This is a genomic window from Agarivorans sp. OAG1 (assembly GCF_037076485.1).
Taxonomy (GTDB): domain Bacteria; phylum Pseudomonadota; class Gammaproteobacteria; order Enterobacterales; family Celerinatantimonadaceae; genus Agarivorans; species Agarivorans albus.
Genome location: NZ_AP028990.1, coordinates 3710689 through 3941374, shown reverse-complemented (window position 1 = coordinate 3941374; position 230686 = coordinate 3710689). Strand labels below are relative to the sequence as shown.

The following is a 230686-nucleotide window of genomic DNA, read 5'->3' as shown; positions in this document are numbered from 1 at the left end:
AGATAGTTGAGATAAATCCGGTTTTGACTATAAGTATTTTGTTGTCGCAAATTGGTTACTTGAACAAGGAGAGTTAGAGTGCGTTTATTTTTGGTTTTAGCGACCGCCTTTATCAGTGTTTTTTCCCATGCCAATAGCAGTTGGTCAGACATAGAGCAGCAAGCTAAAGGGCAAACCGTGTATTTTAATGCCTGGGCTGGAGCCGATAATATTAACGCCTATATTCGCTGGGCCGGTGAGCAAGTTAAGCAGCGCTATGGTGTGGAGCTTGAGCATGTGAAAATTACCGATACCGCCAATGTGGTCAGCCGTATTTTGGCAGAGAAAGTGAGTGGCAGAACTAACGGTGGCAGTGTTGATTTGGTGTGGGTTAACGGCGAGAACTTTCGCACCTTAAAAGAGGCTAAATTGCTCTATGGCCCATTTAGCCAGGACTTGCCAAATTTAGCACTTACCGATACCAATAGCCCAGCCTTGCAGTATGACTTCACCATACCTGTAGAAGGCTACGAGTCACCTTGGGGAGGCGCGCAACTGACATTCTATTACGACGGTGCGCGGATTAAGCAAGCACCAACGTCGATGCAAGCTTTACTTGGCTACCTACAGCAAAGCCCTGGTTTATTTAGTTATCCAGCTCCGCCAAGCTTTTATGGCACCACTTTTGTAAAACAAGCCTTATTTGAAACCATTGACGACACCGAGCAGCTTTATCAGCCAGTTGATAAACAAAACTTTAATAAGGCTACCAGCAAGCTATGGGCTTATTTAGATCAGTTACACCCATTAATGTGGCGCCGTGGCCAAAGCTTCCCTAGTGGTAGCGGACAAATGCAGCAGCTACTCAATGACGGTGAGCTAAGTATCGCTTTTAGCTTTAATCCTAATGACCCAGCTGCTGCTATTGAGCAAGGCTTATTGCCGGAATCAGTACGTAGTTATGTGCATCAGGTGGGTACAGTAGGGAATACTCATTTCTTGGCTATTCCGTTTAATAGTGACGCCAGCGCAGGTGCGATGGTAGTGGCCAACTTTTTATTGTCGCCTGAAGCGCAAGCACGTAAAGCGGATTTAGCCTATTGGGGCGACCCTACGGTATTGGCTTTAGATAAACTTAGCGCTGAACAACAACAGTTTTTTGCTGGGCAGCAAAACCAAGCTAGTTTAAGTGCTGCAGATCGCGCCAAGGTTTTAGGCGAACCTCATGCTACTTGGGTCGCTTTATTAGAAGCAGAATGGTTGCGTCGCTATAGCCAATGAGTCTATTTTCCAAAAAGGCAGCAGTGTTATTTCCAGTTGTGACCTGTGCATTGCTGATGCTGCCTTTGCTGTTTGGTTTTATTGATACGCTTCTACCTGCTTTTGGCTACTTTCCAATTGCGTCAAAACACCAATTTAGCTTAAGCATTTGGCAACAGCTATTTAGTTATTCTTCATTATGGCAATCGGTATTGCTTACGGTGTTTACCGGTTGGGCTGCTGCTTTATTGTCATTGATATCGGCGCTTTGGTTAATCATGCACTGTTATCAAAGCCGTTGGTGGCAGTTTCTTGAAAAAACGCTGGCCCCATTTTTGGCCATCCCACATGCTGCAATGGCCATTGCTTTATTATTTCTATTAGCGCCAAGTGGCTGGCTGATGCGTTTGGTCTCCCCTTGGCTAACCGACTTTAACTACCCGCCTTTATGGCAAACCACTCAAGATGCTTGGGGGCTAAGCTTAATACTCGCTTTGTGGGTGAAAGAGTTACCATTCATGTTATTGGTATTAATGTCTGCTTGTTCCCAATTGCCAGTAAAACGCAGCTTGGCACTTGGCCAAAGCTTTGCCTATTCGAGCCAGCAAGTATGGCAAGATATTTTATTCCCGCAGCTAATTAAGCGTATTCGCTTACCGTTTTTTACGGTGCTTGCGTTCTCACTCACTGTTGTGGATGTGGCGCAAATTATCGGCCCGAGTAAGCCAGTAACCCTGGCACTATTGGTTTGGCAGTGGTTTAGTGATAGCAATATCGATCTGCGTTTAGTGGGGGCGGCGGGCTCATTGCTACTGCTTGCGGTAGTGGTGTTGAGTGTGCTGTTGTCTTTAGGCTTAGAAAAGCTCTGTCTCACCAGGCAACTAAATAAAGCCATGCAAGGCGTTCGCAAATCAGCGAGTAGCGGCAAACTCGCCCGTGGTTTGTTAGTGACACTGGTGCTTAGCTTAGTATTGAGCTTATTGGTGATCCTTATTTGGTCAATAACTTGGCGATGGCGATTTCCTGATGTATTGCCTGCACAGTGGAGCTTGCACTATTGGCAGCAAGCAGGGAGTTACTTGCTATCCCCATTATTTAATAGTTTAGTCATTGCGTTTTCTTCGGCCGCCATTAGTTTAATACTGGTTGTTGGCTGCTTGGAGTACCAATTAAAACAAGCCAATACGTCGCGCTGGTGGTCAGTAATGATGTACTTGCCTTTGTTGTTGCCTCAAGTGGTGTTTTTATTTGGTGTGCAAGTTCAGCTGTTTAAGTATCGCCTAGATGGCAACCTCATTACTGTTATCTGGGCACACATTATTTTTGTTCTACCCTATGTGTATTTATCTTTGGTTGGCAGTTATCGGGCCTTTGATAAGCGTTATATGCAGGCAGCGGTTAGTTTGTCGCATAGTTATTGGCGCAGTTTTATGGCGGTAAAATTACCCATGCTTACTCGTCCTTTAGGCTTGGCTTTTGCTATTGGTTTTGCTGTGAGTATTGCTCAATACTTACCTACTTTGTTTGTGGGAGCAGGGCGAGTGAGTACTCTAACCACCGAAGCAGTTGCGCTGGCTTCTGGTGGTGATAGGCGAGTCACTGCAGTGATGGTGATATGGCAAACTTTACTGCCACTGCTGGTGTACAGTGCTGCTATTGCTTGGCCTAAATGGCGCTACCGGCATTTTCGAGGGATGCATAGTTAATGTTAGAGATTAAAGATTTTGGTTTGGCGTTTGCTCAGCAGCACTTTTTGAGCAAGCTTAATATGTCGGTGGCCGCTGGTGAAATCGTGACTATTATGGGGCCGAGTGGGTGTGGTAAATCGAGTTTTCTAGCGGCTATTGCCGGTACTTTAGACGAGGGCTTTACTTGTTCGGGAGAGGTGAGCCTGGCCGGGAAATCTTTGCTGAACATGCCGCAAGCGCAACGCCAAGTTGGAATGCTGTTTCAAGATGATTTGCTGTTCCCGCATTTTAATGTTGCTCAAAACCTGCAATACGGCTTAGCGCATGCCAAACAAGGCCAAGCAGCTCAACTTATAGAACAAGCTTTAGCTGATGCTGGTATGCCTGGCTATCAGCAGCGTGATATTGCTAGTTTGTCGGGCGGTCAGCGGGCGAGGGTAAGTGTATTACGTAGTTTATTGGCAGAGCCGAAATTGTTATTGCTTGATGAGCCTTTTAGCAAGCTAGATAAACCCTTACGCAAACAGTTTCGCGAGTTTGTTCGAGATAAAATTGAAGAGCTGTCAATTCCGGCTCTGTTAGTTACCCATGATGCAGAGGACTGTTTACAAGCTCCGCCTATTTCGATTTTTTGATAGTGGTTTTTGCCTAAGTATTAAGCTGTTGCTGTTGAGTTTTATTTGATAAGCTTAATTTTCCTGAGGCTTTATTGTGTGGAGCGAAAGCGTCAGGACTCACATAGAGATCCCCAATAACAATAAAGAGGATGAAGATGAACAAATTGATTATTGCGTTGGCATTGTCACTACCATTTGTCGCATCAACCGCAAGCGCGGCTCCAGCTAAAGCGCCATTATGTGCTGCGTGCCACGGAGCTGAAGGAAAGGCTATGATTCCCGGCTACCCGCATTTAGCCGGCCAAAATGAGCAATACCTAGTATCTTCGCTTAAAGCCTATCGTGATAAGCAGCGTAATGGCGGGCAAGCTGTTGTAATGCAGGGCCAAGCGGCTAACTTAACCGACGCCGAAATTGCCGAATTAGCTGCCTACTACGCTAAAATGTAAGCAGCCGTTTTTTGCAATAAGCCAGCCTAGAGCTGGCTTTTTAGTTTCTAAATCTGGGAGAAATGTTACTTGGTGTGGCTGCATAATTCCCGCATAATAGGCGCCAGTAACAAACAACCGCAATGAAAGATTATGGCAGCCAGCGCGCCCTCTCGTAAGTTTAAAGATAAAGATAGAAAGCCTAAAGATTCGCAAATTGATCAGCTTAAAGTTCCTCCACACTCGTTAGAAGCTGAACAGGCAGTATTAGGTGGCTTAATGCTCGACAATAACGCTTGGGACAATGTGTCGGAGCTGGTAGTTGAGCAAGATTTCTATCAACGTGCTCATCAATATACATTTTCGGCCATGCACCGTTTGGCGGAAAGCGGTCAGCCTATCGACTTGGTGACAGTATCGGAAGAACTAGAGCGCCAAGAACAGTTAGACGATATTGGTGGCTTCGCTTACCTCGGTGAGATTGCTAAAAATACCCCAAGTGCTGCTAATATTCGCGCCTATGCTGAAATTGTTCGCGAGCGAGCGGTAACTCGAGAGCTAATTTCAGTGGCTAATGAAATTGCCGATAGCTGCTATGAGCCGGCTGGTCGAAAGAGTAGTGATTTGTTGGACTTTGCCGAGAGCAAAGTATTTAAAATTGCTGAGTCTCGCGCTAATGCTAACGAAGGCCCTAAAGAAGTAAAAGGTTTGCTAGCCGAAACCATTGATAAAATTGAAGAGTTGTACAAAGCGCCTAACGATGGGGTAACCGGTGTATCTACCGGTTTTGCTGACTTAGACAAAAAAACCGCAGGCTTACAAGGTTCCGATCTTATTATTGTTGCTGCCCGTCCATCGATGGGTAAAACCACCTTTGCGATGAACTTATGTGAATACGCAGCAATGACCCAAGATAAACCCGCTCTGATTTTTAGTTTGGAGATGCCCTCTGAGCAAATCATGATGCGTATGTTGGCTTCTCTGGGTCGAATTGATCAAACTAAGATCAGAACCGGCGCCCTAGATGATGACGATTGGGCTCGCTTATCTTCCACTATGGGTTTAATGGCCGAGAAATCGAAGATGTATGTGGATGACTCTTCTGGCTTAACCCCCACCGAAGTTCGCTCTCGCGCCCGTCGTGTTGCGCGAGAAGAAGGCGGGCTTAGTATGATCATGATTGATTACTTGCAGCTGATGCAAGTACCGGGTTTAAGTGAAAACCGGACCTTAGAAATTGCCGAAATTTCCCGCTCGCTTAAATCGCTGGCGAAAGAATTAAACGTACCGGTTGTGGCGCTTTCTCAGCTTAACCGTAGTTTGGAGCAGCGCGCCGATAAACGCCCAGTAAACTCCGACTTACGTGAATCGGGCTCTATTGAGCAGGATGCCGACTTAATTATGTTTATCTATCGTGATGAAGTTTATAACGAAGGAACTGATAACAAAGGCCTTGCCGAAATCATTATTGGTAAGCAGCGTAACGGCCCGATTGGCCGTGTTCCACTTACCTTCCAAGGTCAGTTCTCTCGTTTTGATAACTGGGCTGGCGAATTTTACGACGACGAATAGGTACTAATGGAAATCGCTAACGCGCAAGTTTCGCTATCTGCTTTAAAACATAATTACGCAGTATTAAAGCAACGTGCACCTAGTAGCAAAATTTTAGTTGTTATTAAAGCTAATGCTTATGGCCACGGCATGTTGCAAGTGGCAGAGGCCTTGGCGGAATTAGCAGATGGTTTTGCCGTTGCTCGTTGTAAAGAAGCGATCGCGTTGCGTAAAGCGGGGATTAAATCGCATATCCTAGTGCTAGAAGGTTTTTTTGATGGCGCAGAAGCACAAGAATTAGCGCAACATCAAGTAGCTACGGTCATTCATAGCGAGCAGCAATTAGAGCTGGTAGAACAGTTATCATTAAAGCAGCCCTTAGAGACGTGGATTAAGCTCGATACTGGGATGCATCGTTTGGGTTTGTTGCCCGAGCAATTTAGGCATTTATTACCACGAATTCGCGCTTGTCAAAATATTCAGACACCTTTCAAGCTGATAAGTCATTTTGCTTGTGCTGATGAGCTAGAACATCCCTTAACACCCCAGCAAATTACATTGTTTAGCGAATTAACCAAAGAGCTTGGTGTGGAATGCTCGTTAGCTAATTCGGCTGGAATTCTTCTTTGGCCAGAGGCTCATGCGCAGTGGAACCGTCCAGGGATTTCCATGTACGGTATTTCTCCTCAAGTGGATAATAACGGTGCGGATTTTGGTTTGATTCCAGCCATGACCTTGCAAACTAACCTTATCGCGGTGCGTGAACATCCAAAAGGTGAGTCGGTAGGCTATGGAGCTACTTGGCAAGCAGAACAAGATACTCGTTTAGGCGTAGTTGCTATGGGCTACGGAGATGGTTATCCGCGTAGCGCCCCTAATGGCACGCCGGTGTGGCTTAACGGTCGCTTAGTGCCTATTGTTGGGCGGGTCTCTATGGATATGTTGTGTGTTGACCTTGGCCCAGATTGTAAGGATAAGGTAGGCGACAAAGTAATACTTTGGGGACCCGAGTTACCTGTTGAGACGATTGCAAAGGCGGTTGGCACTATCGCTTATGAGCTGGTCACTAAGTTGACATCAAGAGTTCGTATAACTTACACAAACTAGGGTCTGTAGATCTTTGCTGATGGTTTTTGCAGCAATTTATTAGCCATTTAGGCAAGGCAGAGAGTGTGCAGTTAAGTGGGCTTAATAATTACTCGCTAACGCTGAATAAATGGCTAAGAAATGCTGCCCGAAGGGTTCGGATAAGCGAACTTTACTCTTTGTTAAGCACTTCTTGCTTAGCCCACTAGGCTTCTAAGTGCTCGCCGCGATTAAAGCCCGCTTATCTCGAACAAAATTTCAACACCAAAGATCAACAGACCCTAGTATTTACAAGTTCATCAAATTAGGCTATTAATTGGGTGCTGAATTATTAATCTATATTTTGATAGTTACAGCCTATCGAATTAATTGATTAGATCAATTCGTCAAGTCGACAATTTTGGCGCATTATTTATAGCGAAATTGATAACCTATTTAACAAGGAATACGAGATGAGTGTATTAGTTGGTCGTCCTGCTCCAGACTTTACTGCCGCTGCTGTTCTAGGTAACGGCGAAATTGTTGATGCCTTTACGCTAAGTGAGCACATCAAAGGTAAAGCTGCGGTAGTATTCTTCTACCCACTAGATTTTACTTTTGTTTGTCCTTCTGAGTTGATCGCTTTTGATCACCGTTTCCAAGATTTCCAAGATAAAGGCGTTGAAGTAATCGGTGTATCTATCGATTCTCAGTTCTCTCACAACGCATGGCGTAACACTGCTATTGAAGATGGCGGTATTGGTCAAGTTAAATACCCACTAGTAGCAGACGTTAAACACGAAATCTGTCAGGCTTACGATGTAGAGCATCCAGAAGCTGGTGTTGCTTTCCGTGGTTCTTTCCTAATCGACACTAACGGAGTTGTTCGTCACCAAGTAGTTAATGACCTACCTTTAGGTCGTAACATTGACGAAATGCTACGTATGGTTGACGCATTAAACTTCCACGAGAAGCACGGCGAAGTATGTCCTGCACAATGGGAAGAAGGTAAAGAAGGTATGGACGCAAGCCCAGAAGGCGTTGCTAAGTACTTATCTGCTAACGCTGAAGGCCTATAATAAGCCGCTAGTTAGCTAGAAAGTAAAAAGCCCGCAACAGCGGGCTTTTTTGTATTTATCGCATAAAACTAAATATTTTCGAAACAAATCTCGATGGTGGCGTGACCATGAATAGAAGTGAAAGGGATCAACACTTTAGGTCCTTCAGTTTTATGAGTAATGGTATGAGACGGACCTGATACTACCACCGGGGTCGCCATATCAAAATCGTAGCCATCTTCAGCCAGCAAGCGTTTCGCACCACCAGTCACCATGTTAGTAATTTCACCAACCATGTCGGTGACTTCTTCATTAATAGATTCTGGCGCTTCACCTAACATGCGGCGCATAATTTCAATCGCTAAGCCTTTATCAAAACTGATTGATAAAGAGCCTTTAGTTTGTGGGCCAACCATACCAATCAGTCCAGAAACATCACCACGTGCAATTTCATCTTTTTTAAGCCCTGGCTTACCTGGCTTAAGCTCTAGTTGAGCCATGGTTTCGAGCACGTTTAAAAGAGACTTTAGAAAAGGGTTAACAAAATTTACGTCCATAGTGACCGATAACTTCCTACTTGTGGGTGATTTTGGTTAAATTTAAATCAAGCGCTTAAACAGGCTGAAGACCAAAGCCACAAAAACTATTGAGAATTATTATAAGAATCGCACGAGATCCGATGAGCTGCAACTATTAGTCATATTTTTAAGAAGTGTTTCACTGAATCGTTGAGACTCAGTTGATATTCTCATTTATATCCTTTTAGCTTTCGGCTCATTTATAGTTGTTAGGAACTATCGTTGCGAAAAGCCTAAAAAGATAATAACGAATGCCGCTGGTTCTCCACGCTGCTAATTCAAAGGTTCGCTGTAAGTTATTACACAGTGCCCAAGTCCCACCTGCTATATATAAGTCTCGCCAGTGTTTTTTAAACACCTTTAAGCGTCCGTAAAAAATGTATTGCCAACGACCAGACTCGTTCCCTTGATTTGCTCTGCGAAACCACACCAATGGTTTCGCAATAAACTTATATCGATGACCTTTGGCAAGCAGTGTGAGAAACAAATCATAGTCTTCTGCGATAACCTGAGAATCGAAGCCTTTAGCCTCGATAAAATCTTTTCGTTTAACTAGCCAACTCGAAGGAACAATATGCGAGTCTATTAGGCTATCACTCATACTAAGATAAAGTGGTTTAGCGTCGCAGGTTTCGCTGGCTTCACCTTCTTCAGAAAAGATATTGGTGGCGCAGTGACAACCAGAGAGTTCCGGCTCGCTCTCCATTATTTGTTGTTGAAGTGCAAGTTTGTGTTTATCCCAATAATCATCGGCATCTAGAAATGCAATGAACTCACCTTTCGCAGCCTTCACTCCATTGTTTCGTGCTTCTGCTATTCCGAGATTACTGGGGTGATCAACAATAGTCGCCACCGAGCTAAATTGCTCTAGGTATTGTCGGGCTTCCTTGTTTGAACCATCATTCACAATGATTAGTTCTAGCGCTGGCTGAGTTTGTTCGATTACAGAGCTCACCGCTTTAGAAATAAACTGCTGATTATTAAAATATGGGATCACCACCGAGGTTTTGGCTTCCATTCTTTCATCCTTGAAAGTTTCATCACCTTAATCAGGTTTTATAAAGTTGTGCTAGTTATTACAAATGCCAGACTACCAGTTAAAGCTAGTTGAGCAAGTGACTTAAGATAAGTTTATCGATGATGCCGGCGTAGAGTTTGAACTAGCACTCTCAACAGACCTTGCCTATTGCATGGTTAAATACAAGGAAGTGAAATGAAGAAATTAATCGCTGCAGCTTTGCTTTTCTCTCTTTTTGGAGGTGCTGTGTATGCTGCTGCAGAGATAAACCATGATGAAATGTTTGTGCTCAATTTTGAAGGCCCTGATTATTTGCGAACCATTCGTTATACCGAGCCATTTCGCGACGGCGATGAATGGAATATGGGCTCAGTGGTACATGATAAAACCGTTTACCACAATGGCTGGATAACAGTATTTGATGGCGAACTTGAGCTGCGAAAACAAGCACATGGTAGGGTGTTTGTTTACCCAAATGCTGAGCAGTTGGCGGCTGAAAACTGGACTATATCACTGATTATTCAACCTGATTTAAGCGGTTCGTTTATTGATAGAAGTGGAGCAGAGGTACATGAGTTTGTTGGTGAGTTTGCAAGGCTCCCCGAGCCTCAAAAAGATAGCTCTATCAATGGCTATTCTAATTGGCAGCTGGCTTTTAGTATCGTGCCAAAACGTGGCGTATACTCAGTTAATGGGGAGCAGCGTTATGAAGGCAAACTTGTAGGCCGTGCAAGCTGGTTAGCCGAGTGGGTTAAAGCTGGCGAATTTCAATTTTTACTCGAATAAGTAAAGCTTAGTTAAGGCAAAGTATTCTCTAACAAGGTTGGGCAATACCTACTCAGCCGTAGTATAATTGCTGGCTGAGTTAAGTTAACTCAGGTATTTAGATGCACTTGATAGCGGCTAGCTTAAATAAGCGTGGCTTATGAATATAGTGCTTTGATCTTTTAGCTTTTTATTATTATGTTGAGCCCATGACCCAAGTTTCACCCTACCAACCTCATCGCTTTTCTGTTGCTCCTATGCTCGATTGGACTGACCGTCACTGTCGTTACTTCCACCGTTTGATGAGCAAAAATACCCTGCTTTACACTGAAATGGTAACAACAGGTGCGATTTTACATGGAAAAGGGGATTACTTAGGCTTCTCTGAGCAAGAGCATCCACTAGCTTTACAACTGGGCGGCTCTAATCCGCAGGAATTAGCCGAATGTGCAAAACGCGCTGAAGATTTGGGATATGACGAAGTAAACTTAAATGTTGGTTGCCCATCAGACCGTGTGCAAAATGGTCGTTTTGGCGCTTGTTTAATGGCTGAGCCAGAGTTGGTGGCTGAATGTGTTAGTAAAATGCAGCAACAAGTTAAGATTCCAGTGACGGTAAAAACACGGATTGGTATCGATGAGCAAGATAGTTACCAGTTTCTAAAAGACTTTATCGAGCCGGTGGCTGAAGCTGGCTGCGAAACCTTTATTATTCATGCGCGTAAAGCTTGGTTGTCTGGTCTTAGCCCTAAGCAGAATCGAGATATTCCTCCGTTAGATTACCCAAGAGCTTACCAAGTAAAAGCTGATTACTCGCAGTTAACCATAAGCGTAAATGGCGGAATTGCTAGCTTGGAACAAGTGCAAGAGCACCTAAAGCATCTCGATGGCGTTATGCTAGGTCGCGAGGTTTATCAAAACCCTTACTTATTAGCGGATGTGGATCAACAGATCTTTGACGATCCGAAGCCAGCATTAAGCCGCCATCAAGTGGCTGAGTTAATGCTGCCATATATTGAAAACCATTTAGCACAAGGCGGCCGTTTACAACATATTAGCCGCCACATGCTGGGGTTGTTTCAAGGTTGCGTCGGGGCGCGTGCTTGGCGTAGGCATTTAAGCGAAAATGCGCATAAGAAAGGTGCTGGCATTGAAGTGATGCAAGCCGCAAAGGACTTAGTTCCAGAGCATCAAGAAGCCTAGTTAGCTCACTTACTTGTTTAATTGAAGCCGCTTTATGCGGCCTTCTTATTATCTGGCACAGCCCTTGCTATCACTACCTGCGAAGAGTCAGCTTTTTGTCAGGAGTGCAAAACAATGGAATTTTTAGGACGTTTAATCGCCCGCTGGGGCATATTAGACATTTTTATGGCGTGGGTGCTTACCGCCAGTGGCATGTTACTGGTTATTCCCAAGCAGTGGTTACCTGAAGCAGGCTTAAACGCGCAACTGATTATGGTGTTAACTATTAGTTGTGTAACGGGCTTGGCTTATTTTCTTAGCCGCGGGTTGTTGTTGATTATGACCAGTATTACGGGAGCTGTTCAGCATCGTCGAGAATTACAACGACTCGCTTCGATGATCTCGTGTTTGGATCATTCTGAGCGTGCTATTTTACGCGAGTTTATTATTACTCGTCGCAGCGTACTAAGTCTGCCGTTAAAAGAGCCTGCCGTAGCAAACTTAATGGAAAATGGTGTGTTAAAGCCAATGAATGAGCAACATGTTCACGAGCAACGAAGCAATGTGGACATGATGATCAATTTAGCGGCACGGCCATTACTGAGTTACAAAGCCTTAGGCTTACCGGTTGGTAAGTTAAACGAAGAGCAAATTGAACATTTGAAATCAATTCGCCCTCGCTTTTTACAACCAGATTACAAAGCAAATCGTACTCACTCTGGGAAACTATTTAGGATCCGTGCCGGTGATACAGAAAGCCAAACGGCGGCGTAGTTTAACTAGTACGCTGTTTTAGATAACCCGCGTAATCGGGGACATCTACCGAAAACTCCTGATTAAAGTGACGGCTGGCTAAGATAAATTCAGCTGTCGCTTGGTTGGTAGCCATTGGTATATTCCATACCGCCGCCAAACGCAGTAGCGCTTTTACATCAGGGTCATGCGGAACCGCATCTAGCGGATCCCAGAAGAAGATCATTAGGTCTATTTTACCTTCCGCAATCATTGCGCCTAATTGTTGGTCACCACCCATTGGACCGCTTAATAAGGCCTCTACTTCAAACCCTTGCTGTGACAACAGCGTACCGGTGGTGCCGGTTCCAAATAGTTGATGTTTAATTAAATCTTCGCGATGATTCTTCGCCCAGTTAATTAACGCCGTTTTTTTATGGTCGTGGGCTACCAATGCAATACGTTTGCGAACGTTCATGGTGCGGGTGGTTGTATCCATGTTACCTCTTAAATACGATTAGTTTGAAAGCGTTTACTACAGATTATGTTACTGTTTGTATTTACTATTAGCTAGCAACAGCCAGCAGATAATCAAGGTGGGATAACAAAAACGTGTGCGGTAGCTTAATGATTGGCGGTGAATATGAAATACGACAAGCCGTAGGTGTGGATTCGTTATTTCTAGATTTTGGCGAAACCAAACAGTATCGCCCTAGTGAGTCGTTGCCAGCTTTAATCTTTGAGCAGGAAACCCTGCGTTGTAAGCCTTTTATATGGGGAGTAAAGCACCCTCGACATCCCCAGCTTGTTATTAATGCTCGAGTAGAAAGCGCTGCTAATAAAGCTATGTTTCAAAACGCCTGGATAACCCAGCGTTGTTTACTGCCAGTAAAAGCGTGGCATGAATGGCGTAATCAAGAACGTTTTGAGTTTAGTTTGGAGCATCAAAATGTATTATTGCTGGGTGGTTTGTATTTACAGGCTCCTGAGGGAAAACAGCACTTAGTTGTTCTTACTCAAGCTGCAGCGAATGCTTTGCAGCAATATCATCATCGCATGCCTTTGTTGTTTGAACTCGAGCAAGGCTTGCGCTGGTTGGGCGGGCAGCCTTGTAAATATAAGGCGGAGCAGTTTCATTATCATGTGTCGAGCAATAGTCCACAGATGGGCTTGTTTTAGTAAGTATATTTTGTCGCATCAAGTTTCTAGGAGTGATTGATGATTTACATTTTTGGTTATGGCAGTTTAATTGATGCAGATTGCAGACAGTGTACCTTTCCTGGTGAACATGCTTATGCAGCGCGGTTACATGGCTACCAACGTTATTGGAGTGGTTTGAAAAGCGCAGATGATCGTTCCGCTGTTGTCATTACCCCCGACAATAATGCCAGCGTGAATGGGGTGCTGATTCCTTTTGATGAAAGCTTCTTGCCTGAACTGGATAAACGCGAAGAAGATTACGATAGAGTGTTACTCGATGTTTCACAGCTTGATCTCTTAGATACGCTGCCAAAACCAGCGGTTAAAATATATACCTATGTGGCTAAAGAGTATTGGCATCCACAGAGCAATAGCCCTATTTTACAGTCTTATTTGGACGTGTGTTTGCGAGGGTGTTTGGCGGTAAATGAGCAATACGCTCGCGAGTTTTTGCTTTCGACCAATTATTGGGTAAGCCACTGGTTAGATGACCGTCATCAACCTATTTACCCAAGGGCCATTAATATGGATGCTCTAGCCTTAGAGCAAATTGATTCGATATTAAATGATATGGCGCATTTGGCTGATTACAATCCGGTCGCTCAGGGCTAAGAATTTAGGTATAAAAAAAGGCGCCTTAGGCGCCTTTTTTAGCTTCGATAAACGTAAATTACAGTACGTGTACAGAAGAGGTGTTAGTAGTACCAGAAGGTACTAAGGCACCAGATACCATCACTACGATGTCGCCTTTGTTTGCAAGACCTGATTCCATCGCTAAGTCTTTACCAAGCGCGTAGAAAGAGTCAGTGCTTTCAATGCTTTCAACAACGTGAGGAATAACACCTTTAGTTAAGCAAAGTTGAGCAGCAGTTTTAGTGTTAGTAGTAATTGCTAAGATGTTAGCTTGTGGGAAGTATTTACGAACAGATTTCGCAGACTTACCACCTTCAGTAGCAACAACAATAAGAGGAGCACTTAGCTTCTCAGAAGTTTCTACAGCACCTTTACATACCGCTTCAGTGATGCGTAGTTTACCGCTATCACGTGCTGGATCTAAGTTAGAAGGCATTACTGCGTCAGTACGACCACAAATTGTTGCCATGATAGATACAGCTTCTACAGGGTATTTACCTTTAGCAGACTCACCAGAAAGCATTACTGCATCGGTACCGTCTAGGATTGCGTTAGCAACGTCGCCCGCTTCTGCACGAGTTGGACGTGGGTTTTTGATCATTGAATCAAGCATTTGAGTTGCAGTGATAACCAATTTACGTGCACGGTTACACTTCTCAATCATCATCTTCTGAGCGAAGATTACTTCTTCAACTGGGATTTCAACACCTAAGTCACCACGAGCAACCATGATGCCGTCAGAAACTTCTAGAATTTCGTCGAAGTTATCTACACCTTCTTGGTTTTCGATTTTAGAGATGATTTGGATCTTCTCGCCGCCATTCTCTTTAAGAAGTTGACGAATTTCTAGTACGTCTTCTTTCTTACGAATGAATGATGCTGCGATGAAATCAACACCTTGCTCACAACCAAAGATTAAGTCGCCTTTATCTTTAGCAGAAAGAGCAGGAAGTTGAACGATAACGCCAGGAAGGTTAACACCTTTGTTTTCGCCTAAGTCACCGTTGTTAAGAACAGTACACTTAACTTCGTCATCAGATACTGCGATAACTTCCATTTCAATTAGGCCGTCATCTACTAGGATGATGTTGCCTACTTTCAAGTCAGCAGCAAAACCAGGGTAAGTTACCGCTACGCGAGTTGCATCGCCGATTACAGTTTGGTCTGTAGTGAAAGTGAACTCTTGACCAGCAACTAGGCTAACGTCTTCGCCGCCAGCTAGTTTAATAGTGCGGATTTCTGGACCTTTGGTATCCAATAAAACAGCAGCAGATTTGCCTGTGTTCTTAACAACTTCACGTAGGTTGTTGATGCGAGTGCCGTGCTCAGCAAAGTCGCCGTGAGAGAAGTTAAGGCGCATTACGTTCATGCCTGACTCAACTAACTTAGTTAGCATTTCTACCGATTCAGTTTTTGGACCAATGGTACAAACTATTTTGGTTTTCTTCATTGAAGTGACTCTCCGTTAAGGATGCTAGTAAAAAATCTGCGCACATTATACAAGATTGATCACAAAAGGATATGTAGAAAAATAACTACAAATCCGAATGTCGATCAAAATAATGTCGATTTATAATTCACAAATGTGGCTTGTTAATTGTGCAATTTTGTAAAAGCTTGCTGTTTTGCTCATTATTTGAGCATCTAGCAAGTATAAAAAAACCTCGCCAAACTGCGAGGTTTTGATGCGATTTTATCGCTTATTCAATTTCACCACAGAAACGATAACCTTCACCGTGGATGGTGGCGATAATTTCTGGTGTTTCAGGGATCGATTCAAAGTGTTTTCTGATGCGGCGAATCGTCACATCAACCGTACGATCGTGTGGTTTAAGCTCGCGGCCAGTCATTTTCTTTAATAAGTCTGCGCGGGTTTGAATTTGTCCCGGATTCTCAACAAAGTGCAGCATAGCGCGAAACTCACTACGTGGCAGTTTGTAAGTCTCTTGGTTTGGACTAACTAACGAGCGACTATTAATGTCTAAGGTCCAACCGTTGAAGCGGTATTCTTCAACTGTGCCTTTATCTTCACTAGCTACTTGACCATTTACGGTACGGTTAAGTAGGTTGCGAGCTCGAATAGTTAATTCACGTGGGTTAAATGGTTTGGTGATGTAGTCATCGGCACCAATTTCCAAGCCAAGGATCTTATCTACTTCGTTGTCGCGTCCGGTTAGGAACATTAATGCAATTTGCTCACGGTCGCGCAACTCACGCGCTAATAACAGACCATTCTTACCAGGAAGGTTAATGTCCATGATAATTAAGTGAACAGAATGCGCTTCTAATACGCTGTTCATTTCATTGCCGTCAATCGCTTCGAACACATTGTAACCTTCGGCTTCAAAAGTGCTTTTTAGCGTATTACGAGTGACCAGTTCGTCCTCGACAATTAGAATATTTGGTGTCATGGTCTTCCCCAATGCTGTTTAGAATAAAGTTGGCTTGTGAACAGGTAGCGCTATATAGAAGGTGAGGCAATGGCTACTTATTCATCCATGTTGAGTTTGTGTTAAAACTCGTTGAATGGCAAAAAAATAGACAAATAGTTTGTCTAAAACGCGTGATAAATCAGCGTACGAGACCTTCCACATGCATTGTTCGTTACAAGCAGTAAACATATTCTATGGGCTTAACAGTGATATAACAACTTGAGTCTGAAAAAAGCTTACGTTTTCTGCGGTGCTTTTGATTCAAATCAATCGAAAATTGCGAATAAAGCGAATTTTACTAATCAATACTGAAAATAAACTACATGTTTAATTTGTATCAAAACACCATTTTTCTGGCAAATACCGACTTTAAATATCAAGAACTTGCTGTTATCACCGCGAGTAATCCTGATGGTGTGACGCGAACTCGACGATTTAATCACTGGCTAGACTGTCATTTTATTTCATTTTTGCAGCGTCATCAGTTTCGTCACTTTTGGGTATTTGCTGGCTCAAGGGATCTAAATCATTACGAATATAGTGCAATTGTTGACTGCTCGTTAATTGATGCTCAACATATTGCAAAGGCTTTCAGACAAAAGGCCTTTTATTGGTTAGATAACGAATGCTACCTTTACGACACTAAGCGTTTAGCGAGCGCCCATTCTAGCCTCGGAGAAATATCGCCCCGCTGGTTTAACAACCCTTGGGCTTACAACAAGATGATAGAGGACTATCACTATGCAAGATCTACTACCGGAACTGTGCGACTTATATCCAACTCAAGTTAAATTACTCGAGCCCGTTTTCCAGATTTATGGAGCTAAAAAGCTGTTTCATGGCCAAGTGGAAACCGCTAAATGTTGGCAAGATAACAGCCGAGTAAAAGAGTTATTGGCCAGCCCAGGGGAGGGCAGAGTATTGGTTGTTGATGGCGGTGGAAGTACCCAAAGAGCCTTAATGGGAGATCTCATTGCAGATTCTGCTTACTTACAGGGCTGGGCAGGCGTGGTAATTTTTGGTGCTGTTAGAGATGTAGCTGCCATTAACACTATGGAATTGGGGGTTAGGGCGTTAGCGGCTTGTCCTATGAAAACAGAGCGTAAGGGCTTGGGGGAAACAGCTGTGTCAGTAAGTTTTGCTGGCCAAACGATTCAGCCGGGTATGTACTTATATGCCGATGAAAATGGAATTTTAGTGAGTGAGCAAGCGTTGCAGATGCCGGAAGGGTTTGCTTAAAAGCGATAGCCTAAACCAAACTGCACTTGTTGTTGTGTTTCTTTATCTTGTTGGGCCTCAACTTGATAAACGGCTTTCACATCAATGTTCTTCAGCAGGTGGTAGGTACTAGAAAGTTCTAAACTATGCTCAGTATTGTCGTACTTGGGTTGGTGAACTTGCACGAGTTTACTTTGGATAGACAAGCTTTTTAAGGGCTGGTAGTTAAGCCCAGTTGAAAGGTTAAAGCCTTTACGTGTGGCAATGTCGTCGTATTGGTTGTTAACCCCAGCTTCAACGAACAAAGATAGCTCGTTGCGAAGCTTGTGTTGATAACCACCGTTGAAAAACCACGAATCAACATCATTGGCTTCACCGGTACTCACAAACTGGCTGTTGTTGTAACCAGTGATGTACCAATTTTTCACTTGGCTACGTGACGATAGCTGAACGTGTTCACCATCGCCGTAGCTTAAGCTCATTTCATTTTCTACTTCAGCGGCCGCTAAAGAACCGCTGGCAATAACAAGTACAGCAGCAATCGAATGCTGGAATAGTAACTTAGCCACTGCCGTCTCCTTGTTATTATTTTTCTTAGTAACAGTAGTATGGTTGATCATCACTTTAAGATCATTGTGGATCTTCAAAAATTTGCAGAAAGCCCAATAAATGATTTTAAAGCCAAATTTTCTAGCACAATCGTCTAGCGGTTAATAAATCGACGGCGTCTTCTGTATGGATATACGTCTTCAAACTGGCCGTTTTTAATGTTTTGCTGCAGCTCTTGCCAAAAACTGGCTTGAAAAAGCTCTGCATGTAACTCTTTAAATACCTGTTTAACGATGGGTTTTCCCAATAAAAAGGTGGCAAACTCCTCAGGGAATATGTCGTTAGGTCCCACCGAATAACAGGGTTGTGCCGCCCATTGATCTTCAGGATATTGAGATTTTGGAAACTCTCTAAAATTACATTCCGTCATATAGGAGATTTCATCATAGTCGTAAAATACTACACGACCATGACGGGTGACCCCGAAATTCTTAAACAGCATATCTCCGGGGAAAATATTGGCAGCAGCCAGCTGTTTAATGGCATTGCCATACTCATCAATAACTTGCCGAGTTTGCGCTTCGTCAGCTTGATCCAGGTACATGTTAAGCGGGATCATTTTCCGTTCTGTATATAAGTGTTTAATGGTGATGGAATCTCCCTCGATATGCAGCACCGAAGGCGCAACCGTTTGCAGTTCATCTAGTAAGCTCTGGCTGAAGCGCGCTAGTGGAAATTCAACGTTAGAAAACTCTTGAGTATCTGCCATTCTACCCACTCTATCGTGCTGTTTTACCAGTCGATATTTCTCTTTCACAATGGCGTGGCTTACGTCTTTGGGCGGGGTAAATTCATCTTTAATAATTTTGAATACAACATCATACGAGGGCAGGGTAAATACACTCATCACCATGCCTTTGATGCCGGGTGCTAGCTCAAATTGATCACTGGAATTGTGCAAGTGATTGAGGTAGTGGCGATATAATTCTGTTTTACCATGTTTTTGACAGCCAATGGCGGTAAATAGCTCGTAGTCAGTTTTATTGGGCAACAGTTGCTTAAGAAAGTTGACTATCCGACGCGGGGCTGGGGCATCTACCATGAAATAAGAGCGCGCAAAGCCAAAAATAATACTCACTTCGTCACTATCAATTAGCACGCTATCAACAGCCACTTTGCCTTGTTGGTTAAGTAAGGGGAACACTATGGGAAAACTATGAGCTTCACTGGTGTATTGGCCAATAAGGTAAGCGGCTTTGTTTCGGTAAAACACCGGTTGTAACATCGTTATTTTGTGCAACTGTTGCTGAGCCAGCTGTGGAAGTTCCGTCAAGCGTTGCTTAATAAACTCTATGTCGCGAGCTAAATCTTCGTATTCGATATTAAAGCGATAGTCTTCGAAGAGTTGCTTTAATAAGGTATCCAACGAGGTATTCTGATAAGTATGGGTAAGCAGTTGGTAATCAAACAGTTTGCTGCATCGGCTAGGGCGAATAAACAGTTGGCTTTCTTCTATATAGCGATGATGAAATAAACGCTGATAGACAGAATTGAAAAACGACTCGGCTACTTCAAAATTATCATGCTGTTTAAGCAACTCTGAGTAATGCGATTTTACCGCTGCGCAAAAGGCATCGCTTCGTTGCAGGTGGCCGGTGAGCTGTTTAATCGCTGCTCGTGCCTCAGTTACGTGGTGGTCATAAAGGCGAATACGTTCTCGTGAGGCAAGTTGCACCGACATCCAGTCGGCTTCTTCAAAGCGTTTTTGAGCACCTCTAGTTACTTCCAGGAAGCATTGATAAAAGCTATTGAAGCGCTGCAGCATGGCGTGGGCGGCTTGGTGTTCCATTAATTGCGTCATAGGCTATTTCTTATTGTTGTTTTTTTATCCACTATGGCAGGATTTAAACACCTGTTCAAATTTTTGTTGTGAAGTTGCGGCTGTGGTATTCACCTTCATATCTAGCACCTTACTCGGTCGTTTCGTCTAGTTTTCGCACATCGAGTAAAGGTTGCTTTCAAGCGCTAAGGTTAAAAGGCGCTAGTGCTCTGAATTTTCGATTAAAAGCTGCTGTTTTAAGCGGTTTATTATGCTCAGTATCTTTTATGCGGAGCCAAGCTTATTCTTTAAAAAACCTTCCTTTAAAGCATAAATAAGGCTAAAAGCGCACTTTTATGCATTTGGCTTAGATAAATAAAGCTTGACTATCCACCTCAGCTGGTTAAGGTATGGCCATAAATTGGATTTAGTTTTTTATTAAGATGCTAGTACGTTTTGCTTACACAACCACCGGAACTATTACCCGCACCACCACATGCGGGTCGGGCTGGTTGTAGCAACTTACTACATCGAAGAAAGCCCGTATCAACCACGATACGGGTTTTTTTTTGGGAGGAATAATGCGAGTCTTAAAATTTGGTGGATCATCTTTAGCTGACGCTGAGCGCTTTAATCGCGCTGCAGACATTGTGTTAAGCAATCAGCATCAATCTCAAATGGCGGTGGTATTGTCTGCCCCTGCTGGGGTAACCAATGATTTGGTTGCTGTAGTAGATAAAGTTAGTCACGGTAACGATGGCGAAAGCTATTTAACCCGCATTGACGCTACCTTCCAAGAGCTATTGTCAAAACTAAAAGAGAAGTACGCTGGCTTTGCCATAGAGCAAATGCAGTTAATGGTGCACCAAGAGTTGGGCGAGCTTCGCCAACTATTGAAAGGCGTAGCGTTATTACAGCAGTGCCCAGACAACATTCGCGCCAAAGTACTGTCTACTGGCGAAAAGCTTAGCATTCATACTATGAACCACTTATTGTCGGTTCGTGGTCATAGCGCCGAAATCATCATTCCTCAGCAAAAGTTAGTGGCTACTTCCGGTGGTTATCTAGAAGCGGTTGTTGATATTCAAGCCTCTAAACAGCGTTTGAACAAAGCTATGATTCAAGAAGATCTCATCTACTTAATGCCTGGTTTTACTGCGGGTAACGAGCAAGGTGAAACTGTAGTACTTGGGCGTAACGGTTCTGATTACAGCGCAGCAGTTTTGGCAGCTTGTTTAGATGCTGAATGTTGCGAGATTTGGACCGATGTAGATGGTGTTTACAACTGTGATCCTCGCATTGTTGAAGACGCTCGCTTGTTGCGCAGCTTAAGCTATCCAGAAGCGATGGAGCTTAGCTACTTTGGCGCTAAAGTACTTCATCCAAAAACCATTGCCCCAATTGCTCAATACCATATTCCTTGCCTTATTAAGAACACCTTTAACCCACAAGGTGAAGGCACCTTAATTGGCGCGCAAAGCCCTGCACAAGATGACTTGCCAGTTAAAGCTTTATCAAGCTTGTCTGAACTAACCATGCTGACGGTTTCAGGCCCTGGCATGAAAGGCATGGTTGGCATGGCCGGGCGGATCTTTGAGAGCATTTCGCGCAGTAAAGTATCGGTTGCCCTTATTACGCAATCTAGCTGCGAATACAGCGTAAGTTTTTGTATTCACAGTATTGATGCATCGCGTGCCTTGGCTGCGCTAAACGAAGAGTTTGAACTCGAGTTAGCTAACCAGCTATTAGAGCCCATTGAAGCCATTGATAAGTTGGCGATTATTTCTTTGGTGGGCGATAGCATGCGCCGCAGTAAAGGCGTTGCCGCCCGCTTCTTTACCTCTCTGGCAGAAGTGGCGATTAACATTGTTGCTATTGCTCAAGGTTCGTCTGAGCGTTCAATTTCTGCGGTTGTGTCGCAAGACAAAGCAGCTGAAGCAATTCGCGCTTGTCATCAGAATTTCTTCAATAGCATGCACTTCATTGACCTATTCCTAATAGGCGTAGGTGGTGTTGGCGGTGCTTTGTTAGAGCAGATTCATGCCCAGCAGAGTCATTTAAAAGAACAGCAAATCGGTATTCGTGTTTGTGGCGTAGCTAACAGCCGTAAGTTGCTATTAGATTCAAAAGGTTTGGATCTTGAGCACTGGCAAGAGCAATTGGCTGCAACCGAAGAAAATGGTGGCTTTACTTTAGACAATGTCACTAACCTGGTAGACCAAAGCCACTTAATTAACCCGGTGATCGTAGACTGTACCAGCAACGATGATATCGCCGGTAAATATGCCGAATTTTTAGCGAATGGCTTCCACGTGGTTACGGCCAACAAAAAAGCCAACACTTCGAGCATGGAGTACTACCAGCAGCTACGTAAAACGGCCATGGCAATGCGCCGTAAGTTCTTATACGACACTAACGTAGGTGCTGGTTTGCCAGTGATTGAAAACCTACAGAACCTGCTAAAAGCGGGTGACAAATTAGAGCGCTTTAACGGTATTTTGTCTGGCTCTCTGTCATTTATCTTTGGCAAGCTAGACGAAGGCATGAGCTTTTCTGAGGCCACTACAATCGCCCGTGAAAATGGCTTTACCGAGCCTGACCCGCGCGATGATTTATCGGGTATGGACGTAGCGCGCAAGCTGCTAATACTCGCGCGTGAAGCTGGCATGCCACTAAGCATTGAAGATATTCAAATTGATATGGCCTTGCCACCAAATTTTGATTCAAGCGGAGATACCGAAGCCTTTATGCAACGCTTGCCTGAAGCAGACGCTTATTTCGCTAAGCTTATGGATGAAGCGGCCGCAGAAGGCAAAGTACTGCGTTACCTAGGCAGCATCGATAAAGGTGTTTGCAAAGTGTCGTTAAGTGCCGTTGCGGCAGATGACCCATTACACCGCGTGAAAGACGGTGAGAATGCCTTAGCCTTCTACAGCCGTTACTACCAGCCAATTCCATTAGTATTGCGTGGTTATGGTGCGGGTACTGCAGTAACAGCAGCAGGCGTATTTGCCGACGTATTAAGAACGCTTAACTGGAACCAAGAGGTGTAATATGGGTGTTGTTGTTTATGCTCCAGCCTCTACAGCCAATGTAAGTGTAGGTTTCGACAGCTTAGGTGCAGCGCTGTCGCCAATTGATGGGCAGCTATTAGGTGACCGAGTATTGGTTGAAGCTGCCAGCGGCGATGATGTGATCATCGAAAATGTTGGTCCATACGCACATAAACTGCCAGCCGATCCTAAACAGAACATCCTTTATGATTGCTACCACTACTTTGTTAAGCAGTATGCAGAGCATCATAGCAAGGTACTTGGCTGCGTTAAGATGACCCTAGAAAAGAACCTGCCTATTGGTAGTGGTTTGGGTTCTAGCGCCTGTTCGGTAGTGGCTGCGTTAGAGGGCTTAAACGCCTACCTTGATTCGCCATTTAATAAAGAGCAAATGCTAATTATGATGGGCGAGTTAGAAGGTCAAATTAGCGGCAGCGTGCACTACGATAACGTAGCGCCATGTTATTTAGGTGGCATGCAGCTAATGTTGCAAGAAGCGGGGGTGACGAGCCAAGCTATTCCCCATTTTGAAGATTGGTATTGGATTGTTGCCTACCCAGGCATTAATATTTCAACCGCTCAAGCACGCTCTATTTTGCCTGCGCAGTATCGCCGCCAAGACACCTTAGAATTCGGCCGTAATTTGGCAGGTTTTGTTCATGCCAGTTATAGTAAGCAGCCAGAGTTAGCCGCAGCCTTATTAAAGGATAATATTGTGGCTGAACCTTATCGTGCGAAATTAATTCCAGGATTTGATGAAGTACGCAGCTATGCAGCGCAAAGTGGTGCATTAGCCAGTGGTATTTCAGGCTCTGGGCCAACGGTTTATATTGTTACCCCAGTATTAGAACAAGCTGAGCGAACCAAAGCTTGGTTAGAACAACACTTTATTCAAAACGAAGATGGATTTTGCCATGTTTGTAAAATTGATGAGCAAGGCACACGAGTAACAGGAACGTCGCTATGAATTTATATAACTTAAAACACAACGAAGAGCAGGTGAGCTTTACTCAGGCAGTAAAACAAGGCTTGGGTAAACAGCAAGGTTTATTCTTTCCCGACAGCATTCCTGCATTTGATGATATTGATGCGGTGCTGGAACTAGATTTTCACGCCCGTTGCGCAAAGTTGCTCGCGGCTTTATTAGACAACGAGTTGTCTGAAGCTGAGCTATTTGACATGGTAAGTAAGGCTTTCACTTTTACTGCACCGTTAAATAAGGTAACTGAGCAAATTAGTGCGCTAGAGCTATTTCATGGCCCAACCTTAGCCTTTAAAGATTTTGGCGGCCGCTTTATGGCCCAGTGTTTAGCCAAGTTCTCTAATGGTAATAAAACCACTATCTTAACTGCTACCTCGGGCGATACCGGCGCAGCAGTAGCACATGCTTTTTATGGCATGGAAAACATTAACGTAGTGGTACTTTACCCGAAAGGTAAGATTAGCCCACTACAAGAAAAGCTGTTTTGTACCCTTGGTGGCAACATTACTACGGTAGCGGTAGAGTCTGACTTCGATGCTTGTCAAAGCATGGTTAAACAAGCCTTTGACGATCAAGAACTCAAACAAGCGATTGGTCTAAACTCGGCAAACTCTATTAATATTAGCCGTTTGGTGGCGCAGGTTTGTTACTACTTTGAAGCTGCTGCACAGTTACCTAAAGCGCAACGTGAGCAACTAGTGGTTGCTGTGCCTTCAGGCAACTTTGGTAACTTAACCGCCGGTTTAATTGCTAAAGCTATGGGCTTGCCGATTAAGCGTTTTATTGCTGCCACTAACGTAAACGATACGGTGCCACGTTACTTAGCGTCAGGTAACTGGGAGCCAAAACCCACTCAAGCTACCTTATCTAATGCCATGGACGTGAGCCAACCAAACAACTGGCCACGTGTTGAAGAGCTGTTTAAAACCAAAGGCTGGCCACTAAGTGACCTAGGCAAAGGTGCCATGACTGATGAGCAAACTGCTGAAGCGGTTAAAGCTTTAGATGACTTAGGTTACGTGTGTGAGCCGCATGGCGCGATTGCTTATCAGCAACTTACCGAGCAACTAGCCGATGGCGAACAAGGTTTATTCCTATGTACCGCTCATCCAGCTAAGTTTAAAGAAAGCGTAGAAGAGATTTTACAACGTGAAATTGACCTACCAAAACCGCTTGCTGACCGAGCAGACTTAGACTTGTTATCTAAAGAAATGCCAGCTGATTTTGCTCAACTGCGTACTTTGTTAATGAGCATCTAAGCTGATTGGCTAAACGATTTAAAACAGCGCCCTTTATGGCGCTGTTTTTGTTTGTAAAAGAAATGGTGAAAGCATGAAAGCCAGCCTGATTATTGGCATAGTGAGTGGTTTAATAAGTGCTACTACAAACGCTCAACCTAGCAATGCTTGGCATTACCAACAAAGTGCTGAGCAGCAATTGAGTTACGCGGAATTAGTTGATACATCTGGCGAAGTTAGTCTAATGTTTCGCTGCATTCATGGTGAGCTGGATAGCTTAATGCGCCTTGCAAATGGGCCTTTGCAGCCAGCGTATAACTTTATGGATTGGCAATTCACCCAGCCGCAGAATCAGCTAACTAGTTTTAATGTTCTCTATCATCACTTTGATGACGATTATTATCAGCTGGGGGCGGGTTATAACAGCTGGTTTGAGTTGTACTTTACTATTATGCAGTATTCGCAGATGCGTTGGTCTAGCAATGACTTTGCTGGCATAGAGTTTTTGTATCACGACTCAGCCGCGATTAGCCAAGTGATTCAGCAATGCCCAGAGGCTTTTCAAGCTTTTTATGACGAGCTGGCTGAGCAGTTAAGCCAAGAGCTCGTTGCGGCACGTATTGCTGGTAAGCTTCAACAAGTTAATGATATTGAGCAAGCCATTGAGCAGCTGGTACATTTCGCCACTCAGTTGGCTCAATTAACGCAAGTGCCTTTGCTGATTAGTGACTAGGGTCTGTTGATCTTTGACGATGGTTTTTGCAGCAATTTATTAGCCATTTAGGCAAGGCAGTGAGTGTACAGTTAAGTGGACTTAATAATCACTCGCTAACGCTGAATAAATGGCTAATAAATGCTGCCCGAAGGGTTCGGATAAGCGAACTTTACTCTTTGTTAAGCACTTCTTACTTAGTCCACTAGGCTTCTAAGTGCTCGCCGCGATTAAAGCCCGCTTATCTCGAACAAAATTTCAACACCAAAGATCAACAGACCCTAGTTAGTCAAATAAATATCGCCTAGCTATCAAGTTGATCTTTGCAGCGTTCTCACGCATATTGCAAAGATTGCTAGAACAAAATACGAAAACTATGAGTAAAGTGTTAAAAGATTTGCTCGAGCTATTAAGCTTAGAGCGCATTGAAGAAGGCCTATTTCGCGGGCATAGCCAAGATTTAGGCTTTGGTGCAGTATTTGGCGGCCAAGTAATGGGGCAGGCCTTATCTGCAGCCAAAGAAACTGTGAGTGAAAAGCGCCAGGTTCACTCTTTCCACTCTTACTTTTTACGACCGGGCGATCCCAATCATCGTATCGTTTACGATATAGAAAGCATTCGTGATGGTCGTAGTGTATCTACTCGCCGTGTTAAAGCGATTCAATTTGGTAAGCCTATTTTCTATATGACGGCGTCTTTTCAGCAGCCGTCTACTGGTTTTGAACACCAAGATGAAATGCCTGACGTCGCAGCTCCAGAAGAACTGCAATCAGAGCAAGAGTATGCTTTTCAGCTGCGCGACATGCTACCCGATGCGGTGCGTGACAAGTTCATTTGTGATAAGCCGTTAGAGATGCGTCCGGTGGAGTTTGTTAATCCCCTCCAGCCAGAAAAACTCGCCGCTAAACGTTGTGTATGGTTTAAGGCTAATGGCCAAATGCCCGATGACGGGCGGATTCATCGCTACTTATTGGCTTATGCATCTGACTTCAACTTTTTGCCTACCGCTTTGCAGCCTCATGGACGTTCATTTATTGAGCCGCAGATGCAAACTGCAACCATTGATCACAGTATGTGGTTTCACCATGATTTTCGCTTAGATGAATGGTTATTGTATGTGGTGGATAGCCCTGCAGCATCTAATGGCCGAGGATTGGTAAGAGGGCAGTTCTTTACTCGAGATGGCAAGTTGGTTGCGTCTACCATCCAAGAAGGCGTAATTAGAGAGCGAAGTTAGCTTGTGTAGAGCCTAGATAACAAAAAAGCATGCCTAGGCATGCTTTTTTCGTTTTAGTTACTGAGTCTTATAGTGATTCAGTAAAAGTACGCGTAATTACGTCTTGTTGTTGCTCAGTAGTAAGAGAGTTGAAGCGAACAGCGTAACCAGAAACACGAATAGTAAGCTGCGGGTATTTCTCTGGGTGCTTAACTGCATCTTCTAACGTTTCGCGACGAAGAACGTTAACGTTTAGGTGTTGGCCACCTTCTTCGATTGGCTGAGCTTTCATTGGTACTTCGCGATATTCGATTTGACCTAGTTTATCGATAGCTACCACTTCATCTTCAGCGTATAGCTCGTCTTTTACACATAGGCAGCGAGCTTGATTTTGCTCGTTGTCTAGTAGCCAAAAAGAACCTAATAGTGCGTCGTTATCTGCTTTAGTGATTTGAATACCGGTGGTCATAACATACCTCATTAGCTAAAAGTTGTAATTTTATTACAGAATATAGCGATCCTTGAGCCACTTACGAATCATTATCGCCACTTGCTGTAACTATACTACAATTGACCTTAATCAAAAAAGGGTTTTTTTTGAATTTTATTATTATCTTTGTTGATTAAGGTTAAGAGGAGGTTTGATTGCTTGTGTTAGTGCCTTGAGCTGTGCTTGAATAAGAACTAAGCGTTTATCATTGATGTGTTATACAAGCATTTGTTTTTTATGGCTTAGTAGTTAACAAACAGTACAAACCCGTTTTTTGGCGTGTTTATCTTAAAAAGTGTGAACTGAGCGAAAAGCAAATCTGTCTAATAAACGATCTAGCGCAATAATAGTACAACGGTGAGTCCTTTATACTGATTTGAAAAGTGCTGGTTAGCCAAGGAGAAGCAATGTTACAAAGTCTTCAACAAGATCATCAAAATATCGCTAAATTGCTGAAGGTGTTAGAGCAGAAGTTGGCTCATATTCGCAATGAGAAAGCGGTTAAATATAAGTTGATCGCCCATATCATTAGCTACATGCAAGAGTACGCAGACCGTTACCACCACCCCAAAGAAGATCTTATTTATGATTACTACGTGAAATACCGTGTAGTAGAGGATGATTTATCCAATCAACTTAAGAAGCAGCATGAAAATCTTATGGCGATGACCGATGAGTTGAGCGATATCTTAGATATCATCTTGCTTGACGCAGTGGTTCCGCTGGATCAATTTAGTGACAAGCTGGAAGCCTTTATTAATGCTCAGTGGGAACACCTTAATTACGAAGAGGATGTGGTTTTCCCTGCCTTAAAACGCCACCTTACAGCGGATGATTGGCGCGCAATTGAGCAAAGCTGGCAGCACGGTAATTACGAAGACCCATTATTTGGTCACCGTGTTCATGAGCAATATAAAGCTTTGTCTGAGCGAATTAAGCTGTCTCAACCTCAAGAAGAAGAGTAAAGAGTATAATTTAAGCAAATAAAAAACCCGGCTAAAGCCGGGTTTTTTTGTTTAGTATTCGTACTCTGATTGAAGATCAAAACTGTGGTCGATTGACTGTAGTTCTTTTTGTAAGCGAATCTTATCTTTAATTGCCTCAATCTCTCGCCACTTACGTTTCTTATTTGAACTGCGAGAAGATTTGCTGGTTTCAACAGTATCCAAGTCTAGCCTATCCATGGTTATCTCCTTGTATGTTGTTGCAATTTAATAAGTACCATACGAGCACAAAAAGTAAAATACTAATGTTGCAAAATAGTTACAGTGGCTCACTTTTTTAGGCTTTTTTTGCGAGATTTTCTAAGCTTTATCTGTAGTTGCTATTTGTAGCTCTGGATTTTTATACCGTTAATTTATATCAATGTGAGTTTTTATCTTGTTTTTGTTATATATCAAAGCATAGTCGCGCGCAGTTCCTTAAAATCCGCGTCCATTCAAACCTAGCTTAGGTTTTTAACCAACATTAAACGTAAGGTGAATCTGAACCATGAATGAGATTGTGAACTGGTTAAACGATGTGCTGTGGGGCAACTTGCTCATCTACTTGTTGTTGGGTACGGGTGTGTTGTTCACTGTAAGAACCAAATTTATTCAATTTCGCCATTTTGGCCATATGTTTTCGGTAATGAAGTCTAGCCGTAAATGTGATGCTAGTGGTATCTCCTCATTTCAAGCCTTATGTACTAGTCTTGCGGCGCGGGTAGGTACCGGTAATTTAGCCGGTGTGGCTGTTGCAGTAACCTTAGGTGGGCCTGGTGCGGTATTTTGGATGTGGCTAATTGCCTTGTTGGGTATGGCAACTAGCTTTGCTGAAAGCAGCTTAGCCCAGCTTTATAAAGTAAAAGACAGCGATGGTAATTTTCGCGGCGGCCCGTCTTATTACATGGAACAAGGCTTAGGCAAACGTTGGATGGGCGTGGTATTTGCCATTTGTCTAATTATTGCATTTGGCTTGGTGTTTAACGCCGTACAAGCTAACTCTATTGCTTCTGCTTTGCATGAAGCATTTGGCTTTGAGAAATACCTAGTGGGCATAGTACTGGTGATAGCGGCTGCACTGATTATTTTTGGCGGTATTCGCAGCATCGCTCGTTTTGCTGAGTTAGTGGTGCCAGTGATGGCCTTAGCTTATGTGGTTGTGGCCTTGCTGGTTGTATTGGCGAATATTCAACAAATGCCAGAGGTGTTCGGCCTTATCTTCCGCTCGGCTTTTGGTTTTGAGGAGGCTGGTGCTGGTGCTTTAGGCGCCGCTATGATGAACGGTATTAAGCGTGGCTTATTCTCTAATGAAGCTGGTATGGGTAGTGCGCCTAACGCAGCGGCCACAGCAACGCCTTATCCGCCGCACCCGGCTTCTCAGGGCTATGTGCAGATGCTTGGGGTATTTATCGACACGGTGGTGATTTGTACTGCCACTGCAGCGATTATTTTGCTTAGCCATAACGAGCAACTTACCGGTGATGGTATTGCACTAACCCAGCAAGCTTTAAGTGGTCAAGTGGGTGCCTGGGGAAGCTACTTTGTAGGTATTGCGATTATTTTCTTTGCTTTCACATCTATTGTGGGTAACTACTCGTATGCAGAAACTAACTTAATCTTCTTAGAGCACAATCATAAAGCTGGTTTGTGGATCTTCCGTTTGTTGGTACTAGCAATGGTAATGGTAGGCGCAGTGGTCAAAATAGACATTATTTGGAATTTGGCCGATGTATCGATGGGCTTTATGGCGCTAGTTAACCTTGTGGCGATTTTGATGCTCTCTGGTGTGGTAGTGAAACTAGCCTCTGACTACAATCGTCAGCTAGACGCCGGCAAAGTGCCAAGTTTCAACAGCGACGAGTACCCAGAATTGAAACAGCAAATAGATAAAGATATTTGGTCTGGCTCCAGTAAACAGAAGGCTTAGTTCTTCAAACAAAAAGCCTCGATAATATCGAGGCTTTTTATTAACTAATTTAGGCGAGCAACTAGTATTGCTCGGCGCACCAGCTTTCAAAAATTAAGGCGGCGGCTAGGCTATCTACGGCGCCTTTTTCTAAGGCTTTATAACCGCCTAACTCAAATAACTTTTCTTTGGCGTCTACCGTGGTCAAGCGCTCATCTTGCATCGCAATTGGGTAGCCAAAACGGCCATGTAGGCGGTTGGCGAACTTCTTGGCTCGGTTGGTGAGATCTTGCTCGGTGCCGTCCATGTTAAGCGGCAAACCAATTACCAGTAGATCGGGCTGCCATAGCTTGAGCAGTTCTTCTAAAGTTTGCCAATTTGGAATGCCATCTTGAGCTTTGATGGCGGCCAGCGGCTTAGCTGAGCCCGTTAACTCTTGACCGATGGCAACACCAATACTTTTGGTTCCAAAGTCAAAAGCAAGGGCTGAGCGCTCTCCAGGTCTGGCCATTAAGCGTGACCTACTTGGTTAGATAATTGCCAGATATCAATGCCCAAACTTTTGGCCGCGGCTTCCCAACGTTTATGAATGGGGGTTGAGAAAATAATGTCAGTACTGGCCGGTAAGGTTAGCCAAGAGTTTTCAGCAATCTCTTGCTCTAGCTGTCCCGCTTCCCAGCTGGCATAACCTAAGGTGACGATATAATCGCTAGGCTGGGAATCAGTGCCTAAGGTATCGAGTACATCCTTAGATGTGGTGACCATTAGCTCTTCACTTACTTTTAAGCTGCTACTAAAGCCTTTTACCGGTGAATGCAGCACAAAACCTCGCTCTTGAGACACTGGACCGCCTTGATAAACCGGGCGGTCCAAATCTTCTCGGATCATTTCTACTTGGTCTTGCAGCTCTATTTGTTGCAGCAGTGATTCTACCGATAAGTCTACCGGTACATTAATCACCAGGCCCATTGCGCCTTCTTCATTGTGTTCACACATATAGACTACAGAGCGCTTGAAGAAAGGGTCTTCTAAGCTCGGCATGGCGATTAAAAACTGATTCTGCAAAGTGTTCATTGCGTCCAAATTAACCCTTTTAACTACTTAGGTTGATGATTTAAGTCTAGCTTCTATTGCATCCATTAACTTACCGGTAATGGAAATATCGTAGGCTGCTTCAATTTCTTTGATACAGGTAGGGCTGGTGACGTTTATTTCAGTCACCTTATCGCCAATTACATCTAAGCCTACAAATACTAAGCCTTTTTCTTTTAGAGCCGGGCCTATGGCATTAGCGATGTGCCAGTCACTGTCTGATAGTGGTTGGGCAACACCTCGGCCACCTGCAGCCAGGTTGCCACGGGTTTCGCCTTTCGATGGAATGCGCGCTAAGCAATAGGGCATAGGCTCACCATCTACGATCAAAATGCGTTTATCACCATCTACAATTTCAGGGATGAACTTCTGCGCCATGCAGTACTCTTGACCATGATTAGTGAGTGTTTCGAGTATCACGCCAACATTTGGATCGCCTTCTTTTAGGCGAAAGATAGACGCTCCGCCCATACCATCTAGCGGCTTCATGATGACGTCTTTGTGTTGCTGGTGGAAAGCTTTTAAGCGCGGCATATCGCTGCTAACTAGTGTGGTTGGGGTAAACTCGGCAAACCAAGCTGTAAACAATTTCTCGTTAGCGTCGCGTAAGCTTTGCGGCTTGTTAATGATTAAGCTGCCCTCAGCTTCAGCGCGCTCCAAAATATATGTGGCGTAGATAAACTCGGTATCAAATGGAGGGTCTTTACGCATTAAAATGACATCTAGCTCACTCAAGCTTTGATCCACTTCACTGCCTAATTCATACCAAGATTGCTCGTCATGTTGCACGGCCAATGGGCGCATATTAGCTGCAGCTCTGCCGCCATCTAAATAGAGATCTTGCATCTCCATGTAGTAAATCTCGTAGCCGCGTGATTGAGCTTCTAGCAACATGGCGAAACTAGAATCTTTTTTGATGTTAATGTCGGCGATGGGATCCATCACGATACCAAGTTTAATGCTCATTTATGCTAAGTCTCCAAATTGACATTGCAAAGCGGTAATAGCCGTAAGGGCTGCGGTTTCGGTTCGCAGTACCCGCGGCCCTAAAATTGTCTCTTGAAACTGATGCTGATTGCAGTTCTCAATTTCTTGCTCGCTTAAGCCACCTTCTGGCCCAATAAGTAGCCTTACTCCGTGTTCAGGAGTTGGCAGGGTCTTAATGCTATATGGGGCCTTTGGGTGCAAATTCAACTTCATAGCGGCAGACTCTTCGCTGGCCCATTGCTCTAGGCTTTGTAGTGGCGCTATTTCTGGCACAACACTGCGCCCCGACTGCTCACAAGCAGCAATAGCAATTTTTTGCCATTGTTGACGCTTCTTCTCAAAGCGCTCTTGGTTGAGCTTGACCCCACAACGCTCGCTGGTGAGAGGAGTGATTTTATTGACCCCCAATTCCACGGATTTTTGAATGGTAAACTCCATTCTGTCACCACGAGAAATCACTTGGCCTAGATGGATATGCAGAGGAGACTCGCTAGGGTTAGCGGTAACTGCGGTAATTTTCACCGACACATGCTTTTTACTGGCGTTTTCTATTTGTGCTGCGTAGTTATTGCCGTCGTTATTAAACAGCTCAAGTTGCTGGCCAACTTCCATGCGCAGTACCCGCCCAACGTGATTGGCTGCTTCATCATCAAGCTCTGTGACCATGTTTAGCGAGAGCGGCTGAGAGTGGAAAATTCGTGGAATGCGCATGGTGAGAAATAGGCCTTTTGGATAGTTGTAATGGTTAAGGAGTTGACCGTTAAAGGATAAACCTAAAAAGCGCTTAAGCCCAGCGGCACTATTTAAACTAGTTGGCTTAGTTTAAAGTGCTGGCGATTAATGGCGCGTGGCACTTACGACATTGATAACTGGCCCCTTTTAGCACTTTGTTATGACGCCGTACGCTTAATTGATGAACTTGGCAGGCACAGCGATATTCAAAACTACTTAGCTGTAGATGTTCTAGTGAGTAGTTGTGAGTGGTCGCAGCGGGGCAGTTAAAAACCTGCTGCATTATCTGTTGCCATTCTACACCGTGGGGTTTTACTCGGCCATAAACCGCATGGCAGACCAGATGAGCGACTTCGTGAGGGACGGTTTGCGCCAAAAAGTGTTCTGGTTGCTGCAGATAAAAGTGGGCGTTAAAACGCAAGCGCCATTGGCTTAAATTGGCACTGCCCGCCACTTTACTTTTTCGCGATGACAGCACCAGCGCGGGGCGCTTAAAGCTTTGCTTAAAATAGCTTTCAGCCAGCCTAAAGCACTGTTCTACTTGATGAGTTATTTGCTGCACAAATTGAATTCTTAGACTTAGCCAATAAAAAAGCCGAAAGGATAATCGACGATTATACGCTTTCGGCTTAATTTAACGAGTGAGCAATAGCTTATAAGCCAGCTTCACTCTTTAGTTGTTCTGCTTTATCAGTCGCTTCCCAAGGGAACTCTTCACGACCAAAGTGACCGTAAGCAGCGGTTGCTTTGTAGATTGGGCGTTCCAAATCTAGCATGCTTAAAATACCGTAAGGGCGCAGGTCAAAGTGCTTACGCACTAAAGCCACTAATTTGTCATCGGCAATTTTGCCGGTGCCAAAGGTATCAATGCTGATTGAAGTCGGCTCCGCTACACCAATTGCATACGATACTTGAATCTCACAGCGATCGGCTAAACCTGCGGCAACAATATTTTTAGCTACATAGCGGCCAGCGTATGCGGCACTGCGGTCAACTTTTGAAGGATCTTTACCAGAGAATGCACCGCCACCATGACGTGCCATGCCGCCGTAGGTATCTACAATAATTTTACGACCTGTTAAGCCACAATCACCCATTGGGCCACCAATTACAAAGCGGCCAGTAGGGTTAATGTGAAACTGGGTTTTATCGTTAAGCCACTGTGCAGGTAATACTGGCTTAATGATTTCTTCCATTACGGCTTCACGTAAATCGGCAGTAGAGATGCTGTCACAGTGCTGAGTAGATAAAACTACAGCGTCGATGCCAGTGATAATGCCATTCTCGTAAGCAAAGGTAACCTGTGATTTAGCGTCTGGACGTAACCAGTCAAGCGTGCCATTTTTGCGCACTTCAGCTTGGCGCTTAACCAGCAAGTGAGAGTAAGTAATGGGTGCAGGCATTAATACGTCGGTTTCGTTGGTAGCATAACCAAACATTAAACCTTGGTCACCAGCGCCTTGATCTTCTGGGCGCGAGCGGTCTACTCCTTGGTTAATGTCTGGGCTTTGTTTGCCCACAACGTTAAGCACAGCACAAGAGTCAGCATCAAAACCCATATCTGAGTGGGTGTAGCCAATGTCACGTACTGTTGAGCGAGCAAGTTCTTCGATATCAACCCAAGCTGAGGTATTGATTTCGCCGCCTACCATTACCATGCCGGTTTTTACGTAGGTTTCACAGGCTACACGTGCCTTTGGGTCTTGCTCTAAGATCGCGTCCAATACTGCATCAGAGATTTGATCTGCAATTTTGTCTGGATGCCCTTCAGACACTGATTCTGAAGTAAATAAATGAGTAGCCATGTTTATATCTCGTAAATGGATTTATATACGTATGGATGTTTTACCATCTGGACGTCTATTCTAAGTGAGGGGTAAAAGATTTGCTAGCGCTTATTAATGAAAATAATTCACATTGGCAGATTAGTTTTATTGAATTTGCCCATTAATACGCAGGCTTTCAATTTTAAGATTTTAGCAAAAACTATTTTGTTGCTAATCGCTTAGCTATCTGTAGGGGCTGGTGGTAAGTCAGAACGGCAGATACAGAGCACTGCTTAGAAAAGCCTAAAAGTGGTGGCTGTTAGATCTTTACTTGAACTATATAACACTTAGCAGCTTCTAAAGCTGCTAAGTGTACAAGTTTGAATGCAAGCTACGTTGTTAGGGCTTGCTCAGTTCGTGCTTGATCCAGTTACTCATGTTTTGCCTGGTTTCGAGTCCTGTTTTGCGAGCGATTTCTTCGTCGCCACGCACAATCACTACAACCGGCAGAGTAGAAACTTGATATTTGCTACGAGCGGTCCTGTCTTCACTCAAGTTAATTAGCTCAATTTTTTTGTCGTTCTGCTGGTTATAAAGCAGCACTAAATCGGCTTGAATTTTACTTTGGTCATTTCGGTCATGCACAAAAGAGACTAAGCGAATGGGAGGACGAGGGCTACGGGTTAAATCAAGGCATTGGCCGCCGTCATCGTATTCTTTACATGACCAAACAAAGTCGTGGTACTTAAGAGTTTGTGAATAGAAGTATTGGCCAGCATCGAACTTTTTGATGCTAGGTATGTGCTTGGTGGTTTCACCATGTTCATCGCTGAAGCTTTTAATCACTCGACTATTAGCTTGGAAGGTGGTGGTGTCGGTATTTACGGCAGCAAAAACGTGACCTGAAAACCAAGCCATTATTAACAGTACAACTGGGCGGCGCATAAAAAAAATCCCTATAAAATACAAAGCCACTATTAATATCCGTGTCATTCTAGAACACTTAAGCCTGCAAGCCTATCGTATTTTTCTGTGATACCGTTCTCATTTTCATTTCACCTAGTTTTTCCGGCGAATAGCTCCTTTCTTGTCTTATTTGATAGGTATTATCGGCTCATTTTTGCTAGTTAGGGTTTTGCTATCTGTAATGCTGGGACTGAGCTTTTCGTTTCTGCATTTGTTGGGAGAGCGCTGCTCAGTTTATCGAGCTAGCGAGTTGTTTTGGTATATAGAGAATGCGAGGGTGTTTGTATTTTAGCTGTCTTTGTCGCCGCTGCTATTGCCGAGTCTTACATTTAACTTTGCTGCAATTGTTCACTATCTAGCGTTTTGTTTTCTTCTTTAACTAGAACGGGGCTATTGATTAAGCGGATTTGTGCATTGAGTAGTTGCTGCTCAATTAAACTGGGTGAACGGAAGATATATTTGGCAATGGCACTGGCGCACAAACACGCCACTATGGCTGGAATAACAATTTCAACCTGCATGGTTTGTTCGGTAATGAGTAAAAACGCTGCCCAGGGGGTGCGAAATACTGCGCCAAACATGGCGCCCATACCTACTATCACTAGCATTAAGTCTGCACTATCAGGAATAACCTCGCCAATTATACTGCCTAAAATACCGCCAATTACCAACATGGGACCTAAGCTGCCACCGGGTAGGGCAAAGGCTAAAGCTACAGTGGTTAAGACGATCCTAGCTAATAACCAGAGGTGCTGTTGGCCAAGATCTAACTCCCAATAAAGTAAACCGTTTGGCGTAATAGGTTCTAAACCTAACCATTGAGGGTTTAGTAGTCCTGCTAAGGCTGTCACACTAGCCGCAATAGTTACCGCATAGTTGCGGTTAAGTTTAGGCATGGCGCGAATAAGCTTAACCAGCAAAGTAGCAAATACACCACACAACATGCCGAGTAAGGCAAACTGGGCTAAACCATGCCATTCAAAAGACTGTGGAGGCAGGTTAATTGTTAACATGCTTCCACCATGCAATTGCGATATAACGCTAGCTGTTGCCGCCACCACCGCAATGGTGGCGATAGAGCGCCAATTAAATCGGCGCATGACTAACTCATAAGCTATCACTGTACCGGCCAACGGAGCATTGAATAAAGCCGCTACTGCCGCGGCAGTGCCACATGCGACACTTAAGCGTACTTGACCTTCGGTTAAGCGCGCGGTGTAAGACAAATTACTGGCAACAACCGCACTTAGATAACAGGCTGGGCCAACTATTCCTACGGCATAGCCTCCCCACGTTAACAGCAGGCCTACCGCAAACTGATATATCAGGTTACCCCAGTGCAGCTGCCCCTCATCAAAGTGGTAAGCCTTCACCACAAAAATTAAACCCACTTGTTTGTAACGACTAAATAAGCGCTCAAACAACAGAATACAAATAGCCGCAATAAAGGGCAGTGAATAAGCAGGCAAGGGCGAATCAAGAAACTGATTAGGGTTGAGGTGGGCGAGATCACTAAACAATAATGCTAAGCCACTGGAGAACAAACCTATGAACAGGTAAACAAAAAAACTGCGGCTGCGAAAAGCAAAGTTGTTCGCCATTTTTTGTTTAACGTCCTTGTTTGGTTCTTATATCAAGACTTTATCACGAAGATTCAAACTGTAAATATGCGATTGCTTAAGCATTCAGTAGAAAAAATGCATAAAACTGGAGATTCTTTTTAGATAAATATTGAGTAACACCGTTGACTTTGTGACAATACGCGCCTCTCGATACCCAATAGCCCTAATATTTGCAGGAGAAATTCATGTCTTCTCGTCGTCAATACGCCAACGCTATTCGTGCTTTAAGCATGGATGCAGTTCAGCAAGCTAACTCTGGTCACCCTGGTGCACCAATGGGAATGGCCGACATTGCTGAAGTTCTATGGCGCGACTTTTTGAAACACAACCCAACTGACCCAAACTGGGCAGACCGTGACCGCTTTATTCTATCTAACGGCCATGGCTCAATGTTGCTGTATTCTCTACTGCACCTTTCTGGGTATCAGCTACCTATTGAAGAGCTTAAAAACTTCCGTCAGCTGCATTCTAAAACGCCTGGTCACCCAGAGTACGGATATGCACCTGGCGTAGAAACCACCACTGGCCCATTAGGCCAAGGTATTACCAACGCAGTTGGTATGGCGCTAGCCGAGAAAATCTTAGCGGCTCAATTTAACCGCGATGGCTTCCCTGTAGTTGATCACTACACTTACACCTTCCTTGGTGACGGTTGTTTGATGGAAGGTATCTCGCACGAAGCATGTTCTTTGGCGGGTACTCAAGGCCTAGGCAAACTTATCGCATTCTGGGATGACAACGGCATCTCGATTGATGGTGAAGTTGAAGGTTGGTTTACCGATGACACAGTTAAGCGTTTTGAATCCTACGGTTGGCACGTAATTGGTGGCGTAGATGGTCACGACAGTGAAGCGATTAGCGCTGCAATTAAAGCTGCTCAAGCTGAAACTACTCGCCCAACCATGATTTGTTGTAAAACCGTTATTGGTTTTGGTTCGCCAAACAAATCTGGTAGCCACGATTGTCACGGTGCTCCACTAGGCGCTGAAGAAATCGCTGCTGCCCGTGAATTCTTAAACTGGCCACACGCTGCGTTTGATATTCCACAAGATGTTTATCAAGCGTGGGATGCCAAACCTAATGGTGAAAAAGCGCAATCAGAGTGGAATCAGTTATTTGCTGGTTATGAAGCAGCTCACCCAGCGTTGGCTGCTGAATTTAAGCGTCGTGTTGATGGTCAACTACCTGCCGACTGGAAAGAGTTTGCCGATAACTACATTAGCGAGTTGCAAGAAAGCCAAGCTAAAATTGCTACCCGCCAATCTTCACAAAAAACACTAGAAGCCTTTGGTCCTAAATTGCCAGAGCTACTAGGTGGTAGTGCTGACTTAGCGCCATCTAACCTTACTATGTGGTCTGGCTCTGAAGCTGTTACTGCTGAAGATGCTTCAGGCAACTACATGCACTACGGTGTTCGTGAGTTTGGTATGTCGGCCATTATGAACGGCATTACTTTGCACGGCGGCCTAAAGGCCTACGGTGCAACCTTCTTAATGTTTATGGAATACGCGCGTAACGCTTTACGTATGGCTGCATTAATGAAGCAACCTGCGATCTTTGTATACACGCACGATTCAATTGGTTTGGGCGAAGATGGCCCAACTCACCAAGCGGTAGAGCAAACTGCAAGCTTACGTTTAACGCCTAACATGAGCACCTGGCGCCCATGTGACTCGGTTGAGTCTGCAGTGGCTTGGCGTCATGCGGTAGAGCGCAGCGACGGCCCAACCTCACTAATTTTCTCTCGCCAAGGTCTAGCGCCGCAAGCGCGTGATGCTCAGCAGTTAGCAGACGTAGCACGTGGTGGTTACGTGCTTAAAGACAGTGCAGGTACACCAGAGTTAATCTTAATTGCCACCGGTTCTGAAGTAGAACTAGCAGTTGCGGCTTACGAAGAGCTGACTGCTGCAGGTAAAGCAGTACGAGTAGTGTCTATGCCTGCTACCGATGTATTTGATGCGCAATCTGCTGAATACCGTGAATCTGTATTACCTAATGCTGTGCGTAAACGTATTGCAGTAGAAGCCGGTATTGCTGACTTTTGGTACAAGTACGTTGGCTTCGACGGCAAAGTTTTAGGTATGACTACCTTTGGTGAATCAGCGCCTGCTGGTGAACTATTCAAGCTATTTGGCTTCACTAAAGAAAACTTAGTGAGCATGGCTAACGAACTACTATAAGCGCTAGCTTGGTGTAAGTTCAGTAAAAAATAGAACCCTCTGCTAAGAGGGTTCTTTGTTTCAGCGTTATCAAAAGGCGATATGTATGCCTAAGCAAGCTATTAGAGTAGCCATCAACGGATTTGGTCGAATAGGCCGTAGTGTGGTTCGCGCTCTTTTTGAATCTCATCGTCAGCATCAAATTAAAATTGTCGCGATTAACGAACTGGCAAGCCCAGAAGCTATGGCTCATCTGCTTAAGTACGATTCTACTCACGGTACTTTCGCCGAAGATGTACTACTTCAAGGCGAAACATTGCTGGTGGAAGGGCAAGTTATACAGCTGCTACATCAAAGCGATCCCAGCACGCTACCTTGGCAAGATCTGGAAGTAGACATTGTGATGGAGTGTACTGGCCGTTTTAGCTCGGTAGCCGATGCGCAAATGCATATTGACGCGGGTGCTAAGAAAGTTTTGTTTTCTCATCCTGCCGATCCTTGCGTAGACCAAACAGTAGTCTATGGTGTAAATGACCAGCTATTAAGTGCAGCCGATAAAGTGGTGTCAAATGGCTCTTGTACCACCAATTGCATTGTGCCGGTGATACAGGTCTTAGATGAAGCCTTTGGGGTTGAATGTGGTACTATTACTACAATTCACTCGGCAATGAACGACCAACAAGTGATTGACGCCTACCATACAGACTTACGTAGAACCCGTGCAGCAGGGCAGTCAATTATCCCGGTTGATACTAAGCTGGCCAAAGGTGTAGAGCGGATCTTGCCTAAATTTGCAGGTAAATTTGAAGCAATTGCGGTAAGGGTGCCAACGCAGAACGTTACGGCGATGGACTTAAGTGTAACATTGTGTAAAAAAGTTACAGTTTCTGATATAAATCAAGCCATCCAAGCGGCAACTTGCGGTAAATTAAGCGGCATCTTGAGTTATACCGAAGAACCATTGGTGTCTATCGATTTTAATCACGATAGTCATTCAAGCATTATAGACGGTTCACAAACCCGGGTAAGCGGCGAACATTTAGTAAAAGTGTTGGCCTGGTGTGACAACGAGTGGGGCTTTGCCAACCGTATGTTAGACACCGCAGAGTTAATGAGTAACACGGAATTGTAGGTTTAGCCATGCTGGCTAAACTGTAAGTTTAAATTGAAACTATAGAGGACAGATAATGTCAATTATCAAAATGACCGACTTAGATCTTGCAGGCAAACGCGTATTTATCCGTGCTGATCTAAACGTTCCAGTAAAAGACGGAAAAGTAACTTCTGATGCGCGTATTCTTGCATCACTTCCTACCATCAAGCGTTGTCTAGAAGCTGGCGCTAAAGTAATGGTTACTTCTCACCTAGGTCGTCCAACTGAAGGCGAATACGCAGAAGAGTTCTCTCTAGCTCCTGTAGTTAACTACTTAAACGACGCATTAGACTGTGACGTTAAATTAGCTAAAGATTACCTAAATGGCCTAGAGCTAAACACTGGTGAATTGGTTGTTCTTGAGAACGTTCGCTTCAACAAAGGCGAAAAGAAAAACGAAGAAGAGCTATCTAAGAAGTATGCTGCATTGTGTGACATCTTCGTTATGGACGCATTTGGTACTGCACACCGCGCCCAAGCTTCAACTCACGGTGTAGGTACTCACGCTCCTGTAGCATGTGCTGGTCCTCTTTTAGCTGCTGAGCTAGAAGCATTAGGTAAAGCGATGGACAACCCAGAGCGTCCATTAGTAGCAATTGTTGGTGGTTCAAAAGTTTCTACTAAACTAACCGTACTTGAGTCTTTATCTAAAATTGCTGACCAACTAGTAGTAGGTGGTGGTATTGCTAACACCTTTATCGCTGCTGACGGCCACAACGTAGGTAAGTCTTTATACGAAGCTGACCTAGTAGATACTGCTAAAAAGCTAATGAAAGAGTGTGCGATTCCAGTAGCTACAGATGTTGCATGTGCTAAAGCATTTGACGAAAACGCAGAAGCAGAAATTAAGCCAGTATCTGAAGTACAAGACGACGACATGATCTTCGACTTAGGTCCAGATTCTACAGCAGCACTAGCTGAAATTATTGGCAATGCTAAAACAATCCTTTGGAATGGCCCAGTTGGCGTATTCGAATTCAAAAACTTCGAAGCCGGTACTGCGGGTATTTCTAAAGCCATCGCAGAATCTGCGGGCTTCTCTGTAGCGGGCGGCGGTGATACACTAGCGGCCATCGACAAGTTTGGTATTAAAGCCGATGTTTCTTACATCTCTACTGGCGGCGGCGCTTTCCTAGAGTTTGTAGAAGGCAAAGTATTACCAGCTGTAGCCATGCTTGAAGAGCGTGCAAAAGGCTAATTACTTGATCGGGAGCTTCGGCTCCCGTTTTCTGTATTAGAATGTTCTATGCAGAAATGAATAATTTTTAATCAATAAGACTAAATGGAACCATTGCTATGTCTAAGATCTTTGACGCAGTTAAGCCAGGTGTAATCTCTGGTGATGACGTACAGAAAGTTTTCGAAATTGCTAAAGAAAACAAATTCGCTTTGCCAGCAGTTAACGTAGTTAACACTGACTCAATCAACGGTGTTCTAGAAGCTGCTGCTAAAGTTAAAGCTCCAGTTGTAGTTCAGTTCTCTAACGGCGGTGCAGGTTTCTTCGCTGGTAAAGGTCTGAAACTTGAAGGACAAGAAGTACAAATCAAAGGTGCTGTAGCTGGTGCTAAATACGTTCACGCAATTGCTGAATCTTACGGCGTTCCTGTGATTCTTCACACTGACCACGCTGCTAAGAAATTGCTACCTTGGATTGACGGCCTACTAGACGCTGGTGAAGAGTTCTTCGCACAAACTGGCAAGCCATTATTCTCTTCTCACATGATTGACTTAAGTGAAGAGTCTCTAGAAGAGAACATTGAGATCTGTGGTAAGTACCTAGAGCGCATGGCTAAAATGGACATGACGCTAGAAATTGAACTAGGTTGTACTGGTGGTGAAGAAGACGGCGTAGACAACTCTGATATGGACGCGTCTGAGCTTTACACTTCTCCAGAAGACGTAGCTTACGCTTACGAAAAACTTAACCCAATTAGCCCTCGTTTCACTATTGCGGCTTCTTTCGGTAACGTACACGGTGTTTACCAAGCGGGTAACGTTGTACTTACTCCTACTATTCTTCGTGATTCTCAAGCTTACTGTGCAGAGAAATTTGGTATTGCACCAAATGCACTTAACTTTGTTTTCCACGGTGGTTCAGGTTCTTCAGAAGCTGAAATCCAAGAGTCAATTGGTTACGGTGTTATCAAAATGAACATCGATACTGATACTCAGTGGGCAACTTGGAATGGTATCCGTGAATATGAAGCGGCTAACCGTGAATACTTGCAAGGTCAAATCGGTAACCCTAAAGGTGCTGACCAACCTAACAAGAAGTTCTACGACCCACGTGTTTGGTTACGCGCTGGTCAATCAGGCATGGTTACTCGCCTAGAAAAAGCTTTTGCTGACCTAAATGCAGTAGACGTACTGTAATTTAGTCATCAAGACTTTATCAGTTAAGGCTCACTTCGGTGGGCCTTAATTGTTTTTAGCCGCCTAGTAAATACTTTTAAACTAATTAATAATCTAACGCCTTTCTTTTTTGTAAACTTTTTTATACAGTTTTTCTGGTTCTCTATTCTCCATTTCTAAACAATTCCAAGCATTTCATTTTTCTCGCTTTTAGTTCATGATTGTTTTACTTTAGCTTCATAAGATAATGAATTAACTCTATTTATTTTTGTTCGATGTAAAAAATAACTATGTGATTCAAGCATTTATGGTGCTTGTTAGAGCAAGATTAGAAAAATTCATTCGTTAAAACGAGCAGTGTTGGCTAAAATTTATACTCTAAGTCCAATGAATTGGCGTGAGTCGCGGGCTGCGGACAGCAAGCGTATCGAAAAAGATTGAAAGGAATAATCAAATGGAACAGAGCATTGCAACTTCAAGTGCAACGATTGTATCTATTCAGGGCCAAGCGTTTGCCGTAGATGCCCAAGGCAACATTAGACCCCTCCAAGCGGGAGATACTATTGCGCCTGGCGAATTGATTATAACTTCTCAAGGCGCGCAACTTGGTTTTTATTATGGTGATGACCAATATGTGCTGGGTGATAATAGTGCTACTCAATTACCAGAATTTGATCCAAGCCAAACACTTTCGCAGTTAAATGCAGCTAATGACCTTGATGTAGAAGCGCTACAACAAGCCATTTTGGAAGGGGCTGACCCGACTGAACTATTTGAAGCTACTGCTGCAGGTGGTGCCCCCGCAGGAGATGGCTCCTCGGCCGGTAATGGTGGATTTGTAACTATTGAAAGAATTGGCGTTGAGACCATCGCTCAAGCTGGTTTTGATACGCAACCTCCTGCTACCAGTTCTGAGCTCGCAGACACAGACAACGAAGCTACAGAGCCCTTAGCAATAAATAACTCATCCAATGAGCCAACCCCTCCAGCACCAAGCCCTGATCAAGCGCCAACTATTAGCTTAAGCGTACAAGCTATTACCGAAGGGAGCGTTGATACAGATACTGTTGTGGCTACATTTAGCTCTAGCGATCCCGATGGTGATGAGATCACTCATAGCCTAGTTAATGATACTCAAGGCTTTTTTGTCATCGATGGCAATGAGATAAAGCTAACTGAAGCGGGAGTGGCAGCAGTAAATGATGATCAGCTAAACCTGACGTCTCTAAACATTACAATACAAGCTGAAGCAAATGGATTGACTGCAAGTGACAGTGCTGACGTAAGCATCGCTCGCACTGACGATGGAGTCACACCTCCGGTTGACCAAGGTCCAAGCATTAGCGTGACCGCGGAAGCTGTAACTGAAGAGTCGGTATCGACCGACACAGTGGTTGCTAACTTTACGTCTAGCGACCCAGAAGGTGACGCCCAGACCTACGCCTTGCTCAATAATGACGATGGCTACTTGGTGCTTGATGGCAACCAAGTCAAACTGACCGATGCCGGTGTGACCGCGGTCAACAACGATACTCTCAATCTTTCCGAACTTAACATTAGTGTAGAAGTGACCGCCAATGGTCAAACTGCCAGCGATAGCGATACAGCTGCCATTACTCGTGTGGATGAAGGTCCAAGCATTAGTGTTACTGCAGAAACGCTCACTGAAGAATCCGTTTCTACTGACACAGTGGTTGCTAACTTTACGTCTAGCGACCCAGAAGGTGACGCCCAGACCTACGCCTTGCTCAACAATGGCGATGGCTACTTGGTGCTTGATGGCAACCAAGTCAAACTGACCGATGCCGGTGTAGCCGCGGTTAACAATGACCAGCTGAATTTATCAGAGCTGAACGTTAGTGTAGAAGTTACTGCCAATGGAAAGACGGCCAGCGACAGTGATACATCTGCCATTACTCGTGTGGATGAAGGTCCAAGCATTAGCGTGACCGCTGAAGCAGTGACCGAGGAATCTGTGTCTACAGACACCGTGGTTGCTAATTTTATGTCCAGCGACCCAGAAGGTGACGCCCAGACCTACGCCTTGCTCAACAATGGCGATGGCTACTTGGTGCTTGATGGCAATCAAATCAAACTCACCGATGCCGGTGTGGCCGCGGTTAACAATGACCAGCTGAATTTATCAGAGCTGAACGTTAGTATAGAAGTGACCGCCAATGGTCAAACTGCCAGCGATAGCGATACAGCTGCCATTACTCGTGTGGATGAAGGTCCAAGCATTAGCGTGATCGCTGAAACACTCACTGAAGAATCCGTTTCTACTGATACAGTAGTAGCTAATTTTACGTCTAGCGATCCGGAAGGTGATGCGCAGACCTACGCCTTGCTCAACAATGGTGATGGCTACTTGGTGCTTGATGGCAACCAAGTAAAACTCACCGATGCCGGTGTGGCCGCGGTTAACAATGACCAGCTGAATTTATCAGAGCTTAACGTTAGTGTAGAAGTTACTGCCAATGGCAAGACTGCTTCTGCCAGCGATACGGCAGATGTTATTCGGGTGAACGATGCACCTACCACCAGTAATGTGGTTCTCGACCCAGTGGCGGAAGATGCAGTGGGTGGTCGAGTGATCACCGAAGCCGAGCTTTTGGCTAATGCCGGTGATATTGATAATGACCTAGCGGATTTATCGGTGAGCAACCTAAGCCTAATTGGTAACGGTAGTCTGGTTAATAACAACGACGGCACTTGGACGTATACGCCAGCTGAAAACGATGATGGCAGCGTGAGCTTTAGCTACGACATTAGCGATGGTGAAGCGAACATCAGCACAGGTACTGCCGACCTAGACATTACCCCAGTGAACGATGCACCTACCACCAGTAATGTGGTGTTAGACCCAGTGGCAGAAGATGCAGTGGGTGGTCGAGTGATCACCGAAGCCGAGCTTTTGGTTAATGCCGGTGATATTGATAATGACCTAGCGGATTTATCGGTGAGCAACCTTAGCCTTAATGGTAACGGCACGCTCATCAACAACAACGATGGCACTTGGACGTATACGCCAGCTGAGAACGATGACGGCAGTGTGAGCTTTAGCTACGACATTAGCGATGGTGACGCCACCATCAGCACCGGGACTGCCGACCTAGACATTACGCCTGTGAACGATGCACCTACCACCAGTAATGTGGTGTTAGACCCAGTGGTGGAAGATGCAGTGGATGGTCGAGTGATCACCGAAGCCGAGCTCTTAGCTAATGCCGGTGATATCGATAATGACCTAGCGGATTTATCGGTGAGCAACCTAAGCCTAATTGGTAACGGTAGTCTGGTTAATAACAACGACGGCACTTGGACGTATACGCCAGCTGAAAACGATGATGGCAGTGTGAGCTTTAGCTACGACATTAGCGATGGTGAAGCGACCATTAGCACAGGTACTGCCGACCTAGACATTACGCCTGTGAACGACGCACCTACCACCAGTAATGTGGTATTAGACCCAGTGGCGGAAGATGCAGTGGGTGGCCGAGTGATCACCGAAGCCGAGCTCTTGGCCAATGCCGGTGATATTGATAATGACCTAGCGGATTTATCGGTGAGCAACCTAAGCCTAATTGGTAACGGCACGCTCACCAACAATAACGATGGCACTTGGACGTATACGCCAGCTGAGAACGATGACGGCAGCGTGAGCTTTAGCTACGACATTAGCGATGGTGAAGCCACCATCAGCACAGGTACTGCCGACTTAGACATTACGCCTGTGAACGATGCACCTACCACCAGTAACGTAGTGTTAGACCCAGTGGCTGAAGATGCAGTGGGTGGTCGAGTGATCACCGAAGCCGAGCTCTTGGCCAATGCCGGTGATATCGATAATGACCTAGCGGATTTATCGGTGAGCAACCTAAGCCTTAATGGTAACGGCACGCTCACCAACAATAACGATGGCACCTGGACCTACACGCCTGCTAAAGACGATGACGGTAGCGTGAGCTTTAGCTACGACATTAGCGATGGTGAAGCGACCATCAGCACGGGGACTGCCGACCTAGACATTACGCCTGTGAACGATGCACCTACCACCAGTAATGTGGTTCTCGACCCAGTGGCGGAAGATACCGTGGGTGGGCGAGTGATCACCGAAGCTGAGCTCCTAGCTAATGCCGGTGATATTGATAATGACCTAGCAGATTTATCGGTGAGCAACCTAAGCCTTAATGGTAACGGCACGCTCACCAACAATAACGACGGCACTTGGACCTATACGCCTGCTAAAGACGATGATGGCAGCGTGAGCTTTAGCTACGACATTAGCGATGGTGACGCCACCATCAGCACAGGTACTGCCGATTTAGACATTACCCCAGTTAATGATGCGCCAGACGCACAAGATGATAGCTTTGCCAACATCGCATCATCAGAGACAGTTTTGCTTGACCTTGTTGCTAACGATAGCGACTTGGAAGGCGATGCAATCAGCGTTAAATCAATTCACGGTACAGATCTAACTCCTGGTGTCGCTCAAAGTATCTCTGTACCAAATGGAGTGGTGAATGTAACTGCTGCTGGAGTTATCAGTTATACAGCCAGTGCAAATGGTAGTGGCTTAGTCGAGTTTTCATACGTTTTACAAGATGAACATGGCGCGGAAAGCAGCGCTGATGTAAGTGGCAATGTCGTTAACTTGTCCAATGACAGCGCTCAAGTATATGAGTCAGGTTTAGCTAGTGGTTCTGCACCTAGTGCTGAAACTAGCTCAGCCACAGGTAATTTATTAGCAAATGATGATGGCTTAGTTGACGGTTTAGAGTTAAGCAGTGTGATATATCAGGGTATTCCGCATACTGCTGACGCGAATGGCGTAATTACGATTGATACTGCTCAAGGGCAGTTAAGCGTTTATACCCAAGACTATAATGGTTTTAGCAAGGGTGATTACGAGTATCAGCTAGAGAGCTCAAGTTTAGATGGTGATGGAGTAAGCGAAAGCTTCAACTATTTGGTGGCTAATCCAACTTCGGGCTTTGTTACTCAAGCAAGCTTAGAAATAAGTATTGAAGACGATGCTCCAATTGGCCACGACCTTTCTCATAGCTTAGAATCAAGCCCCTTATTGGTAACAACCAACCTTGTTCTGGTTTTAGATACTTCTGCCAGTATGACTAATGGTGAACACGGTGATGGCTTAAACTACCTAGAAATCGCCGTTAAAGCTTTGTCTAATTTAATAGAGCAAGCTGATGCTGCAGGTAACGTTAATGTGCAAATTGTTGGCTTCTCTGATTCAGTAATAAGCAGCGGCTGGATCAGCGACAACGTTGAAGACGCTTTAAGCTATCTACAGGATTTAAGCTCAGGTGGTGGTACTCACTACGATATTGCGCTTAATGAGGTGATTTCAAGCAGTACCAGTGCTCAGCAGCCAGATGCTGATAATACCTTGCTGTATTTTATCTCTGATGGTGAGCCAAACTTTGGTTACGGTATTGATGATACTGTTGAGTATAACGGCTCCAATGGCCTTGCAGCATGGGATGAGTTTGTTCAAGACAATATTGATACAAGCTACGGCATTGGTATTGGTCAGGCAGATTTAGATGTATTGAAGGATGTGGCTTCAGAATCCGCGACAGATGAATTTGCCTTCATCGTTGATGATGTAACAGACTTATCTTCCACACTTGTTGAAAGCTACCTTGAAGCTGAAGTTGATGCTTCACTTGGTTTACTGCAAACCGCCTCTACAGACGGCTTCATGGTTGGTGCTGATGATGGCTACGTAAGTGCCATAACAGTAGACGATGTGACGTATAGCTATGATCCTAGTGCAGTTCCTGAGCAAGAGAAAAACGTAAGTATTACTACTGCTTTAGGCGGAGTTCTGCTGCTTAACTTTGTAACCGGTGCATACTCTTATGAGCTTGATGTTGGTGGTGACGGTTGGGGACAACAAGAAAACATTGCGGTAACCGTAACCGATTTTGATGGTGACACAAGCTCTATTAATATCGAGATTAACACTGTATTTGAAGCAGTGGTTGATGCTAACCGCGACGTGATTATTACTAATCAAGATGGTAGTAGCACCATAAGCGTACCAAGCCTAGCATTACTCTGGAACGATACTGGCGATGACATCAGTTTTGATGGAGTAGGCAGTGCCGTTGGTGGTTCGGTAAGTGGTAGTGATGAAATCTTGTTTGATTCAGATGACGGAGTTGGCCTAGGTATTCACGATAGCAACTTTGAAACCGAAGAGTTATCGAATATCGCAACTGCTGAAGATGTAAGCTTTGTTGATTTTAATGGCCACGATGCCGTGGACTTAAGTGACCGTTCTCTATTTAGCCTAAATGATGGAAATATTCCTCAAATCGTATCGGGTGGTTATTCATTCACCTACCAAAGTGAGTTAGTAAATGATAACGACCCTGTAACTAATGCCGATGAAGATTGGATTAAAGTTACTTTAGCGAAAGGTGAAGTACTGTGGGCAAATATGGCCACTATTTCGGGAGAAGAAAGAGTCAAAGTAGACGCTTTCATTTATGACTCCGAAGGAAATTTGCTAGAAACCGATAATGGGGAAAAGCAATTTCAAGAAGATTGGCAGGGACCTAGAGGTAGCTTTACTGCAACCGAAGAAGGTGAATATTACATACAGATCATAGCCGATGATGATACCGATAGCGGTTTTTATCAGATGCATCTAACCATTGATGCTAGCAGTGCTGTTTATCAAAAATCAGCGCTTACCGATACCCAAGAAGAATTTGAATATAGCATCATAGGTGATGGTGGTGCCTTAGATACAACCACTGCAGAGCTTATTGGCGTTCAAGGTAGCTCAATTGATGGTGGCGAGGGTGATGAAGTACTTGTAGGCAATGAGGCGTCTAACGCTATTGATGGTGATGCCGGAGATGACGCCTTAGTTGGTTATGCGGGTGATGACCAACTTGATGGTGGTGTTGGAGAAGACTTGCTGATAGGTGGGCAAGGTAATGATATTCTAACTGGTGGTGATGACAGTGACATGTTTGCTTGGTTAGATGGTGATGATCAATCTACCACTAACGATACGGTAACTGATTTTACCCTAAAAGCTGATGGTGACGCCGATGTGCTTGATTTAAGTGATTTGCTGCAAGGTGAAACAGAGGCAAACTTAGAATCGTATCTGTCTTTTGAAACCGTCAATAATGGCGGTAATGTTGAGACGATTATCTCAATCGATAAAGACGGCGCCAGCAATGGTGAAAGTGTTCATCAAACTATTACCCTTAAAGATGTCGACTTCTCAGGCATGAGCGATAGTGAAATTTTGAGCCAATTAATTGAAGATCAACAGCTTAATGTAGATAACTAGCCGCTTAAGGTTTGGGAAATTGTAGATTCAAGAGTAAGCTAAGGCTTACTCTTGATGTTTTTGTTTATGGAAAGGACGCTCGGTGCAGGACGCTAACCCACAGCAGCAATATCGCGATTTAGATTTAACCGCAGAAAGAACAGACCCTTTACTGAGTAGTTTAGTATTTTTATCTAAGTATTACGGTAAACCTTTCTCTGCGCGCGCTTTATCTGCTGGCCTACCTTTAGAGGAAGGCTTGCTTACACCAGCCTTATTGCCTCGTGCCGCTTTGCGTGCCGGTATGGACGCCTCTATTGTTAAAAAGCCAATTAACAAAATACCTGAATTGCTCTTACCTTGTATTTTGCTGCTAAAAGATGGTCGTTCTTGTGTGCTGCTTTCACGAAGTGACGAAGGCATAGAAGTCGCTTGGCCGGAGCTTCCCGATAGTCATGAACACATCTCTTTAGATAAGCTTGAACCAGATTACACTGGCTTTTGCTGTTATGTTCGCAAGCGTTATCGCTTTGATGCTCGTTCTCCAGAGTCATTAAGCAATAAGCAAGGCCATTGGTTTTGGAATACCCTGCGTCGCTCAGCGCCGATTTATCGCGATGCCTTGGTCGCTTCTTTGTTTCTTAATTTGTTTGCGATAGCCTCTCCGCTGTTTGTAATGAATGTTTATGATCGGGTGGTTCCTAACTCGGCGATAGATACCTTATGGGTACTTACTGCAGGTATGGCCTTGGTGCTGGTGTTTGACTTTGCTCTCAAGCAAATGCGCGCTTACACCTTAGATTTAGCGGCGAAAAAATCTGATATTTTGCTCTCTGCGCGGATCTTCGAAAAACTACTCAACATCAAAGCAGAAGTGCGGCCGCCTTCGGTAGGGGCTTTTGCTAAGAACGTACAAGAATTTGATTCCATTAGGGAGTTTGTTACTTCGTCAACTATTGCTGCTCTGGTCGATGTACCGTTTTCCTTGCTGTTCCTATTAGTCATCGCCATGGTGGCAGGGCCATTAGCTCTGGTGCCCGCTGGTGCCGCTCTGCTGATGCTACTTTACTCTTTTTACATTAAACGCAAAATGCATCAAGAAGTTGAGTTGGGTAGTCGTTTTGCCAGCCAAAAAAATGCCCATCTTATCGAAAGCTTAAATGGCATTGAATCCTTGAAATTAGCTGGGGCCGAGAGTCAGTTTCAACACAAGTGGGAAGAGCTAGTGGGTAACATTGCCACTTGGAACATGGCTATTCGCAAACTGGCTACATCGGTAGGTAACGTTAACGCCTTTGTCTCACAAAGTACCACGGTATTGATTGTGGTTGTTGGGGTATTCCAAATCTCTCAAGGTGAGTTATCGATGGGCGGGTTAGTTGCCGCTGTTATGCTCACTGGCCGTGCCTTAGTGCCATTCTCTCAAGTATCTTTACTCGCAACACGTTATAACCAAGCTCAATCTGCATTGGAAAATCTCGAAGATATTATGCAATTGCCAGATGAGAACTTAGAGCGTTATATGCATCGTTCTCATTTCGATGGAGCAATCAGTTTTACGGATGTGAGCTTTACCTATCCTGGTAGCGATCAGCAAGTACTTAAGAATGTAAGCTTCTCTCTAAAAGCCAAAGAAAAAGTTGCGATTATTGGCAAAATTGGCGCTGGGAAAACCAGTTTAGAGAAAGTCTTGCTGGGGTTCTATACACCTCAGCATGGTGCTATTCGCCTCGATGGTGTGGATCTCAACCAAATTAGCCCAGCAGATATTCGACAAAAAATGGGCTGTTTACCGCAAGACATCAATCTGTTTTTTGGCTCTATTCGTGAAAACATCACCTTAGGCGTGCCGCATATTGAAGATGAGTTAATCTTTCGAGCTGCCGAATTGGCTGGTGTTACTCAATTTACCGATGTGGACCCAGAAGGCTTAGACAGACAAGTTGGTGAACGGGGTCAATATCTGTCGGGTGGGCAGCGTCAAGCTGTCGCTTTAGCGCGAGCACTGCTGTTTAATCCACCAGTATTGGTATTGGATGAACCAACCAGCAGCATGGATGCCTACTCAGAAAATCTCGTCAAAAAGCGTTTGAAGCAAGTAGCTGAAGATAAAACTTTTGTATTGATTACCCACAAGATGTCGATGTTGGATTTGGTTGATCGGATTATTGTACTAGAACGAGGCCAAGTGGTTGCCGATGGCAGCAAAGCAGAAGTACTAGAGTTGTTGCGAAGTGGTAAAGTGAGGGCGCCAAATGAGTAAGCGCAAGCAAGACCTCTCGGAAGCTGAGCTAAAGTTTGTTGACGATATTAATGCTGCTATTTTGATGAAAACGCCACGTCGTTCTAAGCGTTTGTTGTGGCTTATTTTTGTTTTGCTAGCTTGCGCACTGTATTGGGCTCACTGGGCCAAAGTTGATGAAGTTACAGTAGGCAGCGGTAAGGTCATTCCTTCGCAACAAATTCAAACCATTCAGAATCTAGAAGGCGGTATTCTCAAGCAGATTTTGGTTAAAGAAGGAGAGCAAGTCGAGCCGGCTCAGCCATTGTTACTAATTGACGATACTCGCTTTCGCTCCGACTTTAGAGAACAACAACAACGGGTGATTAACCTAGAAGGCGACGTGGCTCGTCTTAAAAGTGAAATTGCCAGTATTCAATTAAACCCTGAATTACCAACGCAGCAGTGGCGCGATCAAGTGCAAGTTGTTGAGGTCGACATTGCCTTTGATGATGAATTTAAACAGCAATACCCCTCAGAAGTCACCGGCCAGCAGCTGCAAAAGTCAGCACGTTTAAGCGCATTACAAAATCAGTTATCCATTACTGCTGGTCAAATAGAGCAAAAGCAGCAAGAGCTAGTTGAGCTTAAGTCCAAAATTACCCATGTAAATACTAGTTACAATCTCGTCCTAGAAGAATTGCGAATTACCAAGCCTTTAGCCGAAGAAGGCATTGTGTCGCAAATTGAGATATTAAAACTACGCCGCCAAGCCAACGATTTAAATGGTGAGCTGCAAAGCAGTAAGTTGCTAGAACCAAAGATCAACAGCGCCATCGGCGAAACCATTTATAAACGCCGAGATATCGCTCTTAACTTTCTTAGTGAGGCTCGCCGTGAGCTCAACCAAATTGAAGCAGAGCTACAACCTTTAAGCGAGGGGCAGGTTGGCTTGCGTGATAGGGTTGATAGAACCTCGGTGGTTTCTCCGGTAAAAGGCACGGTAAAGAAAATCTACATTAATACCGTTGGCGGCGTCGTCCAGCCAGGTATGAGCATCATGGAAATTGTCCCGATCGAAGATAACCTTTTGGTTGAGGCGAAAATTCAGCCAAAAGATATTGCATTTCTTCGGCCAGGGCTTAAAACTGTTGTTAAATTCAGTGCTTACGATTTTTCTATCTACGGTGGATTGGACGGCCAACTAGAACATATTAGTGCCGACACCATTTTGGATGAAGAAGGGAATAGTTATTATTTGGTCAGGGTTCGAACCGATAAAAACTATTTAGGGAATGATGAAGCGCCATTGCCTATTATTCCCGGCATGCTATCTAGTGTAGATATCATCACTGGCAAGAAAAGTATTTTAGATTATTTGCTAAAACCAATAATTAAAGCGCAACAATCAGCGCTACGCGAACGATAAGAAAGTCTGTTTGCTAACCCTTTGGTTAGCCTACGACAAGGAGTGTTAATGAATAAGCTGACCTTAACCCTAGCGTCTGGTCTATTGATGTCTTGTAACTTGGCTTCAGCACAGTCATTGGAGCAAGCGGTAGCTAAAGTGCTTACCGAGCATCCACAGCTGCAGTCATCTTTTAATCAATTTAAGGCCAGCAGCGAGCAATACCAAAGTGCCAAAGGCGGTTACTACCCAACGGTAGATCTCACCGCTGGTGCAGGTTGGGGCCAACGGGAAACTGAAACTCTGGGCGTAAATAGTGCTAATCCCACAGAAATTGGCGTGAGTATTCGCCAGCTTCTATTTAGTGGTTTTGCTACGTCAGGAGAGGTTACTCGTACTGAAAACGAAACCTTGGCCGATCAATGGCTGTTATATAACGATGCTGAAAACATCGCCTTGCGAGTGGTTGATGTTTACCTCGAAGTAATAAAGCAGCAACAGCTATCAGAACTTGCCGAAAGTAATCTGCAAACTCACTTGGCCATTCAAAAAGACATTAAAAAACGCACCGATTCGGGCGTGGGTTCTAGTGCTGATTTAACCCAAGTAAATGGCCGTGTTGCCCGAGCAACCACCAACTCTTTATCGGCAAAAAATAACTTGATGGACGCGCAAACTCAGTTTTTGCGAGTGGTTAACGAGTTACCCAAAGATTTAGTGCAACCGGGGGCCGATGTGGCCTTGCTACCTGCAGACCTTGATGCAGCGCTTGCCGCGGCTTTAGATGTGCACCCAACCCTTAAGTCGGCTCAATACGACGTTGCTGCCGCGAACGCACAAACTACCGTAGCTAAAGCTAATAACTATCCTGAAATTGCCTTGGAGTTAGATGGTAACTGGGATCGCAACCAAAATGGTTTGGATGATACTAAAGATTATGAGCTAGCCGCTATGCTCCGCCTGCGTTACAACTTGTTTAACGGTGGCAGTGATGCAGCGGAAATTCGCCGCAGTGCTTACGATGTTAATCGTGCAAAAGCCGTGGGCGAAGACGCATATCGCCAAGTTAGCGAGGGTACCCGTTTAGCTTGGAATGCTTGGGATGTATTGGTTCGTCAAAAATCCTTTCTGCAACAGCATGTTGAGGCGAGCTTTCAAACCGTTGAGGCCTACAAAAAGCAATTTAACTTAGGCAAACGTAGCCTGTTAGACGTACTGAATACCGAAAATGAACTATTTGAAGCGCAAAATGAATTCATTAGTGCCGACATTGATGAACTTCGCGCGAAATACCGTTTACTCAATGCCACAGGCTTATTGCTTGAGGCCTTACGTGTTAATCGACCAGAGGACTGGACTTTTTAATGAAAAACAAGAGCTTAATTGTCGCAGCGGCTGTTTTGGCCTTAACTGCGTGTAGTCAAACTGCTGATACTTACCAGGCTGAGCCTGCTAATTACGACCGCCAAGACCAAGATGGTGATGGCGTTATCAATGAGCGCGATCTTTGCCCAGATACCGAAGCGGGTGCAGCGGTTGATAACGATGGCTGTTCAGAGTTTCAAAGCGTAGATGATGGTTATGAGTTGATGGTCTTTTTTGGCCACGACTCAAGCAATCTAACCGATGAATATGCTCCGCAGCTTCAACAAGTTGCCGACTTTATGCAGAAGTATCCAGAAGTGAAAATCAGTGTTGAAGGCTACGCTAGCGCTAGTGGCAGTAAGTCTTACAACCTTAAGCTGTCTAAACGTCGTGCCGCAAGTGTACGCCAGCAATTAATTGACGACTACGCTGTGAGCGCAGAGCGCATTGAGCTAGAAGCAATTGGGGAAGAGGAGTTGTTGGCTGCCGGTGATTCGGAACAGGCAGAAGCAGCTAATCGCCGAGCTCGAATTTTTGTACAAGAACAATACCGCGAAGCGGTTCCTCGTTGGTCAATTTATACGCCGCACTTAAAGCAGCAATAGGCTAATGCGAGGGCTTTTAGCTAGGTGGTGGATAGCAGTATTGGCTTGGCCAATATTGTTGTTTGCTACCGCTTACCAGCTAGAAGAACTCGCCAGCACAGTTCGTAATTTCTATGGTGAAAAAGCCGAATTAAGAGTTCGAGCTTGGCGCCAAACCATCAACGATGGTCATGACTTAAGCGAAGCAGACCAGCTTCGCTCCATTAATGATTTCTTCAATCAAATGCAATTTGTTGATGATATTGATGTGTGGGGGCAAGAAGACTACTGGGCTACTCCCGTCGAATTCTTGGGCGCCGCAGCCGGAGATTGTGACGACTTTAGCATTGCCAAATACTTCTCGTTAATAGAACTGGGCGTGAGTGATGAAAAGATGCGCTTGGTTTATGTAAAGTCGCTTACTTACAACCAATTTCATATGGTGGTGGCATACTATGAAACGCCTTCATCAATACCGATTATTCTCGATAACATCAATCCAAATATATTGCCGGCGACGCAGCGCGGCGATCTAGTACCCATATATAGTTTTAATGGTCAGCACTTGTGGTTGATGAAAGAAAAAGGCCGTGGTCAGTTAGCCGGCAAGTCTAGTCGTCTTAAGCTTTGGACCGATCTCCAGCAACGCTGGCGGCTAAATAAACTCAAAAAACCAGTAAAGAATTTCGATGCTTAGGGGAACACTATGACCTTATATCGCCAGTTGTTAATTGTGGTACTGCTTATCTACGGCGGCCTGCTGGCTGTGGTATTTAGTATCGAAATTGGCAATACCCGTAGTTACTTGTCTGAGCAGCAACTATCAGATGTAAACAATACAAGCACTTCTTTAGGTTTATCCCTAAGCCCCTATCTAGAAGATGAAGATGTAATAGGTGCCGAGTCGGTAATTAACGCCATGTTCGACAGTGGCTACTATCAGCAAATTAGTCTTAAGTTGTTTGCCGATGACAGCCTTATCGACCGCCAAAACTCTCGCTCTATTGATGGCGTGCCCGAGTGGTTTACTTCACTTGAACTATTTCAGCCCAGCGCTCAAGAGCAGGTATTAACCAGTGGTTGGATGCAGCTAGGCGAACTAAAAGTAGTTGGCCACCCTGGTTTTGCTTATTTGCAACTGTGGAACGCCATGGTTGATTTAGCAAAGCTATTTGTCGTGGGGTATTTAGCAACGGTGTTGCTATTAATGCGGGCGCTGCGTTATTTGTTAAAACCGCTGGAGCAAATTCAACAGCAAGCTAAGTTAATTGAACAGCGTAATTTTGGCCAAACTATTCCGTTGCCACACACTCAAGAGTTGCGCAGTGTAGTGGGTGCAATTAACCATATGTCGGATAACATTGCCCAGCAGTTTGAAAGCCAAGTACAAGAAGCTAGCGCTTTGCGCCAGCAAGCGTTTCAAGACTCGGTATCAGGCTTAGGTAATCGCGCTTACTTCATCAATCAAAGCAAATCTTGGTTAGCTGAGTCTGGAGTGGGTGGGGTTGCGCTATTGTCTCTCGATATTATTGAAGCCATTCATGTGCGCGATGGTTTTAGTGCGCGGGATGAGTTTATTCATTCTGTAGGGGAGCTGTTTACCGCTTATACCCAGCAACAGCAGCAATTGGTATTTGCCCGCATTAGCAATTTAGAATTTGCAGTATTGGCTGAGGGTTTCGACCAGCAACAATTGTTAGATCTTGCAGAAGAAATTAATAAAGATTTATTGTCCCGTTTAGCTACGTGGAAGCAGTACATGCCTCGACCATTGGTGATGGGCTTAGTATTGCGCCAAAAAGATGAAAACATAGGCGAGCTATTAACTGCAGCAGATACCGCGTTACATAACGCTCGTGAGTTGCGCGAAGGCTTCTTTAGTTTGGCCGATGTTGAGCATACTCATATCCCTCGTAGCCAATGGAAGCAGCTACTCGAAAATACCATTAGTCGCCAAAGCTTGGCTTACAAGGCGCAGGTGGTTAACTTTATTCATAGCGACAAAGTATTGCACCACGAGTTGTTTACCACCATTGAAGTAGATGCTCAGCATTACGCTGCTGGTCAGTTTATGCCGGCGGTTGAGCAATTTAGATTGGGCGCTCAGTTTGACCAAATGGTGGTTGAGCAAGCCGCGCGAGCTTTGCAGCAAGACAATAACTTAAGCTTGGCGATTAACTTAACTTTATCAGCCATCAGCGAAGCGAGCTTTTTAGCGTGGTTAGTTGAACTGGCACAGCAGTATCAAACGGTGGCATCGCGAATGGCTTTTGAAATTCCAGAAACGGCTTTTTTGCAAGAGAATACCCAGTTAGAAGCCAGTTTAGACAGTTTAAGAGAGTTGGGTTTCCAAATTGGTATTGATCAATACGGGCGTAATCTAAACTCCCTAAACTACTTAAGTCGGGTTAAACCTAATTACGTTAAAATTGACTATGGTTATACAGCACAGGCCTTGGCCGAAGATGGCGATAGCCACTTCTTAAGTGCGATATGTAGAGCCGCACGCAACCTACAAATTATCACGGTGGCACAGCGAGTCGAAAATCAACAGCAAGTTGAGCTGCTGTCGGCCTTGCCAGTAGACGCCTATCAAGGTTATGTTGCTCCTCCTCAGCGTTTTACGTTGAATGATTAAGTGCACTAATGAGCAGAGGTAAATAATGAACAAATTACTGTTAGTGGGCTTGGTTGCCTGCAGTGTTAGCATCTCTCCGGCATTTGCCGCTTTGCTGCATACTAGTGGCGAGGCTAAGTTAGTGGTAATTGCCGACCAAGTGCAGGTGGACTTACATGCTACTAGTCTGGCAAAAACGGCCAGTGATGCAAAACAGCAGGTAGATAAAATAGTTAAAGTTACACAATCAAACCTTGCCAATTTATTAACTGACTCAGACCGCTTTGAAGCCAGCCAACTGCAAATTCAGGCAGAATATAAGTACCAAGACAGAGAACGGGTGTTTGTGGGTTATCGCGCGCAGCGCAGTATCATCGTTGAGCTGGCCAACCTAGAAGGCCTAACTCAAGTACTTGATGCAGCTATGTTGAGTGGGGTGAATGAAGTGCGTCAGCTACAATACAAAAGCTCACAAGAAGAAAAGTACAAGCAACAAGTGCGCGCTATGGCTGTGAACGACTCTTATGTTAAGGCTAAGCAGTTGGCAGAAGGCTATGAAGGCCAGCTAGGACCGGTGGTTGAAGTTAATTACCGTAACCAATCTGCTATTCCAGTGATGAAGATAGAACGCGCCACTCTAGCTGCAACCGATACTAACGCCGGCTCCTATCAGGCTGCTCAACTTATTTATAGAGATAGTGTTGATGTGAGCTTTGAATTGCTAACCGAAGAGTAGCTGCGTCAAACTAGTGATTTGCTTATTATTGCTATGTTAGTTAGCTGAATAAATAAAAGCCCAAACAATGTTTGTTTGGGCTTTTGCTTTTTAGTGACATTTAGTAAGCAGCGTCGGCCACCACAAATTCGCTAGCATTATTGGTGTCGATAAGCTCTGCCGCTAAGATAACTCGAGAAGGTGCACTGTGGTACATCTTGCCTAGCATTTCATGGCGAGCGCCGGTAATCGCTAATGCAATGCCAGAGGCTACCATACTAGGTGGATAGGTGACGGTAGCGCGAACTACCGGGTTACCATCTACCACCATTTTGATGATGTCTTGCGATCCCGCTCCACCTAATACGGTTTTAATGTCGGTTCGGCCAGATTCTTTAATTGCCTGCATCACGCCTTTTAGCATGTCATCATCTTGGCACCAAACCGCATCAATCTCTGGGTGTTTTTGTAAGTAGTTTTCCATTACCGCTAGTGCTTTCTGGGTAGACCAATCGGCTGGTTGGCTATCGAGAATGCTCATGCCTTTATGTTGAGCAATCACCTCGTTAAACGCGTCTACCCGTTGTTTGTTAATAGGAATAGACATACCTTCAATTACTACTACCTTGCCTTTTCCATCCATTTCTTTAGCCAGCCATTCGCCACTTACGCTACCTAAACCCGCGTTATCACCAGCAATAAATACATTTTGCGCTGGCGTTTCTAATTCGCGGTCTACTACTACGGTGTAGATGCCACTGCCGTAGGCTTCTTCAATCACCTTTTGTAAGGTGGCAGGGTTATGCGGCAATATAACCAAGGCATCAATGCCCTTGATCATCAAATCTTCCACATCGCCAACTTGCTTTGAACCAGAGCTGGCAGCCACTACGTAAAACTCTATATCGTCTTCACTTTTCTTAAAGTCGTCGGCGGCCTTTTCAGCCCACCACAACAAGCCTGCGGTCCAACCGTGGTCTGCTGAGGGAACGGATACACCCACTTTTAAGGTTTTAGCTACTGCGGCGTTTAATCCCAGTGAGGCAATAAAAGTGGCGGCAAGTAGTAATTTTCCTATGTGTTGCAATAAACGCATGAGTTACTCTCCTTTGTATTTATGTACGGTGTTGGTTTAGCGGTCGCGTTTAAATTGCATGAGCACTGCAATCAAAATCACTAAGCCTTTTACCGTTCCTTGTAAGTAGGGGGACACCCCCATTAAATTCAGCATGTTGTTAATAATGCCTAATATGATGGCGCCGATAACGGTGCCCCATAAGGTGCCTTTGCCGCCAGACAGCGAAGTGCCGCCTATTACAACCGCTGCAATGGCGTCGAGTTCGTAAAACAAGCCCGCATCACCAGGGCTCACCGAATTTAATCGTGATGACAGCATCACCGCAGACAAACCCACGGTGAAACCAACAATCACAAAAGTAAGAAAATAAACGCGCTGTACATTAATCGCAGAATAGGTGGCCACTTTGGGGTTAGAGCCCACCGCACATACATGGCGGCCAAAAGCGGTATGTCGCAAGATAAGGTGGCCTAAAAATGCGAGACCAATAAACAGCCAAACAGGAATGGGAATGCCCAGTAAATAGCCGCCACCAATGTCGGGGTAGTGGTTATTTTGCGAGACCATTTCTCCGGCATCACTAATGTATAGGGTTAAGGAGCGGAATATAGACATGGTCGCCAAGGTGGCGACAAACGCGGTAATTTTCCCTTTGGTGGTGAGTAAACCATTTACCGCGCCAAAAGCTGCACCCATGGCCATCGCCGCAGCAATAGAAACGGTCACTGCCATCCAGCCGTCACCTAAATAGTTGAGCAGCATAATCACCAGTACACCCACTAAGGCGACCATTGAACCCACCGATAAATCTATTCCCCCGGCAATAATCACAAAGGTCATTCCTAGGGCAATAATGCCGGTATAGGAGACTTGTCTAAGCACGTTGGTAAGATTTCTTGGGATAAGGAAGTGGTCACTGGCCATGGCCGACAGCACCACCAAAATGAGTAATGCGACTAAAGGAGCCCAGTTAGACAGAGTAAATTTAGGCAGCTTATTTAACCAACTGGTATTAGGGCTTAGCCCAGATTTTTGATTCATTTTAGCAACCTCACTCATTGGGGGCTCTCCTGCATCGGCGTAGATACCGGCGTTGCCTGGCTTTGCAGACCTGCGGCCAAAAACATGATTTGTTGTTCGTTGATTTCTTGTTCACGCAGCTCTCCTTGAATTTGGCCTTCGCGCATCACCAAAACTCGGTGGGCAAGGCCAATGAGTTCTTCCATGTCTGATGAGATCACCACAACCGCTAAACCTTGCTCGGTCATGCTTTGGATAAAGTGGTAGATTTCTTTCTTGGTATTTACATCAACGCCCCGAGTGGGTTCGTCGAGAATCAGTATTTGCGGCTGGGTATCCATCCATTTCGACAAATATACTTTTTGTTGATTGCCCCCACTGAGGTAAAGAAGTTCGGTATCTAAGGAGGCTGCTTTAATGTCGAATTTACGTACATATTGCTGAGCTTGTTGGCGAGCTTTGCCGTGGTTAATTAAGCCTTTGCAATAATTCCCTAGTGAAATAAGGCTAATGTTCTCGGGTAAATTAAAGCTCATGGTTAATCCGCAGCCTTGGCGATCTTCGCTTAAGTAGGCCAAGCCATGTTTTACCGCGTCTTTAATATTGTGAATGGTGACGGCTTGTTGATGAATAAAGATCTTGCCGCTTTGGCGACGGCGTAGCCCCATTATCGCTTCTGCTGTTTCGGTGCGCCCGCTGCCAATTAAGCCGGCAAACCCCAATACTTCACCTTGGCGCACTTCAAAGCTAATTTGCTTAAGTAAGTTTTTAACATTCAAATCATCGACTTTAAGTGCCACTTTGCTTTGTACTTTAGAGCGTGGCGGAAATACTTGGTTAAGCTCACGTCCAACCATTTTTTTCGCCATGTCTTGTTCGTCAATGTCACTCACTTGGTCAACCGAAATTAACGCGCCATCGCGCAAAATAATTAGGCGATCGCATAGCTGTTTAACTTCCTTAAGCTTGTGCGAGATAAACAAAATCGTTACGCCTTGCGCTTTTAGCTTATCGATAAGCTTGAATAGCACGGTAACTTCTTGGCTGGTTAACACCGTGGTGGGTTCATCCATAATCAGAATACGCGCATCATTTACTAATGCTTTTGCTATCTCCACCATTTGTTTTTCGGCCACGCTCAGTACTTCAATTAGCGCATCTGGCGACAAGTCTGTTTCTAATAAACTCAATAGTTGGAGGGTACGTTGGCGCATGGCTTTTTTGTTAAGAAACAAGCTGCCTTTTAACTCTTGGCCTAAAAAAATATTTTCAAACACACTTAGGCTGGCAATTAAGTTAAATTCCTGTGGAATCATCGCAATGCCCAAGGTCTTGGCGTCTGCGGGGCTTTTTATCTCAACGGCTTTGCCATTAACTAGCACTTGGCCGCTACTGCGCTGATAAATGCCAGAGATAATTTTTAGCAAGGTAGATTTACCCGCGCCATTTTCACCAAGAATGCCCATTACTTCGCCTGGTTGCACCTCAACGCTAATGCCGTGTAAAACTTGTACTCCAGAAAAGCTTTTAGTGATTTTATCCAAGCTAAGAATAGGTTTAGGCAAGCTCATGAACGTTCTCCAAAGCGGTCCATTTACCATTGTTTTGCGAGGAATGGATCATGGCATTGATGAACTGTAAGCCTTCTACACCTTGTTTCACTCCCGGCAATAAACTATTAGCCAGAATGTCGGTGGCCGATGAGCCATTGCGTGCTGTACGAATAGCCTTGGCGGTTTCGGTGTAAATATTGGCAAAGCCTTCCAAATAGCCTTCGGGGTGGCCAGCTGGGGTTCTCACCAAATGTTCAGGCTCGGCGTTGTATCCATAACCTGCACGGCTAATAATTCGGCTAGGCTGGGAGAATGGGCTGTACAGTAGTTGGTTGGGCTGCTCTTGCGACCACTCAAGCCCTCCATCACTGCCATATACCCTAATCCGCAGACCATTTTCATTACCAGGCGCCACCTGCGAGCTCCATAACATGCCGCGTACACCTTGCTCGAAGCGCAGCATGGCATGCACGTTGTCGTCTAGTACTCGGCCATTTACAAAAGTAGACAGTTCTGCGCTTACTTGTTCTAGCTGTAAGCCACTTATAAAGGCCGCTAGATTAAAGGCATGAGTGCCTATATCTCCCAAGCAACCAGCAGGTCCCGAGCGCTTTGGATCGGTGCGCCATTCGGCTTGTTTATTGCCAGTATTTTCCGCTGCGGTAGTGAGCCAATCTTGCGCATACTCCACTTGAACCAAGCGCAGCTTGCCAAGCAAACCTTCCCCAACCATTTGTTGGGCTTGGCGCACCATGGGGTAAGCACTGTAGTTATGAGTGAGCACAAACAGCTTGCCGCTATTATTCGCCAGCTCTTTGAGCTCCATTGCTTCGTGAAGAGAGCAGGTCATGGGTTTGTCACAAATCACATGAATACCTGCGGCCAAAAATGCTTTAGCTATAGGGAAGTGCAAATGATTAGGCGTTACGATACTTACCGCTTCAATGCCATCAGGGCGAGCGGCTTCTGCCTCAGCCATATCTTGATAGCTTAGGTAGCAACGGTCGGCAGCAATGCCTAAATCCTTGGCTGATTGTTGCGCTCTGGCTGGATCGGCACTTAATGCGCCAGCAACTAATTCATATTGGTTATCTAAGCGCGCAGCAATACGGTGAATGGCACCAATAAACGCACCACTGCCACCGCCTACCATTCCTAGTTTAATTTTATCCATGAGTTACTCCTATAAACCCAGAATTCGCAGATTTGCTGCTTGGTCGATGGCGCTGTCGGCAAAATCATCAAAGGCTTTGTCGGTGACTTCAATGATGTGTTGCTCTACAAAGGCGGCGCCTTCCAGCGCGCCAGCTTCAGGGTGTTTAAGGCAACATTCCCACTCAACCACCGCCCAGCCACTAAAGTTGTATTGGGCGAGTTTGGAAAAAATCCCCACAAAATCTACTTGGCCGTCGCCTAAAGAGCGGAATCGACCGGCACGTTCAGTCCAACTTTGGTAGCCGCCATATACGCCTTGTTGACCAGTGGGGTTAAATTCCGCGTCTTTTACATGGAACATTTTGATGCGAGGGTGATAGCGGTCGATAAAATCTAAATAATCCAGCTGCTGCAGCACAAAATGGCTAGGGTCATACAAGATATTGCAACGCGGATGCTGGTTAACTGCATCCAAGAACATTTCGAAGCTAACGCCGTCATGTAGGTCTTCTCCTGGGTGAATTTCGTAACATACATCTACGCCAGCTGCGTCAAAGGCGTCTAGGATCGGTAACCAACGCTTGGCTAATTCCTCAAAGCCAGTTTCAACTAAGCCTTGAGGACGTTGTGGCCATGGATACATATATGGCCACAGCAGCGCGCCAGAGAAGGTAGCATGAGCACTTAAACCTAGGTTTTTAGAAGCCCTTGCCGCCAACATCATTTGGTTTACCGCCCATTCTTGACGGGCGCTTGGGTTAGCCCTTACGGATTCAGGAGCAAAGCCGTCAAACATTTCATCGTAGGCTGGGTGCACTGCAACAAGTTGGCCTTGCAGGTGCGTCGACAGCTCGGTGAGAGTGAGGCCATTGTCGGCAAGCAGGCTTAATACCTCTTGGCAATAGCTTAGATCTTCTGCAGCGCGCTCCAAATCAAACAAACGTTTATCCCAGCTGGGCATTTGCACTCCTTTGTAACCCACACTGGCTGCCCAAGCGGCAATTGAACTTAGTGAGTTAAAGGGCGCTTCGTCACTAGCAAACTGGGCGAGGAACAGCGCGGGTCCTTGTAGGGTTTTCATCGGCAATCCTTTTATCGAAGTTCAAACCAAATGTCGTATTTTGTTGAGATCAAATGTAATCGATTACATTTGGTCTCATAAAAAAACCATGCGCTGTTCAAAGCTGGAGGCGTATAAAGCCGCACTGCATGGCATTTATTTAGTAGTTGAATAAAACTTATACAATAAAATAGTGTTTATCTAGCGTATGTTGCGAAAATGTGATCAGTTTAAAAGTTTATTTTTTGTACAAATTGCTGATTGAGTTCTTAAGTGATTTAAAATAAAGTACTTTATGATAATTGATGTAATCCGTTACATTTGGGCTAAGCTTTCACTAAGGTTAGCCTTGCTTATTACCAATCTAAGGACAGTAAATGCCTACCATAAAAGATGTGGCCAAATTGGCAGGCGTATCTACCGCAACGGTATCTCGGGCGATGATGAGCCCAGAAAAAGTATCCGAGAAAACCCGTTTGAAGGTCGAATTAGCGGTAGCCGAGTCGGGGTTCTCTCCCAATGTGATTGCACGAAATTTAAGGCGTAGCGAATCGAAAACCATCGTGATTATTGTGCCAGATATTGCCAATATGTTTTTCGCCAGCATTGTTCGCGGGATCCAGCAGGTAGCTTTGCAAAACGGCTACAAAGTGTTGCTGGGGGATTCAATTCACACGGTTGAACAAGCAAAAGTGTATATGGACTTGGTACGCAGCAAGCAAGCCGACGGCATTATTTCGCTTACCGCTGAGCTGCCTATGGAGATCCGGCAAGGCACCGAAATTCCAATGGTAATGGCATGTGAGTACTTTCCTGGTTTTCCTATTCCCACGGTGCGTATTGATAATCGCGGCTCGGCTAAGCGAGCTGTAGATTATTTATTAGATATTGGGCATAGCCAAATTGGCTGTATTACCGGCCCTATGGAAAACCCAATTTGTGTGGATCGTAAAGCCGGTTATCAAGACAGTCTGCAGCAGCTAAATATTGCCGTTGACGAAGCCGCTTTTGAAGACGGTGATTTTAGTTTTCAGTCGGGGTATAGCGCGTTCATGCGTCTACACGAACACTACTCAATGACAGCGTTATTTTGCTTTAACGACATGATGGCTCTAGGGGCAATGAAAGCGGCAACGCAACTGGGTATTAAGGTGCCGCAACAGTTATCAATAGTGGGCTTTGATGACCTGTTATTTGCCGAGTATACCAACCCAGAGCTCACCACCATTCGTCAGCCGCAAGAAGATATTGGTAAGACAGCAGCCAACACGCTAATGAAGATTCTGCAGGGCAGCAAAGCCAGCCAAGACACCATTGTGCCCACTCAGTTATTGGTTCGCTCTAGTTGCTGTTCGCCAAGTAAGTAACAATGTCGTTTGTCTAAGAATTGCTATCGAGAATGAAAAAAAGCCAGTGGTATTATCACCACTGGCCAAAGGAAGGAATTGCTAAAAAATACTACTGGAATTTAAAACGTTGGTTGGTACCTCCATCACATGACCATTGTCTAAGCTCTGCGCCATTAGCGCCCGAATTGTTGGCTATTTCTAAACATTTGCCGCTTTGTTTATTGCGGATTTCAAAGGTATTACTGCCTTTATCTACAAGACTCCATACTTGGCTTGTATTAGCGTGGTTACAAACCCATTGTTGAACTTTAGCGCCGTCTGCAGAGCTGCCAGATGCTAGCTCCATACATAGTTGGCTTACTTTTGCGCTAATGCTGTATTCGTTATTGCCTAAAGCGGTAAATTGGAAACGCTGGTTATTGTTACCGGTGTTGCATGACCACTGTTGATAGGTGCTACCGTTCCATAATGCGCCGCTTTTCACATCTAGGCATAAGTTAGAGTGAGCCACTTGAAGGTTGGTATAACCGCTAGGTGGAGTAATGTCGCCTGTTGGCGGAGTAGTGCTGCCACCAGTAGGTTTATAAACCCTAATCCAATCTACGTACATTTTGTTTTTATCGCCATCTGCTAGGTCTGCATCGGTGGCAATATGGCCTGCTTCAGAGCGCCAAGAATGGTCCTCGGTATCAAGAATAATGAACATTTCTTGATTCATGTTGTAACGGCTTTTATCTAGTATGGCACCGGTATAATCTTTATCTTTCATTACCACTTGGCTCCAAGCGCCTTTAGTGGTTTTTTGGCCATTAATGTAGAAGGTCACCTCAGTGGGGCTTTTCCAGTAAACGCCAAAACGGTGGAAGCCTTCACGCCAGTAATTGCCCCAAGTAGGGGTATTGTGTGTTTGATCGTTAAAGTCACTGCTAATTGAGTTATCGTTGTTACGGAAGAATACGTGGAAGTTGGTTGACATGTTTTTGGCAAACCAGTCTTGGCGCGCACCGCCATACACTTCCAGAACATCAATCTCGCGCTGGTCGTTTTCACTTAGTAACCAAAAGTTAGAAGAGAGCTCTAAATTGCTTACCTTAATGTTGGCTTCTAAGAAAATGGGGTATTTCACTTTGGTTTTAGAGGTGACAACCCCAGCATTAACTTGGTTAGTGCCTTGGCGACGAGATGCACTAATAATTAAGTTACCATCACCAACCCACGATTCATCGCTTGACCAGTAGGTGAGGCCAGGGCCTGTCCAGTTATGAAAGTAAGCGTCTTTCCATTTGCTGGTAAAGGAGCTTGGCTTACCCGAATAGTTAAAAGAGTCTGAATAGCTTTCTTGTAACTCCCAGCTTTGTCCTGGGTCTAGCTCTGCTGGAATTGGGATATTATCCCAGTCTGCCGCATAAGTACTGAGTGATAAACCTAAACCGCAGGCTAATAGTAGTGGGTGCTTAGTGAATCCTTTCATTGTTATCTCCCTGTTTAGTGTGATAACAAATATCGCACAGTTATTAACCTATTTATGCGATCTGGTCGATCAATTTATGCTCATTGTTAACCTGTTGTAAGGTGTGTGATCAAGTTATTGTTTTTGTTTTGCAGAAGGGCGGTTTTGGTGAGCAAGATCTCGGAAGGGCAGATAAAAAAAGGCCTTGGTATGACTACCAAGGCAAAGTGCTAACAATTGTCAAAAGGAATTAAAAAAGATTACTGGTAGTTCAGGTAAATGGTTTTCTTCTGCAAGTATCCCTCCAAGCCGTATTTCCCATCTTCGCCGCCGATACCACTGCGTTTAAAGCCTGTATGGAAGCCATTTAATAGCTCACCATTAGGGCGATTAACATAGATTTCGCCGACCTCTAACTCGTTAACAACTTGCATTATTTTGCGCATGTCGTTGGTATATACGTAGCCAGACAAACCTAAGTCGATGTCGTTGGCATACTGTAATGCTTGCTCCAGGCTATCAATTGGCATTGCAGCTACAACTGGGCCAAACACTTCTTGTTTCATGATGTCCATTTGGTTGTTTACATCGGTAACCACGGTAGGTTCAAACCAGTAACCATTGGCAAACTCTTCGCCACTTGGTTTACCACCTCCACAAGCGATGGTTGCGCCTTCGGCCTTGGCTTTGCTAATCATCTCAACCAGTTTTTCTACTTCGCGAGCATTTACTTTAGGGCCAACATTAGTGCTAGCTAACATTGGGTCACCGATCTTAAGTTGCTTCACTTTAGCGATGAACTTATCCATAAACTCTGCGTAAATCGCTTTATGGATATACATGCGCTCGTTAGACGTACAAATTTGGCCGCAGTTGCCAAAGCCTGAGTTAACCGCGATCTCAACCACCTCGTCGATGTTGGCGTCGTCTAACACAATAAACGGCGCTTTGCCGCCAAGCTCTAGGTTTAGTGCTGTGATGTTCTCTGATGCAGAGCGGTATAAAATAGAACCCACTTCCGAGCTGCCGGTTAGAGTCACAAGCTTAGTAATAGGGTTGCGCACTAGCTCGTCGCCTACCTCACCACCTAAACCTGAAACAATATTTACGACGCCTTTAGGGAAACCTACTTTAGCGATTAGTTTTGAGAACTCTAATACCGTGAGCGGAGTGTCTGCTGGTGGCATTACTACCATGGTATTGCCGGTGACTAAGGCGTTACCTAGTTTGCGTGCCGCTAGTGCTAGCGGGTAGTTCCAAGCTAGCAGGCCCACGGTTACGCCAAAAGGCACACGTTGGATCCAAATCTGCTCATCTTGATTTTCGCTGGTTACTATCTCGCCCTCGATGCGGCGAGCTGATTCAGCAGCGTAACGCAAAAATCCAACAGAACCGGCTACTTCGCCACGTGCATCACTTAGCAGTTTGCCTTGTTCTTGGGTAATCATTTCAGCGTAACGCTCAGCGTCTGCTTCTAGTTCGTCTGCTAGTGCTGCTACTAGTTCTGCACGTTTTTGTGCCGGTAATTTAGCCCAGTCTTTTTGAGCCGCTTCTGATGAGCGTAAAGCATTAGCTGCTTCTTCACGGCTCGCTTGCGGAGCATAGCCAACCAACTGTTCGTTACTTGGATTTACAACTTCAATGGTGTTGCCGGTAGCTGATTCTAACCATTCACCATTGATAAACATTTTGTGAGTAACTGTGCTCATCTAACTTCCTTTAGATTCCCAGTGGAGATAAAACTAATTTGGTAAACCAATTTGTGCATTCTACGCCATAAAGGTTAACCTTTAAAGTGATGAGGTTCACAAGTTATTCTGTCAATTTTGTAGAAATTCATTTGGTAAATGAATATTTTCTAAATTTCATGTATTTAAGGCGTGATTTATTATTAGTCGTACAATTTAGATCAAAATGAGACATCGGTAGTTGTGGTTGACTACCGATACGCGCTAAAAGGCGTTACTATTCAGGCTTCGGTCTAGAACTTACTTGAATTGATTTACCAAAAGTTAGATAGTTTCTATATTTCCCCAAAGGTTAAATGACATTATGGCTAAGATGGATACCAAGCGGCGCTACTATGATATTGGCGTGCAAATCGAGGAATTGTTGTTTTCAGGCGTGTTTAAAGCGGGTGAACGACTGCCATCAGAGCGAGAGCTAAGTGAACGATTTGAAACCAGCCGCGCAACTATCCGAGAAGCTGTAATTATGCTTGAGTTGAAAGGCTTGGTCGTGGTTCGCCAAGGTGCTGGTATTTACTTCATTGATTCTCCTGAAAAAGTGAACAAGCGTACTATATTGCCAAAAAGTGATGTAGGACCTTTTGAGTTGCTCCAAGCGCGTCAGATCATCGAAAGCAGCATTGCCGGATTTGCCGCCACTCAAATTAAGTTTAACGAGCTACGTGAACTTAAAAAGGTACTGCAACTGCAAGAAAGTGAGATAAATGGCGACAGCGAGAAGTTTGAAGCACTGGATCAGCAATTCCATAGCTTAATAGCTGAGTCGACTCAAAACCGAGTGCTGATTAACCAAGCGGTTGACATGTGGAGCACGGTACGTACCACCAACCCGCTGTGGAATGAGCTTAATCATCAGTTTTTACACGAAGAGCGTTTGCAGTCGATGTGGATTAATGACCACAAACGCATTTTGTTAGCCTTGCAAAAACGCTCTCCAGAAGATGCTAAGCAGGCAGTGTGGCAACATATCGAGAACAGTAAGCAAGAGTTACTTAAGATAGCTAGCTCTGACAATAGCGATACTGATTTAGACGATTACTTCTTCGCAATGGAATTTGATAGCAACTTTACCGAAAGCCATTAATTACAATTGTTATAAGAAAAAGCCGCTAAATGAACATTTAGCGGCTTTTTTATTTGGCTTTAACAGCTAAACGTTATGCACTAGGTGCGTTACTGCCTACCGGGTTATCTGATACTTCTGCGCTGGTGGTTGGTTTGTTGCGCTTGTTTACCAAAGTATCTTCAATCTCCTCAATGGTTTTATTCTTAGTCTCTGGCAGCAGTGGCCACAGCAGTAATAGGCCTATTAAGCCAAACACTGAGTACATTAAGAAGGTATTTGCTGCACCTAGGTTGGCTAGTTGCCAAGGGAAAAACTGCTGGATTAAGTAACTGGCAACACTGGTGACCAATGCAAACAATGGGATCGCAACGCTTCGTACCGAGTTAGGGAAAATCTCCGAAAACAGTACCCACATAATTGGCCCAATAGAAATGTGGAAAGCCGCGATAAAGGCCAAAATGCCCACCAAAATAACAATTGGGTTCACTGAAATAGCGGCTTCAATAATATGCCCTTCGCTTAGTCGTAGCGTGTCGGCATCATAGTTAGTTGCTAGCATTTCCTTAAAGCTAACATCATCAGCATATTGGCTATTTAGCTGCGCTTTAAGTGGAGTAGTATCGATTACCTCTTCTAGTTTATCGATGGTTTGTTGATTAATGCTGTAGCTGGCGTTGCTAAAGCCGTACCAACAAGTTGCATGGCTTAGTACTACCGCTAATAGCCCAAAGATAAGCAGCGGCTTTCGGCCGACTTTATCAATGAAGAAAACCGCTAATACCGTGAATACCACACTCGTTATGCCAATGTAGATAGCTTGTTGGAATGAGGCATTTAAGCCAAAACCAATTTGTTCGAACACAGTGGGAGCATAAAACAGAATCGCGTTCATACCGGTTATGCCTTGTACAACCGCCATGATAAAGCCAATAGCAAAAATGGTTTTCATTGGCGACGAGAACAACAGCTTAAGTTGTTCGGTAATGCTACTGGTGTCCTGATGTTCTTTTAGGTTCTGCTCAATCTCAGCCTGTACTTCTTCGGCGCGTTGCTCTGGCAACAGTTTTAGCAGTACTTCTTTAGCTTGTTCCTGTTTGTTTTTCATCATTAACCAGCGAGGAGATTCTGGCACGCGGCAAAGTAAGATCACCCAAAGCACCGCTGGAATAAGCTCCGAAGCTAACATGGTTCGCCATACGGTATCGGGGGCAAACAATAAGGAGTTCTCGCTAACATGTAGCACTAAATAGTAGTTAATGAAGTAAGCCGCTAATAAACCAATCACAATGTTAAATTGATTCGCCGAGACGAGTTTGCCACGTTGTTTAGCTGGGGCTATTTCACCAATGTACATAGAGGCTAAAGAAAGCGAGCTAAAGGCTAGTCCGCCAATAAAGCGCGCCATGGTTAACATCATAAAGCTAGTTGCTAAAGCTGACAGCAAGGCTGAGACAACGTAAAGACCAGCAATAATTATGAGGGTTTTTTTACGGCCCAGGGCGTCGGCAGTTTTGCCGGCGACTAGTAAGGCCAAAATTGCACCTAAACTTGGCGCGCCTACTACAGTGCCAATTTGCAAATCAGTGAGGGAAAACTCCGACGCGATAAAGCGCACTGTGCCGGAAATAATGGCGGCATCTAAGCCAAATACAAAGCCGCCAATAGCCACAATTAACGCATACTTGTAAGCATTCCATGTTTTTATGTCCATCTTTGTTCCTCTTAGAAGGTTATTTTCGGAAGTTATTTAAGCATGTTTGGTTAGCCAATTTGTCGATCGAGATCGACATTGGTTGATCTTTTGTGTGTATTGGTTATCAATTGTGGTGTTTTATTGATTTTTTTGTTGTTAGTAGGGGAACAGAGCAGAACAGATCAGAAGAGAGTCTAAGCTGAAGGGGGGGGAGCGATAAAACAAGCATAAAAAAACACCGCGCTAGGGCGGTGTTTAAAGAAGGGGCGATTTACACTTCGAAAGGTTTAATCTTATCCCAGTCAAACTCGACACCTACACCTGGGGTATCTGGTGCTACAGCACGATGATCTTTAACCACCAATGGACGCTTGGTGTATTCATCAATTGGGAAGCTATGTACTTCTAACCAGCCAGAATTTGGCTGAGAAGACACTAAGCTCACATGTAATTCTTGCATGCCATGAGAACATGCCGGAATGCCATGTTGGTCGGCTAAGCGGGCGGCTTTAAGCCAGCCAGTAATACCGCCACAGTTTGAAGCATCGGGTTGCACAAAAGAAAGTTTGGCGCGCTCGAAGGCATATTCAAATTCGTGAATGGTATGTAGGTTTTCACCCATAGCCAAAGGAATAGAAGTGGCATCGGCAATCTTGCCGTAACCTAGGTAGTCATCTGGAATGGTTGGCTCTTCAAACCAGGTAATATCGTATTGCTCTACGGCTTTAGATAAAGCAATGGCTTGCTCAACACTTAATGAGTAGTTGGCATCGATCATAAAGGTAACGTCTTTACCAATTAGCTCACGCACCGCTTTAATACGAGCAATATCTTCATTGGCATCGGCGCGACCAATTTTGATTTTAACCGCGTTGTAGCCCTTATCTAAGTAACCTTGAATATTGGCCAATAGCTTTTCGGTGGTAAATTGTAAATCGATACCGCCGCAATACGCTTTACAGCTAGAGTTTTTAGCACCAGCCATTTTCCATAAAGGTTGATTTAAACGCTTACCTTTTAGATCCCAAAGGGCAATATCTACCGAAGATATGGCAAAAGAAGCGATACCACCACGGCCTACATAGTGAATATGCCACTCCATAAAGTCGTAAATTTCGTCGATTTGGCTGGCATCTTTACCGATAAGAGCCGGTGCTAAGTCGTGCTCTACCATTGCTTTAATGGCATAGCCACCTTTACCGCCGGTATAGGTATAACCGGTACCTTCACTGCCGTCTTCTAAGGTAATGGTGGTTGTCACTAACTCAAAGTGGTCGTGATCGCCGTGTTTGGCGTCCGATAAAATCTCCGCTAAAGGAATTTTAAACAAACGCGCTGTAACTGATTTAATTGCTGTATTCATGTTTGTTCTCTTACTCGGCAAGTTGCGCCACAATGTCTTTCACTAATTGACCGATGGTATCCCATTCGCCCTTATTAATAAGTGATTTATCTACCATCCAAGTGCCACCACAGGCTAAAACGCCGGGTAATGCCAAGTATTTTTCAATGTTGTTTTGATTGATGCCACCAGTAGGCATTACTTGAATGTTGGTATATGGACCAAGTAATGACTTAAGCATGGCAATGCCGCCAGAGGCTTCTGCTGGGAAGAACTTCACTGTGTCTAAACCTAGCTCTAGTGCTTGCTCTACCGTTGACGGATTATTAACGCCAGGAATAATAGCAATGTTGTGCTTCTGACAGGCTTTAACGGTATTTGGGTTTAAACCTGGAGAAACAATAAAGCTAGCACCGGCCTCTTTAGCAGCTATTACTTGTTCTTCGTTTAAGATGGTTCCTGCACCAATTAGCATATCTGGCTGTGCTTCGCGAAGTAGGCGAATTGCCTCTGCTGCCGCGTCTGAGCGGAAGGTGATTTCGGCAACTGGCAAACCATTTTTACTTAACTGTTCGCCTAGTGGCACGATGTCGCTGGCTTTATCGATAGCAATTACTGGAATTACTTTAAATTGCTTCAGCAGAGAGTTTAAATTTTCCATGTTTTTGTCCGTAATATTAAAAGTAAAATTAACTAAGGCCGATACGTTGCTCTACTTGAGCAAGAGTAGGTAGCGGCGCTACAGCGCCATAGCCAGTGATGGTGATAGAAGCGGTAGCATTAGCGTATTTAAGGCATTCTTGTAGTTCTGCGCCGCGTACATAATGGGTACAGAATGAACCAGCAAATGAGTCACCTGCGGCTGTTGCGTCTACAGCGCTTACCTTGTGGGGTTTGATGCTAAATCGCTCGTGTTGATTAGCCACTGTTGCGCCTTCTGAGCCCTGTTTTAGCACAACAATTTTGGCGCCCAACTGTAAGTAATGATCGATAATTTCATCGGCATGTGTAAGGCCGGTAAGCAGTTGTGCTTCATCAATGCTAGGGAAGCAAATGTCTACTTGGCTAATGGTTTCATTGATGATGGCTTTGGCACGATTAAGCGACCACAGTTTTAAGCGTAGGTTAGTATCGTAAGAGACCAAGGTATCGGTTTTACGCGCCAACTCAATGGCGGCAAAAACTGCGTCACAGCTGGTGTCACTAATGGCTTGGGTAATTGCAGTAGTATGTAGCAGTTTAGCATTTGCTATCGCTTCCACAGGAAGTTGCTGCTTACTAATAAGGCTGGCTGCAGAGCCTTTTCTTAGGAATGAAAAGTGATGCCCTTCTTCATTATGAGTAATAAAATAGACGCCCGTGTGTGCACTCGCGTTACTTACTACTAAATCACTTGCTACAGATTCACGTTTCCACAGCGCTCTAAATTGCTCACCAAATTCGTCGTCCCCTAAATGGGTGATCATGCCTACGTTGGCGCCTTGACGTGCTGCTGCAATGGCGAAGTTAGAAACATCGCCACCAAAGCCACTTAAAAAATCTGGCTCCATGGCTTTAGACTGCTTTATTTGGCTGAATTCATACATGGGTTCGCCAAAACTTAATATCTCGCTAAACATGACCTGTCCTATTTGATTGAATTAATAAGAAGGGTTAATCCCTTAATGATGTTGATGGTATGGGATGAATTTATTTTGGTCAACCAAAATGGTTTTTAATGCCTCAACATGAATAAATTAAATTGAATCTTAATGGTTTTAATTTAAGTTATTGTTTTAATTGTATTTTTTGTCTTTTTGTTGATTGTTTTTATTGATCTTAAACAATATTGGACTGCTATTTACTGTATTATTGTTAGCCATTCTGGCTGTATTGGTTTACCATTTTGTGATTATAGTCACGGCTATCTAACCGCTTTGTCGGTATAAATGCCGTATTGGTTGAACAATTGGGTGAGTGAATGGCAGCAAGTAATCAAATAAGCCAGTGTAAAGATCGGTTTAATGAAGCAACAACATACGACAGGGAACAGTTAAGCACTAAGATTGTTCACATAGGTTTTGGCGCGTTTCATCGCGGCCACCAAGCGGTATACAACGACTTAACTAACCAAGCATCTGGCGAGTTATGGGGCATTTGTGAAATTAACATGTTTGGTAGCGAAGACTTAGTTGCCAACTTAGTTGCTCAAGACTGTTTGTTTAGTGTTGTTGAAAAATCTAAAGACACCACGACTTCTCGCTTAGTTCGTACCGTTACCGAAGCTATTCATACACCTGTAAGTGGTATTGCAACGGCCATTGCTAAAATAGCCGAGCCACAAGTAGCAATAGTGTCGCTAACCATTACCGAAAAAGGTTACTGCGTTGACCCACAATCAGGTGAGCTTGATGAAGCAAACGCACTAATTAAACACGACTTAGCAAATCCGCAGCAGCCGCAATCGGCCTTAGGTTTAATTACCGAAGCGCTGCGAATTCGTCGTGACAATGGCTTAGCACCAATTAGCGTATTGTCTTGTGACAATATTCCTGAGAATGGTCACCTAACTAAGAATGCTTTGTTGTCTTACGCTCGTAAGTTAGATAAAGAGTTGGCCAGCTGGATTGAGCAAAATGTTAGCTTCCCTAGCACTATGGTTGACCGAATTTGCCCAGCTATGACAGCCGAAGCCTTTGCCGCTATTGAAGCTGAAGTTGGTTATGCCGACCCTTGTGGCGTGGTATGTGAAGATTTCCGTCAATGGGTAGTAGAAGACAATTTTGTAGCTGGTCGCCCAGATTGGGATTTGGCCGGTGCAATGTTTGTTGCTGATGTATTGCCTTACGAAGAAATGAAACTGCGCATGTTAAATGGTAGTCACTCGTTCTTAGCATATAACGGCGCGCTTGCTGGTTACGAGTACATATACCAATGCATGCAAGATCCAGCGTTTAAAGCGGCAACGCTAAAACTGATGACTCAAGAGCAAGCTAAGTCATTAAGCCCAAGCCTTAACGTTGATTTACCAGAATACGCTGATCTATTGATAGCGCGTTTTAGTAACGCCAACGTAAAACACAAAACTGCACAGATCGCGATGGACGGCTCTCAAAAGCTTCCACAACGCGCGGTTGATCCCTTATTACACCTACAAAATGCCGGCTTAAAAGTAACTTGTTTGCCAATTCTTATCGCAGGTTGGATGCATTCAGTTATTCGCGCTGTAAAAGCGGGTGAGCAAATTGTTGACCCATTAGCCGACGAGTTTAAACAAATTGTGGAAAGCAACGGCGAAGCGCTAGACCAAGCGAAAGCCTTGTTAGCAATTAACAAAATATTTGGAACGCTTGCTAAAGATAACGCCAAGTTTAGCCAACAGGTGGTATCAGCATTTGCCTCTATCGAAGAATACGGCATTGAGTCAGTTGTAGACTCCATTGCAGCGAATTAGGAAATATCAATGAAAACATTAGTTTGTAACGAACCATTCTCAATTGAGTATGTAGAGCGAGAGAAACCGTCTTTTGCCGAAAACGAAGTACTACTGAAAGTTAAAGCAGTAGGTATTTGTGGCACCGACATTCATGCCTTTGCTGGCCGTCAGCCATTTTTTAGCTACCCGCGGGTACTTGGCCACGAAATTAGTGGTGTAGTTGAAGCCACTGGCAGTGCTTGTAGCACCGCTAAAGTGGGCGAGCGTTTCTCGGTTATCCCGTGTATTCCTTGTGGCGAATGTTCTGCTTGTGCAGAAGGTAAAACTAACTGCTGTGAGAATGTTTCTTTATATGGCGTACACCAAGATGGCGGCTTTACAGAGTACCTAAGCGTACTTGAAAGCAACCTAGTTAAATTGCCAGAAACCGTTAGCGATAGCCAAGGTGCATTAATCGAATGTTTCGCTATTAGTGCTCATGCGGTGCGTCGCGCCGAAGTTAAAGCTGGCCAACGAGTGCTGCAAGTAGGTGCTGGACCAATCGGTTTAGCGGCAGCTGCTATTGCTAAAGCCAATGGCGCAGAAGTGGTAGTAGCAGACGTAAGTGATGAGCGCCGCGCACATGTAGAAAAAGCCTTAGGCATTAAAACTTTAAACCCTCTTGCGGAAAATTATGTTGATGACCTAAAAGCAGCCTTTGGCGGCAACTTGGCATGCACCTTATTAGACGCCACTGGGAACAAAGGCTCTATGAGCCGCAGTGTTGAGCTAATTCGCCATGGCGGCAAGATTGTATTCATCGGTTTGTACATCGGTGACTTGGTGCTAGACGACCCAACATTCCACAAAAAAGAAACCACATTATTAAGCAGTCGCAACGCCACTCGTGAAGATTTTGAGCGCGTGATTGAGTTAATGAGCAAAGGCGAAATCGACGAGAACATCATGAAAAACCGTGATTATGACTTTGACACAGTTGGTCTTTCTTACCAACAAGATGTAGTGAACAACGCAACGCTTATTAAGGGCGTTATTAATTTTTAGTCGCGCAGGTAAATATGACAACAGTACACGTAAAGGAAGCCGAGTTAAAAGGACTTGCGCTTAACAAACTTATTGCCGCTGGCCTTGATGAAAATACGGCCAAGGAAGTAACCGAAGTATTAATACATGCGGATGCTACCGGTGTTCATTCACACGGAGTTATGCGCGTAGAACATTACTGTGAGCGTTTAGCCAAGGGGGGCTTAAACGCTAAAGCAACATTTTCAGTAGAGCAAGTATCGCCTTCGGTAGCGGTATTAGACTCTGATGACGGCATGGGCCACTCGGCGCTTATTGCTGCCACCAAACACGGCATAAACCTAGCTTCTGATACCGGCTTAGGTTTTGTCAGTGTCAAGAATACCTCGCATTGTGGGGCGCTTTCATACTTCATGGAGCAAGCCACAAATGCGGGTATGATTGCCATTGGTATGACCCAAACCGATACCTGTGTAGCACCCCATGGTGGCGCAGCAAAGTTTTTGGGAACCAACCCAATTGCCTTTGGTTTTCCGGTTGAAGGCTCAACGCCAATGATTATTGACATGGCTACCAGTGCAACAGCATACGGCAAGTTACTGCACGCCAAAGAAACCGGCAAGTCTATTGGTAAAGGTTTAGCTATTGATGCAGAGGGTAACGAAACCACCGATCCGCATAAAGTGGCTAACTTATTGCCATTTGGTGGACATAAAGGTTCAGGCATTGCGTTAGCGATTGATGCGCTAACGGGCATTTTGATGGGCGCTAATTTCGGTAACCACATTGTGAAAATGTATGGTGACTACGAAAAAATGCGTAAGTTGGCGAGCTTAGTCATAGTGATTGATCCTAAGAAACTCGGTAACCCTATGTTTGCCGTAATGATGGCAGCAATGGTGAAAGAACTACACAAAGTTCCACCGGTTCCGGGTGTTGATAAAGTGCTTGCGCCAAATGACCTTCAAGTGGCTTATCGTGCCGAGTGCGACCTTAATGGCATTCCTGTTGCGCAAGGTGTTTACGACTACCTAGTGAGCTAAGTGTTTTAAAAAAGGTAGCAATATGGTGTCGCTCTGTGTTGCTACTAGCCTAGGTGCTCTCCTGCAATGGTTCCGCGGGCACCTAGGTTTCTCCTCTTTTTATCTGTGACTAGCCCTTAGTTACGGCGCCTTTCTTATTGGTATTACTTATTGTTTTTAATGACTTTTTTATTGGTATTGAGTTTTCCAAATATCGCTTTGGCTCACATTAGAACTTGAATTGGTGTGCTAATTTTGTAATCTGGTTATCCAATATTGCTTAGTGGTTGTCCAAATATTGGTTTTGGTTATCCTTTTAAGGGAGGAAATATTGTGTTGTTTAAAAAGAGCAACTTAGCAATCCTAGTATCAGTTGTATTAGCTGGGGTATCTACATCAAACGTCATTGCAGATGACACTAAGCAGTCTAGTGAAAATGCAGCCACTTCGGGTGATATGACCAGCGCGGCAACGCCGCTTGATTTCACCGAGCCAGCAGTATTAGAAAAAATTACCAATAGTCATAGTCAGTTCTCTGTGCTTAAGAAAACCGCAGAGCAAAGTAAAGATGGCTTAAAGATGAATTTTGATGCGATCTCTGAAGCCGAGGCGCAATCTAAATGGCCAAACGTAAAAATCCACTCTAAGGCAGGCCCTTGGGATTGGAATACCAAAGGCGGCTTAAAAGTTGCCCTAGAAAATCCAGGCACTGAAGACGTTCGCATCGAAATGAAAGTGAGCGATAACATTGGCATTATGGGATCGGCCGACAACCAAGTTGATTTACCAATTATTTTGCCAGCGGGCAAAACTACCACCGTAGACTTTTTGTTTAACGGTACGCAAATGAATATCGACGGCTACCGCGGTGGTGCTAAGTTAAACCTAAAAAGCATTGCCGAAATCCAATTCTATTCAGTGGGGCCTATCGCTGCGCAAGAAGTGGTAATTCGTGACATTAACTTTATTGAACGTACCGGTGATTTTGTAAAGTCGGAAGCGCGTGAAGCGGAAGTTATTGCTGCACCAATTCCAACTCTTTTAGCGTTGTCTGATTTTGATGATGGCTCAAAAGGCATTGTTAGCAAAACTCATGGCACAACCATCACCTCAGTAAAGCGTGATGAGGGTAAAGGCCTTAAAATTGATTACTCCGCAGACGCGTCTTACCCCAGCGTAACTTTTAGTGCCGATAAACCTTGGAACTGGTCAGAACATGGTGACTTTACCTTAGCCCTTGATATTGAAAATATTGGTGATGCCGGCGCACAACTATTTATTCGCGTAGACGATGACGTAAATGAGAAGCAAGGGGGTAGCGCAAATGGTGTTATCCATAGTCGTACTGGTTATGTTCAGTTGCCAGCAGGCGAAGTGGGTACTTACTACTTCACTTTAGAAGAGCTAGCTAAAACGCTTGATTCTGGAATGCGAGGCGAGCCACCGAAGAAGTCTTATCAGGCGCAGGCAATCAACTTTGGTTGGGGTGAGCAGAAGCTAGATCTAAGCAATATTGTTAGCTTCCAACTCTATATGCAAGATCTGCAAAAAGACCTGAGTTTAGTCATCGACAACATTCGTTTAGTGCCTAACTTGAGCGCCGATACCAGCCGCTATGAAGGTTTGCTAGATGAATTTGGTCAGTTTACCAATGAAGACTGGGCAGAAAAAATTCACTCAGCTGAAGAGCTACAGGCGCATGCAAAAGCCGATGTTAAGCTGATCGATTCAGCCAAACCTATGGACGACCGTACGCCATATGGTGGTTGGAAGAGCGGACCTAAACTAGAAGCGACGGGTTACTTTAGAACTGAAAAAGTAGATGGAAAATGGTCTTTAGTTGACCCCAGCGGTTACCTTTATTTTGCCACGGGTTTAGACAACATTCGCATGGATGATACCTACACCACCACCGGTGTTGGCTTTACCGATTTGGTGTTGTCGGAAGATCTTAGCTTGCGTCCTAGCCAGATTTCTCAAGACAGCTATGTAGATAATCAAGATGCCCGTTCAGTGGCTTCGCAGTTACGTAACAGCATGTTTACTTGGTTACCTAGCTACCAAGATGCCTTGGCGCAAAACTATCAATATTCCACCATGATTCACACCGGCCCGCTTGAGCATGGCGAGGTTTATAGCTTTTACAGTGCTAACTTGCAGCGCAAATATGCGCCCGATTCTCGCGATGAAGCGATTGCGGTTTGGCGCGACGTAACGCTGGCTCGTATGTTGGATTGGGGTTTTACCTCGTTAGGTAACTGGGCCGATCCAAGTTTTTACGGTAATCAAAAAGTTGCGTACGTAGCGAACGGTTGGATTGTGGGCGATCACCAACGCATTAATACCGGTAACGATTACTGGGGGCCAATGCACGATCCTTACGACCCAGAATTTGTTGAGTCTGTGAAAACAATGGCTAAGCAAGTTGCCGCTGAAGTAGAGCAAGACCCTTGGTGTATTGGCACCTTTGTGGATAACGAAATGAGCTGGGGTAACACCGAGTTTGACGCTAACCACTATGCCTTAGCGATTGCCGCTTTACGTGCTGATGCTAAAGATAGCTTTGCTAAAGCTGCGTTTGTTGGTTTGTTAGAAGCGAAATATGCGCAAGATATCCAGGCGTTGAATAAGGCATGGGGAAGCGAACTTAAATCATGGGATGAACTGGCTAAAGGCTATGTGCATCAAGGTGATTTGAACGAGGCACTTAAGGCCGATTACAGCATGTTCTTGGCTGACCACTCTGATCGCTACTTTGCGATTGTACAGCAACAGATGAAGCAGGTATTACCTAACCACCTTTACCTAGGTGCGCGTTTTACCGAGTGGGGGATCACTCCTGAAGCTGCAAATAGTGCTGCCCAATATGTAGATGTAATGAGCTACAACCTCTACGGCAACGACATGTCGAAGGGCGATTGGAGCCACCTTGCCGAGTTGGATATGCCAAGCATTATTGGTGAGTTCCACTTTGGTGCTACCGACAGCGGTATGTTCCACCCTGGTCTAGTGGCTGCCGATACCCAACAAGGGCGTGCCGAGAAGTATGCCCACTATATGGATAGTGTTATTGCTAATCCTTACTTTGTTGGTGCGCATTGGTTCCAGTACCTAGATTCGCCAACTACTGGTCGAGCTTGGGACGGAGAAAACTACAACAATGGTTTTGTCACTGTAGCTGACTCGCCCTACGAAAAACTGGTAGCAGGAGCTGCAGAAGTTAACCGTAAGCTGTATCCACAGCGTTACCCAGAGCTGGTGAAGTAGGCTCTGTTTGTAGCCAAAAGACGAGCCTAGCTCGTCTTTTGTTTTATCTAAATCACTATAAAAATCATTACACTAAACGCGTAGTAAGGAAACATATGCCCACTATCATAGACGTAGCAAAAAAAGCTGGCGTGTCTGTTGCCACAGTATCGCGAATAATTAATCAAACCACTTTTGTTAGCGAAGCCAAGGTGGAAAAAGTAAATCAGGCGATAAAAGCACTAAATTTTATTCCAAATTATCATGCGCAAAATCTCACCAACAACCCCAAAATTGGTCCTGCGATGATTGTGCAGTCGATACAAGATCCGCTTACCGCAACCTTGCTAAAGGCTTTGTCGGCAGAAGCGTCCAGTAACTCAATGCCGCTACACTTGGTTTCTGGTGCGCATTCAGAAGCACAAGAAATTGAGATGTTAGAAAACTACTTAAGCCTTGGCGTGCAGTCGTTATATTTTGAAAGTGTGTACATGGAAGAAGCGAGACTGGGCGAATTTATGCGTTTACATCCCGGTTTATTAGTCGCTAAACGTTACTTACCAAGCTATGCCAAACAGTGTTTGCACCTAGACATTGTTACTAGCCTTTGGCTGGCAGTAAAGCTGTTGGTAGAGCACGGTCACAAGCATATTACAGTAATGTGTGAAGCACAGCAGTACTGCGCTATTGAGCAAGGCTTAAGCCATATCGATAGCCCATTTCAGCAAGCTAACATTGCCCTTAGTCGCTTATCCCATGATCCCAACGACTGCTTGAGTAGTGATGCCTTATCATCGCCTGCTTCGGCTTTTGTTTGTTTGTCTGCTCGTTTGAGCTGGCCGGTATGGCAACAGCTAAAAGAGCAGTTGGGCTGCACTAACCCATTTGAATTTATTGGCTCATCCAATAATGCAGCCGACAGCAAAGCCAGCTATAGCACCCTCTATTACCCGGTGCAGGCGATGGCGCAGCAAGCCTTAAGCTTCTTAAGTAGCCAACAGCAGGCTATTCCCAAAGTGTTTATGGCGCAGCTTCAAGAGCGTTACTCAGACCAAGAATTGGGTTATTTAAGCGATTTAGGAGCAACCGCTTAATGCTAGAACAGCAAGCTAGTTAGGCTAGCTTGCTGTTATTTATCGCCTAGGTTTACTCAAGTATAAAGCGTTGTACTTTAAAGAAGCCCTCGGGCGTAGTAACTCTCACTAGAATATTTTCTTCTTCTCCAGTGTATTTTATTAACGCTAGGGCCCGACCTTGATGGGTGTCTATGTGGCTTGCGTTAAAGGTTTGCACGCTGGCTGGGTGGCCATTATCTAGCCCCACTAACTCGGCAGGACCGGTTAGCTCAAAACTTAGTTGGGTGTTTTGATGGCTAACCCATTTTCCTTCACTATCTGCTAGTTGTACCACCAAGTGTTGGTAACCCGGTTGGCCCTTCTGTAAAGGAGCGCCTTCAACAGTCACCACTAAGTCACTGGCGGCTTTGGTGGTGCTAATGCGGTGGGTTGCCAACACTTTGCCATTGTTTTTAGCTAGAGCGACTAGCTCGCCAGGTTGAAACGGCAAGGCCCAGCGAAACATTCTATCGGCTTGGTCAGCAAGTTGCTTACTGCCAATTGTTCGCCCGTTGAGTTGCAGCTCTACCTCTTGGCAATTGCTGATGACCTCAATGGCGATTAATTGGTTGCTGCTAAAATTCCAATGTTGTTGTTGCTCTGGCCAAATCCACAGTTTTCTCTTCCAAGCTTGTGGGTCTCGCTCTTCAAGGCTCAAACTATCGGTTTTGTATACAAAGCGTTCTTCATCAAATACCTGATTATGAATTTGCACCATGGGCGTGGTGGTCCACAGTGATTGAAAGAGATAGTAGGGTGCTTTTTTAAAGCCAGCTGTATCGAGCAAGCCTGCGGCTAGCGCCTTAGTTGGCCACTGCTGATGCACTTCACCTAAATAATCAATACCGGTCCATAGGAATAAACCCGCAACATGTGAGCGCTCACTTACCGCCTTCCACTCGTGCCACTGGGGCAATGCTTCGTTACTAATGATAGGAAGCTGAGGATGATGCTGGTGGCCATAATCGTAAAGTACTTGTCGGTAACTAAAGCCAATTACATCTAAGGATTTAGCATAGCCATTTAAATAGCTTACCGAGGGCAATATACAGTTGGCGGTAACGGGCCTCGATACATCTTCTTCGCGCACCCATTGCGCTAATTGATGGGCTGTTTTGCCTATGTCGTAGTTATGATGAGGCAGGGTCTTGAGTTTATTGCTGATTTGTTGGGGAGAGTTTGGTGGTAAGTTCCAGAAGTAATTGCCATTCCAGTTGGCATCGAAAAAGCCGGTTGCTTCTACATTTCTTAGGTAGGTCCATTCTATTTCGTTGCCGATGCTCCACATGAATATGCATGGGTGGTTGATGTGAGCTCTTAATGCATTTTTGAGATCTTGTTTGGCGTGAGTTTGAAAATGCTCCGCATAACCTCGCGAGGCTGCATCATTATGCTGCTCATTCATGTTAAGGCGTTTATCTTTGGGGAAGTCCCATTCATCAAAAAACTCGTCTTGAACCAAAAAGCCTAAACGGTCACACAGTGATAGAAGCACCTCAGATGAGGGATTATGTGCCATTCTAATCGCATTTACGCCAGCTTCTTTTAGCCTAGTGAGTCGACGTTCCCATACCGCTTCTGGCACAGCTGCGCCCACTAAGCCACCATCGTGATGTAAACAAACACCTTTAATTTTGGTGGCTTGCCCATTTAGGAAGAAGCCCTGTTGGCTGTTAAAATGAAAATCTCTAAGGCCAAAGCGTGTAATGATGCAATCTAACTCTTTAGAGCCAGCAGTTAGCTTGGTGGTCATTTGATAGAGGGTTGGGGAATCGGGAGACCACAGTTTGGGTTGCAATATGTCACAGCTAAAGGCAAAAGCTTGTTCTTTATTGCTCAGTGTTGCTTGATGTTGATAACTGGCGACTGGGCGCCCGGTGTCTAACTCAACAATATGACTATCTATTTGAATACGTTGATTTAGCTGCTCACTAACTACTTTAAACTTGTGCAGTATTTGAGCGAAGCCTTGGTTTATTTCTATGCTATCAACAACGCTACTCCAGATGGGAATATGCACAGCGTTTACGGTTATCAGTTTTACTTCTCGGTAAATGCCTGCTCCGGGATACCAACGGCTGTCGGCTATCCGACAGCGGTCTACTTTTATCTTCAGCAGATTATCGCTCGCTTTTAAATACTGGCTTATCTCGAAGTAAAATGGTGAGTAACCATAGTGCTGTTTACCTAGTAATTGCTTGTTTAGCCAAAGGCTAGCGTTGTTGTAGATCCCGTCAAACAAGATAAACACCCGCTGGCCTTTTTTTAGCTCTTTCATATCAAAGCTTTTTTGGTACCAGCCTATACCGCCTGGCAAGTAGGCCGTTGCACCTTCCAGTTCAGATGAAAATGGCTGCTCAATGCTCCAGTCGTGGGGCAGGGTAACGCTACGCCAGTCTGCTTCAGTTGTTGTTTGGTTAGCTGTTTGTAATTGGAACTGCCAATCAGCATTAAAATCGATAGTTTGGCGTGATGCTTTAGGCGTATTGCTGGAAATAGACATGAAATCTCGACGTACAAAAAATAGGGAGTGATAGCTGCTGAGCTAAGGGGAAATAGTTAGCCCACCGGGCGGTGGGCTAACAGCTTACTTAATTTGAATTTTGATACGTTGATGCATCAAGAACTTGTTTCTTCACCCGGTAGCGACAAATAAAGTTCCAGTTCCACGAGGCGTCATACTTATGGCACAAACCCCACTCAAGGCCGGGTGACTCGATGGCTGTTTCTTGATTTGGGCGGAATATGCCCAGCGCTTCTGGCGCGCCTTTAATATAAGACATAATTTCGAAGTTAATCCCATCGGCTGCCCACTGCACGGTATTCTTCTCTGGACCGTCTGTGGTGATTAGCGAGGCTATCCCGCCATCTTTGTGCCAAACCGCAACTTCGTGGCCGCTGTTTGAAATTGGGTTGTACTCCGATTTCACATACGGGCCAAGAATGTCTTTTGCTATCGCCACGCCGTGTTTAATTTCGCGGCCGCCCATGTTCATTTCTTCACCCATGGTTTCACCTTTATAGTAAAGGTAGAACTCACCCTTGAAGAACATTAGGCAGGGATCGTGCACTTTATGGCTGTCGAAACTGCCTTTTGAATTGACCAAGAATCGATTGTCTTCTTCGGTACGCCATTCGCCATCTTTAGCTGGGCTTACAATTGGAGCTGGTGATTTGGTCCATGGGCCAAATGGGCTATCGGCCCAAGCAATGGCAATCTCTTCAAATTGTCGGTTGGTGTAAGGCGCCTGAACAGTTTGGTAAACCAAGTAGTATTTGCCGTCGTGAGCTAAAACTTCTGGGGTGAATACGGCGCGGTCGTCGTAGGCTCCTGCTTCACCTGGGGCAATAGCACAACCGTGCTCTTTCCAAGTAATGCCATCTTCAGAACTGGCATGCCAAACTTCGGTAAGATCCCAAGGAAAAACCTTATCTTGAGGATTGCCAGTAAAGCCGAGAGTTTCGCCTTCACCTTTGGTATACCAGCAGTGGTAAACACCCTCTACCTCTATTACTGCGGTGGGGTCACGACGAATCACACCCTCTTCAAAAGCAAAGTCACCTTGTAAGCTTTGCTCTTCAAACTCAACCATCCACTCAGGCCCTTTTTTATCGTAACCACGCTCTATAGCGCGTTTACTGGCCAAGCTTAGCTTGCTACCTGTCCCTGACATATCTACCTCTATTTGTCGAAAATCTAAATTGCTTAATAACTACTGGTTACAAAGGTAAACCAATTTCGATCAATGGTACATTAACTTACTATGAAGCAGCTATTGAGATGAAAGAAAAGTGACCAATGACACACTTTTGTAACTTAATTTTTAGCTTTCATAACCCACTTGTTTAATTTGACAATCTTTTTGTATGACAAGCTTTCCGGCCGCAAACCCCCATGAATAAAGGCTTTGCGAATGTTAACGCTTATTAACTCATCAACCAATTGGCGGTGGAGCCTAGCATTTTGCCAACCAATAGCCGTATTTATGTCGAAATGTTAGCGGTGTCACTTTAAATTGGTTGATCATTATGTACGATGAAGCAAGTTATTTAGATATTGGTTTACCAGTGTGCTAGGCATTGAGTAGCTATCGCAAAATTAATGGAGTAATCATGAAAACCGATTCTAACCGAGTCGCCATGGGCAAAGTTTGCCTTATGTACTTTTTTTACAACTTCTTCTGGTCGTTAAGCTCAGGTTCTTTATTTGCTGTATGGCTAAACGACAAAGTTGGCATTGATGGCTCTCAGATTGGCGTATTGTTTGGCTTGCAAACCGGTATTGCGGTTTTGTTTAAACCTGCTTTTGGCTATATCCTTGATAAGCTTGGTCTTAAAAAGCACCTTATATACTTCATCTCTTTCTTAAGCTTGTTAATTGGTCCTTTCTACATTTATGTTTACGGCCCACTACTGGGTAACGATTCAACATTTGTATTGGGTATTGTGGCTGGTTCTGTGTACTTGGGCATGTTGTTCCAAGCGGGTAGTGGTGTTATCGCTTCTTATAGTGACCGTTTTGCGCGTTGCCATGATAACGATTTCGGACTGGTTAACGGCTTTGGTATCGCCGCTTGGGGAGTATCGGCAGTATTGGCTGGTTACCTGTATAACATCAACCCAGACTTCATTTTCTACGCCTGTAGTATTGCTGCTTTCTTAATGCTGTTGTGTGCTTGGTTGCTTAAAGTAAGCCACTTAGAAAATGTTGATAACGAAGTTATCTCGCAGGATAAAATTCAAAAAGAAGATGTTATTCGCCTATTGAAGAACCCTAAAATGTGGGCCTTCATGACCTACGCGGGCACTATATCGGTGGTGTTCTGGACTTCAATGAGCCAGTTTACTCGCTATTTTATTAGTTTCTTTCCTACCCAAGAAGAAGGTATTTCTTTTAGCTCTAACATGGACGGGCTTACCGCTATCTTCCTGTTCTTTGTGAGTGCTGGTGTGCCTTTCATTATTCGTAAAATTGGTGCTAAAGGCAGTCTTATTCTTACCGCTGTTGGTATTACCTCTTTCTTGCTAATGATTGGTTTTGCAGGCTTAGGTGAGAAAAATCTTTACTTAGCCATTGTTGCTAAATTGCTGTTCGGCATCGTTAATCCGCTGTTGATTGTGTCGGTATTTGCTTACACCGCCGAGCAGTTTGATAAGAAAGTAAACTCCTTCACTTACATGTTTGGATTCCAAGTGGTTAATAACCTGATGACGGCCATTGCTGCGCCAGTGATGGGTGTGATGTACGACCAACATGGATTCCCACATAGCTATATCTATTTTGGTGTGTTCGCTGCTGTTGCCACGGTATTGGCGATGTTCACACTAAGTTCCAAGAAGACGCTGACTACAACAGATCAACAAGAAACCGTAGCAGCTTAAACAATCGAAACACTATTTTTAAATAAGGATGTTAGGTAAACGTATGAAAACACGTATTTTTGCACTATCCGCTTTAGCGCTATCTTGCAGCATGGCTCATGCTCAAGAAGCTGCTTTAGACTACTTAGGAGCACAAGTGGTTGAAGGCGCTCGCTTCTGGGGCTACGGCCGCGGCGGTACAGGTACTTCTACTGACAAAGTAATGGGCTTACGCTCAGATTTAGCCAACAACGGCTTTAACATTATCGAAACCGCTGGTAACCCACATGCTCAAACCGGTCGTTTGGGTAACGAAGGTAACTTTGCAGAATTCCATATCGATTACGGTTTAGTTCTTAACGACATGAACTGGGTAATCAAAACCAACATTGCTACCAATATGAAAGAATTCAATTTGGATGAGTGGTGGGTAGCAGGCCAAGGCGTATTCAAATCTAATCCTGGTGCGGTAATTTGGGTTGGTAAGCGTTACTACCAACGTTACAAAGCTGAAATTCTCGATTACCACATGCTGCAAAATGATGGCGTAGGTGCAGGTATCGACGACTGGGATTTCGGTTTTGCTAAGTTTAACTTGGGTCTAACTAAAGAAGCTAATGGCGATGTATTCGGTGGTGACTTTTGTTCTAGTGACCCAAGTTATACCTGTGATACGAGTGGCCGTTCGGGATACCGAGGTACTTATCATTCTGTGAATACGCGTTTGCATGGTATGAAAGTGACCGACAATATCGCAGCTAGCGTATTCTTTAACTATGGATTCTACGCCGGCTCAGACACAACTTTAAGTGACGGCGGTGCAACGGCTAAAGATCAGCAACCTAACAGTTACCAAACCGGCTTCCAGATTAAGCAAGGCCAATGGGCAGACTTTAACGAATTTGTAGTGCGCTACAGCAGCGACATCGGTAAGTCAATGACCCAAAGCTGGTTGGATACTCCTTCTACTCAGATTGGTGCGTTCTTCCAAGGTATGCAAGAGCTAGGCGACTCGTTCCGAATTCAATACGCTTTAGTATATGAAGGACAGAAGTTTGACGAAGAAGCACTAAACCGTAATACCGTTTCTATTGATAAGTCAGATTGGGGCAACATTACTATTCGTCCTACTTATATCTGGGATGACCGTTTCTCAACTGATTTAGAAGTGAGCTACGACCAAATCAAGCTAAATGCTCGTGAGGGTTACGGTGAGAGCGGTACTAACTCTTCTTACAAAGTTACTCTGTCGCAAAATGTGCATATTGGCGGCACCTTCTGGGATCGCCCAGTACTACGTTTCTTCGTGACTTACGGTCAATCTGATACTCAAACCACGGTATACAACAACCGCCATGGTGAAGGTGTAGAGAACCCAAGTTATGAATGGCGTCACAACCCTTACGTAACAGAGAAGGGTAAAAACTCTGCTACTACAGTTGGCGCACAATTCGAAACGTGGTGGTAGGCCGCCCATAGTTATACCCACTTAGCACTAGAGCCCGTAAGCCACGGCTTACGGGCCTCCCACTCGTAATGGTAGAAGTTATGAAATTTACAAAAAATAAAATTGCTGCGCTGTTATCGCTCACTTTGTTGGGTGTGTACGGATGTGGCTCAACTCCTAGCTCGAGCGACGCCGAAGGCGCTGTTGAAGATGTAGGCGGAACGATTCCAGATTTTGAATCTGCCGCTTTTTTCAAAAAAGTTAAAAAAGACCATGCTAAAGCCGAAGTGGTTAGCGACCAAGGTGTTACTAGCGGAAGTAGTGCGCTAAAAGTAAACTTTGATTCGGTATCCGAGGCCAACAAATTTAAGTACTGGCCAAATGTTAAAGTACACCCAGATTCTGGCTTTTGGAACTGGAATGCGAAAGGCAGCTTAAGCTTAGACATTACCAACCCAACTGATAGCCCAGCAAACATCATTCTAAAATTGGCTGACAACGTGGGCGTAATGGGCTCTGGTGACAACCAATTAAACTACGCGGTTAATGTACCCGCTGGCGAAACAGTGCCAGTTGAGATGTTATTTAACGGCACCAAACGTAAGTTAGATGGCTACTGGGGTGGCGAGAAAATCAACTTACGTAACATTGTAGAGTTCCAAATCTTTGTGCAAGGTCCAATGGATGCACAAACAGTCATTATCGATAACTTTAACTTAGTGGATGCTACCGGTGACTTTATTGAAGCCTCTGGCCAAGAAGTTAAAGTAAGTGGGCCAATTCCAACGGTTGCTTCAATTACTAGCTTTGACGAAGGCCAACCTACCTTTGTTGCTTTTGACCGCAGTGCAGCGGCAACGGTAACCGAGCTAAAAACCGACATGGGCGGTTTGCTAGCTGTTAAATTAGCAGCGACTAACGCCTACCCTAATATCACTTTTAAAGCGCCACAACCATGGGATTGGAGCGAGTACGGTGATTTTAGTTTAGCGTTTGATTTAGAAAGTAAAACAGACGAACCTTTGCAGTTGTTTGTTCGCGTTGATGACGCAGAGAATGAAAACTGGGGCGGCACTGCAAACGGCGTAGTCGACAGTATGTCTAGCTACGTAACGCTAGCTCCTGGTGACGACGGTACCTTCTACTTGCCACTAGGCCAAACCGGTAGCCAAATCGTTTCTGGTATGCGTGCCGAGCCACCTAAAAAGTCCTACAACGCGCAAGCGATTAGTTATGGCTGGGGTGAAAAGAGCTTAGATACGTCAAACATTGTATCTTTCCAGCTATACCTGCAAAACCCAACTAAAGATGCAGAATTCAATATTAAGAGCGTTCGACTTATTCCAAATATTGATGCAGATGCAACCCGTTATGAAGGTTTGATTGACCAATATGGTCAGTTTACTGGTTCTGAATGGCCGAAGAAAATTAGCGAAGACGAAGAGCTAGAAACCATGGGCAAGCTGGCAAAAATGTCGCTTAAATCAACCAGCCAAATGCCAGGTCGAAGCATTTATGGTGGCTGGGCCGATGGTCCTAAGCTGAAAGGCACAGGTTTCTTCCGTACTGAAAAAGTAGACGGTAAGTGGTCGTTAGTAGACCCACAAGGCAACTTGTTCTTCGCAACCGGTGTTGACAACATTCGTATGGACGACACAGTAACCATTACTGGCCACGACTTTGCCGACAAAGACAAACGTAGCGGTAAAGAAGTGGCTTCTGAAGTTCGCCGTTCAATGTTTACTTGGTTACCAGAAGATGATGATGTATTAGCTGAGAACTATGACTACGCAAATTGGGTGCATTCAGGGGCACTTAAGAAAGGCGAAGTATTTAGTTTCTATGGTGCTAACTTGCAACGTAAATATGGCGGTACTTTCTCAGAAGCTGAAAAAGTGTGGAAAGACATCACCATAGATCGCATGGTTGATTGGGGCTTCACAACCCTAGGTAACTGGGCTGACCCAATGTTCTACGACAACAAAAAAGTTGCTTACGTAGCAAACGGTTGGATTTTTGGCGACCACGCACGCATTAGCACTGGTAACGACTACTGGGGTCCTATTCACGATCCGTTTGACCCAGAGTTTGTAAACAGCGTTAAAGCGATGACTAAAAAGCTAATGACAGAAGTAGACAAAAATGATCCATGGATGATGGGTGTGTTTGTCGACAACGAGATTAGCTGGGGTAATACCAAAAACGACGCAAACCACTACGGTTTGGTGGTTAATGCGCTTAGCTACGACATGAAAAAGAGCCCGGCTAAAGCAGCCTTTACCGAGCACTTAAAAGAGAAGTACTGGGCCATTGAAGATCTAAACACTAGCTGGGGCGTGAAAGTTGCGTCGTGGGCAGAGTTTGAGAAGTCATTTGATCACCGCTCTCGTTTAAGCAAGAACATGAAGAAAGATTATGCCGAAATGCTAGAAATGCTTTCTGCTAAATACTTCTCAACGGTTCGCGCTGAGCTTAAGAAAGTACTGCCTAATCACCTATATCTAGGCGCACGCTTTGCAGACTGGGGTGTTACGCCAGAGATTGCCAAAGGTGCTGCACCTTACGTAGACGTGATGAGCTACAACTTGTACGCCGAAGACCTTAACTCAAAGGGTGATTGGAGCAAGTTAGCAGAGCTAGATAAGCCAAGCATTATTGGTGAGTTCCACTTCGGTTCAACTGACTCAGGCTTATTCCACGGCGGTATCGTGTCGGCAGCTAGCCAGCAAGATCGCGCTAAGAAATACACCAACTACATGAACAGTATTGCCGACAACCCTTACTTCGTAGGTGCTCACTGGTTCCAATACATTGACTCTCCAACAACGGGTCGTGCTTGGGATGGTGAAAACTACAACGTAGGTTTTGTTTCAATCACTGATACACCATACGTTCCACTGGTTGAAGCCGCTAAGAAATTCAACCAAGACGTTTACATGCTTCGTTACAAAAAATAATCGCAACAACGATTTAGCACTCCTCAGTTAGCGAGGAGTGCAATCTGCTAGGTACAAGGAATAGGCAGGAAATATGAAGATTAAATTACTAACCGCGGCTGTGGCTGCCGGTTTAGCGCTACCACTTAGTGCAGCAACCCTAATAACATCGTTTGAATATGATGATTACTCGGCATTGGAGAATAATCCCGAGTTTTTGCAAGTAACAAATCAAGGTGGTACCACCTACACTTTGTCTGCTGAACACGCGACCGACGGTGTTCAGTCAATTAGTGCATTGTATACGGCGTCTAATGAGCCAGTATTAGTGTGGAACTGGGGAAATTGGGATTGGTCGGCAGAATCTCTTATGTCGGTAGATGTGACTAACCCTTCGGACCAAGATGTTAATTTTTCTATCAAGTTAATCGACCAAGATTCAGTGGATAACTGGGAAGATGAAACTCAAACCAGCATTGATTACTTCACCGTTCCTGCAAATACGACACAAACTTTTAACTTTAATCTAGATGGTGGCGGTGAGTATCAAACCCACGGTGAAGCCTTCGATAAAAGCAAAGTATTGTCTGTACAGTTTGCTACAGCTAGTGATGAATCAGCTCAGCTATTTTTTGACAATATTACCGTTGGCGAGCGTGTTGTTACTCCACCTCCTTCGGGAGACGCCACTAATGTACCAACCGCACCAGTAAAAACGCTGCAACAGGTTGAGTCGTTTGACGTTGTTCCTGCTTACATGGAAAAAGACTCAGATGTAGTCACAACGCTAACAGAAACTAGTGTTACAGAAGGTTCTACAGCTCTTAACGTAGTTTTTGGTGGAGCTTATACTTCAATTCGTTTTCTTCCAAACCCTGGTTGGGATTGGTCTAACTTAGGTGCAGAAATTGCGCTAGCCATTGATGTGACGAATCCTAGTGCAGAAGGTCAGTGGGTACATACTCGGATTAATTCTAATTTTGGTGAGCAAAACGTAAACCGAGGTGCTTGGATTGGCCCAGGTGAAACGAAAACTATTTTTACTAGTTTGAATGACAATGCTCCATTGAATACTCAAGATTTAAGAGTTAGCACTTTAGGCCTTCGCGACATTCCGGCTACAGCTAGTACTAACGTTTGGGACAACGACTGGGTAGAGTTGGACAAAAGAGCAATAACAGCCGTTCGTTATTTCAGCGACAAAAATAATGTTAATTTTGTTTTCGATAATATGCGTGTTATCAACGATTTAAGTCACGTTTCGGCTTATTCGGAAATCGCCGACTCAATGGGCCAAAACAATCATGTTAACTTTGCTGGGAAAATATCGAGTAAAGAGAAGCTTAGTGCTTTAAGTGATCCAGAAATGGGCGTACTGGGTGAGCTTACCAATCGAAATGCGTTCGGTGGTAACCCTGCTTCTTCCCCAACAACTGATTGTGTATTAGCAGATCCAGCATCATTTAACGCTTGTAAAGATACAGACGGTAATTGGCAATTGGTTGATCCAGAAGGCAATGCCTTCTTTTCTACAGGCTTAGATAACATTCGTTTAGCTGATACTTACACCATGACTGGTGTATCTAGTGTTGAAGAGTCTGAAGTTCGTAAAGCAATGTTCACAGAAATTCCTACTGAGTACGTTAAGCAACAAGATGTTGTTCATAGTGGCCCAGTGGCGAGCGGAGAAGCCGTTAGCTTTTACGGAAGTAACTTGACTGCGCGTCATGGTAATGAAGACGCTTGGCGAGACATTACTGTTAAGCGTATGAAAGACTGGGGCTTTAATACCTTAGGTAACTGGACCGATCCTGCATTTTACAATAACGGCAGTGTACCTTATGTAGCAAATGGTTGGGTTAATAGCGGTGCCAATCGTCTTCCAGTTAAACAAATTGGTAACGGTTACTGGGGGCCACTCCCTGATCCTTGGGATACAAACTTTGCCACCAATGCCGCAACTATGGTTGGAGAGATAAAAGCTCAAGTTGCTGGTAACGAAGGTTACTTACTGGGCATCTTTGTGGATAACGAAATGAGCTGGGGAGCGGTCGACGAGAACGTTGATGGTTCTCGTTATGCGCAAACGCTAGCGGTGTTCAATACCGACGGTACTGACGCAACAACTAGCCCCGCCAAAAATAGCTTTATTTGGTTCCTAGAAAACCAGCGTTATACCGGTGGCATTGCTGACCTAAACGCAGCCTGGGGAACCGATTATGCGTCTTGGGATGCGATGCGCCCAGCAGAAGAGTTAGCTTATGTGGCAGGTATGGAAGCTGATATGCAGTTCCTTGCTTGGCAATTTGCTTTCCAATACTTCACCGTCGTAAACACGGCATTAAAAGCTGAGTTACCAAACCACTTGTACTTGGGCTCTCGCTTTGCAGATTGGGGACGTACTCCTGATGTAGTAAGTGCTGCTGCGGCTGTTGTTGATGTATTGAGTTATAACGTTTACAAGGAAAGCATTGAAGCTGCTGATTGGGATGCAGATGCCTTAAGTCAAATCGAAGCCATTGATAAGCCGGTAATTATTGGCGAGTTCCATTTTGGTGCGCTTGATAGTGGTTTGTACGGTAAAGGTATCGTAGGTGCAGATTCACAAGAAAACCGCGCTGAGAAAATGGTTAAGTTCTTTGAGTCAGTAAATGCCCATAAAAACTTTGTAGGCGCACATTGGTTCCAATACATTGATTCGCCAATTACTGGTCGTACTTGGGATGGTGAAAACTACAATGTTGGTTTTGTGTCAGTTACCGATACACCATATACCCCATTAACTGACGCTGCACGTGAATTTAACTGTGGTATGTATGGTGATGATTGCTCAAGCCTTAGTAACAATACAGAAACAGCAGGCAGAGCAGATCCGCTGTATACAGGTGCGAACATAGGCGTAGTTCACTCAGGTGAAGATGTCGTTGAACCGCCAACACCACCAACGGGTGGCGTAACTGGCGGTGGCGGTAGCGCAGGTTGGTTATCGCTACTAGGTTTGGCCGGCGTATTTTTACTAAGACGTCGTAAAGTGTAAGGACTGTGCCGCCTCGTAAATTAAGTTGTATTGCGAGGCGGCCTTTTTATTTTCAGGAAGAAATATGAAGTATCTATATATTGTTCGCGGGCCATTTGGCAGCGGTAAAACCGAGTTTGCAAAAACCATCACCAATGACGTGGTGTCCTGCTGGGATTACTACGCTCAATATGGCCAAAACAAGTGGAATGAAGAACTTAAGCCGCATGCCGATGAGTATTGTCGTGCCTCTGTTGCTGAGTTAATGGAAAAAGGCGTTAACAGCATCGCCGTGACTAACTCCTTCTCTAAATCTAGTGACTTAGATTTTTACCTTGAAGCTGCCAACCTGCATGAATACAAAGTATTCACCCTGGTGATGGAAAATCAAAATAGTGAAGAATACAAGCGAGATGCCCCAGAAGATGTGGTACTCAAGCAGATTATCAACTTAAAAAATAGCGTGGTATTCCACCAAGGTTTTTAACAGCAATTGATAGCGTTTTGGTAAGAGAAAAAGTATGAAAAAAATAACCATTGCCAGCTTCTTTTTGTTTTGCGGTTTAACCTTATCTAATAGCGTTCTAGCACAGGTAACAACGCCCATGGTTTTGGGCGAACGCGACCGCTTAGTCGTTGATTTGATTAAATTAGCATTTGAAAAAAGTAACTATTCGCAAAAAATTCAACCCATCGATACCTATTACAGTGAGGCTCGATTAGTTGAAGAAGTAAAACAAGATCAGGTGAGTGTGATTTGGGCTGGTGCGTCAAACTCGATGCAGCAACAGCTTAAAGCCATCAAGATCCCTATTTTTAAAGGATTATTGGGCCACCGCGTTTTTGTTATTGAAAAAAGCAATCAAGCAGCCTTTGAAGGTGTGTCTAGTTTAGCCACGCTAAAGCGCTTAAAAGCAGGCTTAGGCCGTTTTTGGGGCGATACCGAAATCCTAGAAAATGCCGGACTAGAAGTAGTTAAACCGGTTAAAGCGCAAAGCTTATTCTACATGGTAGATGGCGGGCGTTTTGACTACCTACCTTTAGCTGTGCACGAAGCCTGGGAAGTGGTAGAAACCCAAAAGGAAGTAAACCTCGCCGTAGAAGATGACATTCTGTTGGTCTACCCAATGGCCATGTATCTCTACGTTAATCCTAAGAATCGCGCCTTATATGATGCGATTAACGATGGCTTAGAAACCGCCATTGCTGATGGCAGCTATAACCAGCTGTTTTATCAATCTCCCCTTATCTCAAAAACCTTTGAAACAGCGCGCCTTACCGAGCGCCGAATAATAAAAATAGATAATCCTTTACTGCCCGCAGACGCACCTTTGCACCGCGAAGAGTTGTGGTTGGACATTCAAGAAAGATAGACATAAGCGAGACTAAACGTGAAAGCAAGTTTGAGTAAATCCCTAATTATTATATTACTGCTATTTGGTTTGCTAGGCCTGTTATTAGGCGGTGGCGTTAGCTACTTAAATACCAAAAGCAAATTGGCTGAAGGCTACTTAGTAGAGCAACAAGCCATTTCCGAGATGGCCAAAGCATCATTAATAGAAGCCGTGTTTGTTTATGACTTTGAACAAGCGCAAGCCATTGTAGATGCTCTGATTCAATCCCCGATCTTAAATGCAGTGGAAGTAGTGGACCAGCGTGGTAAAGCTATTTCTCAGGCCAGCATTGCCAATCAAAAGCAAGACTTCAATTTAATTGAGCTGCAACGTGGCGAGGACTTTATTGGTACCTTAAAGCTGCAATTTGATGATAGCAGTGTGATCGCCACGCTTAACAGCGAAATAACCAATGTAATGCTCAACATTATATTGGTATTAGCGGTTGTGGTTGCAGCCGTGTTTTTCTACGTGCGTAAGCTGGTGGTAATTCCAATCAACGACGTGGCAAACTCTTTGCACCAAATTGCCACTGGTGACGGGGACCTTACCCGACGTATTCCAGTGAACAACGATAACGAGATTGGTGTACTTAGTAGCAACTTCAACTTACTGATGGACAACCTATCGCACCTGCTTAATAGCATTCGTTCGGTGAGTGAGCAGGTAAGCTCGGTGTCTCATTCGTTAAGTTCATCTTCTAGCGAATCTCAGCGTGACTCTTTATCGCAACAAGATCAGATGGAGCAGGCCGCTACTTCACTGCAAGAAATGAGTGCCTCCGCAGAAGAGGTGTTTGTAAACGCTGAGCAAACCGCCGAGAAGTCGCAAACAGCCCGAGAGCAAACCTTGCTTGGTGTAGAGTTGGTGCGCGAAAACAGCCAATTAATTACCCGTTTATCGCAAAGCATTACCGATACCTCTTCACGCATCGATAAGTTAATTGATTCAAGCTCAGCGATTGGCTCTGTAGTGGAGGTTATTCGTAACATCGCCGAACAAACCAATCTACTTGCCTTAAACGCGGCAATTGAAGCAGCTCGAGCTGGTGAGCAAGGGCGAGGGTTTGCGGTGGTTGCCGATGAAGTAAGAGCACTGGCCCAGAAAACCCAGGAGTCTACCCAAGAAATTGAATCTATTGTTGCTGCGCTGCAAGACAATGCCTCAAATGCGGCTAGCTCTATGGGGGCAAGTTTGCAATCGAGTAAAGAGGTGGACAATGCGGCGGGGTCTATTTCACAAGCCTTACAAGATATCTGCGAGCACATTGAGAACATTAACCAAATGAATACGCACGTTGCGGTAGCTGCCAAACAACAAAACAGCGTTACTCAGACCATTGCTGAAAATGTTACCACCTTAAATACCCTAGCTAGCTCTATTGCAAATAATGCAAAAAATGTGAACGGACAAGTGATCTCACTCGAAGAACACAACAATGAGCTTGTAGTAAATATCAAACGTTTTAAAGTATGACAAATAAACTTATATAGTAGGAAGTAATCAATGTTATTTGGAAACGTGAATAAGCTCTCTTTAGTAAAATATGTAAATCCATCCTTTGTTACTTGGATTGATGAAGCGATGGCTTTAGCTGCTGAGAAAGAAGACGGTAGATATGAGCTTTCTGGTGAAAATGTATTTGTATTACTAATGTCGCCGGAAACTGAAGAATTTGCTAAGCGTAAAGCGGAAATTCACAAACAGCATTTAGATATTCAAATCCTGTTAGATGGTGAAGAGCAAATTGGCTATACCCACGAACTAGCCGAAGAAGCTTTAGCCTTAACCGAACTTGAAAATGATGTGGCGTTTTTTGAGCAAGCGAGCAATGAGCAAATGGTTAAGCTTGGCAAAGGTGACTTTGCAGTGTTTTACCCAGATGAAGTTCATCGTCCTCTTTGCGCGGTAGCCGAACCTCGCCAAGTACGCAAAGCGGTGGTTAAGATCCCTGTTAGTGCTTTGTAAGTGCACTAAATCCACTTAGCCAAGGCTAAGTGGATTCTTTTTTGCTGTTACTCGCTTATTAGCCTTTCACCCATCACTACTAATATTCCTTGATTAATGCCAGTTAACCTGCGCGCTACTGTTTACTTCACCATAAAAAATCCCAGCGATATAGACTGTTGTGCTAGTCGATCCCCATAGTGATACCTTTATTGACTTAGGGTTAAAGCATTAAGGCTTAGCACTTCGTTTACGTTTATGCTTGGCTAACACGAGGCATGGTTCACAAGTTTGCAAAAATTGGTTTTCCAATAATTTAGATTGGTTGACATTTGTTTGGCTGAAGTCATTATTGCCCTTAGATATTTTTCTGTTTTAACGCGTCGCTTGGCAGCTAGAAAGTTTAATACTTAAGGTTTGTTAGTTAAGTTTTCTCTATGGCTTAGTTATATTGCCTAGACACTGCCATGGCTATCAGGACGCTAATCATTTGAGGATACATAATGGAAACGCGCTTAAGGGCTGACTCAGCTAAAACTATATCTGAGCATGAGCAATCAATTTTGATTTATGATTTTTCTGAGCAAATTCCTAAGGCTTTTAGTTTTAGCAACGTGGACGCAGAACTGGTAAGTGAAGGCAACGGCATTACTACTGGTTCGCAAGCCTTAAAAGTTACTACACATAGCAAAGAAAACTTTTACACCTCAATCTTTATCGAACCTGAGCAGCCTTTTGATTGGAGTGCGCTTCCTAACTTTAGCTTTGCATTTGACGTCACCAACTTAGGCCGTCGTTCAACACAGATTTTCATCAATATCTTCGATAAACAAGGGCAAATGCATAGCCGCAGCATTAACGTGGCGGGCGGTTCTTGCAAAACCTATTTAAACGAGCTTAAGGGTGAGTTTTTAAAGGGTGGGCTTAACTATGAATCGGGTTTTCGCTCTAACCCTGCAGCCTGGGATACGCCATTTCACTATGCAACGTGGATGTGGGGCGAGATGAACATCGATTTAAGTGCCGTTGCCAAAATTGAATTAAGCATTCACGGTACTTTGATTGATCATCAGTTGGTGTTAGATAACTTTAGAGTGATTTTTACCCCGGAATGTAATCCCGATTTTCTTAAAGGTTGTTTAGATAAGTTTGGTCAAAACGCTTTAGTAGAAACCGCGGAAAAAGTACATTCTGAAGAAGAGTTATTGGCGGTTACAGCCAAAGAGCTTAAAGCCTTAGAGCAAGGTGCTATGCCCCAGCGTTCGCGCTTTAGTGGTTACACTGGTGGCCCGCAGCTAGAGGCAACCGGCTTTTTCCGTACCGAAAAAATCGACGGAAAATGGTCGTTAGTTGACCCAGATGGCTACCCATACTTTGCTACCGGCCTCGATATTATTCGCCTAGCAAACTCATTTACCATTACCGGTATTGATTACGACCACTCAAAAGTGGCTGCGCGTAGCGATGACGATGTAACTCCTGAAGACTCCAAAGAAAAGCTCGAAATTAGCCAAGAAGCCTTTGATTCAGCCTATGTTGCCAACCAAACTCGCCGAGACTTTTTTGATTGGTTGCCTAGCTACGACGACCCCTTAGCTGAGCATTACAGCTATATGCGTGAGCTGTTTGAAGGCCCAGTTGATCGCGGCGAAATCTTTAGTTTTTACTCGGCAAATCTACAGCGCAAGTACGGTCAAGATGGCGCCGATTACATGGGCAAGTGGCGCGAAGTTACCATGGATCGCATGCTTAACTGGGGATTTTCTTGTTTAGGTAATTGGACTGCTCCAGAGTTTTACAGTAACGATAAAATTCCTTATTTCGCCAATGGCTGGATTATTGGAGACTTTAAAACAGTGACTAGTGGCGATGACTTTTGGGCGCCACTGCCTGATCCTTTCGACCCAGTATTTAGAGAGCGCGCCGAAGCAACGGTAAGCCAAGTTAAAGCCGAAATGCAGGGTTCACCATGGTGTGTGGGTATTTTCATTGATAATGAGAAAAGCTGGGGCCGAATGGGCACCATTAATGGCCATTATGGTATTGCGATCCATACTCTAGGTCGCAGCGATGAGGAGAGCCCAACTAAGGCAGTATTCACTCAAGCCTTAAAAGACAAGTACGGCACTGTAGAACAGCTTAACCAAGCTTGGGGGACTAAGATTGAATCTTGGCAAGCTTTAGCTGGTGGCGTTAGTGATTTAGCCCATAACGAAGCACAGCTTAGTGACTACTCCATGTTATTAGAGTTGTACGCCAGCGAATACTTCAAGGTGGTAAACGAGTCGCTTAAAGCTCAATTACCTAATCACTTGTACTTGGGGGCTCGATTTGCTGATTGGGGCTGTAATCCAGAGGTGGTAAGAGCCGCTGCAAAACATGTGGATGTTGTAAGTTACAACTACTACAAAGAAGGGCTACATCCAGAACCTTGGAAGTTTTTGGCCGAAGTAGATATGCCAAGCATTATTGGTGAGTTTCATATTGGCGTTAAAGAAGGTTTCTTCCACGCAGGTTTGGTGACGGCTAATGACCAAACCGAGCGCGGCGAGATGTTTGAAGATTACTTAAATTCAGTAATCGATAATCCATATTTTGTCGGCGCACATTGGTTCCAATACATTGATTCACCGATTACCGGGCGCTCATTTGACGGCGAAAACTACAATGTGGGTTTTGTGGGCATAACCGATGTGCCATATCAGCCAATGGTTGATGCGGCTAAGCGGGTAAATGGCGGCATGTATCAGCGCCGTTTTAATAAGGCGAAAAAGTAGCGCGCTTTGACGTTTAACCATAACTAAGAAAGGGGGCTTCGGTCTCCTTTTTATTGATATATCAATGCGTGGTTTATCTACTGGGAAAGTCTATTGCTACTTCTTGATTATCTTGGTTAATGCGATCAGCGGTAAGCATGTTGATGCAATGATTGGCTTTGCGCCAGGTGATATAAGAATTGTAGCCACACCTTAATGAATCCGTTTGTTAAATAATCCTGTGTGGCTATAACGCCAGAAGTGCAAGATCGGCTTCTGGTGTTTTTTTGTCCTTCCTACTCTCGTTACTCAACTTTAACGATCAGCTTGTGAGTCATTACTCTTGGCTCATGATAGCCTTACAAGCTGATGGCTTAATCGCTGAGTCATTTATAGAGCTGTGTGATGTCTGTTTAGTATGATGCTGGTGGCTCAAGTATGCTTCAACTAAGGGGCGCTTATTGATTGCCAGTGGCTAACACGCTGCTGTTTAACTCCTGATTGCTGAATGGCTTTTTCAACTAAACCTAAGCGAATGATCTCAGCTAAGCCTTGATCAATGGCTTGAGCAATTTCAGCGCCGTGTGGGTGCTGTTTCGACACCATAAAATGACGGCTTTCTTGAAATTCTATTTTCATATTCGGGATCGGGTAAAAGCTGCCATAACTATCTTGAATGGCTAGGTCTGGGGTATTCGGGAACTCTAAAAAGGCAACGTTAATTCGGCCTTTACTTAACATGCCAAACAATGACTGATTACGGTTGAGTTTATCTATGTTGTTAAAGCCACTACGCTGCAACTGGGCTATGTCTTGATACCAAGTACTTCCCACACTGATGGGTAATTCTCTGAGCTGTTCATGAGTTAAGGTTTGGCTGAGCAGGGGAGAACCTCGGTTAACATAAAAGCCTTTTTCAAAGGTATTTTTAGGGATAATAGCCACTGACTTGTAGGTACTATCATCAAAGTCACTCTCCCAGATGTCGGCTTGATATACCGCCACATTGCCTTGTTTCAACTCTCGCAGGCTGCGACCAGTATTCGGCGAGGTCACAAAGGTGAGCGAATACTGCAAATCGCTATAGCTAAGGGCTTGAGTTAACAGCAGCAAGCTTACGGTTGCGCGATCTGAGTAGGGCGATTGATAATCACTGATTTGGGCTGGGTTGCCGCCTTTTAGCTCAAGTAATTGCTGGTAATTTGAGAAGGTGCCTTGGTCACCAATAATCGACACTTCTATAGCGGCGAAAGAAGAAAAGCTATACAGGCATAATATGCTGAGTATCCACGATCTCACTATTGCTCCTTATTTGTTTAGGGCGGCCTTAACTAATTTGGCAGTTACTTACTGTAGCGTAAGATAACAACTTAAAGTGTAGACCGCTTCACAGTCGCTATTAGGAACAGCGGTTTAAGGAGCGATTAAGCTTTGTTTTTAGATGATTTAATACGCTGAATAATGGTGAGAATCAGCACCCAGGAGGCGAGGATAAAGGTAATAATATTGGCTAAAAAAACCGATAGATCTTGTATTAAGAAGCCGTAAATCATCCACAGACCTACGCCAGTGGTTAATATGGAATACATGGTTAATGAAATTCCAGCAACATTCTTGGTCTTAATAATGTGAATTACCTGCGGGACAAAAGACAAAGTGGTACAGCTAGCTGCTATTAATCCAAGAACCGTAAGGGCTGTCATCTAAACTCCATTTTATTGGTAAACCAATTTGGGTGGATTATACCTTTTTGGTTAACCTTGTAAATAATGAAACCGATTAAACCCTGCACTCATCACTTAGTTAAGCACACTAGCTTCTAGGATGTTTTGACTAACCAGCTTTTTGAGTAGTTGCTGGGTATTCTCCCGCAAGTTATCCCGTAACAAACGCATCGCTGGAGTAATTGATTGGCGGCTGGGGCAAATAAGCCATAATTCGGTGGGAGTAGGTTGGTAATCGTGCATCACACTCACTAAGTTACCGGCTAAGATATCAGAAGCCATATCTAAGCTAGATTTAACCGCCAGCCCATGGCCGGCTACACACCAGCGCCTTACTAAGTCGCCATCGTTTGCTGCTCTGTTGCTTGTCATTTTAATCTTGTAACTTTGTTGCTGATCACTAAAGCGCCAAACATCATGAACAATGTCGTGCAGCTGATAGAGCAAGCCGTTGTGTTTGCTTAGCTCTTTAGGGTGCTTGGGCGTCCCATGTTTTAATAGATATTCTGGGCTAGCGCACAATAGCCGTGGAGCGTTACATATTTTGAAGCCGTAAACACTGGCATCGCTGGGTGAACCATAGCGCAAAGCCATATCGACTGAATCACGATAAAAGTCGATGTTGCTGTCGCTAATGCTGCTGCGTAGGTTTAGCGCAGGGTAGTGCGACATAAACTCATCTAGCCAGGGGCTGATTACATTTCTTCCCAGATCAGAAGAAAGAGCGATTCGTAGCTCACCGTCAATCACATCCAAGTCGTGCTTCATATTTTGCTTGGCTTGTTCAAGCATTTGCAGCGCTTGTTCGCATTGCGGAACATAACGCTCACCCGCGGCAGATAAACGCAGGTGTCTGGTTGTTCGAATAAATAGCTCAGCCCCTAGTTGGCTTTCTACACGCTTTAGCGCGGCACTAGCCGTGGCAGAACGCATATCTAGCTTGGCTGCAGCGGCTGTAATACTGCGGCATTCTGCTACCTTTAAAATTACCTGTAAATCTTCCAGTAGCATAACGGCACCTTTTATTGTCTATTTATTTTTGATAATGATTCAAATATTACCCTGTTTATTGAGCTGTATGCAAAAGGCTACTATTTAACCCGTTAAAGCGAACCCGCAATTTACTTATTTAGAGGACAGCCAAATGGCCAAGTTAACTATCGTTGCAAACATTAAAGCAAATGCAGACAAAATTGAGTTAGTAAAAGCAGAACTGCTTAAGCTGATAGATATCACTAGAGCCGAAGAAGGCTGTATTAACTACGATTTGCATCAAGACAACGAAAACCCAGCGCACTTTGTGTTTTACGAAAACTGGGAGTCACGTGAACTATGGCAAACTCACATGGGCAATACTCACTTAGCAGAGTACATGGCGGCAACCGAAGGCGCAGTAGCAGAGTTTACCTTGAATGAAATGACGCAAATTGCTTAGCTTGTTTGAATTGAAATGAGCAACAAAAAAGCCAGTCGAATGACTGGCTTTTTCTATACAGGCAATAAAGCTTAGTGAAGAATACGGGCGCGAATAGTGCCGTCAATTTCTTTAAGCTTAGTAATTGCTTGTTCAGCCTGCGCTGTTTCTACATCAATCACTACATAGCCAATGCTGTCATTGGTTTGCAGGTACTGCGCTGCAATGTTGATTGAGTCTTCGGCAAAGGCCAAGTTAATTTTGGTAAGCACACCCGGTTGGTTGTGGTGAATGTGCAACAAACGGCTAGTGCCAGTGTGCTCTGGTAGTGCTACTTCTGGGAAGTTAACAGCCGACAAGGTTGAACCGTTGTCAGAGTATTTAGCCAGTTTAGACGCTACTTCAATACCGATGTTTTCTTGTGCTTCTTGGGTTGAACCACCAACGTGTGGGCTAAGAATTACGTTGTCGAAGCCACGTAAGTTAGACACAAATTCTTCTTTGTTTGATTTCGGCTCTGTTGGGAATACATCAATCGCCGCACCAGCAAGCTTTTTGCTTTCTAATACCGATACCAAAGATTCAATCTCAACTACCGTGCCGCGAGAGGCGTTAATCAGAATCGAACCTTGCTTCATAGCGGCAAACTGCGCTTCACCAAACATGTACTTGGTTTGTGCGGTTTCTGGTACGTGAAGGCTTACCACGTCACTCATTGCTAGTAGTTGGTCAAGGTCGGCGATTTGAGTGGCGTTACCCAAAGATAGCTTGTTTTCTATATCGTAGTAGTAAACTTGCATGCCTAGGGTTTCAGCCAAAATACCCAGCTGAGTACCAATATGGCCATAACCGATAATGCCTAGCTTTTTACCACGTGCTTCATAAGAGTTGTCGGCCGATTTTATCCATTCGCCGCGATGTGCTTTGGCGTTTTTCTCTGGAATGCCACGCAGTAGTAAAATAATTTCACCTAATACTAGTTCAGCTACGCTACGAGTATTAGAGAACGGTGCGTTGAATACCGGAATACCTTTTTGCTGAGCAGCTTTAAGGTCAACTTGGTTAGTACCAATACAGAAACAACCAATTGCAACAAGCTTGTTTGCTGCTGCTAGCACACGTTCGTTTAGGTCTGTACGGGAGCGAATACCAATGAAGTGAACGTCTTTAATTTTTTCAATCAGTTCTTCTTCTGCTAGCGAGGTTTTGATCATTTCTACATTTTCATAACCCGCAGATTGGAAAGATTGCAGTGAGCTAGGGTGTAAACCCTCTAACAACAATACTTTGATTTTTTCCTTGCCTAACGAATACTTTGCCATGTTTGCTTCCTAATACCCATGTTACCGCTCGAGCGGCTAAATTTAGCAAAAAAGCAGCACTTAGGGAATGTAATTTTATTACATCAAATTTTATTCATGATGTGATTATTATTCTCTACAATGATTGGTTTGTAGTTTTTAATGTTGCAATGAGGGTTTGGTTTAGTGCTTGATCGAGATTATTTATGGGGTGTTGGAATATTTCACAAAAAAAAGAGCGCGCAATGCACTCTTTTTTTTTAAGGTCTTACTTGATTAGCGTTTTTTAGCGCCTTCTGGGGTGCCAATGATCACTTCATTTGCGCCGCGAGCAGCAAATAGACCATTAGTTACTACACCCACAATTGCGTTAATGTCGCGTTCCATTTTCACTGGATCTACAATCTTCATGTTGTGAACATCTAAGATCACGTTGCCGTTATCGGTTACTACACCTTCACGGTAAACTGGGTCACCGCCAAGCTTAACCAGCTCGCGCGCTACATAGCTACGGGCCATTGGAATCACTTCAACTGGAAGAGGGAAGTTGCCTAATACTGGCACTTCTTTGGTATTGTCTACGATACAGATAAATTGGTCGGCAACCGCGGCAATAATCTTTTCACGGGTTAGGGCTGCACCACCGCCCTTGATCATGTGGTTTTGTTCGTTGATTTCATCGGCACCGTCTACGTAAACCGACAAGTCACTCACACTGTTTAAATCAAACACTTCAATGCCATAAGCAAGTAGCTTTTCGGTAGACGCTTCAGAGCTTGAAACCGCCCCTTTAATGCTGTCTTTCATGGTCGCTAAGGCGTCAATGAAATGGTTCACGGTAGAGCCTGTGCCTACGCCAACAATGGTGTCTTCTTGAACATATTCCAATGCGGCCCAGCCAGCGGCTTTTTTCATTTCATCTTGTGTCATTACAGTGCTCCGAGCAAAGTGAGGGGGAGGGCAAAAGTAGCCCGCTTGTTTGGCGCGGATTATAACCAAGCGCTGGCGTTAACGCCATGCTCGTTTGGCGCTTTTTTCGGCGCTTTTATTATTACTGTTTTAGTTATTACCAGCACCAATATCTGCTAGGAGTAATAATCCGTTTAAGTGGTTGATCCCATGCTTGCACCGGCACTTCGTTTATTTGCTGGCAATCGTGAGCAAGGCCAATAACTAAAGGTTTATCTCCACTAAGTTGTGCCAGCAAGCGGTCGTAATAGCCGCCGCCCATGCCTAGGCGGTTACCCTGTGAGTCAAAGGCTACCAAGGGGGCTAATATTAAATCTAGTTGCTGAGCGTCAATTACCTGTTTGGCATCAAAGATGGGTTCGCCAATGCCAAATCTATTGGCTTGTAAGGGGCTGCTGGCTTGGTAACGATGAAAGCACATCTCGCCATTTTTCGTGGGGTCAACTAAGGGCACATAAACCTGTTTGCCTTGTTGCCATAAACAATTAATCAGCAAGCTTAAATCAAGCTCCCCATCAAAGGCTAAATAGAGTGCTACCCGTTGCATAGGAATAAGCTCGGGATCGTCCTGCAAGTACTCAAGAATGGCTTGGCTGGCCTCTAGTTGTTGCAAAGGGCTTAAGGCGCTACGTTGTAGGCGTATCTGTTTGCGTAATTGCTGGCGAGGATCTAGCTGGGGCATATAAACAGACTTAACTGACAAATAAGACTTTTAGTGTGTATCTATATTGGCAATCAAGCAAGGCGCTGTAAAACATTAAGCCAAAATTTGAGTCGATACCGAAACGAGGAAGTAAAGGTCACCAAGCCTGATGAACAGGCTTGGTAAAAACCAGTAGAGTTATTCTTGCTCTACGTTGTGATACACGTTTTGCACGTCGTCACAGTCATCAAGCATGGCTTGAAATTTCTCGAACATCGCTACGTCATCACCGCTAATAGTGGTGTAGTTTTGCGGAATAAAGCTAATTTCTTCTAGTTCAAACTCTAACTCAGGCAAGGCTTGAGTTAATGAAGTTTTAACTTTGAAGTATTCAGTATGTGGAGCAAATACGGTAATCATACCGTCTTCACTTTCTACATCGGTAACTTCAACGTCGTCCATTAATAGGATTTCTAGAATGGCGTCTTCGTCGTCACCTTTAAAGGCAAAAATAGCTTGGTGGTCGAACATATGCGCCACGCTGCCTTGGTTACCAATTTTAGATTTGGTTTTTACAAAGGCTTGGCGAACGTCGGTAAAGGTACGGCTGTTGTTATCGGTTAAGCAGTCAACAATTACCATACAGCCGCCTGGGCCGTAACCTTCGTAACGTGCTGGAACGTAGTCTTCGCCAGCGCCGCCTTTGGCTTTGTCGATAGCTTTATCGATTACGTGACTAGGAACTTGATCTTTTTTAGCGCGGTCTACAACACTGCGTAATTGTAAGTTAGCTTCTAGATCGGCACCGCCATTTTTAGCGATAACGTAGATTTCTTTACTGTATTTAGAATAAACCTTGGTTTTTGCACCAGCGGTTTTGGCCATTGAGGCCTTACGTACTTCAAAACTTCTGCCCATAGGGATGCTCTTTTTGTTCGATGCTTAAAAATTCTGGGAAAGGATTTTACCAGCTGAAATACAAGGAACAAGGGCTGGCGCGGGTTCTCGATCAATAATGCGGTTAATTTAGTTAAATCGTGAGGTATTTAACTGTTAAATCCTCACGATTATCTAGGTGCTTGATAGCCTTTTGCGACTAAATAGCTGTTTGTAGCATGTTTAAAGTTGCTCTAAAGACTGCTTACTTAAATAGGCAGGGTTATAGTATTTATCGGCAAGGCTATGCGCTTGCACTGACTCGTAATCAATAACCGTGCTTTTATTGGTTTGGATGCTATCAACCAAGGTCATGGTTTTTACTACGGTTCGCCCATCTCGCTGGCCTTGCTCAAAGTAAGCTTGTTTTGCCAGTTTGCCAGACTTTAAGTAGAGGTCGGCTTTTAGTGGAAAATTGCTGCGGTGATCTACCCACAAGTCTATTTTTTGATAGCTGGCACCACTGGTTTTAGCCTGCAGCTGTAAGTGCAGAGCCGTTACCCCATCTAACTCACTAATTTCACCCAATTCGCCTTGGTAATCTTCGCTCCAAGTGAGGGTGGAAATGTCGCCTACCGAGGCTTCTCCCAATAGCTTTTGCATGGGTGTAATGCGAATTGGCCTGCGGCTATTTGGCATAAGCAGCCAGTAATTGTCGCCAAGCATCAGCATTTTTTGCCCCAGCTCCGATTGCGCTTTAAATACCACTAGCGATTCGCGTTCTGGGCGAATATACACGTTGTAACGGTGTTTCTTTTTTAGCTGCTGTTTATCAAATTGACTCACCTCGGTAACCACTTTGGCCGACGCGCTTTGCAAGCGGTAGCTGTCGGCTTCAAGCAAGCGCAGGCTAACTTCTTCATTCGCTTGGACTAAACCAATGCTAAACAAGCTTCCTAATAACCACAGTTTAAATAGACTAAACATAAATAAGTGCCTCGGTAATCGGCTTTTTTAAGCCTTTGTTAGCAGCAATGGCAGACGCCAATGCGCATATACACACCACGCCTAAAGAGACGATGGCAGCCAACATGAATGAGAAAGTAATATGTAGTGGGTAGCCTACGCTGCGCCCCGGTGGAGGAGGCATTTGAATATCAGCAAATAGCAGCGTTAATGATACCGAGCCACTAAGTAGCACACCTATTAGGCTGCCAATTAATGCCAGAACTACAGCTTCTAATACAAAGCCAATTAGCTGTTCCGAATTGGCAGTGCCCAAGGCTGATAGGGTGCCTATTTCTCGGGTTCGCTCGGTGACCGACATGCTTAAGGTATTAAATAACGACACAAACACCACTAGCGCCATAATAAAGCCCATCACTCCAAAGATGCGGTTGTACAAGCCTTTTACTGCTTCGTAGAAGAAGGCCTGTTCCCACCATGGCGTTACCAACAAACTTGGTTGCTGTTGCTCAACCTGTTGTTTGAGCTGGCTAACATCTTGATTAGCGAAGGCAAATATCGACATTAGGCTCACCTTATCGGTGGCGAGCAGGGCTTGGCTATCACTTAATGAGATATACACTAGGCGTTTGTCCATCTCTGGAACACCAGTAGAAACAATGCCTTGCACGGTAAAGTCGAAGGCATTTAGCGCGCCCTCTGTGGTGGTGCTAAGCAGCGTTAGCCAATCACCAGGTTGTACCTTCATGTTGCGAGCTAACTCGTCGCCTAGCAGAATTTGTGGCAAGTCTTGATCACTTTGCTGAGTGAGCAATTGACCAGCCTTTAGGTCTAAAAAGGGCCCTTTCTGGGTGAACTCGCTGGGCAATACGCCTTGGCCTACAAAAATTGCCGATTTGTCGCCGTTGCTAATTAGGCCGCTAAATTCGATGCGAGGTTGCACCGCTTTTATGCCGTTTAAGGCCATTAAGTCTTGGCGCTGCTGTTGCCAATTCGCTAAGCCATATTGCAGGGGAGTATCTTCTTGCTGGTTAAAATACTCTGGGCTAGACAAGGTTAAATGGCCTGTGTCGCGTGCGGCGGCTTCGGCTAGCGATTGATAGGTAAACAAACCAAATCCGCCAGAGGTGACCAAGGCCATTACGGCAATGGCGATAATAAGCACCGACATAATGCTGCGGCGGCGATTTCGTTGCACATTAAGTAATGCATGTTTTAGGCGACGCATGCGCTAACCTCCTTGGATAATACCTGTCCGTCTAGTAGTTCTATTTGTCGGTCGCAATGTTCACTCATCCGGTTATCGTGAGTGGCGATCACAAAGGTGGTGTTGTGGCTTTTGCCAATGGCCTTCATCAGCTCTACAACTTGGTGGGCGGTGTGGCTGTCGAGGCTAGCTGTTGGTTCGTCGGCAATTACCAAGCGAGGCTGGTGAATCAAAGCTCGTGCCACAGCAATGCGTTGTTGTTGGCCCCCCGACAAACGGTCGGGTTTAGCTTGCGCAAAGTCGGCCATGCCTACTGCATCTAAAATTTGCATAATGCGCTGCTTGCGTTGTTGGCTAGGCACTTTATTTAGCATTAGCGGATACTCTACATTTTCGTAGGCGCTCATTACTGGCACTAAATTAAAGCGCTGGAATACAAAGCCCAGCTGTTGTCGCCGTAGCTGCATACAATGCTGTGGGTCTTTATCTAGTTTTACCCCATCAAAATACAGCTCGCCTTGGTAGTTAAGATCTAGCAAGCCACAAATATTAAGTAAGGTGCTTTTGCCTGAGCCTGATGGGCCGCAAAGGGCAATCATTTCACCAGCACGAATATGTTCATTAACATTGTTAAGCGCTTGCTGGCTTACTTGGCCGGTTTGGTAAAACTTACTTAAGCCTTTAAATTGCAACATATTCTATCCTTAGCCCTTATTTTGCTTAGCCATTAACTGCGCGGTGAGCTGGCTGTAATCATCATTTACACCGCTTTGCTGTAGTTGCTTAAACCATTGTTGAGCCAGTGCCGGTTGCTGGTTGTTTAAAGCCGCCTCTACAGCAAAGCGGTACACCCATGAGGTGGCTTGGGCAGGAGATTGCAAAAAGCGCTGGTCATTAAGTACTTGTTTGAATAACTGCATGCCTTGGTCTTGGTAATTAAAAAAGTCTGGCACGCTGGTAAAGGTAACTGCGGCCGTTGCCTGCATATATATCGCTTGAGGAAGGTAGCGATATTGCTGCTGCCATTGCTCTTCTCCAATCATATTTAAGGCTTTATCCATGCGTGCTAAGCCATCTTCGGTGTAGCGCATTTTGGTCCAAGGCATCCAAGCATCGTCACCTTTTAAAGTCTCGGTTCCACCCAGATAAAACAAAGTCCAAGGGTCTGAAGGTTGCTGCTGATGGACGAGTTGTAGCTCTTTATACAGTGAATCTAGCTGCGAGTAGTCACCTTGGGCTGCTTGAAAGTAAGAGGCAAGTTGTTGCTCGTTAATGCTAGCGCTTGCTGAATAAGAGCAAATAAGTAGTAGGCTGGCTAAAGTAAGCTTTTTCATGATCAATCCTTGTCAGTGTGAGTACATGAGCAAGATTACGATTGATATTCCCTTACAGCTGCATGATGCGATAAAAGGCAAAACCGCCGGACTAAATGCCGATAGCGAAGGATGAATGGATTGAGAGTACCGTTATCGATGGCGACGCTTTCTGTAAATTGCGGCTAGCATTGGGCTGCCATTAAAACCTTATAAGTTAACCCTTAGCGCCGTCATTGTTGGAGTTGAATGGTGATTTGGAGTGTTAGCGTTATTCACCTGTGAAAAATGCGCTGCTTGATGAGTTAGCTGTTTAAAAGCTGAATAAATATAAAATCTTAGAATTTACAGATTATAAACACTGCTTTAATGTCAGCTATTTATACAAATATTTATTTTGAATCACTTATTATTTTTTAACTACTTGTTTTAAAAGATATTAGTTTTTTGGTATGACAAGTGCATCCGTGTTTAGTGATATGTAGGAAAATACTTGCTACATCCAAAAAAGGAATTAAACATGCTGAATCTACGTCATTCATTGGTATTAAGCTTTTTACTGGTGCTAGGTAATGCCCACGCTGGAGTGATAGTTGTTGATTACAATGGGTCTTTTGATGAGGCAGATGTAGTTGCTGAAGGTGGCTTGCCTGCTGGTGATTTTGACACCATTGGTGGGGTCGATGATGTTGCACTTTTCAATTTAGTGGAAGGTGAGAACGCCTTTTATGGTTCAATTTACAGCCCGCTGGACAGCGGAGATGTTTTCAATATTGGCATTACCGCAGGTATGCGTTTAGTAGGAGCCAGTATCGATTGGGGAACCAACTTGCCTGGTATTAATTGGACCTTCGGCACACCTATTTCACCTGATTATCGCCAACAAAGTACATTTGGCGCTACTGCGCCAACTTGGTTCCTTGAAGAGAGTTCTACAACGCCAGAAATTTTTACCATTCCTGAACTAGAAGATGGGGTTTTGGGTTTAAATGGCAAAAGTTTTGATGCACCAAGTTTAGATGTTACTGAAGGTATTTACTTGAGTAGCCTGCTTGATCAAGGCCACACTTGTGCACAAACCTATGTGGTTAATTTTCCAGGTTATAGCCCTGAATGTGTAGAAGGTATTGATTATAAACTTACCTTCATTGTTGAGAGCACTTTGCCGGTAACGCAGGTTTCTGAGCCGAGTACTATTTTGTTAGCTATGTTTGCGATGCTTGGGTTTGGCGTTTCAAGAAAGAGACTTAACAAATAACAAGCTAGTTTCTTATTCATTAAAGCCTTGGTCTCACCAAGGCTTTTTTATTGGCTGGCTTAGAGCTACAGCGCAATATTGGTTGTTACTTTTGTGGTCACAGAGTTAGCAATAAAGCATTGCTGGTGGGCTTGATGATGCATTTTCTCAAGCTTAGCTAGGCTCACCTCTTGCCCTGAAAAAGCCACTTTAGGGTTGAGCTTTACCTCTGTCATGGCCATTTTTCCTTGCTCATTTAAGGCCATTATTCCTACCGCTTTGTCTTCATAGCTATCCACTACCAAACGGTTTTTAGCGGCAATGGATAAGAAAAACAGCATGTGGCAGCTAGATAACGAGGCAACAAAGGCCTCTTCTGGGTCAACGTTTGCTTCTACCGAGTAAGGCAGCGGCACCACATGTGGTGACGACGAGGCTGCAACAGTTTGGCCGCCATCAAAGTGCCAATGGTGGCCTCGGCTGTAATGGTTGTCGGTATAAGCTTCATCGGTTTGGCGTTGCCACTCTACAATGGCGAAGTATTCAGACATAAGCATTCCTGCGGTGAGTTAGCAAAGTTAAAACAACACGGCCTTAGCATGCTGCAGTCGTTAGTGCTTGGCAATGACAAATTCAAGCTTAAGGGCATGGGCTTGAAATTTATTGCCAAGCAAGCAACTCTAATGGTTAACAGCGTTTTTTAGGAACCATTATGCTCAACATGAATTTTGACCAAGCCTTGGCGATCGATACCGAACAAATGGATTGGCTAGCTAGCCCCTCTGCTGGGGTATTGCGTAAACCGCTAGAGCGAGAAGCCAAAGAGTCTGGTCATGTCACCAGCATTGTGCAGTATCAGCCAAAGTCTTTTTTCCCTGAGCATCCACATCCACAAGGTGAAGAAATCTTGGTATTAGAAGGCGTGTTTTCTGATGAGCATGGCGATTACCCAGCGGGTACGTATATTCGTAATCCGCCAGGCAGCAAACATAGCCCTTTTAGCAAACAAGGCTGCGTGATATTTGTGAAACTTAATCAGTTTGATGCGCGCGACCTTACTCAGGTAAGAGTTAATACTAAGCAAACACCTTGGTTGCCGGGCATTGGGGGCTTGGAAGTAATGCCTTTGCATGAGTTTGAGCATGAACATGTTGCATTGGTTAAGTGGCCAGCCGGTGAGATTTTCCAACCGCATCGTCATTTTGGTGGGGAAGAAATTTTAGTTTTGTCGGGAGAGTTTAAAGACGAACATGGTAGTTATCCTAAACTCACTTGGCTGCGCAGCCCTCATATGAGTCAGCATCACCCTTTTGTTGAGCAGGAAACGATTATCTTGGTGAAAACGGGTCACTTACCGGTAGAGAGTTAAGCACAATCGTAGGCAGAGGGATGAATCAGGACTCAACGAGAAAGAAGTAAGAGCGGTGCCCAATGAGGAGAGTCGGGCGGGCACCGCCCCTACAAAACTGTTTACTGATCGCGTACTCATTTCACCGGCTTTTATGCCTATGTTGCTAAGGCTTTGAACCCAATTAGCTTTGTTTGAGGAGTCAAACAAGCGGACATATGATTGAGCGACCAAAATAGTATATACTATTATTGTATTACAATTGTGTGATTTAGCTTACAAAAGCAGCGATTATTTTGTTTTTGTTTATCTTAGTGATTAACAACAAAGTCGCGTTCAATTGCGATAAGCAAAAAAAACAGGTGCGTAAAAAAACCTACACCTGCCTATAACAAGATCTAAAGGATTAGATTTTTTTGTGTTGGCGTCGTAAACCTAGGGCGATAAGGCCGATGCCAAATAAAGCCAAGGTTCCAGGCTCTGAAACCGATACAATGGCAAATTGACCGTTAAGAATGGTATCGCGAAAGGCTTCATCTTCATCACCAAGGTAAGGAGTATTCATATTGTCGGTGATGTTAAAGTTAAGCTGCCACACTAGGTTATCTCCGTTTTCCCATAACTCAAATAAGCTGCCGTAATCGGTAGAGAAAAAGTCTTCAGCTAGCGCATCGTCTATGGCTGCATCGTACCAGCTGTAGTCAAAAGACCCGGTTAGCGATACATCACCCATTACCGCGCTGCCCGAGTTAACAACTAGCTGCGCCACTTTAATGCTGTCACCATAAATAATCTCTCCACTGTTTTGGTCGTAACCTAAAACGCTAGTGAAGTTAATATTGATGTTGCCACCCTGGTCGAAGCTAACGCCACCCGTATCGGTAAACCCGCCGCTTAAATCGTTGTAGTCAAAGGTCATGGCCCAGTTATTATTTAAGCCAGCGTTATAGAGTGGGGTATTAGGATTTCGGTATAATCCTGTAGCATTGCCGTTGCCAGACTCAGTAAAGCTTGAGTTGACATCTGGGCTGCAAAAGCCACCTGTACAGTTGCCATTTTGCAGAGCCGAAGTAGCATGAATGTTAGTGGTTAAATAGTCTGCCTTGGCTGTGCTAGTACCACCTAAATTTAAGTAGAAGGGCACCGCATGGGCTACGTTTATGCTGGCCGCGAGCACCAAGGCCCAGCAGCAAGAAGGGAGTATCTTCATTTTACATTTCCATTATAAGTTGATGATAGTAATCAGCTTTTCCGTTTTACAATAATTGCTGACTTATTTGTTGTTAAGCAAAAAATAGACCTATCAATATAACCTTATAAAAAATATGGATATTGATTTTTAATTGATGTATCAAAGACTTATATAATGTAAAAAAAGCCGACAGCGATTTGTTTAAGCGAATTGACCTAGGGAGAAAGGATCTAAAATGAATGTGATTGAATTACGTGAGTACCAAATTAAACCTGGAAAAACCGCTCAATGGCTTAATTTGATGGAAAAGGAAATATTGCCCTACCAACGAAGTAAGGGAGTGGATGTCATTAATAGCTACCTATATTGTGACGACAATGGCGATGAATGGTTTGTTTGGTTGAGGCAGTTTAAAGATGAGCAAAGTCGCCAAGAGATTTGTAGCCAGCTCTACGATCAATGGTGGATTAACGAAGTACGTCCCAAGGTGTTTAGTTTAATTGAAGAGAGCAGCGTAAAAGTACGCACGCTGCAAGCGGCTTTTAGCGCAAACTAGATTAGCTGTACTTGCTAAGGCAATGCATTTTTAACTTGCTGTAGCAGCTGCTCTATTTTTGCCTTATTGTAAGTTTTCGAGTCTAAGGTTTGAGTGCTCGCTCGCTCAATTAACTGGGTTGCTACAGAGGCTTTAAAGGGCGGCTCGCTGGCCGAATCGTTAAACAACATGTCTACCGCCTGGGCCGATATTGCCGCAAAATCTTGCTTAATGGTGGTAAGCGGAGGGTAGAAGTAGGCGCTATCGGCGCTGTCATCAAAACCAATTACCGCAACCTGGTGCGGTACCGCTAGGCTATGCTCGTGCAGGGCGCGTAATACACCCAAGGCCATCTGGTCACTCGCAACTAATACGCCGTCTATCACCGCGCCATTGCTTAATGCTTCACGAGTTAGTTGATAGCCACTGCTGGCCAGCCAGTCTCCTTCAAGTTGAGCAACCACAGTAGCCTCAAAGTACTTAATTTGGCTAAGCCAGCCCTGTAAACGCAGCGTTGAAGCGGTTGAATCGTGAGGGCCTGTAATGAGCAACAAACGTTGGCGTTGCTGCTTAAGCATTAGCTGAGCAGCTTCACTGGCTCCTTGATGATGTGCTGCACTCACCGAGTTAACTTGGCTGTTATTGGGAACATCGATAAAGACAAAGTGCAGATCTGTGAATAGCTCTACTAATTGTTCGGCTTCTTCTTTAGTGAGAGGCAGGTTCACAATAATGTATTCAATACGTTGTGATTTTAACTCTCGAGTCGCTGTTACGATCTTTTGGTATGCGTGTTCATCTACCACCGCAAACGAGGTGCCGTAGCCATGCAATTGGGCTTGAATACGAATGTTATTGGCAATGATCGAAATGCCATGCAGCGATACATCAAGGGTAATTAAGCCAATAACCTTAGATTTAGCACCACTTAATAGCTGCGCTCCTTTGTTAGGCACGTAACCAAGTTTGTCGATAGCGGCATTTACTTTGTCACGTGTTTCTTGGGCAACATTACTGGCACCGTTGGTTACCCGAGAAACCGTTTGTGTAGATACGCCCGCCAACTCGGCAACCTGTTTAAATGTAACGCTCACATGCAAATCCCTTGTGTTTAGTTCACTGTTTCGCTTTAGCAAACAAATTGTAACACCCAGTTTAAGGGAAATCTTAGTCAAGCCAATAAAACGCGATTTAGCGCTACAGTAGTTACTGTGTTTTCGAAAACATAATTCGATCAATGTCACAAGTAAACGTTTTCCCTGTCGATCTTGATCACATTGTGCTGGCGATTAAATAGCCTTAGACACCAAATAGGCGCATATTTCGGCTAAATGTTTACGCAAACACTTGGATGTTGTTATGAGTCAGATTGTTCACCTTTGTAGCAAAAATTGCAGCCTCATTATTAAGCTGGCGCGAGTGCCAGAAATTTTGCATTGGGGCAATAAAATAGAGCAGATTGATGAAGATATTCTGCTATCGACAGAGCGGCCAATTTCACAAGCCCGTTTAGATGTGGATGTGCCTTTAAGCCTTTGCCCTGAACTGGGTAGTGGCCACTTTAATGCCCCCGGAATAGAAGGGCATCGCAATGGTTACGACTGGGCGCCGGTTTTTACCACCACGGAACATTATTCAAGTGAAGGCTGTGCAGTATTCACTTTACGAGACGACGTTGCGCACTTAGAGCTTAAGATTGAGATAGAGCTTGATTACGACAGTGATGTGGTGAAAAAGCGCATTAGCGTAACCAACTTGGAACACACCAAGTACTATCTCACTAAGCTTTCCGCCACTTTGCCCTTACCACATCACTCCAACGAGTTGATGACTTTTCATGGTCGCTGGAGCCGCGAGTTCCAAACGCACCGTCAGGCGTTCTCCCATGGTGGGTTTATGCAAGAGAACCGCCGCGGCCGTACTTCGCATGAAAACTTCCCTGGCTTGTTTGCCGGTAGCAACAACTTCGACCAGCAGAATGGTCAAGTGTGGGGCTTTCACTTAGGGTGGAGCGGTAACCACCAGTTACGCGCCGACGTAAAAAGTGATGGCCGACGTTTTGTGCAAGCTGGTGAGTTATTGTTGGCTGGCGAAGTACGTTTAGATTACATGCAAAGTTACAGCACTCCTTGGTTGTATGCCTGTGCTAGCAATACTGGCTTAAATGGTATTTCAGATCGCTTCCACCGCTATGTTCGCGCCAACATTATTAAGTTCCCTGAGAATAAACCTCGCCCAGTTCACCTAAATACTTGGGAAGGTATTTATTTTGAGCACGATCCTGAATACATCATGAAAATGGCCAGCGAAGCCGCCGAAATGGGTGTGGAGCGTTTCATTATCGACGATGGTTGGTTTGTCGGTCGCAGTGGCGAGCGCAGTGCTTTAGGTGATTGGTATTTAGATGAGAAAAAATACCCCAATGGCCTAGAGCCGGTTATTGAGCATGTAAATCAACAAGGCATGGAGTTTGGTCTTTGGGTTGAGCCAGAGATGATCAGTAAAGACTCTATCCTATTCCGCGAACATCCAGAGTGGGTGCTGGAGCTTAAAGGCTACCATCAACCTTCTGGCCGTTGGCAGTACGTTCTTAACCTGCAAAACCAAGATTGTTTTGATTACTTGTTTGAGCGTTTAAGTGAGCTGCTTACTCGCTACAACATCGCGTACTTAAAGTGGGATATGAACCGCGAATTAGTACAACCAGGCCATGTTGGACGACCGGCGGTTAATGGCCAAACTAAAGCGCTATATGCCTTATTAGACAAATTACTAGCAACACACCCTAAGGTTGAAATCGAGTCTTGCTCATCAGGCGGTGGCCGCATTGATTTTGAAATTCTAAAACGTACTCATCGTTTTTGGGCTTCAGATTGTAATGATGCATTAGAGCGCCAAACCATTCAGCGTGGCATGAGCTATTTCTTCCCGCCAGAAGTGATGGGTGCACACATCGGCCCAGACGAGAGCCATACAACCCGTCGTTGCCATCACATTAACATGCGTGGCATGACTGCATTAAGCGGACACATGGGGGTAGAGCTAGACCCAGTTAAAGTGGCTAGCGAAGAAAAACAAGCCTTTGCTCACTACATTGCGCTGCACAAAGAATATCGCCAGTTGTTACACAGTGGCAGAAGCTTTCGCTTAAATGCTTCGGATCATCGCCAACACATTAATGGCGTACAAAGTGACGACGAAATGTTGATCACGGTATGCCAGTTAGCGATGCCGGATTACGCCTTACCTGCACCCCTGCGCATTAGCTGTGTAGAGCCGGGAGCAAGCTACCAAGTTAAGTTGGTAGAAATGCCAGAGACCAGTTTCCAGTTAATGAAACAGCGCCCAAGTTGGTTAGATAAAACCCTCACCTTGAGTGGCGATAACCTGCGTGAAATTGGCTTAACCCTGCCGATCCTCGATCCCGAGTCAGCGCTAATGGTGCACCTGAAACGAATTTAGTTATTGAGTTTTTAGTATCAACCGAGTGGTCAGTGATTGCCGCTCGCCAACTTTTTGAAGGATTAACCATGTCTATAACAGTGTTCTTATCGTTCCTGCTGTTTACTGGCTTTGTGGGGGTATTTACCTACAACAAAGTTAAGAAAAACAAGCACGATTCCCAAGATGGCTACTTTTTGGGTGGCCGTAGCTTAACCGGTGGCTTAATTGCCAGCTCGTTAATTTTAACTAATTTAAGCGCTACCAGTTTTGTGGGTATGAGTGCCCAGTCTTACACGCATAACATGAGTGTAATGGGCTGGGAAGTGGCCTCGGGTGTTACCCTGATTATTATTGCCTTGTTGTTAGTGCCTCGCTATCTAAAACAAGGCATTACCACCATTCCAGACTTTTTAGAAAGTCGTTATGACTTATCGGTGAAGAAGTTTGTCACCTTGCTGTTCTTATGCCAGTACGTGATTAACATTCTGCCTACTACTTTGTATGCCGGTGCGGTGGTGTTAGGTGAAATCTTCGATATTCAAACTTTGCTGGGTGTGTCTGAGTTTGCGGCTATTGCGATTATTTCTGCCACTATTGGTGTTTTAGGCTTCTTTTATGCCATTTACGGCGGTTTAAAAGCGGTAGTAATTGCCGATACCATTAACGGTGTAGGCTTAATTATTGGCGGCTTAATGATTCCGGTATTTGGCCTAATGGTGTTAGGTGGCGGTAGCTTTAGTGATGGCTTACATCAAATTGTTACGGTTGCACCAGAGAAGCTGCAGTCGGTGGGCACCTCAACTGATCCTCTACCATTCTCAACCCTGTTTACCGGTTTGCTGTTAGTAAACTTGTACTACTGGGGAACCGACCAATCTATTATCCAACGTGCTTTAGGGGCTAAAAACCTTAAAGAAGGACAAAAAGGGGTAATTTTAGCCGGTGGTATTAAAGTTATTTCACCATTGTTCTTAATTATTCCCGGCATTATCGCCTTCCATATGTTCGGTGCTGATGCAGGTAACCCAGATACGATGTATACCCGCTTAGTAAACGAAGTATTACCAAAACCACTAGTGGGCTTTTTTGTGGCGGTAATGTTTGGTGCCATTCTTAGTACCTTTAACGGAGTGTTGAATAGCTCAACTACTTTGTTTGCCCTTAACGTATACAAGCCTTTGTTTGGTCATGGTAAATCAGACCAAGAGTTGGTGGCTAAGGGCCGTGTGTTTGGCGTACTTATTGCCATTATTGCAGTGTGTATTGCACCATTTATTATGTTTGCGCCAGAAGGTTTATTCCAATACTTACAAATGGTTGCTGGCTTCTTTAGTGTGCCAATCTTTACCATTGTATTTGTTGGCTACATTTCTAAGCGTGTTCCTGCTATCGCTGCCAAAGTAGCCTTGGTGGTGTTTGTATCGTCTTACGCTGCGATGCAGTTAGTGTTTGAAACGCCTTTGCACTTTCTACACCAATTAGCCATCTTGTTTGTGGTATGTACCATCTTAATGTTTGTAATTGGCGCCTTTAAACCACGCGAACAAGACTACGTTATGCCTATTAACAAAGACATGGATGTAACACCTTGGGAGTTTCGTTTTGAAGCATCGGCCATTGTGCTTTACATGGTATTGGGCGCGTTCATCATGTTCTCAGATATCGGCTTAATGTCGGATGACCCAACATTGCTGCAAACTTACGGATTCTGCGGTTTGATTATGCTGGTGGGTATTTTCTTCAGACACCTTAAACGTAAACAACTTCAGCCAGAAGCTGAAGCAAGCTAATTCTTAGCAGGCTTTTGCCCAGCCTTAGCGCTGGGCTTTTTTATGCCTAGGAAAAGGTTAATCGTTAAGGCTTACATCGCTTTAAATAAATGGTTGGCGCTGCGGCTTACCGGATATTCGCTATTGTCTGCTAGTGCTACGGTGAGCTTGCCAAGCATGTTTTTGTTCACCCGTTTAATGGCGTTAACTCGAACTAAGGTTGAGCGATGGATCTGCCAAAATAATCCCGGTTCAATTTGGCCTAGCAACTCTTTTAATGGCGTTCGAATAACGTAGTCACCTTGCTGGCTGCGCACCGTGGTGTATTTATCTTCCGCCACAAAGGCCAAAATGTTATCGATGGCAATAAGCTCTACCGCTTCTCCTTTACTGGCTCTTATCCACTGCAAGTATTCGGGCTTTTCGTCTAGTGCTTGCACTAATGCTTGAAGGTCGTAGCTGGGACTAGCATCAGCACTTGTTTGGCGCTGCTGAATACGTTGGCAGGTTTGCAATAAGCGCTGCTCATCAATGGGTTTAAGCAAATAATCAACCGCTTGTTGTTCAAAAGCTTGAATCGCATATTCATCAAAGGCCGTGGTGAACACAATATGTGGTGGTTTAGCTAGCAGGTTGAGCTTTTGTGCCACTTCAATACCGGTCATGCCGGGCATACGAATATCCAGAAATACCACGTCGGCGGCCAGTTGTTCGGCAGCGGCTAAGGCGCTTGGGCCGTCACCTGCCTTATCAACAATCTCTAACTCTGGCCAGCATTCCCCCAGCATTTTGTCTAAATGAAAACGCAGTAAGGGTTCGTCATCAACAATTATTGCTCGCATGGAAACTCCAATTTGGCCAAGGTGCCGCCGGTTTCTAAAGCTTGAATATGTAAACTAGCTTGATTGGGAAATAAGCTCGCTAGCCGTTTTTGGATGTTGCTCAAGGCCAAGCCATGGCCATGTTTGGCGGCTTGCTTAAAGCCAATGCCGTTATCTTCGATAGTTATTTGCCAGCGCTGCTCGTCCACATTAATGCGCACATTTACATGGCCGCCTTCAGCCTTGGGTTCAATGCCATGAAAAACCGCATTTTCAACTAAAGGCTGCAATAACATTGGTGGTAATTGGCGCTGGTTAAGCTCTTGCGAAGTAAGCGTTACAGAATACTGCAGCCGCTCACCTAAGCGGATTTGTTGAATCGCCAAATAAGCACTAATTCCTGCTACCTCATCTTCTAGGCGAATGCTCTCTTGGCGGCTTTTTTTAAGGGTAACTCTTAATAGCTCGGTGAATTTATCTAACAGAATTTCTGCTTGTTTGGGCTCTACTGCGATGAGTGCTTTTAAATTGGCTAGAGTATTAAACAAAAAGTGCGGCTCAATTTGGCTTTGCAGTAACTTTAGTTGGCTGTAGGTAAGTGCTTGCTCCGCTTTTAGCTTTTCTAACTCGGCTTGTTGCAGCGCCGAAGCCATGCTTAGGTTTTGCTCGCGGCTAAAAAAGTAGTAGTAAATAACGGCACAGAAAAATAAGCCAATAATCACCACTTTAATCATTAAGGGCCAATCAAAATCGTCGTAATAAGGGCTTATCCAATACCAAGTATGGGCGCTACCAATGCTTAAGGTGAGTGGGGCGCTCAGCACAAATGCCCAAAAGCTACTCATCTTTGGAAACATGGTATCAATTAACATGGTGGTGCAAGTGCCTACTGTGCCAAAACCTAAGGCAATAACGAAATGCATCCAATAGGGGCCGCCCCAAATTGCATTGGTGAGGTAGGCAATGGGGAAGGAAAACAGTGCGCAAATTGCCAACGAGCGCCACACTGATAAAAGGCATTTATTGTTCAAAAGAGTCCCTCGAGTTTTATTAAGCCAACTTTATTTTCCGGTAATAAGCTATATACCGCATCACTCGCGCCACCAAGATAGCGCAGCCTTGCGCCAAGCGTCCATCCTTGGCTAAATTCGTAATCCAGCCTTGCTGTAGCGATCACGCCACCGTCTTCTGGCGCTAGCATTAAATCAAACGCCGGTTGCCAATCTTCTATGTCTCGGTGCCAATGCAACATTACATTGTGTTGCACCAAGTTTTGACCATTAAACACTTCACCTTGGGAAAAACGTAAGCTGCTAATGTCGCCACTTTGTTGCTGCAAGTAATAACTAATATCGGCGACTTGTTGCCATTCTGTCTGGTTTAGCGCGCGGTTATCAAACCAATATTCTAGGATCAGGTTATCACCATTTAAATTTGCCCAGGTCATGCCTATTAGTGCTTGAAAACCATGATTAAATTCTTGTTCGATAACCGGTGATACTTGACCAATATTACTGCTGTTTAGTTGGCTAACACTGCGCTGATAATGCTGCTGGTAACGGCTCTCGGCATGTACTTCCCAAGCATCGCCAAAGGTGGTGACCCATGTTCCACCTAGGTTAAGCGCCCGTTTATTGTCGTAATAGCTTATTGCCTGCCATTCGCTATCGTTATTAAGTTGGTACCAACGTAAACCTAGGCCGCGTTGCTGTAGGCCTTCTGATTCTGTTGCTAAGTAAGAGTCGGTATAAAATAAAGCATATTCGCCATTACCACTAAACTGGCTAAGGCTAAATACGCCCACCCCTTCTTCTACTTGAATAGCTACCGGGTTACGCCGATACGGCAGGAACATATCCAAAGGGCGAAAACCATAACTTACGCCTAAGTCGATGCGTTGTTTACCTACCAGCAAGTCTCGCTCGGCTAGCTCGGTTTTCCAGAATAGCTCGGCCACAACTAAATCATGCTGATTATCTTGCTTTTGTTTGGCTTGGCTTAAAGCAACTAGCTGCCCTTGTACATTGCCATATTGAGGAAACCAGCGCAGGGCTGCATCGCCAAACCATTGGTCTTCACTGTCGAACACCGGGCTATTTGAAGCACTAGCAAAACCAGCATCCAACTCCAATTGCCATTGCTGCTGCCAAGCTGCATGGCTAACGCTACTGAGCAGCAATAAAAACCAAGATAAAGCAAACCTAGTCAAAACGTATCCTAATTAAATTCTGTCCTTTGAGCATTAGCTTACGAGGGTGGCTAAGGTAACGGTTTTGAATGCGATAAACGGTTAGCTAAGTTGATAAAGTGTTTTAACTAGGGATAAGTGGTTGGGGGAATTATTGAGGTTTTATGTGGGGTAATTGGAATATGAACTGTTTGGGTGCACTAAATAGGTTTTGCCCCTTTATGTGTTAACTATAGAGTAAAGGCTTTCGCCTGCGGCGACGTCATTTTTCTTTGACGAGCAAAGAAAAACGAAGCAAAAAGAAAACTCGCCCTGCATCTTCTTAGATCCTCCGTTGCGCATTCACAAGGAAGTTGAAGTAACTCGCTACGCTCAAACAGACTTCAACTCTGCTCCCTTGTTCATTTGCGCTACTCGGCGAAGATGATGGGATTGAAAAGCACAGTCTTGGCTATCGAGTGTGTGATTACTATTTGTGGGTCGGTTTTTTGGGAAATAAGTACCTAGAATACCGCTGTTGATTATAGCCCTTGAGCTATGAGGTTCTTATGGAAAGGGAAATCGTGTCTTTAAAGGAAAGAAGTAACTGACTGCATGTGTTGTTTTTAGCCTTTGAGCCATGAGGTTCTTATGAAGGGGGAAACCATTAGAGGAAGAAAGAAGTACCCAGAGTGCCGCTGTTGATTTTAGCCCTTGAACCATGAGGTTCAAGGCGGGAAACAAGACCCTACCGTAGGCTTCTCAGTCGGGCTGAGCATGCTCAATAGCAGGGAAAAATTACCCTTAAGATACAATTATCGGCTCAGGGACATCACCAACTGGCGAACACCCCAGGAAACTAAACTCTTTATACACTGTAGTAAAACTTCGAATACCCTGCGAGTACTCTATTCAACATTACCCACTGGTTGGCTCTGCTCTAGCAAGGCGCGTTCAATGGTGTTTTGTAGCTCTACTATGCGCTGATTCATGTTATCAGCATAATTCTGATTTTTTGCTTGTTCGTTATGCAGCTCGTAAGAGAGGTGCAAACCAACCATTATGGCTAAGTGCTCGGTACTATTAACGCTGCTCTTTTCTTTGAGCGCTTCTAAACGTTGAGATAATTCGTCGGCGGCTTGGCGAAGTTTATCTTCTTCACCTACCGGGCAAGCTACTCGGTAGTTCTTGCCTAACAATATTATGTCTACGCCCTGCGTCATGATTCGCCTTAGCTAAACTCTATTATCGACTGAATATATAGCGCAGCGCGTTAACTTGCAACCATTGTTGCTGCGGCTTGGTGCAAGCTGCGGCAATTACGAGCAGTTTGCTGTAAAGCTAAACAAATCTGCGTTATCGGTCTCATAAAACCCGGTTTGTTTGCTTGAATATCACTAACGATTTGTCCACCATAGCCAACTATAATTATTTGAGCGTTAACGCTAACGCCAGTTTACAAAGTTTTTTAGGTAACAGGATACAAAGCTTCATGGCGCAAGCAGGCAGTTTTGCCGATGAACGTCGCAGATTTTATCGCATTGTTTACCCAGTGCGCTTGATTCAGCTCCTCATAAAAATGGTTAACACTAAAATTGCCAATGTTGACCCTCAAGGCCGCAAAAAATCAGAAGTGAAAGACGCTTACGCTGCGCAGTTCATGCCGATGATGTACTTAGGTGATCATGTTTTCCCGGTGTTAGATGTATCTGAGGGTGGTTGCCGTATTCAATGGCGATCTTCAGCCGAGCCTTTGCCTATTTCCAGTAAAATATTGGTGGGGCGGATCATATTTCATAAAGACCTAAGCAAAATTGTTGATTACCTACCCAAAGATCTCCAAGACGAATTCGAAGATTTAAGCCTGCTTTACAGTACCGAAGGTTACGAGCATCAGTTCGAGGCGAGAATTATTCGCAAGATTGAAAACAAGCGAGATCCTTACCCACAGTTGTGCCTGCAATTTACCAAGGCCACTCACATGTCGGCGCGATTTATTCGCCAACAAGAAAGCACCTTAATTAAACTGTTTCGCGATCAATATATTGAGCGAGTGCGCCTGCGCCGCCAACAGCTGAAAGAAGCTCAGCAGAAATAGCCCATAAACTGCCACTAAATATAGGTTTAAAAATGGCTGCTACCCTTAAGCAGTGTTAGGATTAGCCAACTAAAAGTAGCTAGGTATTTAATGTGACTAAAATTGCATATCCAGATTACGAAGATCTGGGTGAACTACTCATAGGTTCAAAAATATTGGTAAGCCCTGCCGAAGTTCATGGCCTGTTAAGCGGCCTACTGGCAGCGGGTTTACCCAGTGATGGCGACTGGATGAGCCAGATTAATGCGCTTATTAACGATGGCCAAGGCCTACCTGTTGAGATTAAAAAGCAGCTAAAAATTGTAATGGAAGCTACCCACAGTGGTATGAGCGACAGCTTGTTAGGTTTTCAATTAATGCTGCCCGATGACGAAGTAGTGGTAGAAGAGCGCACCGAAGCCTTAGCTCAATGGGTGCAAAGCTTTTTAGTGGGTTTTGGGGTAGTGCAAAACGACCTGAATAAACTCTCTGAAGACGTACAAGAGCTGGTTAAAGACTTCACCGAAATTAGCCAATTATCTTCCGATTTAGATGATGACGAAGAAGAAAACGAACAAGCACTTTTCCAAGTAGTGGAATACGTGCGTATTGGCGCCATTACTATCTTTGCTCACCTAACTGCCAGTGATAGCGACCAACAACAACCTACATTGCATTAAACACTCATAAGCCAAGGAGTTGCTGTGTTTTTACAACGTCGTCAGCAGTTATTTGCTGCCATGTCAGACAACAGTGTTGCGATTTTCTGTGCTGCCGAAGAACAAACGCGCAGCCGCGATACTGAGTTTCCCTTTCGCCAAGACAGCGACTTTTATTACTTCTCTGGGTTTAACGAACCTAGCGCATTGTTATTGCTGATCAAACACGCTGGCGAAACTCGCACCGTGTTGTTTAATCGCCGTAAAGATAAGCTCGCCGAAATTTGGCAAGGCCGCCGTTTAGGCCAAGAGCAAGCCGTTAGCGATTTAGGCATGGATAAAGCCCACGCCATAGAAGAGCTAGGTGAGCACTTACATCTTGAACTAGATGGTTTAGACAAAGTGTATTTGGCGCAAGGGCGTTACCCCGCTTACGACCAACAAATTTTTGCTGCCATCGAATGCTTACGCAATGGTTTGCGCCAAGGCTTTAAAGCGCCTAAGCAAATCGAAGATTGGCGACCCATTGTTGATGAAATGCGCTTGATAAAATCTGCCGACGAAGTGGCGCTAATGCGCAAAGCAGGTGAGATTTCTGCCGCTGGTCATGTGCGTGCTATGCGCAGCTGTAAGGTAGGCATGTGGGAATACCAGTTAGAAGCCGAAATTCATCACGAATTTTTAATGGCTGGCTCGCGCGCACCAGCATACGGCACCATTGTTGGTGCTGGCGACAACGCCTGTATTCTGCATTACACCGAGAACGAAAGTGTGATGCGAGATGGCGATTTAGTGTTGATTGATGCAGGCGCCGAGTACCAAATGTATGCCGGAGACATTACCCGCACCTTCCCGGTAAACGGCAAGTTTAGCCCAGAGCAAGCCAAGCTTTACAAGGTGGTTTTAGACGCCCAGTTAGCCGCTTTAGATATGTTAAAACCGGGCGTGTCTATTTATGAGGTTAACCAAGTAGTGCTTAACATTATGGTAAGTGGCTTGGTTGATTTAGGCATTATGCAAGGTGATGTAGCCGCACTTATTGAAGAAGAAGCTTACAAAGAATATTACATGCACGGCTTAGGACATTGGATTGGCCTAGACGTACACGATGTGGGTGACTATTACGATGTTAAGCGCACTCGACCATTGGTAGAGGGCATGGCCATCACCATTGAACCTGGCCTGTATATTCCTGCAGATGCCGAGGTGCCAGCGGCTTATCAAGGCATAGGTATTCGTATTGAAGACGATGTGGTGATAACCAGCGAAGGTCGTGAAATTCTGACCAGCGATGTGCCTAAATCTATTGCCGAAATAGAAGCGTTAATGGCAAGTGGCTAGTATGAGCAAGGCCCAAATCCAAGACCAAGAGCAGTATCAGCACTTTGATATTGCCATTGTGGGTGCGGGCATGGCAGGCGCAAGCCTCGCCTTGGCCTTAAGCAATGGCCGCACTGAGCAGCCATTACGCATTGCGGTTATCGAGGCTGCCGAGCTAAATTTTGGTCAGCATCCGGGCTTTGATGGTCGCGCTATTGCTTTATCGGCTGGCTCAGAGCAGTGGCTTAAACAGCAAAACTTGTGGCAATACTTAGCGCCACATACCTGCGCCATAGAGCATATTCATGTTTCGGATCGTGGCCATTGCGGTTTTACCACCTTAGATGCTCAGGAGTATCAGCTTGATGCTCTAGGGCAAGTGATAGAGCTAGAACATGCGGGTAGAGAGTTTCACAGCTTACTTAGCCAACGCCAGCAAGTGCAGCTGTTTTGCCCCAACAAGGTGAACAAGATTGAGCAGCAGTCTGAGCAAGTACTTGTAGAGCTAGATAAGCAGCAAACCATTAGTGCTAGTTTATTAGTGGGCGCAGATGGCGCCGAGTCTTTAGTGGGTAAGCAAATAGGCAATCAACAGCAACATGACTTTGGCAAGTTTGCCTTAATTGCCAATGTACAGGCCGAGCAAGATCTTGCTGGTCGCGCTTTTGAGCGCTTTACCGAAGATGGACCATTAGCGCTATTACCTATGACCGACAATCGTTGGTCGGTAGTCTGGTCACTTACTGGCGAGGATGCTCAGCGCTTACAAGCAGCCAATGAAAGCGAGTTTTTAGCGGAGCTACAACGCGCTTTTGGTTACCGTGCTGGGCACTTTATTGGTGTAGGCAAACGTGTTGCCTACCCACTGGTGCTACGCCACTACCCACGCTTATTTAGCCACCGTTTATTGGTGTTAGGCAATGCTGCCCATGCGCTGCATCCTATTGCCGGGCAGGGCTTTAATTTAGGGCTGCGCGATGTGGCAGCTCTGGCGGAACTGATTCAACAGCAGTGGAGCTGCGGCGGAGATCTAGGCGCGCACAGCCTATTAGATGCATACCAACAAGCGCGAGAGCAAGATAATGCCCGCACTATCTCTATGACATCTACGCTGGCTAGTTTGTTTGCTAGCAACGACAAAACTTCGGTAGTTCCGCGAAACCTTGGCCTTATGGCTATGCAACTTTCACCTCGCTTTAAATCGCTGCTAGCGAAACAAAGCTTAGGTTTATATCTCTCTTAATCAGGACTAGGACAGGCAAATGCAAGCGGTTGATTTAACAATTATTGGTGGTGGAATGGTAGGTTTGGCCTTAGCCAGCGCTCTGGCCGACAGCCCATTGCGTATTGCCATTGTTGAACCTAAACCCTCACAGCCGCCAGAACTGAGTGAATATAGCTTGCGAGTGAGTGCACTTAGTTTGTCTTCTCAACAGTTTTTACAATCGCTAGGAGTTTGGCAAAGCATAGTAGAGCAGCGAGTCGCGCCTTATAACGATATGCAAGTTTGGGAGCACGACAGCTTTGCTAAAATTCGTTTTCAAGCAGAAAAGATGATGGTGCCAAATATTGGTCACATTGTAGAAAACGACATTATTCGCCATGCCTTATGGCAACAAGTTAGCCAGCAGAGCAATGTTACTATTATTGAGCAGGCTGTAGATAAATTACACCGCGGCGATAGTGAATCATGGTTAAGTTTTGCCAACGGCCAAGGCTTAAGTTCTAAATTGCTGGTGGCGGCAGATGGCGCAAACTCTTGGCTGCGCCAACAACTAGATATTCCTCTCACCTATTGGGATTACCAGCACACTGCCATTGTGGCCACCATTAAAACTGCGGAACCACACCAAGATTGTGCCCGCCAAATATTTACCCCAGAAGGCCCCTTAGCTTTTCTACCATTAAGTGATGCCAATACCTGTTCGATTGTTTGGTCGGTTTCTCCCGACAGAGCGGCAGAGCTGCAAGCCATGAGCGAGGCTGAGTTTAATAAGCAACTTACCATGGCCTTTGATAATCGCTTAGGTTTGTGTGAACGAGTAGGCGAGTGCGCCGGCTTCCCGCTGCGGATGCGTTACGCACGCGATTTTGCCGGTAAAGGTTTTGCCCTTATTGGCGATGCCGCCCACACCATTCACCCCTTAGCTGGCCAAGGTGTAAACCTAGGATTAATGGATGCAGCCGCGCTGGCGCAAGAGCTAATTGCAATGCAACAAGCAGGCAAGAGCATTAACGACTACGCCAACCTACGCCACTTTGAGCGCTGGCGTAAAAGTGAAGCCAGCCAAATGATCGCCTCAATGGAGTTTTTTAAACGCTTATTTGGCAACGCCAACCCAGCACTTAAGTTACTGCGTGGAGTAGGCATGAGTTTGGTGGATAAGGCCGAACCGCTCAAGCAACAAGCCATGCGCCGCGCCTTGGGTTTAGAAGGTGACTTACCTAAACGAGCTAGTTTAAAAGCCTAAGTTTTAGCGCTGACACTCAGAGACAGTCTCAGCGCTTTTAGTTGTTAAGCTTATTGATGGTGGTTCCCGATGAGGGCATGAGTTGTTGTACTCATTGATGAACACTCTGCGGGAGCATCAGCGCATAGATGCGCCAACGCATAACTATTTTTCTGTCAGACTCGAAATTTAGCTACTGCTGCTTAACATTCGTCACGTTGAAACTCCATTATCGGTCCATTGAATCCTGCTCTTTTTATTGCTATCTGCATCCCATGGTTGTCTTCACTAGTATCGATAATAATCCTTTTAGATTTGTTCCTAGCTTGTATGTGTTGCGTTGCAAAAACTAGAGCTCGGGTTGCTAGCCCTTGTCCACGCATGTTTTTGTTAGTAAACACAGGACCAATAACTGCGTCGGAGAGTTCTACTGGGTAATGCTTGCAGCGGCCATAAGTAATGAATCCATGGCTATAAAGTGTTTTCTTAGTTCCAGAGCAATACATTGAACTTTTCTTCAGCGAGATTTTTAACAGAAGCTTTAAGAGTGCTCTCCCATAGCCAAAATGGTCGCTCAGCATGCTTATATTTCTAATAAATGAGGTGAAACTATCAATAATCACCATCTTGCTTTTAGAAGAATGATCTTTCTTTTCACAAGGAAGAACTTCATTAAAGTCGAGTGAATAAACAAACTGCTTCATCAGTGTAATTTCCAATGCACATGGTAAGGCTTAAACATCAGTTTCTTTTTGAATCGAGCTAATGTTTCAGAAGAGTTTACATATGAACCGTAAACGAAGTATTTAACACCTGAGTAGCCCTCAATGCTTTTTCTGGCAATCTCGGTAATAAGTAAGGGGACGATTCCATCTTTTTGGTAATCTTTGTGCCCAAAAAAATGTGAAAGCTCAAGAAGTTCTCCGGCGACTATACAACCCGCATAAGCGACTAGTTTTCTGTTGCTATCAAATACTCCAAAGTATGGATAGTTATGGGTGCCACTCTTAGATTTTTTATCAGTGTTAGGCTTTGGCTTGTTATTCAACATTTCTGCGTCCATTGCCCCTTGGCGAACGCTAGTCGAGCAGCGAATTTCGTAAATCTCATCAAGGTAGTCATTGTAAATGATAGGTTCGAATACATAACCCATGCGCAATGCTTTTCTTACGTTTCTTCGAGCTGAACTTTCTAGAGAGTTAAAATATGAATCGTAGTCGGCACCCAACGTACAAACCGCTACTCCACGGGTCATTCGGCCAAATATCGGCATTTTAGGATGTCGTCTTGTTACTTCTTTATAAAATGATCGTGTGAACTCGCTAAAAAAAGGTCCTTCATTTTTTGCAAGACTGTATTTTAAGGAAATGTTTAAGTTAGGTGATTTAAATATTAATCGTAGCTTACCTTTTAACTCATTAAGTGAATTCATTTGAGATCCCTTCATAATTCATTCACTTACAGGTTAGGTGATAAATATGTTTATTATTATTGATCTTAATCAGTAAAAGCTGATGTTTTTTTGGTGGTTATTTTTGGTTATTACAGATGTCACATAAAAGCTTGGCCTTTCATGAATAACCAGCTGAGTTTTCTTTAATGTCTATTTATTGCTTTGAATTGGCTATTATTTAGTGGTTACAACGCTAACGTTTACTACTTTGAAGAGCAGTAAATACTTAATACAGGCTGCGCCTGTATTTGGCTAGGCTCTTCGTGTCGTAAAGCTAGCTTGTATTAAGCTAAGCGAAATAACTGATTCGTTATTGGAGGGATTTACATCCCCAAAATGTCTAACTGGATGCGCTCAAACAGGTGATTTATTTTTATTAAGTTTTTTCTTGTGGATTAGTTTAACTAATGATTGGTGGTTTTGAGTCAGCCTTTTAATTTGTGGTTATGTTTGCACAGGCTAGCAATAATTAGTGAATAACTAAGGAATAGCTTGGTTTGTTGGTGTTTTTTGCTGTTTTTGGGCGTTTTTAGCTAAAGCTTGTCACCACGCTGTTGAAGGGATGTAAGCAAATTGTGCAGCTTATAGATTAGCTCAGCTTGTGATTGGTGCTTTCTTGTTGCGCACATCTCGCTATAATTGTTCAGCATTGGCAGGGGGAGTTTATCCTTCGCGTCCTCATAATAAAGGGATCAGCACATGACACAGCAAACGGTACTTCATCAAGCGCACCTCGACGCAGGCGCAAAGTTAGTGGATTTTCACGGCTGGGAAATGCCGATTAACTACGGCTCACAAATCGAAGAGCACCACGCTGTTCGCCAAGCCGCCGGCATGTTTGATGTCTCCCACATGACCATTGTTGATGTGCAGGGCGAGCAAGCCCAAGCTTTCCTTCGTAAACTGTTAGCTAACGACGTAGCCAAGCTTACCGTTAAAGGTAAAGCGCTTTACGGCGGCATGTTAAACCATGAAGGCGGCGTGATTGACGACCTTATTACCTATTACTTTAGCGAAACCGATTACCGCTTAGTGGTTAACTCGGCCACGCGCGAAAAAGATCTAGCGTGGATCAACCAACAAGCCAGCGATTACGCAGTAAGTATTATTGAGCGACCAGAGCTAGCGATGATTGCGGTACAAGGCCCACAGGCTAAAAAGCTGACTTCTGCAGTATTAGACAACGACCAAAACCTCGCGATAGAAGGCATGAAGCCGTTCTTTGGTGTACAAGCTGGCGACTTATTTATTGCTACCACTGGTTATACCGGCGAGCAAGGCTACGAAATTGTGGTACCGCAAGATAAAGCGGTAGCTCTTTGGAAAGCCCTAGAAGCGCAAGGTGTACAACCTTGTGGTTTAGGCGCGCGCGATACCCTGCGTCTAGAAGCAGGTATGAATTTATATGGTCAAGACATGGACGAGAGCGTATCACCGCTAGCGGCCAACATGGGCTGGACCATTGCATGGGAGCCGCAAGAGCGCGACTTTATTGGCCGCCAAGCCTTAGAAGCTCAAAAAGCCGAAGGCACCGACAAGCTGGTTGGTTTAGTCATGGAAACCAAAGGCGTAATGCGTGCAGGCCAAGCGGTTACCGTTGTGAATGAATATGGTGAAGCCTTACCTGGCGTTGTCACCAGTGGCACTTTTTCTCCTACTTTGGGTCAAAGTATTGCCTTGGCTCGTATCGCCAATTGCGACGTAGAAGAAGCCTTAGTGGAAATGCGCAAAAAACAGGTTAAAGTGAAAGTAGTAAAACCTGTATTTGTGCGTAATGGCGCCAAAGTGTAAGCCCCAATAATCGAATTTTGTTTGTAGATTTAACTTTAAATTAAAACCTTAAGTAAGAACTTATAGAGGAAAGGAATTATGGCTAATATCCCTGCCGAACTGCGTTATGCCAGTACTCACGAATGGGTACGTTCAGAAGGCGATGGCGTATACACCGTTGGCATTAGTGAGCACGCGCAAGAGCTACTTGGCGACATGGTGTTTATTGACTTACCAGACGTAGGCGACGATATTGACGCTGGCGATGACTGCGCAGTGGCGGAGTCGGTTAAAGCTGCCTCAGACATCTACGCGCCACTAAGCGGCGAAGTAGTAGAAATTAATGAAGAACTAGAAGATTCACCCGAGCAAGTAAACAGCGATGCTTACGGCGACGGTTGGATGTTTAAAGTTAAAGTGAGCGACGAAAGCGAGCTAGAGAACTTACTCTCGGCCGAAGATTACGCCGCCACTATTGAAGAAGATGAATAAGCTTTGATCAAAAATGCGCTCCGCTAGTCGGGGCGCTTTTTTTATCCGCAACACAATAATAAACCCGACTAAACGCAACGCATTTTGTTTCAGTAATACAGGAATAGTTTAATGAACCCGTCTTTGCCGTTAACCGAACTAGAGCAAAACCAAGACTTTATTCGCCGCCATATTGGCCCCGATCAAGCCGAAGTTAACACCATGCTTAAACAGCTTGGCTTAAGCTCTGTAGAGCAACTTATTGAGCAAACGGTGCCTCAGCAAATTCGTTTAAACCAAGACCTAAGTATTGGCGATAGCCTCACAGAGCAACAAGCGCTTGCTGCATTACGTAAGCTAGCTAAGCAAAACAAGGTTTACCGTAGCTACATTGGTATGGGCTACCACAATACCCATGTACCGCACGTTATATTACGTAATGTATTTGAAAACCCAGGCTGGTACACCGCCTACACGCCTTACCAGCCAGAGATTGCCCAAGGCCGCTTAGAAGCACTGCTTAACTTCCAACAGTTAACCCTAGATTTAACTGGCTTAGAGCTAGCCAGCGCTTCGTTATTGGATGAAGCTACCGCCGCAGCCGAGGCCATGGCACTTGCCAAGCGTGTGTCTAAAAATAAAAAATGTAACCTGTACTTTATTGCCGACGATGTGCACCCACAAACCATCGACGTAGTAAAAGAGCGTGCCGATTTCTTTGGCTTCGACGTTGAAGTAGGCCCAGCCGAAAGCGTGGTTGAGCACAATGTGTTTGGTGCCTTATTGCAATACCCCGGCACCACTGGTCGAGTACGCGATTTAAGCGAGCTAATTGAACAAGTGCATAGCAACAAAGGCATTGTGGCAGTTGCGGCCGATATTATGGCCTTGGTGATGCTTAAATCTCCAGGTGCCATGGGGGCCGATGTTGTACTAGGCTGTGCCCAACGTTTTGGTGTACCAATGGGTTACGGCGGGCCACACGCCGCATTTTTTGCAACCCGTGACGCTTACAAACGCTCGCTACCGGGTCGTATTATTGGCGTATCTAAAGACAGGCGCGGTAAGCCTGCTTTGCGTATGGCCTTGCAAACCCGCGAGCAACATATTCGCCGCGAGAAAGCTAACTCAAACATTTGTACTGCCCAAGTATTGCTAGCCAACATGGCCTCGTTTTATGCAGTATTTCATGGCCCTGATGGCCTGCGCACTATTGCCCAGCGTATTCACCGCTTAACCGCTATTCTTGCTCATGGCCTAGAAGCCAAAGGCCTAAGTCCAGAACACGCCCAATACTTCGATACTCTAAGCATTAAAGTAAGCGATAAAGAGGCGATTAAAGCGCGCAGTGAAGCGCTAGGCATTAACTTGCGTATGGATTTAGACGGCAGCGTAGCGCTTAGTCTTGATGAAACCACCACCGCAGCTGATGTAAACGACCTATTCACGGTATTACTAGGTGAAGGCCACGGCTTAGATGCCGCGCGCTTAGATGATATTGTGAAAGGCGAAACCTGCATTCCAGAAACGCTGTTACGCGATACGCCAATTTTGGAGCACGAAGTATTTAACCGCTACCGCAGCGAAACCGATGTACTGCGTTACATTCGCAAGCTAGAAGGTAAAGACTTAGCGCTAAACCACTCGATGATCTCGCTAGGCTCATGCACCATGAAGCTAAACGCCACTGCCGAGATGATCCCAGTAACTTGGCCAGAGTTTTCAAGCATGCACCCCTTCTGCCCAAGTGACCAAGCGCAGGGTTACCACGCCATGATTAGCCAGCTAGAAGACTGGCTAGTAAATATTACCGGTTACGATTCAATTTGTATGCAGCCAAACTCGGGCGCGCAAGGTGAATACGCAGGCCTGTTAGCTATTCAAAAATACCATGCTAGCCGCGGCGACCATCACCGTAACATTTGTTTAATTCCTAGCTCGGCGCACGGTACTAACCCAGCTTCTGCACAAATGGCTAACTTAAAAGTAGTGGTAGTGGCCTGTGATAAAGAGGGCAACGTAGACATGGACGACATGCGCAGCAAAGCCGAAGAGCTAGCCGAGCAGTTGTCTTGTGTGATGATTACCTACCCAAGTACTCACGGCGTATACGAAGAAACCATTAAAGAGATTTGCGACATTGTTCATGACAACGGCGGCCAAGTGTACATGGACGGTGCCAACATGAACGCTCAAGTAGGCATTACCTCACCGGGCTTTATTGGCTCAGACGTAAGCCACTTAAACCTACACAAAACCTTTGCTATTCCACACGGTGGCGGTGGCCCAGGCATGGGACCAATTGGCGTTAAAGCTCATTTGGCACCATTTGTAGCTGGCCATAGCGTAGTAAGCAATGGCAAAGCTAGCCACGCCAATGCCGCAGTATCGGCTGCGCCTTATGGCAGCGCGTCTATCTTGCCTATTAGTTGGATGTACGTTGCCATGTTGGGTAACCAAGGGCTGCGCCAATCATCAGAGATTGCCATTCTTAACGCCAACTACCTAGCTAGCCGTTTAAGCCAAGGCTTCCCTATTTTGTATAGCGGGCAAAATGGCCGTGTAGCGCACGAATGTATTATTGATATGCGCCCACTTAAAGAAGCGACCGGCATTACCGAAATGGACGTCGCCAAGCGCTTAAATGACTACGGCTTCCACGCGCCAACCATGAGCTTCCCAGTAGCGGGCACCTTAATGGTAGAGCCTACCGAGTCGGAATCGCTAGCCGAAATCGACCGCTTTATTGATGCCATGTTATCGATACGTGCCGAGATCGCCAAAGTAGAAACCGGCGAGTGGACGCTACAAGACAACCCGCTAGTGTTTGCCCCGCATACGCTAGATGACCTAACCGACGCGCAATGGACTCACAACTACAGCCGAGAGCTAGCCGTGTTCCCATGTGATGCGGTTAAGCAAAACAAATTCTGGCCTACAGTAAACCGCATTGATGATGTGTTTGGGGATAGAAACTTATTCTGCGCTTGCCTTCCGATGGAAGCGTATCAAGACTAAAAATTAAAAGCTTTTCAGTGTGTTATTATTAAAAGCGAAGCAGCCGATGCTTCGCTTTTTTTATGGCTAGGGGTTTGCTGAAAAATTAAAGCTACTCTGCCCCCTTTATACAGGCCAAATCTGAAAGACTAAAGCATTGAGTGTTAGCTCATTAATTTGGTGGCATTATCAGTAAGCAAGCCACCATACCTCATCGCATACAGACAACGCTCACATAACCCCCATGACTTCGAATGATGGGAATTTAGCAGTTGTTCATTTTGAGTTTTTTTCAATCCATTGCTATCCCGTAAGCTTCGGTAAGAATCGATTTCACATATTTATTGCCTATCCTAACATGCCCTTTATGACCCCAATGCCCGCCTGCGCTATTTCTCGCAATGAATGTGTCACTATCATAACCAACTAAGGCAAAAGCATGACCTCCTACTCGCTCTCCTGTACTAGCCTCGGTTAAGCAGTAAGCGTCGCTACAGCGATTAGGTACACTCAACCAGCTACTGTCCATATCTCCTCTTACTATGACCGGACCAACTTCTGCAATCCACCGGCGCCAATTATCTAAGTTCATTCCCAGAGAGAAGTACTCTCTGATTTTAAATTTATCGGCTTGTCGAGAGAACTCACCAATCGATTTACTGGAAACAAAATCTCTCATCTCTAAGGTCCTATCTCTTACGCAACCATGCTTTTTCAGTACCTCCAACGCCGCTACTATCTTGGTGCCTTCGTGTTCAAGAAAGGTTGTTGGAAACACCGTCAACTCATCCGTTTCTTTGCTGGCCATCCAGATAAATCGCGCTGAGGGCTTTGTTATTGACCAAGGCCCTCTACCTGCTTTTTCCAAGTGGAACCATAGTACCCCTTGCACTGCAAATCCTACGCAAGCCCCTGTCTTTCCTTGATTGCCAACTTTCCACGCCGTTTCCCTCAGGTCCAAGGCGCGAGAGAAGTTGGAGTTAGAATTTATCAGCCCAATGCGGGAAGCATCATTAAAAGTTTTGCATTGCCCTAAATCACGCGAAGACTGACAGCTAAGCAACATGCTTAATCATCGTCCGTAAGGTATGTAGTGGCAGCCTCTTTAATGACAGGCCCCCAAGCCGCTTTATGTGCTTCTAACTCGGCTATATTTGCATCAAAGTTATAACCTATATTTCCCGCCTCCGTAACCGCAAAGGTTAATTCAATTGCCACTTGCTCACCTGGAGGCTTCGCAATCAAACCTGTCGTGCCACAGTTGTCATTAATGCACTGAGTTTCCGAGCCATCAATATTCACTTTGGGCACAGATACAGAACCGCTACCGGTTACTATGTAGGAATATGCTGAGGTGACGGTATTCTCGCTTAAACTTTTCAGTGTCATTGCTATTCCAAGGTTCATATTTCCGTAGTCTTCGCCAATTCTGGTCATTGCAGTCGAGTTTAAGGCATTGACAGCTATGGGAGTCAAACTAAAAGCGCTGGTCTCGTAATGGTTTACTTTTAGCAATATCGCTAGTTGCACTTGTTCAGATTTACTGTTGACCTTAGCGTCAGTGATGTGCACTTCTCTTGTTACCAGGACGCAGCTGGTCTTGTTTAGCTTCTGTTGGTCAGAAATAAGGCGAGCCGAGTAAGTTGATGTTGAAGCCGCTTTTAACGTTTTAATTTTTTTCTGCTTTTTCTTAAGAATCCCGACGTAGATTTGCTGTATCGCGGTAGCTGCCAATGGAACAGCATATGCCGGCAAGGTGTCTCCTGAAACGTCATCAATGTCAGGTAGGTTCTTTCCTGTGCAATGTGATAATGCAGCACCTTTCACATCTTTGTTTAGGGCTAGGACTTCACTCTTAGTATCATCCGTTGCCGACGGTGGTATCAATAGCAGTAGCCCCCCATTTTCTTCAGCAACATTAATGGCGTAAATATGCACTTGCGACCCGTTACTACCTTGCACAAGTTCTTCATAGGGCGGAGTTGAGCTTGCGCAGCCGATTAAGAAAAGGCTGGCAAGAGTGGCGGAAACTTTGAATGTGAGGTGGTTCATTGTAGTCACCAATAATCTATTGGAGCTGAACTACATAATCAGCGTCATCCCTGTCGATGGATGCTCGTAGCCTTTAGCATCCGTGAAACCTAGGTATAGACCTTTATTGATTAACTTGCTAACAAAAGACAGCAAAAAGCACTGTACTCAATGGTAAATAAAAAGGGGCAGAGTCACTTTAAACATCAACTCCGTTTAGTTGTTTAGCCTAAGAACTAAAAATCACTTATCACATTAAACGCTCTAAATTCGTCGTAGGCGTATTGGTCGGTCATGCCGCTGATGTAGTCGATAATTAATCGAGTACGGTAGTAAAACTCGCGACATTGTTCGTTGCCAAACGCATCACTTACTGGTGCTTCGCTCATAGCCTTTTGATAGGCCGCCAAATGCTTAGATGGCAGCTTTTTGAATAGGCGCTGTATGTAAGCAGAGCTTTTTGCTTTGGGTTTTGTGTTATCTACCAAGTATTCAAACTGGCCTTGGCTTAGTGTTAACAGCGGTTGATAACAAGCCATTAAGCCAGAGATTATTTGGTAGCCTTGCAGCTCGCGGGCTTCTACTTCTGGGTGACAAAAGCAACGCTCTAGCGCGACGCTTTTAAAGGTTTCTACAATCAGGTGGTTTACGCTGCCATCTTCGATAAGCGCGCGGTTTAAGCTGCCTTGGTAAACGGCTTCTAAGTTTTCTACAAACTGGTTTTTTGCATGTTCGGGCAAGCGTTGGTTTACTGCTACGCGCAGGTAAACAAAAAACATCGAGTCTCTATCTTCATTATTCAGCTGTGGTTTTTTACTTTGGTGAGCAAAGTCGAGAATGGTGTCCATTTCTTTTGGTTTGCTGCATCCATGTTCACTACTTAGTTTGGCAAAGGTGGCTAATAGGGCGTGCTTTAGTTCTTTAATGCTCAGCACGCCTTTTTCTATGGCGTCTTCTAAATCGGCTATGCCATAAGACACATCATCGGCCGCTTCCATAATGTAAGAGAAGGGCGAGCGACAGTATTGGTCTATGTCTAGGCTGTTGCGAAGTTCCTCAACATAACTTTGCTCGCTAAGGTAATAGCCCACTTTCTTTTTTAAGTAACTAAACGGTGCGCTTTTATCTGGCTTGGCTTCTGTTCCGCAGCGAGTGTATTTGAGTATGCCAGAGGCTTGCGAGTAGGTGAGGTTGAGCTTTAATAATGAGTGAATAAGCCGAATGCCTTGGGCGTTGCCCTCGAAGCTGACTAAGTCTCGGTGAATCGCTTCTGGCAGAGTTTGTTTCGGTTTTTTGTTCTGGTCTTCATCTAACTCTGTTGCTTGAGAGCTTTGGTAAAGGCTATTGAGGTTTTCACTTAACCAATCGATTAAAGCTTCTTCACCAAAGTGACCGAAGGGCGGGTTGCCAATGTCGTGCATTAAACAGGACATTTCAACAATGCTTTCTAACTGGCGCTCTAAGCCTTTAAGTTGGTGGCTGTTTTGTTCATCAACTAAGGCTTCACAAATAAGCTGAGAAATATAACGCCCTACCTGCTGCACTTCTAAAGAGTGGGTAAGGCGACTGCGCACTGCGGCGTTGCGCTCTAAGGGGAAAACTTGGGTCTTTTGCTGCAATCGCCTAACTGCAGCGCTGTTAATAATGCGGCCTCGATCGCTCTCAAATTTCTTTAGGTCGGCATTAAGATCTGGCTTAGCTAGGTAGGGCCGAGTACCGAGAATTTTGCTAGCGAAATTTACTGTCATACTCTAAGCCGTTCTCTATCAATTAGAGTGTTTATACTGCTGTATTATCAATAGAAAATCAATTAATGAGTTTTTTGATAATGAACGTCTCATGACGGATAAATCACAGACTAATTTGCTGTATTTGGATTACACAGCAGTAGCTTAGAGAAGCGAAAATAATTTTCACTTTAGTGATTGATGTCTAGTGACTAATTTGTAACTATCATATTAATAACTTTATTGTTAATTATTTGGTTTTTCGCCAGTATTTTTAGTTCCAGTTACCAGGGGAAGAGATGTTAAACGGAAGTGCATTTGATAGTTTCAAGCAGCAACAGCTAGAAAATAGGCTGAGTGTTACTTTAGATCAGGAACGGTTATTCAAGGAAATAGACAAGATACAGGGCTTAACTGGCGCTGCTGTTGTATATATAGACAGCCAGTTAAATGTTGTTGAACTGCGAAAGTTTAGGCCTGTATGTCAAATCAACCCAATCAAAGTTGTACTTAGAGAACCACTTAAAGCTATGGGGAATTCTGAGTTTGCAAACCACTTAAAAACCGGACAATCTAACGCTAGAGAGTCGAGGTTGGTTGGCGAAATTGCTGGTGCAGCCCTAAGCTGCGGTGCCGCTGTTCTTGGTTGGGTTGTCGTAATTGGAAGTGGTTCTGCTATTCCGTTAACTGGAGGTGTTAGCAGTGTCATTACTTATACGGCAGTTGCTGCAGCTTCAGCGAGTTCCGTTCAATGTGGAAATAGCTTATACAGAACCTTTAATGAGATTCAGCAACCTGAAGTTAATGACCAGCTCGATTCTCAGAAGTGGTACACCGTTACTTCGAGTGCTTTAGATATTATTTCGTTAGCCGGTGCAGCAACAGCCGGAGTAGCCAGTATAAAAGCGTTTAAGTTGATGCAAGCAACTTCAGGAAAGCCAACTCTCGAGTTATTAAATGGACTAACTCGAGCTGAAAGAGCACGATTAACTAAAGAGATAATTCGACTTAATCACCCTGGCGTATCTAACGCTGTACTAAAAACAATGGTTCGCAATGGAGTTTATCCTAAGCGCTATGCTGGGGTTCAAATAACTAATGCACTGAAGTTACAATTGAAAGATGCTGTTGGGGCCTCTATGAGTTTTTCAGGTAGTGCACTTTCTGGAACAGTTAAAGGATTAGCAATTGGAATACATCAAGAATTGGCGGCAATAGAGTGACAAAAGCAAATATGGATAGAGAAGAAGTTATTAACTGGTTTCCTCCTTTAGCTTCGACGTTTTGTTTCTTGCTTGTAACTTTGCTTTCCATGATCTTTTTGGGTTCAAGCATGGGAAACTGGGGAATGTTAGATATTGCTCCTGAGCTTGTTTGGGGGATTGGAGCGATATCTATGCTTATATTCTGTGTAATTAACTTTCGAATTACCCGAGGCTCCTTTAGTTGTAGAAAGCTTTTACAACTATATGTTTTAACAGTGATTATCTTGTCTCTTCCTCTATGGCTAACTTATGATCCCTTTGAGGATAAAGTACGTGCTCTATTACAGGTATTTACTTTAGTTTGTGGGCTACTTGTTCTAAAACTAATATCTTCTAAAACATACTTGGCATTTATTCAGTTTCAGCACGACGCTCAACAAAGCTTGAAAGCTGCGAAGCTAGAAGTTGAGCAAGAGATTCAGGAAATACTGAAGAGTAAGCAACAGGGCAAGTAATTGCTTTCCCATAGTGAAAAAGGCTCATAGCTTATGAGCCTTTTTTGTTCCTAGGTATTTGTTATCCTGCTTTAAAAACAAGTCAAACTCACCTTTTCGTAGGCTTTATATGGAGATCTCAGCTCCATAAATGAAAGCGAAATCAGAGCATGAATTTAGAGTAAATAGCCATGTTGGCTTTATCGCTAAGCTAAAAGAGGGGAATGAGTGAGAGCACTAAATAACTATTCAGCACAAGAACAACAAGGCGGTTTAGCGCTTAGCTTTGAAGATGCTAGACCGCAACTTCTCTTGCCGGGTGTGCTTGTAGAGAAGGGGTTTAAACTTGCTAATTGTGACAGCCTTTGGCTAACCAGTAATGATTGCCCCTATGAAGAAACTTTGTTTGTAAGCCTTGTTAATTCACAAGGTTGCATTGTCGATAAGCTGGAAATTTATAAACCCTATACACCTGGCATTTTAAGCGAAGTTGTAGTTGTGAGCGGGAGTCGTATTCAATTTAAGTTTTGGTCAGAAAAACGTCATCAGCTCTTAATTGACTTACTTAAATTTACTTTAATGCTTGAGACCCTCTCAAACGAATAAAGTGTTCGAGCGCTTAGTTCTTTCTTACTTAAAGTAAGCTGTTTGTTGTGCCTTCTCAGCTCAATGCTTTGTTTCAAGTTAAAAGCCATACATGCGATTTTTTACTAATCTTTGACTTACCCTCGAAATGCTGTAGTTTATTTTTAATTGGACGTTCAATTAATAAAAGTTTGAGTGACACTTATGCCAAAGGTAGGGATGCCTGAAATACGTAAACCGCAGCTGGTAGAAGCTACTATGGCGGTGATAAACGAAGTAGGTTTGTCGGGCGCAAGCGTGACTTTAATTAGTAAAAAAGCAGGTGTGTCTTCGGGCATTATTCATCATTATTTTGGTGGTAAACACGGCTTATTAGAAGAAACTATGCGTACTGTGTTACGTAAGTTATCTGCCGCTTCCATTGCGCATTTGCAAGCCGTTGAGCCCAACGATGTAATGGCGAGGGTTAAGGCGATTGTTGCTGCCAATTTTGATGGCTACCAAGTAGAAGGCAAGGTAGTTAAAACCTGGCTAGCATTTTGGGCGCAGGCCATGCACGACCAAGATTTACATCGCTTGCAACGTGTGAATGAGCGCCGCTTATTGTCGCACCTTCGTTTTGAACTCAAACACATTTTACCTGCAGAACAAGCCGCTTTTGTTGCCCAAGGTATAGCGGCACTTATCGACGGTATTTGGCTGCGCGGGGCACTTAATCCCGAGGGTATTTCTGCTGATTATGCGCAAAAGCTGGTAGCAGATTACCTAGAAAAACAACTCGCTCCCTATTTAGGCTAAGTTTTAACTAAGCAACAACAGCTAATTACTAAGGCATTTTGATGACAATGAAGTCTCTTTATATCCATGGGGAAGCCCTTGAAGGCTCTTCGGCGGATACATTTATCACGACTAACCCGGCCACTGGCGAGGCGCTAGCACAAATTACTCAGGCCTCTGCCGAGGATGTGGATCACGCTGTGGCCTCTGCACAGCAGGGCTTTAAAGTGTGGTCAGCTATGAGTGGCGCTGAGCGAGGCCGCATTATGATGCGAGCGGTGGCCATATTACGCGAACGTAATGACGAGCTGGCAGAGTTAGAAGTGAAAGACACTGGCAAGCCCATTCAAGAAGCAATAGCAGTAGACATTGTTACTGGTGCCGATGTGATTGAGTATTACGCGGGTTTAGCGGCGGCTATTCAAGGCCAGCAACAAGACCTAGGCCACGGTCAGTTTTTTTATACGCGTCGCGAACCCTTAGGTGTATGTGCCGGAATCGGGGCGTGGAACTACCCCATTCAAATTGCGATGTGGAAATCTGCCCCTGCCTTAGCGGCAGGCAACGCCATGGTGTTTAAACCTTCGGAAGAAACGCCTTTGTCTGTACTCAAATTGGCAGAGATCTTTAGCGAGGCTGGCGTGCCTGAAGGTGTATTTAACGTGGTGCAAGGAGATTACCGAGTTGGTCAAATGCTGTCGCGCCACCCTGATATCGCCAAGGTCTCGTTTACTGGTGAATCAGGCACCGGCAAGAAAGTAATGGCCGATGCTGCTGGCACGCTCAAAGACATCACTATGGAGCTGGGTGGGAAGTCACCTCTCATCGTATTTGACGATGCCAAGCTAAATAACGCGGTGTCGGCAGCCATGCTAGCTAACTTTTATACCCAAGGAGAGGTGTGTACTCACGGTACACGGGTGTTTGTGCATGATGCAATTTACGATGAGTTTGTAGAGCAAATTACCCATCGAACACGCAAGCTAAAGGTGGGTGACCCAAGTGATATGGAGACGCAAATTGGCGCGCTTATCTCACGTGATCATTTAGAGAAGGTGCTGGGTTTTATTGAAGCAGCAAAAGCTTCTGGCGCGCGTTTGTTATGTGGTGGCCAGCGTGAAACGGCTAATGGTTTAGATAAAGGTTACTTTGTGCAACCCACCATTTTTGCAGATTGTAGTGACGATATGCCGCAAGTTAAGCATGAAATTTTTGGCCCGGTAATGTCGATTCTCCGTTTTAGTGACGAAGATGAAGTGGTTAAGCGTGCCAATGCTACCCAATATGGCTTAGCCGCGGGTTTGTTCACCCAAAACTTATCGCGTGCACATCGGGTTATTGCGCAAATAGAAGCCGGCATTTGCTGGGTAAATACCTGGGGCGGCTCGCCAGCAGAAATGCCCGTAGGCGGTTATAAACAGTCGGGCATCGGCCGAGAAAATGGCATCGAAACGCTTAATCACTACACCCAAAATAAGAGTGTAATGATTGAGTTAGGTGACTTAGAAAGCCCTTACGAATAAGCCATTCAGCACTAACCACTGCTTAGGCTAGTTTGGCCAAACAGGGAATAAGATGAACACCAATTACGATTACATTATTGTTGGCGCAGGCTCGGCGGGTTGTGTATTAGCCGACCGCTTAAGTGCTTGTGGTAAACATTCGGTTTTATTGCTTGAGGCGGGCGGCAGCGACAAAAGTATATTTATTCAAATGCCTACTGCTTTGTCTTACCCCATGAATAGCAAAAAGTATGCATGGCAGTTTGAAAGCCAACCTGAGTCGGGTATCGATAATCGCCGTTTGCATTGCCCAAGAGGGCGAGTGCTCGGTGGCAGTTCGTCAATTAATGGCATGGTGTATGTGCGTGGTCATGCTTGCGACTTTGATGAATGGGCAGAGCAGGGCGCACAGGGGTGGAGTTATCAAGAATGCTTGCCCTATTTTCGCCGGGCTGAGTCATGGATTGATGGCGCCGATGATTACCGAGGGGGCGATGGCCCATTGGCTACCTGCGCTGGTAATAATATGAACTTAAACCCGCTTTACCAGGCCTTTATCGATGCTGGCCAGCAAGCGGGTTACCCAACAACCAGTGATTACAACGGTTACCAGCAAGAGGGGTTTGGCCCCATGCATATGACCGTAGACAAAGGCGTGCGCGCTTCAACATCAAACGCTTATTTACGCCGAGCCCTTAAGCGCAGCAACATCACCTTGCTAAAGGGCGTGCTTACTCGCAAGGTTTTAACTAAAGACCAATATGCTATTGGGGTAGAAATTGAGCGAACTGGCCAAGTAGAAAAGCTGTTTACCAACAAAGAAGTGCTGCTGGCTGCAGGCTCTATCGGTTCGCCGCAGTTATTGCAGTTATCGGGCATTGGGCCCAAAGCTGTATTAAAAGATGCAGGTGTAAAGCTGGTGCAAGATTTGCCGGGGGTGGGGGAAAACCTGCAAGATCACTTAGAGGTGTATTTTCAATATGCCTGTCGCCAGCCGATAACGCTTAACAGTAAGCTGGGGCTAGTTAGCAAAGGCTTGATTGGCGCGCGTTGGTTATTACGAAAAGATGGTTTAGGCGCAACTAATCATTTTGAATCTTGCGCGTTTATCCGCTCGCGGGCTGGACTTAAATGGCCGAATATTCAATATCACTTTTTACCCGCCGCGATGCGTTACGACGGCCAAGCTGCTTTTAGTGGGCATGGTTTTCAGGTTCATGTTGGGCCTAATAAACCCCAAAGCCGAGGGCGAGTGTGGATTAGTTCAGCCGATCCGCATGCTAAACCTAATATTCAGTTTAACTACATTAGCACCGAGCAAGACAAGCAAGACTGGCGTGACTGTATTCGTTTAAGTCGTGAGATTTTGGCGCAGCCAGCCATGGATTATTATCGCGACGAAGAGATTCAACCCGGCGCTAACATTAACAGCGATGAAGCGATAGATGCGTGGGTAAGGCAAAATGTAGAAAGTGCTTATCACCCTTCGTGCAGTTGTAAAATGGGCGGTGATGAGGACCCAATGACCGTGGTAAATAGCCAGTGCCAAGTAAAAGGCATTACTGGCTTACGGGTGGTTGATTCCTCAGTATTTCCTACTATTCCTAATGGTAATCTTAACGCCCCTACCATTATGGTGGCGGAGAAAGTAGCGGACTCTGTTTTAGGAAAACCACCGCTTGCTCCTTCAACGGCAAGCACTTGGATAGCCCCTGATTGGCAAACTAAGCAGCGAAGTACTTAGCTCTGCATAGCGCTAACTAAAACTTAGCTTTGTGCCAACTGTGGCCGAATATCTCGCTTAGTTAGCCTTAGCTAATCATTTCATTATTTGCAGTTATTTACCGACTAAATTATGTCGTACATCCCATTTTTGTAAACGTTTACACTTGTTCTCTTGATTTATTTTTTATAGAGGAACACATTAACATCAGAAATGTTGCACTGCCAATTGGTTGGTTTTTAAACCCCAAATGTAGCTGTTATAGAGTTGTCACTGTTATTAACGCACTGCTTAGCTGTTGTAGCGTTTTAGCAGCGGCTTCTTCATTACTTGCTCCACTATGCCTTAAAAGCTAAATACAGTGTTTTTTTGTTTTTATATGAAAACGTTTCCATTTCGTGTTCATGGCTATAAAAGCCAACGAGGCGGGTTTTGCTACGCATGCTTTGTTGCACAGTGTAAGCACTAGGGGAAACGCGGATTAAACAACAAGGCATTAGCAAAGGCATTAAAGAAGTTAGTAACTAGCAGTAAATAACGGAGGTTTTTTTACATGGCCGATTTAGTGATTAATGACAGAGAATCGTGGGTAAATGACTCGATTGATGGAACCTTATATACCCAACAACACAACAACCTTAGCCGCTTAGATTTTGGCAATGACATTAAAGTTATTGCCCGATCAGATTGGCGTAAAGACAAAGTGGCAATTATGTGTGGCGGTGGCTCGGGCCACGAACCTGCTCATGCCGGTTTTGTTGGCAAGGGCATGTTAACCGCAGCGGTGTGTGGTGATTTGTTTGCCGCCCCAAGTGTAGACGCAGTGCTTAACGCAATATTGCATGTTACCGGCGACGCTGGCTGCTTGGTGATTATTAAGAATTATACTGGCGATCGACTTAACTTTGGGCTTGCTTGCGAGAAAGCCAAAGAAATGGGCCGCAAGGTAGAGATGGTAATTGTAAGTGATGACATCTCCATTCCGGATAACCCTAAACCTCGTGGTATTGCTGGCACTTTATTTGTGCATAAAGTTGCCGGTTATGTCGCCGAGCAAGGCGAAGATCTAGCCGCCGTAACCAAAGCCGCACAAGACACCATTGATGCAACGGCAAGCATTGGCATTGCCTTACAGAGCTGCACCCTACCCAGTGATAACACTGAAGAGCGTATTGCAAAAGGTAAAGCTGAGTTAGGTTTGGGGATTCATGGTGAAGCAGGCATAGAAACCATTGACCTAAGCCAGTGTAAAGAACTGGTGCGCATTATGTCGGATAAGCTATTAACCGCTTGCCCTAGCGATAGCCACGCTGTGCTTATTAACAACTTAGGCGGCCTATCACCTATTGAGATGAACGTAGTAGCAAAAGATGTCGTTGAGTCTGCACTGGGTGAAAACGCCGAGTACTTTATTGGCCCGGCACCGCTGATGACAGCCATCGATATGAAAGGCTTCTCTATCTCGATGTTAAAGCTAGACGAGCTTAAACGTGCCGCCTTGTTTGCTGATAGCCAAACAAGTGCATGGCCTGGCGTTAGCGCTAAGCAGCCTTTAGCGTTCACTCCCTGTGAGTCACTGTCTTCGACCGTTAAATTTGCAGCTTCGAAAAATGATGAAGTGGCCAGCGCCTTACGCACCGTGTGTAACACCATTATCGATAGCGAAAGTGCACTAAACCATCTCGATGCCATTGTGGGCGATGGAGATACCGGTTCAACCTTTGCCTCTGGCGCACGTAAGGTGCTTGCCGAATTAGACGCTAATCAATTGCCTTTAAACGAGCCTGCGCTGCTGATGACGGTGATTGGCCAACAGTTAACTACGGTAATGGGTGGCTCGTCGGGTGTATTGCTGTCTATTTTCTTTACGGCTGCTGGCCGAGAGTTAGCTGGCAATAATGATTTAGTCGCGGCTCTGCAAGCTGGCTTAGCCAGAATGATGCATTACGGTGGCGCAGCAGTAGGCGATAGAACCATGATCGATGCTTTATTCCCGGCTTTTGAAGCCTGGAATAAAGATGGATTCTCTGCGGGAGTACTGGCGGCTAAAGCAGGGGCAGAGAGCACGCTAACTATGACTAAAGCAAACGCTGGGCGCTCGTCTTATTTAAACAGCGACACCTTAGATGGGGTAAAAGACCCTGGTGCATTCGCTGTTGAAAAAGTATTTGAATCATTATCGAAGTAGGGAGATGAACATGGACAAGATTATTATTTCACCCAGCAAATACATTCAGGGCGAAGGAGCATTAGCTAACATTGGTGAGTATGTTGCTACTTATGGTATGCAGCCATTAGTGATTGCCGATGATTTTGTAATGGGCTTAACCAAAGGCACTGTTGAAGCGAGTTTTAACGAACAGATTGTTGAATTTGATACTTTTAATGGCGAGTGTTCACGAGAAGAAATTAACCGTTTAATCGACAAAACTGATTCGGTAAAAGCGGACGTGATAATTGGTATCGGTGGCGGCAAAACGCTAGATACCGCCAAGGCTGTTGCTTATTATTCGAAGCTGCCAGTAGTGATTGTGCCAACCATTGCTTCTACCGACGCACCGACCAGTGCTTTAGCGGTTATTTACACCCCAGAAGGTGAGTTTAGCGAGTACTTACTATTTCCTTCTAATCCCAATATGGTGATTATGGACACGGCTATTATTGCCGCAGCACCAGTGCGCTTAATTGTTGCCGGCATGGGCGATGCCTTGTCTACTTGGTTTGAAGCACGTGCCAATATGACCTCGGGTAAAACAACCATGGCAGGCGGCGCGCCAACCCGCGCTGCACAGGCTTTGGCTAAGTTATGTTTTGAGACTTTAATGGCCGATGGCCTGAAAGCCAAAGTGGCCGTAGAGAACAAGGTAAGCACTAAAGCCGTAGAAAACATTATTGAAGCCAATACCTATTTAAGTGGCATTGGCTTTGAAAGCTCAGGCTTAGCTGCAGCACACGCTATTCATAATGGATTAACCAAGCTTGAAGAGTGTCACCACTTGTTGCACGGCGAGAAGGTAGCCTTTGGTACGCTCACTCAATTGGTGTTGGAGAATGCACCTTTAGAGGAAATTAATCAGGTGATCGCGTTTTGTAAATCAATTGGTTTACCTACTAACTTGCATGACATGGGAGTTAAAGAGATTGATCGAGATAAATTGCTTAGCGTAGCCGAAGCATCGTGCGCAGAGGGCGAAACCATTCACAACATGCCGTTCCCTGTTACCGCTCAATCGGTACTGTCGGCAATATTAACTGCCCATCAACTAGGTAGTTAACTCCAACTCCTTAAGCACAACTTTAGTTGTTTTCACCGAGCTACTAGGCTCGGTTTTTTTGTTTTAAAGTTGACAAAAAAACAAACATATGCAAAATATTACATATGTAAATAAATGCATGTGAATGATGAACCCTCAATTATTTTATAAATGCCTCGCTGATGATGTTCGCCTAAAAGCCTTAATGATTATTGCCGAGGCTGGTGAGGCCTGTGTCTGTGATTTGATGCAAGCCTTGCAGCTTGATCAACCAAAGACTTCTCGCCATTTAGCGCAGTTACGCAAATGCCAAGTATTGCTCGATCAACGACGCGGCAAGTGGGTGTATTACCAATTACACCCTGAGTTACCAAGCTGGGCCGAACGGGTGTTGCGCGAGACTCAAGCCAATAACAAAGACTACTACCAAGCAGAGTTAGCGCGCTTTGAAGCGAATAAACAACAACTTTGCTAGTGGATTAATCACAGAACCCACCCACACAGCTAGCTGGGGAAGAAGGTAACAAAATGGGATTATTTGAACGATATTTAACAGTATGGGTAGGTTTAGCCATTGTTGTTGGCATTGCTGCGGGCAGCCTTGTGCCCGAGGTATTTGCGGTAGTGGCTGGCCTTGAGTTTGCACATGTTAATTTGGTGATTGCCTTACTTATTTGGCTAATGATTTACCCAATGATGGTGCAAATTGATTTCTCATCGATTAAAGATGTGGGTAAAAAACCAAAAGGTTTGCTACTTACCATTGTGATTAATTGGCTGATTAAACCCTTTAGCATGGCGCTGCTAGGCTGGTTGTTTTTTAAAGGTATATTTGCCGATTGGGTAGACCCAAGCACCGCGACTGAATATATCGCTGGCATGATCTTGCTTGGCGTAGCACCGTGTACCGCGATGGTATTTGTGTGGAGCCAGCTAACCAAAGGCGACGCTAATTATACCTTAGTGCAGGTATCGATTAACGACGTAATTATGATCTTTGCCTTTGCGCCAATAGCCGGCTTTTTGCTTGGGGTGAGTGATATCACGGTACCTTGGAACACCTTGCTATTGTCGGTGGTATTGTACGTTGTAGTGCCACTGATAGCAGGGGCGATTACCCGTAAAAAGCTAGATAAAAGCAATGACCACTCACGGCTAAATCAGTTTTTGGCCACTATGAAGCCTTGGTCGATTATTGGTTTGCTGGCTACCGTAGTGTTGTTGTTTGGCTTTCAATCGGAAACAATATTAGCCAAGCCTGAAGCCATTGTTCTTATCGCTATTCCTTTGCTTATTCAAACCTATGGCATTTTTGCGCTGGCTTATTGGTTAGCCAAGCGCATGCGTTTGCCACATAACATTGCTGCTCCAGCTTGCATGATTGGTACCTCTAACTTTTTTGAGTTAGCAGTAGCAGTAGCCATATCGTTGTTTGGTTTGCACTCTGGAGCTGCGCTAGCCACCGTAGTTGGTGTATTGGTTGAAGTGCCGGTAATGCTCTCTTTGGTATGGTTTGCCAATCGCACTCGTCATTGGTTTAGTTAATCTAAAATCGTTACTCTCTCTGCGCTAAGCCGCGGGGAGGGTAACAATATCGTTGTTCTGCACATCTTCAAGTGCAAAATCTATCAGTGCTCTTACCTTACGAGGCAGCACGTTGCCTTCTAAGTAAACGGCATACAGAGGATGCATTGGCAGTTGATAGTCTTCCAGCAGCCGCACCAGTTTTCCTTCACTCAACTGTTTATGTAAAACAAAGTTTGGACACAGTGCCACACCGCAGCCCTCTGCTGCCCAATCTCGAGCAATATTGGCACTATTTACCATCAAGTTTCTAGATGGATGAAAGACATATTCTTGGCCGTTTTGCAGAAAGACCCAACAATTGGCGTTGCGCCTATTGGTGTCGATGATGCAAGTGTGAGTATCTAAATCATCGGGGCTAAGCGGAGTGCCTTTAAGTGTTAAGTAGCCGGGTGAGGCCACCAAATGGCTGGTAAATTCAAATAGCTTGCGTGCTTTTAAAGTAGAAACGTCGGGAGTGCCAACGCGAAAAGCGAGGTCGAAACCATCGCTTGCCAGATCTACATGCTGATCGCTTAAACGCAAGTCGATGCTTAGTTCAGGATGGATAGCAGCGAATCGGCTCACTAAACCTTGTATGTAGATTTCGCCCAGAGTCACTGGCGCAGCGATGCGCAACGTACCATGTAAGCTTGTTGCTTCCTCATTAATGCTCGCCAGCAAATCATCAAGTTCGTCCAACAGGGCTGGGGCCCGATTGAGTAACTGCTGACCAGAAGGTGTAAGCCCCACTTTTCTTGTAGTGCGTTGCAACAGGCGAGCGCCAAGCTTGGTTTCTAATTCCGCGACGTATTTTGAGGTGAGTCGGTTGGATACGCCTAAGCGTTTTGCTGCTTCGGTAAATGAACCGGTTTGCGCTGTAGCAACAAATGCCTTTAAGCCGTCAATCAAGTCCATGCTAATTACCTATTAAGAACAAATTGAAGATAGTCATTCTATATCTTCTCCATTGTGAGGTGAATCTCTTAGGCTGATAATTGCTGCATTACCGTTTAATGCTTCGCTCAGGCCAAATGGCGCTGGGCCGAAGGGAGAAAGAGGCGAGATGGCGACTCAGCAAGGCTTAAATATTCTTGGCGCTAAAGCGACAACGCAGCCCATGCCGGTGGTGTTTATTGGCCATGGCAATCCTATGAATGCCCTAGAGGAGAATCGCTTTACCCAAAGTTGGTCGCAGCTTGGTCAAACGTTAATTAGGCCACAGGCAATATTGATGATTTCTGCTCACTGGATGACACCCGGAGTAAGCCTAGTTGATAGTTCCGTCAAGCCTAAAACCATTCACGATTTTTATGGCTTTCCAGAGGCTTTATTTGCCGAGCGCTATCCAGCCAGTGGTAACCCCTTGTTGGCGCAGCAGCTCACTGAGCTGTTAAGTGAACAGCAGCTGCAAACCGATAGTAGCTGGGGGCTTGATCATGGTGCATGGTCGGTATTGAAATGGATGTATCCAGCAGCAGATGTTCCAGTATTTCAGCTCTCTATCGACGTATCACAAAACTTGAGTTGGCACTTCGCTCTAGGCCGCAGCTTGTCAGTGCTGCGTCGCCAAGGCGTAATGATTATTGGCTCGGGCAATGTTGTACATAATCTAGCGGCGCTAAAGCCCACTTCCCAACCTTATGACTGGGCAGAAGAGTTTGATGCCTTTTTTGCTAAACGCTTAGCGCAACGAGATTTTTCTGACTTGCTCAACCCAGCAGTCATGGGCGGCTTAATGCGCATGGCTAACCCAAGTTTAGAGCACTATATCCCAGCGATTATTGTGGCTGGTGCATCAAGTAAACAGGATCACTTAAGTGTGGTAAGCGAAGGTTTTGACCTTGGCGCATTATCCATGCGCTCGTTTGTTTTTCATCAAGTTTAAACAGGAGTCACTTATGTTAGTCAATGGAGTATGGACGGAAGACTGGCAGCCTTTGCAGAAGGTGGATGAGCAAGGGCGTTTTGTAAGGCAAACTTCCGGATTCCGCCATTGGGTTACCGCTGATGGCAGCCCTGGTCCAACTGGCGAGGGTGGCTTCAAAGCCGAAGCAGGACGTTACAGATTATACGTGGCCTTAATTTGCCCTTGGGCATCGCGCACGCTGATTGCACGTAAGCTAAAAGGCTTAGAAGTACTAATCCCTGTTACGGTGCTTAACCCTAGTTTAAGCCCGCAAGGTTGGTGCTTTGGCGGCTACCAAGGTGCCGATCAAGACCCGTTGTTCTCTGCTAATTACCTACACCAAATTTATACTCAGGCTGATCCCAACTTTACCGGAAGAGCTACCGTGCCGGTGCTCTGGGACATGCAGAAAAATGTAATAGTGAATAACGAAAGCGCCGACATTTTGCGTATGTTCGATAGCGCCTTTGAAGAGTTAGCTCCTTCCAATATTCGCCTTTATCCAGAGCAACATAGTGAAGAGATTGATGCCCTAAATACGCGAATTTATCACCAGTTTAATAACGGCGTTTATAAAGCAGGCTTTACTCAGTCCCAAGCTGCTTACGAAGAGGCTGTAAAAGGGGTATTTGAAGTATTAGAGGAGCTGGAGCAAAGGCTAGCAAAGCAGCAATACTTAGTTGGGGATAGGCTTACCGAAACCGATATTCGCACCTTTGTAACGTTAATACGTTTCGATATCGCCTATTACGGCTTATTTAAAACTAATCATAAACAAGTTGCCGATTACCCCAAGTTATCAGAGTACATGCAGCGAATATTAGCCATTCCTGGTGTGGCAGAGACGGTGAGTATTGACCACATTACTCGCGGATATTATTCGATTAAGGCTTTAAATCCTTCTGGTGTGCGGCCAATAGGGCCTGCGCATATTGATGCCCTAAAGGCCTGATGTGCTTAGTTGAATATGACAAGCTAGATTTTGTTGTTAAATAGGCTATTTTGCAGCAAGTTTACCCAAGTGCACTGGGCTTTAATACTTTAGGTAAATAGCGAAAACTTGTAGTTAGTAAGCTGTTGCAAACAAATAGCCTGTTTTAGCGACTTAGGCCTAAATAATTTAGTTAAGCTTATGAACTTAAAGTGATTATATTTGATATAACTGTCAGTTTATTTTACATCTTGGAACTGAATGTAATCTTCGTAATAAAATATTTTTATAAATATCAACTGGTTACTGGACTGGTCTAATTTGTGCTTATGGATGCCAGAGTGACAATTTAGTCAACTAACTTCCACTTTCAAAACTTAAGGACAGACTTTGAAAAAGTTAATCAGTTTAATCAGCGTGCTTTTATTTAGCGCTGCAGCACAAGCCACCCCAATTTCAAGCGGATTGATCATTGAGGGGACCACCTTTTCTAGCAACAATGCTTTTCAGTTTTTTAACGATTCTACAGAGGGTGAGAAAATCACCTCGATAACTTGGGACTTAAGCCCAATTGGTGCTTTCTTTGACTCAACCGATACGAGCCCTGGTTTGAGCAGCAGCCCACTTACATTAGGAGCCTCTTCTTCAGTAGGTCATATTTTCCCAACTAACGATGCCTTGAATGGCTCGAGCATTTTAACCATCTCGTTTACTGACTTTGATGCGGGTGAGTTTTTTACCTTTGGTGTCGATACTGATTTCTTAAGTGATCCCGATGCAGTTGGTTTGAATGGCGATCAGTTTTTTGGCGCGACGGCCTTAGCTATTTTTTCTGACGGTAGCCAGCGTTTTGGTACTTACGCTCCAACTAACGTAGCTGGTTTTGGTTCTGAGGTGTCGATCGTAGGGGCAGTAACTGTGCCTGAACCTGCTTCAATACTGATGCTAGGTTTAGCACTATGTGGCCTTGGTGTTTCCCGTAAACGTAAAGCTTAATTAGTAATGCTAGCACTCTTGCTTGGGCGCTAGATTATTAAGCCAGTTTTATCTCGGAAATAGAAAAAAGCACCCTTGGGTGCTTTTTTAGTGGGTAATTGAGCCTAAGGCTTTTTACTTAATACCGCATCAATATCTGCGGCGCTGTGGCGCTCTGCCAGTTGCTCCCATTCTTCGCCCCATACTCGATTAACAATACGGCCACGTTGCACTGCAGGGCGTTGCTCTATCTCTTTAGCCCAGCGCATTACGTTGGTGTAGCTTGCAGCGTCTAAAAACTCTGCCGCTTCATACACCGTGTTAAGCACAACGTTGCCATACCAAGGCCAGGTAGCAATATCTGCGATGCTATATTCGCTGCCACCTAAATACTGATTATAGGCGAGGCGTTTATCTAATACATCGAGCTGACGTTTGGTTTCCATGGTGAAGCGGTTAATAGGGTATTCGTATTTTTCTGGTGCGTACGCATAAAAATGTCCAAAGCCACCACCTAAATACGGAGCAGAACCTTGTAGCCAAAATAGCCAGTTCATGGTTTCGGTACGAGTGATGAGGTCTTTAGGCAGCAGGTGGCCAAACTTTTCGGCCAAGTAGAGCAAAATAGCCCCCGACTCAAATACCCGAATAGGAGTGTCACCAGAATGGTCGCTTAAAGCCGGAATTTTGGAATTAGGATTAATATCCACAAAGCCAGAGGAAAATTGGTCGCCTTCACCAATGTTAATTAAGTAGGCGTCGTACTCTGCCTCTTTAACGCCTAGTGCCAGCAACTCTTCCAGCATTATCGTCACTTTTTGTCCATTTGGCGTAGCTAGCGAATGCAACTGCAAAGGGTTGGCGCCCACAGCAAGGGTTTTCTCATGCCGTGCGCCTGAATCGGGCCGATTAATGCTTGCCCACTGACCACCACTTTCACTGTCCATAGTCCAAACTTTTGGTGGTATAAATTCTGTAGTCATTACTGCTCCTTAACTGATTTTTTGCGAACAGCATAAAAATGCTGGCAAGTATTGGCGTTAAAAGATCTAGGGTAACTATAAGAACCGTTAACTGATAAAACAATTCTCATTGAAACGACTTTAGTTTAAATACCTTACCTTGAGCGCAAGGTAACAGCCAAATAATTGCGCCATTCCTAGTGTGTTCAGAACGTTGGCGTAGTTTGTTTGGAGCTAGGTCTAGGTATTTCGTCGCTGCAATTGTTCTATTGGGTACGTCGCACATTTCTACTACACAACTATTCCATGTTTAATGAACTTTGTCGTCAATCGGTAAGCTTAATAATTAAGCTTATATACGTCACTAAAAACCCATTCATTGTTCCAATTATTGAAACTATAGGTTGCTCTGTGCCCTGTTACTCTTATTTACCGGTGGCGATAAGCTAGCTATGAAAATTAGTTAAGCCAGTAAACGCGTAACTCAAGTTTTTGTAGCCCAGTCTATTGCTAAGGCAATCACTCGAGGTAACAAGCAGTAAATTTGGCTCGCTATATTGGCAATAAATTTACGGCGTTGTGCCAGTGATGTTTAAAGAAGGGTAAACAACATGAATAGAACAACCTTAAAAGCACTTTTTTATAGCTTGGCCTTGTTGATTGTTATTGTCAGTGTTGGCTCTGCAGTGGGGGTAACCGAACCGGGGCAAAAGTTTGGCACCGACAGGGCTGTAGTCGTTTGGCTGCTAGAGCATCGAGTATTAGTTGCAGTAATCAATATACTCATGATGATCGGTTTAGTTGTGCTTAATCGAAGAGCCCAAATTTGGCCACGTTCAATAATGGCGGTGTGTTCAGGCCTAGTTGCGCTGGGTATTTGGTGCAGCAACTATGCAACTCAAACAGTGTTTCCTTCAAAGCAGCATAACGCGGAATATTACGATGTAAGTTACGCCGATACTGTGTTACCAGATGACCAAGTAATGTATGTGGTGCAAATTGGTGACGACGTACGCATGTTCCCGCGTGAGCATTTACAAATCCCCCATATTGCAGGTTGGAACGTAGACGGCACCGATTACACCATGACTTTTTGTGGCTTATCTAACTTGCCGGTAGTGATTGAAGCCGACTACGGTTTAGGCGAGTCTGACTTAAACGTATCGATTCAAACACATAACAATCTGATTTTTAAAGACACCAAAAACGATGTTTTTCTTCAGCAAATTACTATGGAATCGGAGTTTACCGACCACAAACCAAAACAAGTTCCAAATACTTTAATGTCGTGGGCTGCAGCGCGTGAGTTATACCCCAATGGCCAGGTGTTTATTTACCACTATGACCGTTTACTAGACAAGATGATCAATACCGCTTTCCAAGATGCTTTAGATGTTCAATTTGATAAAACGAGAGAAGATGAAGCGGCGTTTCCTACACTGCGCCTAGACGATAAACGCTACAATCAAAAAGAGCTTATTTATGGTTACGATGGTGGAGACTTCCAGTTTGCTTTTAGCATTGATGACGCGCGTACTTTTGCTGATGAAACCTTTGAAGTGAACGGCCAAACCTTAAGCATTAAATACAATAGCGAACATGACTTTGCCTACTTAGTTGATGGAAATGGAGAACAGTTACCTACTCATAACGGCTTATTTTGGATGGTGTGGTCGCACTGGTTCCCTGATACCGTTACCTTAAACGGTTAGCTGATACTTGGAGCTATAAGCAACAAACAGCCCGCTAAGTAGCGGGCTTTCTATTTATTGGAGCTAGCCTCTATCTTGTAAGCTGCCGTGTGTTTTTGGGGGGCTGTTGTAACTCGTTTATGCACCATTCGGTGTTAGCTCAATTACTCAGTGGCAAATCGTGCCACTGAAATTACAGTACTTTTGTTCATGGTAACCAGCAGAGAGGTCGTGGCAGAAAACTCCCAGAATCGTTCAGCTATTAACATTTTTCGCGTATTTCCACATTTAGATTCTATGCCAACGACTCAGATCTTGTTCTTTGTCACTATGCGGATCTTCCTTGTTCAAACCATTCATCAACAGCGTCTCTATCGACATAAATATCGTGCCTTTCTAGGATATCCAGTGTTTCAGTAATTGATGATGCAAAATAGTGCGGGGCAACTGTAGAATTTTCTGGGCTTTTCATTTTTTCCATCACTGTTTGCTGTAGTGATGTAGATACAACAGAGACATTACATACCAAGCCTTCAACCCCTAAATATAGCTCTTCTAGCGGTGTTTGTGAGTCTGGTACTGCTAAGCCCCAATCTCTTGCATCGCCAATGTATGCCCACTTCTGTACGTTCATTGTATTAATTTCTTCTTCTAGCTCTTTACTGAACTGAAGAAAGGCTAATTCATTCCAAGACTCAAAAACCTGTACAATTAGTAGTGAGTCACTAAATTTCTGTATCCTCCATCGCCCATGTAGACGCATACACCCCCCATCCATGAACACATACTGACAAAATTGTAGAACAAGCCTGTCTCTGATGGTAGCTTAGTTCGAACTGTTCTCGCAGATACGGCCATTCAATGCATAAATTATCGCTATGGTTGAATAAAATGAGCTGTTCGCTTAATACCTTCATACACAGAAATGTCCAATTACTTCCAAATCAGGCACAGTCTTCAGCGATGCTTGATTGCATTTTGGGATACCAAAAGTTATGTGGGTAGATTATGTTCCGTAAAGCCAAACTCATTTGTGTCCAAAAGTTTGTTAGGACTCTGTAAGGAGCTAAGCCGCAGAGCGTTTAAGTACTTGGGCCCAATCTGGTACTTCAATAAGAGCCTCACTTTATCGGTACTGGCAGGTGGAGTTTCTGCTTCACCATCCTGAATCTTGCTTATGTATTGCTGCTGGCTTTGCTCAAAATAAAGCGTTTGCTCACCCAAACTATCCGAAGATGAAGCTATGCTAATTGTTTTAAGGCGGGGGAATGGCTGGTGTTACGTTTGTTTTTTATCTTGCTCGGTTTGCTGTGGAGTCAGAGTTTATATTCTGCTGAAGCGCAAAACTGGTATCGCTCAGCCAGTTTTTATCATATCTGGCTTAAGTCTTTTTCCGCCTCTCATCAACATCATGAGGTTGGTGACATTCAGGGCATTATTCAGCGCTTCGATTACTTAAATGATGGCCAGGCCAATGCGGGTAAGGATCTGGAAGTAGATGCCATTTTGCTTTCGCCTTTTTACCTTAGTGCACGTAGCTCCGAAGACCCCTTAGATAATATTCATGGTTATGACGTGGTGGATTATTACCAAGTTAATCCAGTGTTCGGTGATAAGGCTGATCTTAAGCAATTGATAGACTTGGCCCATAGCCGCGGGGTAAAAGTGCTGTTTGATTTTGTACCGGCTTACACCTCGATAAAACATCCTTGGTTTATTAACTCTGCTAATGGCGGCGACAAGCGCGATTGGTATATGTGGGACAAGCAGCCCTCTTCTCAGTGGCAGGCTGCATGGGGAGGAGGCAGTTGGCAAGATGTTTGGAAAGCCCATGGCAATAGCTATTTTTATAGTTATTTTCAAAGCAGCGAAATTGCCGATTTAAACTTGCATAACCCTCAAGTGCGCCAAGCTCTGGAGGAAGTATTAAAATACTGGTTCGATTTCGGTTTTGATGGTGCCAGAATAGACGGCGCTCCCTACTTAATTGAAGACGGCCCAGGCAAACAGGCTGACCGGCCCGAAACCTTCCAAATATTGCGCGAGTATCGAGCCATTGCCGACAGCTATGAGCAAGGCAAAGTGCTAATCGCCGAAACTTGGCGACCTACTGAACTTGTGTCGAAGTACTTTGGTAATGGCCACGATCAAATTCATATGGGCTTTGATTTTGACTTTGCTTGGCAAATTCCCGGTGCGATTAAACGCGGTAATGCTCAAGGTTTGCGCAACTTGCACCAGCAGCAAATCCAAGATTATCCGCCTGGTTATCAAACGGCGGCATTTTTAAGTAACCACGACAGTTACCTTTCTAGACCGATGACTGTATATAAGGGCAATGCGAATCAAGCGTTGCAAGCCGCGACTTTACAGTTACTAAGTAGCGCTACGCCGTTCATTTTTTATGGTAATGAGCTAGGTATGTTGGGAGAGCACCAACCTGATGCGCAGCTGCGTGGTTTGTTTAATTGGCAAGATGTAGAGCGGCAGTTAGCCTTGCCAAACTCCTTGTTAAATCAATATCGACACCTACTAAAGATACGCCGCGAGCACTCCTTTATTAGTGAGGCTTCGTTGCACTTTGTAGATACCCAAAGCGACAAGGTGTTTGCCTATGCCTTAGCCACCCAGCAGCAGGCGCTGGTGGTGCTTGTTAATACCAATAAAGCCCCCAGTCGAGCACAGCTTAATATGGCGCAAGTAAGCGCTTTAAGTTCTCATCAAGATTATCGCTTATCGCCTGTTTTAGGAGAGCCGGTGCAAAAACGCCGAGAGGCTTTGGCAGGTGTGGCTAGCTATCAACTGGAACAACTACCAGCAGAGAGTGTAACGGTGCTGTATCTAGGAGAGCAGCAAGCAAGCTTAGTGGCAAGCTATCCAGATAAGGTCGTTGCGCCTACCAAGGCGCTAGTGCCAAGCGCCATTGCCTTAAACAGTTTGTATTTGCGTGGGGATATGAATGGCTGGGATGGCAGTTTACCAATGGCTTTAAGTGAAAACGGCCTGTGGCAAGTTAAGTTAAAGCTGCAAAAAGGCCGTTACCAATATAAGTTTGAAGTGAATGGCCAGCCTTTGTGGGGGCGCAACTGGGGAGATAATAGCCGTAACGGTATTGGCGATATTGATGGCGAAAATATCCGTTTAAGGGCGGCTAGTGGTGGCTGTTATTTATTTAGTTTTAACCCGCAAAATCGTCAATATCTGGTGCAACAACAAGAGAGCTGTGATTAGTGCCTAATAAGCTTAAGCAGCTAAGTTAGCGCTCAAGCTTATCGAGCCTAGTTAAGTTTAAGTTGTTGTAAAACTTGGCTAAGCGGAGTGCTTTGATAGCTTTTTTGCAAGGCTTGGCGCATTTTACTGCCATCTAAAATAACCGGTTGCTGCCAGAGATAACGCATCTTCAATACTTCTTTTAGCATCGGCACAAAAGGCGCAATTATCGAAAACCCCCACCAGGCGAGGTTTGTGCTTTTTATATTGGTGCCATTGTTAGCAAAGGCCTGTTGCCAGTCTTTTCGGCTGAGTGCTAGGCCTGGGTCGTGCCATACTTCAAAGTTTGCTTGGCTTTGTTCTAGCAGCTGGACAGTATTGGCGCATAAGTCGGGCAAGTAAGACCAAAAGTGAACATGTTCTTGGTTGTGAGGAAAGGCAACTTGGTAGCAATCTTTTTTATGTTTAACCATGGTGCTCACCCAGCTTAAATGGGTGTGTGGGCCAATAAAATCGCCGGCTCGAACAATGGTAACTTTTGCGCCATTCTCACTGGCTTGTTTCAAACGTTGCTCCATTTTTACCCGTATTTGTCCTTTCTCACTGGGCGGGTGCATTGCTTGATGTTCGTCAATCAAACTGGCTTGTGGGTTAAAGTTGTACACGTTACCGGGAAACAAAACGCGTAAGCCAAGTTGCTCCGCCACTTTTAAGCAAGGCTCTAACAGTGACAAGGCTTGGTGTTGCCAGCGGTGGTAAGGCGGGTTTAAAGCGTAAACGATTAAATCTACGCCTTGCGCGGCGGCCACTACTTGTTGTTGCTTAAGTGCATCGCCCACAATCAGTTTCGCCTCTACGAATGAGGGGACTTTATTCGGGTCTCTAACTAGCGCTTTAATCGACCAACCAGCCTTGCTTAAAGCTAAAGCCATCTCTAAGCCAAAGTTGCCATTTATACCCAGTATTAGTGCTGTTTTCATGATGCCTGTTTCCTTTGTTTGTCTTGATAATTAAATTGTACAATTCATAATCAGATAGTGAATGGCATAAATCTGCTAATGGATATGCATATATGAATAGCGATAACTGGCAATGGTGGCAGTACTTTCTTGGTATTGCTCAGCAGGGAAGTTTGAGTAAGGCTGCGCAACAACTCAAGGTATCGCAGCCCACGTTAAGCCGGCAGTTACAGGCAATGGAGCAGCAACTTGGCCAGCCCTTATTCGACCGCAGTACTCAAGGTTTAAGCCTTACTTTGTTTGGTCAAAGCATGTTGGAAGAGTGTCAGAACATGCAAAGTAGTGCCCAGCGGCTGCAGCGCTTAGCAGCGGGTCAAACCCAAACCTTAACTGGCAGAGTGCGCCTAGCTGCTAACGAACTAGTGGCTTTGTATTATCTGCCCCAAATAATGCCTCGTTTTATGGAAACCTACTCAGAGGTTTCCTTAGAAATTGAAGTGAGCAACAGCGCCAGCAACCTAGATAAACGCGATGCGGATGTGGCGATTAGAATGTTTCCGCCTACTCAGTTAGATTTGTTATGCCGCAAGGTGTCTGATATCCCTTTAGGCTTTTACGCCAGTTCAGAGTATTTGGCAAAACACGGTATGCCAAAGGATCAAAGCAGTTTGTTTAGCCATAGGGTGCTGGGTTATGACCGCGATCCGCAGTTTGAAGTGGGGGCGCGCCAGTTAGGCATGAACATCAAAAATGAACAATTTTTGCTGCGAACTGACTTTTTGCCCCTGCAGCTTGAGCTGGCTAAGCAACATGCAGGTATTGCGGTTACCCACAAACGCTTGGCAGAAGCGGCCGGTTTAATCGAGATTAAATTGGGCTTTGAGCTACCCGCTTTACCGGTGTATTTGGTGTGTCATCGGGATGTTCAGCACAACAAAAAAATCCGTGTATTGATGGATTATTTAGCTGAGTACTTAGTGGCTTGTTGCTAGCGATTGTTGTTAAGGGCTAGAGCCAGCGTTGGTTTATTGTAGTGTTAAGCAGCTAAGGGAACAAAAAGCCCGCTAAGTAGCGGGTTTTATTTGAGTAGAAGGCGCTTAGCTTAGTTTTGCAGGTTGCCATCGGTATCGTAGAACATTTGGGTGCTGTAGCTTTCTAGCGGCAGTTTGTCGATGGTTCCATTACGTTCTACGTAATCAACAAATGATTGCGCGTAGTCTAAGAAGCTATCTTCAAACTTACTCTCATCAGCAGAGATGTCGGCAAAGCTAAAGTATCCATCACGGCCGCCAGCAATGTAGTTGTTGGTTACCACTGTGAAGCTGTCATTATCGGCTAAGGCTATCCAATCGGTGGTGCCTTTCGCTTTTACTTCTACGTCGTATAAACGAGAGCCAGCAGCTTGTGACATATCCACCTTGTAACGTAAACCAGCAGCGTAAGGGTAAGCGCCAGTAGAGCCTTCTGGATCTAGCGAGTAATCTACAGCTTCGTTAAGTACCGTTTTGATTTCTGCCCCAGTCATTTCCAAGTAAACCAAGGTATTAGCGAAAGGCAGTAAGGTGTAGGCATCGCCAATGGTGTAATCGCCTTGTGGTACGTCGTTACGTACGCCGCCGGCATTTTGAATGGCTACGTCACCACGTATGGCTTGCTCCAAAAAGGCTTGAGCTACCAGGTTTGAAATATCTGAACCATTAGCGCTGGTGGCCGATACATCACACAAGGTGCTACGGCCTTGGCCTGGGATGCGCTCAAAGCATAGGTTTTGTGCCACGTCGCCTACTACTGATTGTTTTAGTACGTCAACTTCTTCGGCATAAATTGCTAGTAAATCAGCGGCATTAGCGTCGGCTGTAACAATCGATAAATTAGGGTTGGCGGCTACTGCGTCGGTAACTGCAGTGCGAGTTGCACCGGTAAGCTCAACGCGGTCACCATTAGTGTCTTTGCGCATAAAGCTGTCTGCTAGCAATAGGTGAGGGGTACCTGCACAGCTTTCTAGCTTGCCGTTGCCATCGAAGGTAACAGCTAAATCACCCACTACCGCTGAGTATTGCCAAGCTTGGGCAACACATACTGGGTCGCCGTCTAAGTTGCTTACCATGGTTGGGTAATCACCCGCACTGTTTAGGCCTAGATCTTCAAAGTCACCTAATAGGGTGTGTGAGTCGCCACCGATGATCACATCTACATCGGTAAGTTTTGCGGCTAGCTCTAGGTCGTTTTTGTACTGATAGTGGGTTAACAAAATGATGTTGTTAACGCCTTTTTCTTTTAGCTCATCGATGTACATTTGCGCCGTGCTGGTTTCATCATGAAACTGAGTGGTGGCATCAGGGCTTGAAGAGTTTTTAGTTTTAGTGGCAATGTCGATGCCGATTATACCCACCTTGGCATCGCCAAATGACTTAATCATGTATGGCTGGAAGTAATCCCAACGGGTAGTTGGTGCAAGCGGCGATACGCCAACTTCAGGCTCTACGTTGGCAGCCAATACTTGGGTTTGGCAAGTTGGGCTATATAAAAACTCTAAGAAGGTTTTTAAGCCAGCATCGCCGCCATCAAATTCGTGATTACCTAAAGCGAAAGCGTCAAAACACACTTCGTTCATTAAGGCTGCATCGGCTTCGCCTTTAAAAAGGGTGTAGTAAAGATCGCCGGTAATTGCGTCACCCGCGTGCAGCTTTAATACATTGTCTTTACTTGCGGCTAGTTCATTGATTTTCGCCACAACTTTTGGAAAACCGCCTACCGAAACTCGAGTTGCTTCGCCCGCTAAGTTTAAGTCTATACCGCTATCAGCTTGTAAATGAGAGTGGTGATCGTTGATATGCAGTACGTTAATGCTAAGTGGCTGAGGGCTTGGGGTACTGTCGTCATCATTACAGGCAACTAAAGCAACACTAAGGGGAAGAAGGGCTAACCATTCCTTGCGAAAATTCATCTTTACTAACTCCGTTTAGATAGAAAACTCTAAACACTAGAGAGTTTAGATGAACCATAGATGAACTATTTTTGTTAGTTTTATGTCGGTGGCTAAACTGGCCAGTCAACCATGTTGGTATGGTCGCTTGGTAAGCTGCCTAGCTCGCCCTGCCAACGTTTAATAAATTGCTTATTTGGGTCAAACATTTTGCTTTGTTTATCGATGTCGAAGTGGCGACCACCACGTGGGTCTGCACCTACTCCTGCAATGTATTGCCAATTCCCCCCAGTTGCTAGCTACATCGTAATCAACTAAGCGTTGTTCAAAGTAGGCCGCGCCGTAGCGCCAGTCTACTTGCAGTTCGTTTACTAGGCAGCTAGCGACAACTTGTCGGCCTCGGTTCGACATCCATCCACTGCTGTTTAGTTGATGCATTAGCGCATTCACCAAAGGGTAGGCCGTATTGCCCTCGCACCATTGCTTAAAGCGCTGGGCGTAAAAGCTGGTATGTAAGGTTTTGCCGTTAACCCCAGAAAAACTAAACAGCTTGCTGCCATGCGCGCGGGCATACCAATAAAAGTACTCGCGCCAAAGCAGTTCAAAGTAAATCCAATAGCTGGATTCATTAGCGCCGTGCTTTGCTTCGTAATTACCTAAAGCCTGTAAAACTTGCTTAGGGCTAACAGCGCCATGGGCGAGAAACGGCGAAAAGCCAGTTGAGAGCAGCTCGCCGCTTAGGGCGTTACGGGTTTGTTTGTAGTGGCTTGCAGCAGTGGTTGAAAAGTAATGCTCAAGATGATGACAAGCCGCTTGCTCACCTGCTTGAAAATCGCTTGAATGATGTTCTTGCAGTTTAATTAGCGGTGCAGGGCTCAAATTACTTGGTACTTTAGGTAGCTGCTGTAAGGTGGCTAAGGGCTCTGCTATCGCAAGCTCTTCTACTTGCTTACGAAAGGGCGTGAAGCTTGTTGGTAAGTTGCTTAGATCAAAAGGTAATTGCTGTTGCTCAAATAAGCTGTTGCTGCTGGCGGAGTGAAAGCGGATCTGCGGATAGGCAAGCTGCAGGGCAAGCCATTGCTTGGCTTCGTCACTGCCTGGGTGCACACTTCTGCCAATATCGGTGATGCGATAGTGTTGAATGTAAAGGGCGACTTGCTGCTCGAAACGACCATGTTCGACAAACAGCTGTTGGCCAAGTTGATTTAAGCTAAGATTGAGTTCACTTAAGGTCTGGTTTAAGTAGGCCTGTTTGGCCAAGCTTACCTTGGTTTGACTGAAGTGTTGCACAAAGGGGCTAGTGGTTTGGTTTATGTAAACGCAAATGAGCTGGTCAACTTGCCCCGCGAGTTGTTTAAGTGCAGGGTTGTCTTGCACTCTACAATCGTTATCGAAAATAAACAGCCCTAGTCGCATTTTTGCTTTCCAATATTGGTGGCGAATAAATTAGTTTACGTATCTGCTTGTTATTCAGTTTAATCTGGCGAGTGTTTGGCTGCTTAGTTTTTCTTTTACCATAGGAAATTACCATGATCCCTTTGAATACTTCGATAGTGGCTGGCGTGGCTTTGTCGCAATTCGACGGAGAAACCAAAATGTTGCTAATGAAGCGAACCAAGGGCAATTATTGGTGCCATGTAGCGGGGCATATTGAAGGGGACGAAAAAGCCTGGCAGGCGATAATTCGAGAGTTTAATGAAGAAACCCAAATTGAGGTGAAACAGCTATATAACGGCCAAATTCTTGAGCAGTTTTTTGAAGCTAATGTAAACGTGATGCAAATTATTCCGGTATTTGTGGTGTTTTGCCCGGCTGAGCAGGAGGTAGTGTTGAACCATGAGCATAGTGAATTTCGCTGGTGTAGCTTGCAAGAAGCCTGTGACTTAGTGCCATTTCCAAATCAGCGAGAAGTGTATCAACAGGTTTGGCAGAATTTTGTTTTAAACAAACCCCACCCTTTGTTTGAGGTAGATATAAGCCCACTTAGTTAGCGAATGAGTCAGGTGCGGCAAGTGCTGTTAATGATAATTTTTTGATTAATTATCTCTGCAGATGTTAGTCTAAGTGCATGTTATTTATGGATTTGTACTATCTATTTGGCATGCGTTTAGCGCACTTGTAACTTGTTATGAAGATACTACAAATTTAGTGGTTTTCCGTTCAAATGAGCGTAAAGCATGGTTTTAATTAAGCTTTAGCGAATTGAGCTGTTCAGTTTTTTGGCGATGTTCGCTTCCTCATCTTATAGGTTTGTAGATGTATTTTTCTAAAGTATTACCTTTGTCTTGGTTGTTGTTACTTGCACTTAGTGGCTGCGGAGGCTCAAGCGATTCGCCAGAACCCCAGTCGGAAGAAGACGTGACTCCTGTCAACCCAGTTGAGCCAACAGAACCAGAGCCCAATGAGCCGGTTGATCCAGACCCTAGTGAACCGGTAGATAATTCATTACAAGCCAGTATGCTGCGCTTAGTTAATGAAGCTCGCGGTGAAGGCCGTAATTGTGGCAGTACATTTTACCCAGCCGTTGCGCCTTTAAGCTCAAACCTGTCTTTGCAATTGGCTGCTGAAGAACACTCTAACAATATGGCTAACTATGACTTCTTTTCTCACACGGGCTTAGATGGCTCAAGCTCTGCTACTCGAGCTAGTGCTCAGGGTTACAGTTGGTCTTATGTGGGAGAAAACATCGCCGCTGGGCAGCGCTCGTTAGAAGCCGCAATGAGTGGTTGGCTTCAAAGCAGTGGCCATTGCGCCAATATTATGAATGCGAACTACACCGAGTTAGGCGCCGCAAAGGCCGAAAATGCCAGCAGCAGTTATGGCATTTATTGGACTCAAGTTTTTGGCGCGCAACGTTAGCTTATTAAGCGAACTTACTAATTGATTTAACCAAACCCAGGGCAGCGGCTCTGGGTTTACGTTTATCTGGCGCGGATCTTGGCTATTTCCTTTTCATCAATGCATAACCCAGCGCCGATGTATTGAAGTTAACCCCCATGTTATCGAAGTTCTTAAACAGGTTTACTCGAACAAAATTTTAGCGGCCAAAGATCAACGGACCTTCGTTAACCATAAAGCAATTGGCGATTTTTGTTGATGGGTTCAAAACACTATGGCCTTGTTTTGTTATTCTGCAATTTTGAGGGGAGTGAGTTTGATGGCAACAACACTGGCTTTTGATGTTTATGGCACCCTTATCGACACCCAAGGTGTTCTAAATAAACTGCGCGAATATATGGGCGAGCAGGCCGCGCCTTTTTCACAAGCTTGGCGAGATAAGCAATTAGAATATTCGTTTCGCCGAGGCTTAATGCAAAACTACCAAAACTTCGCCTTGTGTACCGCGCAAGCCTTGGACTACTGCTGCCAAGTGTTTCGGGTGCCACTCTCTGAGCAACAAAAGCAGAGCTTGTTGGCTATTTACAAAGTATTGCCCGCTCATCCTGAAGCAAAACAAGCTTTAGCAGGCTTACAACAAGCGGGCTTTAGGCTTTATGCTTTTTCTAACGGTCAACAAGCTGCAGTTGAACTGTTATTAGAAACTGCTGAGATCCGGCAGTTTTTTAGTGCAGTGGTGAGTGTTGATGAGGTAGAAAGTTTCAAACCTGATCCAGCGGTTTACCAGCATTTTCTCAATAAAACTCATAGCCAAGCTAAGAACACTTGGTTGATTTCTTCTAATCCCTTTGATGTTACTGGTGCGGTTTCGGCAGGTTGGCAGGCTGCATGGGTACAACGGTCGCTAGCTGTGGTGTTCGACCCCTGGGAGCTAGCGCCCACTGTTACTATCACCTCCTTATTAGATTTAGCGGAGGCCTTGCCGGGTTAAGCAGGCTGTTTTATTTTGAACTCGCGCTAAGTTTACAGCCTTGCATATTGCTACAGTGCTGCACGTAGACAGGTATTCATTTCAAGCTGAAAGGTAGTTGTAATATGGTGCAAGTAGATAAAAAACATTCGCAACAAATTTACTATTTCGATGACGCTACTTTTGCAGAGCAAACCCAATGCCAAGAAGTGATTTACGACTACAACCATAGTCGGCCTTCCGAAATAGAACGACGTGCTAAGTTGCTTAAACAGATTTTTGCTGAAGTGGGCGAAGATTGCATGATAGAGCCGCCATTGCAGGCCAACTGGGGTAAACATACCCATCTTGGTAACAAGGTATACGCAAATTTTAACCTAACCTTAGTAGACGATACCTATATCTACATTGGCGATTACACCATGATTGGCCCGAATGTCACCTTGGCAACAGCCGGTCACCCAATAAACCCTAAACCACGCCAGCAAGCAGCTCAGTTTAATGTGCCTATTACTATTGGGCGTAATGTATGGATAGGCGCAAACTCGGTGGTATTGCCGGGGATTTCGATTGGAGAAAATAGCGTTATAGGGGCGGGCAGTGTGGTGACCAAAGACATTCCCGCTAACGTGGTGGCAGTGGGTAACCCCTGTAAAGTATTACGTGAAATTAGTGAGCGCGATAAGCAGTTTTATTACAAAAACTTAGCTTTTGAATAAGTGAGTTTGTCCGCTACTAGGTTTGCCGGAGTACTTAACTAAAGCACGCTACAGCTATTATTTCATTGGTCTTCGCCCTATTCGAAGACAGTTATTGTTTATTGTTCTAATAAGTAGCTTTCCTCTTTTGTTTGCACCTACTAAGTTGACGTAAAGCGAATCTTTCCTACCTTTACAGTAACTACCGAGTAAAAAATCATTAACTCTACATTAGCTAGAGCGGTTGCCACTCTAGGTATTTGCTGCTGTTTGGGTTGTTGGCATTTTAGGCTGAGCGCGACGCTCATTAAGCGACACAATATTAAGGACTAACTATGAAAAGGATTTTGGCTACTTTGGCGTTAATACTTGGTTTAGGCTTTATGTCTTTAGCTTACGCCAAGCCAGATAAACCTAATATTTTTGTTATTTTTACCGACGATGTAGGAATCTCAAATCTAAGTGCCTACCACCGCGGCGTAATGAGCAGTGAAACGCCGAATATTGATAGTATTGCCGAAAAAGGCATGTTGCTCACCGATTACTATGCTCAACCTTCTTGTACTGCTGGGCGCTCAGCCTTTCTTACCGGGCAGTTTCCTGTGCGCACTGGTTTACATTCGGTGGGTTTACCTGGTGGGCCGGTTGGGTTAAACCCGGATACTCCTACGCTGCCAGAGCTGCTAAAAACCATGGGCTATCGCACCGGGCAATTTGGCAAAAATCATTTGGGTGATCGTGATGAGTTTTTGCCTACCATGCACGGTTTTGATGAGTACTGGGGCTGGTTGTATCACCTTAATGCGATGGAATATACCGAAGATCCAGATTGGCCAAAAGATCCTGCTTTTGAGCAGTTTGCTCCGCGCAATGTTATTTACGCTAAGTCAGACGGGAAAGGTAATCAAACCATAGAAGATGATGGCCCGTTAACTAAAAAGCGTATGCAGACTCTCGACGATGAAGTAAACAAACATGCCATTGATTTTATTGAGCGAGCTGTGAAAGCAGATGAACCATTTTTTACTTGGTATTGCCCGTCTCGAGGTCATGTTTGGACACACCTTTCACCAGAATATGAAGCAATGCTGGGTCAAAATGGCTGGGGCTTGCAAGAAGTAGTGATGAAAGACTTAGACGATCACGTTGGTGAAATGCTCGCAAAACTCGAAGAACTAGGCGTTGCTGATAATACCATTGTGATGTTTACCGCCGATAATGGTCCAGAAATTATGACTTGGCCTGATGGTGGAATGACCCCTTACCATGGGGAAAAAGGCACCACTTGGGAGGGGGGAGTTAGAGCGCCGCTATTGGTTAGTTGGCCTGGCAAGATTCCAGCGGGCAAAGTCCATAATGGTATGTTTGATGGAATGGATTGGTTACCTACATTGGTTAGCGCAGCTGGTGGGCCAGAGGATTTAAAACAGCAGATGCTAGAGGGCTTTAAGGGCTTCAAAGCCCATTTAGACGGTTACAATCAGCTAGATATGTTAATTGAGAACAAACCGTCGAATCGCGAACATATCATCTACTATGAACGAGACAAGTTACAGGCTGTGAGGGTAGGTGATTGGAAAGCACACTTCGTTGTGCAAAACCAAGGCTGGAGTGGACCAAAAGAAGAGCTAAACGCGCCTCTGTTATTTAACCTACGTCGTGACCCTTATGAGCGAGCCGCCGAAGAGTCAGGAATGTATATTAAGTGGATGGGTGAAAAAATGTGGGCATTTGGTCCAGCTCAAGCAGCGGTGCAGAAGCATCTAGCGAGTTTTGAGAAGTGGCCAGTGGTGACGGCCAACGACGCCGCCAATGTTGGTGGTGTTGGCAACTAAAGTTTTCCTTATCTGTAAGCGACAAAGCCAGCACTATGCTGGCTTTGTCGTTTATAAGTATTGGTCTATTGGCAGATATCTCCCGTTAATATAGGTACTTCTGAGCTTCCATTGCTACTGCCTTGGAAACCAAAACTCACAGTCTCGCCAGGTTCTACTTTGGTATTCCAAGCTGCGTTGCTTACTGTGTAAGGACCGTCGCCAGAAAGCTCGCCATTCCAAAGTTGGGTAATGCTACTGCCATCGCTATAGGCCCAAGTTACTTGCCAACCGTTAATCGCTTGCTCACCAGTGTTGATGATGCGAACTTCTGCGTTAAAGCCTGATCCCCATTGGTCAACAATTACGTACTCACAACCTGCTTGGCTTGGCGGTAGTGCAGTAATTATCAGCTCTTGGTTACTGCTGGTTTCTAACAAGCCATCTGACACAGTGAGCACAACCGCGTAGCTACCGGCCGCTTCATAGTCGTGATTAGCAGTAACGCCAGTGGCTGTATAACCATCACCAAAGTCCCATTGATAACTAAGGGTATCGTTTTCTGCATCGCTAGAGCCGCTAGCGTCGAAGCTGGCAGTTAAGCCTTGGCTGCTTGCATCAAAGCTGGCTATAGGCGCGGTGTTGGCGGTGGACTTAACATCAATGCTCACTAGCGCTGGGGCGGATTCTAGTGCTTCGTTGTCGGTTACACTAAAGCTAAAGTTGTCGGTGCCAACAAAGCCCGCAGTTGGGGTGTAGCTTAAAGCGGGGGGCGTACCGCTTAAAGTGCCATTGATTGGCTGACTAAGTATTTGATAGCTCGTAATTTCTCCACCGGTATCGCTGCCACTTAAGGTTATGCTAACGGGCGTATCTTGGGGAGTGGAAACTTTTTGCGGAGTGGCTATTGGCGTTCCCAAGGTATCTTCGGAGTAAGCTAAATCAATACAGCCATGGAAGCGCTCATAGGTCCAAGAGTTGCGGCCCCATTCGCCATAGATCACTTGGTGACCACTACGCTCAGGCAGGGTACAAGTGGTGGTAAAGGTCACCGCCTCTTTATTTGCGACTACCGCTGGATTGGCATTAGGTTGGCTATCATCGTAGGGCAAAACACAGAAGGGCTCTGCCTCAAAATCATCCCATGTTAAAGCTTTGCTTGGGTCAAATACAAAGCCAGGTTTAGTTATCCAGTAATGAAATTCACGGGTATCAGAGAAGTGGTTTCCCCATTGAATGTTCCACGTTATGTCTAAAGGGCCTGCTTGAGCAGCTTGCCCTGGCCAGCTTGTGGCTACATCCCATGGTGTTGCTCCACCCTGCCATGTTTCGCTGTCAAAACCACATACATTGTTGGGCAGCGGCGAAACCACTGCGCGGCCTTCGGTATGAGTGAGTACACTCATAAACTTATAGCCACCTTGTTGGTCATTTTCAAAAGCGTCAATACAATGAGCGCTGCTAGCTTGATCAGGTTTTTCTGTTAAGCCACACAGCGCATTTCGTGATGGTGGATCTACGATTAAACCATGCGCAAATGCTTGGCTGGTTCCTAGTAGACATAATGAAAATATTAGCTTGTTAGTCATGTTATTCCCTTTTGTTGTGAGTGGAATGAACACCAGCTTGAAGCCAGCGCGCAACCTACCGTTATCAAGGCTGTTTGTTATAGTTTTCAACCTTGGTAAAGCTCAAATAACTACGACTACTCATTTCCGTAATGATTGTTGAGTTAATTAAGGAACGTAGTTGAGCTTATTGCGCGATTCCAGAAATCTGCTGAAGCAAGGCTTTAGTGAGTTTCATTGGTAATTGATTATGTTGTCACTAATCACATTTTGTTGGTAAAAGGGTCAATAAAAGAGGGGTAAGGCTGGAATGTTTGCTGCTGGTATTGGTTTGAGTGCTGGGATAAATCACATTTAGCAAATAAATTTTGAATGATATTTAAGCAAGTATAAAAGGCTGCAGCTGATACCGTATTGGGTATTCACTATTATTTAAGCATTAGAATACCGTTGTTGAGTTGGGCATTTATATTGTGTTCATGTTTGATTTTTTGGCGCCACTTTGTGGCTATTTGCTGCAGTTCTCCTTCCGCTTGCATGTCCTTAAAAGCCTGTTGCCATTGCTCTGCGTTGTTAAACTGCTTAGACATCGCAATATACACAGCTTGCTGTTTGAGCTCTCTAAGTAAAATAAAGCTACTGGGGTCTATGCCAAGTTCACTGGCAACAATCTGTAAACCGGCACTCTCATAAGCAATAGTGCTAATTCGTTTTCTAGCTAACAATTGGATGTTTAGCTTATGGCTACTGTTTACCGATAAGTTGCTTAATCCTTTTTGGGCAAGCCATTCGTGGCGAATATCACCGTTTGCCACGCCAATAGTTGGGTAATCGGTTAGCTTTTCATAGGTGTTTGGATTGCTTTTTAAGCCATACAAACCCCATGTTTTAATAAGAACCGGTCCAATCCAATTGAGCTTTTGATCGCGCTCAGCGTTACGGCTAAAGGAAAACACCATGATGTTGTGGTTATGGTAAGCAGTTTTTAATGCGCGTGCTTCAGGTACCATTTCTAGCTTGGCATCAATGTTTAAACGTTTCGCTAGAGAATAAACAATATCAACCACATAGCCTTGAATCTGGCCATCTTCATCTAAGTAGCTGGCAGGTGGTTCATTTACGGTAATAAACCTAATCGGCGAGCTCGAAGCTACCGCCTGACTAAGGATAAAGTGAACAACAATTAGCGCAAATACCAGCGGTTTTAACATAGAGTGAACAGAGTGCTTGAATGGACTAAGTGTAGTTCAAACTCTTGGCGTTAAAGCTTCTAAATCAGTTGTTAGCGGTTTGTTCGTCGGCACAGCATTCGTCTTGTAAAAAACTAATTACCGTTTGCAGGCATTCAAACTCTGCCACGCAATAAAGTGTTCGTCCTTCCCTGCGCTGGCTAAGCAAGCCTGCAGATACCAAGCTGGATATGTGATGCGACAAGGTTGAGCCAGGAATGGCCAACTTTTCTTGTAATCCGCCTACTGCGATACCGCTGTAGCCCGCTCTTACAACACTACGGTAAATGCTTAGGCGAGTAGGGTGACCCAGTTCTTTTAGGGCTTTAGCGATGTTTTCAGTATTCATAGGGGGTTCTCTTTAAACGCATATTTCGATATTACTAGAAATATCTTGTTTTTTCCAATGCTCAAGTATATATTTCGAATAATCTAGAAATTTGGAATTAATTTGATGTTTAACATAAATAGTGAAATGGCTTGGCAGGCCTTAAATATGTTTGGCTTTCTAGCGATAGAGTTAACCTTGTTGTTTTTAGCTATTAGCTACTTGGTTGGGGTATTGCAGCTGTATATACCGCCACAAAAAATCCAACGTATCTTGAGTGCTAAAAATGGTTCGGGTTATATCGTGGCGGGCTTTTTGGGCGCAATAACACCGTTTTGCTCTTGTTCAACCATTCCCTTTTTAAAGGGCTTATTACGCGCTAGAGCGGGATTTGGCACCCTGATGGTATTCCTGTTTGCCAGCCCATTGCTTAACCCGATAATTATTGGTTTGTTTGCGGTAACTTTTGGCTGGAAAGTGAGTGTGTTTTACTTTGCCATTGCCATGGGGGTATCGGTAGTTGCTGGGTATTTGTTAGAGAAGCTAGGGTTTGAAAAGTACGTAAAAGCAGAATCTTATCTTGAGCCAGAAGCCAAAAAATGTGGTTCTTCTTGTTCAGGCAAGCCCGCTGTAGAGCGCAACAAGTGGTTGAAAATTTGGGACAGTACTTGGCTGGATTTTAAAAAGGTATTGCCTTACTTAATTGGCGGTATTGCGGTTGGTTCGTTGATTTACGGCTTTATGCCAAGTGAGTTGATTGCCCAATTTGCGAGCAAAGATAACCCATTAGCGGTGCCTGTAGCGGCTGTTATTGGTATTCCTTTGTACATTCGTGCGGAAGCGGTAATTCCTTTAAGTGCCGCTTTGGCAGCAAAAGGTATGAGTTTAGGGGCAGTAATGGCACTGATTATAGGCAGCGCTGGGGCAAGTTTGACCGAAGTGATATTGCTTAAATCCATCTTTAAAAATCAGATGATTGCGGCGTTCTTACTGGTAATTATTGGTATGGCCATTGGCGCAGGTTATTTATACAGCTTTTGGTTTTAAAGCAAATTAGCAAAGCTAGGGGTTGGGCTTTTTGGCCAAAACCCAAAGTGCCTTAGGGCTTACTCCTAGCTTGTCTTTATTCGCTCGGCTAAAGTTGGCTTGGTGTTTATAACCCAGTTGATGGGCTACTTCGGTAATGCTTAGCGAGCTTTCTGTAATCACGCTGTAAATTGTTGCCTTAGCGTAGTTCAAACAGTTCGCTGTGAAAATGCTTAAGTGGGTAGCCGAAGTGAGCCAGTTGTTGTTGTAAGTTACTAGAGAATGCAACGGGTCCACAAAACCAAATCTTACGTTGCATTAAGTCTTCAACTTCGTTTACCAATTGCTCTGCGCTTAATAAATCTTGGCGGCTGTTGTCGATAATTCTTAACTCCACCTGACTGCTCGAAGAGAGCTGCTGTAGCTCTTCAATTAACTTCGGTTCTAAGGTTTCACTGCAGTAATACAGGGTCGCCTTAGGCGGATTATTCATGGTTTGACGTTGTTGTAAAATGGCCGTGAAAGCCGCTATACCGATGCCTCCGGCAATCCATAATTGCGGTGCCGAATCATTAAAATCAAAGTTACCGTAGGGGCCTTCTACTTTTAGCTCTTGGCCGATGTTAAGGCGGCCTTTTAGGTTGGCGGTAAAATCACCTAGCTCTTTTATCAAGAAGCGCACGTGACCAGTGCCGGTATTAGTTGATGCAATGGTAAAGGGGTGTGGTTCTTCGCCCGGAAAACCAATAAACGCAAATTGCCCACTATTGTGGCCATGCCAGTTGGGCACGCTTAGGCGTAAATCGACAACTTTATCTTGGGGTAGAAATCTAAAGTTAGCCACTGTGGCGGTGTGCTGCTTAGTTTTACCAATACGGCCAAACAAACTATATACCGCAGCAACACTGCCCACCCAAATTAACGCTAAACAGGCATACGTTATGGGGTAAGGCCAATAGCTATGTTTAATTAAAATCACTGAGTGAAAGGCAATGGCTAAAAATGCTAGCGACATGAGTTTGTGCGAGTAACGAAACCCTTTGTACCTAATCACCCCCACTAAGGCGACAATTGCTAGCACTACAAAGCTGTAAAAGGCTACTTCGCCTACTTGTTCGGCCAATCCGCGTAAAGGACGCACCAGCGCATATAGCGAATCGGAATTATTGGGACCAGTGCCTTTAACGGGTTTGTCTAGTATTCCCGCTCTTACCAGTTGCTTAGGAATAATCGCCAGTAGCCAATGCACCACTGCTACTAATACCGAGGCGATGCCGAGGTGTTTGTGCAAACGGTAGGATTTGTCTAAGCCCTTGGTCAGCCATTCGATAAAGGGTAAGCGTAAGGCCAAAAGCATAGTAATACTCATTAAACCCACGGCTAACATACCGCTGTACTGAATGAGCGCTGAACGCCATTGAAAAAAGTTATCTGAAGAAAACAGGTTGGGTTCTGCTTGTAGCCATAATCCGCTAATGGTGGCTAAGAGCAGCATTATAGTTGCAGTTGTTTTACGCATGATTCGGCCTTACTCATCCTTTGGTAACAAGTATAAAAAGGCCAGTCTTTAGTTAGGTAAAGCTAGGGTAAAGAAGTGTAAAGTCGTTGTTTGCATAGACGTGAAAAATGGAAAACAAGCTAGATGAATAGAGTAGGATGTTCATCTAGCTTGGGTGTTGAGTTGGCTAAAACCCTTCCAACACAATCTTTCCTTTGGCTTTTTGCGACTCGATAAAGGCGTGAGCTTGTTTGAGGTTGTCGGCATTTATTTGGCCAAAGTGTTCACCTAAGGTACTTTTTATCTTCCCTTGATCAATGAGTGTAGCCACTTCGCTGAGTAACTCATGCTGTTTAATCATGTCCTCGGTTTGGAACATTGAGCGGGTGTACATAAACTCCCAGTGTAACGAGATACTTTTTAGCTTGAGCAGTTTTACATCTAACTCAGCTGGGTCATCAATTAAACCAAACTTTCCTTGTGGCTTAATAACTTTAACAATCTCGGCCATATGTTCGTCGGTATTGTTTAAGCTCACCACGTAGTCGATGTTGTTTTGCTCGGCTAACTCTTCACTTAAAGGGTTGCGGTGATTAATAATTTGGTCGGCCCCCAATTCTTTTAACCAAGCCTGGGTTTCGGGACGAGAGGCGGTGGCAATAACCTTAAGCTTGGTGAGCTGTTTTACCAGTTGAACCATGATTGAGCCTACGCCGCCAGCGGCACCAATGATTAAAATAGACTTTGGCTCAGTTTTGCTCACTTGCAAGCGGTCGAATAGCATTTCCCACGCGGTTAGCGCCGTGAGAGGTAAGGCGGCCGCATTTGCTGTTGGAATGCTAGTTGGCGCCAAGCTAACTATGCGCTCATCTACCAGTTGGTACTCTGCATTGCTGCCAGCGCGAGTTAAGTCACCGGCATACCAGACTTTGTCACCTACCTTGAAAAGCTGGGCTTGGTCGCCAACTTGCTCCACAGTGCCTACTGCATCCCAACCGATTACTTTCCATTGGCCTTGTTCGGCGGAGACATTGGCGCGAATTTTAGTATCAACAGGGTTTACAGAGATGGCTTCAACTTTTATTAATAAGTCTTTGCCACTGGCGTTAGGCTTTGGCAGCTCAATATCTTGCAGGGATAAGTCTTCACTAATTGCTAGCGCTTGTTGGTAGGCTACAGCTTTCATTGGTGGCTCCATTAGGGCAAAAATCCAGATAACTCAGTGTAGTAAAGTTTAGCTATAGGAAAAACACAGCTGCAATTAAATCACTTTCAATTTATTTTTGATAATCAGTGAGAAGTGCGTAATTGCTCTGGCTAAATAGCACTAAAGAAATAACGGGCAGCTAGCTGGAACAGTTGTTCGTTGGTGTCTGCTTCTAGCCCGTGCAAGGCGCGCTGTGGCCGTTGGCTGTTTAGCCATTGGTATTCGCCACCTATAAACCAGTTTTTGTTTAACCTATATTGGTAGGCGAAGGTAAGGCCTTTACCGCGCTCGTTATTGTCATCCAAGGGAGTGTTATCGCGGTCGATGTTTTCAAAGGCTTCTACCCGCAGGCTCACTCGGTGCTTCTTTTTAAAGTTGTTGGTGAGCATGGCAAAACCATTGGCAAAGTCCATCTTTACAGCATCTTGGCGATCGAGCGATTGCATCAAGGTGGAGCCGTTCATGTATTGCCACAATAGTTGCCACTGCTTGTTAATTCGCCATTTTCCACCTAAGTGAGCAAAGCGGGTTCGCCACGCGTAGTCGCCACCATCAATTAAGTAAGGTTTAGCCAGGTTATCGTAGTATCCCACTCTAAACAGGGCATGGCGTCTGATGCTCCAGTCCAAGTTAGTATGAAAGCCGGGACGATGGTCGATTTCTTTAAATGGATTTGAACGGCGGGTTTGATCGGCTAATGCGGGTTGTAATGGTTCGGGGAACGGGCGAGTTTCCCCCCATAAGGTTTGTCTCGAGCTACTGGTCCAGCCGTGCCAAGCTAATAAGGCCCCTGCTGGGTCGTTGGCCACAAACAGCATGCCGCTTAGTGACAAGTTGTGTTGGGAGTTAGAGAATTTACCTAAGCGCTCTAGTTTGGCTTCGATGCCGGTGGTGCGAATTTCTTCTCCAACCCAAGTGTTAAGTGTAGAGGCGTTTAAAGTGTAAGGCGTGGCCCATGCGGTGGCGGTGTTTTCTAAGGAAATACTCGGATACATAATGCCCGCTCGGCCCGACCATCGAAGGCCACTCTCTGAGGGGAGACCTTTATAACTAAAAAAAGCCTCAGTAAAACCTAGCGCACTATCTTCTTGATCGAGCCAGCCATTTAAAACCAGTTTGCCAGAGAAGCCGTTATCCCAGTGAGCGCTTAAATCTAAGCCTGCTTGAGTAACAGAAAGTTGGCTTCCATCAGAGTAGCCAAATTTGCCGTAGCCACCTTTTACATAGCTGTCACTGCTATCTACATGGCTAGCGCGTAAATCGAGGATCCCTCTGGCGCTATATTCCGCAGCCTTGGTGGTGTTTAGCGTAGCTGTTAGCATCAAACAGATGCTGAAAATAATTCCCTTATTCGGCAAACTCGATGCTCTCCTGAGCGAGTAATTCATACAATTCTTTAGCGGGTTTTGGGCGACTAATAAAGTAGCCTTGTGCTAAATTGCACTTGGCTTTTTCCAGCCAACGCAAGCTCTCGATATCTTCAATACCCTCTGCTACTACACTTAAGCCCATGTTGTGCGCCAGCTCAATGGTCGACTTCACAATAATGGCATCGTCGGCATCAATGGCGAGCTTTTGTACAAAAGATTTGTCAATTTTGAGCTCATGCACCGGTAGGCGTTTTAACTGAGCAAGGGACGAGTAACCGGTGCCGTAGTCATCAATAGACAATTTAAAGCCACGTTTTTTAAAGCGAGCCAGCAAGGCGATCGCTGTTTCTGGGTCGTCAACTAACGCGCTCTCTGTGACTTCTAAGGTGAAGGATTCCGCAGCTAGTTGTTTGTTTTCGATATTCTGGCAAATGAAGCTATAGAAGTTATCGTCTTTTAGGTTTTCGCCAGAGATATTGATCGCGATGTTGACGTCGACACCTTTAACTTTCCAAGCTAGGCTTTGTGATAAGGCTTCTAAAAATACCCAGCGAGTGAGCGGGTTAATTTGCCCCGTATGTTCGGCAATTTCGATAAATGCATCGGGTGGAACCATGCCTAACTCTGGGTGTTGCCAACGTACTAAAGCTTCTACATGAGTGATTCTGTTAGCGGCAAAGCTAAACTTTGGCTGGTAGTGCAGGGTGAGCTGGTTATTTTGAATGGCCTTTTTAAGATCGTTAATTAGGCTTAAGCGTTCAACGGTATTGGTATCGGCACTTGGGTCGTAGATGTAACAATGGCTGCGCGCTTCTCGACAGTGATTTAAGGCCGCATCTGCCTTTTGTAGTAACTCTTGCGGGTTTTGGCCATGCTCTGGAAATAAGGCTACACCCACATGTGTTTGCAGCTGTAGATGCATATCTTGAAAATTACAGCCTTCGTGCATTTGCATACTAATAAGCTGCAAATGTTGTTGTACGTTGTCTCGGGTTACATTTGGCAGCAATACAATAAATTCATCGGCACCAATGTGACACAGGTAGTGTTCGCTTTTTAGTGTGCTTAGGCGTTTGCCGGCTTCTTTAATTAGCTGGTCGCCAGCTTGGTGGCCTAAGGTATCGTTTACTTGTTTTAGACGACAAATGTTTAAGTGGAACATCGCAAAGGGCTGTTTGCTGTCAGCTGTAAGTTGAGTAAGTTTATTGGCCAGCCAGTTGCGATTGGGTAACTCGGTAAGAGGATCGTGGTTTAAACGGTGGTTAATGGCTTGTTCACGACTGAGCACCTGTTCTTGCATGTTGTTAAATTCGCTGGCTAGTTGGCCAAGCTCGGTTCTGTCGTTAATCGATACCGGCGTTTGATAATCACCGGCGGCTAGCCGCTTAGCTTGTTTCACCAGCAGCTTAATTGGCCGGGTAATGTCATCAGCAATCAGGTAAGCCGCTATCATCGAACAGAACAGTGTGAGTGCAGTGAGCAGTAAAATTTGCACCCAACTTTGTTGAATCACTGCCACTAGGTTGTCTCTAGAGCTATGCAGCACTACATAAAATGCGCTTTCACCCGCAACGCTAAACTGTTGGTGCAGAGCAATTACATCACTGTCGGTTTGGCTTAGTAAGGCTTTAGCGCTAGCAACATTGGCATCGGGATTACTTGAGCCCAACAAAGACCATGTTTGCTGTTGCTCTAGGATAAAGTCGGTTTGCAAGCCGGTTTGGCTTAAAAAGCTTTCTGCCAAGGAGGGGCCAATTTCGTAACCAAAACCGACCCAACCAATAATCGCTGGACCACTCTTTATCGCTGAAAGGTGTAGTTGGTAAAGTTGGCTGCCAATGGCGTAGTAGGGAGGTAGTTGGTTTTGTTGTAAGGCTGGCATAAAGGCAAAAGTTTGGCCTTGTTGTTCACCTCTTACTACTTTGGGGTTTTGATTTCCTTGTTGGCTATTTACTAGTTGTAGCTCAATCATGCCTGAAGGCGTAACTACCATGGAGAGGTCGGCATTTATGCGCTTACCATGATTGTGCAGGGCAATCGCAACACTGCGTTTGTCCTCACCAAATACACTTTTTAATCCGTAATCGTTGGTGACGGTTTCGGCAAAGCTGCTTAGGTAAAAGCCTCGGCGATTAAACTCACTTTGAAATAGAGCGTTAGCTTTGCTTAGCTGTGAGTCGATGGCTAATTTTTCTTTTAGCCTTAAGGAGTCGTAGGTAGACCAAAATGAGATCGCTTGAAGCAGTAACAATAGCGATACTATCAGCAGTAGTATTTTGGTCTTTATGCTTTTCATCGGCGCTCCTGCCAATTAGTACTCTGAGAGAAAATCAAAATCATCCGGATTTTGCTGTTCTAGTTCTTCATCTTCTAAAGCGTTGGGCAAGCTAAGTGCTAGTTTACCATCGTTATTAATGTTTAGCTTTTGGCTAAGTTGCTGGTTAGCTGTTTTAAGCTCTGGATGCCAAACCACCAGTTGGTAGTCTCCCGCTGGCACCGCAGTAAACTCAACCATTCCTTGGGCATCGGTTTTGTTAAACAAAGGTGTATCAACCAATAATAAATATGCGCCCATCCAATCATGAATATTGCAGCCCATAGGTACCACGCCGCTGTGGTCGAAGTCATGTTTGCTGTGGGTCTCTCCCGACTTGATTTGAAATGAAAACTTATTATCACCGGCAGCCGAATATATGTGGTGAGTAATGTTGTCGTCATTATTAAAATCGACTTGGTTGCCACGTTGCGCAACGCTGATATAGGGAACAAAGGCTTTATCTCGTTGGCCAATAACCACAGTTTGCTGGTTTATCTGCTTGAGTTGATGGCCTTGTGGCTCGAGATAAACCACCACATTGGCGGCGGGGCTGCCATCGGGTTGGCTGAGACTTAGCTGATAGCTAAAACTTGAATTGGCAAGGCTCGAAAAGCTGAGAACTATTAGAGTTAGGCTGGTGACTATGTTTCTCATCGGCATCCTTTCGCCACATTACTGGTGGCTGATGAAATCTGTTGGTGGTTTGGTTCTAGTATTTAGACCTTAGCACTTAGTCAAATATTACAGCCTATTTGGCTTGGGCATAACTGAGTTATTTAAGTGTAAGCACTTGGCTGTTAATTGAGGAGCAGAAATTGCGCTAAATGCGGCATAGATAGAAAAAGCCTAAAGCAAATGAGTACCTTAGGCAGGCTGTTATCTTAATCGTTGTTGCTTAATGCATGTAAGGCTGCGGCCCGGCGAGTTTCATGTTCATTCATAAAGTAGCAGCGGTGGGTATAAGCAGAGGTTAGGGCTTTATGCTTATCTAGGTCTGGATAACGTTGGTCGTAACGCTCACTAAAGTTTAAGTATTGGCGATGGTTTAACTGCCTTACAGAGTTAGCTAGCTCGCTAGGTACCTGATATTCAGCGATGAGTGCTTGGTAATCTTGTTGGTGTACCGCTACCCGCGCATGGTTTTTTAAGTGTTTTGCGGCTGCCATGCATGCTGCCGCTTCGTTAAGTTCAAACATCATTTCTGCAGCTTGAGGTGGTAGCTCTTTGGCTTGGACGGTAAGTGCTAGGCCCGCGCTAAAAGCGACTAAAAGTAATTGGCGAAAGGTCATGTAATTAGCCTTGAACAAGAGGTTTTAATAAGAATAAGGCAGCGTTATAGAGGTCAATTATTAAATAAATATTACGGCTAGCACTTAATTTTAGTAATTGCTTTAATTAATAAAAATGAAATCTTAGTGTCATATTTTGAATTCAGTATCCTCCGCCAAATCAACTAGATAACTGGCGATATGGAGACGTTACCCAATGCCGAATTCAACTAAATCAGTGTTTCGTGCTGCTTTATGCGCTGCGACAGTGAGCGCACTACTTAGTGCTTGTAATAGTGATAGCAATAATGACCAAGATACTTCAAGCCCAATTGTACCGGCATCGCTGTCTATTGGTTTGTTACCAGATACCCAAGGAAATGGTTGGGAAGTAGCGCAACACCCCATGGAAGCTGTGTTGGCTAAGCACCAAGCACATGGCGTTGATTTGGTTATTCCGGTAGGTGATTTAACCAATCACGGTTCAACCAAAGAATGGGCAGAGTGGCGAGAGGTTGCTGAGAAGTACCGTGAAGCGGGCATGGAGTTTTTGCCAGTAATGGGCAACCACGAAACCAGCTGGGCTTACACGGTAGAATGGATTGAAAACATGCGTCACTACATTCCTGAAGACGCAGTTCACATGCCTAGTGCCGAGTGGCTTAACTATTACATTATTCGTGAAAACGTATTGGTGATTGGCCTTGCTTATTACAACCTACCGATTGCCTTTGGTTGGATTAAAGATGTAGTTGCAGAACATGAAGGTAAGTTTGAACATGTGGTAATTGCCAGCCACGATGGTTTGATTGGCGCTAAGTATGGGCAAACCCGTGAGCAAATTGTACAGGGCACTAAAGATGACAATCGCCTGTTTGATATTCATAAAGAGATCCGAGAGTTATTTGCCGAAAAAGATGTCATTTGGGTGCAAGGACACGAGCACATGTATCAGCGCTCGCAAGTGCATGCACGGGTATTAGGTTCTAATGATCCTGGTGGGCGCAATGCCGAACCGTTGGCATCTACCCCTAGTGGTGGTAATTACCGTATGCCATCTTATACCCAAATTGTTAGTGGAAATGCTTCTTACAAGGGTTATGAATACCGTTATGGCGAACGCGAGCTGATTCAAGATGTGATTCAACACAAAATGGATAGCATGAGCAATGGCTCGGAGCATTACGATGCCAACGCCGCAATGTTACACTTTGACGGTTCAAGAGTAGATTACCGTGCTTACTCGGCGCCTCATACCATTAAGGCTAACAGTGATGGTCCTAAAGAATTGCTAGAGCCAAACTGGACCTTAATGGACAGCTTTAGCCGCAGCTCTAACCGTTGTGAGTCATTGATCTATCCAAACTCGATACCCGATGATCAGCGCCCAATTCTTAACCATATTGTTGAATACAAAACCGCATCGTGTATGGCCGATGACCAAAGTACGGCCAAGCTGTTAGGCGGCACAAATAATACCTTTAACCGGGTAGACACCACCGAACGAACCATGGGGTATACGGCAGGCTTTAACCGTGCCGAAAGCATGAACGACATGATGCGTTTAAGCTACCAGTTCTTATTTACCAAGCATTCTTCTTGGGATGTAAATTTAAATGGTAATAACCGAGTAGTGCCTAATTACGATTCAATTCAACCTGATGAGTCTGGCGCAGAAACTGGCCATGTAGTGCTACCTGCCACCACCATCGACATGAAAAAGCACCTCACCTTGAGTTGGATGCCTAAAGAGTCTGCTACGGTTTCTGACGTGTTGCTAGTGAGTGGTACCCAAGTGCATGGTGGGGTTTATCAAAATGCCTACGGCGGTGAAGTAGATATTCGCACCATAGCCGGCCAGCCTGGCTCTCAACCCGATGGAACGGCCAAACAACCGGTGGTCGATTTACCAAGTTATGCAACTCAAGCTTGGGATGTAGAACAGATCATTGCTGATCCATATGGCATTGAGTTCACCACCGAGAACTTGGCACAGGCAGAGAACTTAAACCTTGCTTGGAAAGCCGACGGTGAATGGCAAGCGGTAGCGGCATCTGAATGTGTGCTCGATTTGCCATGGGATGAAGACTACTTAACTAACCCGCCTGCACGTATTACCAGCTGTAGTGACCAACCCCTAGTTGGCTACGACAGCCAATATGGTGGACGCTGGTGGATGATAGCGCAGCAAGATGTAGAGTTAGCCTTAATTAATAAATAGGCATTAGCCACTGGGCGCCAATGGCGTGGCCCCGTGGCTTAATTCAACAGTTTTAATGAGGAAGTGTAGTGATTTTTAAAGCTTTAAAAACGGTCAAAACCTCGGCTCTGGCGCTGTGTGTTTCCGCTGGCCTAATAGGGTTTAATGCTCAAGCAGAAAACATTGATTACTTAAGTGCAATAAACAGTGACCTTAATGCTAGCCCTTTAACCTTTGCTAAAGGTGAGCTTCGTTGGGCAAAGGTTGGAGATTTACGCCCAACCCAAGCTTTGATTGGCTATGACCAAGTAAATTATAAACTTGGCCGCTATCAAGCCGAGCCCCAAAAGATGTATGAAGAAATTTGTGAGTCTTACGGTGCTGGTGAAAAAAAGGTTAAGTGGAGTGAGCAGTCGTCCCCACTTGTGCCAACTAGCTTTGAATGCCCGCAAGCGATTGGCAGCGATAGCAGTGAGATGAAAACCGCCATTGTAGGACCCGATGGTCACTTATATTTAACCGACGGCCACCATACCTTCTCGACTTTTATCGATATGGAGAATGGTGGGGCGAAAATGCCGGTGCTGATTAAAATACAAAATAATTGGTCAGCGAGCGAGAGTGATTCCATCGAGCAAGCTATGTCGCTGTTTTGGCAGCGCTTGGCACAAACTAACAATAGCTGGCAATTTACTGCTAGTGGCGAAGCCATTTCTTATTTAAACATGCCGACTACACTCGGGCAGGATTCTTTAGCCAACCAAGCTTTTAGAGCCTTAGTTTATTTCGCGCGTGATATTAGCTGGGTGAAAAAGCAGGCCGAAGCGATTAACTTTTTAGAGTTTCATTGGGGTTATGAGCTAGCTAAAAGTATCTCTGTAGATGAACAACGCTTAGTTGAGCAGGCTTACTATTTAAGCAAAATAGAAGAAGTTGCTAAGCAAATGCTAGCGTATGCTCCCGAGCAAGCTATTGCCAGCAGCGGCAGAACCGCTAAACAGCTAGGGCAAAAGGCGGCCTGGGACAATAACAGTGATAAAACTCTACAGCAGCTGGTTTGCGGCTCGAAAAAAGGCCGCTTAGGTAAGTTAGGTTTTGCCTTAAGTTATAAGCAACCGGATGTAAGCTTGGAGTGCAATTAAGCTTTAACAAGGTGAGCTAAGTCCTTAGTTCCTCATAGGTCCAAGCAAAGGCATAATTAATGTTATTAACAAAAATCCAGCAACGCCCATGTTGCTGGATTTTTTAGTTTTATCATATGTTTAATTTATCAATAGCTGGTTCACAAACTCAATATTATTTTATATATATATGTTTTTTATATGATTTAATGCGCCTGCAAGTTTGCTATTAAAAATCCAATAAAGGATTAGTTGTACAGCTAAGGGAAGAGATGAAAAAAGTAAGTCTATTGGCTTTATTGTTTTGCGCAGCAATAAATCCTCTACAAGCAGAAGAACAAAGCGCAGTAGAGCAACAAAACTATTTCTGGCTAGAGCCGGGAATGTCTTATGGAAACCCTAGTGTTAATGCTAGCATTGATATGCGATATAGTTTCTCTGACTATACGGTATCTTTTGGTGGTACCGGCGGCTTCGATTGTTTTTTATGTGATAGGTCTGAAGGTGATATTGAAACTCACTCGCTTAGACTTATGGCTGGGAAATACTTTTATCCGGGTAAAAACGAGTTTCTGATAGAAATAGGATTAGCAAAGACCCTTGTATCCACAGATTACCAAAATGACGGTCAGTGGGAAACAATTGATAGTGATACCTTGGGGATCCCTGTTCGTTTTGCAAAGTATTTTAATAGCAAGTATGTGGGGTTTGCTTTAACAGCAGATGTGATGTACACCAAAGACGAGTGGATAACTACGGTTGGTTACAGCGTGCCTTTTGGCAAATTACGCCATTGGTAAGTAAACAAAAAAGGTAGAGCAATGCTCTACCTTAGATGTGTTTTATTCAGGCTTGCGCTTACCTGTCATAAATTCTTCGAGAACTTCTGGAGTTAATTCACCGGCTTCTTCTAGGCGCTTTAGCTCCGCTACAATCTTCTTTTGCTCTTCCATTGACGGTACTGGAAGCTCGGGCTCTTTTTCGATGCCTTCTGGAATGTTTAAATTATCTAACATGGTGGCTCTCACGATAAAACTTAGTTGGACTAAGTATATCAGCAAATGGGCTTTTAGTTGCAGTGCTTGAATATTGAAAAGTCACCCCTTGATGATCTAAATCATCACCTGCCTAGTAAGCACTAACATTAGATGAGTGCCTGAGATGTAAGGAATGGTGGGCCCGAGTATGAAAAATCAAGTAAATCCCAAATGCTTACTGAATAGTAAATGGACTAAACAAGCGGTAGTGAATAAGCAAAAACACTTTATTGTGACTGAGCTAGAGATTGATGACTTACAAACGGTGCAGCGCTGTGTGATTCAAGCGGTTTACAATCAGCAAGATTTCGAGATTGATTGGCGAGAGTTAAAAGATCGTAGCCATTGGCAGCAAGGTTGGAAGTAATAAAGTTAGGCACTAACTTACAGTGCCTAACTAACGTTTATTAGCTACGGCTAGTGACTTCTAGCAAGTGATAGCCAAACTGAGTTTTCACTGGGCCATGCACCGTATTTAGCGCTTCATTAAATACCACTGTATCAAACTCTGGCACCATATCGCCTTTATTAAACTCACCTAACTCGCCGCCATTTGCGCCAGATGGGCAGTTAGAATGCTGCTTGGCGATATCGGTAAATGCGGCTCCGCCTTCAATTTGTGCTTTTAGATCTAAACATTGTTGCTCGGTATCTACCAGAATGTGGCGTGCGCTTGCTCTTGGCATGAGATGTCCTCTGTATATGTCGCTGTTAATGGCTAAGCCTTGCTAACTTGCTGAATGCTTAGCTTGAGAGGGCAAATGTAGTGGTAAAGCTTAGTGTCTGTCAAATTGGGGAAGCACGCTTTGTGCTTCCCCAGCCAAATATTATAAAACGGTAATTACATCTTGTTCCGGCAGGCGTGCTTTTGGTAAGCCGTAGTTGTAGTCTTCCCCGTCTAGGTGGTAGCCCAGCGCTAAGGCAAAGTGGCAAACATGGCCATCAAGCTCTTGCTCGAATATCTCGCCAATTAGCGCCGAGTCCACGCCTTCCATTGGGGTTGAAGCAATGCCTAAACGCGCCAATACGTGCAAGGTGTTGCCTAATGCTATGTAAGTTTGCGCCTTGGTCCAATTGCCGTTAAAGCCAGTTTCGTCGGTATTGGCTTCTGCAAAGCTGAATCCTCCATTAAGCATGGCGTCGTACATGTCGGCGGGTAAGTGACCAGAGCTTACTTCTACGTCTACAACTTTACGGTAATCATCTTTGGTGAAGTTGGGATTGTGAGCAAACAAAATGATATGAGACGCTTCTTTTGCATGTGGTTGATTAAACTGATGCATGTTGGCAAAACTATCATGGAAGCGCTGCTTAGCAACGTCGCTTTCAATAACAATAAACTTCCAAGGCTGCGAGTTAATTGAAGAAGCCGATAAACGAATAGCTTCTTTTATCACCGTCATGTCTTCTGCTGAAATGCGCTTTGATGCATCATATTTTTTAGCGGTGTAGCGGCTATTTAGATCGTTAATAATTGGGTGAGACATGGGGTAAGTCCTCGCTAAGCTTGTTTAGGTAGGCGCATCTTACGAGGATCTGTTTTGAAGAAACAGTGGCGAACTCTCCAATTATTATGGTTGTTTTTGTCCATAATAATGTTGAGTTGATAAAGTAGTTAAGTTTTTTTATGGAAACGTATTGAGTGCTTTTAAGAGGCTAGCTTTGATTGATGAGCATCGAAAATCTAGCCGCAGAAACAAAAAGGCCGCTCAATTACTTGAGCGGCAAAGGATATAAAAGGCTATTGGATTATATTGCTTCGATTAAGATCAGCCCTTCGCTGCCCGCATCAAAGCTAACAGTGCCATTGCTTACGGTGGCAATAGAGCCAGTGTAAGCGTTGCGCACGCTGCTGCCGTTGTCGAAGTAGCCAGCAACATTTACAGACACTGTGCCTGAGCCATCTACCACTACAACAACATTGTTGCTTTCACCCGATACTGGGTTCGTCCAAGTACGTGCAAAAGCTTTGCCGTTAGACTGGCTAACAGCAATGTGTTGGCCGGCGCCTACTGCTGGGTTGTCACGACGGAATTGACCCACTTTTTGCCAGTGTTGGTGAACGCTGTTACCTGCTTTGCTCCAATCAATACTTGAACGGCTGCCTTGGTCGGCATCTGAACCACCATCGCCATTTACCCGGCCAAGTTCATCACCGTAGAACACTTGCACACCACCTGGTAGTAGCAACAATGCAGTTCCCGCACGTTTTTGACGGTTGTCGTCACCGTTGTAGAACACCGCGCCAGTATCGTGGCTAGAGATGTAGCTTAGTGAGTTCCAATCGCTAGAGCTGTTAACTTGACTAGCGTAGTTTGCAAACTCACTTAGCATGGTGTCGGTGCTAGAAATCATGCCATTAACTGTGTTTTTGAAACTAAAGTTAATCACAGAATCGAAGCCACCATCGGTATGGTAGTTAGACTGGTTAAAGCCATGGCCAAATACTTCAGCAGTTGCCCAAAACTCATCGTTCCAATCTGCACCCGGTGCATCTGGGTTGTTAGCACGCCACTCGCTTAATGCAGCTTTTGACTCGCTGATTAAGTAAGCCCAGTGGTCGTTGGTTACGTGTTTAGCGGTATCTACTCGGAAACCATCAATACCGTAGTCACGTACATATTGCACTAACCACTCAGTAATCCAATCGCGAACACGCTTAGTACCTTGGGCTTGGTAGTTACTTAGGTAGCCTTGACCAAAGGTAGATTTGTTGGCTAAGAACGGAGGAATACCCACTTGTTGAGTTGACTCGGTTTTAAAGTCTGGCAAGAAGGCTAAACACTTAGTTAAGTCGTCACCGCCACAACCATCGTAGCCAGGTAAACCTACACGTATCCAATCTTTACCCCACCAGTTCAACCATAGGTTCTCATCGCCATCGTAGTTGATGAAATCATGGTAGCCGAACCAGTTTTGACCATTGCTTGGTGTCCAATTTGGACCGGCAGTATCAGAGCCGTAGTTAAACTCATCCATGTCTTTTAGGGTGTTGTAACCTGCGTGGTTCATTACCACATCCATAACAACACGAATGCCTTGGCTATGCGCTTTATCTACAAAGGCTTTAAACTCTGCAGGTGTGCCCATGTTGGCATCAAGGTTGGTGTAATCTTGCACGTAGTAACCGTGGTAAGCGTAGTGAGCAAAGTCACCGTCGCTGCCGCCGCCTACAAAGCCATGAGCTTGTTCGTAAGGTGCAGTTAACCAAATGGCGTTAATACCAAGATCGGTGAAGTAGCCTTCATCCAATTTAGCGGTTAAGCCAGCAATATCACCACCATGGAAAGTACCAATGTTTTTGCCTGTAGCATCAACACTTGGGCGACCATAAGAGTTGTTATTGCTTGAGTTACCATCGTTAAAACGGTCGGTGATAACGAAGTAAACGTTGGCGTTGTCCCATGTGAAATCAGATGCTGTAGGCTGCTCAACTTTGGTAATGGTGAAACATTTGTTAGCGTTGCTGTTAGCGTTCTCTGCATATAAACATAGTTGTAGAGACTCACCAATGGCTAAGTTGCTGCCAACCGAAATGGTTTCGCCATTGCTATACGCAATACCGTTTACCGGATCGCTACCATCGGTAGTGTATAAACCACCGGTAACGTCATCACCAGTAGCACCTAAGGTAATGCTTACTTCGTTAGTCCAGAAAGTGCTTACTGCAGGATCTATGCTTACGTTGGCATCATTGCTTGGTAAGTCACAGGTATCTGTCCAACTCTGAGTGCTAATGGTGTAACAGCCATCTTTATCGCGGAATAGATCTTCCGTTTGGCTATTGCCTTGGTTGCTAAAGATTAGTTTGCTTGAATCGCTGTTCTCAAACTTAAACTCATGCCAGTTTTCACCTAGAGCAGTCATTGCATCACCAGGCCAGCCAGTATCGGGCTCAGAACCAGCTGGAAGTGCATCCCAGTGGTGAATAGACGGCGTCCATTCTGCTGGCGCGTTTAGATAAACAGTAAAGCCAGTTTCAGGCGCTGCAATCTTGTTGTAGGTATAAGTTTGACTAACCGAACCTTGAGCATTGGCTACAAATACTTGTAACTCAAGGGATTCACCTACAGCCAGCTCGCCACCAATATTGATGATGTCGCCATTGTTAAAGCTCACACCTTGGGTGCCACCAGTAGTGCTTAGTTGGTAGGTGCTATCAGTAACGTTTTCACCTTTGTAGCTTAATGTTACCGCTAGTGTGTCGGTGCTAAAATCGCTGCTGTTAGGGCTTACCGTTAACTCCGGCTTAGTTTCTTTAATCACTATGTCAGCGGTAATGGCTTTGCTTGAAGCATCAAAACTGATGTTATAGTTAGTATTGTCTTCTACTTGGAAATCTTGGTTAGGGTAGTTCTCACCCCAGCTACCGTTATCTGAACAAGCGGCAACTTTAAAGCGTGCTGGGCTTTCTTCTCCTGCAAAGGCTTGAGTCAGTGTGTATAAGCCGCTGGCCGCGTCGCGTACCATTGCTGTTTGGCCCCAACCATTTGGTGTGCCGCGGAAACACCATACCGGCGGTTCTTCGCCCGCAACGGTAATGTCTACACTGGCGGTATTGCTCACTGCACCTTGGTTGTCGGTTACTTGTAAGGTAACGGTGTCGCTTTGAGTAAAGGTAACACTAATCGTTTCAGTGGTTTCACCAGTGCTCCACGAGTAGCTAGCAATGCTTCCATCGCTGTCGTTAGAGCCACCGGCCGAGAAGGTGATGCTAGTGCCAGCATCTACAGTTTGCGCATTTGCTGGTGAGATAACAGCAGTTGGCGCTTGGTTACTATCACAGTTTGCTACCGATACTACGTCGATATTTTTGCTGTCGCTGTAAAAAGTAATCTGATGGCTACCGGCCGATACGCGGTAGTCTTGGTTAGGGTAGGCTTCTTGCCAATTGCCCCAACGGTCAATTTTAAAACGTGGGTCGTTATTGCCAAAGGTTTGGCAGGTTTGAAATTCTGTACTAGATACCTGATCCATGGCGGTGGTTTGCCAGCCATTTGGCGTGCCACGGAACTCCCATTCTGCTTGAGCAGAAAGGGAGGCCGTTAACAAACCAAGGAGTACTACCTTGTTCATGTCATTTCCTTATTCGAGTTTATATTGTGATAGCCGTAGGCATATCAAGCTGTTAGCCAATGTTAAATGACTCTTATTGGTCATTTGTTGCGCGACCATAACGCCGCTCGAATAAAAAATAGTCTTTAAAGTGAACAAATTGAGGTATTCATCAAGTAAATATCTTTGTTTTGTGATTGAAAAGGATTTCATTTTGGCTGTTTCTTCAATCGATCGCTTATATTCCGCTGATTAATCAGAGTTTTTGCTTAAACCAGATAAGCAACCATAAAGTGGTAGTTATACAATATTTTTTAACTTTGTTTGATTATTGACCGCTTTGTTCGAAGACAGCAGTCTTGTTTGGCTTTAGCGGCTTGTTCGGCAATTTTTCTAAAGATTTTTGTGGTTTTTAAGTTATTGAATGCAAATGTCTAATTGATTTATATGTTACTTAAAGGTGAGTTAATGCTGGCTTTTTAGCGCTAGCATCTAGCAATACGTCTATTATTTATATTATCTATAGTTAATTCTGGTAATAGTGCTATGGCAACACTTAATCAAGAAGTTACTTTTGATAAATCGCTGCAACTGGTCTCAACAACTGACCTTCAAGGTGATATCACTTACGCAAACGAAGCCTTTTGTGAAGTGGCGGGTTACTCATACGAAGAGTTGTTGGGGCAACACCACAATATTGTTCGCCACCCAGATATGCCCAAGGCCGCTTTTGCCGATTTATGGAAGAAGCTTAAAGCGGGTGAAGCGTGGCGAGGCATGGTAAAGAACCGCTGCAAAGATGGTCGCTATTATTGGGTAGATGCTTACGTTACGCCGCTCTATGAGGAAGGCCAGCATATTGGTTACCAATCGGTGAGAGTGTCGCCAAAATCAGAACACAAACAGCGAGCAGAGATGATTTACCATAAGCTAAATAATGGTAAACATATCGAACCACTATGGAGTGGCAGGGTAGCAAGGGTATGGGCGTCTGCCATTATTTTGCTGATGGGCTTACTTTGGGTGTCGATGAATATAGACAGTCGTTATGCTTTGCTAGAATTGCTGTTTGTGGCCAGTTTATTTTTTCTTAATTTTAATGAGTTAGTCACAACGCCATGGAAACTCAATAAGCTTAAGCAGTCGTTTGATAGCCCTAGCCGTTATATCTATGAAGGCACCGAACTGTTCGATGTGGCTCGTTTCCATATTGGTTTATTGGAAGCGAGAATTAAAACCATACTTGGTCGCACGGCAGATTCAACCAAGCGCTTACAGATCCTTTCCAAAGAACTCGCCACCATTTCCATCACCACCAGTAAGGCTGTCGATATTGAAACTGTAGAATTAGAGCAGTTATCTGCGGCCATTCATCAAATGTCGATGACCGCGTCAGAGATCAGTAACTCCACGGTAACCGCTACTGATAAAGTGGGTGAAACTCAAAAACACTGCGAGCAAACTCAAATCAATATGAGTGAAACCCGTCAGCAGGTAGAAACCTTGTCTGAGGATGTAAAACAAGCGGCAAACTTAGCCAAAGAGCTAACCGATGATGCTGATGGTATTGCTAAGGTGATGGAGGAAATCCAAGGCATTGCTTATCAAACTAACCTGCTAGCTTTAAATGCAGCCATTGAAGCGGCACGAGCGGGGGAGAAGGGCAGAGGTTTTTCGGTGGTTGCCGATGAGGTAAGGGCGCTCTCTAATCGCACCCATCAAGCCACAAGTTTAATCGAGCAATCGGTGGATAAAATGCAAAATAGCTTAGCATCTTGGGAAGACAGAATGACGCAGAGTAGTGGCCAAGCTGAGCAGTGCTTACTAACCGCAAGTCGTAGTTCAGAATTAGTAGCTGACATTTCTAATATGATGAATGAAGTACATGACGTTTCTGCCACCATATCAGTGGCTGCCGAGCAACAGTCTGTGGTGAGTGCCAATATTTCGGAAAATGTAGCTAAAATCAGCCAACTCAGTCAAGAAACCAAACATCATGCGAGTGAGCTAAAAACCAGTAGTAGTGAGCTGGCTAAAAAATCTAATGACATAGCTTCACTGTCGGATATGTTTGCCTAAACCTTAGTTACTGTAACTACTAATATGTACCTCTGCGGCCTTATCGCGCAGAGGTATAAGCGCTTGATAAGTTGGCGAATGATACCAGCTCTCTAGTTGTTCAATACTACCAAATTCGATCACCACGCTTTGCTCAAATTGACTAGAGCCCGCCAGTTGCTTATGCCATTGACCACGTAGCAATAACTTGGCCTTATAGGGCGTTAAAGACTCGCCCACAGCCTTAACATATTGTTGCCAAAGAGTCGGATCTTTAATGTTAACTTGTCCCAACAAATACGCTGCCATAACGCCTCAAAACTTGTTTTCCTTATTGCTTTTAAAGCTAGCCTTAATATGCTCACTTGGAAACCAATAAAATATCTAAATAAAGCGTAATGGTCTTTTCTCTAAGCGCTTGTATACTTTTGATATGAGTGAAGAAAATTTAGCACTGGTATTAGCCGGCCCAATCTTAAGACAAATCAGCACTGCTAAGCTGAGCATGTGGATTGCCACCTCGCAAGCCGTAGAATTACAACTTAACTTGCAAGCAAAGGGCAAGCCGCCGCAGTTGTTTGACCATCAGAAAATCATGCAAACTAGCCAATGCATTTGTGCTGGTGAGCATCTTTATTACTACTTAATCGATCTAGAACTTAAGTCGGCTTTGCCTGTCGATACTTGGGTTAGCTACGATTTAGGTCTTATTAAAGCTGGTGAATCGGAGCCTTTAACATGGCGAGATTGGGCACCAGAAATGGTGTATCCACCGCACAATTTACCGGGCTTTGTGGTACCTAATAAGGTAAAGCAAATGCTACATGGCTCATGCCGTAAACCGCACTTTGCTAGTGGCGATGGTTTGGTAAGAGCAGATGCTTGGTTAGCCGAACAAGAGTTAGATAACTGGCCAAGTTTGCTGATGCTAAGTGGCGATCAAGTATATGCCGACGACGTTGCTACTCCCATGCTAGTCGCTATTCACCAGTTAGTTGCCCGTTTAGGTTTGGCAAATGAGCTTTTTCAAGACAGTAAACTCGCCGCTAGTGAACAACTTCATGCTCAAGGGCATTATTTGTCTCGCCAAGAGTTATTGCCTAAAGAGGGAGTAGAGCTGGCAGCTAATAAAGCCTTATTTAGTGCGGTAAAGAAACCTATTTTCACCTCTGATCACGCTAACAATCATTTAATCTCTTTAGCCGAAATGCTCGCCATGTACTTGTTAGTGTGGTCACCCAGCGCGTGGTTGAAACTGGATATGAACCCGCCAGATTCATTAAGTTTGGAGCAACTGGACGATTTTGTTAAGCAGCGCGAAACCCTTCATGGCTTTGTGGCGGGTTTAGCTAAAGTGCAGCGCTTAATGGCGCATTTGCCTTGCGCAATGATGTTTGATGACCATGATGTCACCGACGATTGGAATTTAACTGCAGCTTGGGAGCAAAGTGCCTACGGTCATCCGTTTTCTAAACGTATTATCGGCAACGCTTTAGTGGCCTACTTTCTATGCCAAGGCTGGGGCAATGCACCAGACAACTTTTCAGCGAAGTTGATGGGCGAACTACAAGCGAGCTTGTTGGCTCCTGGTGGTCAGCAACACATAGCGCTGATCGATACACTACTTAGCTACCCCCAGTGGCATTACCATTGGGATACCGAACCTAAGTTATTGGTGTTGGATACCAGAACTCACCGCTGGCGCTCGGAGCGTAACCTTAATTCACCGTCGGGTTTGATGGATTGGGAAGCCCTTACCGATTTACAGCAGCAATTGATTGGACTAGATGCCGTTATATTAGTTTCCCCTGCACCGATGTTTGGGGTAAAGCTTATTGAAGTGATTCAGCGCCTATTTACCTTGGCAGGAAAACCACTGCTGGTGGATGCAGAAAACTGGATGGCGCATCCAGGTTCGGCAAACGCGTTATTAAACTTATTTCGACACCCGAAAACGCCACAGCATTTTGTGATTTTGTCTGGTGATGTGCATTATTCTTTTGCTTATCAAATTCAACTGCGTGGCAGAGAAGGTAGTCCCGATATTTGGCAAATCACTAGCAGCGGCATAAAAAACCAATTTCCCGAAGGCTTGCTTAATACCCTCGATCGGATCAATCGCTGGTTATATTCACCTCGCTCACCACTTAACTGGTTTACTCGCCGCAGACGAATGCGCATTGTGCCTCATCGACCAGAAAACGCTGCACGTGGTGAGCGCTTACTTAATGCTTCTGGCATTGGATTGCTTGAACTAAATAGCGATGGCTCTCCCAAGGCGGTGCAGCAATTAACGGCCAAAGGAGAGGCGATAGCGTTTGAAATGTCTGAGCAAGACGCTCGCTGGGAATAAATCTTTTTTGTAACTGATTCATTTTTATTGAAAATAAATTGCGTGTTGCTTGGTCTAGTTAAAAAGGCAGTATTTTTTAGTTAATAAAAGGCGGACTATGCAACAAACCAAGGCCTCAATGTTTATCCTAAGCATGCAACATGCTTGGGTGAAATTTGGCTGGCTGTTGCTGCTAATTGTTGCCTTAATGGGCTTACCCAAACTCAACTTGCAACCCAGCATTCAAGCCTATTTCTCTAAGAATGATCCAGAGCTTATTGCTCTAAGTAAATTTGAACAGCAGTTTGGTGCTGTTACTAATCTTCAAGTTTTGCTCATCGGCTCTCAAAGCTGGACCAGCCCACATCAACTCGCTTTACTTCAGAGTATTAGTCGGCAGCTACTGCAGCTTGAGGGAGTAGAAGCCGTTAGCCCAACGACCGATTTAGCTTTGCAATCGGCCTTACCTCCCACACTAGCAAAACAGCTAGTTAGCGAAGATGGCTTAAGTGTTTTACTTAGCCTAAATGTAGCGCCAAATATTGCTGAACAGGCGAAGCTTGTACCAGAGCTTTTCTCGCAGCTTGATAGTGTGCTGCAAGAGTTTGCAGCTGAAGGCGTCTCTTATCAATACGCTGGAGAGCTAGCGCTAAGTCAGCAATATCTTAAAGTATTGAAGCATGATTTGAGCTGGTTTGCTCCAGCGCTGTTGATTAGTTTTGCCTTGCTATTTACTTTGGTTATTCGCAATCTGCGGTGGTTAGCTGCTATGGGCAGCTGCGCCTTATTTAGCTTGCTGCTTACTTTGGGGTTAAGTGGCTGGTTAGGTTTAAAATTGGCGGCAATTAGTGCTTTTATTCCCTTGGTGATAATTAGTCTAATTATGGCCTATTGCAGCCATTTATATTTTGCATGGCGAGAACAGTTAGTAGTGAGCAATGATAGCTATCAGGCTATATTGGGCGCTTTGGAGCACAAGTTCTCACCTTTGCTTTGGGGTGCGTTAACCACCGCTGCAGGTTTCTTATTATTGAATCTAAGTCCTTCACCACCGATTGCTGATTTTGGCTTAATGGTGGCATTTTCAGTGTTAGTTAATGGCTTAGCCTGTTGCTCCCTGCTGCCTTGGTGGCTAAAAGGCATTACATGTTCAAAAAATATAAACACAAAACAACCCGCTAAATTAGTTAACTTTTCTCTTTTGCTTAAGTATCGACGCGTTATTTTGCTGACCGCACTTGTTGTGAGCTTAGTGGCGGGGTGGGCGGTAAGTCAGCTGCGCTTTGATGATGATCCCTTGAACTACTTTAAAGCCGATAATGCTTTTTCTTTGAGCAGAGATAAACTGCAGCAACAGTTTTTAGGTTTACATAGTGTGCGTTATCAACTTAACGAACAAAGCGATGATCCCTTGGCTCGTTCAGAGCCATTAAGCCGATTGCTAGGCTACTTAAATCAGCAAGCTGAAGTTCGTCAAGTAAACAGCAAACATGATTGGTTAGATTGGTTTGCGCAAGGCCCAACAGCAATTATGAGTATGTCTACGGTGCAGCAAAGTGGGCTTGATCTAGCTAAACAGGCAGAGTTGCTCACGGTATGGTTACAGCCTTTAAGCAATCGCCAGCTTATTGAGTTTGAGCAACGAGTGGCACAGTGGGCGGCGGCTGAGCAAATCCAATTATCACCGGCTTATAGCAGCAACCTCATTTTTGCTAAGTTTAACCAAGCTAATGGCCAAGCGATGTTGCTGTCTTTTAGCCTTGCTTTCTTGTTAGTGGCCTTGGTGGTGCTAGTGTTGAAACGCAGTGGGTATCTAATGCTGCTAGCACTGCTGGCTAACGCCATTCCGCTATTATGGGTATTTGCTCTATGGCAACTATTTGGCCAACACTTAAGCTTAGGCAGTGCGGTGGTAATGGGTATGATGCTAGGCATAATTGTTGATGATAGTTTGCACATATTACTTAAGGTTGATCCGGTGCGTGGTGGCGCCCAGCTGCAGCAAGGTATGGCTAGCATTACTCCCGCTTTACTGCTCACTTCTGGGGCGCTAACAGTTGGTTTCGCTCTAGCTTATCTATCTGATTTTTTGCCTATTCAGCAAATGGGTTTGCTCTCAGCGCTTACCCTGTTATTAGCCATAATGGTGGACTTAATAATACTGCCTTTGTGTTTACCTCATGCTAAAAGCCGCTTGTCAGCAGAGCTAGGAGGGCAGCCTTGAAACGACATGCTATGGGCAATTGTTTTGCCGCCAAGCTAGCGACACCGAACTTAAACTTGCAGCACCCTATTGCCAGTTGGAGCAAGCAATACGCAGGCTCACCATTAGAATTCTCTTCAGCACATACCGAGGCACTCGCGATACTTATGCCGCTATTATTGTGTGGCGAACAATCAGCCCAGTTGGTGTTTCAGCAGCAAGCATTGCAATTTAGCCAGCAACAATGCGCCGATTCAGTATTAGCCTTAAATGAAGTAGAAGCCGATGAAGCGTGGCATGATGAAGCGCTACAAATGGTATTTTCTCAACTGCCAGAGCTTGCAGAACAGCATAAAGTTCGCCGTACTGCGCAGCGATTTTATGCTGGCTTAGGCCGCAGCTTAAGCTTACAGCAACAGTTTGTGCGAATTGCCAGTTTAGATGCCTGTGTAACCCAGCTCATGCAGTTGATTGAGCGCGGCAGTATTGGCAGTCGTCATCCTTTTTCTCTGCTATGCGGCTTAATTAAAAAAGACGAAGCCAAGCATGTGTATGTGAGCAAGCACTTTGCTCAGCATCTTGGGGCAAGTGTGAGTGACATGGCAGAGGAGCGTTTGTGGGTGCTTGGTGCATTAATGCAGCTGCTCAAACAGCAAGCCGATCAGTTTGAAATTATAGGCGTTGATTTGGATAAGTTAGAAAAAAGATTGGAGCTAAAATGGCAGTAAAATTTGCAAGCCATTCATTAAACCTATTGGCTGCTAACTGGTTTGTGCCACATCAGCCAGTCGCTAATGAACAGTTGTTAGGCTACATGGCGGAGCAATGTGGTTGGCGCATGGCACGTAAAGCCAAAATTATTGCCAAACGTTTAGGGGTGGAGCGGCGCTTTTTAAGCCGCAGTTTTGCCCAGCCACGCAGTCAAGCTTCGCCAACTGGCGTGGATATGGCAAAGCAGGTGCTACAACAGTGCTTGCAGCAGTCGGATTTGCAGGTTGAGCAACTAGGGTATTTGTTAAGTCATACCTGTACGCCGCACACCCAAGTTCCGCCCAATGCAGCATGGTTGGCCGATGAGTTGGCATACCACGGCGCTTATGCCGAACTTCGCCAAGCCTGTACCGGTTTTGCCAATGGTTTGCAGCTAGCTAGTGCGTTATGTGCTGCAGACCAAGCGCCAGTGGCTATTGTGGGCAGTGAAACTGGCTCGGTATATTTCGATTTAGATAAGCAATTTGTCGATCAGCAACAGTTAGTGAATTTTGTGCAAATGGGGGATGGTTGTGGTGGAGTTATTGTTGGCCCCGCTAGCCAGCCAGAGCGATTAATCAAAGATATTTACCTAGGGCAAATTGGTCATAACAAAGCCCCTGGCTTTTACTTAGATGCAGGGGCCAATACTGTTGGTGAGGGCAATATGGCGCGTTTTCATCATAATATTACTCAGGTGAAGGAAACTGGCTCACAGTTATTTGAATTAGGCTTAGAAGCGGTGCTGTCGCGGGGTTATCAACTCAGTGACTTTAGGTACATTTTGCCGCATCAAGCCAATGGCCATATCGATAAACTACTTAGCAAAGCACTTAACTATCCAAAAGAACAAATCATTAATGATGCAAAACTATTTGGTAATCTTGGGTCAGCAGCTATTTGGTTAAGCTTTGCTCGTTTACTTGAGAATTGCCCCTTAGAGCTTGGAGACCAAGTATTGGTGCTAGGAGCAGAAGCGACAAAATACCTTTATGGTGGTTTTGTTTATCAGCATTAGGGCCTTATTTGGCTGATTTTTTCTGTGAGTTAACGCGGTACTTGTTGGTTTATTTTGCGAGTAACTATCTCACTGTTTCATTCAGTTTCACTCTCTTTTGAAGTACTTCAATTTTTGCCAATTTAACTCAGACTGAAAGCTGGATTGCTCCTAACTAAGGGTAAGATTAAGCATTGTGAAAGTGAATTTATTTCAAAGTGTTTGAGGGTGGGCAAAGTATGCAAGTAGCGGGTAAATGGGCCTTAGTGACTGGGGCAAGTCGAGGTGTGGGATTACGCATTGCCAAAGCACTAGCAGCTAAAGGTGCCAAAGTAATTGTGCACAGTCGAAGCTTAAGCGCATCGCAAAAAGTGGTAGATGAGATTACCCGCCAGCAAGGCTTCGCGGTTGCGGTAGAGGCCGAACTGTCTAATAACCAAGCTGTAGCCAGTTTAGTGAGTCAAGTTAATCAATTAACTCATCAATCTTTGACGGTGTTATATAACAATGCCGCAATTATGACGCCTTGGCGAGATGACGCCGTGGTTCCTGCCTCAGATTATGCCTTAAGTTTTCAAGTAAATTGCATTGCACCAGCAAGTTTATGTGACGCCTTTTTACCGCAAATGAAGCAGCAAGGTGAGGGACGTATAGTTAATGTTACCTCTGGCATTGCCGACCAACCTCAGCTTATGGCTTATAGCTGTTCTAAAGCTGCCTTAGATCGTTATGTGCGCGACATGCTGCCCAGCTTAGCTGGCAGCGGTGTATTTATGAACTTAATGGATCCTGGTTGGTTGCAGACCGACTTAGGTGGAGAGCAAGCGCCTAATCATCCAGATTCAGTATTACCGGGCGCTTTGGTCCCGGTATTACTTGATGAAGAGGTAGGTAGTGGCCAGCTCTACTGCGCTCAGGATTACCGTTAAGTTCAAACCCCAAGTGTAGGTGGAAGGTGGCCTCGGCCCGTTTTTTCTTTACTGGCCACAATCAACATATACATGCTGGTACTAGCCAAGACCAATGCAATATACAAAGGCAGTTTAAGCGCCAAGCTTTGAGCGGATTCTGCCAGCAACGGGCCGCTTATTGAGCCGATGCTATAGCTAATTAGCATTAATTCGGTGATGGCTACAATTTTCTCCGCTGGCACATTTACACAAGCTTGAGATATCGCGATAGGGTAAATAGAAAATGCCGCCGCTCCTAATATAAATAAGCTTACTGACAAGGCTAACCAGGAGTTAGCCATGGCTATCGTCAAAGCTGCTAGTACGCCTATGGCTGCAGCGAAAGCTTGTAGCAAGGTTTTGTTTAATCGTGCCGATAAATAGCTACTTAAGGGCTGAACCAACATTCCACCAAGTACTAAGCTTGCCATTAACACTCCTACCTTGTTGCTCCACTGAGTTGAGCTACCTAAATAGCTGGGCATTAGCCCGTAGATTGGGCCCAGCGCCAAACCGGATACAATGCAGCCGATAAAGGCTGGCCTACTTAAGCTTGAAAGCTCCTTGATAGACACAGCGCTATGTAAAATCTGGTGGGGTTTGGCTGTGCGCGTAAACAGAGGCGCCAAAATAGCTAAAGCCAGCAGAGTTGCAATGCTTAAAAAGGGCACTAAGCCCGCGGTCCCGATTGGCTCTATTAACAACTGACCAACAGCGCTGCCAGCATAAAGAGTCAGCATGTAAATACCTAAGCGAGAGGCTCGCTGTTTGTCGTCATCCACCAGTAAAAGCCAGGATTCAACCACCACAAAAATACCTGCGGTTGCCACACCAGCCAGTAAGCGCAGGGCTAACCAAGCGCTCGTATAGGGAAGCCAGAACATCAATAAAACGGTGGCGAGCAACGCTAACAAACAAAGGATGAAGGCCGTCCGATGGCCAATAGCTGCGATTAAGCGCTGTGCTTGTAAGGCGCCGAGTAACAAACCTGTGTAATACGCACTGGCCAACCATGCACTTAACGACAGTGGAAGCGCTAAGGCTGTTAAGGCCAGTGGTAATAGGCTCATGAGGTAGCCTGAGGCTACCGCAAATAAGCCCAAGCCTAACAATGGGCTAAGGATCCCTGAGCTGGGCTGGTGTGCAGAATTGTTTAACATGGCGTACCTACAAACACGATTAATAGACAGTGCTTTATCCAAAGCCGCGCGATAATGTCAGTAAGTTTGTTCACGTTGAAACAAAGAATTTTTATGGTAACGATAAGAAAGTTTTACTCGGTAGGGAAATAACTCATTTTTACTTTAAAGCATTGTTTATTAATGGTTATTTGTTTTGTTGGATGGTTTTTACTAGCTGTGAAATAGATTGACGAAAGTAGGGTTTTTTAGCACATTTAAATGGCGAAAAAAGCTCAGCTTAGCTAACTTTTTGTCGCGCAATATAGCCTGTTATATTTTTAGTTAAATTAGGTTGCCAGCGATGAGATTTTCAAGATTTGATGATATTGATGAGTGGGAAGACGAAGACAAAGCCGCTCAGATTAAACACGCTAAAAAAGCCAAAAATAGTTCGCGTACTCGGCGCAGAATAGACGAGTATCATGAGCAAAAACAGTTGGCTTCGTATTTAACGGATTTCAGCTCATTTTCTTAAATACGATTAATGGTGAGACAGCTAAGCTAGCTCAGTTAAGTGCTTAGCAATAAAAAGAAAACGCCACTGCAGAGTGGCGTTTTTGTTTGTGCTTAGGCGTCGTCTGCGGCCAGTTGTTTGGCCAAAGTAAATGCTTCGATTTCTTCGCCTACTAAGTTTTCATCTAAGTCTATGGCCACCAATACTTTGTCTTCATCAAGGCTTGGTAACCATTCTTCAAAAAATTCTTCAAGTTTAACGGCTACTGGCTGATAGCTCGCCCAATCTTCAATACATAAGGCTTGCGCATTTGCTTGCTTAGAAAATAGCGGCATTACGTCGGTGGCTTCAAATTCGATGGAATCCACCACGACAAATTCATCATCGGCGCTAAGCACCCAAAGCTCCCCTGCAGCAATTACTGCTTGGCTAAAGGCTGATAGATTTGATTCTGAAGTAGACATGTTTTGCTCCGATTTAAGTAATACTGGATCCTTGCCCATTGTTGGCAATTAGGCAATGTTTATCGATGAATTATTTGTGTCGCTTGTTATTGCCTAGGGCGCGTTGTCGGGCTTTACGTTTTTGCACAGAGCGCGAATTACGTTTGTTAGAGGGTGCGGGCTGGCTGAAATCGGGCTCAAAGCCAGGATACCATTGCTGAGGTAATCGGCGGTCGAGTTGGGCTTCTAAGTCGTGCAGTAAGTGTTCGTCGTCAACACTCAACAATGTGATGGCAACGCCGCTTTGCCCTGCGCGACCAGTACGGCCAATGCGGTGGGTATAGTCTTCGTTTTGGTAAGGTAGCTCTAGGTTGATAACACAGGGCATATTTTCAATATCTATCCCCCGAGCCGCTACATCAGTTGCGACTAAGAGACGTATTTCAGAAGCCTTAAATTTAACTAAATTTTGTTCGCGGGCGGCTTGGCTTAAGTCTCCATGTAAAGCTGCGGCACTTATACCTTGTTGAATTAGCTGTTTAACCAGTTTATCCACGCCTTGTTTGGTGCGGCAAAATACCAAGGCTTGCTGCCAACTGGCCTTTTTAGCTAATTGGCAAAGTAATGCGGCTTTTTTATCTTGGTCCACGTTGTAAACGCGTTCTTCTATTTTTACTGCCTTGCTATGAGCTTTGGCAATATTTAGTTGTTTGGCTTGGTTTAACCAAGGTTTAGCAAAACGGTAAATACTCTCATCTAAGGTAGCTGAGAACAGCATGGTTTGGCGCTGCTGTGGTAAATACTTGAATAGGGCTCTTAATTCATCTTTAAAGCCAAGGTCGAGCATGCGGTCGGCTTCGTCTAATACCAAATGTTGTAAGTGTTTTAAGTCACAGGAGCCGCGCTTTAGGTGATCTAACATTCGGCCTGGAGTCGCCACCACTATGTTGCAGGTTAGCTTAAGAGCTAATTGCTGCTTCTCTATACTCACACCGCCATACACCAATGCGCAATTAAGTTCGCAGCCTTTGGCGTAATTTTCTAGGTTTTGGTGCACTTGCTGAGCCAACTCACGAGTAGGTGTGATGATTAAGGCTTGGATAGGGTGAGTACGTTCTTGTTGGCTAAGGGCTTGCAAAATAGGCAAGCAAAACGCTGCGGTTTTGCCGGTGCCGGTTTGGGCACAAGCCATTAAATCATGACCAGCCAACGCCAGAGGTATGGCTTGCTGTTGAATCTCGCTAGCTTGTTGATAGCCCAAAGCGCTAAGGTTTTTAAGTAAGTTAGGGTTGAGAGGCAGTTGGTTAAATGTCATTGGTTCTTAAAACACGCTGATTGAGGCTAAGTTAAGTATACCTAATCGCTCACAAAGCTACTGGCTTTTGTTTTTATTGGCTTTTTTGTCACTTATTAGCCGGAGCGCGCTAACGCGAGATTATCCAATAGAGACTACACTATAACTACACCTAGCCAGAGGGTTAGCAAACGAATAGTAAAGGAACCTTATGTCGCTCAAATGGCTAGTCTTGCTAATTGTCTCTTTAAGTTTAAGTTGTGTTGCCCAGCCGCTTAGAGTGTCTTTGCTGTTAACACCCAAGCAACGCGATAGTTTTCATTTTGTATTTGAGGCTTTTACTCAAGAAACTGGCATTCATATTCAAACGATTATTCGCAGTGATGAAGATTATAAAAGCGAGATCGATAAGTGGCTTAAAGGGGGAGAAAACTCACCCGATGTGCTGCACTGGCAAGCTTCTGAACGCTTGTTTCAGTTTTCTCGTAAGGGCCTGATAAGGCCAATTAATCATATTTGGCAAGAGTTAAAACTTGCTGATAGTTTTGCCCATTTACAAAGTGGAGTGAGTGAAGAAGGGCAGGTATATGCCTTGCCTTTTGCTTATTATCACTGGGGTATTTTTTATCGAAAATCACTTATCGAAAAACATGGTGGCCCGCAACGTTTTTGGGAGGATTTTGTTCGTCAATGCGAACAGCTTAAACAAGCTGGTATTACTCCCATTGGCATTGGTACCAAAAACTATTGGCCAGCCGCAGCTTGGTTTGATCATCTAAATCTGAGAATAAACGACCTTAGCTTTCACCAGCAATTACTTCGAGGGGAAGTCTCTTTTTATGACCCTCGATTAACACCAGTCTATGAACAATGGGCCTCGTTAATCAAACACGGCTTCTTTAATGCTGATCATCATGATTACGCATGGGATGAAGTATTACCCATTTTTTACCGAGAACGGATAGCATTTTTGTTGTTAGGTAATTTTGTAGCCACCAAGTGGCCAGCTAAGTTGGAAGACGATATTGGATTTATGCCATTTCCGGTGCTGTATGATCTACCCACCTATGAGGTAGCCCCCACCGATGTGTTTATGATTGCTCAACACACCAAGAAGGTGTACCAAGCTGAAGAGTTTATAAAGTATATGGCAAGGGCAGAAGTACAAGCCCAAATAGCTGAAGGCTTAGGCTATATACCTGCTTCTACTGCGTCAGAAGTGAGTAGTGATAGTTTAGTGAGTGAAGGCGCGAGTATGCTAAAGGAATCTATTGGCGTATCGCAGTATTTTGATCGCGATACCATTCCTGCGTTTGAACAAATCGCGGTAAAGGCTTTTACGCGTTTTTTAGACGATGCAGATATACCGCGCTTAAAGCGCGATTTAGAGCAGGCAAGGCAGTTTGCATTTAAGCTTTCTGCAAGCCTTCCCAAGTCTAAGCTGTAAACAATTATTTCCAACTCTCATCTTAATGATTTTATGTTTGGGTGCTTTTAATTTGACCTTGCTTTGCTGTAGCCTGATTGCGACTTTTTGAGAAAGCCTTAACGGAATCATAGGCTTAATGCTAGCTAAAAGGGATTTTTTGCTAATGAGGGTCTTATTGTTGCTTGGGCTTTATTTGTTGCTAAATACTGCAATGGCTGAGTCAAGAGCGACTTGGCGAGTAGCCTATTCTACAAAGCAACATCTGCTGAGCCACGACATTATGAACTTGTTGGTTAAAGAAGCTCGGGTGGAAAGTGTCAATTATTATTTGCCGTTTGCTAGGCGTTTGCGCAGTTTGCAGCTTGGCCAAGTGGACATAACCGCAGGTTTAATTAAAACTGAGCAGCGTGAACAAGATATCTACTTCTTAGAGCCCGCTTACTTAAGCACTGCTCGTCATTATTTCGTTATACGTAAAAGTGAACTACGAAGCTTAAACCAGTATTCAGATCTTTATCCCATGCGGGTAGGCATTAAGCTTGGGGCTAAGCATTTCGCGCGCTTCGATCAAGACCACAAACTATATAAAGTGAAGCTAAACAACCAAAGCGAATGCTTGAAAATGCTTGAACGAAAACGCGTTGATGTATGCTTAGCCGGCGAGACTGGCCGCCATAAAGCCTTGAACTCTTCCTTGTGGGCTGGAAAATTTAAGATTGCTAAGTTTGAAGTGCCTTACGACAGCAAGGTGTATATAGGTATCTCCCGTCAATCAAGCTTATATCAGCAGCGAGAAAAGCTAGAGCACTTGCTTAACTATCTTCATTACTCTGGAAAACTGACTTCTACAATTGCTCACTACTATCATTCTCAACAGATCCCTGTTCCCGCAATGACCAACTGACGGCTTGCTATGTAAGCTGAGCTCGGGAAAATTGACTAGTTAGGCTAATTCTACTTATTTCGGTATTGAAGCTACTTGCAATAGGCTAGCTATTGGCGCACGGCTTCGCCTTGAGCTAAGCAAAACTATCTCCCCAGAAACAGGGAGCTAGATTAAATACTGGCTTTTAGAGTTCTCGTCACTTTCTTATCTCGAGTTCAGGTTATGTAATAAGTGTATGAGCTGGCTCACAAAATCACCGCTTGTCTCTGTTTTTAAACAATAATTCCCGAGAAAATCATCAATAAGTAGTTTGGTATTACAAATGTTGGTATGGGAAGGCCAATGCAGGGATTAATCCAACAAAGATTGGAGTAAAACTAACCTGATTTATTTGTGTTATAAGATTACTTATTTTGCGGCTTAAGAGTACCAATAATAGGCTGCAGTTTGCTATCGAAAAGAGACAGTACGGTAAACAAAAAATAAGGAAATTGAACATGTTAAAACGAGTACTATCGATACTCTGTGGGTGTGTATGCTCACTGGTAGTTAGCCAAGCCGCGGTGGCCAAGGTCTTGGTGCTTAACCCTGATTTTGAGCAGGGCTGGTATGGCTGGAAGAAGTCTGGTTCAACCGCTATTTCAGGCCAAGGGCGCGATGATGAATCGTCTGCCAAAATAACCGGTGAAAGTGGCCGTTTTGAGCAAGAAGTAACTGTGCGACCCAATACCGATTATACCTTAGCGGTGTTTTTGAAAGGCTCTGGAAAAATAGGGGTGACTGTAACAACCGAGGCCACCGAAGAACAAAAACTTATTAACAAGTTTCAAGAGTTTTCCATCCAAACCTATGCGGACGATGATTACCATGGTGATTGGGAAGTTATTGAAGTCGATTTTAACAGCGGTATTAGCGATAAGGTCACCATATTTGGTGCTTATCGAAAAGGTGGGCAAGGTCGCTTCGATCGTATTAGAGTAAAGCCTAAGCGTGATTAGTCTGACTATAGTATCGCGTAGCTAAAGTTACTTTGTCGCTTCTTGTAATCCGTTAACTAGCTTTTCAAATATCGATGTTACTGGTTAATAGGTCTCTCTGGACTTTTGCTTGTCCATATTAGTTAAATCTTAAAGAACTACAGCATGTATTTTAGTGCTGTAGTTTTTTACTTTGGTAGTTCTTCTTAGATTTCGCTTGATCACAAATTCATCAACCTTTTATTGAGTTTTATATTATTAAATGTAGGGTGCTAAAAAACTATAAAGCTAAGGATGGGAAAGTGAGCATAAGGATTTGGTTTGGGCTAATTTTAAGCCTGTTTGTCGGTAGTGCAAATGCCGTTGTTGGTGGAGAGCAAGAGGCCGATAAAGATTGGCCAAGTGTGGTTTCGCTGCGATATTTTACTGGGCTTGGAAGCCTTGAGACTCACCAATGTGGCGGAGCTTATATCGGCCGGGGTTTGATTGTAAGTGCTGCACACTGTGTAGCTCTTGCTCCTGCAACACGTGCTTATGCTTGTATGGGAGGCAGTGGCACTGCAGCAAAGAATAATTGTTACCCTCTCGCTAAAAGCGTTATCCATCCTCAATATGTGGCTGGCAGCTATGATAAAGATATTGCTGTTTATCAAATGGCAAGTTATCCCGAAAACTATCCAGCGGTTCGATTGATTAGTGAAGCTGAAAATCTACAGTTACAAGCAGGAGAAAACTTAAAAATACTAGGCTTGGGTTCTACAGCCTATGAAAGCTATCAGCCCGCTTATCAGTTGCAAGGGGCTATATCCCCAATAGCAGATATCGATACCTGTAATAACCAAATTGCTGCGGATGTTCCGCATGCCATCGCAGATGAGGACTTTATCTGTTCTGGAAAGCGGACTAAAGGACCTGCCCCTGGCGATAGTGGAACGCCTGCATTTGTGTTTGTTGATGGTGAGGAGGTATATGCTGGTTTAGTGTCGCATGGCTATAACTACATGGGGTTATTCACCCGAATAGGACGCTACTTGGATTGGATTAAGGCGATGCAACTGGAGTTGCTTGGTCCTCTTGATTTTGCAAAAGAAGAAATCTGGCATATCCAAGATCCATATCAAAGCCAGCCTTTAAGCATAAACCTAAAAAATACCAGTGATTCGACAATTGAGCTAAGCGATTTTGACGTGGGCTCTGAGCACTTCAGTATTGTTGATACAAATGAATGTAGCGTGCTAGAAGTAAGTGCGAGTTGTCAGTTGAAGCTGGATGTATTGCTTAACGAAGCTAGTCACGCAGCTGCAGAGCTAACGTTTAACTTGGCTGATGAAGCCCTCACTATTGATCTCTTAGTATTACCGCAAATGCCTTCTGAATTGCTAGCTGTATACGATACTCCGTTTGATGTGTGGAATGTTAGTGGATTGCAGCAATGGAGCAGTTTGCTTGATGAAGGAATTGCTTTCGAATCTGGTAATGAGCAAGTGCGCCAGTATTTAGTAGGCGATATTGAAGGCCCTGGGCAGTTGGCTTTGGATGTTTTCCTTGGCAGCTATAGTGGCTCTGGTTCTTTATCCATAAGTGTTGATGAGCATTCTAAATATCAGTTAAGTGGAGATTGTAAGGCTGAACTAGCAGTCGATATACCCGAAGGGGTTCACTCGGTTAAAATCGCTTATCAAGCTGATGCAGCTACTACGACTCAGGCTAATACTAACTCCAGTGTGGGTGCAAAAATGAGCCCTAGCGAGAGGCATTTATATACTCAAATCATGAGGCTAGAGTTTGAAGAGGGAGCTAATGAATCTAGCTCTATAGATTGTGATTTCACCTCAAAATTGGCAGACGAGCTGGTAAACATCAGCCAACCAGCAGCGGAGTCTGGTGGAGGTAGTATTGGCTTTGCTGGTTTAGCTCTGCTGTCTCTTGCTTGGCTTCGTAGAAAGCAAGTAGCGTAATTTCGCACGTCGCTTAGCGGCGCTTTAAACTGCCATCGTTACTCGGTGTTGGATTAGGGCGCCAAACATTACGTAAGCGTTGTAGGATGTGCTCGGGAATCTCTTTTGAGCACTCTAGGTTTATTTGACGACCTCGGCGCATCCCGTAGATTTTGCCTTTAATGGCTTGGGCGCTGCGCTGTACCAGCTTAATCTCTCGAATAAAATACTCTGGTACTTGCCCCTTGCTTACTTCTACTCGAATACCATCTACTTTAATTACAAATTGTGCACTGATCGCTTTTAACATCTTCACCTACTACTGCTAACTTACCCATCTAGTTAGATTTTTAATCATAAAATAATACGTACTCATTTGCTATTTAGCTTAACTGAACGCGCTAGATACTTGCACAAAACCTGAAGTTTGCTTAGCGCATTAATCAAATACTTTCGTACTGGCTAACTCGAGTTTGCAGCTTAGCTGAATTGCTTAGTAAAGGCTTAGTTACTACCTTTAAAGCTCTTGTTAAAAACTTAGGGTAATGAATATGGGTAATTTAACACGTGGTAAGTCATTTGTTTATTTAGCTTTACTTACAGCTGTACTCTTTGCTCCGCTGACTTGGGCGCAAACTAAAGCCCCTGAGGGCGCTAGCGTATATATCATTTCTCCTGCCAACGGCGCGATGGTGAGTAATCCAGTGACTGTGAGTTTTGGACTAAAGGGGATGGGGGTAGCGCCAGCAGGAATTGATAAAGCTAATACCGGGCATCATCATCTACTAATTGATGTGGCTGAACTTCCTGCGCTCGACATGCCCGTTCCTGCCGATGCTCAACATATACACTTTGGTGGCGGACAAACCGAAACCACTATTGAGTTAGCACCGGGTGAACATACCTTACAGCTGTTGTTAGGTGACATGACTCACATCCCTCATTCTCCGCCAATTCTATCTGAGAAAATAACCATTACCGTGAAATAAGCTTGTCACTGATTAGTTAATCAAGCACAGTGCTAGGGGCTGCTTATCTTTCGAGCTGATTTTTGCAGCCTCAAATGCTGCCCGAAGGGTTCGGCTAAAATCGTTTTATGCTTTGTTAAGCCGTATTTACCTAGAATGCTAGGCTACACACGCCTTGCCGCGCCTAAAACGATTTTATCGCGAACAAAACTTTATCGCGAAAGGTAAACTGCCCCTAGACAAAATAGGAGCTTAGCTAAGGAGTAGGCATTAAAATTCTCAGTTTGAATCTACTTAATTACTTAGCTCCTCCCTATGCGGCGTATGAGTTCGACAATATTTTGGACTCGCAACAATGGCAGCAAAAGCAAGCTTGGTTAAGTCGAATAATTGCCTTAGCTGATGCCGATGTGATGGCTTTTCAGGAAGTATTTAGCGCAGAAGCGTTGGCTGAGCAATGTAAAAGCCTTGGCTACCCGCACTTTTTATCTACACCCTGTAGCCTCGACGAGTCTAGCTATGTTTACCGCAAACCGGGTTTAGCGCTGGCTAGCAAATATCCGCTGCGTAGTGGCAGCCTTTATAATCCTAATCACTTGAGCACTTTTAGTCGTGCTCCTTTAATTGCAAAAGTTAAGTTACCAGAAATAGGCTGGATTAAAGCTTATGTGGTCCATCTCAAATCTAAGCGGCCTATCTTAAATGAAGATCTAGTGGGTGAGCCTAGTGATATTGATGAATACATGGGCCGCTGGCAGTCCGATACCTTGCGAGCACAAGAAGTAAGTCTATTGATGCAGGATATTCTAAGTTGTCGTAAACATCAGCTTGAGGCTGTAATGATGCTGGGAGACTTTAATGATGACCTATCTCAAGGTGCGCTTAGCCATGTATTCGACTTGCCTTTAGCGCAGCATGATGAAATTGAACAGCACTGGCGAATGCATGACAGTTTCACCTTAAGCCAAACTGACCAGCCACGTTCCGCAACGCATTATTGGGGCGGACAAGGCAGTGTTTTAGATTACATTTTGCTATCTGGAGAGTTTTCTCCTGATTATCAACAGCAGTTGGCAGAAGTAGTGGTTTATCGCTGTTTTGATCGCCATCTTACCCACGCAGATTACTCTGTAGACAGCCAAGCCAGTGACCACGCAGCGGTGATGGTTGAACTTACGGCTAGAGCTTAGTGCTCTAACCGGTAAGGCTCAAACAACTGCTGTAAGTTTACTTTGGCGTTTAGCCGGCTTGCCAGTAAATACATGCCACCAATTTTTCGATGTATTAACAGCACGTCGATAGGGGCTGGAGGGGATAGCTGCCAGTGGGCATGAGTTTCTCCAAGCCCTTGCAAATGGGGCTGTGATGATTGAACTGAGCGCTAGAGTTTAATGCTCTAGCCGGTAAGGCTTAAACAACTGCTGTAAGTTTACTTTGGCGTTTAGCCGGCTCGCCAGTAAATACATGCCACCAATTTTTCTGTGTATTAACAGCACGTCGATAGGCGGAGTGTGCCAGTAGTCATGTTCATAACTAAGTGCCATGCCTGCTTCGCGTAGTTCTTTAGCCAGCGGTGAGTTTGCAAAGTTATAGTCGCCAGCGTACTTAAGCGGTTGTATCACCATCTGCAGCATACTGTTTAGGGTGGCTATTTGGCGTTCGGTACTGTTTGAGTTAACAAAACCGAGTTGCTCTAAGGCGCTTAAATCTAGAGTAAATGGCTGTGCCAATGCGCTACTTAAAAGTTTGCGATAACCCTGGCTGATGTGTGGGGGAATTTGCCGAGTTGCGCCAAAGTCTAACAAAACAATTTTATTTGATTGCGTTGAATACAGGTAGTTGGCAAAGTTGGGATCGGTTTGCATTAGGCCAAACTCAAACAGCTCCATCATCAATAATTTGAATAAGTTATGCATGACTTGGTCACGTAATGCCTGAGGTTGCTGCTGTAATTGATCTATAGCTTCTCCTTCATGATGACTCATGGTGAGAATGTTACTGGTACTTAAGTGGCCAAAGAGCTCTGGTAATTCAAATTCTGAATGCTTAGCGAGTTTAGCTTGATATTGGCGCAGATACTCGGCTTCTTGAAGGTAATCTGCTTCTTGGTGAAGCTGTAGTTTGGCGTCTTGAAGAATTTGCTGATAATCAAACTGCTTGGGCAATATACCGCTGATATTGAGCAGGCTTACAACGTTGTCAACATCACTGTCGATGCTGCCTTTAACGCCAGGATATTGAATTTTAATCGCGACTCTTTGTTGTTCGGATAAGTAAGCACTATGTACTTGTCCAATAGAAGCCGCAGCTATTGGCTGTAAAGAAAACTGTTTAAATTGTTGCTGCCAGTTTTCTCCCCACTCATTAAGCAACACTTGGCTAAGCTGACCAATTGGCATTGGGTCGGCATCTGCGCGTAAACGCGCTAACAGCTCACTCACTTCTTTAGGAAGCATCTCTCCAGCATCCATCGACATAAGTTGGCCTACCTTCATGGCAGCACCACGAAGTTTTGCCAGCTGGTCGGCCACCCGTTTTACATTGTTGGGGGTAAGTAGTATTTCATTTAGTTTTGGGCGTTTGCCTGCTGCTAATTGGGCGGCGCCTTCTGCCAGCATACCTCCTGCTACACGCGAGGCTAAAGACCCTAGTTTTCCTAAGCGGGCAATGCGCGAACTGGGCACTTTAGAGGCTTTATTGTTATCTGAGTGGCTGATAATGCTTTATCCCTAATGGTAGGTTTCTGCTTAAGTTTACGTCGAAAAGGTGTTTATGGATCTATATCTATCGTTTTGATTCCACGTTGTTATTTAGCTGGATTTTCAATTTACTAATGCACTCATAGTTTATTAAGTCATTACTATTCAATGCCTTATGTTGATTGTTATAACTTGGCTCGCTGCTTGCTGTATCCCAATCAAATGGTGTTATTTGCAATTTGCAAGAGAGGCTTTATGAAAACCCTATTGATGTTTATATGCTGCTTACCCTTGGTAAGCCAAGCTGGAATTATTAGCAACGGCAGTTTTGAACAAAATGATGTTCGTTATGGTGGCTGGAGTTTCTTTGCGAGCGAGGATGTAGTTGGCTGGCAGGGACACAATATCGAAATTTGGGATAACTTGTTCAATATTCAAGCAGCACATGGGCAACAGTTTATTGAGCTAAACGCACACTGTTCTGGCAAAGGCAAAAAGGCTTGCCAACCCGGCAAGTACCATATTTCCCAAGATTTTATTACCGAACCTGGAGCGAAATATCGTTTTGGTTTGGACTATCGTGCACGCACTAACAAACCAGAGGCCTTTACTGTGAGCATTCAAGATAGCAGTGGCAGCGAGGTATTTGAGCAAGTTATTGATGATCATGACGCTAGCTCTTGGCGAAACTTTTCTGGTGACTTTGTTGCAACTGATTCCTTATCACGGATCCGTTTCGACTCTATGGTAAATGGTTCGTTGGGTAACCTTATCGATAATGTATATGTGGAAGTTATTCCGCTTAGTGGTTTTAGCGCAGCTGCCTTATCAGTATCAGAGCCAGTGACAATTGTGCTGTTCATTTTTGCCTTGGCGCTGCTTATTGTCACCAGAAAACCTAAGCAATCTTAAACCGAGCTTAGCTGTATTTAATCAGCAGCTAGTGCATCGACTATTGGTGGTAACAACAATGAAGGGGAGACTAATGTCTCCCCTTTTATTGATTAGCTAAGTGGTTAAAGCATTAACGCTTTAGGTAGGCTTGCAGTAACTCACCACCGGTTGCGGCATTTAACGGTTTGAAAATAAACCCTTGAATGCCTTGCTCTTGGCAGGCGTCAACCACATTGCTGTCGGTGACCGAAGAGAGCATTACGATGGGTGTTTGTTTATCCAGCTGGCGCATTTGGCCCAGTGCTTTGTCGCCATTTAAGCGATTCATTACCACATCCATAAATACAAATTCGGGTTTATGCTCGGTTAATGCGGCTACTGCACTGTCGCCGTCATCTGCTTCAATAACGTTGTTATAACCAATGCCAGCAAGAATGCGCTTCATGGCCTTGCGGATCAATGGGCTGTCATCCACTGTCATAATTAGCGCATTTTTAGCTAAAGTTTCACCGGTGGTGGGTGGAGCAACAATACAAGCGTCAGAATTGAAAACCGCTTCTTCGTAGTCGTTTTGTTGATTAAGCTCGCGTACTAACAAGTTAAAGTAATAGCGGCCAACACCTTCTACATGCACCGGTACTGTAACAATTTGCTGTACGCCTTCTAAGTAACGGCTCATATCGGCTAAATCAAGAGCAACATGGGGGCTGGCAAACTCAAAGCCCAAGTTGTGTTTTTGTAGAATATGGGTAGCCCGACCCACAATGGTATTACCCCATTCTTCAAGGGCTGCAACTAGGTCGTCATCTAAGCTTTCGCTGCTACTTGCTTCTCCTACTAAGGATTGTTGCACTGCTTGACCAATTGCTACGGCGGTTTCTTGATAGTGGTGCATGAGCACCACGCCATCTAGCTGGCCTTGCATGTCAGAACAAACGGCATAACCTTTAAAGCGGAAGTCTTCAACATTATCGATAAATGGTTCATCGGCGCGGCCATCAAGGCCGGTCATTAGCTTAAGGCTCTGTAAAGATTCTTGGATGAAAGGATGAAGAATAATTTTATGAATGGTTTCTACTGTCATAATTTTCCTTTTTAATAGACTTAAGCTGAATTGGCTTACTCTTCCTAGAGTATTTGTCATATCTTTGATAGCGAGAAACCACTCTAGGCAAGAAGCTATAGCGATTCAAGCAGTCTGATCAAATGTGCGATCCCTGACCAATAATGGCGAGGATTGAGTTAATGGAATACAACACAGATTAAGGAATCCCCATGCCACACTGCGTAATAGAATGCCCAGCTGATTTAGCCCGCATAGTCAATTTTGATGTTTTGGTGGAAGCGGTACACGATGCGGCCGATGCTAGTGGCCTGTTTTCAGCTGGCGATGTAAAAGCACGCTTAGTGTTAGCCAACCACTATCGAGTAGGTGGTAAGCGAGCCCCGTATGTACATACCGAAGTGCAAATTCTAAGTGGCCGCAGTGAGCTACAAAAGAAGGCCTTAGCCACTGATATTGCTCGCGCTGTATGTGAATTATTGCCCAGTGTTGACATGATTTCAGTGGAAGTACGTGATATCGCCGTTCAAGCCTATGCTAATCGTGCAAGTTTAACGACCTTGAGTGAGGCGGTGTAAACAGCACAGTTTGGAACATCTATAAGCAAAGTTCTGGCCTTGCGCCAGGCTTTTGATTAGGCTGAATATTCGGCAATAACTGCCGAGAGTTGTTATACCAATCACACTAAGTAAGTGATCAGAAATAACGCAGAAAAAATACTTGATAATAAGGCAGAATTTTTCGATAAGTGGTTATTCTACAATCAAAAATTCTAATGCAGTTATCAAGTATTTTAGCCAGATAGAATGAACAGTTACTTAGTACGGTTGGTATTACCCCTTTAAGTAGGAGCGAAATGCTAAAGCCTAAGCAGCAACATTCGAATCTTGGATTACCAGTAGTGCAAGAACTTAGCGCTACTGCTAAGGCTAGCTTGCAGACAGGTATTCAGCGCTTTTCCGCTCAAGCTACGTATTCCACGCAAGTTCAGCATGATTGTTTAGCGATAGAAGAGCCCTTGCAGCTTTCTTTGCAATGGTTTTGCCAACGCACCAACCAATATCAGCAGCGGCCACTTAGCCTTACCATGCGCACACCTGGTAACGACGTGGCCTTGGTTCTGGGCTTTTTGCAAAGCCAAAATATTATAGAGTCACTAAACGACATCGACGATATTCGCTTTGCTCAAGGAGCTGCGGCTGCGCAAGTTGAAGATTACAATCACCTAGAGATACAACTCAATCGGCAACGACAATTTGACTGGGCGGCACTAGAGCGTAATTTTGCCAGCTATTCGAGTTGTGGTTTGTGTGGCGCGAGTTCTGTTAAGGCCTTGGCTTTAAACCAGCAGCCTGAATTAAACATGCAAGAAGAGTGGCTAGCCGCATCGCTTATTTATCAGTTGCCTAGCTTGCTGCAAGAACATCAACCCTTGTTTAAGCAAAGTGGTGCGGTGCATGGTGTAGGTGTTTGGGCTGATGGCAAGTTCCTTAGTGTTGCCGAAGATATCGGTAGGCACAATGCATTAGATAAAGCGTTAGGCCAATTGCTGTTGGAGTCTCAACAGGCGGCTTGCAGCGTTTTGGTATTAAGTGGTCGAGTGAGTTTTGAGTTAATGCAAAAAGCGCTGATTGCCAATATACCGGTAGTGGTGGCGGTTGGAGCTCCTTCTAGCTTGGCATTATCGGTAGCAAAACAATTTAATATCACCTTAATTGGCTTTACTAAAGACAGCCAATTTAATGTTTATCACGCTCCATGGCGAATAAGTAAAGAGGGTGGGTCCCAGCATGAGTCATAAACCTTATCAAGGTGCTGCCGGAGGTTGGGCTGCCTTAGCTAGCACCGCGAAGCATCTCGTAAAAAGCGAAAATGTCGCTAAAAATCTTAAGAATTTGCTCAATACCAATCAAGACCATGGCTTTGACTGCCCCGGTTGTGCGTGGGGTGAAAAGGGACACAAAGCCACTTTTCGCTTTTGTGAAAATGGCGCAAAAGCAGTTAATTGGGAAGCGTCTTCCAAGCGGGTTGACGCTAGTTTTTTCGCCCAACACTCAGTGCAGTGGCTAGCCAAGCAAAGTGACTACTTTTTGGAGTACCAAGGGCGCCTAGCCGAGCCAGTGGTTTTTGCGCCGGGCAGTGACCATTATCAAGCCATCTCTTGGGATGATGCCTTTAAGTTGATAGCCGAGCACCTACATCAGTTAGTCAGCCCCGACCAAGCCGAATTCTATACCTCAGGGCGAGCTAGCAACGAAGCGGCATTTTTATATCAGTTGTTTGTACGCCGTTATGGCACCAACAATTTTCCTGATTGTTCCAATATGTGCCACGAAGCCAGTGGTCATGCGCTTACTGCCAGTATTGGCATAGGCAAGGGCACGGTTACCATTGAAGACTTTGAGCTGGCCGATGCGATCTTTTTGTTTGGGCAAAACCCCGGTACTAACCATCCTAGAATGCTCGAAACCTTGGCTCACGCCACGCAACGTGGTGCAAAAGTGGTGGCCTTTAATAATCTTAAAGAGCGCGGCTTAGAGCGCTTTGCCAATCCTCAAAAGCCGGTAGAAATGCTGGGTGGAGCTGCCAGCCCAACAACGAGTCACTATTTTACGCCAAAACTTGGCGGCGATATGGCGGCGGTTCGTGGCATAGTAAAAATACTGTTAGAGCGTCATCAACAAGCTTTACGCCATGGTGATAGCGTGTTTAACCAAGCGTTTATTGAGCAGCACTCGCAGGGAATAGAAGCATACTTAATAGAGGTGGAACAAAGCTCTTGGCAGCATATTGAACAGCAATCAGGGCTTAGCCAAGCGCAGCTAGAAAGTGTTGCCGATATTTATCAGCAGTCGGAGCGAGTCATTATCGCTTGGGCGATGGGAATTACCCAGCATAAACACTCGGTGGCAACGATAAACGAAATCACTAACTTACAGTTATTGTTTGGCCAAATAGGTAAAGAGGGGGCCGGTGTTTGTCCGGTGCGTGGTCATTCAAATGTGCAAGGTGACCGGACCATGGGCATTAACGAAAAACCTAACGCAGCATTTTTGAAAAGCATTGAGGATGTGTTTGGCTTTGCCCCACCAAGCAAACCCGGTCACAACGTTGTGCAGGCCATCGAAGCGATGTTAAAGGGCCAGAGCAAAGTGTTTATTGGCTTAGGTGGTAATTTGGTGGCTGCAGCGCCAGATACCGGCCTAAGCGAACAAGCGTTAGCAAACTGTGAGCTTACCGTGAGCATTGCCACCAAGCTTAATCGTACTCATGTAACACCGGGGAAATACTCACTTATTTTGCCTTGCCTTGGCCGCACCGATGTCGACATGCAAGCTGCGGGGCCACAGAAAGTAACTGTTGAAGACTCATTCTCTATGGTGCATGCCTCTGCCGGCTTGGTGGATGAAAGTGCCGATGATATGCGCTCTGAGCCGGCGATTATTGCCGGCATTGCTAACGCCGTATTAGGCGCTTCGCCTATCGACTGGTTAGCTTGTGTGCAAGACTATGACAAGATTCGAGACTATATCGAGCAGACCATTCCAGGTTTTGAGCACTTTAATCAACGAATACAGCGGCCAGGTGGTTTTTACCTAGGCAACAGTGCGCGTCGTAGAGAGTGGAATACCGCGACCGCCAAAGCCCAGTTTATTAGTCATCCTCTGCCAGATGATGTTTTACCCGCCGAAGTGCGTGCATTAAGTGAAGACCAAGTATTGGTGTTGCAAACCTTGCGGTCGCATGACCAATACAACACCACCATTTATGGTTTTGAAGATCGTTATCGTGGCATTTATAACGAACGTAAAGTACTACTGATTAACCCTAAAGACATTCAAGCTTTAGGTTTTACAGAAGGCGCATTGGTGGATATAGAAACGCTCTGGCCTGATACAGTAGAGCGTAAGGTGAGTGGCTTTAAGTTGATTGCCTATGATATTCCTCGGGGTAATGCCGCGGCTTATTTTCCCGAAGCAAACCCTTTGGTGCCGCTAGCTAGCAAAGGGGATTTTAGTGATACGCCAACCTCTAAATCGGTCGCCATTGTGCTAAGTGCATCTAATCAATCTTCAATTGATACTAGGTCTGATTAAGACTCTGCCAATAATTTAGGAGTTTGCTCAGCACTAATTAGTTGTTCAACTTGGTCAATAGGCAAGGGTTTAGCAAAGTAGTAGCCTTGCAGATAATCCACTCCAAGGCTTCGCAGGATATTCATTTGGCTTTGGGTTTCTATGCCTTCAGCCACTACCGAGTAGTTCAGGGCTCTGGCCATGTGCATTACCGCAGTAATAATCGCATAGCCATTGGTATCAATACGCTCCACAAAAGAACGGTCGATTTTAACAATATTTACCGCTAAATCTTGCATGATGGATAGCGAAGAATAACCAGTACCAAAATCGTCAATCGATACTTTTACTCCTTTGTCTTGCAGCGCTTTAATTTGCTCGGCCAATAAACCAATGTCGCTGGTAAATACCGATTCGGTCATTTCGATGTGCAGCAACTCCGGTGCTAACTGACTGCTTTGCAGAGCGGCTTCCACAATGTCTACAAAGTCATCATCTTCTAATTGGGCCACCGATACATTTACGCAAATGGCGATGGGATGGCGCTGCGCCCAACTGCTGGCGGTTTGGCAAGCCTGCTCTAATACCCATTGGCCAATTTTTCGGATCAAACCATATTGCTCAGCAATGCTAATGAACTCATCGGGCGGAATCATCTCATCATTCAAGCGCCAGCGCAGCAGCGCCTCAAAGGAGACTATTTGGCAATCATTAGCGTCTATGATGGGTTGGTAGACCAAATGCAGCTGATCTTTTTCTACTGCTTGGCTTAAACCATCTTTTAACAGTAATTCGCGGTGAATTTGTTTTTCTAGTTGGTCAGAAAAAACGCCAACCGTAGAGGGCAACCGTTTTTTCTGAGCGTACATTGCGGTATCGGCAAGACGAATTAGGCTGTGCTCATTTTGTGAATGCTGCGGATAAAGCGCGATGCCCACCGTAGCACCAACTGACAAACGATTATTGGCAAAGGTATAAGCTGCTGAAAGGGTTTGAATAATCTCTTCTGAGCGGCTTATCGCGAGTGATTCATCGCAATCTTCTATAGCAAGTAAAAACTCATCACCACCCCAGCGACACAGCAGTTGATGATTATGACAAAGGTGTTTTAGGCGCTGCGCGGTATTATTCAATACCTGGTCGCCAGTATCATGGCCAATAGCATCGTTAATCTTTTTAAAGCCATCTAAGTCGATAAACAAAACCGCTAACGACTGTTGCTGTTGTTTGGCTTCTAGTAAGCGAAGCTTTAAGTGCTGCAAAAAGGCAGTGCGATTAAATAAACCGGTGAGGGGGTCTAGGTTCGACAGCTCATAAATGGTGTGGGTACGCCTCTCTACTTTTTCTTCCATATGATGAACCAATACTGCGTTTTGGTTTTTTAGTAACACCGCTTGGGCGGTAAACTCGGCATTTTTTTTAGCAATCACCACCATCACAATGCCAAATAACACTCCCAAAATACCCAGCATTTGGCGCTCGTAGATACCAGAGAACATTAATCCGACTGAGGGCGGAGCTAGCAAAATAAAGGCATAAGCCATAGCGGTGTACTTATGCCCAGCTAACACCGTGGCAGAGCCGCCGGCCATGGCCGAAATAATAATAATATGAGTGCTTAAATCGATATCACCACTTAGTGGATTAGAAATAACTTTGAGAATATAAACCGACCACATTATAGCGGTAATGTTTGCGCCTAATATGAAACGTCGAATGGCTTTTCTACCGTTAAAAGCTTTATGCTGCTCGCGGTGTTTCCATACTCGCCAATCCAGCAATCGGATAAGTAATAAACTTGTCATTACTACCCACCAGGCGTGTTTAAACTGCTGAGTGCCACTAATATTGAAGGCAAAAACTAAAAAGCTGGACGCGATGATCGAGATTACAATGCCAGAAAACGCGTTGTCGTATAACAGGTTGGCTCTATCTCTTTCATTGCTCTGTTCTAATTCATTGTTATTGATAAGAATTTCTCTGCTTAAACCTCGTTGAGTGCACTAGCTCGTTTGATCGGTATCATTGCTTTGGGTGAGCCTTAACAGCTTACGCTTTTGCTTAGTATTGCAGCAAAATCAGAAGAGTTAGTTGCTTGCAATAAAAGCATAGCTAAGGATCTCTAGGATCTACCAGTTCACAAGTGAATTATGTTTGCGAAACATAGAGCTAGCTTACGTTTTAAAGGTTTTATGCTATTTATAGCGCTAAAAAGTGCGGGTAGCTTAGCCGAAACGCACGGTTTATTTGTCTGCAAAATCCCAAATTATTATCACATTTAAAAAAAGCTTATAGTTCATAGCTAATAGCTCAATTTTTGATGCTGAAGAGGCCTGGAAAGGAACCTAGTAAGCAGCCTAAGTTCCTTCTTATTGCTATTACAGATGGAGAGTTAGCCCTTTTGTGCTAGCTCTAATTCATCAATTTGTATTTGTAGATTTAGAGAGTTTTGATTTATCTGCGTAGCGTTATTTTGCAACTTCTCTCCCTCTAACTCGGTACTAGAGGCCTGCGCGCTAATGCTTTCGATACTGCTTGCCATTTCATTTGCAACCACACTTTGTTGGCTCGCTGCAGTGGCGATTTGAGTACTCATTTGGTTTATTTGCTCAACCCCCTCGGTGATTTGAACAAATTTCTCGCGAGATAGACTTACCTTCTCTAAGGCTTGGTTTGCAGAGTTGTTATTGTGGTCGATAGTGCTGGCAGAGCTGCTAATGCCTGAAGAAAGGTGCTCTAACATGGTTTGGATTTCTTTGGTGGCCTCTTGAGAGCGAGCGGCTAGATTACGTACTTCATCTGCTACTACCGCAAATCCACGGCCTTGTTCCCCGGCTCGTGCTGCCTCAATGGCCGCATTTAGTGCTAGCAAATTGGTTTGCTCGGCAATACTGCTAATGGTGTCGGTAATCGAGCTAATTTGCTGGCTCTCTTGAGCAAGGTTTTTAATCTTCTCGGTGGTACTGGCCATTTCACTGGTAAATTGCTGCATGGTGACTAAGGCATCCGCTACGACTTGGTCACCTTCGTCAACGGTTTTACTCAAAAACTGGGTGGTTTCGGCGGTATGTTGTACGTTTTCTCTTACCCCGTCTACGGTTACCGACATTTGATTCATACCGGTTGCTATTTGCGTGGTATGGCTGCTTTGAGTGCGCATGCTTTCCAGTACGTCATTACTGGTTGCAGACAAACTGTCCGCGGTGTTTATCATGGTTTTCACAGATTCAGACACTTGCATAAACATAGCTTTATAGCGGGCTTGAACAATTTTTATCGAAGCTAAGGCTTGTAGCATTTCTAAGTTGCCATCAACTGCAATGGGGCGAGTAAAATCTCCAGCGGCTAAGTCTCGGTTATGCTGTTGAATCAACTGAATTCTTTTATAAACATGCTGATGACTATAAAACCAATAACTAGCCTGCAATATTGCTGCGCCAATTGCTAAGCCACTGAGTAGGCTGCTGTCTGCCATGAAGACAATGGCCAAGGAAAAACACAGTAAAACTAGGCTAAATATGCTGTTAATAGTGCTAATAGAAGTACGTTCGAACAGCGGTGCTTTGGGAATTTTTATACTCGAGTCATTGCGCATTTTAGCGTAAAGCTTTTCGGCATCGCTTACTTGCGCAGCTGTGGGCTCTGAGCGCACCGACTGATAACCCACGGTTTGGCCTTGCTTTACGATGGGAGAAACAAAAGCATCTACCCAATAGTGATCGCCATTCTTACAGCGGTTTTTAACAAATCCCCGCCATGGGTTGCCCGATTTAACGGTGCCCCAAAGGCTTTCAAAGGCAGCGGGCGGCATATCTGGGTGACGCACAATGTTGTGATCTTGACCAATTAGTTCTTCACGGCTGAAGCCGCTTATTGCAACAAACGCGTCGTTTACGTATTTAATTTTACCTTGTAAATCGGTGATGGAAACGAGGTCTTCTTTAGAAGTGAACTTCTGCTCTTGCTTAGTGATGGGTTGATTATTTCTCATCTACCTTCCTTTACCTAACAGGTGGTGTGCCAGCTAATCTAAGTTTGTTATCGACTTCACTTTAGAAATGCTTTAGCTGTGGCGTGATAAAAGTTTGCTTTGTTTGCGGGTTTTATAAGCAAAAGTGTAGCCAGTGATTATATTTACAAAATCAATATTAGAGGTGGGTGTTACTGTCTTGGAGGTGTTATCACGCTTTTAAGCTGTGAAGCTTTACTGTGGGCAGCGAGCTGCATAAATTGAACTAACCAATGGTTTTTGAGCCGAGTATAGTTTTTGTGAATATTAGAAAAGTAGATTTAAACCTATTAGTTTACTTAAATGTGTTGCTCGAAGAGCGCAATGTTTCGCGAGCCGCCAGCAAGCTAGCGCTTACTCAACCTACTATGAGCAATGCACTTAAACGTCTTCGAGAATTATTTGATGATCCTCTACTGGTGCGCACCGCAGAGGGTATGACACCTACCGAAAAAGCCACTAAGTTAAAGCCAGAAATTGTAAGCTTATTAAGCATGGCTGAGAAGATCACCCAGCCCGACAAGGACTTTTCACCGGCCCAAAGCAGCGTTACTTTTCGAATAATGTGTAATGACTACATTGAAGCAACCTTGTTGGCTCCTTTTATTCAAAGTGTGCTTAGTAGCGCGCCTAAAATTAATTTCGATATTTATGCGCCTGGTGATATTCGCTTAGGTGACATGGAAAAAGGCCAGATAGATTTAGCCATTAATCGCTTCACTAGCTTGCCAAAAACCTTTCATCAATCGAGCATTTGGCGCGATAACTTTTGCTGCTTGGTACATAAAGACCATCCTTATGTAGAACACTTAGATTTACCCAGTTATTTAGCGGCTGAGCATGTTTGGTTAAACCGAGCAGGCTGGGGGGCTGAAACAAGCATTGGTAATCAAGCCGCCAGCCAAAAGCTTGGCTGGGTAGATGAAGCCTTGGCGCAGTTAGAACAAGTTCGCAATATTCGGGTGTATACGCGCCATTATGCGCTGGCAGGTTTGTTGGTGGCTCAGCCTCAGCTGGTGGCTACATTGCCGCGTCGACAGGCAATGCTTTATAAAGACAGCCCTGATTTGCGCATAGTAAGGGTGCCTTTTCAAATTGTACCTATCGAGACCAAAATGATTTGGAGCCCCTTGTTACAGCATTCGAAAGCCCACCAATGGTTGCGCCGTTCACTTACTGAGTTTTCAACTACGGTGTTGGATCGCTAGTCTTTATGATTATTGCTAATCGCTACTGTTTTTTGGCAATATTATTGGATTGTTCTCAAAGCTTTACTCTGCGTTAGTATGTTTGATTAAGCCTATGAACTGGCTCTCAAAACGGGTGTGTTGGCTGTGGCAAATTAAACTGGCCAAGTGATGGAGCGAGTACAGGCTTATCCCTTCTATTCAAATGCTTATGCCTTGTTTCTTTGCTTAAATCGTGGCTTAAATTTAATGCTCAAGCAGTGAGACAAGACTATGCGTACCTTTGAAAAATGGCTTAAACCTATCACCCCAAGCAATACTCTCTTGGTAGTAATGTTGAGTAGCGGCTTGTTAGCCTGCAATTCTTCGCAACATGTAAATCAAACCACTTCCACTCAATTAGAGGTGGAGTCTCCAGCACTTGTTTCACTGCAGCCAGCCTTAGCTCAACGCTTAAGTGACGATATGAGTCTGCCGCATCAAATGTTACCAAGTGGGGTGCCCAGCTCTTATGATTGGTCTCATGTTCCTCGGCTTGGTTATGGTAATTACCCTGGTGAATTTAGCGCCTTTTTAACTTGGGGGCAGGCATATTTGGCTGCCGGCAGTGAGCCAGTTGATAATGTTCGAATTCAAATAGCTCACCTTACTAGCTATGTATTAGATAGCGAAGATGGCCTTTGGTACGTGCTGCAATCTTCTGCTGATGTGGATGGTCATTATTACCGTGAAGACTTTGTTGATGATGAAAACAAAATGGCTGACAGGCGCAAAGAAGAGCTTGGCAGTTCGGTAAGCTTAACAGCGGATTACAATTTTCATTTTTGGCCTAAATCTAGTGGACGAAAAACAATTAGTGAGTCGCGTATAGCTGGGGTGATTTCGGTAGTTGCAGCTCGTTTGGTATTAGATGATCCCGAGGGCCCTGATAATCGCGACCAAGCGCAATACCTTATGAGTGTTGGTTCAGATTACTGGCTTGATAAACAAGCGGGTTGGCCACAATGGACCACCAACGGTGATGTAGGCATTGGCAGGTTTAGCCGTATTAATAATGACTGGCAGTGGTTTACCATGCATACCTTGTCGCAGCAGCAGTTAACGGAGGCACTGCCGATATTGCCTGCTCTTTAGATTGTTAGGGTACAATACGGCACGCAATAAGCAGGGGCTCAGTTGTTTGTTCTTCCTAAATTAGCACTGTCGCCAATGTGTAAATTTGAGGGACTAACTTACTACTATTCATGAAATCTATAGTTTGTATTGAAAACTACAATTTCATTTTATTTTGGTGGCGCGCTATCTTGAAGTTGAGGCTTAGTTAAACGAATGACTTAGCCAATAAAACAATAACAAAATACCACCAGAAGGAATTTGACCATGAATACAACACAACAAAGCGGTCAAGGTTACCAACACAAAGACAACCTATTTATTGACGCTCCCCTTGCGACATTTATTGAGCAAAAATTGCTAGGCAATAATACTGCCGACGCGGCTCAGTTTTTTGAAGCGCTGTCTGTCTTGGTAGAAGAATTTGGTGGAACTTACCGTAAACTAAACCAGAGCTGCCAAGAGATGGCCTGTGAGATCCACTTAAAACAGTGCCAAGCCAGCGCTGACAAGCCTAGCACAATCAATATTAGCCATGGCAGCAGCAAAGCCATTTTAGATGAATACAGCTGCGCCATTCCAAGCTGTTTATTGGATGTGTTAACCACAACGGTAATTGCTAACAAGCAAGATATGATGCTATCGCTTAGCACCACCAATCAATCTGAAGCAGAGTTAATGGAAGCTGTGTTTGCTCGCGCTCATTGTTTAATGGGCTTTGATTCTCAACATATAGAAGTGATTCGCCCTGTAGACAATGTGGCTTGTATTGCTCAAGCGCGCAAACGTGCTGAGTACCACGATAGCCAAGCTATGGTCAGCCATGGTTAAGTGATTATAAAAAACGAGGCATTAGCCTCGTTTTTTATTGATGTAACTTTAGTAGCCGAGCAACAAAGTCCAATAGATACGGTAGTTACTACTACTATTCTCTGCGCTAGCACCTCCAAAATCGACATGGTTTGGGTTCATGATGTGGCTACAATGACCAGAGCTATTTAACCAGCCGTTCATCACATCAGCTACAGAGCCATAGCCCGCACCAATGTTCTCTCCAGCCCAGTATTTGTCGTAGCCATGCTTTTTGGCTCGGTCGTTTGAATCAGATCCATCCAAGCCAGTGTGTGAGAAGAAGTTGTTGTTTGCCATGTTGTCAGAATGCTCCTGTGCAGCTAGTTGCAAGGATTGGTGGAATTGCACTGGATTAGTTGCCGCGTAGTAGGTGCTACCGCAGTTGCGGCCGACGCTTCTGGCTTCATTCACTGCAGCAAGTAACTCAGCTGAAACCGTACCAGTTTCGCCGCCATCACCAGGATCGGTTGGGTCTGTCGGATCGCTCGGGTCAGTTGGCGTTTCGCTTTCTTGCCAGTCGTTTAGCTTGGCGTCATCAATGATGAACTCTGTGCCAGCGTCTGGTCCGAAGAAGAACAGCTCAGCACTTTGAATTGCGCCAGTGGCTTGCACAGTAAAATCTGCCGTTAGCTCTTGCCAGCTACTGTTACCAGACACTTGACCTAGCTTATGCCAAGTATGACCAGCATCATCGCGAATCAACAGGCGTGATTCAATCTTGCTAGTTCCAGATACCGTGCGCACTTGGGCGGTTAGCAAATAGCGTTGTCCTGCTTGAACCACGTTGAACACGTCTTGCTTGGGACCGTGATACCACTGGGTACGGTTCTTACTTAGCAGCGCATAGTTGCTGTTGTAAGCGCTGGTGGTAATAGTAGTGGTGGCACTGTAGCCAGACTTCCAATTGGTGGTTTGGCCGCTCTCAAAATCACCATTTTTCAGAAGGTTAGTTTCTGGTTGTGGAGGTTCACTACCGCCGTCGTTATCACCGCCATTGTCACCGCCGCTTCCGTCAACTGGAATGAAGCGGACTTGGTCTAGGCGGGCACCATCTTCGCGAACGTAGAAAGTAATGGTGTTATTGCCTTGAGCGAGCTCTACCTCGAAGGTGTCTGAAACGCCGCGAGAGTTTAGGTCCATCTCTTGGTACTGAGCTTGGTTATGGGTATCCCACAGATGGCGCTCACCGTCATTGATGCTAAACCAGAATGAGTCTGCGGTTGCGGTTGGTGCATAGCTG

The 230686-nt window shown here is 44.7% G+C and carries 194 protein-coding genes and 1 other RNA gene (1 of these 195 cut by a window edge); 110 read left to right on the top strand and 85 right to left on the bottom strand.

Annotation, left to right across the window (positions count from 1 at the left end):
* The first annotated feature begins 78 nt into the window (after positions 1–78).
* From OAG1_RS17860 to OAG1_RS17830, 7 genes are all read left to right on the top strand, one after another.
* Positions 79–1260 (top strand): ABC transporter substrate-binding protein, encoded by a 1182-nt coding sequence (locus OAG1_RS17860; protein WP_338622238.1) that lies wholly within the window; start codon positions 79–81, stop codon positions 1258–1260.
* Positions 1257–2945, top strand: coding sequence for a thiamine ABC transporter permease (locus OAG1_RS17855; RefSeq protein ID WP_338622237.1), 1689 nt, complete (start codon positions 1257–1259; stop codon positions 2943–2945). The genes OAG1_RS17860 and OAG1_RS17855 overlap by 4 nt, the downstream gene beginning before the upstream one ends.
* Complete coding sequence (locus tag OAG1_RS17850; RefSeq protein ID WP_338622236.1) at positions 2945–3562, top strand: ATP-binding cassette domain-containing protein; 618 nt, start codon at positions 2945–2947, stop codon at positions 3560–3562. Before OAG1_RS17855 ends, OAG1_RS17850 begins: the two co-directional genes overlap by 1 nt.
* A 137-nt stretch (positions 3563–3699) precedes the next feature.
* On the top strand, positions 3700–3993 hold the full coding sequence (locus OAG1_RS17845; protein WP_040306938.1) for a cytochrome c: 294 nt from the start codon (positions 3700–3702) through the stop codon (positions 3991–3993).
* Positions 3994–4125: 132 nt separating this feature from the next.
* Positions 4126–5544 (top strand): replicative DNA helicase, encoded by a 1419-nt coding sequence (dnaB, locus tag OAG1_RS17840; RefSeq protein WP_016400832.1) that lies wholly within the window; start codon positions 4126–4128, stop codon positions 5542–5544.
* A gap of 6 nt (positions 5545–5550) precedes the next feature.
* Positions 5551–6630 (top strand): alanine racemase, encoded by a 1080-nt coding sequence (gene alr, locus OAG1_RS17835; RefSeq protein ID WP_338622235.1) that lies wholly within the window; start codon positions 5551–5553, stop codon positions 6628–6630.
* Between the two features lie 431 nt (positions 6631–7061).
* Positions 7062–7667, top strand: coding sequence for a peroxiredoxin C (locus tag OAG1_RS17830; protein ID WP_016400834.1), 606 nt, complete (start codon positions 7062–7064; stop codon positions 7665–7667).
* 68 nt (positions 7668–7735) lie between these two features.
* Here the strand turns inward: OAG1_RS17830 and OAG1_RS17825 are convergent, their stop codons facing one another.
* Positions 7736–8203 (bottom strand): chemotaxis protein CheX, encoded by a 468-nt coding sequence (locus OAG1_RS17825; RefSeq protein ID WP_016400835.1) that lies wholly within the window; start codon positions 8201–8203, stop codon positions 7736–7738.
* Between the two features lie 217 nt (positions 8204–8420).
* Positions 8421–9242: a glycosyltransferase family 2 protein gene (locus OAG1_RS17820; protein ID WP_338622234.1), complete on the bottom strand. Its 822-nt coding sequence runs from the start codon at positions 9240–9242 to the stop codon at positions 8421–8423.
* A gap of 195 nt (positions 9243–9437) precedes the next feature.
* Here OAG1_RS17820 and OAG1_RS17815 point away from each other — a divergent pair, with 195 nt between their 5' ends.
* From OAG1_RS17815 to OAG1_RS17805, 3 genes are all read left to right on the top strand, one after another.
* Complete coding sequence (locus tag OAG1_RS17815) at positions 9438–10028, top strand: hypothetical protein (protein WP_338622233.1); 591 nt, start codon at positions 9438–9440, stop codon at positions 10026–10028.
* 188 nt (positions 10029–10216) lie between these two features.
* Positions 10217–11209, top strand: coding sequence for a tRNA dihydrouridine(20/20a) synthase DusA (gene dusA, locus OAG1_RS17810; protein WP_338622232.1), 993 nt, complete (start codon positions 10217–10219; stop codon positions 11207–11209).
* 114 nt (positions 11210–11323) lie between these two features.
* Positions 11324–11962 (top strand): super-infection exclusion protein B, encoded by a 639-nt coding sequence (locus OAG1_RS17805; protein WP_338622231.1) that lies wholly within the window; start codon positions 11324–11326, stop codon positions 11960–11962.
* Position 11963: 1 nt separating this feature from the next.
* On the opposite strand, the gene OAG1_RS17800 is transcribed toward OAG1_RS17805, so the two are convergent.
* Positions 11964–12419: a methylglyoxal synthase gene (locus tag OAG1_RS17800; RefSeq protein ID WP_016400840.1), complete on the bottom strand. Its 456-nt coding sequence runs from the start codon at positions 12417–12419 to the stop codon at positions 11964–11966.
* A 113-nt stretch (positions 12420–12532) separates the two neighbouring features.
* On the opposite strand from OAG1_RS17800, the gene OAG1_RS17795 reads away from it, so the two are divergent.
* Positions 12533–13099 carry an SOS response-associated peptidase family protein gene (locus OAG1_RS17795; RefSeq protein WP_338622230.1) on the top strand — a complete coding sequence of 189 codons (567 nt, stop codon included), beginning with the start codon at positions 12533–12535 and terminating at the stop codon, positions 13097–13099.
* 39 nt (positions 13100–13138) lie between these two features.
* On the top strand, positions 13139–13732 hold the full coding sequence (locus tag OAG1_RS17790) for a gamma-glutamylcyclotransferase family protein (RefSeq protein WP_338622229.1): 594 nt from the start codon (positions 13139–13141) through the stop codon (positions 13730–13732).
* Positions 13733–13790: 58 nt separating this feature from the next.
* Here OAG1_RS17790 and pykF read toward each other — a convergent pair whose 3' ends face one another.
* Together pykF and arcA are read right to left on the bottom strand one after the other, a co-directional pair.
* The gene (gene pykF, locus OAG1_RS17785; protein ID WP_016400843.1) at positions 13791–15203 is read right to left on the bottom strand and encodes a pyruvate kinase PykF; all 1413 of its coding nucleotides are present in this window, start codon (positions 15201–15203) and stop codon (positions 13791–13793) included.
* A 250-nt stretch (positions 15204–15453) separates the two neighbouring features.
* Complete coding sequence (gene arcA / locus OAG1_RS17780) at positions 15454–16164, bottom strand: two-component system response regulator ArcA (RefSeq protein ID WP_016400844.1); 711 nt, start codon at positions 16162–16164, stop codon at positions 15454–15456.
* Positions 16165–16508: 344 nt separating this feature from the next.
* Between arcA and OAG1_RS17775 the strand changes: the two genes are divergently transcribed.
* Both OAG1_RS17775 and OAG1_RS17770 read left to right on the top strand, forming a co-directional pair.
* Positions 16509–16976, top strand: a complete 468-nt coding sequence (locus tag OAG1_RS17775; protein WP_338622228.1) for a DUF3293 domain-containing protein — start codon at positions 16509–16511, stop codon at positions 16974–16976.
* Complete coding sequence (locus OAG1_RS17770) at positions 16927–17424, top strand: putative 4-hydroxy-4-methyl-2-oxoglutarate aldolase (RefSeq protein ID WP_338622227.1); 498 nt, start codon at positions 16927–16929, stop codon at positions 17422–17424. Before OAG1_RS17775 ends, OAG1_RS17770 begins: the two co-directional genes overlap by 50 nt.
* Here the strand turns inward: OAG1_RS17770 and OAG1_RS17765 are convergent.
* Both OAG1_RS17765 and aceK read right to left on the bottom strand, forming a co-directional pair.
* The gene (locus OAG1_RS17765) at positions 17421–17972 is read right to left on the bottom strand and encodes a hypothetical protein (protein WP_338622226.1); all 552 of its coding nucleotides are present in this window, start codon (positions 17970–17972) and stop codon (positions 17421–17423) included. The two genes, OAG1_RS17770 and OAG1_RS17765, sit on opposite strands and share 4 nt — an antisense overlap.
* A gap of 134 nt (positions 17973–18106) precedes the next feature.
* On the bottom strand, positions 18107–19813 hold the full coding sequence (gene aceK, locus OAG1_RS17760; protein WP_338622225.1) for a bifunctional isocitrate dehydrogenase kinase/phosphatase: 1707 nt from the start codon (positions 19811–19813) through the stop codon (positions 18107–18109).
* A 539-nt stretch (positions 19814–20352) separates the two neighbouring features.
* On the opposite strand from aceK, the gene thrA reads away from it, so the two are divergent.
* The 5 genes from thrA (at position 20353) to tesB (ending at position 26993) form a co-directional block, all read left to right on the top strand.
* Entirely contained in the window at positions 20353–22824 is a 2472-nt protein-coding gene (gene thrA / locus OAG1_RS17755) for a bifunctional aspartate kinase/homoserine dehydrogenase I (protein ID WP_016400849.1), read from the top strand.
* Position 22825: 1 nt separating this feature from the next.
* Positions 22826–23791: a homoserine kinase gene (gene thrB, locus OAG1_RS17750; RefSeq protein WP_221076073.1), complete on the top strand. Its 966-nt coding sequence runs from the start codon at positions 22826–22828 to the stop codon at positions 23789–23791.
* Positions 23788–25065 carry a threonine synthase gene (gene thrC, locus OAG1_RS17745; RefSeq protein WP_338622224.1) on the top strand — a complete coding sequence of 426 codons (1278 nt, stop codon included), beginning with the start codon at positions 23788–23790 and terminating at the stop codon, positions 25063–25065. The genes thrB and thrC overlap by 4 nt, the downstream gene beginning before the upstream one ends.
* Before the next feature lie 73 nt (positions 25066–25138).
* On the top strand, positions 25139–25777 hold the full coding sequence (locus tag OAG1_RS17740; protein ID WP_338622223.1) for a hypothetical protein: 639 nt from the start codon (positions 25139–25141) through the stop codon (positions 25775–25777).
* A gap of 355 nt (positions 25778–26132) precedes the next feature.
* Entirely contained in the window at positions 26133–26993 is an 861-nt protein-coding gene (tesB, locus tag OAG1_RS17735) for an acyl-CoA thioesterase II (protein WP_152780454.1), read from the top strand.
* A gap of 67 nt (positions 26994–27060) precedes the next feature.
* Here the strand turns inward: tesB and grcA are convergent, their stop codons facing one another.
* Positions 27061–27441, bottom strand: a complete 381-nt coding sequence (gene grcA / locus OAG1_RS17730; RefSeq protein ID WP_016400854.1) for an autonomous glycyl radical cofactor GrcA — start codon at positions 27439–27441, stop codon at positions 27061–27063.
* A 428-nt stretch (positions 27442–27869) separates the two neighbouring features.
* On the opposite strand from grcA, the gene OAG1_RS17725 reads away from it, so the two are divergent.
* A complete protein-coding gene (locus OAG1_RS17725) occupies positions 27870–28427 on the top strand; it encodes a hemerythrin domain-containing protein (RefSeq protein WP_016400855.1) in 558 nt (185 codons plus the stop codon).
* Between the two features lie 51 nt (positions 28428–28478).
* On the opposite strand, the gene OAG1_RS17720 is transcribed toward OAG1_RS17725, so the two are convergent.
* On the bottom strand, positions 28479–28646 hold the full coding sequence (locus OAG1_RS17720) for a DUF3545 family protein (protein ID WP_016400856.1): 168 nt from the start codon (positions 28644–28646) through the stop codon (positions 28479–28481).
* 307 nt (positions 28647–28953) lie between these two features.
* Here OAG1_RS17720 and OAG1_RS17715 point away from each other — a divergent pair, with 307 nt between their 5' ends.
* Positions 28954–30372 (top strand): alanine/glycine:cation symporter family protein, encoded by a 1419-nt coding sequence (locus tag OAG1_RS17715; RefSeq protein ID WP_338622222.1) that lies wholly within the window; start codon positions 28954–28956, stop codon positions 30370–30372.
* Between the two features lie 61 nt (positions 30373–30433).
* Here the strand turns inward: OAG1_RS17715 and ruvX are convergent, their stop codons facing one another.
* The 8 genes from ruvX to OAG1_RS17675 form a co-directional block, all read right to left on the bottom strand.
* A complete protein-coding gene (gene ruvX / locus OAG1_RS17710) occupies positions 30434–30862 on the bottom strand; it encodes a Holliday junction resolvase RuvX (RefSeq protein WP_338622221.1) in 429 nt (142 codons plus the stop codon).
* Positions 30862–31425 carry a YqgE/AlgH family protein gene (locus OAG1_RS17705; protein WP_016400859.1) on the bottom strand — a complete coding sequence of 188 codons (564 nt, stop codon included), beginning with the start codon at positions 31423–31425 and terminating at the stop codon, positions 30862–30864. The genes ruvX and OAG1_RS17705 overlap by 1 nt, the downstream gene beginning before the upstream one ends.
* 27 nt (positions 31426–31452) lie before the next feature.
* Positions 31453–32409, bottom strand: a complete 957-nt coding sequence (gene gshB / locus OAG1_RS17700) for a glutathione synthase (RefSeq protein WP_016400860.1) — start codon at positions 32407–32409, stop codon at positions 31453–31455.
* Positions 32410–33141: a 16S rRNA (uracil(1498)-N(3))-methyltransferase gene (gene rsmE / locus OAG1_RS17695; RefSeq protein WP_338622220.1), complete on the bottom strand. Its 732-nt coding sequence runs from the start codon at positions 33139–33141 to the stop codon at positions 32410–32412.
* 106 nt (positions 33142–33247) lie between these two features.
* A complete protein-coding gene (locus OAG1_RS17690) occupies positions 33248–33733 on the bottom strand; it encodes a SprT family zinc-dependent metalloprotease (protein WP_338626441.1) in 486 nt (161 codons plus the stop codon).
* 82 nt (positions 33734–33815) lie between these two features.
* On the bottom strand, positions 33816–34967 hold the full coding sequence (metK, locus tag OAG1_RS17685) for a methionine adenosyltransferase (protein WP_338622219.1): 1152 nt from the start codon (positions 34965–34967) through the stop codon (positions 33816–33818).
* A gap of 360 nt (positions 34968–35327) precedes the next feature.
* A complete protein-coding gene (locus tag OAG1_RS17680) occupies positions 35328–35873 on the bottom strand; it encodes a hypothetical protein (protein ID WP_338622218.1) in 546 nt (181 codons plus the stop codon).
* A 350-nt stretch (positions 35874–36223) separates the two neighbouring features.
* Positions 36224–37495: a chloride channel protein gene (locus tag OAG1_RS17675; protein WP_338622217.1), complete on the bottom strand. Its 1272-nt coding sequence runs from the start codon at positions 37493–37495 to the stop codon at positions 36224–36226.
* A gap of 206 nt (positions 37496–37701) precedes the next feature.
* Here OAG1_RS17675 and tkt point away from each other — a divergent pair, with 206 nt between their 5' ends.
* From tkt to OAG1_RS17615, 12 genes are all read left to right on the top strand, one after another.
* Positions 37702–39696: a transketolase gene (gene tkt / locus OAG1_RS17670; RefSeq protein WP_016400867.1), complete on the top strand. Its 1995-nt coding sequence runs from the start codon at positions 37702–37704 to the stop codon at positions 39694–39696.
* 85 nt (positions 39697–39781) lie between these two features.
* The gene (gene epd / locus OAG1_RS17665; RefSeq protein WP_338622216.1) at positions 39782–40807 is read left to right on the top strand and encodes an erythrose-4-phosphate dehydrogenase; all 1026 of its coding nucleotides are present in this window, start codon (positions 39782–39784) and stop codon (positions 40805–40807) included.
* Between the two features lie 55 nt (positions 40808–40862).
* On the top strand, positions 40863–42026 hold the full coding sequence (locus tag OAG1_RS17660) for a phosphoglycerate kinase (protein ID WP_016400869.1): 1164 nt from the start codon (positions 40863–40865) through the stop codon (positions 42024–42026).
* Positions 42027–42124: 98 nt separating this feature from the next.
* A complete protein-coding gene (gene fbaA / locus OAG1_RS17655) occupies positions 42125–43201 on the top strand; it encodes a class II fructose-bisphosphate aldolase (RefSeq protein ID WP_016400870.1) in 1077 nt (358 codons plus the stop codon).
* A 433-nt stretch (positions 43202–43634) separates the two neighbouring features.
* Positions 43635–50522 (top strand): retention module-containing protein, encoded by a 6888-nt coding sequence (locus OAG1_RS17650; RefSeq protein WP_338622215.1) that lies wholly within the window; start codon positions 43635–43637, stop codon positions 50520–50522.
* 82 nt (positions 50523–50604) lie between these two features.
* The gene (locus OAG1_RS17645; RefSeq protein ID WP_338622214.1) at positions 50605–52764 is read left to right on the top strand and encodes a type I secretion system permease/ATPase; all 2160 of its coding nucleotides are present in this window, start codon (positions 50605–50607) and stop codon (positions 52762–52764) included.
* Positions 52757–54151 (top strand): HlyD family type I secretion periplasmic adaptor subunit, encoded by a 1395-nt coding sequence (locus tag OAG1_RS17640; protein ID WP_338622213.1) that lies wholly within the window; start codon positions 52757–52759, stop codon positions 54149–54151. Before OAG1_RS17645 ends, OAG1_RS17640 begins: the two co-directional genes overlap by 8 nt.
* A 48-nt stretch (positions 54152–54199) precedes the next feature.
* A complete protein-coding gene (locus OAG1_RS17635; RefSeq protein ID WP_338622212.1) occupies positions 54200–55495 on the top strand; it encodes a TolC family outer membrane protein in 1296 nt (431 codons plus the stop codon).
* Positions 55495–56100: an OmpA family protein gene (locus OAG1_RS17630; protein WP_338622211.1), complete on the top strand. Its 606-nt coding sequence runs from the start codon at positions 55495–55497 to the stop codon at positions 56098–56100. The genes OAG1_RS17635 and OAG1_RS17630 overlap by 1 nt, the downstream gene beginning before the upstream one ends.
* A gap of 4 nt (positions 56101–56104) precedes the next feature.
* Positions 56105–56776, top strand: a complete 672-nt coding sequence (locus tag OAG1_RS17625; protein ID WP_016403953.1) for a transglutaminase-like cysteine peptidase — start codon at positions 56105–56107, stop codon at positions 56774–56776.
* 9 nt (positions 56777–56785) lie between these two features.
* Positions 56786–58717, top strand: coding sequence for an EAL domain-containing protein (locus tag OAG1_RS17620; RefSeq protein WP_338622210.1), 1932 nt, complete (start codon positions 56786–56788; stop codon positions 58715–58717).
* A 25-nt stretch (positions 58718–58742) separates the two neighbouring features.
* Positions 58743–59432, top strand: coding sequence for an SIMPL domain-containing protein (locus OAG1_RS17615; RefSeq protein ID WP_338622209.1), 690 nt, complete (start codon positions 58743–58745; stop codon positions 59430–59432).
* Positions 59433–59532: 100 nt separating this feature from the next.
* Here the strand turns inward: OAG1_RS17615 and OAG1_RS17610 are convergent, their stop codons facing one another.
* The 5 genes from OAG1_RS17610 to OAG1_RS17590 are packed head-to-tail and all read right to left on the bottom strand — an operon-like array spanning position 59533 to position 65298.
* Positions 59533–60507, bottom strand: a complete 975-nt coding sequence (locus OAG1_RS17610; RefSeq protein ID WP_338622208.1) for a substrate-binding domain-containing protein — start codon at positions 60505–60507, stop codon at positions 59533–59535.
* A 36-nt stretch (positions 60508–60543) separates the two neighbouring features.
* Complete coding sequence (locus OAG1_RS17605) at positions 60544–61548, bottom strand: ABC transporter permease (RefSeq protein WP_338622207.1); 1005 nt, start codon at positions 61546–61548, stop codon at positions 60544–60546.
* Positions 61545–63080: a sugar ABC transporter ATP-binding protein gene (locus tag OAG1_RS17600; RefSeq protein WP_338622206.1), complete on the bottom strand. Its 1536-nt coding sequence runs from the start codon at positions 63078–63080 to the stop codon at positions 61545–61547. Before OAG1_RS17600 ends, OAG1_RS17605 begins: the two co-directional genes overlap by 4 nt.
* On the bottom strand, positions 63067–64236 hold the full coding sequence (locus tag OAG1_RS17595; RefSeq protein WP_338622205.1) for a Gfo/Idh/MocA family oxidoreductase: 1170 nt from the start codon (positions 64234–64236) through the stop codon (positions 63067–63069). Before OAG1_RS17595 ends, OAG1_RS17600 begins: the two co-directional genes overlap by 14 nt.
* Before the next feature lie 9 nt (positions 64237–64245).
* Positions 64246–65298 (bottom strand): sugar phosphate isomerase/epimerase, encoded by a 1053-nt coding sequence (locus OAG1_RS17590; RefSeq protein ID WP_338622204.1) that lies wholly within the window; start codon positions 65296–65298, stop codon positions 64246–64248.
* A 356-nt stretch (positions 65299–65654) separates the two neighbouring features.
* On the opposite strand from OAG1_RS17590, the gene OAG1_RS17585 reads away from it, so the two are divergent.
* Positions 65655–66644: a LacI family DNA-binding transcriptional regulator gene (locus tag OAG1_RS17585; protein ID WP_016403944.1), complete on the top strand. Its 990-nt coding sequence runs from the start codon at positions 65655–65657 to the stop codon at positions 66642–66644.
* 91 nt (positions 66645–66735) lie between these two features.
* On the opposite strand, the gene OAG1_RS17580 is transcribed toward OAG1_RS17585, so the two are convergent.
* Together OAG1_RS17580 and aldA are read right to left on the bottom strand one after the other, a co-directional pair.
* A complete protein-coding gene (locus tag OAG1_RS17580; RefSeq protein ID WP_338622203.1) occupies positions 66736–68097 on the bottom strand; it encodes an RICIN domain-containing protein in 1362 nt (453 codons plus the stop codon).
* A 239-nt stretch (positions 68098–68336) separates the two neighbouring features.
* Entirely contained in the window at positions 68337–69785 is a 1449-nt protein-coding gene (aldA, locus tag OAG1_RS17575) for an aldehyde dehydrogenase (protein WP_152780398.1), read from the bottom strand.
* 343 nt (positions 69786–70128) lie between these two features.
* On the opposite strand from aldA, the gene OAG1_RS17570 reads away from it, so the two are divergent.
* Positions 70129–70908: an FCD domain-containing protein gene (locus OAG1_RS17570; RefSeq protein WP_016403226.1), complete on the top strand. Its 780-nt coding sequence runs from the start codon at positions 70129–70131 to the stop codon at positions 70906–70908.
* 73 nt (positions 70909–70981) lie between these two features.
* Here OAG1_RS17570 and OAG1_RS17565 read toward each other — a convergent pair whose 3' ends face one another.
* The 4 genes from OAG1_RS17565 to OAG1_RS17550 all read right to left on the bottom strand — a co-directional run bounded on the left by OAG1_RS17565 (position 70982) and on the right by OAG1_RS17550 (position 75544).
* Positions 70982–72637 carry a sugar porter family MFS transporter gene (locus OAG1_RS17565; protein WP_338626440.1) on the bottom strand — a complete coding sequence of 552 codons (1656 nt, stop codon included), beginning with the start codon at positions 72635–72637 and terminating at the stop codon, positions 70982–70984.
* A 217-nt stretch (positions 72638–72854) separates the two neighbouring features.
* Complete coding sequence (locus OAG1_RS17560; protein ID WP_221074714.1) at positions 72855–73946, bottom strand: mandelate racemase/muconate lactonizing enzyme family protein; 1092 nt, start codon at positions 73944–73946, stop codon at positions 72855–72857.
* 10 nt (positions 73947–73956) lie between these two features.
* The gene (locus tag OAG1_RS17555; RefSeq protein WP_221074713.1) at positions 73957–74586 is read right to left on the bottom strand and encodes a bifunctional 4-hydroxy-2-oxoglutarate aldolase/2-dehydro-3-deoxy-phosphogluconate aldolase; all 630 of its coding nucleotides are present in this window, start codon (positions 74584–74586) and stop codon (positions 73957–73959) included.
* A 28-nt stretch (positions 74587–74614) separates the two neighbouring features.
* Positions 74615–75544 (bottom strand): sugar kinase, encoded by a 930-nt coding sequence (locus tag OAG1_RS17550; protein WP_016403222.1) that lies wholly within the window; start codon positions 75542–75544, stop codon positions 74615–74617.
* 341 nt (positions 75545–75885) lie between these two features.
* Between OAG1_RS17550 and OAG1_RS17545 the strand changes: the two genes are divergently transcribed.
* The 5 genes from OAG1_RS17545 to OAG1_RS17525 all read left to right on the top strand — a co-directional run bounded on the left by OAG1_RS17545 (position 75886) and on the right by OAG1_RS17525 (position 83725).
* Positions 75886–77358 (top strand): mannitol dehydrogenase family protein, encoded by a 1473-nt coding sequence (locus OAG1_RS17545; protein ID WP_016403221.1) that lies wholly within the window; start codon positions 75886–75888, stop codon positions 77356–77358.
* A gap of 9 nt (positions 77359–77367) precedes the next feature.
* Complete coding sequence (locus tag OAG1_RS17540; protein ID WP_221074711.1) at positions 77368–78384, top strand: zinc-binding alcohol dehydrogenase family protein; 1017 nt, start codon at positions 77368–77370, stop codon at positions 78382–78384.
* Between the two features lie 14 nt (positions 78385–78398).
* A complete protein-coding gene (locus OAG1_RS17535) occupies positions 78399–79406 on the top strand; it encodes an Ldh family oxidoreductase (protein ID WP_338622202.1) in 1008 nt (335 codons plus the stop codon).
* Between the two features lie 312 nt (positions 79407–79718).
* Positions 79719–82652, top strand: a complete 2934-nt coding sequence (locus OAG1_RS17530; RefSeq protein WP_338622201.1) for a beta-galactosidase — start codon at positions 79719–79721, stop codon at positions 82650–82652.
* 95 nt (positions 82653–82747) lie between these two features.
* Positions 82748–83725, top strand: a complete 978-nt coding sequence (locus OAG1_RS17525) for a LacI family DNA-binding transcriptional regulator (RefSeq protein ID WP_338622200.1) — start codon at positions 82748–82750, stop codon at positions 83723–83725.
* Positions 83726–83777: 52 nt separating this feature from the next.
* Here OAG1_RS17525 and OAG1_RS17520 read toward each other — a convergent pair whose 3' ends face one another.
* Positions 83778–86249, bottom strand: coding sequence for a sugar-binding domain-containing protein (locus OAG1_RS17520; RefSeq protein ID WP_338622199.1), 2472 nt, complete (start codon positions 86247–86249; stop codon positions 83778–83780).
* Between the two features lie 88 nt (positions 86250–86337).
* On the bottom strand, positions 86338–87420 hold the full coding sequence (locus tag OAG1_RS17515) for a family 43 glycosylhydrolase (RefSeq protein ID WP_016403215.1): 1083 nt from the start codon (positions 87418–87420) through the stop codon (positions 86338–86340).
* A 439-nt stretch (positions 87421–87859) separates the two neighbouring features.
* Here OAG1_RS17515 and OAG1_RS17510 point away from each other — a divergent pair, with 439 nt between their 5' ends.
* From OAG1_RS17510 to OAG1_RS17465, 10 genes are all read left to right on the top strand, one after another.
* A complete protein-coding gene (locus tag OAG1_RS17510; RefSeq protein ID WP_016403213.1) occupies positions 87860–89128 on the top strand; it encodes an oligosaccharide MFS transporter in 1269 nt (422 codons plus the stop codon).
* 43 nt (positions 89129–89171) lie between these two features.
* Complete coding sequence (locus tag OAG1_RS17505; RefSeq protein ID WP_338622198.1) at positions 89172–90575, top strand: carbohydrate porin; 1404 nt, start codon at positions 89172–89174, stop codon at positions 90573–90575.
* Between the two features lie 80 nt (positions 90576–90655).
* Entirely contained in the window at positions 90656–93511 is a 2856-nt protein-coding gene (locus tag OAG1_RS17500) for a beta-galactosidase (protein ID WP_152780377.1), read from the top strand.
* 73 nt (positions 93512–93584) lie between these two features.
* The gene (locus OAG1_RS17495) at positions 93585–96527 is read left to right on the top strand and encodes a beta-agarase (RefSeq protein WP_338622197.1); all 2943 of its coding nucleotides are present in this window, start codon (positions 93585–93587) and stop codon (positions 96525–96527) included.
* A 64-nt stretch (positions 96528–96591) separates the two neighbouring features.
* Positions 96592–96993 (top strand): hypothetical protein, encoded by a 402-nt coding sequence (locus tag OAG1_RS17490; RefSeq protein ID WP_016403209.1) that lies wholly within the window; start codon positions 96592–96594, stop codon positions 96991–96993.
* Positions 96994–97027: 34 nt separating this feature from the next.
* On the top strand, positions 97028–97879 hold the full coding sequence (locus OAG1_RS17485; protein WP_016403208.1) for a transporter substrate-binding domain-containing protein: 852 nt from the start codon (positions 97028–97030) through the stop codon (positions 97877–97879).
* Between the two features lie 18 nt (positions 97880–97897).
* Positions 97898–99376, top strand: a complete 1479-nt coding sequence (locus OAG1_RS17480; RefSeq protein ID WP_338622196.1) for a HAMP domain-containing methyl-accepting chemotaxis protein — start codon at positions 97898–97900, stop codon at positions 99374–99376.
* 30 nt (positions 99377–99406) lie between these two features.
* Positions 99407–99868, top strand: a complete 462-nt coding sequence (locus OAG1_RS17475; RefSeq protein WP_338622195.1) for a YhcH/YjgK/YiaL family protein — start codon at positions 99407–99409, stop codon at positions 99866–99868.
* Between the two features lie 482 nt (positions 99869–100350).
* Positions 100351–102624: a beta-galactosidase gene (locus OAG1_RS17470; protein WP_338622194.1), complete on the top strand. Its 2274-nt coding sequence runs from the start codon at positions 100351–100353 to the stop codon at positions 102622–102624.
* A gap of 64 nt (positions 102625–102688) precedes the next feature.
* Positions 102689–102820, top strand: coding sequence for a hypothetical protein (locus OAG1_RS17465; RefSeq protein WP_338622193.1), 132 nt, complete (start codon positions 102689–102691; stop codon positions 102818–102820).
* A gap of 230 nt (positions 102821–103050) precedes the next feature.
* Here the strand turns inward: OAG1_RS17465 and OAG1_RS17460 are convergent, their stop codons facing one another.
* From OAG1_RS17460 to OAG1_RS17450, 3 genes are all read right to left on the bottom strand, one after another.
* Complete coding sequence (locus OAG1_RS17460; RefSeq protein ID WP_338622192.1) at positions 103051–103902, bottom strand: hypothetical protein; 852 nt, start codon at positions 103900–103902, stop codon at positions 103051–103053.
* 125 nt (positions 103903–104027) lie between these two features.
* Positions 104028–104306: a SemiSWEET transporter gene (locus OAG1_RS17455; RefSeq protein WP_040307515.1), complete on the bottom strand. Its 279-nt coding sequence runs from the start codon at positions 104304–104306 to the stop codon at positions 104028–104030.
* Between the two features lie 96 nt (positions 104307–104402).
* Positions 104403–105338: a LysR family transcriptional regulator gene (locus OAG1_RS17450; RefSeq protein WP_338622191.1), complete on the bottom strand. Its 936-nt coding sequence runs from the start codon at positions 105336–105338 to the stop codon at positions 104403–104405.
* 133 nt (positions 105339–105471) lie between these two features.
* On the opposite strand from OAG1_RS17450, the gene OAG1_RS17445 reads away from it, so the two are divergent.
* Positions 105472–105762 carry a putative quinol monooxygenase gene (locus OAG1_RS17445; RefSeq protein ID WP_221076101.1) on the top strand — a complete coding sequence of 97 codons (291 nt, stop codon included), beginning with the start codon at positions 105472–105474 and terminating at the stop codon, positions 105760–105762.
* A 71-nt stretch (positions 105763–105833) separates the two neighbouring features.
* On the opposite strand, the gene serA is transcribed toward OAG1_RS17445, so the two are convergent.
* From serA to OAG1_RS17405, 8 genes are all read right to left on the bottom strand, one after another.
* The gene (serA, locus tag OAG1_RS17440; RefSeq protein ID WP_338622190.1) at positions 105834–107063 is read right to left on the bottom strand and encodes a phosphoglycerate dehydrogenase; all 1230 of its coding nucleotides are present in this window, start codon (positions 107061–107063) and stop codon (positions 105834–105836) included.
* A gap of 255 nt (positions 107064–107318) precedes the next feature.
* Complete coding sequence (gene rpiA, locus OAG1_RS17435) at positions 107319–107972, bottom strand: ribose-5-phosphate isomerase RpiA (RefSeq protein WP_016403199.1); 654 nt, start codon at positions 107970–107972, stop codon at positions 107319–107321.
* 136 nt (positions 107973–108108) lie between these two features.
* On the bottom strand, positions 108109–108693 hold the full coding sequence (locus OAG1_RS17430) for a 5-formyltetrahydrofolate cyclo-ligase (protein WP_338622189.1): 585 nt from the start codon (positions 108691–108693) through the stop codon (positions 108109–108111).
* Positions 108694–108852: 159 nt separating this feature from the next.
* Positions 108853–109572 carry a YebC/PmpR family DNA-binding transcriptional regulator gene (locus tag OAG1_RS17425; protein ID WP_016403196.1) on the bottom strand — a complete coding sequence of 240 codons (720 nt, stop codon included), beginning with the start codon at positions 109570–109572 and terminating at the stop codon, positions 108853–108855.
* Positions 109573–109773: 201 nt separating this feature from the next.
* Positions 109774–110517, bottom strand: a complete 744-nt coding sequence (locus OAG1_RS17420) for an outer membrane lipoprotein-sorting protein (protein ID WP_016403195.1) — start codon at positions 110515–110517, stop codon at positions 109774–109776.
* Entirely contained in the window at positions 110510–111724 is a 1215-nt protein-coding gene (locus OAG1_RS17415) for an FtsX-like permease family protein (protein ID WP_338622188.1), read from the bottom strand. Before OAG1_RS17415 ends, OAG1_RS17420 begins: the two co-directional genes overlap by 8 nt.
* Positions 111712–112398: an ABC transporter ATP-binding protein gene (locus tag OAG1_RS17410; protein ID WP_338622187.1), complete on the bottom strand. Its 687-nt coding sequence runs from the start codon at positions 112396–112398 to the stop codon at positions 111712–111714. The genes OAG1_RS17415 and OAG1_RS17410 overlap by 13 nt, the downstream gene beginning before the upstream one ends.
* Positions 112399–112407: 9 nt before the next feature.
* The gene (locus OAG1_RS17405; protein ID WP_338622186.1) at positions 112408–113037 is read right to left on the bottom strand and encodes a hypothetical protein; all 630 of its coding nucleotides are present in this window, start codon (positions 113035–113037) and stop codon (positions 112408–112410) included.
* 499 nt (positions 113038–113536) lie between these two features.
* Between OAG1_RS17405 and OAG1_RS17400 the strand changes: the two genes are divergently transcribed.
* Positions 113537–114274, top strand: coding sequence for a PEP-CTERM sorting domain-containing protein (locus OAG1_RS17400; RefSeq protein ID WP_338622185.1), 738 nt, complete (start codon positions 113537–113539; stop codon positions 114272–114274).
* Between the two features lie 65 nt (positions 114275–114339).
* On the opposite strand, the gene OAG1_RS17395 is transcribed toward OAG1_RS17400, so the two are convergent.
* Positions 114340–114804 (bottom strand): OsmC family protein, encoded by a 465-nt coding sequence (locus tag OAG1_RS17395; RefSeq protein WP_338622184.1) that lies wholly within the window; start codon positions 114802–114804, stop codon positions 114340–114342.
* Between the two features lie 161 nt (positions 114805–114965).
* On the opposite strand from OAG1_RS17395, the gene OAG1_RS17390 reads away from it, so the two are divergent.
* A complete protein-coding gene (locus tag OAG1_RS17390) occupies positions 114966–115622 on the top strand; it encodes a cupin domain-containing protein (RefSeq protein WP_338622183.1) in 657 nt (218 codons plus the stop codon).
* A 385-nt stretch (positions 115623–116007) separates the two neighbouring features.
* Here OAG1_RS17390 and OAG1_RS17385 read toward each other — a convergent pair whose 3' ends face one another.
* Positions 116008–116811: a PEP-CTERM sorting domain-containing protein gene (locus tag OAG1_RS17385; protein WP_338622182.1), complete on the bottom strand. Its 804-nt coding sequence runs from the start codon at positions 116809–116811 to the stop codon at positions 116008–116010.
* A gap of 217 nt (positions 116812–117028) precedes the next feature.
* On the opposite strand from OAG1_RS17385, the gene OAG1_RS17380 reads away from it, so the two are divergent.
* Positions 117029–117349, top strand: a complete 321-nt coding sequence (locus OAG1_RS17380; protein WP_338622181.1) for an NIPSNAP family protein — start codon at positions 117029–117031, stop codon at positions 117347–117349.
* Positions 117350–117363: 14 nt separating this feature from the next.
* Here OAG1_RS17380 and OAG1_RS17375 read toward each other — a convergent pair whose 3' ends face one another.
* Positions 117364–118422 (bottom strand): LacI family DNA-binding transcriptional regulator, encoded by a 1059-nt coding sequence (locus OAG1_RS17375; protein ID WP_338622180.1) that lies wholly within the window; start codon positions 118420–118422, stop codon positions 117364–117366.
* A gap of 265 nt (positions 118423–118687) precedes the next feature.
* On the opposite strand from OAG1_RS17375, the gene OAG1_RS17370 reads away from it, so the two are divergent.
* On the top strand, positions 118688–120790 hold the full coding sequence (locus OAG1_RS17370; protein ID WP_338622179.1) for an alpha-galactosidase: 2103 nt from the start codon (positions 118688–118690) through the stop codon (positions 120788–120790).
* A gap of 68 nt (positions 120791–120858) precedes the next feature.
* Entirely contained in the window at positions 120859–122562 is a 1704-nt protein-coding gene (locus OAG1_RS17365; RefSeq protein WP_016403182.1) for a solute:sodium symporter family transporter, read from the top strand.
* Between the two features lie 71 nt (positions 122563–122633).
* On the opposite strand, the gene OAG1_RS17360 is transcribed toward OAG1_RS17365, so the two are convergent.
* The 5 genes from OAG1_RS17360 to zapA all read right to left on the bottom strand — a co-directional run bounded on the left by OAG1_RS17360 (position 122634) and on the right by zapA (position 126752).
* Positions 122634–123383: a LytTR family DNA-binding domain-containing protein gene (locus OAG1_RS17360; RefSeq protein WP_338622178.1), complete on the bottom strand. Its 750-nt coding sequence runs from the start codon at positions 123381–123383 to the stop codon at positions 122634–122636.
* Positions 123371–124393, bottom strand: coding sequence for a histidine kinase (locus tag OAG1_RS17355; RefSeq protein ID WP_338622177.1), 1023 nt, complete (start codon positions 124391–124393; stop codon positions 123371–123373). Before OAG1_RS17355 ends, OAG1_RS17360 begins: the two co-directional genes overlap by 13 nt.
* Positions 124390–125571 carry a hypothetical protein gene (locus OAG1_RS17350; RefSeq protein WP_338622176.1) on the bottom strand — a complete coding sequence of 394 codons (1182 nt, stop codon included), beginning with the start codon at positions 125569–125571 and terminating at the stop codon, positions 124390–124392. The genes OAG1_RS17355 and OAG1_RS17350 overlap by 4 nt, the downstream gene beginning before the upstream one ends.
* Positions 125572–126209: 638 nt before the next feature.
* Positions 126210–126390, bottom strand: a non-coding RNA gene (gene ssrS, locus OAG1_RS17345) — 6S RNA.
* A gap of 47 nt (positions 126391–126437) precedes the next feature.
* Positions 126438–126752, bottom strand: coding sequence for a cell division protein ZapA (zapA, locus tag OAG1_RS17340; RefSeq protein ID WP_152780319.1), 315 nt, complete (start codon positions 126750–126752; stop codon positions 126438–126440).
* A 269-nt stretch (positions 126753–127021) separates the two neighbouring features.
* Here zapA and OAG1_RS17335 point away from each other — a divergent pair, with 269 nt between their 5' ends.
* The 5 genes from OAG1_RS17335 (at position 127022) to OAG1_RS17315 (ending at position 132056) form a co-directional block, all read left to right on the top strand.
* Complete coding sequence (locus tag OAG1_RS17335; RefSeq protein ID WP_338622175.1) at positions 127022–127627, top strand: hypothetical protein; 606 nt, start codon at positions 127022–127024, stop codon at positions 127625–127627.
* A 92-nt stretch (positions 127628–127719) separates the two neighbouring features.
* Entirely contained in the window at positions 127720–128286 is a 567-nt protein-coding gene (locus OAG1_RS17330; protein WP_016403173.1) for a UPF0149 family protein, read from the top strand.
* A 24-nt stretch (positions 128287–128310) separates the two neighbouring features.
* A complete protein-coding gene (pepP, locus tag OAG1_RS17325; protein ID WP_338622174.1) occupies positions 128311–129606 on the top strand; it encodes a Xaa-Pro aminopeptidase in 1296 nt (431 codons plus the stop codon).
* A gap of 1 nt (position 129607) precedes the next feature.
* A complete protein-coding gene (gene ubiH / locus OAG1_RS17320) occupies positions 129608–130828 on the top strand; it encodes a 2-octaprenyl-6-methoxyphenyl hydroxylase (RefSeq protein WP_338622173.1) in 1221 nt (406 codons plus the stop codon).
* A 19-nt stretch (positions 130829–130847) separates the two neighbouring features.
* Positions 130848–132056: an FAD-dependent monooxygenase gene (locus OAG1_RS17315; protein WP_338622172.1), complete on the top strand. Its 1209-nt coding sequence runs from the start codon at positions 130848–130850 to the stop codon at positions 132054–132056.
* Positions 132057–132238: 182 nt separating this feature from the next.
* On the opposite strand, the gene OAG1_RS17310 is transcribed toward OAG1_RS17315, so the two are convergent.
* A complete protein-coding gene (locus OAG1_RS17310) occupies positions 132239–132739 on the bottom strand; it encodes a GNAT family N-acetyltransferase (RefSeq protein WP_338622171.1) in 501 nt (166 codons plus the stop codon).
* The gene (locus OAG1_RS17305) at positions 132739–133467 is read right to left on the bottom strand and encodes a hypothetical protein (protein WP_221077445.1); all 729 of its coding nucleotides are present in this window, start codon (positions 133465–133467) and stop codon (positions 132739–132741) included. The genes OAG1_RS17310 and OAG1_RS17305 overlap by 1 nt, the downstream gene beginning before the upstream one ends.
* Before the next feature lie 720 nt (positions 133468–134187).
* Here OAG1_RS17305 and gcvT point away from each other — a divergent pair.
* The 3 genes from gcvT to gcvP all read left to right on the top strand — a co-directional run bounded on the left by gcvT (position 134188) and on the right by gcvP (position 138747).
* The gene (gene gcvT / locus OAG1_RS17300; RefSeq protein ID WP_338622170.1) at positions 134188–135279 is read left to right on the top strand and encodes a glycine cleavage system aminomethyltransferase GcvT; all 1092 of its coding nucleotides are present in this window, start codon (positions 134188–134190) and stop codon (positions 135277–135279) included.
* A gap of 78 nt (positions 135280–135357) precedes the next feature.
* Positions 135358–135750 (top strand): glycine cleavage system protein GcvH, encoded by a 393-nt coding sequence (gcvH, locus tag OAG1_RS17295; RefSeq protein ID WP_016403167.1) that lies wholly within the window; start codon positions 135358–135360, stop codon positions 135748–135750.
* A 111-nt stretch (positions 135751–135861) separates the two neighbouring features.
* Complete coding sequence (gene gcvP, locus OAG1_RS17290) at positions 135862–138747, top strand: aminomethyl-transferring glycine dehydrogenase (protein WP_338622169.1); 2886 nt, start codon at positions 135862–135864, stop codon at positions 138745–138747.
* A 271-nt stretch (positions 138748–139018) separates the two neighbouring features.
* On the opposite strand, the gene OAG1_RS17285 is transcribed toward gcvP, so the two are convergent.
* From OAG1_RS17285 to dgt, 3 genes are all read right to left on the bottom strand, one after another.
* Positions 139019–139534, bottom strand: a complete 516-nt coding sequence (locus OAG1_RS17285) for a C1 family peptidase (RefSeq protein WP_338626439.1) — start codon at positions 139532–139534, stop codon at positions 139019–139021.
* Positions 139535–139794: 260 nt separating this feature from the next.
* On the bottom strand, positions 139795–140778 hold the full coding sequence (locus OAG1_RS17280) for a hypothetical protein (protein ID WP_338622168.1): 984 nt from the start codon (positions 140776–140778) through the stop codon (positions 139795–139797).
* Between the two features lie 215 nt (positions 140779–140993).
* Positions 140994–142505 carry a dGTPase gene (gene dgt / locus OAG1_RS17275; protein WP_338622167.1) on the bottom strand — a complete coding sequence of 504 codons (1512 nt, stop codon included), beginning with the start codon at positions 142503–142505 and terminating at the stop codon, positions 140994–140996.
* 278 nt (positions 142506–142783) lie between these two features.
* Between dgt and OAG1_RS17270 the strand changes: the two genes are divergently transcribed.
* From OAG1_RS17270 to arsB, 10 genes are all read left to right on the top strand, one after another.
* The gene (locus tag OAG1_RS17270) at positions 142784–143707 is read left to right on the top strand and encodes a hypothetical protein (protein WP_338622166.1); all 924 of its coding nucleotides are present in this window, start codon (positions 142784–142786) and stop codon (positions 143705–143707) included.
* Entirely contained in the window at positions 143704–144204 is a 501-nt protein-coding gene (locus OAG1_RS17265) for a hypothetical protein (RefSeq protein WP_338622165.1), read from the top strand. The genes OAG1_RS17270 and OAG1_RS17265 overlap by 4 nt, the downstream gene beginning before the upstream one ends.
* A 207-nt stretch (positions 144205–144411) precedes the next feature.
* Entirely contained in the window at positions 144412–144789 is a 378-nt protein-coding gene (locus OAG1_RS17260; protein WP_338622164.1) for a hypothetical protein, read from the top strand.
* Positions 144790–144972: 183 nt separating this feature from the next.
* Positions 144973–145566 carry a transcriptional regulator BetI gene (betI, locus tag OAG1_RS17255; protein ID WP_040306845.1) on the top strand — a complete coding sequence of 198 codons (594 nt, stop codon included), beginning with the start codon at positions 144973–144975 and terminating at the stop codon, positions 145564–145566.
* Positions 145567–145613: 47 nt separating this feature from the next.
* The gene (betB, locus tag OAG1_RS17250) at positions 145614–147068 is read left to right on the top strand and encodes a betaine-aldehyde dehydrogenase (protein WP_338626437.1); all 1455 of its coding nucleotides are present in this window, start codon (positions 145614–145616) and stop codon (positions 147066–147068) included.
* Between the two features lie 52 nt (positions 147069–147120).
* Positions 147121–148791, top strand: coding sequence for a choline dehydrogenase (gene betA / locus OAG1_RS17245; protein ID WP_338622163.1), 1671 nt, complete (start codon positions 147121–147123; stop codon positions 148789–148791).
* Positions 148792–149323: 532 nt separating this feature from the next.
* Positions 149324–150958, top strand: coding sequence for a dihydroxyacetone kinase subunit DhaK (locus OAG1_RS17240; protein WP_338622162.1), 1635 nt, complete (start codon positions 149324–149326; stop codon positions 150956–150958).
* Between the two features lie 10 nt (positions 150959–150968).
* A complete protein-coding gene (locus OAG1_RS17235) occupies positions 150969–152045 on the top strand; it encodes a glycerol dehydrogenase (protein ID WP_338622161.1) in 1077 nt (358 codons plus the stop codon).
* 127 nt (positions 152046–152172) lie between these two features.
* A complete protein-coding gene (locus tag OAG1_RS17230; RefSeq protein ID WP_016400497.1) occupies positions 152173–152499 on the top strand; it encodes a metalloregulator ArsR/SmtB family transcription factor in 327 nt (108 codons plus the stop codon).
* A gap of 53 nt (positions 152500–152552) precedes the next feature.
* Entirely contained in the window at positions 152553–153569 is a 1017-nt protein-coding gene (gene arsB / locus OAG1_RS17225; protein WP_016400496.1) for an ACR3 family arsenite efflux transporter, read from the top strand.
* Between the two features lie 24 nt (positions 153570–153593).
* Here the strand turns inward: arsB and OAG1_RS17220 are convergent, their stop codons facing one another.
* A complete protein-coding gene (locus OAG1_RS17220; protein WP_338622160.1) occupies positions 153594–154505 on the bottom strand; it encodes a LysR family transcriptional regulator in 912 nt (303 codons plus the stop codon).
* 148 nt (positions 154506–154653) lie between these two features.
* On the opposite strand from OAG1_RS17220, the gene ygiD reads away from it, so the two are divergent.
* The 3 genes from ygiD to OAG1_RS17205 all read left to right on the top strand — a co-directional run bounded on the left by ygiD (position 154654) and on the right by OAG1_RS17205 (position 157423).
* On the top strand, positions 154654–155475 hold the full coding sequence (gene ygiD / locus OAG1_RS17215; RefSeq protein ID WP_338622159.1) for a 4,5-DOPA dioxygenase extradiol: 822 nt from the start codon (positions 154654–154656) through the stop codon (positions 155473–155475).
* Between the two features lie 13 nt (positions 155476–155488).
* Entirely contained in the window at positions 155489–156448 is a 960-nt protein-coding gene (locus OAG1_RS17210; protein WP_338622158.1) for a glutathione S-transferase C-terminal domain-containing protein, read from the top strand.
* Between the two features lie 369 nt (positions 156449–156817).
* Complete coding sequence (locus OAG1_RS17205) at positions 156818–157423, top strand: PEP-CTERM sorting domain-containing protein (protein WP_338622157.1); 606 nt, start codon at positions 156818–156820, stop codon at positions 157421–157423.
* 104 nt (positions 157424–157527) lie between these two features.
* On the opposite strand, the gene yghU is transcribed toward OAG1_RS17205, so the two are convergent.
* The gene (gene yghU, locus OAG1_RS17200) at positions 157528–158385 is read right to left on the bottom strand and encodes a glutathione-dependent disulfide-bond oxidoreductase (protein ID WP_338622156.1); all 858 of its coding nucleotides are present in this window, start codon (positions 158383–158385) and stop codon (positions 157528–157530) included.
* Between the two features lie 590 nt (positions 158386–158975).
* Here yghU and OAG1_RS17195 point away from each other — a divergent pair.
* Positions 158976–160076 carry a DUF3179 domain-containing (seleno)protein gene (locus OAG1_RS17195; protein WP_338622155.1) on the top strand — a complete coding sequence of 367 codons (1101 nt, stop codon included), beginning with the start codon at positions 158976–158978 and terminating at the stop codon, positions 160074–160076.
* Between the two features lie 307 nt (positions 160077–160383).
* Here OAG1_RS17195 and OAG1_RS17190 read toward each other — a convergent pair whose 3' ends face one another.
* Positions 160384–160689 (bottom strand): hypothetical protein, encoded by a 306-nt coding sequence (locus tag OAG1_RS17190; protein WP_338622154.1) that lies wholly within the window; start codon positions 160687–160689, stop codon positions 160384–160386.
* Between the two features lie 641 nt (positions 160690–161330).
* On the opposite strand from OAG1_RS17190, the gene OAG1_RS17185 reads away from it, so the two are divergent.
* Positions 161331–163286, top strand: coding sequence for an alpha-amylase family glycosyl hydrolase (locus OAG1_RS17185; RefSeq protein ID WP_338622153.1), 1956 nt, complete (start codon positions 161331–161333; stop codon positions 163284–163286).
* Between the two features lie 47 nt (positions 163287–163333).
* Here the strand turns inward: OAG1_RS17185 and OAG1_RS17180 are convergent, their stop codons facing one another.
* On the bottom strand, positions 163334–164245 hold the full coding sequence (locus OAG1_RS17180; RefSeq protein WP_338622152.1) for an NAD(P)H-binding protein: 912 nt from the start codon (positions 164243–164245) through the stop codon (positions 163334–163336).
* A 92-nt stretch (positions 164246–164337) separates the two neighbouring features.
* Between OAG1_RS17180 and OAG1_RS17175 the strand changes: the two genes are divergently transcribed.
* A complete protein-coding gene (locus OAG1_RS17175; RefSeq protein ID WP_338622151.1) occupies positions 164338–165216 on the top strand; it encodes a LysR family transcriptional regulator in 879 nt (292 codons plus the stop codon).
* Between the two features lie 110 nt (positions 165217–165326).
* Here the strand turns inward: OAG1_RS17175 and nadN are convergent, their stop codons facing one another.
* From nadN to OAG1_RS17160, 3 genes are all read right to left on the bottom strand, one after another.
* Positions 165327–167171 carry an NAD nucleotidase gene (gene nadN / locus OAG1_RS17170; protein WP_338622150.1) on the bottom strand — a complete coding sequence of 615 codons (1845 nt, stop codon included), beginning with the start codon at positions 167169–167171 and terminating at the stop codon, positions 165327–165329.
* A 92-nt stretch (positions 167172–167263) separates the two neighbouring features.
* On the bottom strand, positions 167264–167377 hold the full coding sequence (locus OAG1_RS17165) for a hypothetical protein (protein ID WP_338626436.1): 114 nt from the start codon (positions 167375–167377) through the stop codon (positions 167264–167266).
* On the bottom strand, positions 167370–168566 hold the full coding sequence (locus OAG1_RS17160; RefSeq protein WP_338622149.1) for a DASH family cryptochrome: 1197 nt from the start codon (positions 168564–168566) through the stop codon (positions 167370–167372). Before OAG1_RS17160 ends, OAG1_RS17165 begins: the two co-directional genes overlap by 8 nt.
* Positions 168567–168679: 113 nt before the next feature.
* Between OAG1_RS17160 and OAG1_RS17155 the strand changes: the two genes are divergently transcribed.
* The 5 genes from OAG1_RS17155 (at position 168680) to OAG1_RS17135 (ending at position 173491) form a co-directional block, all read left to right on the top strand.
* The gene (locus OAG1_RS17155) at positions 168680–169141 is read left to right on the top strand and encodes an NUDIX domain-containing protein (protein ID WP_338622148.1); all 462 of its coding nucleotides are present in this window, start codon (positions 168680–168682) and stop codon (positions 169139–169141) included.
* Positions 169142–169406: 265 nt separating this feature from the next.
* Positions 169407–170009, top strand: coding sequence for a CAP domain-containing protein (locus tag OAG1_RS17150; protein ID WP_338622147.1), 603 nt, complete (start codon positions 169407–169409; stop codon positions 170007–170009).
* Positions 170010–170307: 298 nt separating this feature from the next.
* Positions 170308–170979, top strand: a complete 672-nt coding sequence (locus tag OAG1_RS17145) for a haloacid dehalogenase type II (protein WP_338622146.1) — start codon at positions 170308–170310, stop codon at positions 170977–170979.
* 104 nt (positions 170980–171083) lie between these two features.
* Positions 171084–171677 (top strand): sugar O-acetyltransferase, encoded by a 594-nt coding sequence (locus tag OAG1_RS17140; RefSeq protein ID WP_338622145.1) that lies wholly within the window; start codon positions 171084–171086, stop codon positions 171675–171677.
* A 314-nt stretch (positions 171678–171991) separates the two neighbouring features.
* Positions 171992–173491, top strand: coding sequence for an arylsulfatase (locus OAG1_RS17135; RefSeq protein WP_338622144.1), 1500 nt, complete (start codon positions 171992–171994; stop codon positions 173489–173491).
* A 65-nt stretch (positions 173492–173556) separates the two neighbouring features.
* Here OAG1_RS17135 and OAG1_RS17130 read toward each other — a convergent pair whose 3' ends face one another.
* The 3 genes from OAG1_RS17130 to OAG1_RS17120 all read right to left on the bottom strand — a co-directional run bounded on the left by OAG1_RS17130 (position 173557) and on the right by OAG1_RS17120 (position 176616).
* A complete protein-coding gene (locus OAG1_RS17130) occupies positions 173557–175059 on the bottom strand; it encodes a lytic polysaccharide monooxygenase (protein ID WP_338622143.1) in 1503 nt (500 codons plus the stop codon).
* Positions 175060–175466: 407 nt separating this feature from the next.
* The gene (locus tag OAG1_RS17125) at positions 175467–176249 is read right to left on the bottom strand and encodes a transporter substrate-binding domain-containing protein (protein WP_338622142.1); all 783 of its coding nucleotides are present in this window, start codon (positions 176247–176249) and stop codon (positions 175467–175469) included.
* A 64-nt stretch (positions 176250–176313) separates the two neighbouring features.
* Complete coding sequence (locus tag OAG1_RS17120; protein ID WP_152780238.1) at positions 176314–176616, bottom strand: metalloregulator ArsR/SmtB family transcription factor; 303 nt, start codon at positions 176614–176616, stop codon at positions 176314–176316.
* Between the two features lie 105 nt (positions 176617–176721).
* On the opposite strand from OAG1_RS17120, the gene OAG1_RS17115 reads away from it, so the two are divergent.
* Positions 176722–177642 (top strand): permease, encoded by a 921-nt coding sequence (locus OAG1_RS17115; protein WP_338622141.1) that lies wholly within the window; start codon positions 176722–176724, stop codon positions 177640–177642.
* Positions 177643–177657: 15 nt separating this feature from the next.
* Here the strand turns inward: OAG1_RS17115 and OAG1_RS17110 are convergent, their stop codons facing one another.
* From OAG1_RS17110 to OAG1_RS17080, 7 genes are all read right to left on the bottom strand, one after another.
* Complete coding sequence (locus OAG1_RS17110) at positions 177658–177804, bottom strand: AraC family transcriptional regulator (RefSeq protein WP_338622140.1); 147 nt, start codon at positions 177802–177804, stop codon at positions 177658–177660.
* A 16-nt stretch (positions 177805–177820) separates the two neighbouring features.
* Positions 177821–179140: a ferric reductase-like transmembrane domain-containing protein gene (locus OAG1_RS17105; protein ID WP_338622139.1), complete on the bottom strand. Its 1320-nt coding sequence runs from the start codon at positions 179138–179140 to the stop codon at positions 177821–177823.
* 166 nt (positions 179141–179306) lie between these two features.
* Positions 179307–180305 carry a zinc-binding alcohol dehydrogenase family protein gene (locus OAG1_RS17100; protein WP_338622138.1) on the bottom strand — a complete coding sequence of 333 codons (999 nt, stop codon included), beginning with the start codon at positions 180303–180305 and terminating at the stop codon, positions 179307–179309.
* 131 nt (positions 180306–180436) lie between these two features.
* Entirely contained in the window at positions 180437–181648 is a 1212-nt protein-coding gene (locus OAG1_RS17095) for a hypothetical protein (protein WP_338622137.1), read from the bottom strand.
* A 25-nt stretch (positions 181649–181673) separates the two neighbouring features.
* A complete protein-coding gene (locus OAG1_RS17090; RefSeq protein ID WP_338622136.1) occupies positions 181674–183992 on the bottom strand; it encodes an EAL domain-containing protein in 2319 nt (772 codons plus the stop codon).
* Positions 183993–184007: 15 nt separating this feature from the next.
* A complete protein-coding gene (locus OAG1_RS17085) occupies positions 184008–184667 on the bottom strand; it encodes a hypothetical protein (protein WP_338622135.1) in 660 nt (219 codons plus the stop codon).
* 227 nt (positions 184668–184894) lie between these two features.
* A complete protein-coding gene (locus OAG1_RS17080; RefSeq protein WP_016400456.1) occupies positions 184895–185302 on the bottom strand; it encodes a hypothetical protein in 408 nt (135 codons plus the stop codon).
* A gap of 196 nt (positions 185303–185498) precedes the next feature.
* Here OAG1_RS17080 and OAG1_RS17075 point away from each other — a divergent pair, with 196 nt between their 5' ends.
* The 3 genes from OAG1_RS17075 to OAG1_RS17065 all read left to right on the top strand — a co-directional run bounded on the left by OAG1_RS17075 (position 185499) and on the right by OAG1_RS17065 (position 189402).
* The gene (locus OAG1_RS17075) at positions 185499–187502 is read left to right on the top strand and encodes a metallophosphoesterase (protein ID WP_338622134.1); all 2004 of its coding nucleotides are present in this window, start codon (positions 185499–185501) and stop codon (positions 187500–187502) included.
* A 68-nt stretch (positions 187503–187570) separates the two neighbouring features.
* Complete coding sequence (locus OAG1_RS17070) at positions 187571–188623, top strand: ParB/Srx family N-terminal domain-containing protein (protein WP_338622133.1); 1053 nt, start codon at positions 187571–187573, stop codon at positions 188621–188623.
* Positions 188624–188874: 251 nt separating this feature from the next.
* A complete protein-coding gene (locus tag OAG1_RS17065) occupies positions 188875–189402 on the top strand; it encodes a hypothetical protein (protein WP_221076169.1) in 528 nt (175 codons plus the stop codon).
* 42 nt (positions 189403–189444) lie between these two features.
* On the opposite strand, the gene OAG1_RS17060 is transcribed toward OAG1_RS17065, so the two are convergent.
* Positions 189445–189618, bottom strand: coding sequence for an ATPase (locus OAG1_RS17060; protein WP_338622132.1), 174 nt, complete (start codon positions 189616–189618; stop codon positions 189445–189447).
* Positions 189619–189787: 169 nt separating this feature from the next.
* Between OAG1_RS17060 and OAG1_RS17055 the strand changes: the two genes are divergently transcribed.
* Positions 189788–190006, top strand: a complete 219-nt coding sequence (locus OAG1_RS17055) for a TIGR02450 family Trp-rich protein (protein ID WP_338622131.1) — start codon at positions 189788–189790, stop codon at positions 190004–190006.
* 40 nt (positions 190007–190046) lie between these two features.
* Here the strand turns inward: OAG1_RS17055 and OAG1_RS17050 are convergent, their stop codons facing one another.
* The 3 genes from OAG1_RS17050 to OAG1_RS17040 all read right to left on the bottom strand — a co-directional run bounded on the left by OAG1_RS17050 (position 190047) and on the right by OAG1_RS17040 (position 194715).
* Positions 190047–190325 (bottom strand): peptidylprolyl isomerase, encoded by a 279-nt coding sequence (locus OAG1_RS17050; RefSeq protein WP_016400450.1) that lies wholly within the window; start codon positions 190323–190325, stop codon positions 190047–190049.
* 141 nt (positions 190326–190466) lie between these two features.
* The gene (locus OAG1_RS17045; protein WP_338622130.1) at positions 190467–191126 is read right to left on the bottom strand and encodes an NAD(P)H-dependent oxidoreductase; all 660 of its coding nucleotides are present in this window, start codon (positions 191124–191126) and stop codon (positions 190467–190469) included.
* A gap of 262 nt (positions 191127–191388) precedes the next feature.
* Complete coding sequence (locus tag OAG1_RS17040; RefSeq protein ID WP_338622129.1) at positions 191389–194715, bottom strand: alpha-amylase family glycosyl hydrolase; 3327 nt, start codon at positions 194713–194715, stop codon at positions 191389–191391.
* Positions 194716–195240: 525 nt separating this feature from the next.
* Here OAG1_RS17040 and OAG1_RS17035 point away from each other — a divergent pair.
* Entirely contained in the window at positions 195241–196773 is a 1533-nt protein-coding gene (locus OAG1_RS17035) for a PAS domain-containing methyl-accepting chemotaxis protein (RefSeq protein ID WP_338622128.1), read from the top strand.
* A gap of 3 nt (positions 196774–196776) precedes the next feature.
* On the opposite strand, the gene OAG1_RS17030 is transcribed toward OAG1_RS17035, so the two are convergent.
* A complete protein-coding gene (locus tag OAG1_RS17030; protein WP_338622127.1) occupies positions 196777–197061 on the bottom strand; it encodes a DUF1330 domain-containing protein in 285 nt (94 codons plus the stop codon).
* 124 nt (positions 197062–197185) lie between these two features.
* Here OAG1_RS17030 and OAG1_RS17025 point away from each other — a divergent pair, with 124 nt between their 5' ends.
* The 5 genes from OAG1_RS17025 to OAG1_RS17005 all read left to right on the top strand — a co-directional run bounded on the left by OAG1_RS17025 (position 197186) and on the right by OAG1_RS17005 (position 203963).
* Positions 197186–199105 carry an alkaline phosphatase D family protein gene (locus OAG1_RS17025; RefSeq protein WP_338622126.1) on the top strand — a complete coding sequence of 640 codons (1920 nt, stop codon included), beginning with the start codon at positions 197186–197188 and terminating at the stop codon, positions 199103–199105.
* Positions 199106–199202: 97 nt separating this feature from the next.
* Entirely contained in the window at positions 199203–201308 is a 2106-nt protein-coding gene (locus OAG1_RS17020; RefSeq protein ID WP_338622125.1) for an MMPL family transporter, read from the top strand.
* Positions 201305–202015, top strand: coding sequence for a hypothetical protein (locus tag OAG1_RS17015; protein WP_338622124.1), 711 nt, complete (start codon positions 201305–201307; stop codon positions 202013–202015). The genes OAG1_RS17020 and OAG1_RS17015 overlap by 4 nt, the downstream gene beginning before the upstream one ends.
* On the top strand, positions 202006–203055 hold the full coding sequence (locus OAG1_RS17010) for a 3-oxoacyl-[acyl-carrier-protein] synthase III C-terminal domain-containing protein (protein ID WP_338622123.1): 1050 nt from the start codon (positions 202006–202008) through the stop codon (positions 203053–203055). Before OAG1_RS17015 ends, OAG1_RS17010 begins: the two co-directional genes overlap by 10 nt.
* 218 nt (positions 203056–203273) lie before the next feature.
* Entirely contained in the window at positions 203274–203963 is a 690-nt protein-coding gene (locus OAG1_RS17005; RefSeq protein WP_338622122.1) for an SDR family NAD(P)-dependent oxidoreductase, read from the top strand.
* 2 nt (positions 203964–203965) lie between these two features.
* Here the strand turns inward: OAG1_RS17005 and OAG1_RS17000 are convergent, their stop codons facing one another.
* Positions 203966–205144, bottom strand: coding sequence for an MFS transporter (locus tag OAG1_RS17000; RefSeq protein WP_338622121.1), 1179 nt, complete (start codon positions 205142–205144; stop codon positions 203966–203968).
* A 322-nt stretch (positions 205145–205466) separates the two neighbouring features.
* Between OAG1_RS17000 and OAG1_RS16995 the strand changes: the two genes are divergently transcribed.
* The gene (locus OAG1_RS16995; RefSeq protein WP_016400439.1) at positions 205467–205640 is read left to right on the top strand and encodes a hypothetical protein; all 174 of its coding nucleotides are present in this window, start codon (positions 205467–205469) and stop codon (positions 205638–205640) included.
* 92 nt (positions 205641–205732) lie between these two features.
* Here the strand turns inward: OAG1_RS16995 and OAG1_RS16990 are convergent, their stop codons facing one another.
* On the bottom strand, positions 205733–206083 hold the full coding sequence (locus tag OAG1_RS16990) for a DUF2750 domain-containing protein (RefSeq protein ID WP_338622120.1): 351 nt from the start codon (positions 206081–206083) through the stop codon (positions 205733–205735).
* 70 nt (positions 206084–206153) lie between these two features.
* A complete protein-coding gene (locus OAG1_RS16985) occupies positions 206154–207377 on the bottom strand; it encodes a DEAD/DEAH box helicase (RefSeq protein WP_338622119.1) in 1224 nt (407 codons plus the stop codon).
* 190 nt (positions 207378–207567) lie between these two features.
* On the opposite strand from OAG1_RS16985, the gene OAG1_RS16980 reads away from it, so the two are divergent.
* The 4 genes from OAG1_RS16980 to OAG1_RS16965 all read left to right on the top strand — a co-directional run bounded on the left by OAG1_RS16980 (position 207568) and on the right by OAG1_RS16965 (position 212606).
* Complete coding sequence (locus OAG1_RS16980) at positions 207568–208803, top strand: extracellular solute-binding protein (RefSeq protein WP_338622118.1); 1236 nt, start codon at positions 207568–207570, stop codon at positions 208801–208803.
* Positions 208804–208948: 145 nt separating this feature from the next.
* A complete protein-coding gene (locus OAG1_RS16975; RefSeq protein ID WP_194164065.1) occupies positions 208949–209689 on the top strand; it encodes an ABC transporter substrate-binding protein in 741 nt (246 codons plus the stop codon).
* A gap of 479 nt (positions 209690–210168) precedes the next feature.
* Entirely contained in the window at positions 210169–210669 is a 501-nt protein-coding gene (locus OAG1_RS16970) for a carbohydrate binding domain-containing protein (protein ID WP_338622117.1), read from the top strand.
* 281 nt (positions 210670–210950) lie between these two features.
* The gene (locus tag OAG1_RS16965; RefSeq protein WP_338622116.1) at positions 210951–212606 is read left to right on the top strand and encodes a trypsin-like serine protease; all 1656 of its coding nucleotides are present in this window, start codon (positions 210951–210953) and stop codon (positions 212604–212606) included.
* Between the two features lie 13 nt (positions 212607–212619).
* Here the strand turns inward: OAG1_RS16965 and OAG1_RS16960 are convergent, their stop codons facing one another.
* Positions 212620–212895: a DUF3634 family protein gene (locus OAG1_RS16960; protein WP_016400432.1), complete on the bottom strand. Its 276-nt coding sequence runs from the start codon at positions 212893–212895 to the stop codon at positions 212620–212622.
* Between the two features lie 241 nt (positions 212896–213136).
* On the opposite strand from OAG1_RS16960, the gene OAG1_RS16955 reads away from it, so the two are divergent.
* Together OAG1_RS16955 and OAG1_RS16950 are read left to right on the top strand one after the other, a co-directional pair.
* Positions 213137–213574, top strand: a complete 438-nt coding sequence (locus OAG1_RS16955) for a DUF4399 domain-containing protein (RefSeq protein WP_152780179.1) — start codon at positions 213137–213139, stop codon at positions 213572–213574.
* Positions 213575–213837: 263 nt separating this feature from the next.
* A complete protein-coding gene (locus OAG1_RS16950) occupies positions 213838–214743 on the top strand; it encodes an endonuclease/exonuclease/phosphatase family protein (RefSeq protein ID WP_338622115.1) in 906 nt (301 codons plus the stop codon).
* 198 nt (positions 214744–214941) lie between these two features.
* Here the strand turns inward: OAG1_RS16950 and OAG1_RS16945 are convergent, their stop codons facing one another.
* Positions 214942–216237: an AarF/ABC1/UbiB kinase family protein gene (locus OAG1_RS16945; RefSeq protein WP_338622114.1), complete on the bottom strand. Its 1296-nt coding sequence runs from the start codon at positions 216235–216237 to the stop codon at positions 214942–214944.
* Positions 216238–216507: 270 nt separating this feature from the next.
* Here OAG1_RS16945 and OAG1_RS16940 point away from each other — a divergent pair, with 270 nt between their 5' ends.
* Complete coding sequence (locus OAG1_RS16940; protein WP_338622113.1) at positions 216508–217164, top strand: hypothetical protein; 657 nt, start codon at positions 216508–216510, stop codon at positions 217162–217164.
* A 112-nt stretch (positions 217165–217276) separates the two neighbouring features.
* On the opposite strand, the gene OAG1_RS16935 is transcribed toward OAG1_RS16940, so the two are convergent.
* Positions 217277–218230: a response regulator gene (locus OAG1_RS16935; RefSeq protein WP_338622112.1), complete on the bottom strand. Its 954-nt coding sequence runs from the start codon at positions 218228–218230 to the stop codon at positions 217277–217279.
* A 191-nt stretch (positions 218231–218421) separates the two neighbouring features.
* On the opposite strand from OAG1_RS16935, the gene OAG1_RS16930 reads away from it, so the two are divergent.
* The 3 genes from OAG1_RS16930 (at position 218422) to OAG1_RS16920 (ending at position 222306) form a co-directional block, all read left to right on the top strand.
* Positions 218422–218787: a 5-carboxymethyl-2-hydroxymuconate Delta-isomerase gene (locus OAG1_RS16930; RefSeq protein WP_338622111.1), complete on the top strand. Its 366-nt coding sequence runs from the start codon at positions 218422–218424 to the stop codon at positions 218785–218787.
* A 278-nt stretch (positions 218788–219065) separates the two neighbouring features.
* The gene (locus OAG1_RS16925; RefSeq protein WP_338622110.1) at positions 219066–220010 is read left to right on the top strand and encodes a formate dehydrogenase accessory sulfurtransferase FdhD; all 945 of its coding nucleotides are present in this window, start codon (positions 219066–219068) and stop codon (positions 220008–220010) included.
* Positions 220000–222306, top strand: a complete 2307-nt coding sequence (locus OAG1_RS16920) for an FdhF/YdeP family oxidoreductase (RefSeq protein ID WP_338622109.1) — start codon at positions 220000–220002, stop codon at positions 222304–222306. The genes OAG1_RS16925 and OAG1_RS16920 overlap by 11 nt, the downstream gene beginning before the upstream one ends.
* On the opposite strand, the gene OAG1_RS16915 is transcribed toward OAG1_RS16920, so the two are convergent.
* Together OAG1_RS16915 and OAG1_RS16910 are read right to left on the bottom strand one after the other, a co-directional pair.
* On the bottom strand, positions 222303–224090 hold the full coding sequence (locus OAG1_RS16915; RefSeq protein WP_338622108.1) for an EAL domain-containing protein: 1788 nt from the start codon (positions 224088–224090) through the stop codon (positions 222303–222305). The genes OAG1_RS16920 and OAG1_RS16915 overlap by 4 nt on opposite strands.
* 587 nt (positions 224091–224677) lie before the next feature.
* Entirely contained in the window at positions 224678–226276 is a 1599-nt protein-coding gene (locus tag OAG1_RS16910; RefSeq protein ID WP_016400419.1) for a PAS domain-containing methyl-accepting chemotaxis protein, read from the bottom strand.
* A gap of 278 nt (positions 226277–226554) precedes the next feature.
* Here OAG1_RS16910 and OAG1_RS16905 point away from each other — a divergent pair, with 278 nt between their 5' ends.
* The 3 genes from OAG1_RS16905 (at position 226555) to OAG1_RS16895 (ending at position 229425) form a co-directional block, all read left to right on the top strand.
* Positions 226555–227502, top strand: coding sequence for a LysR family transcriptional regulator (locus OAG1_RS16905; protein ID WP_249483570.1), 948 nt, complete (start codon positions 226555–226557; stop codon positions 227500–227502).
* 252 nt (positions 227503–227754) lie between these two features.
* Positions 227755–228615, top strand: coding sequence for a hypothetical protein (locus tag OAG1_RS16900; protein ID WP_338622107.1), 861 nt, complete (start codon positions 227755–227757; stop codon positions 228613–228615).
* Between the two features lie 246 nt (positions 228616–228861).
* Positions 228862–229425 (top strand): hypothetical protein, encoded by a 564-nt coding sequence (locus OAG1_RS16895; protein ID WP_338622106.1) that lies wholly within the window; start codon positions 228862–228864, stop codon positions 229423–229425.
* A gap of 48 nt (positions 229426–229473) precedes the next feature.
* Here the strand turns inward: OAG1_RS16895 and OAG1_RS16890 are convergent, their stop codons facing one another.
* Positions 229474–230686, bottom strand: the end of a protein-coding gene (locus OAG1_RS16890) for a M12 family metallo-peptidase (RefSeq protein WP_338622105.1). It continues 1535 nt past the right edge of the window; only the last 1213 of its 2748 coding nucleotides appear in the window; the start codon falls outside the window, past its right edge; its stop codon occupies positions 229474–229476.

What these genes read in the sequence shown, in the direction of transcription:
- OAG1_RS17855 (WP_338622237.1), top strand. Translation starts at nt 1,257, where the DNA reads ATGAGTCTATTTTCCAAAAAGGCAGCAGTGTTATTTCCAGTTGTGACC.
- OAG1_RS17850 (WP_338622236.1), top strand. Translation starts at nt 2,945, where the DNA reads ATGTTAGAGATTAAAGATTTTGGTTTGGCGTTTGCTCAGCAGCACTTT.
- OAG1_RS17845 (WP_040306938.1), top strand. Translation starts at nt 3,700, where the DNA reads ATGAACAAATTGATTATTGCGTTGGCATTGTCACTACCATTTGTCGCA.
- dnaB (WP_016400832.1), top strand. Translation starts at nt 4,126, where the DNA reads ATGGCAGCCAGCGCGCCCTCTCGTAAGTTTAAAGATAAAGATAGAAAG.
- alr (WP_338622235.1), top strand. Translation starts at nt 5,551, where the DNA reads ATGGAAATCGCTAACGCGCAAGTTTCGCTATCTGCTTTAAAACATAAT.
- OAG1_RS17830 (WP_016400834.1), top strand. Translation starts at nt 7,062, where the DNA reads ATGAGTGTATTAGTTGGTCGTCCTGCTCCAGACTTTACTGCCGCTGCT.
- OAG1_RS17825 (WP_016400835.1), bottom strand. Translation starts at nt 8,203, where the DNA reads ATGGACGTAAATTTTGTTAACCCTTTTCTAAAGTCTCTTTTAAACGTG.
- OAG1_RS17820 (WP_338622234.1), bottom strand. Translation starts at nt 9,242, where the DNA reads ATGGAAGCCAAAACCTCGGTGGTGATCCCATATTTTAATAATCAGCAG.
- OAG1_RS17815 (WP_338622233.1), top strand. Translation starts at nt 9,438, where the DNA reads ATGAAGAAATTAATCGCTGCAGCTTTGCTTTTCTCTCTTTTTGGAGGT.
- dusA (WP_338622232.1), top strand. Translation starts at nt 10,217, where the DNA reads ATGACCCAAGTTTCACCCTACCAACCTCATCGCTTTTCTGTTGCTCCT.
- OAG1_RS17805 (WP_338622231.1), top strand. Translation starts at nt 11,324, where the DNA reads ATGGAATTTTTAGGACGTTTAATCGCCCGCTGGGGCATATTAGACATT.
- OAG1_RS17800 (WP_016400840.1), bottom strand. Translation starts at nt 12,419, where the DNA reads ATGGATACAACCACCCGCACCATGAACGTTCGCAAACGTATTGCATTG.
- OAG1_RS17790 (WP_338622229.1), top strand. Translation starts at nt 13,139, where the DNA reads ATGATTTACATTTTTGGTTATGGCAGTTTAATTGATGCAGATTGCAGA.
- pykF (WP_016400843.1), bottom strand. Translation starts at nt 15,203, where the DNA reads ATGAAGAAAACCAAAATAGTTTGTACCATTGGTCCAAAAACTGAATCG.
- arcA (WP_016400844.1), bottom strand. Translation starts at nt 16,164, where the DNA reads ATGACACCAAATATTCTAATTGTCGAGGACGAACTGGTCACTCGTAAT.
- OAG1_RS17775 (WP_338622228.1), top strand. Translation starts at nt 16,509, where the DNA reads ATGTTTAATTTGTATCAAAACACCATTTTTCTGGCAAATACCGACTTT.
- OAG1_RS17770 (WP_338622227.1), top strand. Translation starts at nt 16,927, where the DNA reads ATGCAAGATCTACTACCGGAACTGTGCGACTTATATCCAACTCAAGTT.
- aceK (WP_338622225.1), bottom strand. Translation starts at nt 19,813, where the DNA reads ATGACGCAATTAATGGAACACCAAGCCGCCCACGCCATGCTGCAGCGC.
- thrA (WP_016400849.1), top strand. Translation starts at nt 20,353, where the DNA reads ATGCGAGTCTTAAAATTTGGTGGATCATCTTTAGCTGACGCTGAGCGC.
- thrB (WP_221076073.1), top strand. Translation starts at nt 22,826, where the DNA reads ATGGGTGTTGTTGTTTATGCTCCAGCCTCTACAGCCAATGTAAGTGTA.
- thrC (WP_338622224.1), top strand. Translation starts at nt 23,788, where the DNA reads ATGAATTTATATAACTTAAAACACAACGAAGAGCAGGTGAGCTTTACT.
- OAG1_RS17740 (WP_338622223.1), top strand. Translation starts at nt 25,139, where the DNA reads ATGAAAGCCAGCCTGATTATTGGCATAGTGAGTGGTTTAATAAGTGCT.
- tesB (WP_152780454.1), top strand. Translation starts at nt 26,133, where the DNA reads ATGAGTAAAGTGTTAAAAGATTTGCTCGAGCTATTAAGCTTAGAGCGC.
- grcA (WP_016400854.1), bottom strand. Translation starts at nt 27,441, where the DNA reads ATGACCACCGGTATTCAAATCACTAAAGCAGATAACGACGCACTATTA.
- OAG1_RS17725 (WP_016400855.1), top strand. Translation starts at nt 27,870, where the DNA reads ATGTTACAAAGTCTTCAACAAGATCATCAAAATATCGCTAAATTGCTG.
- OAG1_RS17720 (WP_016400856.1), bottom strand. Translation starts at nt 28,646, where the DNA reads ATGGATAGGCTAGACTTGGATACTGTTGAAACCAGCAAATCTTCTCGC.
- OAG1_RS17715 (WP_338622222.1), top strand. Translation starts at nt 28,954, where the DNA reads ATGAATGAGATTGTGAACTGGTTAAACGATGTGCTGTGGGGCAACTTG.
- ruvX (WP_338622221.1), bottom strand. Translation starts at nt 30,862, where the DNA reads ATGGCCAGACCTGGAGAGCGCTCAGCCCTTGCTTTTGACTTTGGAACC.
- OAG1_RS17705 (WP_016400859.1), bottom strand. Translation starts at nt 31,425, where the DNA reads ATGAACACTTTGCAGAATCAGTTTTTAATCGCCATGCCGAGCTTAGAA.
- gshB (WP_016400860.1), bottom strand. Translation starts at nt 32,409, where the DNA reads ATGAGCATTAAACTTGGTATCGTGATGGATCCCATCGCCGACATTAAC.
- rsmE (WP_338622220.1), bottom strand. Translation starts at nt 33,141, where the DNA reads ATGCGCATTCCACGAATTTTCCACTCTCAGCCGCTCTCGCTAAACATG.
- metK (WP_338622219.1), bottom strand. Translation starts at nt 34,967, where the DNA reads ATGGCTACTCATTTATTTACTTCAGAATCAGTGTCTGAAGGGCATCCA.
- OAG1_RS17680 (WP_338622218.1), bottom strand. Translation starts at nt 35,873, where the DNA reads ATGCGCCGCCCAGTTGTACTGTTAATAATGGCTTGGTTTTCAGGTCAC.
- OAG1_RS17675 (WP_338622217.1), bottom strand. Translation starts at nt 37,495, where the DNA reads ATGGCGAACAACTTTGCTTTTCGCAGCCGCAGTTTTTTTGTTTACCTG.
- tkt (WP_016400867.1), top strand. Translation starts at nt 37,702, where the DNA reads ATGTCTTCTCGTCGTCAATACGCCAACGCTATTCGTGCTTTAAGCATG.
- epd (WP_338622216.1), top strand. Translation starts at nt 39,782, where the DNA reads ATGCCTAAGCAAGCTATTAGAGTAGCCATCAACGGATTTGGTCGAATA.
- OAG1_RS17660 (WP_016400869.1), top strand. Translation starts at nt 40,863, where the DNA reads ATGTCAATTATCAAAATGACCGACTTAGATCTTGCAGGCAAACGCGTA.
- fbaA (WP_016400870.1), top strand. Translation starts at nt 42,125, where the DNA reads ATGTCTAAGATCTTTGACGCAGTTAAGCCAGGTGTAATCTCTGGTGAT.
- OAG1_RS17650 (WP_338622215.1), top strand. Translation starts at nt 43,635, where the DNA reads ATGGAACAGAGCATTGCAACTTCAAGTGCAACGATTGTATCTATTCAG.
- OAG1_RS17640 (WP_338622213.1), top strand. Translation starts at nt 52,757, where the DNA reads ATGAGTAAGCGCAAGCAAGACCTCTCGGAAGCTGAGCTAAAGTTTGTT.
- OAG1_RS17635 (WP_338622212.1), top strand. Translation starts at nt 54,200, where the DNA reads ATGAATAAGCTGACCTTAACCCTAGCGTCTGGTCTATTGATGTCTTGT.
- OAG1_RS17630 (WP_338622211.1), top strand. Translation starts at nt 55,495, where the DNA reads ATGAAAAACAAGAGCTTAATTGTCGCAGCGGCTGTTTTGGCCTTAACT.
- OAG1_RS17625 (WP_016403953.1), top strand. Translation starts at nt 56,105, where the DNA reads ATGCGAGGGCTTTTAGCTAGGTGGTGGATAGCAGTATTGGCTTGGCCA.
- OAG1_RS17620 (WP_338622210.1), top strand. Translation starts at nt 56,786, where the DNA reads ATGACCTTATATCGCCAGTTGTTAATTGTGGTACTGCTTATCTACGGC.
- OAG1_RS17615 (WP_338622209.1), top strand. Translation starts at nt 58,743, where the DNA reads ATGAACAAATTACTGTTAGTGGGCTTGGTTGCCTGCAGTGTTAGCATC.
- OAG1_RS17610 (WP_338622208.1), bottom strand. Translation starts at nt 60,507, where the DNA reads ATGCGTTTATTGCAACACATAGGAAAATTACTACTTGCCGCCACTTTT.
- OAG1_RS17605 (WP_338622207.1), bottom strand. Translation starts at nt 61,548, where the DNA reads ATGAGTGAGGTTGCTAAAATGAATCAAAAATCTGGGCTAAGCCCTAAT.
- OAG1_RS17600 (WP_338622206.1), bottom strand. Translation starts at nt 63,080, where the DNA reads ATGAGCTTGCCTAAACCTATTCTTAGCTTGGATAAAATCACTAAAAGC.
- OAG1_RS17595 (WP_338622205.1), bottom strand. Translation starts at nt 64,236, where the DNA reads ATGGATAAAATTAAACTAGGAATGGTAGGCGGTGGCAGTGGTGCGTTT.
- OAG1_RS17590 (WP_338622204.1), bottom strand. Translation starts at nt 65,298, where the DNA reads ATGAAAACCCTACAAGGACCCGCGCTGTTCCTCGCCCAGTTTGCTAGT.
- OAG1_RS17585 (WP_016403944.1), top strand. Translation starts at nt 65,655, where the DNA reads ATGCCTACCATAAAAGATGTGGCCAAATTGGCAGGCGTATCTACCGCA.
- OAG1_RS17580 (WP_338622203.1), bottom strand. Translation starts at nt 68,097, where the DNA reads ATGAAAGGATTCACTAAGCACCCACTACTATTAGCCTGCGGTTTAGGT.
- aldA (WP_152780398.1), bottom strand. Translation starts at nt 69,785, where the DNA reads ATGAGCACAGTTACTCACAAAATGTTTATCAATGGTGAATGGTTAGAA.
- OAG1_RS17570 (WP_016403226.1), top strand. Translation starts at nt 70,129, where the DNA reads ATGGCTAAGATGGATACCAAGCGGCGCTACTATGATATTGGCGTGCAA.
- OAG1_RS17560 (WP_221074714.1), bottom strand. Translation starts at nt 73,946, where the DNA reads ATGAATACAGCAATTAAATCAGTTACAGCGCGTTTGTTTAAAATTCCT.
- OAG1_RS17555 (WP_221074713.1), bottom strand. Translation starts at nt 74,586, where the DNA reads ATGGAAAATTTAAACTCTCTGCTGAAGCAATTTAAAGTAATTCCAGTA.
- OAG1_RS17550 (WP_016403222.1), bottom strand. Translation starts at nt 75,544, where the DNA reads ATGTTTAGCGAGATATTAAGTTTTGGCGAACCCATGTATGAATTCAGC.
- OAG1_RS17545 (WP_016403221.1), top strand. Translation starts at nt 75,886, where the DNA reads ATGGCAGCAAGTAATCAAATAAGCCAGTGTAAAGATCGGTTTAATGAA.
- OAG1_RS17540 (WP_221074711.1), top strand. Translation starts at nt 77,368, where the DNA reads ATGAAAACATTAGTTTGTAACGAACCATTCTCAATTGAGTATGTAGAG.
- OAG1_RS17535 (WP_338622202.1), top strand. Translation starts at nt 78,399, where the DNA reads ATGACAACAGTACACGTAAAGGAAGCCGAGTTAAAAGGACTTGCGCTT.
- OAG1_RS17525 (WP_338622200.1), top strand. Translation starts at nt 82,748, where the DNA reads ATGCCCACTATCATAGACGTAGCAAAAAAAGCTGGCGTGTCTGTTGCC.
- OAG1_RS17520 (WP_338622199.1), bottom strand. Translation starts at nt 86,249, where the DNA reads ATGTCTATTTCCAGCAATACGCCTAAAGCATCACGCCAAACTATCGAT.
- OAG1_RS17515 (WP_016403215.1), bottom strand. Translation starts at nt 87,420, where the DNA reads ATGTCAGGGACAGGTAGCAAGCTAAGCTTGGCCAGTAAACGCGCTATA.
- OAG1_RS17510 (WP_016403213.1), top strand. Translation starts at nt 87,860, where the DNA reads ATGAAAACCGATTCTAACCGAGTCGCCATGGGCAAAGTTTGCCTTATG.
- OAG1_RS17505 (WP_338622198.1), top strand. Translation starts at nt 89,172, where the DNA reads ATGAAAACACGTATTTTTGCACTATCCGCTTTAGCGCTATCTTGCAGC.
- OAG1_RS17500 (WP_152780377.1), top strand. Translation starts at nt 90,656, where the DNA reads ATGAAATTTACAAAAAATAAAATTGCTGCGCTGTTATCGCTCACTTTG.
- OAG1_RS17495 (WP_338622197.1), top strand. Translation starts at nt 93,585, where the DNA reads ATGAAGATTAAATTACTAACCGCGGCTGTGGCTGCCGGTTTAGCGCTA.
- OAG1_RS17490 (WP_016403209.1), top strand. Translation starts at nt 96,592, where the DNA reads ATGAAGTATCTATATATTGTTCGCGGGCCATTTGGCAGCGGTAAAACC.
- OAG1_RS17485 (WP_016403208.1), top strand. Translation starts at nt 97,028, where the DNA reads ATGAAAAAAATAACCATTGCCAGCTTCTTTTTGTTTTGCGGTTTAACC.
- OAG1_RS17475 (WP_338622195.1), top strand. Translation starts at nt 99,407, where the DNA reads ATGTTATTTGGAAACGTGAATAAGCTCTCTTTAGTAAAATATGTAAAT.
- OAG1_RS17470 (WP_338622194.1), top strand. Translation starts at nt 100,351, where the DNA reads ATGGAAACGCGCTTAAGGGCTGACTCAGCTAAAACTATATCTGAGCAT.
- OAG1_RS17465 (WP_338622193.1), top strand. Translation starts at nt 102,689, where the DNA reads ATGCGTGGTTTATCTACTGGGAAAGTCTATTGCTACTTCTTGATTATC.
- OAG1_RS17455 (WP_040307515.1), bottom strand. Translation starts at nt 104,306, where the DNA reads ATGACAGCCCTTACGGTTCTTGGATTAATAGCAGCTAGCTGTACCACT.
- OAG1_RS17450 (WP_338622191.1), bottom strand. Translation starts at nt 105,338, where the DNA reads ATGCTACTGGAAGATTTACAGGTAATTTTAAAGGTAGCAGAATGCCGC.
- OAG1_RS17445 (WP_221076101.1), top strand. Translation starts at nt 105,472, where the DNA reads ATGGCCAAGTTAACTATCGTTGCAAACATTAAAGCAAATGCAGACAAA.
- serA (WP_338622190.1), bottom strand. Translation starts at nt 107,063, where the DNA reads ATGGCAAAGTATTCGTTAGGCAAGGAAAAAATCAAAGTATTGTTGTTA.
- rpiA (WP_016403199.1), bottom strand. Translation starts at nt 107,972, where the DNA reads ATGACACAAGATGAAATGAAAAAAGCCGCTGGCTGGGCCGCATTGGAA.
- OAG1_RS17430 (WP_338622189.1), bottom strand. Translation starts at nt 108,693, where the DNA reads ATGCCCCAGCTAGATCCTCGCCAGCAATTACGCAAACAGATACGCCTA.
- OAG1_RS17425 (WP_016403196.1), bottom strand. Translation starts at nt 109,572, where the DNA reads ATGGGCAGAAGTTTTGAAGTACGTAAGGCCTCAATGGCCAAAACCGCT.
- OAG1_RS17420 (WP_016403195.1), bottom strand. Translation starts at nt 110,517, where the DNA reads ATGTTTAGTCTATTTAAACTGTGGTTATTAGGAAGCTTGTTTAGCATT.
- OAG1_RS17415 (WP_338622188.1), bottom strand. Translation starts at nt 111,724, where the DNA reads ATGCGTCGCCTAAAACATGCATTACTTAATGTGCAACGAAATCGCCGC.
- OAG1_RS17410 (WP_338622187.1), bottom strand. Translation starts at nt 112,398, where the DNA reads ATGTTGCAATTTAAAGGCTTAAGTAAGTTTTACCAAACCGGCCAAGTA.
- OAG1_RS17405 (WP_338622186.1), bottom strand. Translation starts at nt 113,037, where the DNA reads ATGAAAAAGCTTACTTTAGCCAGCCTACTACTTATTTGCTCTTATTCA.
- OAG1_RS17400 (WP_338622185.1), top strand. Translation starts at nt 113,537, where the DNA reads ATGCTGAATCTACGTCATTCATTGGTATTAAGCTTTTTACTGGTGCTA.
- OAG1_RS17395 (WP_338622184.1), bottom strand. Translation starts at nt 114,804, where the DNA reads ATGTCTGAATACTTCGCCATTGTAGAGTGGCAACGCCAAACCGATGAA.
- OAG1_RS17390 (WP_338622183.1), top strand. Translation starts at nt 114,966, where the DNA reads ATGCTCAACATGAATTTTGACCAAGCCTTGGCGATCGATACCGAACAA.
- OAG1_RS17385 (WP_338622182.1), bottom strand. Translation starts at nt 116,811, where the DNA reads ATGAAGATACTCCCTTCTTGCTGCTGGGCCTTGGTGCTCGCGGCCAGC.
- OAG1_RS17380 (WP_338622181.1), top strand. Translation starts at nt 117,029, where the DNA reads ATGAATGTGATTGAATTACGTGAGTACCAAATTAAACCTGGAAAAACC.
- OAG1_RS17370 (WP_338622179.1), top strand. Translation starts at nt 118,688, where the DNA reads ATGAGTCAGATTGTTCACCTTTGTAGCAAAAATTGCAGCCTCATTATT.
- OAG1_RS17365 (WP_016403182.1), top strand. Translation starts at nt 120,859, where the DNA reads ATGTCTATAACAGTGTTCTTATCGTTCCTGCTGTTTACTGGCTTTGTG.
- OAG1_RS17360 (WP_338622178.1), bottom strand. Translation starts at nt 123,383, where the DNA reads ATGCGAGCAATAATTGTTGATGACGAACCCTTACTGCGTTTTCATTTA.
- zapA (WP_152780319.1), bottom strand. Translation starts at nt 126,752, where the DNA reads ATGACGCAGGGCGTAGACATAATATTGTTAGGCAAGAACTACCGAGTA.
- OAG1_RS17335 (WP_338622175.1), top strand. Translation starts at nt 127,022, where the DNA reads ATGGCGCAAGCAGGCAGTTTTGCCGATGAACGTCGCAGATTTTATCGC.
- ubiH (WP_338622173.1), top strand. Translation starts at nt 129,608, where the DNA reads ATGAGCAAGGCCCAAATCCAAGACCAAGAGCAGTATCAGCACTTTGAT.
- OAG1_RS17315 (WP_338622172.1), top strand. Translation starts at nt 130,848, where the DNA reads ATGCAAGCGGTTGATTTAACAATTATTGGTGGTGGAATGGTAGGTTTG.
- OAG1_RS17310 (WP_338622171.1), bottom strand. Translation starts at nt 132,739, where the DNA reads ATGAAGCAGTTTGTTTATTCACTCGACTTTAATGAAGTTCTTCCTTGT.
- OAG1_RS17305 (WP_221077445.1), bottom strand. Translation starts at nt 133,467, where the DNA reads ATGAATTCACTTAATGAGTTAAAAGGTAAGCTACGATTAATATTTAAA.
- gcvT (WP_338622170.1), top strand. Translation starts at nt 134,188, where the DNA reads ATGACACAGCAAACGGTACTTCATCAAGCGCACCTCGACGCAGGCGCA.
- gcvH (WP_016403167.1), top strand. Translation starts at nt 135,358, where the DNA reads ATGGCTAATATCCCTGCCGAACTGCGTTATGCCAGTACTCACGAATGG.
- gcvP (WP_338622169.1), top strand. Translation starts at nt 135,862, where the DNA reads ATGAACCCGTCTTTGCCGTTAACCGAACTAGAGCAAAACCAAGACTTT.
- OAG1_RS17285 (WP_338626439.1), bottom strand. Translation starts at nt 139,534, where the DNA reads ATGGCCAGCAAAGAAACGGATGAGTTGACGGTGTTTCCAACAACCTTT.
- OAG1_RS17280 (WP_338622168.1), bottom strand. Translation starts at nt 140,778, where the DNA reads ATGAACCACCTCACATTCAAAGTTTCCGCCACTCTTGCCAGCCTTTTC.
- dgt (WP_338622167.1), bottom strand. Translation starts at nt 142,505, where the DNA reads ATGACAGTAAATTTCGCTAGCAAAATTCTCGGTACTCGGCCCTACCTA.
- OAG1_RS17270 (WP_338622166.1), top strand. Translation starts at nt 142,784, where the DNA reads ATGTTAAACGGAAGTGCATTTGATAGTTTCAAGCAGCAACAGCTAGAA.
- betI (WP_040306845.1), top strand. Translation starts at nt 144,973, where the DNA reads ATGCCAAAGGTAGGGATGCCTGAAATACGTAAACCGCAGCTGGTAGAA.
- betB (WP_338626437.1), top strand. Translation starts at nt 145,614, where the DNA reads ATGAAGTCTCTTTATATCCATGGGGAAGCCCTTGAAGGCTCTTCGGCG.
- betA (WP_338622163.1), top strand. Translation starts at nt 147,121, where the DNA reads ATGAACACCAATTACGATTACATTATTGTTGGCGCAGGCTCGGCGGGT.
- OAG1_RS17240 (WP_338622162.1), top strand. Translation starts at nt 149,324, where the DNA reads ATGGCCGATTTAGTGATTAATGACAGAGAATCGTGGGTAAATGACTCG.
- OAG1_RS17235 (WP_338622161.1), top strand. Translation starts at nt 150,969, where the DNA reads ATGGACAAGATTATTATTTCACCCAGCAAATACATTCAGGGCGAAGGA.
- OAG1_RS17230 (WP_016400497.1), top strand. Translation starts at nt 152,173, where the DNA reads ATGAACCCTCAATTATTTTATAAATGCCTCGCTGATGATGTTCGCCTA.
- arsB (WP_016400496.1), top strand. Translation starts at nt 152,553, where the DNA reads ATGGGATTATTTGAACGATATTTAACAGTATGGGTAGGTTTAGCCATT.
- OAG1_RS17220 (WP_338622160.1), bottom strand. Translation starts at nt 154,505, where the DNA reads ATGGACTTGATTGACGGCTTAAAGGCATTTGTTGCTACAGCGCAAACC.
- ygiD (WP_338622159.1), top strand. Translation starts at nt 154,654, where the DNA reads ATGGCGACTCAGCAAGGCTTAAATATTCTTGGCGCTAAAGCGACAACG.
- OAG1_RS17210 (WP_338622158.1), top strand. Translation starts at nt 155,489, where the DNA reads ATGTTAGTCAATGGAGTATGGACGGAAGACTGGCAGCCTTTGCAGAAG.
- yghU (WP_338622156.1), bottom strand. Translation starts at nt 158,385, where the DNA reads ATGACTACAGAATTTATACCACCAAAAGTTTGGACTATGGACAGTGAA.
- OAG1_RS17195 (WP_338622155.1), top strand. Translation starts at nt 158,976, where the DNA reads ATGAATAGAACAACCTTAAAAGCACTTTTTTATAGCTTGGCCTTGTTG.
- OAG1_RS17190 (WP_338622154.1), bottom strand. Translation starts at nt 160,689, where the DNA reads ATGAACGTACAGAAGTGGGCATACATTGGCGATGCAAGAGATTGGGGC.
- OAG1_RS17180 (WP_338622152.1), bottom strand. Translation starts at nt 164,245, where the DNA reads ATGAAAACAGCACTAATACTGGGTATAAATGGCAACTTTGGCTTAGAG.
- OAG1_RS17175 (WP_338622151.1), top strand. Translation starts at nt 164,338, where the DNA reads ATGAATAGCGATAACTGGCAATGGTGGCAGTACTTTCTTGGTATTGCT.
- nadN (WP_338622150.1), bottom strand. Translation starts at nt 167,171, where the DNA reads ATGAATTTTCGCAAGGAATGGTTAGCCCTTCTTCCCCTTAGTGTTGCT.
- OAG1_RS17160 (WP_338622149.1), bottom strand. Translation starts at nt 168,566, where the DNA reads ATGCGACTAGGGCTGTTTATTTTCGATAACGATTGTAGAGTGCAAGAC.
- OAG1_RS17155 (WP_338622148.1), top strand. Translation starts at nt 168,680, where the DNA reads ATGATCCCTTTGAATACTTCGATAGTGGCTGGCGTGGCTTTGTCGCAA.
- OAG1_RS17150 (WP_338622147.1), top strand. Translation starts at nt 169,407, where the DNA reads ATGTATTTTTCTAAAGTATTACCTTTGTCTTGGTTGTTGTTACTTGCA.
- OAG1_RS17145 (WP_338622146.1), top strand. Translation starts at nt 170,308, where the DNA reads ATGGCAACAACACTGGCTTTTGATGTTTATGGCACCCTTATCGACACC.
- OAG1_RS17140 (WP_338622145.1), top strand. Translation starts at nt 171,084, where the DNA reads ATGGTGCAAGTAGATAAAAAACATTCGCAACAAATTTACTATTTCGAT.
- OAG1_RS17135 (WP_338622144.1), top strand. Translation starts at nt 171,992, where the DNA reads ATGAAAAGGATTTTGGCTACTTTGGCGTTAATACTTGGTTTAGGCTTT.
- OAG1_RS17130 (WP_338622143.1), bottom strand. Translation starts at nt 175,059, where the DNA reads ATGACTAACAAGCTAATATTTTCATTATGTCTACTAGGAACCAGCCAA.
- OAG1_RS17125 (WP_338622142.1), bottom strand. Translation starts at nt 176,249, where the DNA reads ATGTTAAAACCGCTGGTATTTGCGCTAATTGTTGTTCACTTTATCCTT.
- OAG1_RS17120 (WP_152780238.1), bottom strand. Translation starts at nt 176,616, where the DNA reads ATGAATACTGAAAACATCGCTAAAGCCCTAAAAGAACTGGGTCACCCT.
- OAG1_RS17115 (WP_338622141.1), top strand. Translation starts at nt 176,722, where the DNA reads ATGTTTAACATAAATAGTGAAATGGCTTGGCAGGCCTTAAATATGTTT.
- OAG1_RS17105 (WP_338622139.1), bottom strand. Translation starts at nt 179,140, where the DNA reads ATGCGTAAAACAACTGCAACTATAATGCTGCTCTTAGCCACCATTAGC.
- OAG1_RS17100 (WP_338622138.1), bottom strand. Translation starts at nt 180,305, where the DNA reads ATGAAAGCTGTAGCCTACCAACAAGCGCTAGCAATTAGTGAAGACTTA.
- OAG1_RS17095 (WP_338622137.1), bottom strand. Translation starts at nt 181,648, where the DNA reads ATGCTAACAGCTACGCTAAACACCACCAAGGCTGCGGAATATAGCGCC.
- OAG1_RS17090 (WP_338622136.1), bottom strand. Translation starts at nt 183,992, where the DNA reads ATGAAAAGCATAAAGACCAAAATACTACTGCTGATAGTATCGCTATTG.
- OAG1_RS17085 (WP_338622135.1), bottom strand. Translation starts at nt 184,667, where the DNA reads ATGAGAAACATAGTCACCAGCCTAACTCTAATAGTTCTCAGCTTTTCG.
- OAG1_RS17080 (WP_016400456.1), bottom strand. Translation starts at nt 185,302, where the DNA reads ATGACCTTTCGCCAATTACTTTTAGTCGCTTTTAGCGCGGGCCTAGCA.
- OAG1_RS17075 (WP_338622134.1), top strand. Translation starts at nt 185,499, where the DNA reads ATGCCGAATTCAACTAAATCAGTGTTTCGTGCTGCTTTATGCGCTGCG.
- OAG1_RS17065 (WP_221076169.1), top strand. Translation starts at nt 188,875, where the DNA reads ATGAAAAAAGTAAGTCTATTGGCTTTATTGTTTTGCGCAGCAATAAAT.
- OAG1_RS17060 (WP_338622132.1), bottom strand. Translation starts at nt 189,618, where the DNA reads ATGTTAGATAATTTAAACATTCCAGAAGGCATCGAAAAAGAGCCCGAG.
- OAG1_RS17055 (WP_338622131.1), top strand. Translation starts at nt 189,788, where the DNA reads ATGAAAAATCAAGTAAATCCCAAATGCTTACTGAATAGTAAATGGACT.
- OAG1_RS17050 (WP_016400450.1), bottom strand. Translation starts at nt 190,325, where the DNA reads ATGCCAAGAGCAAGCGCACGCCACATTCTGGTAGATACCGAGCAACAA.
- OAG1_RS17045 (WP_338622130.1), bottom strand. Translation starts at nt 191,126, where the DNA reads ATGTCTCACCCAATTATTAACGATCTAAATAGCCGCTACACCGCTAAA.
- OAG1_RS17040 (WP_338622129.1), bottom strand. Translation starts at nt 194,715, where the DNA reads ATGAACAAGGTAGTACTCCTTGGTTTGTTAACGGCCTCCCTTTCTGCT.
- OAG1_RS17035 (WP_338622128.1), top strand. Translation starts at nt 195,241, where the DNA reads ATGGCAACACTTAATCAAGAAGTTACTTTTGATAAATCGCTGCAACTG.
- OAG1_RS17030 (WP_338622127.1), bottom strand. Translation starts at nt 197,061, where the DNA reads ATGGCAGCGTATTTGTTGGGACAAGTTAACATTAAAGATCCGACTCTT.
- OAG1_RS17025 (WP_338622126.1), top strand. Translation starts at nt 197,186, where the DNA reads ATGAGTGAAGAAAATTTAGCACTGGTATTAGCCGGCCCAATCTTAAGA.
- OAG1_RS17020 (WP_338622125.1), top strand. Translation starts at nt 199,203, where the DNA reads ATGCAACAAACCAAGGCCTCAATGTTTATCCTAAGCATGCAACATGCT.
- OAG1_RS17010 (WP_338622123.1), top strand. Translation starts at nt 202,006, where the DNA reads ATGGCAGTAAAATTTGCAAGCCATTCATTAAACCTATTGGCTGCTAAC.
- OAG1_RS17005 (WP_338622122.1), top strand. Translation starts at nt 203,274, where the DNA reads ATGCAAGTAGCGGGTAAATGGGCCTTAGTGACTGGGGCAAGTCGAGGT.
- OAG1_RS17000 (WP_338622121.1), bottom strand. Translation starts at nt 205,144, where the DNA reads ATGTTAAACAATTCTGCACACCAGCCCAGCTCAGGGATCCTTAGCCCA.
- OAG1_RS16995 (WP_016400439.1), top strand. Translation starts at nt 205,467, where the DNA reads ATGAGATTTTCAAGATTTGATGATATTGATGAGTGGGAAGACGAAGAC.
- OAG1_RS16990 (WP_338622120.1), bottom strand. Translation starts at nt 206,083, where the DNA reads ATGTCTACTTCAGAATCAAATCTATCAGCCTTTAGCCAAGCAGTAATT.
- OAG1_RS16985 (WP_338622119.1), bottom strand. Translation starts at nt 207,377, where the DNA reads ATGACATTTAACCAACTGCCTCTCAACCCTAACTTACTTAAAAACCTT.
- OAG1_RS16980 (WP_338622118.1), top strand. Translation starts at nt 207,568, where the DNA reads ATGTCGCTCAAATGGCTAGTCTTGCTAATTGTCTCTTTAAGTTTAAGT.
- OAG1_RS16975 (WP_194164065.1), top strand. Translation starts at nt 208,949, where the DNA reads ATGAGGGTCTTATTGTTGCTTGGGCTTTATTTGTTGCTAAATACTGCA.
- OAG1_RS16970 (WP_338622117.1), top strand. Translation starts at nt 210,169, where the DNA reads ATGTTAAAACGAGTACTATCGATACTCTGTGGGTGTGTATGCTCACTG.
- OAG1_RS16960 (WP_016400432.1), bottom strand. Translation starts at nt 212,895, where the DNA reads ATGTTAAAAGCGATCAGTGCACAATTTGTAATTAAAGTAGATGGTATT.
- OAG1_RS16955 (WP_152780179.1), top strand. Translation starts at nt 213,137, where the DNA reads ATGGGTAATTTAACACGTGGTAAGTCATTTGTTTATTTAGCTTTACTT.
- OAG1_RS16940 (WP_338622113.1), top strand. Translation starts at nt 216,508, where the DNA reads ATGAAAACCCTATTGATGTTTATATGCTGCTTACCCTTGGTAAGCCAA.
- OAG1_RS16935 (WP_338622112.1), bottom strand. Translation starts at nt 218,230, where the DNA reads ATGACAGTAGAAACCATTCATAAAATTATTCTTCATCCTTTCATCCAA.
- OAG1_RS16930 (WP_338622111.1), top strand. Translation starts at nt 218,422, where the DNA reads ATGCCACACTGCGTAATAGAATGCCCAGCTGATTTAGCCCGCATAGTC.
- OAG1_RS16925 (WP_338622110.1), top strand. Translation starts at nt 219,066, where the DNA reads ATGCTAAAGCCTAAGCAGCAACATTCGAATCTTGGATTACCAGTAGTG.
- OAG1_RS16920 (WP_338622109.1), top strand. Translation starts at nt 220,000, where the DNA reads ATGAGTCATAAACCTTATCAAGGTGCTGCCGGAGGTTGGGCTGCCTTA.
- OAG1_RS16915 (WP_338622108.1), bottom strand. Translation starts at nt 224,090, where the DNA reads ATGACAAGTTTATTACTTATCCGATTGCTGGATTGGCGAGTATGGAAA.
- OAG1_RS16910 (WP_016400419.1), bottom strand. Translation starts at nt 226,276, where the DNA reads ATGAGAAATAATCAACCCATCACTAAGCAAGAGCAGAAGTTCACTTCT.
- OAG1_RS16900 (WP_338622107.1), top strand. Translation starts at nt 227,755, where the DNA reads ATGCGTACCTTTGAAAAATGGCTTAAACCTATCACCCCAAGCAATACT.
- OAG1_RS16895 (WP_338622106.1), top strand. Translation starts at nt 228,862, where the DNA reads ATGAATACAACACAACAAAGCGGTCAAGGTTACCAACACAAAGACAAC.